Consider the following 230,686-nt stretch of genomic DNA (forward strand, 5'->3'; position numbering starts at 1 on the left):
GCCCGACAACTCCGACGACGTGGCACTGCTCATCGCCCGTGTGCTGCCGCCGGGTTGACGGTCGCCCCCTTTTTTCACAGGAACTGATTACTCGTTCCTTACCGTCCGCCACCCACAATCACAGCGGAGCGGGAGGGGGAGCACGCGCCGCGTGCGGCGCTGCGCGGGCAGTGGCAGCGGCAGTCCACGCGCGCCCGGGCGGTGACCGCGGCGGCCACGGTCGCCGCACTGGCCCTCGGCCGTACCGTCGCCTACGCCGCGACCTCGTCGGGTCCGGGCGACGGGTCCTTCCCCTCGGCCTCCGGGTCGGCATCGCCGTCACCGGACGCACCCGGCGGGCGGCACGGCCACGGCCACGGCCTGGGGTTCGGCCTCGGCGGCGGCGCGGTGCACGGCGAGGCGACCGTCAAGGACCCCGACACCGACGAGTGGGTGGTACGGATCTGGCAGCGCGGCACCATCGAGAAGGTGGACGGCGACCAGGTAACCGTCAGGAGCGAGGACGGTGCCGAGTGGACGTGGACCGTCGACTCCGACACCACCGTGCGTCACGACGGGGACAAGAGCACCGGCACCGGCGACCTCAAGAAGGGCGAGACCGCCTTCCTGTCCGGCACCCGGTCCGACGACGGCAAGCGGACGGCGTCCCGCGTGCTCTCGGGCACTTGGGAGGACTGGAAGAAGGACGAGGACAGGAAGAAGGGCGAGGACGGGAAGAAGGGCGAGGACGGGAGGAAGGACAGGGGGCTGGGCGACTGGCGGGGCCAACCCCCTGGGCCTCGTCACTGGGACTGGCGGGACTCCGGCCCCTCGGACCGCCCGTCGAAGAGCGGCGCGACGGCCTGATCAGGTGTGGCTTCAGGTCTGGCTTCAGGTCTGGTTGAGGCCGACCACGACCGTCGCGTACAGCTCCTCGGAGACGACCGGACGCGCCGACAGTCCACTGCGGGTGAACGCCTCCAGGGCCGTCGGCGCCTGGCGTTCGCTCGTCTCGAACAGCAGACAGCCGCCGGGCGCAAGCCAGTTCGGCGCCTCGGCGGCGACCCGGCGCAGTACGTCCAGCCCGTCCGCACCGCCGTCCAGCGCGACGAGCGGCTCATGGTCCCGTGCCTCCGCGGGCAGGAGGCCGACTTCCTCGGTGGGCACGTACGGCACGTTCGCCGCGAGGATGCCGACGCGGCCGCGCAAGCTGTCGGGCAGCGCCGCGAACAGGTCACCCGCGTGCACCTCACCGCCGAACGGGGCCACGTTACGGCGGGCGCAGCGCACCGCAGCCGGGTCGATGTCGGCGGCGTGCAGCTCGACCCGGCCCAGCGCGGCGGCGAGGGCCGCGCCGACCGCGCCCGAGCCGCAGCACAGGTCCACGACGACGGACGCGTCCGGGGCGTGCGCGAGGGCCTGCTCGACGAGGAACTCGGTGCGGCGGCGGGGCACGAAGACGCCGGGTTCCACGGCGATGCGCAGTCCGCGGAACTCGGCCCAGCCGAGGACGAGTTCGAGGGGCAGACCGGTGACGCGCCGGTCCACCATGGCGGCCAGCTCGTCCGGGGTGCGGGCCGCGGCCAGGATCAACCGGGCCTCGTCCTCGGCGAAGACACAGCCCGCGGTCCGGAGTGCGGCCACGACGAAGTCGCGGGAGAGCGGCGTGGGGGAGGAAGGCGAAGAAGACACAGGGGGCATGGAAGCCGAGAGCCTTTCGGAAGCCGAAAGGGTGCTCTCGCGGTCGCCTACTGGCGGTGACCCGCGCCGATTCGTGGTGTGAGCACCCGACCTGACACAGCGGTAATGGGTCTCACCTCCTGGGCCTGCGCACGACCGGGACCGTCCCGGCCGGACGGCCACACTACCCCAACGATCACGAAACGTTCCCGCGCATCGACGCCCAGCAGCGCCCAGCCCAGCCCGGTCCCGGCGCCCGGCCCCCGGCTCTCGGGGGATCGGCGGGGCGCGTACGGTGGCATGCACCACGTACGGTTGTATGAAACACACACTGATCACGCTCGACCCGCGGGCCGTCACCTACGGCGGCCTGGAGGCACCATCCCTATGAACGTCACCCGAGGCTTCGCAGGACGCCCACGCGTCCCGAACGCGGCACTGCCGCCCGGCCAGTACGACGCGGGCGACGACTGGCCCGTCCTGTCCGCCGAGGTCACCCCCGAGCTGACCCCCGCCGAGTGGTCGTTCCGCGTCGACGGGCTGGTCGAGGAGCCGCACACCTGGAACTGGGAGCAGGCACACGAGCTGCCGGCATCGGTGTACGAGGGCGACATCCACTGCGTGACGGGCTGGTCGAAGTTCGGTGTGCGGTTCGGGGGTGTGTCGCTGGACGCCTTCCTGGCTGTGGTCCGGCCCCATGTGTCCGCCACACATGCCGTCGCCTATTCGCACACCGGATACACCACCAACCTTCCGCTCGCCGACCTGACCGGCGGGCGGGCCTGGATCGCCTGGGAGTACGACGGGGAGCCGCTCACCCCGGAGCACGGCGGCCCGGCGCGACTGCTGGTGCCGCATCTGTACTTCTGGAAGAGCGCCAAGTGGATCGCGGGCCTGCGGATCCTCGACCACGACGAGCCGGGGTTCTGGGAGCAGAACGGCTACCACGCCCGCGGCAACCCCTGGGAGGAGCAGAGGTACTCCGGTGACTGAGGAGACCGAGACGTTCACTCCCCCGACCCGGTTCGCCGTGCCCGGGCGGATCGCCGTCAGCGACCGGACCGCCGCGGTGTGGCAGACCGCCACGATCACCGAGATCCGCCGCGAGACCGCGCACGCGGCCACCTTCCGCCTCGCGGTGCCCGCATGGGCGGGCCATCTGCCCGGCCAGCACCTGATGCTGCGCCTGACCGCCGAGGACGGCTATGTGGCCCAGCGCCACTACTCGATCGCCTCCGCGCCGGACGACTCCGGGCACATCGAGCTGACCCTGGACCATGTCGAGGGCGGTGAGGTGTCCGGCTGGTTCCACACGGTGGCCGAGCCGGGTGACACGGTGGAGGTACGCGGCCCGCTCAGCGGCTTCTTCGCCTGGCCCGGGGACCGGCCCGCGCTGCTGCTCGGCGCCGGCTCCGGCGTCGTACCGCTGATGTCGATGGTGCGCCACCACCGGGCGCGCGGCCTGGACGTGCCGCTGCGGCTGCTGGTGTCGGCGCGCAGCCCCGAGGAGCTGATCTACGCGCGGGAGTTGGGCGCGGAGACAACGCCCGTGTTCACGCGGAGCGCCCCGAAGGGTGTGTCCGTGGGACGTATGGCCGCCGCACATGTGGCGCCGCTCCTGGCCGAGCCGCCTGCCGGTGGGTGGGAGGCATATGTGTGCGGTTCCAACGGTTTCGCCGAGCATGCCTCGCGGCTGCTCGTGGCAGCAGGTCAGCCCGTGGACCGCATCCGGATCGAGCGCTTCGGCTGACCGGCGGTCCGACGGGTTCACCGTCGCCGGTCCGTCCGCCCGGGATCGTCAGGAACGATGTCTGGTGTACGGGGTACCTGAACGGCATGCGAAGCCGAGTGCGTGGCTGGCGCTGGCGGCGAAGTCCGCTGCGGCGCCGGTCGGATGTCGTCGAGGCGTGGACGGTGCTGGCCGTGACCGTCCTGCTGCTCGTCGTCGCGCCCCTGCTCGGCATGGTCGCGGCATGGTGGGCACAGGACAGCGCCCGGGCCACGGCCCGGGAGCAGCGCGCCGAGCGCCATCCCGTCCGGGCGGAGGTCGTCGGCAGGACCAGCGACGCGCTTTCCACTGCGCACGGCGGTCGGCAGCCGTCCAACAGGGTGACGGTCCACTGGACCGAGCCGGACGGCGCACCCCGTACGGCCACGGCGCGCGTCCCGGCGGGCACGCGGACCGGCGAGACGGTCGAGGTGTGGTTCGACTCCCGGGGCCGGAGCGTGGCCCCGCCGGCGGACGACAGGGCGGTCTGGCAGCACACCGTCACCGTCGGCGTCTGTGCCACGGGCGGCGCGGTCGCCGTGATCCTCTTCGGCCACGGGGTCGTACGCCAGGCCGCGATGCGGCGCCGCCTGGCCGAATGGGAACAGGAGTGGGTTCGTACGGAGCCGGCCTGGACGGGCCGCCGGGCGTGACCCGAGCCGTGCCCACCGGGCTGCGGCAGCTGCAACCGCTGCAGCGGCTGCGACCGCGCAGTTGGAGGTCATCGGCCGCTACGGCTTCGGGTGTTCAGCCGATCCGCTTCACCTGGTTCCGCAGCCAGAAGGGCCGTCGCCCCCGTACGGTCGGGAACCGGCGCAGATCACGGCGGTACTGGCGGGCGGTGGGCGGCTGCCGCCACCTGGGCATGGGGTCCCGTTTCATCGCCTGGTAGGTGATGCGCCAGGGGCCGTCGCCGTAGTACGGGCGTGTGCTCGGGTCGTTCTTCTCGATGTTCATGACGAGGACGTAGCCCACGCCGTGCTCCGCCGAGTAACTCGCCTCGCGCAGTCGTCGCAGGGCCGCGCGCTCGGGGAAGTCGGGCAGTTCGAGGAGGTCGCCGTTCGTGCTCCGGCCTTCGTTCTCGTCTCCTCCGCCCGGACTTTCCTCCTCGGGTGAGTCCTCCCCGCCGGCCCCATCCGCGGTGGGTTCCTCCTCCACTGCCTCGTCCCACGCCCACGCCCACCGGTCCGCCGGATCCACCCGCAGCTGGATCTCCTCATGCTCGGCGGCGGCCCGGTACTCCAGGATCAGCAGGCGCCACTCGGGCGGCGCCGCCTCCACCGCCACGGCGGCGACGCGCTCGGGCAGCTGCTCCTTCTCCTCGTCGGTGAGCGGCCGCTCGTAGCGTTGCAGCCGCTCGCGCTGCCGCCGGGTGGGGCCCCGGCCGAGTGGGCCGAAGCTGCTGCTGTAGCGCATTTCGAGCAGCAGCCTGCCGACGAACGCCCAGCCCTGGACGCTGTTGTAGTAAAGGATCCTGATCAGCCGGAAGTTGAAGTCGAAGGTGACGTCGACGTCGGTGCGGCGGTAGGTGACGGGGGCGTGTTCGCCGAGCCATTGGCCGAGGGAGTTGTCCGGCCCCAGGGCGGAGGCGATCAGCACCTGCAGCAGGCTTTCGACGACCAGTACGGCGAGGAACCAGACGGCGCACACCGCGACGGTCAGCGGCCAGGCGAGCCATGCCGGGGCGAGGCTTGCGAAGAAGCCGTGCACTTGGTCGGGCACCCAGGTCACGACGGTCTTGACGACATCGGGCAGGGTGCTCGCGTAGCCGGCGAGGACCACCAGCGCGGCCCTGTCCAGCACATGGCGCAGTACGCCGGGAAAGCCGAACGAGAACCCCGGGTCGGGCCGGAACCCGGCCATGTTCCTGGCGCACAGCGCGACGAGCGCGAGCACCTGGCCGGCGGCGGCGAGCAGGGCGACGCTGCCATGGAAACCGGGCGGCTTCTGGAACTGGGTGGAGACGAGGTATCCGGAGAGACCGAAGAGGAACGCCTGGACGATCCAGACCACCACGATCAGAAGCCGCCCGGTGAATGCCACCGAGGCGGAGCGTGGCACGGCCTCGGACGCGGGCGGACGCAGTTCCGGCCGGTTCAGCAACGTGAACAGGCCCGTCAGAACGGCGATGGCCACGGAGAGGTGGGTCCTCGCCTGTCCATGGACGTCGGCGAACCCCGAGAAGAGATACAGCCCGATCAGAACGATCAGACAGAGGACCTGTGCCGTAGCCCGACGTCTTCCCCCGGTGGACATCGGCTCATGATAGAAGTCCCTTGCCCCACAGGGGAGTTGGAGTCGTCACTCGGCACACGTTCTCCCCAATCGGCAAGGCGTCCCCTCGCCTCCCGTGCGGGGCGACGGCCGGGGCGGACGGTCAGCCGGTCGAGAGCGGTGGTGCCGGGGAGGCGGCCTCCCGGGTGGCGGCCCAGGAGGCGAGCAGGCGCAGGCCGTCTCCCGAACGTCGGCCACGTGGAACCGTCCCCCATCCCCCATCCCCCGGCACACCAGTGCATCGAGGCCCTGACACCCTGGCCCCTACACGAGCCGCTGCATCCGCCGCGCAATGCGCCCGTGATCCCGCAGCGCGTCCCCAAGACCGGGAAGGACCGGTTCGCCGCGGTCGACCAGGACCCGGCCCCCGACCACCGTGGTCCAGGCCCGGGCCGGCCCGCAGCGCAGCCAGGCCTCCACGGGGTCGCTGAGCGCGCCGGCGAGCGCCACCTCGTGCAGGTCCCACACGATCAGGTCGGCGCAGGCCCCGGGCCGTAGATGACCCAGTTCGTCATCGCGGCCCAGGCAGCGCGCCGAGCCGCGGGTGGCGATGTCGAGGGCGTCGCGGGCGGTCATCGCTGCGGGTCCGCCGCGGTAGCGGCCCAGCAGCAGCGCCGCCCGGGTCTCCATCCAGAGGGAGGCGTGGTCCGTCGAGGCGGAGCCGTCGCAGCCGATGCCGACGGGCAGGCCCAGCTCGCGCATCTCCTTCACACGCGCGGTTCCGCCGCCGATGAGCATGTTGGAGCTGGGGCAGTGCGCCACGCCGACGCCGGCCGCGGCGAGGCGGTGCAGCTCGGCGTCGTTCGGGTAGATGCAGTGCGCGACCCAGCTGCGGGCACTCATCCACCCCGTCTCCTCGAAGTACTCGACGGGACGGCAGCCGTAGGTCTGGAGGCAGTACGTGTCCTCGTCGTGGTCCTCGGCGAGGTGGGTGTGCAGCCGTACGTCGTGGCGCTCGGCGAGTTCGGCGGTCGCGGTCATCAGCGACCTGGTGACCGAGAACGGCGAGCAGGGCGCGAGCGCGACCCGCACCAGCGCGCCCGGTTCGGGGTCGTGGTAGGTGCTGATCAGGCGCTCGCTGTCGGCGAGCACCTCCTCCTCGGTCTGGGTGACGCTTCTGGGCGGCAGTCCGCCGTCCTCGACCGAGCGGGTCATCGAGCCGCGGGTGGCGTGGAAGCGGAAGCCGATGTCACGGGCGGCGCGGATCTCGGCGTCGACGAGGTGCGGGCGGGGATGGACGTACAGGTGGTCGGACGACGTGGTGCAGCCGCCCATCAGGAGTTCCGCCATGCCGGCGTACGCCGACACGTACGCGGCCTCCTCGTCGAGGCCCGCCCAGAGCGGGTAGAGGGTGGTCAGCCAGTCGAACAGCGAGCCGGTCACGGCGGGCGCGTAGGAGCGGGTGAGGTTCTGGTAGATGTGATGGTGCGTGTTGACCAGGCCCGGGGTGACGAGCCGGCCGGCCGCCGAGACGGTCGTACGGGCCTCGGGCTCGCTCCCGGCGCCACCGACGCCGGTGACCCGACCACCGGTCACGGCGACCCAGCCGCCCGGGATCTCCCGGTCCTCGTCCACGACGAGCAGTTCGGCGTCTCTGACCAGCAGTTCTGCGGCGTTGACCGGAGGGTCGACGGCAGGCGTCATGGCGCCATCGTAGGCGCTCGGTACGGCAAACACCTGGCGAGTCCTCCGATCACCCACGTACGGTGTGATCATCTGCCCTCACTCTTCGCAAAGGCGGTCCTAGATGGCCCTGTTCGACCTTCCGCTCGACGAACTGCGCGAGTACCGCAGCGAGTCCGTCGAGCCCGAGGACTTCGACGCGTTCTGGTCCAAGACCCTCGGGGAGGCCCGCGAGCACGATCTGGACGCCCGCTTCGAGCCGGTCGACACGGGACTGTCCACGGTGCGGGTGTACGACGTGACGTTCGCCGGGTTCGGCGGTCACCCGGTGAAGGGCTGGCTGCGGCTGCCCGCCGGGGCCACGGAGCCGCTGCCGCTGGTCGTGGAGTTCATCGGCTACGGCGGCGGGCGCGGCCTGCCGCACGAGAACCTGCTGTGGGCGTCCACGGGCCGCGCGCACTTCGTGATGGACACGCGCGGCCAGGGCAGCGCGTGGGGCGCCGGTGGCGGGACCCCGGACCCGGTGGGTGCGGCGCCTGCCTACCCCGGGTTCATGACGCGGGGCATCGACGCGCCCGAGAACTACTACTACCGCCGGGTGTTCACGGACGCGGTGCGTGCTGTGGAGGCCGCCCGCTCGCATCCGCTGACCGACGCCTCGCGCACCGTGGCGCTGGGTGCGAGCCAGGGCGGCGGCATCACGATCGCGGTCGGCGGCCTGGTCTCCGACCTCGCGGCGATCGCGCCGGATGTGCCGTTCCTGTGCGACTACCCGCGCGCGGCGACCATCACGGACCGCCACCCGTACCGCGAGATAGGCCTCTACCTGAAGACCCACCGGGGCCGCACCCAGGACGCCCTGCGCACCCTCTCCTACTTCGACGCCGTCCACTTCGCGGCCCGCGGCCGGGCTCCCGCCCTCTTCTCGGCGGCCCTGGAGGACCAGACCTGCCCGCCCTCCACCGTCTTCGCCGCCTTCAACGCCTGGGCCCACGACGAGAAGGCCATCGAGGTGTACGACTTCAACGACCACGAGGGCGGGGGCCCGTTCCACGAGGCGGCCAAGCTGGACTGGCTGCGCTCACACGCCTGACAGGCGCCGCGTGGAAAGACGTGAAACCGCGGAGCGGTTCGCCTACGGGTGAGTTCGGCGTGTTCGACGCCTTCCGCCCTGTCCGACCAGTCGGTACGTTCGGCAACGCCCGGGTCGCAGTGTCGCGGCCCGGGCTTTCGGCGGACCACGAAGGGTGACCCATGGCGGAGCACGAGGCACAGGTGCACGGGCACTGCGAGCCGCGGTTCGCGGCGGTGCGGGCGGCGTTCGAGGCGAACTTCCTGGAGCGCGGGGAGCTGGGCGCCGCGGTCGCCGTCACGGTCGGCGGCCGGACCGTCGTGGACCTGTGGGGCGGGTGGGCCGACGCGGCCCGCAGCCGCCCCTGGGAGCATGACACGCTGGTCAACGTGTGGTCGACGTCGAAGGGGCCGACGGCGCTGTGCGCGCACATCCTCGCCGACCGGGGCCTGCTCGACCTCGACGCGCCGGTGGCCGCGTACTGGCCGGAGTTCGCCGCCGCGGGCAAGGAACAGATCCTCGTACGGCATCTGCTGTCCCACCGCGCCGGCCTGTCCGGGCTGCGGGAGCCGCACTCGCTTCAGCAGCTCTGCGACTGGGAGTTGACCACACAACGGCTCGCCGCGATGGAGCCGTGGTGGGCGCCGGGGACACGGTCGGGGTATCACGCGTTCACCTACGGCTTCCTGGTCGGGGAGGTCGTGCGGCGGGTGTCGGGGCTGCCGCCCGGGGCCTTCCTGGAGCGGGAGGTGACCGGGCCGCTCGGGATCGACTTCACGATCGGGCTGCCGGAGAAGGAGTGCGGGCGGGCGGCCGAGCTGGTGCAGCCGCCGGCCACGATGACCGACGAACAGGCGGCCGTCTTCAGGAAGTTGGCGCCCGCCGCCCTGGCCGCGCTGGCCAACCCCGCGCCAAGTGCGGCGCAGGCGAACTCGCCCGAGTGGCGGGCCGCCGAGATTCCCGCCGCGAACGGGCACGGCACGGCACGGGCGGTCGCCGCGCTGTACGGGATCTTCGCGGGCCGCGGGACGTACGACGGCCATCGCGTCCTGTCCCCCGAGGCGGCCGAGCGGGTGCGCGAGGGGCAGGGCAGCTGCCACGATCTGGTGCTCGGGGCCGGGCTCGACAGCGAGACGGAGATCGGCCTCGGACTCTGGCTGAGCGGGCCGCACGGCTCGTACGGACCCAACCCGCGGGCTTTCGGACACGACGGCTACGGCGGCTCCTGCGGCCTGGCGGATCCCGAGGCCGGGGTGTCACTGGGCTATGTGATGAACCGGATGGGGCCTCATATCGCCAATGACCCACGGAAGATGGCACTGATCGACGCCCTGTACGCAGCCCTGTGACGAGCGGTCGGCGCGGGCCGTTTCGGCCGAAGTGACAAGCCGCCCTTCCCTGGTGGTTTAGACCAATGCTAGATGTGGTGGCGCAACGAGCCCGCACGGCTACGAAACGTCACCAACAGGAGGCGCGGCATGGCCCGCACCACCCAGCACGACCGCCCGCTCACCGAAGCGCAGCCGCTGTACTGGAGGATCGCCACCCAGTTGCTCGGCGAGCTGCGTGAAGGGACTATTCCCCCTGGTGAACGACTGCCCGGGGAACGGCAGTTGGCGGGGCACTTCGGGGTCAGCAGGGAGACCGTACGGCAGGCGCTGGAGGTGCTGCGCCGCAGCGGTCTGGTCGCCACCGACCGGCGGGGCAGCCATGCCACCCTGCCCGGTCTGCCGGTCGAGGTCCCGGCCTCCCTCACCTTCCCGGTCGGCGCCCGGGCCGACAGTCCGGGCGCCGTGGACCGGGCCACGGTCACCTGGGAGACTCCGCCCGCCGAACACGCCGAGGCCCTGGGGCTGGCCCCGCACCGGCCGACCCTGGTGCACCGCTACGAGTCCGCGGGAGCCGACGGATGCGGCCGGCGTACGGCCGTGACGTCCTTCTCCGCGGTGGCGCTCGCCGAGGTCGCGGAGCTGGCCCGCTATCGCGATCGCGCCGACGGCACCGGCTCGGCCCAACTGCGCCGCGCCTACGACTGGATGCGCAAGGCGGGCCTCACCCTGCACCACCGGGACGCCATCACCCGGCTCCCGGGCGTGCCCTCGGTGCGGGTCACCCGGCGCGTGCACGACCAGTACGCCCGCCCGCTGGAGATCACGGACCTCGTCGTGGACGCCCAGCAGGACGCCCTGGTCTACGAGTTCACGCTGCCGGCGGCGGGCTGAGGGCGCACGACCCGCGACTGCCGGGCCAGCGCCAGCAGCCGCCCGTCCGCCGACCAGACCGCACTGTCGTCGACGGCCCAGCCGCTACCGGCGTGCCCGGTACGGATCCGGACGAGCGCCCAGCCCTCATGGGGGCCGTCGTCGAGGGCGTCGGTGAGGTGGACGGTGAGTTCGGCGGTGGGCACCGGGCGCGCGCTGCGCCAGCGGGCGTACAGCGCGGGCGGCAGGACGTCGGTGAGGGTGACGGCCGCCGGAGCGTCGAGGGCACGGCCGTCCAGGAAGCGGATCCAGGCCGTCAGCTCGGCCCTGTCACCGCCGGCGAGCGGGAGGTCCGCGGTGGCGGGGCGGATCTCCAACTGCCGGGCGAAGGGCGACAGTTCACCGGGGAGCTCCAGGCGACGGCAGTCCTGGGGCTCCGGGACCCCGGGGACCGGGCTTCCGTCGTACGACGGCCCCTGGCGCCCGGAGCCGAACAGTGCCGAGCCTGAGATGACCGGCACGCCGTTCTGGTGGCCGGTGAAGACGCAGGTCGCCGTGCGCCGGCCGGGGCCGGCGGGTGCCGCGCCGGAGAAGTGCAGCGGGCCGTCGCCGACCGGGGCCAGATAGTGCGTGGTCAGCGTGCGGACGGGGTGGGCCCCGCCGGTGAACCGGTCGCGTACGGCGGCCAGGGCGAGGGCGGCGACATGCCCACCGTGCGCTCCCTCCCAGGACCGCCACAGCGGGTCGATACGGATCTCGGTGTCGGTCGTCGTGGTCACGGGCTCACCCTAGCGGTGTAAGTTTGAAAAACAAACCCACTAGAGCTCATAAGTTGGGAATTCCAACCTTCCTACCTCGGGCGCCGTGCCACGACCATCCGCACCCGCGGGCTCCCGTCCCGCCGCCGCCCGAACTCGAGCAGGGCCCGTAGCTCCACCTGGAAACCGGCACGCGCCAGCTCGCTCCGCACCTCCCCGAGCCGGAAGGCCCGGTAGTACATGACGAACGGCGGCCGCCACAGCGCGTTGCGCACCCGCATGGCCGTGTCGAAGCCCAGCAGCACCCAGTAGGCGAGGGACGCGGGACGGGGCGGGGCCACGACCGGGAAGGCGAAGCACCCGCCGGGCCGCAGGACGGAGTGGACCTGGGCGAACAGTCCGGGCAGTTCGGAGGGCAGGAAGTGGCCGAAGGCCCCGAAGCTCACCACCAGGTCGAAGGCCGGGGCGAACGGCAGGGCACGGGCGTCCGCACGCACCCAGGAGACGCGCGGCTGCACGACTCCCGTCCGCTGCCGGGCGACGTCGAGCATGCCGGCGCTGAAGTCGACACCGGTGACACTGCGCCGGCACACCTTCGCCAGCACCGCCACACCCGCACCGGTCCCGCAGCACAGGTCGAGGCCGTCGTCGTAGGGGCCCGTTCGTTCGAGCGCCGCCGCGACCGCGGAGAGGACCGAGTCCGGCGTGCGGAACGGCGTGTGGTCGAACTTCGGGGCGAGCAGGTCGTATCCGCGCTCCACGGACGACAGCGCCTGGACGGCGAGTTCACGCAGGGAGGGGCCTTCGGGACCGAACATCGGCGTCACCCCAGAGCGGCACGCTGTCGCAGGACGGCGAGCACGCGCTCGCACCAGCGCAGGTTCTCCTCCTCGAAGGAGATGCCGCGCAGCAGCGTCAGATACGGGCCGACGCGGCCGGACTCGCTCAGGTACTCCTCCTCGGTCCGCCCGTCGAGGAGGCGGTCACGGACGCGTTCGTAGCGGTCGAGCTTGCCACGCGCCCACGTCATGCGCTCCTCGACCAGGGCGCGGGCGGCCTCGGGGTCCTCCATGGCCTGGAGCTTGATCAGGAGTTCGTCGCGGACGGAGGTGGGCCGGCGGGGCGGCTCGGCGGCGAAGGCGCGCAGGTCCTCCCGGCCGGCCTCGGTGAGCGTGAACATCCGCTTGTTCGGCCGGCGTTCCTGCTGCACGAACCGGGCCTCGACCAGGCCGTCCTGCGCCAGGCGCTCCAGCTCGCGGTAGAGCTGCTGCGGAGTGGCGGGCCAGAAGTTGGCGAACGAGACGTCGAAGACCTTGGACAGCTCGTAGCCCGAGGCCTCGCCCTCCAGGAGGGCGGCGAGGACGGCGTACTTGAGGGACATGTGGACACGTTAACAGAAGGTGATTATTCTCATCGGCACCTACTCAACTAATTGACTATGAGGTGATCCGATGCGCGCGTTCCGCGAGGCGGTCGAGGCCGGCGACTTCGACGCCGTCGAGGCCCTGCTGGCGGAGGACGTCGTCTTCACCAGCCCGGTCGTGTTCAAGCCGTACCCGGGCAAGGCGATCACGGCGGCGATCCTGCGCGGCGTCGTGCGGGTCTTCGAGGACTTCCGCTATGTGCGCGAGATCGGTGACCCCGCGGGCCGCGAGCACGCCCTGGTCTTCACCGCGCGGGTGGGCGACCGGGAGATCACCGGCTGCGACTTCCTCCGGGTGAACGAGGAAGGGCTGATCGACGACTTCATGGTCATGGTCCGTCCGCTGTCGGGTGCGCAGGCGTTGGCCGAGGCGATGGGGGCGCAGTTCGACCGGATCGTGAAGGAGGCGGAGGCACGGTCGGCGTGAGGCCGCGCCCGCGCCGTCGGACCACCGCGGGCTCAGCCGCGCAGGCGGAGTCCGGCGAGCCAGACGTCCGGTGTGCTGGGTCCTTCGCCGGGGACGCGGGGAGTTCGGTGGGCCCGTAGCAGGCAGGCGAGGAGCCGGCGCAGTCTGCCGGTGCGGCGCGCGGGGACGTGAGCGGTCATCGGGGCCTCCGGGGGCGTGAGGGCGCTTTCAAGCCACCGACGAACGGCCCCTACGCGGCTCGACACTCCGCGAGGCGCCTTTCGAGGAACCTCCGTTCCGCGTCGTTCTCCACCAGCTCAAGCGCACGTTCGTAGGCCACGGCCGCCTCCTCCCTACGGCCGCTGCGGCGCAGCAGATCGGCGCGGGTGGCCGGCAGCAGGTGGTACCCGGCCAGCTCGCCCTCGGCCTCCAGCCGCGCCACCAGCGCGAGGCCCGCCTCCGGGCCCTCGGCCATGCCGACGGCCACCGCGCGGTTCAGGCGGACCACGGCGGAGGGCACGAGGCGGGCCAACTCGCCGTACAGGGCGGCGATGTCGGCCCAGTCGGTGTCCTCGGCGGTGGGCGCGGTGGTGTGGCAGGCGGCGATGGCGGCCTGGATCTGGTACGGCCCGGGACGGCCGCGGCGCAGCGCGGTCTCCAGCAGGGCGGTGCCCTCGTCGGCCTCGGCACGGTCCCAGGCCGTGCGGTCCTGGTCCTCCAGGGTCACCAGGTCGCCGGCCTCGTCGACCCTTGTGTCCCGGCGCGCGTCGTGCAGCAGCAGGAGTGCCAGCAGACCGAGCACCTCGGGCTCGTCGGGCATGAGGCGGGCCAGAACCCGGGCCAGGCGGATCGCCTCGGCGCAGAGGTTCGTACGGACCAGATCGGCGCCCGCGGTGGCCGCGTACCCCTCGTTGAACAGCAGGTAGATCACGCCGAGCACGCCCGTGATGCGCTCGGGCAGCAGGTGCGCCGGCGGTACCCGGTACGGGATCCCGGCGTTGCGGATCTTCCGCTTGGCGCGCACCAGGCGCTGCGCCATGGTCGCCTCGGGGACGACGAAGGCGCGGGCGATCTCCGGTGTGGTCAGGCCCGCGAGCGTGCGCAGGGTCAGCGCGACCCGGGCCTCGATGGGCAGCGCCGGATGACAGCAGGTGAAGATCAGCCGCAGCCGGTCGTCGTGCACCCCACTGTCGTCGTCGGGTCCGTACGACGGTTCGTCGCGGGTCAGCACCGCCACCTCCCGGAGTTTCGCCGCCCCCACGGCCTCCCGGCGCAGTACGTCCAGGGCACGGTTGCGGGCGGTCGTGGTCAGCCAGGCGCCGGGGCGGCGCGGCACTCCGTCGCGCCGCCACCGGTCGAGGGCCTGGGCGAAGGCGTCCTGCGCGCACTCCTCGGCGAGGTCCCAGTCGCCGGTCACCCGGATCAGGGTGGCGACGACCTGGCCCCACTCCGCACGGAAGGCGGCGGCGACGGCCTCCTCGGCATCGTGCACGGCGTTCACTCCCAGACCGGCCGCACCTCCACCGAGCCCCCGCCCAGCGCGGCGGGATGCCGGGCGGCGAGCGCGATGGCCTCGTCGAGATCGGCGACCTCGATGATGTCGATGCCGGCGACGTACTCCTTGGACTCGATGAAGGGCCCGTCGCTGAGCAGGACCTCGTCGCCCTGGACCCGGACGGTGGTGGCGTCGGTCGGCGGCCGCAGCCGGGCCCCGCCCTTCACGATGTCCCGACCGCGCACCTCGTCGATGTACGAGGTGAAGCGGGGGTCCTCGGCGATCTCCTCGGGGCTGAGCTCCGCGCCGCCGACGGCGGTGCAGATGAACAGGACGTACTTCATGACCGCTCCTCGGTGACGGGAGAGACGTGCTCGTGGGCGATCAGCCAGCGCGGACCGGCGTTGCGGTAGCCGGTGGTGACACGCGTCAGATCGTCGCGCGGGGTGCCGTCCGGGCGGTTGGCCCGCAGGCGGACGACGGCGTGGCCGAAGGCGACGCTCTCGTCGACGTGGACGCCGAATTCCAGCACCTCGCGGGTGACGGGACCGGTGACGCCGGCGAACAGCTCCTCCATGGACTTGCGCAGGGCGTCGATGCCACGGTGTTCCCGGCCGTCGGCGAACGCCGCCACGTCCGGGGCGTAGCAGGCCACCACGCGGTCGACGTCCCGCTCCCCCGCCGCCGCGGTCAGCTCGGCGTCGAGCGCGCGGATCTCCGCCTCGGCGTCCTCGTCCGCCCAGAACGGCCGCACCTCCATGGCCCCGATGGTCGCCACGGGATGCCGGGCGGCGGCCTCGACCGCCTCGGCCATGCTGTCGCACTCCAGGATGTCGAATCCGGCCACGTACTCCTTGGTCTCCGCGAACGGACCGTCGGCGCGCAGCACCTCGCCGCCGCGCACCCGCACGGTGACGGCCTCGGCGGGGCGCGCCAGCCGGTGGCCGTGCAGCCGTACGCCGCGGTCGCCCAGCTCCTCCACCCAGGGCTCGACGGGGGCCATGCCCGAGGCGTCGGCGGTGTCGTCGCCGCAGACGAGCAGCATGTACTTCATTGGATCCTCCTGGTCCTCTTGAGCTTCCTACACCCCACCGACGAACGGGAGCGGCCCGAATCGACACCCGGGGCGCCCGTGTCCGCCATTCCCGCCACGGCGCGCGGCCCGGTCGCGGTTGGATGTCCTCATGACCACCGACGAGCACGCGCGGATGATGTCGGCCAACCAGGCGAACTGGGACGCCCGCACCCCCGTCCATCTCGCCAGCCGGTTCTACGGCCTCGACCAGGACCTCGATCCCGCTCGCTGGTTCGCCTCCTTCGAGTGGGACGACCTCGGTGAGCTGGCGGGCCGCGATGTGCTCCATCTGCAGTGTCACCTCGGCACCGAGACGATCGCCTTCGCCCAGCGCGGGGCCCGGGCCGTCGGCCTCGACTTCTCCGCGGCGTCCGTGGCCGCCGCGAACGGCATCGCCCGGAGGGCGGGGCTCGACGTCACCTACGTACAGGCCAATGTGTACGACGCCGTGGAGGCCCTCGATCGGCGGCGGTTCGACGTGGTGTACACCGGCAAGGGTGCCCTGTGCTATCTGCCCGACCTGGACCGCTGGGCCGGGGTCGTGGCCCAACTCCTGCGTCCGGGCGGGCGGTTGTACATCGTCGAGTTCCATCCGCTGCTCAACTCCCTCGGGCCGAAGCCCGGTCCGGGCGAGGGGCCCGAACTCCTGCTCCGCCACGACTACCTGGGCGGAAGCGGCGCCGTGCACCGGGACGCGACCCACACCTACACCGACGGGCCCGCCGTCGAGGGCGCCACGGACAGCTACGAGTGGATGCACGGAATAAGCGAGGTCGTCAACGCGTTGGTGCAGAACGGACTGACCATCCGGCACCTCACGGAGAGTGACGAACTTCCCTGGCCGCGCTGGCCGCAGATGGCCCGCACACCGTCCGGCTGGTGGCGGCTGCCCGAGCCGCGTATCCCGCTGCTGTACGGATTGCTCGCCACATGCTGAACCGCCGTGGTACCGTCGCGTCAGCACCTGTGTACGCCCGGTTGTGGCGCCGGTGCCAGCTCTCACTTCAGTTCGCCGGTCGGCGTACCGGCTTCTCCTCACCACCTTGTGATCAGCGGTTCCACCGTGTCCGAGGTGTTGTTTCCCGCCGCCCGAAGGCGCTCTGTCCGCCTTCCCGATGTCCGCGGCTCATCCCTTCCCCGCATGTCCATGTCTTCCGTCCGTGAAAGGACCGACCTCCATGACCACCACACTCGAACACCCCCCAGTCCAGCAGCAGCCCCCGGCCACGGCCGTCACCGGCGTCCTCGACATAGACGCGAGCGGCAAGGGACACCTGCGCGCCGTACACCTGCTGCCCTCGCCCTCCGACCTCCAGGTCTCCCCCGCGCTGATCCGCCGGTACGGCCTGCGCAAGGGCGACCTCGTCGACGGCGTACGCGGCGACCGGCGCGTCCTCACCGAGGTCGCCCGCGTCAACGGCCGCGTTCCGCACAAGAACCGCCGTGACTTCGGCGAGTTGACACCGCTGCACCCGCGCGAGCGGCTGCGCCTCGAACACCCGGCGTCCGGCCCGGCCGGGCGGGTGGTCGACCTGATCGCTCCCGTCGGCAAGGGCCAGCGAGGGCTGATCGTGGCCCCGCCCAAGACCGGCAAGACCGTGCTGCTCCAGCAGATCGCGGCGGCCGTCGCCGGCAATCACCCCGAGTGCCGGCTGATGGTGGTGCTCCTCGACGAACGGCCCGAGGAGGTCACCGACATGCGGCGTTCGGTGCGGGGCGAGGTGTACGCCTCGACCTTCGACCGGGCGCCCAAGCAGCACGTCGCGCTGGCCGAGCTCGTGATCGAGCGGGCCAAGCGGCTTGTCGAGGCGGGCGAGGACGTCGTCATCCTGTTCGACTCCCTGACCCGGCTGTGCCGGGCGCACAACAACGCGGCCGCGTCCGGTGGCCGCACCCTGAGCGGCGGCGTCGACGCGGCCGCGCTGCAGGGGCCGAAGCGGTTCTTCGGCGCCGCGCGTCTCGCCGAGGAGGGCGGTTCGCTGACCATCCTCGCCACGGCCCTGGTGGAGACCGGATCCCGGGCCGACGACTTCTTCTTCGAGGAGCTCAAGAGCACCGGCAACATGGAGCTCCGCCTGAGCCGGGACCTCGCCTCCCGCCGTGTCTTCCCCGCCGTCGACATCACCCCGTCCGGCACCCGACGCGAGGAACTCCTGCTGTCCCCGGCGGAGTTGACCGCCGTGCAGGGACTGCGCCGGGCCCTGCGGACCCGGGACGGTCAGGCCAATCTGGAAACCCTCCTGGAGCGCATGCGCGAGACGCCCGACAACGCCACGTTCCTGCGGCGGATCCAGCCGACGCTGCCCGGCGCTTGACGGGTCCGGAAGCATCCCCCGTCCGGGTGCCGGCACGCCCCACCCGGCCCGGCCAGCGCGATCTACGACGACTCCCTTCCTACGTTGTCCGATATGAAGATCGGATTTGCCTCCCGGGCTCTCGTGTCCACCTGCGCGCTGTGCGCGGCCGGCCTGCTGACGCTCGCCCCCGCCACCGCGGACGCCCGCACCGGGCACGACCCCGACACGCCCGGCGGGGCGCGGGCGGCGATTCCACGGCCGGCGCTGCTGTACCGGTCCGGCACACAGGTGCGGCCCCATGCCGGGGCACCCCGGGTTCCACGCGTCTCCGCTCTGTCCTGGCTGGTGGCCGACGCCGACTCCGGCGAGGTGCTCGCCGCACACGACGCCCACCGGAAGCTGCCGCCCGCCAGCACCTTGAAGACGCTGTTCGCCCTCACCGTGCTCCCGACCCTGCCCGGCGGCATCCGGCACCGGGTGAGCGAGGACGAGCTGGCGGGGATCGGGCCCGGCAGCTCTCTGGTCGGGGTCGCCGAGGGACGTACGTATCAGGTGGCCGATCTGTGGCGCGGGGTGTTCCTCAGCTCCGGCAACGACGCCGTGCGGGTGCTGGCGGCGATGAACGGCGGCTGGCGCGTCACGGCCGCCCGCATGCAGGCCAAGGCGCGTTCGCTGGGCGCCCTCGACACGCGCGTGCTCTCGCCGGACGGTTATGACACCCCCGGCCAGGTGTCCTCGGCGTACGACCTGGCGGTGTTCGGCCGGGCGGGGCTGCGCAACGCGGACTTCGCGCGGTACTGCGGCACGGCCCAGGCGAGGTTCCCGGGCGGGGGCGGCTGGTCGTACGTGATCCGGAACACCAACCGGCTGTTGACCGGCGCGGACGGCGTGGAGCCGTATCCGGGGCTGGTCGGCATCAAGAACGGCTACACCAGCAAGGCGGGCAGCACGCTCGTCGCCGCCGCCCGACGGGGCGGACGCACCCTGGTCGTCACGGTGCTGAACCCGCGGGCGGGCGGCGGTTCGGCCGTCTACGAGGAGGCCGGGCGGCTGCTCGACTGGGGATTCTGGGCGGTGGGGCGGGTCGAACCGGTGGGGTCGCTCGACGCCTTGCGGGTCAAGCCGAGGCCGGGGCCCGCGACGATGCCGGTGGCGGCTGCGGTGGAGCCGGAGGGCGGGGCGGCCGGGCCGGGCTGGGCGGAGGCGTGGGCGATCGTGGGAGCGGCCATGCTCGGGGCCGGTGTCATGTCGCTGCTGCTGCGCGGCAAGGTCGAGGACTCGGCGCCGAGTTGACCGACCGGCAGCCGGAGCAGCAGGCCCAGGGTGATCCAGGCGTAGATGTTGCTGCCGAGGAAGCCGTCGACGCCGGACGCGTCGTCGAACCACAGCCACACCACGCTGGTGCACAGCGGCGCGTACAGGACACCCGCGAGCCGCGGATGCCCGGCGCGCAGGAGGACGGCGAAGGACGGCAGCAGCCACACCAGGTGGTGGACCCAGGTGATCGGACTGACCAGGCAGGCGGTCAGCCCGGTGAGGGCGAACGCCGCCGTCCAGTTCCCCGCCGCGACCGCCCGACGGGTACGCGCCGCCCAGACGCCCAGGACCAGCAGGACCGCCACCGCCCAGACCAGGCGGTCGGACACGCCCAGCCGGGCCAGGATTCCCTGCAGTGACTGGTTGGAGACGTAGTCGAGGCGGCCCACCCGGGTGGTGTCCCACATCGCGTGCGTCCAGTAGTAGCGGGACGCGTCGGGCGCCACCCAGGCCGCCAGCGCCGTCGCTCCGGCGGCAACGGCCGTCGCCACGGCGGCGGTTCGCCGGCGCCGGGCCACCAGCAGCAGGCCGATGAACAGGGCGGGCGTCAGCTTGATCGCCGCCGCGAGCCCGATCCCGACCCCCGCCCAGCGGCCCCTTCCGGTGGCCAGCAACCAGCAGTCGAGCAGCACGAGGGCCAGCAGCAGGATGTTCACCTGGCCGAAGCTGAAGGTGTCCCGGAGCGGTTCGAAGAGGGCCAGCCCGCACGCCGCCAGCGCACAGCCGAACCAGCCGTGGCGCCGCCAGGCCCGGCCGGCCAGCACGCGCAGCACGAAGGCCAGTGCCGCCAGGTTGAGCAGCAGCGCCACCGCGATCGCGGCGCGCAGACCGAGCAGCGCCATGGGCAGCATGGCGACCGCGGCGAACGGCGGGTAGGTGAAGCCGTACGTCGTGCCCGGCACCCGGTAGTCGTAGATCCGGCCGCCGTGGTGGATCCAGCTGTCGACGGTGCCGTAGTAGACGCGCAGGTCGAACCAGCCCCGCAGCAACGGCACGGTCGCGGTGAACACGGTCACGGCGGCGGCGAGCACGAGCACCAGCACGAGCCGGCCGCGGTCGGTGCGCGGAAGCCTCATGCGGTGCGCTCCAACGCCGGGGCCTGCGCCGCCAGATGCGCCTGCCACAGGACGACCACGGCGAGCGCGCCGCCGGAGACGGCCAGCACCAACTGGCCGACGTCCGCGGGCTCGCCGCTGGGCAGGACGGCGAGCGCGAGCACTCCCGTCAGGGCCGCCACCCGGTGCCGGACCGAAGTGCTGGGCGCCGCGGCGGCGATGAGGAACAGGCCCCACAGGGCGTACCAGGGGCGGAGCGCCGGTCCGAAGGCGGCCACGGCCGCCAGGCTCAGGCCCAGCGCGTACACGGGGCGTGGCCGCCAGCGCCACCAGATGAGGAGCACCAGGACCGCCGTGAGCAGCAGGCCGAGGGCATGCCACACGGGGACGGCCAGCGGCGCCAGATCGCTGCCGGCCATGTCCAGCAGCGTGGCGGTGGCCCGGCCGAGCAGGCTGGTGGGCGCCCAGTTCTGCGGGGAGACCGGCGTGTCCAGGGCACCTGTCCAGCCGTATCCCGTGCCCGCTGCGGCCGTTGCGACGACCGTGGTGGCGGCGGACCCCGCGGTCGTGCTCAGGATCGCCTTCGCCGGGTGCTGACCGGCCCGCATCCGCAGCACTACGACGGCGGCCAGGCCCAGCGCGGCAGGGGCCTTGACCAGGGCGGCGAGCGTGACGAGTACGGCGCCCAGGACCGGCCACCGGCCGAGCGCGGCGACCAGTCCGGCGCCGAGCAGGCCGAGCATGAGGGCGTCGTTGTGGGCGCCCGCGACCAGATGCAGCAGGACGAGGGGGTTGAGGGCGCCGAGCCAGAGGGCGGCGGCCGGGTCGGCTCCGCTGTGCCGGGCCAGGCGCGGCAGCACGGCCGCCATCAGCGCCACCCCGAGCAGGGCTATCAGGCGCATGCCGAGGAGCCCGGCGGGCAGTTCGCCGCGGGTCGCACCGGACAGCGCGGAGGCGACGCCGAGGAACACCGGGCCGTAGGGGGCCGCGGTGTGCCGCCACAGCGGGGCGACCTCGTCCGCGAGCGGGCCACCGAGGTGGGCGGGTCCATGCGCGTACACGTCAATGTGCGCGTCGACCATGGCCCCCTGGGCCAGGTAGCTGTACACGTCCCGGCTGAACAGCGGTGGCGCGATCAGCAGTGGGGCGGCCCAGACCGCCAGCACCAGCAGCAGGGCGCGTGGGGTCGGCGGGTCGGCGCTGCGCACGAGCCGGCCGAGCAGCAGCCAGGCCGCGATCAGCAGGACGACACCGAAGTACACGCCGACCAGGCCGAGGGCCGCGTGTGCCGAGGTGGGGGCCAGGAGTTCCCGGACCGGCAACGCGCCGGCCGTCTCACCGCCCAGGGCGAGGAAGGCGGTGCCGGCCAGACCGAGTATCTGGCAGCGGCGGAGATCGACGGGAAAAGCCATGGCCAACACTCGGGCAGCGTGTCAACGCCGGGTGGCCGGAAAGCGACGCGGGACCCTCGGGGCGGCGGCCTGCGTGTGACCGCCGTGTGATCCCTCCCGGTGCGGGCGTCACAGGAAACGGGAGCTGGCCACCGGCCCCGATGACGTGAGGCCGGCCCGGTCGCCCTGGAGCCAGGAACCGCGGACGGCGGTGACGAACTCGGTGAGCCGTTCGACCGGGTCGGCGGGTCCCTCGCCGTCACCCTCGTCGGGCGACGGGTCGGCCGCCAGGATCTCCGCGGCGATCTCCTCCGCCGGTCGGTCGTCGGGAGCACCGCGCTCCACGTTCCCGTCGTCGTCCGCCCGCAGCTGCCCCTCCCACGGTGCCGTCGCCGACTGGTGCAGCAGGGCGATGCTGTCGGCGGTGACGACCGGCGGGTCGGTCCAGTTGCTCGCGTGCTCGTGCAGCACCTGTCCCGGCGCCCGCTCGAAGAGCCCGCCGAGGATGTCCGGGCCCTGGTCGGCGCCGGCCACGTCGTTCAGGTCGTAGGCGACGACGACGGTGTCCTCCCGTCCCGGCGCGAACGGCACCGTCGGCAGCTGGAGCACCTCGGCCGCGGCGAGGCCGAGGATCCTGCTGCTGCGGTCGGGCAGCAGGGACACCGACGTGGGGCGTGCCCCGGCGGCGCCGAGGACCGCCTTCAGCCGCGACAGGCCCCGCAGGCACTGGTCGTAGGAGTCCTGCAGCCAGGCGTACCGCCCGGCCATGCCCGCGTCGAAGCCGTACGGGGACAGCGTGCCGAGCACGGTGCCGCCGATGACGTACTGCCATCCCCGCAGGTCACCGAGGTCCAGTGGGCTCACCGGCTCGGCGCTCGCGGCGCGGTCCAGCATGCGGCGCTGGCGGGCCTGCGCGGGCAGCCACATCGCGTCGTCCGGGTCGGACAGCAGCGCGTGCCGGCTGCGGGCCAGGGCGAGGTCACCGGCCATGACGGCGTTGAAGACCAGCAGGTAGCGGTCCGGCCAGTCGGCGAGTTCGCTCTCCCGCGCGGCCAGGACATCCACCGCCTCGCGGTGCCGGCCCTCGCGCTCGTACGCCGAGACCAGCTCGCGCAGGATCGCCGCCGAACCCGGCGCCCGGTTCAGCGCCTCACGCAGGGCGGGTATCGCCAGGTAGGGCACGCCGCGTTCGATGCACGCGTACCCGAAGTCGTGGAGCGCCCGGGCCTGTTCGGGGCGGGCGGCCAGGGCGGTGGCGGCGGTGTGGAGGTCGTCGAAGCCGGCGGCGCCTGCGGCCCGGGCCACCACGAGAGCGACCTCACCGAGCGGCCCGCCGTCGACGCCCTGCCGCAACTGGCGCAGGGCTCCGGGGATGTCCCCCTCGTCGAGGGACTGCCAGGCCTTGAGCAGTCCGGGCGTCTTCGGTCGGCGATTCTTGCGCGAGAACATGCCGAAGATCCTCACCGACGACCCGAACTCTCCTCAACCGCATTACGCGGCGCGGGCCGGTGCCGGGGGTCAGAAGACCGACAGTCCGGTGAGTGTCGTGAAGCGGTCCAGGGCCGCCACGCCGGCCACCGAGTTGCCCCGCTCGTCCAGGCCCGGACTCCAGACGCACAGCGTGCACCGGCCCGGCACCACCGCGATGATGCCGCCGCCCACGCCGCTCTTGCCGGGCAGGCCCACCCGGTACGCGAAGTCGCCGGCCGCGTCGTACGTTCCGCAGGTCAGCATCACCGCGTTGACCTGCTTGGCCTGGCTGCGGGTGAGCAGCCGGGTGCCGTCGGCGCGGACGCCGTGGCGGGCCAGGAAGGTGGTGGCCAGGGCGAGGTCGGCGCAGGACGCGGTCAGGGAGCACTGGCGGAAGTACTGGTCGAGCAGGGCAGGCACGGGGTTGTCGATGTTGCCGTACGACGCCATGAAGTGGGCCAGCGCGGCGTTGCGGTCGCCGTGCGCCGACTCGGAGGCGGCTACGTCCTTGTCGAAGTCCAGGGCCGGGTTGCCGCTCTCCGCGCGCAGGAAGGCCAGCAGCTCCCCCGCCGCGTCGCCGGTACGGGTGTACAGGCGGTCGGTGACGACGAGGGCGCCGGCGTTGATGAACGGGTTGCGCGGGATGCCGTCCTCGTACTCCAGCTGCACCAGGGAGTTGAAGGGGTTGCCGGAGGGCTCGCGGCCCACGTGCTCCCAGAGTTCGTCGCCCTCGCGGGCCAGGTCGAGCGCGAGGGTGAAGACCTTGGTGATGGACTGCGTGGAGAACGGCTCCCGCCAGTCCCCCACGCCGTACACCGTGCCGTCCAGCTCCGCGACGGCCATGCCGAAGCGACGCGGGTCGCGGGCCGCGAGGGCCGGGATGTAGTCGGCGGGCCGGCCACGGCCGGGGGTCCGCCCGATCTCCTCCGCGATGCGCTCCAGGATCGGCTGGAAGGTCAGTGACGACGTCGGCGCTGCCATGATCACCATTGTGCCTCTCTGCCGGTCCCGGTGCGCATCCGAGGGTTCGTGGCCGTCAGGCCACGGTGGCCCGACCGCTGCCCGCGACGACCTCCGGCCGCAGCAGGTCGGCGAGGGTCTCGGCGGGCAACAGACCCTTCTCCAGGACGAGTTCGGCCACGCCCCGGCCGGAGACGAGGGCCTCCTTGGCGATGTCGGTGGCGGCCGTGTACCCGATGTGCGGGTTGAGGGCGGTGACCAGACCGATGGAGTTCTCCACGGTCGCGCGCAACGCCTCGGTGTTCGCGGTGATGCCGTCCACGCAGCGCTCGGCGAGGGTCACACAGGCGGCCCGCAGATGCGTGATGCTCTCCGACAGGGAGTGCAGGATGATCGGCTCGAACGCGTTGAGCTGGAGCTGTCCGGCCTCGGCGGCCATCGTGATGGCCACGTCGTTGCCGATCACCTCGAAGGCGACCTGGTTGACGACCTCGGGAATCACCGGGTTCACCTTGCCCGGCATGATCGACGAACCCGCCTGCACCGGCGGCAGGTTGATCTCCCCCAGCCCCGCACGCGGCCCGGACGACAGCAGACGCAGGTCGTTGCAGCTCTTGGAGAGCTTCACGGCGATCCGCTTCAGCACACCGGACATCTGCACGAACGCCCCGCAGTCCTGGGTCGCCTCGACCAGGTTGGCGGCGGTCACCAGCGGCAGGCCGGTGATCTCGGCGAGGTGACGGCGGGCAGACTCGGCATACCCGGCAGGAGCGTTGAGTCCCGTGCCGATCGCCGTGGCGCCCAGGTTGATCTCATGGATCAACTCGACGGCCTCGGCAAGACGGGACCGGTCCTCGTCAATCATGACGGCATACGCCGAGAACTCCTGCCCGAGCGTCATCGGCACCGCGTCCTGCAACTGTGTACGGCCCATCTTGAGCACGTCGCGGAACTCGACGGCCTTGCGGGCGAAGGCGTCCTGCAGCACGGACATCGCCTTGAGCAACCCGCGCACCGCGAACACCGTCGCGATCTTGACCGCGGTCGGATAGACGTCATTGGTCGACTGACCCAGGTTGACGTCCTCGTTGGGATGCAGGAACCGGTACTCACCCTTCGCGTGGCCCAGCAGCTCCAGCGCCCGGTTGGCGACGACCTCGTTGGCGTTCATATTGGTCGAGGTGCCGGCGCCGCCCTGGATGACGTCGACGACGAACTGCTCGTGCAGCTTGCCGGACCGGATCTCCCGGCACGCGGCGACGATCGCGGCGGCCTTCTCCGGCTCCAGCAGCCCGAGCTCCTCGTTGGCCAGGGCGGCGGCCTCCTTGACGGCGGCCAGGGCGTCGATCAGGTGCGGGTAGGCGGAGATCGGCGTACCGGTGATCGGGAAGTTCTCCGCGGCGCGCAGAGTGTGGACACCCCAGTACGCGTCGGCGGGGACGTCTCGGTCGCCGAGCAGATCGTGCTCGCTACGGGTGACGGCGGTCATGAGGGTGAGGCTTCTCTTTCTGAGATACGGAGGTGGAAGCGCCCCTTCAGGGGCGCGGGGAACTGCGCGACCAGCCACAACGGCCCCGCGGCCGCCGGCCGACATGTCGGCCCGGACCACTAGGCGCAAGCCGGAACCACAACGGGCTCAAGCGATCGAACGGGCCGCACACACCCGACCTCCCGCCCGCCCCCGAGAAGGGCCTCACCCTGGAACTCGGTGAGCAGCTCCGGATCAACCCCGGCCCACGCGAGCGCCGCCGCGGCGACCGGCACACGCGCCCTGTTGGCCCCGTCAGCGATTTTCACGGCAACGGCACGCCCGTCCGGCAGCGCAGCGACCTGCACGCCCTCGAACCCGTCCTTGGCGAGCAGCCCCGGCACGGCCCGCATCAACGCCGCGACATCCCGCCCGGTGCCGGAGGCCATCTCCGCGTGCTCCCGCATCGCGTCGGCGACCCGCGCCTCCGGTGTGCCCGGCGCCGCGGTGGTGATACGGGCGGCCGCACGGGCGAGGCCGTGCAGGGAGACGGAGAACAGCGGCGCACCGCACCCGTCGACGGTCACCCGCGCGATCCCCTGCCCCGTCAGGTCCTCGACGATCTCGGCGATCGCCTGCTGAAGGGGGTGCCCGGGATCGAGATAGTCCTCCAGGGACCAGCCGTTGAGCCGGCAGGTGTACAGCATGGCCGCGTGCTTGCCGGAGCAGTTCTGGGCGAGCCGGGAGGGCGGGCGGCCCTCCCGGACCCAGGCGTCCCGCACGACCGGATCGAACGGCATGTCCGGGACGTTGCGCAGGTGGTCCTCGGTGAGCCCGGCGAGTTCGAGGATGCGCCGGGTGCCGGCGAGGTGGCGTTCCTCGCCGGAGTGGCTGGCCGCGGTGAGCGAGAGCAGCTCACCGTCGAGCGGGAGCCCGGCCCGGGCCATGGCGACGGCCTGGACGGGCTTGAGCGCCGAGCGCGGATAGAAGGCGGCCTCGATGTCGCCGAGCTGGAACTGGACCTCGCCGTCGGCGCCGAGGACGACGACGGAACCGTAGTGGATGCCCTCGGTCATCCCGCCGCGTACGAGGTGGGCGACGGGGGCGTGGAGGGGTTCACGGACAAGGGGTGCGTCCGCGAGGGAACTGCTGTACATCACTGCCTGTTTGTCGTGGGTCGATGAGGGGTCGTCGACCGGCGCGGATCTCACGCGTCGGCCTTGGCGGAGGCGCGCGCGACACGGCTTCGGATGCCGTACCAGCCCGCGACCAGCGCTCCGACGATCAGCGGCAGGCACAGCACGGTGGTGCGGCCGGCGCCTCCGTCGGCGTACATGAGGACCAGGACGGACGCGAGGAAGGCCAGCGTCACGACTTCGGTCCAGGGGGAGCCCGGCAGTCGGTAGCCGGGGCGGGTGAGCTCGCCCTTCTGGGTCTTCTGCCAGAAGAGCACGTGACAGATCATGATCATGCCCCAGGTGGACAGGATCCCGATCGCCGCGAAGTTCAGCACGATCTCGAACGCCTCCGCCGGGACGACGAAGTTGAGACCGACGCCGAGGACGCAGATACCGCTGGTGAGCAGGATGCCGCCGTACGGGACCTGGCTGCGGCTCATCACCGAGGTGAACTTCGGGGCGGAGCCGGACATCGCCATGGAGCGCAGGATGCGGCCGGTGGAGTACAGGCCGGAGTTGAGCGAGGACATGGCCGCGGTCAGCACGACCAGGTTCATGATGCCGCCGGCCGCCGGGACGCCGATGTTGGACAGCACGGTGACGAAGGGGCTCTCGCCCGCCTTGTACGAGGACCAGGGCAGCAGCATCGAGAGCAGGACGACGGAGCCGACGTAGAACAGGCCCACGCGCCACATGATGGAGTTGATCGCCTTCGGCATGATCTTCTCGGGGTTCTGGGTCTCACCGGCCGCGACGCCGACCAGCTCGACGGAGGCGTAGGCGAAGACGACGCCCTGGACGATCAGCAGCATCGGCAGCAGGCCGTTCGGGAAGACGCCGCCGTTGTCGGTGATGAGGGACGGGCCGGGGGTGTGGCCGTCCACCGGCTGCTGGGTGACCAGCAGGAAGATGCCGATCAGCATGAAGACGACGAGCGCGCCGACCTTGATGATGGCGAACCAGAACTCCAGTTCGCCGAAGATCTTCACCGAGATGAGGTTCACGGTGAGGACGACGGCCAGGGCTATGAGCGCGATCACCCACTGCGGGACGTCGGAGAACATGCCCCAGTAGTGGGTGTAGGTGGCCACCGCGGTGATGTCGGCGATACCGGTGGTCGCCCAGTTCAGGAAGTACATCCAGCCCGCGGTGTAGGCGCCCTTCTCCCCCATGAACTCTCGGGCGTACGACACGAAGGCGCCGGAGGAGGGCCGGTACAGGACGAGTTCGCCGAGGGCGCGGACCACGAGGAAGGCGAAGACGCCGCAGACCGCGTAGGCGATGAACAGGGACGGTCCGGCGTCGGCGAGCCGGCCGCCGGCACCGAGGAACAGGCCGGTGCCGATGGCGCCGCCGATGGCGATCATGTTGACGTGCCGGGACTTCAGCGACTTGCTGTAGCCGACGTCTCCGGCGTCTACGTGACCGGACGAGGGGCGCGTCTCTTCTTTGAGGTGCTGCTCGCTCACGCCTCGGGTCCGCCTTCCGTGGAGCTGTCCGTGCGCGCGGGGCGCACGATGTCGGTGAGGGTCGTCTCGACGCGGTCGAGATGGTGGGCCATGGCCTCGGTCGCGTCGTGTTCGGAACCGTCGATCAGCGCCTCGACGATCGCCCGGTGCTCGCGGTTGGACTGCTCGCGGCGCCCGGCCAGCTCGTTGAGGAACGCCGACTGACGCGCCAGTGCGTCGCGGATCTCCTCGATGACCCGGCGGAAGACCGGGTTCTGGGCGGCCTCGGCCACGGCCAGGTGGAAGAGGGTGTCCATCGCGACCCACGCGGTGGTGTCCGTCTCCCGTTCCATGCGGTCGAGCAGGTGAGCCAGGTGGTCGAGGTTCTCCGGGGTGCGGCGCAGGGCCGCGTATCCGGCGACGGGGATCTCGACGTGCCGGCGCACCTCCAGCAGGTCGCTGGCCGCGTAGTCGCCGAAGGTGGGGTCCTCGACGGCGTTGGCGACGACGAAGGTGCCCTTGCCGGTCTTGGAGACGGTCAGGCCCATGGTCTGCAGGGCTCGCAGGGCCTCGCGCAGCACGGGTCGGCTGATCTCCAGGGTGCGGCACAGCTCCGCCTCGGAGGGGAGCTTGTCGCCTACGGCGTACTCGCCGCGCTCGATGGCACCGCGCAGATGCGCCAGCACCGCTTCCATGGCGCTGACGCGCCGAGGGGGCTGACTGGCTGTCCGGCTGTCTGACAGGTTCACGGAGGCGATCCTGCGGGTGACATGCCAGGGCTGTCAAGGGCGGGCCGCGTGTCGGCCCGCGCCTGGCCATGTGTCACGTACCTGACTGTCCAGTTGTCGGTCTTCCCAGGCGGCCCCGGCTTCGTCACCATGGATGCCATGGCGGACACCGCGGTAACGGCAGAGACCTTTCAGTCGGACCTGGTCGACCTGTCGGATGTGCCTTTGGCCGACCTGGCAGACGTCGACCTCCTCCCCACGGCGCTCGTCGGCCTGCTGGGCGGGCTGGCGACCTCCGCCATGCCCCTGTGCGAGAGCGGAATGGCCGCCATGTGCGGGACCGCCCCCTTGGCACCTCCCGGTGCGTCTCGTGACAGTTGAGCCGGGCTGAGAGGTTCCATCTGCCGCTGCGGACCCTCACCGCGGTGGCCACGGGACAGGTGGACGACGCGGATCTGACGTTGTTGCGGTCTTCCCAGCGCAGCCGTCTGCTGCTCGCGCTCTCGGCGATCCTTGCCTGGCTGAACCGCTCGGAGGAGACCTGGCGGCAGGCCCCTGCGCTGCCCACCCGCCCCGCCACGGCGTGGGAACTGCTCGCCGGGGCGCAGCGCTGCGATCCCCTGGCCGTCGAAGCCGTTCTCGGGGATCCGTCCGTCGGTTCCTGGGCGTTCCCGCTTCTGCGCAGGCTCCGCCACGGAGCGGCGGCGGTCGGCTCGCAGACTCCCGTGTGGGCGGAGGCCTCGCTGTTCGCGGCGCTGGCCGCTGCCGCCGCCGTCCGCGCCGGTGTGCGCACGACGGTACGCGTTCCGGCATATCGCGGGCGCGTCTGGCTGCCGTCGCTGGGGGTGACCGACTCGGTGGGCCGGGGCAGCTGGGCGGTCGTGACGTTGGAACACGGCCCCAGCGGCACGGTGGTCTTCGGTGACCAGGGTTCGGTGCGGCTACCGGAGGATCTGACCCGGCCCGCGGACGGCTGGCATCCGCTGCCCCGCCCCGGCGGCGACGGCGGTCCGTACGGCACGGGAGCCGTGGCCCTCGACCATCTCAGCCCCTTCCGCGACTTCCGCTCCCTGAGCGACCCGGTCGCACTCGCACCCCGGACGCTGGAGCGCTGGCACTCCCTGCTCGCCGAGAGCGAGGCGCTGCTGCGGCGGGAGCAGCCCGCGGCCCACCGCCTCGTGACGGGCATGGTCCGCACGATCGTGCCGGTCGACGGTCCGAGCGAGCTGCGTGCCGTCAGCGCCACGGTTCCCGACGCGCCGGGCGCGGTCACCATGTCCCTTCCCGTGGACGCGTCGGCGATGGCGGCCACCTTCATCCACGAGGCCCGCCATCACCTCCTCAGCTCGCTCGCCGAACTCATTCCGCTGTTCCTCCCGGTGCACGAGGGCCCCGAACCCACCTACTTCGCTCCCTGGCGTGCCGACCCCCGGCCGCTGCGCGGGCTTCTGTTCGGGGCGCACGCCTTCACCGGCGTGATGTCGTTCTGGCAGGCCCGGCGGGCCGCGGAAGGGGAACGCGCGGAGTTCGAATTCGTTCTGCACCACCGGCAGCTGCGCGCGGCCTTCGCCGGGCTGCGCAGTGCACCCGGCCTGACGCGGGCCGGTGGACTCGTGCTCGAAGGGCTGACGGAGTACTTCCACGAGGCCCCCGGCACCGGCACCGAGACCGGGGCCGCGACTCCCCGGCGGCTGGCCGAGCTGTCCTACGACGCCGAGCATGCCGCGTGGCGGTCGGCGCACCTCGCCGTGGAGCCCGACGAGGCCACCTCGCTGGCCCGCCGGCTGCTGGCGGGAGAGCCGCCACCCGCCCGGCTGCCACCGGCTCGGCTGCGGCCGACCGGGAGCGGCACCCCCCGGCCTTCCGGCCGCGAGGCCGCCCGGACCTGGTTGGCGCGCCTCTGGTGCACCGACCGCGAGGCCTTCGCCTCCGTGCGGCGGCAGCTCGACGAGGGGCATCCGCACCCGCTGGGCATCAGGGGCGCGACACCCGGAGACGCCCTCCTGGTCTGCGGGGACACGGACGCGGCGCTGGACTGGTACCGGCGCCGGCCCTCGTCCCCGGAGATGTGGACCGGGATCGGTCTGGCGCACCGGACCGGTGCCTCCCGGCTGCTCGTGGAGCGCCCCGAACTCGTCCTGGCGCTCCACACCGCGCTCCAGCGGCTGGGCGCGGAACCGGCCGACCCCGAGGACCTGGCGGGCTGGCTGGCTTCGCGCCCCGCGTCGCAGGACTCAGATGCTGAGCGCGTCGATGTCGCAGTTGGCCCGGATACCGTTGGTGGCGTCCCGGGTGGCCTGGTGATCAATGCCCAGCACCCGGCGGAATGAGGCCAGGGCCTTTTCGTAGTGCTCCTTGGCCTCGACGGTCTTGCCGAGGCCCTTGAGGTCGTAGGACAGGTTCAGCCGGATGGCCAGCGTCGAGGGGTGTTCCTCGCCCCGGGCCTCGATGCTCTGCTGCAGCAGTTCCGCGTCGATGTCGTGGGCGTGCCGCACCTCGCCGAGCGCGAAGTGGTCGCTGGCGAGGTTCGTCCGGGCCAGCATGGTGCGCGGATGGCGTTCGCTCAGGACCCGGCTCAGACCTCGCACCGCCTCCTCGTCGAGCGTGCGGGACTCCTCGATCTGTCCGAGCAGACGCAGGGTGACCGCGAGGTTCGTCGCGGTCGCGTAGGCATGCGGGTGCTCCGGGCCGAGCAGTTCGCGGATGTACAGCATGGCCTGACGCCCCAGCGTGGCGGCCCCGGTCAGGTCACCGGTCTGGCGCAGGTCGGTCGCGTGGTTCAGCGCCGCCCGGACGGTGTCGAGGGACTTCTCGCCCTGCTTGCTCCGCAGTACCTGAAGCACCTTCGAGGACAGCTCCAGCGCCCCCGCATGGTCCCCGATCTTGCGCCGGGTGACGGACAGCTCGCGCGTGACCCAGACGGTGAGCGAGTGCTCCTCCCCGAGCATCTGCACGGCACGCTCCCGCAGGGCCTCCTGGCCCTCCAGCGCCGACTGGAACCTGCCGAGTTCCTGGAGGTCGATGTACAGCTGGTGCAGGGTGTTCAGGGTCTGCAGATGATCGTCGCCGATGACCTCCACCCGGCGCTGGTAGGTGTCCTCGTCCAGTCGGTACGCCTGCTCCAGGTCACCCGCGAGGCGCAGGCTCACGGCGTAGTTGTGCGCGGCCTGCAGCGTGCTGGGGTCATCGGCACCCTGTTCCCGCAAGGTCGTCTCGTACGCCCGCTGGTCCAGTTCGCGGGCTCGGTAGAAGTCCCCGCGCGTGCGCAGTACGAGCGCCAGGAAGCTCAGGGCGCGCTGGGTGGCCTCGTGGCTCTCCCCCAGCACGCGACGGCAGCGCTCGACCAGCTCCGACTGGACCTCGTACGCCTCGGTGTAGCGTCCGAGCCAGCGCAGCGCCTCGGCGCGGACCTGGTCGATGGACAGCACGTGCTCGTGGTCGTCGCCGAGCAGGCTGCGCCAGCGGGAGGCGGCTTCCTCCGCCGCCTCCAGGGCGGGTTTGTAGTCGCTTCGGGCGAGCAGGAACCGCGCCTCGTTGAGCACCAGTTCCCGGACCCAGCCCTCCTGGCACTCGACCATGCCGGAGGCCCGTACATGCGGCAGGAGCGCCGAGTAGCGCGGCCACATGGACGAACGCTGGGGGTTGCGCGGGTCCGAGTGCGCCAGGATCTCGTGGGCGCAGTGGCGCATCTCGGCGCGCTCGTGGCTGTTCATCTGCTCGATGAGCACGCGCTGCACCAGGCGGTGGACCTGGATGGTCGACTTGCGGTGGTCGATGCGCGCGAGTGCGTAGCGCCCGATCTCGCGTACCGCGCGCGCCAGTTTGATGGGATCGTCCAGCGCGGCGCGCAGAGCCGTCGGTGCCGCGACACCGCGCACGGCGGAGAAGAAGTCCCAGTCGATCGGCTCGGGCGCGAAGAACGCGCAGACCTGCAGCAGTTGGAGGGCGGCCGGATGGTCCTCCCGCAACCGGTCCAGCGAGACATTCCAGGCCGCGGCCACCGGCAGGTCGTAATCAGCCGGGGGATCGACCTGAAGGAGTTCCGCGTATTTCGTCTCGAAGAGATCGAGGTACTGGTGTACCGGCATTCCGGTTTCCGCAAGCCACACCGCGGCCTGCTCCACGGCCAGGGGCAGGTCGCCGAGTGAGTCGGCGAGCCGATCCGCCGCGTCCTCGGGAATATCCGGACTTCGTCGCTTGATCAGCGCGACGCTTTCCTCACGTGCAAACACATCGACCTCAAGGGAATTGGCCAAGCTCGACCACTGGGCATTACGGGACGTGACCAGCACTCGCCCCGGCCCGTCATTCGGGAAGAACTGCCTGACTTCATGCGGGTCCTCCGCATTGTCGAAGACCAGGAGCCAATTCGAGTAGGGTTCTCCCACTCGCAAGGCTTCCAGAACTGCGGGTACCGCGCTTCGGTCGGCGCCTGCCCGCAGGTTCATCTGTTCCCCGAGTTCGATCAGGGATTGCACGATCAGGTTGGTCTGTTCGGCTGGAATCCACCAGATGAGTCGATAGTCCCGACTTCGTCGGTACACGTACTCGATGGCGATCTGAGATTTTCCGACCCCGCCCATGCCGTGCAGGGCCTCGGGGAGGACGGCGGTGGTCCCTTCACTCAGCCGCCTGTTCAGGTGTTCGAGAAGTTCCTGGCGTCCAGTGAAATTCCGATTCCGCTGCGGAACATTTCCCCACAGGCGCGGCGGCACATCCGTTCGAGTGACGGTCGGGACGGACTGCGACGCGGTGGACACGGAACCTCCTGGGGTTTCTTGCGACGGGATTTCCTGCCCGTTCGAGGCAGGGCGTGGCGAGTGCGGACGATCGCCAACCGTAGTGGAAACATCACCCTGTGTCATACCGACCGGTGGGGGCTTGACATCCGTTTCGCCCAGCAGTCGCTTGAGCCGTCCGGCCCGGGCGAGATAGGGCCCGGAGAGCGCGGAGAGCGCCGAATGCAGGGGGCGCACGAAGGGGCGCGTCCGCGCGGTGACAGGGGGGTCGGCGGCGCTCAGCCGCCACTCGACCAGCCGCTCGCCGCCGGCGATCGTGGTGGCGAGGCGGGGGCCGAGATGGGCGGCCACCTGACGCAGCACGCTCATGGTCTCGGCCCGTGACCCGAGGCCCAGTAACTCCTCCCGGACGCCGTCGTCGAAATCGAAGGACACCTGCCGGTCGTCTTCCGCGTCGATGCGCCGGTCGGTCCGCCGCAGCAGCCCGAAGAGCATGATCTCGGCGAGGTTCCAGGCCTCGGCACCCGGCAGGGATCGCTGGATGAGCCGCATGACCGGCAGGTTGAGGGGCGCGGCGGCGAGCCGACGGGCCAGCGCCACCGCGTTCGGTGAGGCCTTGGCCAGGAACTGCTTGACCGCGTCCCCGGCCCGTCCGGGCGCGCTCTCCGCCCGGGGCAGGACGTGCTGCCGCGACACACCCAGGTCGCCGCGTGGGCTGGTGAGCAGCACGGCGGCGGCGTGCCGTCTGCCGGATCCGGCCACCAGCCGCGCCCAGCGCCCGAAGGATCCCGGGGTCATCTCCAGCACCGGCACCGGAACGGCCTCCGCGCGGCGGAACGGCATCCCCGGATCCACCCCGGAGCCGGTGGTGTTCAGCAGCCTCAGCAGCCGGTTGGGAACGGCGGCGCGTACGGCGTCCAGTTGGGCTCGGACCGCGGTGGGAAGGGTGAACTCCCAGACCTCCTGCGGCATGAGGCTCAGTACGGCGGTGGGGCAGGTGCCCGCGGCGGAACTCAGGAACGCCGCGGCGTTGCCGTTGCGCCAGGACTGGGCGAAACCGTCGGTCACCACGAGCACGACGTCGTCCGGGCCGGCCGCGGCGGCCGGCGGCCGGCGCCGCTGGCGGCGTACGACATGTCCCGCCGCCCCGACGTCGAAGGGAACCACGCTGATGTGACGGAACGCCCCCGTCTGCTCCAACACTTCGCGCAGCTCGCGGACAGTGCTCGTCCACAGTTCCATGGACGGGCTGTTGTCGATCAGCAGCACGAGGCTCAGCCGACGCTCCTCGGGCTGTCGGCAGACCGGCAGCCACAGGTGGTCCGCGGCGATCCGGTCTGCCGTCGCCTCTTCGTCCAGTTCCCGCGCGCCCGGTTCCGGGCGTCGCAGTCGCAGCGGACGTAACGCACGTGCCAGGGCGAGGCCTCCGCGTGGGAGCGCGGACACCGTCGCATGCTCTCCACCGAATACCAGGTCCGCATCGGCTCCCCGGTCCTGGCGCCGCTCACCCGGGTCGTCTGCTCGGTCCTCGCCGTCGTGGTGAGCCATCGGCCAGGAGCCCGTCCCGGGGCCCGCGCCGTTCGGTGCCCGGTCGTCCGCTCCGGCGTCCTGGCGTGGGACGGACTCGGTGTCCGGCTCGGGTTCCGGCTCCGGGCGCTGACGTCGCACCGCGGTCCCCGGGCGCCGCGGCGGCCGGCCGGGACCGGCCGCCGGATGGGCGGGGCGCGGTGGCGACCAGTCCCGATAGGGCGCGGCCGCGTCCTGACAGGCGGCGAGATAGAGGGCGTCCCTGAGCTCCGGCCAGGAGGTCCCGCTCAGCGCGGGCTCGTCCGTCGGGTCGGTCATTCGGGCCTCACCGCCGGCCCGGTCCCGTCGAGTCTGTGCCAGATGGCTTCGGTGAGGTTGAGCAGGGCCTCGTCGTCCCGCGAAGGGCTTGAGGCGGCCAGGTAGAACGAGTTCAGCAGCTGGTCGATGGAGAGGCCGCCGCGTTCGCGACTGCGCTTGAGGAACTGGGCGATGAGGGTGCCGCCCCACTGCTCGGCCACGTCCGCCCCGAAGTGCGCGGCGACCATGCTCGCGAGGTCGTCGTCGCCGGGTTCCGGCATCTGCAGCAGCAGACAGCGCCTCAGGAACGCGGCGGGGAACTCCCGTTCGCTGTTCGACGTCATCACGACGATGGGGAAGGCACGGCACTTCACCACGCCCGCGGCGATGGCCGCTTCCCCCTCGGGGTCGTCCGTCTGCACCCGGACCACGGGATTCCGCCGCCGGGCGCGCCGCAGCTCCGGGATGGTGAACGTGCCGTCCTCGAACACGCTCAGCAGATCGTTGGCCAGGTCGAGATCGCTCTTGTCCAGTTCGTCGATCAACAGGACGCGAGGCTCGTCGTACGGCAGCAGCGCCGTACCGAGCGGGCCGAGCTGGATGTAGTCGCCGATGTCGGGCGGGGCGGCGCCCGGCTCCCCGCCGTCGGTGCCGGCGGGCGTGTCGCCTGCGGCGGCCCGGAGCGCGGCCGTGTCCTGGACCCGTCCGATGGCGTCGTACTCGTACAGTCCGCGCTGGAGCGTGGTCCGGCTCGTGATGTGCCACCGCAGCACACGGCCGAGGCGTAACTCGCGGCTGATCCGGTAGGCGAGGCTGGACTTGCCGGTGCCAGGGCGACCGCTGACCAGCAGCGGACGGCGCAGCATCAGGGCGGCGTTGACCAGGTCCGCCTCGCGGCGGGCGAACGCCGGGGAGTAGCCGGCCGGCCGGTGCCCGCCCAGTCGGCGGGCGGTCTCCTCCGGGTCGTCCGGCGGCCGGGCCACCACGGGTCCCCCTTGGAACGCGCGCCACGGCGGGGGCGGCGGGAGAAGCGCCCCGAGCGTGGTGTCGCGCAGGGGCTCACCGGTGCCTCGGTAGATCCACCAGCGCGGTCGCTCGCCGTCCACGGCAGGCGGCTGGGACGGGGAACCGGGTACGGACGTGTCGTCAGGTGGCGTCACTGGCCCTCCTCCACGACCGTGCGGGCGGCCTCCTGGTCGTTGCTGGGGGGACCGACCGGCATGCGGTCGGGGTCGTCCCACAGCAGAGCGACGTGACGGCCGACAACAGCGTTCGCCTCAGCATCGCGGTCGGCGGTGGCGATGCGCAACGCCTTGACCACACCGGGCAACGTCCTGAGGTCATGGCGCTCCAGCAGATCACGCAGTTCCGCGCGAAAGGCGGGATCAGCGAGTCCTCTGCGATCCCAGAGCACGATCGGAACGCCTGCCCGCAGCGCTTCCCCCAACTCGTCCGTACGCCCGTGCGCCCAGGCATCCCCCTGTGCGCTCCCGGGTGCCTCACTGAGCACGACGACCGCCGGAGGCGGCTCGGACAGCAAGTGGGCTCTGCCGTCCTCCGGGAACCAGTGCACCCGTCCGGCGTTGCCCTCGGTGAACGCCCGCCAGCGGCTCCCCCACCGACCGTGCAGGTCGCGGCGGTCGTGACGGTCCAGACTGCGCAGAACGACGTGGTGATCCTCCCCCAACACCCCACCCACTCCTTGGAAAGCGGTCTTGCGCCATCGTTCCACGCCCAAGTCCAGCAGGACACGCGGTAGAAGGAACTCGACGGCGATGTCCGACCTCAGATATGCCCACTCGCTCTCCGCGTTATGGATCAGCGCGCGCACGGCTTTCTCGGCCTGCCCCAGGGTGATGCGCCGGTCCTTGCCCCGCTGCTGCTCTCCCGGGTGCACCCGCCACCAGTAGGACAGCAGGATGTCCGTGTCGCCGTCGGAGTCCAGCAGGTGCCGCAACCGAATGATCACGTAGCTCGTGGGGCTCCACACATCGGTGCGCAGCGGAGCCGCGGTCTTCTCGGCAGGCTCGTGCTCGGCTCCCTGCGGGGTGAGCGCGAGGTCATGTGCGTCGGCCCAGTCGGCCAGCGCGAAATGCTGCTCGCCGTCAGCGACGAGGGCCAGCTGCCGCAGGACGTCGAAGCAGGGCAGGCTCTGGCCGGGACGGGCGTTGAGCGTCGCGGCGTGCAGGAAGACCGACCAGGGCTCGGTGCAGTGGGTGGGAGGGCTCGCGCGCCCGCGACAGTGCAGGAAGTCGGCGTACCACCGGCGCAGATCGGGCACATGGACCTCGTCGAGCAGTAGGAAGATCTCGTTCCACTCCTCGACGGTGAACAGCTCGACCTCCCAGGCGGCCACCGCCACCTTCAGCCGCTGGATCCCCGTCGTGTTGCCCTCCCGCACTTCCAGATGGCGGACCAGGGGCGCCAGCCCCTCCTGCTGGTCGCACATCTCCTCCATCAGCTGCACGAGAAGCGGCCGGCGCGCCACCGGCTCGGTGCTCTCCACCGCGACCCGGCTGCGGCGGCCGAACCGGCGGACGACATGCCGCAGGGTCGCCGAGTCCCATAACGCGCAGACCTCCTCGACGACATCGACGAGGTATCTCGGCAGTTCCCGCCGCTCCTCGCCGACGGCGGCCTCAGCTTGGGTCATCCGGGCTCCCCGAAGCCTGGCCGGCTGTGCAGCAGATCCGGTCCAGCACCGCCACGGCGTCCGCCGCGGACCGCGCCTGTCCGCCCAGCATGAGCACCGCGGCGCGCAACGCGGCGCAGCCACCGCGCCGGTCGACGCAGGTCTGGACGAGGCCTTGGAGTTGCTGCCGGGGCCAAGGGTGATCGGGCGCGCCGCGCCGCACGGAGGCGGGCAACTGCGCGCGCAGCAGCCGTCCGCCGTCGTGGCCTATCTGTGGCACGTCCAGCAGGGCGTCGGCCAGTTCGTACTGTTCCTCCATCGACGGTGGGGTGCACGTCGCGGGGGCGGACGGGCGCAGGACACCGGTGAGCGGCGGCCACCATCGCGCTGCCACCGCGACGGGGAGCATCCAGGCGACTTTGGCGGCGCGGTCCACGAGGGCCGCGGTGACGAGCCCGATGACCCGCCGGTCGGCCGGGTCCCAGACGGCAGCGCCGCTGAAGCCCCGCTCAACCGGTACCCCGGTCGTGCGTACGCCGTCGAGCTGCATCCACTCGGGGCAGGCACCGCTGCGCCCGGTGAGCCGCGCGGTGGCGACGAGTCCGGCCGGTGCGTCGCGCGGATACCCCACGATCGCGACGCGCCGGTCGTCCCCGGGGGGCCCGGCGGCCAGGGGCAGGGGGCCGGCGCCGTGCGGCAGCGCAGGAGCATCGGGGCGGAGCGCCAGGACGGCGAAGTCGGCCTGGTCCGCCAGGCGGGCACCGGGCTGCGCGCCGGTGAGGGGCGGGGGCGGCGACCAGGCGCGCGGAACGAGTTCCGCGGACGCCGACCAGCCGCGCCCGGGCAGGTCGACGACCAGCTGCCCGGCGGGCCCCTGCGTCGAGTTCTCCGCGGACGGGTCCGGTGGCCCGTCCTCGGTCGCACGCAGCGCGGCCATGACGACGTGCGCGCAGGTCAGCACATGCATGCCCGCGCCGACCGGTGCGACCAGCACCCCGGCACCCCATAAGCAGCCGTCCTCGGACAGCACCCGAACTTGCCCTCGCTCTGGCCCCACAGTGATCGTCTCCCCCGTACGTCACGCATGTGCCCGAACCTGTTCCCTCAGTGTAAGAGGGCCTTTCCCTCCGCTTTTCAGTCGTGCACCAGATACTGCTCGCCGCAAGAGGGTGTGGTACGACGCGCAGGGCTCGACCGCGCACCGACCGGGGCACGGCCACGGTCAGCTGTGCAGGGCTCCCGTCCCCAACAGCCCGAAGAGCAGCACCCCGACGACGATCCGGTAGATCACGAAGGCGTTGAAGGAGTGCTTGGCCACGAACTTGAGCAGCCAGGCGATGGAGGCGTAGGCGACGACGAAGGAGACGGCGGTGCCGGCGGCCAGCGGCAGCGCGCCCGTGCCCGCCGTGCCGAGGGCGTCCTTCAGCTCGTAGACGCCGGCGCCGGTCAGGGCCGGGATGCCGAGGAAGAAGGACAGGCGGGTGGCGGCGACCCGGTCCAGGTCGAGCATCAGGGCCGTGGACATCGTGGCGCCGGAGCGTGAGAAGCCCGGGAACAGCAGGGCGAGGATCTGGGAGCTGCCGACGAGCATCGCGTCCTTGAACGAGGTGTCGTCCTCCCCGCGCTTGTGCCGTCCCATCTGGTCCGCCGCCCACATCACCCCGCTGCCGACGATCAGCGAACCCGCGACCACCCACAGGGAGGCGAGCGGCCCCTCGATGAGCGGCTTGGCGGCCAGGCCGACGACGACGATCGGGATCGTCGCGCAGATCACCCACCAGGCGAACTTGTAGTCGTGGTGGTAGCGCTCCTCCTTGTCTCGCAGTCCGCGCAGCCACGCGGAGACGATCCGCACGATGTCCCTGAAGAAGTACACGAGTACGGCGGCGATCGCGCCGACCTGGATCACGGCCGAGAAGCCGACGACGGCGTCGTCGTCGACGGGGATGCCCATGAGGCCTTCGGCGATCTTCAGATGACCGGTCGAGGAGACGGGCAGGAACTCGGTCACCCCCTCGACGGCTCCGAGGACGACGGCCTGACCGACGCTGATGGCGCTCATGGGATCCAGTTCCGGGGGGTCGGCGGGACAGTGGCGCGCACTGTCCTACCAGGTGCGGGTGTGAATCCATGGCAGGCGGCGACGTGGCCCGGCCGCCTACGCCCACACCGCCTGAGCGATCGACACCCCCAGGAACGCCGCGCCGAGGCCGGCGGTCACACTGCCGACGATGTTGACGACGGCGTACAGACCGGCCCCCGTCTCGGTCAGCCGCAAGGTCTCGTAGGAGAAGGTCGAGTACGTGGTCAGGGCCCCGCACAGACCGGTGCCCAGCAGCAGCTGGAGGTGGGACCCCGCGGCGCCCGCGGCTGCCGCGCCGGTCAGCAGGCCGAGCACGAGACAGCCGGTGACGTTGACCGCGAAGGTGCCCCAGGGGAACACCGAGTCGTGCCGGGACTGCACCGCCCGGTCGGTCAGATAACGCAGGGGCGCGCCGACCACGGCACCCGCGATCACCAGGAGCCAGTTCACGGGGACTTCTTACCTTTCGTGTCCGATCCGCGCGGGGCGTCGTCGCGGCCGACGTACCTGATGACCTCGCAGTCGTCGAGGATCACGAGCCCTTCGGTGACGAGTTCGTCGAGCTGCGGCAGGAAGTCCCGTACGCGCTCCTCGGTGTCGACGATCACGATCGCGACCGGCAGGTCCTCGCTCAGGGACAGCAGCCGCGAGGTGTGGATCAGGGAGGAGGCGCCGAAGCCCTCGATACCGCGGAAGACGCTGGCGCCCGCGAGGCCGGCGGCGTGGGCGCGGTGCACGATCTCGGAGTAGAGGGGCTTGTGGTGCCAGGTGTCGTTCTCGCCGACGAAGACGGTCACCCGCCGGGCCCTGCCGGTCAGCCGCGTCATGGCTGCCTCCAGTTCACAACGCCGCGGGTCGCCGCCGCCGCGAGCCGGACCGCCGTGAGCGCCGCGATCAGGGTCGCGGCGAGGTAGGCCAGTGCGGTGCGGGGGTGACCGCCGTCGACCAGCTTCTGGATGTCGACGGCATAGGTGGAGAAGGTGGTGAAGCCGCCGAGCACCCCGGTGCCGAAGAAGGGGCGGACCAGGCGGTGGGCGGCCCACACATCGGTGATGACCACCATGAACACGCCGATCACGGCGCAGCCGACGACATTGGTCCAGAAGGTCGCCCAGGGGAAGCCGCCCGGCTGGGCCGGCCACCACAGCGAGGCGGCGTACCGGGCCGTGGCGCCGATGGCTCCGCCGACTGCGACCACCGCGACGATGGGCGCCTGAGTCCGCCAGGCGCGCTGGGGTGGGGCGGGCGCCGGGGGACGGAGGCTCTCGGTCTCCGGGGCTGTCATGGTCGTACGTCTGTCTCCTGCCTGGCCCTCGTCACCGCACCTGGGGTGGTGATCGCGGCCGGTCAACAGCGTACGCCGGGCTCATTTCGGGACGGGCGCCTCGCACACCGCGACGCCGCGCTCCCACAGGCTGCCCAGGATCAGCCGGCCGCCGGTCTCGCACACGCTGGTGACCATGCGGAATCCGGAGTGCCGGCGCGCCAGGTGGTGGACGACCGTCCCGGTGTCGTCGAACGCGAGCACGCCGATCGTGCCCGTGGGGCGGAAGGGGGCGTGGACGGCCACGCGTGCGGCGCTGCGGCGTACGGCCGGGGCCGCGCGGTGGAGCAGGTCCAGCGGGGGTACGCGCGGGCCGGCCAGCGCCACCCAGATCGGGCCGTCCGGTGTGCCGCGCCAGAGGTTGTCCGGCATGCCCGGCAGGTTCTCGGCGAAGGGCTCGCTCTGTCCGGCGCGCGGCCCGGTGAGCCAGTAGCGGGTGAGGCGGTAGGCGCTTGTCTCGGCCACGACCAGGAAGGAACCGTCGGCGCTCGCGGCGAGGCCGTTGGCGAACTGGAGGCCGTCCAGGAGCACCGTGGGGGTGTCGCTGCCGGGGGCCAGGCGCAGGAGCCGACCCGTCGCCGTGTGTTCGACGAGATCGGCGAGCCAGTATTCCAGGGGGTGGCGACTGCTGCTGACCGTGAAGCAGACGCTGCCGTCGGGCAGCGCGACGACATTGCTGCAGAACCGCAGCCTCTCCCCCGCCGCCGAGTCGGCGAGGACGTCTGCGGTTCCGTCGGCGAGGTCGACGCGGAGCAGTCCGCGTTGGGCGTCGCACACCAACAAGGCGTTGTCCGGCAGGAGGTCCAGGCCGAGAGGCCGGCCGCGCGTCTCGGCGAGCACCTCGACGCGGGCTTCTCCCGAGTCCGCCAGGCCGTCGAGACGCAGGATGCGGCCGTCCTCGACGCCGGTCAGCACCCGGCCCCGGGCGTCGGCGACCACGTCCTCCGGGCCACGGCCGCCGATCGCGACGTAATGGCGTGGAACGAGAGCCGTGGGACGGTTCATGTGTGCCTGCCTCTCACCAGCGCGGTGCGCCGCCTCCACCTGCCTACCAGCCCTTCTCAAACATGCGCGCGACCTCCGCGATGCGCATCTCGTCGCGCCGGTAGTACAGGCGCCGCCGGATCCGCCTGGTGCGCAGCACGCCGATGTCCGCGAGCAGGGCGAGGTGGGTCTCGGCGACCTTGCGCGGCACACCGAGCTTCGCCGCCACGGCGGCCGCGGTGACGCCGTCCTCGACCAGGTCGCCCTGGCGCTGTCGCGGAAAGTGCGCGGCCGGGTCCTTGAGCCATTCCAAAATGTCCAGGCGCCTTACGCTGACGGGAGTCCTCAGCATCTCGTCCCCCTCCGTACGGGACCGCCTAGTGGAGCGTCTTCCCACTGTCCCGCGGTCGAAGCCGTGTCGGCCGGGACTCTTGCACCGTTGTCCGGTACCGATCGGGCACAGTGACTGACTGGCGACCCCGGCCAACAGCCCGTGCTCGTAAGGCATGTCAGGTGTTCTGGAGAACCAGCCGGGTACCTGGCAATGCTCTGATCGCCCGCCATATGCACGCCTTCTTCGACCGCCTGCCCCGGGATGTTCCCGCCTCTCCCGATCAGGTCGCCCAGGCGTACGCACAGCACCCGATGCCCGTGGCGAGCGCTCTGGATTTCCTGGTGCAGTCAGGACGGGCCGTGAGCGAAAGCAGCGTCTGCCCTCCGCACCCGCTCAAGAGTGCTGTCGTCCGTCCAGTGCTCACCATGGATCTCCCGTTCCTGGAGGGGGTCCGGATGGCCGACTTCAGCAAGATCACGGTGGAGGAGTTCGAATCCTACAAAGCCTTCCAGAGCCTTCTGCGACAGGAGTTCCTGAGTCTCGCAGCGCTGAACGCCGCCGTCCGACGCAAGCGGGCCGTCGCGGTGTCGGGTGCCGTGGCCGGAACCATCGGCGCCTCTCTCGTCGCCGTGTACGGACCGGCCTTCCAGACAGCCGTCGCCGCCCTGGGAGCGGCTGGTGCGAGCGGCATCCGGGGCATCATCCAAAGCGCCGCCGACAACAGCCCGCGGACTCTGCGCGACAGTCCCTGGTTCTACGTGTGGATCCTGGCCCGGAACAGCGAGAGATATCAGTAGGCGGCCTGCTGCCGCACAAGCCGACGTCAGCGAATCACATCAGCGCCCAGGTCGACGGAGCGTTTCCTGTGCCGGGCGAACTGGTGTCGAGTCCGGAAAGCACTTCGTCCCGCCGAATGACCGGCGGGACGAAGCGGCATGCGTCACCAACTCACCGGTGTCTGAACCACGCCATCGACGAGAGCGCCGTGTCGTCGTAGCCGAACAGGGCCTGGTTCTCCCAGCCGTTGCCGGAGGAGGCGTCGGTCGGGTCCCAGCCGTTGCCGGTGACGGCGGTCCAGGTCGCCTCCCAGTAGAAGACGCCGAGGCCGCGGCCGCCCGGAACGGCCTCCACGATGCTCGTCACGTCATTCATCCAGCGGCGCTGTCCGGCCGTGTTGGCCGGGTAGCCGGAGACCAGTTCGCCGGTGGTGTTGATGATCTCCTCGTGCGAGTCCTCGCTGTCCAGGCGGAACGGGTAGGCCGTCTCGGCGACGAAGACCGGCTTGCCGTAGCGGGAGGCCGCGTCGTCCAGGGTCGTCTGGAAGTCGGAGAGGGAGCCGTGCCAGTAGCCGTAGTACGACAGGCCGATCGCGTCGAACTTCACGCCGTTCGCGACCGCGCTGTCGAACCACCAGCGGGTGCCGGACAGGTCACCGCCCTTGGCGAGGTGCAGCGCGACCGTGGTGGACGAGTTGACCGCCTTGACCGCGTCGTAGCCCGAGTTGAGCAGGCCGGCGAGCTGCGACCAGTTGTTGGTGGAGCCCTCGTTCCACAGCATGCCGCCGTTGATCTCGTTGCCCACCTGGACCATGTCGGCGGTGGTGCCCTGGGCCTTCAACGCGTTCAACACGTCGTACGTGTGGTTGTACACGTCGGTCCTGAGCTGACTGTACGAGTGTCCCGCCCAGGCGGCCGGCTTGCTCTGGGCGCCCGGGTCGGCCCATGTGTCCGAGTAGTGGAAGTCGACCAGCAGCTTCATGCCGGCCGCCTTGATGCGCTTGGCCATGGCGAGCACGCGCGTCTTGTTGTTGTAGCCGTCGGCCGGGTTGACCCAGACCTTCAGGCGCGCGTAGTTCATGCCGGCGTTCTTCAGGATGGTGACCGCGTCACCGGTGGTGCCGGAGCCGGTCCTGTAGACGCCGCCCTTGGCCTCGCTCTTGGCGAGGGAGGAGATGTCGGCGCCGTGGATCGACGTGCCGGACGTGCCGGACGCGAAGGTCAGGTCGTCGACGTTGATCCAGTTGCCCGCGTTCGCGTCACTGTTGATGCTGATCGTGCACTGGTTGTTGGTGACGTTGACCGGCACGACGATACGGATCCATCCGCTCGCCGAGACCGGGAGGTCGGTGCGCTGTTCCGCGCCGCCGCAGTTCTTCAGCGCTATGTACGCCGAGTTCTGGCCGCCGCCGGAGCGGACCCACGCGGTGAGCCTGTAGTTGCCGTTGGTCAGCCCGGACAGGTACTGGTACGTCTCCACCTTGTAGGCGGAGGACGCGTAGTGGGACAGGCGGTAGCTTCCGCCGTGGCCGCCGGACTCGGTGAACGAGGCCGCGGTCGAGCCGTACTCCGACCAGCCGGCGGGCGTGGCCACGCCCGCGCCGTCGGACTCGAAGCCGCCGTTGGTGAGCGTACTGGCCGCCGAGGCGGTCTGCGCGGGCAGGGTGGTGAGGGCGAGTCCGGCGGCGAGCGGCAGCAGCAGGGCCCGCAGGGTGCGTCTGGGATGGAACATCGTCGTCCGTCGTCCCTTCGACGTGGGGTCGGGGGTGCCCCTCGCCAAGGGGTGGCGAGGGCCTCACCACAGCGGTGAGGAGCCCCTCCGCCCGCGGCTCGCGGCACACGCGGGCGAAGGGGAGTCGGCGTCAGCCGTCGAGTCGTACGACCCGGACGGCCCCCGCGGGCACTTCGAAGCGGCCCGCGGCGCGTTCACCGGTCAGCAGCTCGGTGCCGGGCGACTCCAGCGGCACCTTGGCGTCCGACGCGGTGTGGTTGATGGCGAACAGATAGCTGCCGGACTCGCCGGCGCGGCGTACGACCTCGACATCGCGGGGCAGGTCGGCGCGCGGCGCGACCTGCGCGTCCTCGATCGCCCAGCCCAGCAGTGCGTCGAGTCCGTCGACGCCCAGGCGGGTGGAGACGTACCAGGCGGTGCCCTCGCCGAGGCGGTGCCGGGTGACGGCCGGGCGGCCCGCGGTCAGGCCGTCGGCGTAGGTCCAGACGGTCTCGGCGCCGCGCGGGACGACGAACTCCGTCCACACGTCGCCGCTGAGCTCGGAGCCGTCCGGGCCGGTGATGCGCACCGACTGGTCCTGGAGCAGGGGCGAGAACTCCTCGATCGTCAGGCCGAGGACATCGCGCAGCGGTCCCGGGTAGGCGCCCTCGTGCACCGCGTCGTGCTCGTCGACGATGCCGGAGAAGTACGACACGACGAGGGTGCCGCCGTTGTCGACGTACCGGCGCAGATTGCGGCCGGCCTTCTCGGTCATCAGGTACAGGGCCGGTACGACGACAAGGGGATAGGCCGACAAGTCGGCTTCCGGGTGGGCGAAGTCGACCGTGAGGTGGCGGTCGTAGAGGACCTCGTAGAAGGTGTCGGCGCGCTCGCGCGGGTCGTGGTCCTCGCTGGGGCGCCAGTCGAGGTTCTGCGCCCACCAGGAGTTCCAGTCCCACAGCATCGCCACGTCGGCCCGGGTGCGGGTGCCGCGGACCGGGCCCAACGATTCGAGCGAGGCGCCGAGTTCGACCACCTCGCGCCACACGCGGGTGTCCGTGCCGCCGTGCGGGACCATCGCCGAGTGGAACTTCTCGGCTCCGCGCCGGGACTGCCGCCACTGGAAGAACATGGCGCCCTCGGAGCCGCGTGCCACGTGGGTGAGGGAGTTGCGGGCCATCTGCCCCGGGGCCTTGGCGGGGTTGCGGGGCTGCCAGTTGACGCCCGAGGTGGAGTGCTCCAGCAGGATCCAGGGGGCGCCGCCGGCCACCGAGCGGGTGAGGTCGGCGGCCATCGCGAGGTTGACGTGGGTGCGGCGGCCGTCGGTGATGAGGTAGTGGTCGTTGGTGACGATGTCGACCTCGCGGCCCCAGGCCCAGTAGTCGACGGAGTCGCACTGGCTGAGGGCCGTCATGAAGTTGGTCGTGACGGGGACGCCCGGCGAGAGGCGGTGCAGGATGTCCCGCTCCATGACGAAGTTCTCGCGCATGGTGGCGTCGGCGAACCGCTTGTAGTCGAGGGCCTGGGACGGGTTGACGGCCGTCGGCGTCAGGCGCGGCGGGTTGATCTGCTCGAAGTCGTTGTAGCGCTGGCCCCAGAAGGCCGTGCCCCAGGCCTCGTTGACCGCGTCGACCGTTCCGTACGTCGCCGCCAGCCAGCAGCGGAAGTGGGCGGCGCAGGAGTCGCAGTAGCAGGCCGAGACGGGGACGCCGTACTCGTTGTGCACGTGCCACATCGCCAGCGCCGGGTGGTCGCCGTAGCGCTCGGCGAGCTTGGTGGTGATGGACGCGGCGGCCGTGCGGTAGTCCGCGTTGCTGTGACAGATCGCGGCGCGGGAGCCGAACTCGTGGCGCACGCCCTCCGTCGTGACGGGCAGCGCCTCGGGGTGGGCCCGGTAGAACCAGACGGGCGGGCACACCGTGGGCGTGCCCAGGTCGACGCGTATGCCGTTGTCGTGCAGCAGGTCGAAGAGGCGGTCCAGCCAGCCGAAGTCGTACTCCCCGGGTGAGGGCTCCAGCAGGGCCCAGGAGAAGATTCCGACACTCACCATCGTGACGCCGGCCTCCCGCATCAGCCGGACGTCCTCGTGCCAGACGCTTTCCGGCCACTGCTCGGGGTTGTAGTCCCCACCGAAGGCGAGCCTGGTGAGGCCCCTGGGGGTGGTCTCCGGCATGGAATCTCTCCCGGTTGATCGATCAATTGGGAACGTGCACACACATCGGCGGCGGTGTGAGCCCAACATAACCGCACAGCAACAACCATTGACAAGTGTCCGGGATGTTTCTCTACTGTGAACGCTCACAGAAGCATGGCAGGTCTTCGCAGCAAGCGGAGGCCCAGGTCAGGGGAGAGATCCATGCCCAACACGAAGCGCACTCGCCTCGTGGCATCCACCATCGCCGTGGCCCTCGGCGCCACCGCCCTCGCCGCTTGCGGCTCGTCCGACTCCGACAGCGAGGCCGAGTCCGGTCCCGTCTCGCTGACGTACTGGACCTGGACGCCCGGCATGGACAAGGTCGTCGACCTCTGGAACAAGGGCCCGGGCAAGAAGGACCGGATCACGGTCACGGTGAAGAAGCAGGCGTCCGGCGACACGCTGGTCACCAAGATCCTCACCGCGCACAAGGCCGGCCAGGCCCCGGACCTGGTTCAGGCCGAGTACCAGGCGCTGCCGACGCTGGTCAGCAATGACGCGGTGGCGGACATAGCGGGCGAGGTCGGCGACGCCAAGGACAAGTTCGCCGACGGTGTGTGGCAGCAGACGACGCTGGGCACGGACGCGGTCTACGCGGTGCCGCAGGACATCGGGCCGATGATGTTCTACTACCGCGAGGACCTCTTCAAGCAGTACGGCCTGAAGGTTCCGGCCACCTGGGAGGAGTTCGCCGAGACCGCCCGCGCGCTGAAGAAGAAGGCCCCCGACAAGGACCTGACCACGTTCTCCGCCAACGACTCCGGCCTCTTCGCGGGTCTGGCCCAGCAGGCCGGCGCCAAGTGGTGGACGACCTCGGGCGAGAAGTGGAAGGTCGGCATCGACGACGCCGCCTCCCAGAAGGTCGCCAAGTTCTGGGGCGACCTCGTCAAGGAGGGCGCCGTCGACAACCAGCCGATGTACACCCCGGCCTGGAACAAGGCGCTCAACACCGGCAAGCAGATCGCCTGGGTCAGCGCCGTGTGGGCCCCGGGCACGCTGACCACGGCCGCGCCCGACACCAAGGGCAAGTGGGCCATGGCCCCGCTCCCCCAGTGGTCCGACAGCGCGAACGTCACCGGCAGCTGGGGCGGCTCCTCCACCGCCGTCACCACGGACTCCGACCACAAGGCGGCCGCCGCGAAGTTCGCCGCCTGGCTGAACACCGACGGTGACGCCCTCAACGCGCTGGCCAAGGAGAGCGGCATCTACCCGGCCTCCACCTCGGCCCAGCTCAGCGGCGCCTTCACCACCCCGCCGGACTACTTCTCCAACCAGGTGGACTTCTACAAGACGGCCGCCGAGATCGCCGAGACCACGGCGCCGTCGGCCTGGGGCCCGAACGTGAACGTCGCCTACACCACCTTCAAGGACGCCTTCGGCGAGGCCGCCAAGAACAAGTCGGACTTCGCCGCCGCCCTGAAGACCATGCAGGACGACACGGTCGCCGACCTCAAGAAGCAGGGCTTCGAGGTCTCCGAGTGACCAGCGCACGCCGGAAGCCGTACGGGGTCAAGGGGGCCCCGTACGCCTTCCTCATCCCCGCGACAGTCCTGTTCCTGCTCTTCTTCGCGCTGCCCATCGGCTACGCGATCTGGCTCAGCTTCCGCAAGGTGAAGGTCTCCGGCCTCGGACTCGGTTCCGGCGCCCGCAGGGAGGTCTGGGCCGGCCTGGAGAACTACACGGCCGCCCTCACCGACAGCGAACTGGTCAACGGCGCGCTGCGGGTGCTCGGCTACGGCTGCATCGTCGTGCCGGTGATGCTCGGGCTCGCCCTCCTCTTCGCGCTGATGCTCGACTCCGACAAGGTGCGGTTCGCGCCCTTCACCCGGCTCGCGATCTTCCTGCCGTACGCCATCCCCGGCGTCGTGGCCGCGCTGCTGTGGGGCTTCCTGTACCTGCCGGACGTCAGCCCCTTCTACTTCGTGCTCGACAGGCTGGGGCTGCCGCAGCCGGACCTGCTGGACGGCGGTCCGCTCTATCTCGCCCTGTCGAACATCGCGGTCTGGGGCGGCACCGGCTTCAACATGATCGTCATCTACACCTCGCTGCAGGCCATCCCGGCCGAGGTGCACGAGGCGGCCAAGCTGGACGGTGCCACGCCGTTGCAGATCGCGCTGAAGATCAAGATCCCGATGGTGGCGCCCTCGCTGGTGCTGACCTTCTTCTTCTCGATCATCGCCACGCTCCAGGTGTTCAACGAGCCGACCACCCTCAAACCGCTCACCAACTCCGTGTCCACGACCTGGAGTCCGCTGATGAAGGTGTACCAGGACGCCTTCGGCAAGGGCGACATCTACGCGGCGGCCGCCCAGGCCACGATCATCGCCCTGGCCACGCTGCTGCTGTCCTTCGGCTTCCTGCGGGCCGCGAACCGTCGTCAGAAGCAGGAGGCAGCACGATGAGTTCTCTTGCCGTCGGCAAGACCGCAACGGCGGCGGGTTCGGCACCCGGCACCGTCCAGGACCGCCCGCCGCTGCGCCGCCGGATCGCGTTCGTCCCGACGGTCACGCTGCTCCTCGGCGCGCTCTACTGTCTGCTGCCCGTGGCGTGGGTGGTGATCGCGGCGACGAAGTCCGGCAGTGAGCTGTTCTCCACCTTCACCTTCCTGCCGGGCACCGGCTTCGCCGACAACGTCTCGGAGCTGAGCGCCTACCGCGACGGCGTGTACTGGCAGTGGATGGGCAACTCCGCCCTGTACGCCGGTCTCGGCGCGCTGCTGTCGACCTGTGTGTCGGCGGTCAGCGGCTACGCCCTCGCGACCTACCGCTTCCGGGGCCGCGAGACGCTCTTCAACGTGCTGCTCGCCGGTGTGCTCATGCCGCCGATCATCCTCGCCGTGCCGCAGTACCTGCTGCTGGCGAACGTCGGCCTGACGGACTCGTACCTGTCCGTGCTGCTGCCGCAGATCCTCTCGCCGTACGGCGTCTACCTCTCGCGGATCTACGCGGCCGCCGCCGTTCCCGCCGACGTGGTGGAGGCCGGGCGGATGGACGGGGCGAGCGAGTGGCGGATCTTCACCCGGGTCGCGCTGCCGATGATGGTGCCCGGCATGGTGACGGTGTTCCTCTTCCAGTTCGTGGCCGTCTGGAACAACTTCCTGCTGCCGTACATCATGCTCAGCGACGACGAGAAGTTCCCGATCACGCTGGGCCTGTTCACGCTCCTCGAACAGGGCGCCAACACCCCGGCGCTCTACACGCTGGTGATCACCGGCGCGTTCCTCGCGGTCATCCCGCTGGTCGCGCTCTTCCTGGTCATCCAGCGGTTCTGGAGCCTGGATCTGCTCTCCGGGGCCGTAAAGTCATGACCATGAGCAACACGGGGGGCCGACGCAGACCGCCGACGATCCACGACGTGGCGCGCGAGGCCGGAGTCTCACGGGGCACTGTCTCGCGCGTGCTCAACGGCGGGCACTACGTCAGCCCGGCCGCCCAGGAGGCGGTCAACGCGGCGATCCGCAAGACGGGTTACGTCGTCAACCGGCACGCCCGCTCGCTGATCACGGGGCGTTCGGACTCGGTGGGCTTTCTGCTGACCGAGCCTCAGGAGCGGTTCTTCGAGGGCCCCAACTTCAACGTCCTGCTGAGCGGCTGCACCCAGGCGCTGGCCGCGCACGACATCCCGCTGCTGCTGATGCTGGCGGGCACGAAGGACGAACGGCGGCGCATAACGCGGTACATCACGGCGGGGCACGTCGACGGGGTCCTGCTGGTCTCCAGCCACTCCGGTGACCCGGTGGCCGAGGAGCTGCGCGCGGCGGGGGTGCCGCTCGTCCAGTGCGGCAAGCCCATGGGGCTCGGCTCCAAGGTGAGTTACGTGGCCGCGGACGACCGCGACGGTGCCCGGGACATGGTGCGCCACCTGCTGTCGCTGGGCCGCCGCCGGATCGGCATCGTGAGCGGCCCGCTGGACACCCCGGGCGGTGTCGATCGCCTCGCCGGCTACAAGGAGGTGCTCACGGAAGCGGGCATCGAGATCGACGAGCGGCTCGTCGTCTCCGGCGACTACAGCCGGGCCAGTGGCGAGGCGGGCGCCGAACGGCTGCTGGCGCAGGCCCCTGACCTGGACGCCTTGTTCGTGGCCTCCGACCTGATGGCGCAGGGCGCCCTGACCGCGCTGCACCGGGCGGGCCGCCGGGTGCCGCAGGAGGTGTCCGTGGGCGGCTTCGACGACTCCGTCGCGGCGACGGAGGCCACCCCCGCGCTCACCACGATCCGCCAGCCCTACGACCGCATCAGCGCCGAGATGGTGCGGTTGCTGCTGGCGCAGATCGGCGGCGAGGACCCGGCGGCGGTGATCCTGCCGACGGAGCTGGTGAAGCGGGAGTCCACGTAACGGCACCAGCGGGCCCCGAGGGCGCGCCGGACGGCGATACGGCCGTCCGGCGCGCCCTGTGCGTGCGATCGGTCGGATACGTGCGATCGGTCGGACGCGTGCGATCGGTCCAACGCGTGCGATCGGTCAGGAATCGAGAAGGCCGCGACCGCTCCCCCGTCCTAGCGTGAAGCCACCGACGAGACACGTCGGACCCACGTCCGTTCAGGAGGGCACCATGACCGCCGGACTCAACACGATCATCTACCCCGTCAAGGACCTCGACCGGGCGAAGGCCCTGTTCAACGCCCTGCTGGGCACCGAACCGTATGCGGACGAGCCGTACTACGTCGGTTTCAAGGACGCCGGACAGGACGTCGGGCTGGATCCCCACGGGCACGCGAAGGGCATGACCGGGCCGGTCCCCTACTGGCATGTGGCGGACATCAGGGCGACGCTCGCGGCCCTGCTGGAGGCGGGTGCCGAGCCGTTGCAGGACGTGAAGGACGTCGGCGGCGGCCGGCTGATCGCCTCCGTGAAGGACGCCGACGGCAACCTCGTCGGGCTCCTCCAGGATCCGACCGGGTGAGGGACCCCGCTCTCGGCCGTCTCTCACTTGCGCATGCACTAGTTGCACAGGCAACAAATGGCCGAATCGGTGCTACCGTGCCGGTATGGCAGTGAAGACGGCCGACACAGGGCTTGAGGAACGGTGGCGGGACATCCTGGCCGTGCACGCGCGCACGATGTGCGAGATCGACCGCGTGCTGCACCCGCACGGCCTGGGCGCGAGCGACTTCGAGGTGCTCGACATCCTCGCGTCGGCGCTGCCCCAGGAGGGCGAGCAGTGCCGGGTGCAGAACCTCGTCGGGCGGGTCCATCTCAGCCAGAGCGCGCTGTCCAGGCTCATCGGCCGGCTGGAGAAGGAGGGCCTGGTGGAGCGCTCCGTCTGCGCGGAGGACCGGCGCGGCGTGTACGTCGCCCTCACCGGCAAGGGCCGTGATCTGCACGCCGCGGTCCAGCCGCTGCAGCGAGCCGTGCTGGCCCGGACGCTGGGCGACTGACACCCGGCGCCTGGAGCACGAACTCGGTCCCGTCGGGGAGGACTTCGGCGCCCGCCTCGGAGATCCGTGCGCGCGCCTCCGAGGCAGGGTCGAGCAGGGGGTTCGTGTCGGCGAGGTGGGTGTAGATCCGACGGGCGTGCGGGTGGCGGGTGACGGGTGACGGCGGCGAGGCTGCCGTCGGGCCCCGAGACGGGCAGGTGGCGGCCGGGCCGCGCCGCCTCGTCCGCCGTGAAGTGCGTGCCGTCCAGCACGACGCAGTCGGCCGCCACGACGAGGTCGTCCAGCATCGGGGACCATCCGCTCACCCGGGTCGCGTACACGAGGACGCCTCCGGTGGCCAGGTCCTCGACGCGGTACGCCGTCACCCAGCGGTCGTCCGGGACCCGGTCCCGTACGTATGCGGGCGCCCGGCCCGCGACGGGACGCGCCGTGACGACCAGGCCGCCGGCCAGCACGAAACCGCCCTCGGCCAGGCTGTCCGCCCACGCCCACGGGGTGTGGCGGTCCAGGGCCGCCCGCGCGGGGCCCAGGACGGTGAGCACCGGAGGTGCGGCGTACGCCTTCAGTCCCGCGGCCTGGCTCAGCACCGCGAGCCCCGCCGCGGTTTCCCGCGGTGGAACTGCGCCTGCCCACGGTGCGCCGCCGCACGTGACGGCAAGCTGCCCGCCCGCGCCCCGGAATGCGCGACCGTCACTGGAAACTCCCGCGACTGGTGGCTGCTGAACGCCTCGCCCGAGCTCCGCGCCCAGCTCACCGCCGCCTCCGCCCTGTGGCCCGGACTCGGACCCGGACCCGGGGACGGTCCGGTGCGAGGCGTGCGTCGGAGTCCGTTCAGGGTCAGTTCACAGGGCGGTCATGGGGCCTTCCGTGGCGGCCGTGGATATGCCTGCGCCCCGACCGCCGTCGGCACCGTCACGGTCGGGCCAGCAGGGTACGTACGCCCTCCGACGTGAGGGTCAGCGGGTGGTCCGACCCGGCGTCGATGGTGAGGGCCAGTTCGTCGGTCGGCCACTGTGAGGCGAGTGCGCCCAGCGGTACCAGGCGGTAGCGGGAGACGAAGGGCAGCAGCTCGGCCATCGCGGGCTCGGAGGTGAACACCGGGACGACCGGCTCGCCGCCCGGCCGCTCGATGACCGGCAGCGCCACGGCGGCGGGGTCGGTGGCGTCCTCCTCACTCGCGTCGTCGGGCACGGGGACGAGGACCTCGCTGCTCGCGAGCGTGTCCATCGCCGTCCTGTCCTCGGTGTTCTCGGCCAGCGCGTCCAGCGCCCGCCGGGCCGGGGTGACGGTGTTGTCGTTCGCGGGTGTCTCCATGGCAGATCCCCTGGTAGCGGCGGTCGTACGGCCCGCCCGGGCGTGATCGTCCCCCGGCGCGGTCCTGCTCGCGTACCCGATCCGGACCCGAGCATTCCTATGGCTGTCCAGGGGATCTGCGGGGCCGGGCCGGGTTTCTCAGGCACCCGGCTCTCAGCCTAAGGGCTTCTCAAGGACCGAAGGACTTTTCAAGGACCGAAGGACTTCTCAAGGGATCAACGGAATGTGGTCGGAGGGCAGCCCCAGGCGGTCGCAGCCCACCCGGCGGGCGAGCGGCTCGGCCATGCTGGGGCCGACGTGGGTCCAGTACGTGGCCGCGTCCCGGAAGTAGCGCTGCATCCGCTCGCCGTCGCGCGCGTGCCGGGAGCCGGCCGTGCGGAAGAGGGTGCCCTGGAGGACCTCCCAGGTCATGCGGCCCGCGTTCAGGAACATGAGCGCGAGACGGTTGTCCTCGGCGAGGGTGAAGGGGGCGCCGCCGGTGACGTTGCGACGGCAGGTCTCCATCCACTCCTCCGCGGTGTGCCGCAGCGCCGCCTCGGCGGTGTGGATGACGCCCAGGGCCTCGCCCAGGTGCCGCTGGTAGTCGTGGAGGTCGGCCCGGGTGCGGTCGGGTTCGAGGGTGAGGGGGCGGCCGGCGACGACACGGGCGTACTCGTCGGCGGCGGCGTACGCGGTGCCGATCATGATGGCGGCCAGTTCGCCGTGGAAGAAGCTCGGCGCCCGGCCCGCGTACATGGGGTTGCCGTGCAGTTCGAAGCCGACGCTGCCGCCCTCGACGGGCAGGTCGAGCAGGCTCGCCTCGCGAGTGAGGTACGCGGGGATGCGGGCCCGTTCCATGTGGATGCTGTTGGAGCCGCTGCCGCGCAGGCCGAGGACGCCGTGCCAGTCGTCCAGCACCGTCCACACCGAGCGCGGGGCGACGAACAGCACGGGCGGTCCCGGTGGGCCGCCGGGACGGTCAGGGGCGCGCAGGGTCTGGCCGACGTAGTGGGTGGAGTAGGGGGCGCCCGAGGAGTACGGCCAGGTGCCGTCCAGGACGACATGGCCGTCGCCGTCGGGCTGTGCGACGCCTATCGGGGCGACTGTGGACGCGGCACGGAAGTCGCCGTCGGCGCCGAAGATCTCGTCCTGCGCCCTCTCCTCGAAGACGCTCGCGACCTGCAGCACGTGGGCTGCGGTGAGCGACAGGGCCCAGCCGGTGGAGGGGCAGCCGCGGGCGATCTCGGTGACCACGCGGTAGAAGGCGGGCAGGCCGAACTCATAGCCGCCGTAACGGCGCGGCTGGAGGATCCGGTAGAAGCCGGCCCGCAGGAAGTCGTCGTGGGTGTCCTTGGGACAGTGCGTCAGCCGTTCGGTCTCCGGCTGGCGTTCGAGCAGTACGGGCCGCAGGTTCACGGCGCGTTCGACCATGTCGCGTTCGGTCAGACCGGGCTCGGGAGCGGCGATCACGATGCCTCCTGACGTGTGGGGCCGTCCGTTCGTGCCGTGATGCGTGACGCGATACGAGTGATTGAACACCGCAACTGCCGTGCGGTCCCGGCCGGATATCGCCAAGTGCCGCGGCGGCGGGGCGCGACCGGCTCGGCAGGTCCTTCGGCACCGGCGGCGGGCGAACAGTCGTAGCCTGAGAGGGACGGGACAGGCTCCCGCCCTGGTGGGCGCGGGAGGCGGGGTATGCGTTACGACGACCGCAGGGCGGCCGGGCGGCTGCTGGCCGAGGGGCTGGCGGAGCTGCGCGGCCAGGATGTGGTGGTGCTGGGGCTGCCGCGCGGTGGGGTGCCCGTGGCGGCCGAGGTGGCCCGGCGTCTCGGTGCCCCGCTGGATGTGCTGGTGGTCCGCAAGCTGGGCGTGCCATGGCAGCCGGAGTGGGGCTTCGGGGCGATCGGCGAGCACGGGGTCCGTGTCCTGAACCGGAGCGTGATCGACGAGGCCGGGCTGGAGGCCGCCGAGCAGGAGGCCGTGGAGGCGGCCGAGCGGGCCGAGCTGGACCGGCGGGTGCGCGGTTACCGGCAGGGGCGGGCCGCGCTGCCGGTGGCCGGGCGCACTGCCGTCGTGGTGGACGACGGCCTCGCCACCGGCGCCACCGCAGAGGCGGCCTGTCGGGTCGTACGGGATCAGGGCGCGGCCCGGGTCGTGCTCGCCGTGCCGGTCGGGCCGGAGCACGGCGTCGCCCGGCTGCGGCAGGTGGCCGACGAGGTGGTCTGTCCGCAGACGCACCGGATCCTCGGCTCGGTGGGTGCCTGGTACCGGGACTTCGCCCAGACCTCGGACACCGAGGTCACGTCCCTGCTCGCCGAGGCCGCCCGGACCGCGCCCCGCTCCCCCGCCGCGTCCTCCCCCGTCCCCTCGGCTCCGCTCGACCGGGCGACGCCCCCACCGCCGCCGAACCGCGAGGTGCTGATCCCGGCAGCCGGGGCGCGGGTGGGCGCCCGCCTGGTGGTGCCGGACGAGGCACCGGCGGTCGTGGCGTTCGCGCACGGCAGCGGGAGCGGTCGGCACAGCCCGCGCAACCGGTACGTCGCCACCGCCCTCAACCGCGCGGGCCTGGCCACCCTGCTGCTCGACCTGCTGACCGACGACGAGGCGCTCGACCGGCACAACGTCTTCGACATCCTGCTGCTCGCCCGGCGGCTGCACGCCGCCTCCCTGTGGCTGCACCGGGAAACCGGCCTGCCCGTCGCCTACTTCGGCGCCAGTACCGGAGCCGCCGCCGCCCTGGAAGCCGCCGTGCTGTCCGGCTCCGACATCCGCTCGGTGGTCTCCCGCGGCGGTCGCCCCGACCTGGCCACCCCGGCGGCGCTGGCCCATGTACGGGCGCCGACCCTGCTCATCGTCGGCAGCCTCGACACCCAGGTGCTCAGCCTCAACCGCCTCGCCGCCGACCGGCTGTACTGCGAGCACCGGATCGCCGTCGTCCCGGGCGCCACCCATCTCTTCGAGGAACCCGGCACCCTGACCACCGTCGCCGAACTGGCCCGGGACTGGTTCACCACCCACCTCGACCGGCCCGCCGCGGGGACGCCTCGCCGTTCCGCGTAGGGCGGGCGGCTGCGCGCCATGTCGTCGTCCGGACGGCTCACGTCGTCCCCTCCAGCAGCTCGGCGACCGTGGTCACCCGGATCAACGGCCGGTACAGGTCCAGCACGTGCAGCGCCTTGGCGTGCGCGTCGTCGTCCGCGCCCGCGCAGGCGTCGGCGACGACCAGCACCTCGACGCCCGCGTCGGCGGCCGGCAGGGCCGTCGACAGGACGCAGCAGTCGGTGCTGACGCCGGCCAGGACCAGTCGGCCCTCCGGGGCGGCGCGTCGGGCGAGCTCCGGGGTCCATTTGCCGAAGGTGGTGGCGTCCAGCACCTGCCGTGCCCGATCCGCGAACTCTTCCGTCAGCTGCCAGAGTTCGGCGTCCGGAGGTTGCAGGGCGAAGGGCCACTGCTCGTAGTACGCCCGCCAGGCGCCGTCCGGTCGGGCGGGTGCGACGAAACGGGTGAACGTGACCCGGTCCCCGAAGGCCGGCAGCAGCCGTCGTACGCCCGCCGCCGCCTCGGCGAATCGAGGGGCGGCCCAGGGGCTGTCTCGGTCGGCGAAGACGCGCTGCATGTCGATGACGGTGAGCAACCCGGTGGTCATGCGGTCGCCCCGGCGTCCGCCGTCGGGCTCGGTGCCTGCGCCTCCTGGGCGCGGACGCGTCCGCGCCGCAGCGCCGGCGTGCCGAGGAAACCGAGCGCGAGGGCCGCGAGGACGCCGAGGTTGGCGTACGCCCAGGCGCCGGACCTGCCGCCCAGGCCCAGCGGGCCGAGCAGATAGCCCTGCCAGTCCAGCCAGCTCGCGGCCGAGTTGGTGACCAGGCCCCAGCCGACGACGGTGGCGGTGAGGGTCAGAAGCAGCGGGGAGAGCGGTATGTCGCCGTAGCGGCCGGTCGGGCGGTAGAGGTCGGGCTCGTCGTAGGGGCGGCGGCGTAGGGCCAGGTCGGCGAGCATGATGCCGCACCAGGCGGCGATGGGGACGCCGAGCGTGGTGAGGAAGCCCATGAACGGGCCGAGGAAGTCGTCGGCGACGAACACGATGTACACCGCCCCCACGATCATCAGTACGCCGTCGACCAGCGCGGCCACGGGGCGGGGCACGCGCAGGCCCGCCGAGAGCAGGGCCAGGCCGGAGGAGTAGATGTCGAGGACCGCGCCGCCGACGAGACCGAGGACGGCGACGACGGCGAACGGGACGAGGAACCAGGTCGGCAGGATCGTCGTCAGCGCGCCGATCGGGTCCGCGGCGACGGCCGCGTTGAGCTCGCTCGAGGAGCCGGCCAGCAGGAGTCCGAAGACCAGCAGGAGCAGCGGCGCCAGTGACGCGCCGAACGCGGTCCAGCCGATCACGCCCCGGCTCGACGCGCTGCGCGGCAGATAGCGGGAGTAGTCGGCGGCCGCGTTGACCCAGCCGAGGCCGAAGCCGGTCATCATGAAGACGAGCGCGCCGATGAACTCCTGGGCGGAGCCCGCCGGTACGGCGCTGACGGCGGACCAGTGGACGTGGTCGGCGACGAGGACGACGTAGACGACGGTGAGCACGCCGGTGACCACGGTGATCACGGTCTGCAACCGCATGATCAGGTCGAAGCCCATGACCCCGACGACGACGGTCAACGCCGCGACCAGGACGAGGGCGACCACCTTGGTCTCGGTGCCGCCGCCCCAGCCGAGCCGGCCGAACACGGTCGCGGTGGCCAGGGTGGCGAGGGCGCACAGCACGGTCTCCCAGCCGACGGTGAGCATCCAGGAGATCACCGACGGCAGGCGGTTGCCGCGCACACCGTACGCGGCGCGGCCGAGCACCATCGTCGGCGCGGAGCCGCGCTTCCCGGCCACGGCGACAAACCCGCACAGCAGGAAGGAGAAGACGATGCCGACGACTCCCGCGACCAGCGCCTGCCAGAAGGAGATCCCGAAGCCGAGGGCGAAGGCGCCGTAACTCAGGCCGAGGATCGACACGTTGGCCCCGAACCAGGGCCAGAACAGGGTGCGGGGTGTGCCTTTGCGGTCGGCGTCGGCGATCACGTCGAGGCCGTGGGTCTCCACCTGGAGCTTTCGGCCCGGCGGCCGGCCGTCACGTGGGTCCGGGGTTGTGATCATCCCGGCATCGTCGCACCGCTCATCCCGCCGGGGAAGACCGACGGTGATCCGTGACCGGCGCCCCTTCGGAGCTCAGTCGGCGTCGGGCCGCAGCGCACGGGTCTACGGCTCCGCCGGCGCACTGCGGGGACAGCCACACCCTGGACCGCCTCGGCCCGGGGGCAGGGCGGAGGAGGCCGTGCCGTCCGGGTCGAGGCGGATGGTGATCAGGTTCGCCGCGGGGAGCGCGGCGTGGGTGCGCATGTCGACACCCACAACCGGCTCCCCTGGGAAACTCCCGGCGCGCCCGACTACGACCGGCGGCTCTGCCCTGCGCCGACGGATGCGCCGGCGGCGCAGGCACCGGCCGCGCACTCCGTCAGCCACTGGTCGAAGTCGGCGTCGTAGCGGGTGCCGATGTCGTTGGTGTAGACGGCGTAGCCGCCCGCGTAGTCGCCGACCCGGAAGCGGTCGAGCATGCGGTCGATGTCCTGCGGATGCCTCTCGAACATGTAGCGCACCGCGAGGTAGCCCCACGGGTAGGTACGGGTCACGTCACTGTTGGTGTACGTGTTCTGGAAGAGGGTGCTCAGCCGGTAGGTGTGCTTGCCCGCCTCCGTGACCGCCTGGTCGTAGGTGAGTCCGCGGTAGCCGTAGGAGACGTACTCGGCCACTCCCTCGATCCACCACACGTCCGGCACCGAGATCTGCTGGGCGAAGTCGCCCTTCATGTTGTGGCGGGCGTCGAGGTAGTGCGTGTACTCGTGGTTGAGGTTCCAGATCCGGGCCGCGTGACCGTCGTCCTGGCTCTTCTGGTACATGACCGCGAACGGTTTGTTGGCGGGGTCGGCCGGGTCTCCGATCAGCGTCATGCCGCCGTTGTCGGTGCTGATGCCGTAGATCGCCCCCGCGTAGGTGCGGTAGTCGGCGCGGCTGGCGAAGACGACCAGGTCGATGGTCGACAGGTACTGGCCGGGTATGGGGCCGTCGTCCTTCACGAGGTCGTGGAAGTAGGCGTCCTGGCCCAGCACGCTGGCGCAGGCCGCGGCGAGGTCGGCCGGGCTGAGCGCCTGGGCCCGGATGCTGTGCGTCGCGTCGCAGGGGTGGGTGATGGGCAGGGCAGCCTTCGTCAGCTGACCGGCCAGGTCGCAGACGCCGTAGTAGGAGCAGTTGGCGCCGTCGTAGTACTCGGCCTGGGTCGCCACCGCCACCCACAGACCGGCCGTGGGACCGGTGATGCGGGAGGCGTCCAGCAGCCCCTTGGTCAGCGGCCGGACGGTGGTCCGCAGTGCCGGGTGTTCGACGTAACGCGCCAGGTTCATCCCGGCGTTGGACGCCAGGTACGCCCGGTCCGTGGGCAGGAGGTCCAGGTGGTCGAGCGCGAACCTGTGGAGGGTGCGGACGATGGACGGGTCGGCGGTGACGGCCCTGACGTAGTCCGGGTTCCAGTTGCCGCGCCACAGCGGGGTGTAGACGGCGTTGACGGCCGCCAGCATGCTGCGGATGGAGTCGTAGGAGCTGTTGTATCCGCTCAGGATCCGCCGGTACACCGTCAGGTACCGGGCCTGCTGGTCGGCGCTGTCGGTGAGGATGACGACCTCGCTCAGCACGTCGCCGTTCGCCGCGGTGACGTCCCTGGAGCGTGGGCGGGCGAAGAAGGTGTCCAGGCCGCGGGTGGTGTTCCGGTACACCGATGTGCCGTACGGGCCCGCGTCGTCCGGGTGGTTGAACTGCACGTAGTACCCGGCGCGCAGGAAGAGGACGAGCTGCCACACGCGGGACGAGTTGTCACCGGCATAGCGTTGTGCCGTGCGGGTGAACGCCTGGGCGACGGTGACCATCTGGGACTCGCGGAAGACGGCGCGGGCGTCCGTGCCGGTGACCGCGAACAGGCTGTTGACACAGTCCGTCGTGGAGGCCTTGACGAAGGCCACGAGTGCGGCGCCGGTTCTGCTGCCGAAGTCGGCCGGACTGCACGGGGCCGCCTTCGGGTTGGCTTGCGCGTTCGAGCGGGTGGGCGGGCGCGTCGGGGCCAGGGGCGGCAGCGTGGCCGGGGTGTGCTGCCGGTCCTGTACGGCGGAGTGGGTGCCGGTGGTCGGGCCGGTCGGTGGTGGGGGCGGCGTCTTGGCGGACGCCGTGGCGGTGGGGCCGGACTGGGCCGGGGGTGTCGCGAGCGCGGGCGTCGACAGCAGTCCGGTGACGGTGACGCATACGGCGAGCGCGGCGGCCACGCGTCCGGGCAGCACGGAGCGGTAGCGCATCTGGGGTCCTCCACGGATGGATGCGCCTCGGTTGGGGTGCTGAGGCGTGTGAGGCACTGTCTCAACGCGCGGGGTCCCCAACAATGGTGTGTGACATAGCACATTGCGCCGCGGAGCCATAACGTCCGGCCGCCGCCTACACCTTGGGCACGCTCCAGGTGCGCGTCGCCCATGTCCTCAAGTGCGGGGAGCGCGCGGCGAGTTCGCGGTAGGCGGCGGTGGCGGACTGCAGCAGCGCGTCGGCCGTCTCCTCGCTCACGGTGTCGCGCCGCCAGGCCAGCACATAGCGGCACCACAGCGGCGTACCGGTCAGCGGTTTGACGACGACCTGCGGGATCGGCCGGGTCGTCGCCTGTACGACGGCCACGCCGAGCCCGTCGGCGATCATTCCCTGCAACTCCAGCCGGTCGCCCAGGAATTCGTGCACCGCCGACGGAGTGAAGCCGGCCGCCGCGCAGGCCGCGTAGAAGACACCGGGCCAGCCGGCCCCGTCGTCCGGCGTCAGGAACCAGGCCTCCTCGGCCAGATCGGCGAGGGCGAGCTGCGGGCGGCGCGCGAGCGGGTGGCCGGACGACAGGGCGACGAAGTTCGGCTCGGTGACGATCCCCCGGTGGGCCACCGCCTCCGAGTGCTCCAGCTCCCTGCCGGGGTAGTCCGCGGCGATGGCCGCGTCCACCGTGCCCTCCTCCAGCAGTTCGACGATTCGCGAGGAGGCGTACACGCTGTTCACCGCGAGCGAGAGGTCCGGAAGCCGGGCGCGGGCCCCCGACATCATGCCCACGAGCATCGGTGAGTTCGTCGCCGCCACCCGCAGGGTCCGCGCCTGCGCCGCGCCGGGTGCCGGGCGGCGTCCGATCGCGGCGGCACGGGCGAGGACGTCACGGGCCTGGGCGACGACCTCGGCGCCGTAGGGAGTGGGCCGCACCCCGGTCGGGCCGCGCTCGAACAGCGGCTCGCCGAGGTGCCCTTCGATGCGCCGGAGCTGGGTGCTCACGGCGGGCTGCGAGTACCCGAGGTCCGCCGCCGCCCGGCCCACGCTCCCCGCGTCGGCGATCGCGCACAGCACGCGCAGATGCCGCAGCTCCAGCTCCACCCGTCACTCCCCCGGCTCGTATCTCATACAAACAACCGCAATATCGGTCATCCCGTCCCCCGTGTGACCCCCCTGTGAACACTCATCGCATCGCATGGTTAGCATATGAGCGCCTCCTAGCTCGAAAGATAGGCCCGTGACTGTCAACGACGACTCGTTCACCAACTGGAAGAACCGCGAGGAGATCGCGGAGTCGATGATCCCGCTCATCGGGAAGCTGCACCGGGAGCGGGACGTCACCGTCCTCCTCCACAGCCGCTCCCTGGTGAACAAGTCGGTGGTCAGCATCCTGAAGACGCACCGGTTCGCCCGGCAGATCGCCGGTGAGGAGCTCTCGGTCACCGAGACGCTGCCGTTCCTGCAGGCCCTCACCGCGCTCGACCTCGGCCCGTCCCAGATCGACATCGGCATGCTGGCCGCCACGTACAAGGCCGACGACCGCGGTCTGTCCGTGGAGGCGTTCACCGCCGAGGCCGTCGCGGGCGCCACCGGCGCCAACAAGATCGAGCGCGGCGAGGGACGCGACGTCGTCCTCTACGGCTTCGGCCGCATCGGCCGCCTCGTGGCCCGTCTGCTGATCGAGAAGGCCGGCTCCGGCAACGGGCTGCGGCTGCGTGCCATCGTCGTGCGCGGCGGCGGTGACCAGGACATCGTCAAGCGCGCCTCGCTGCTGCGCCGTGACTCCATCCACGGCCAGTTCCAGGGCACGATCACCGTCGACGAGGCGAACAGCACGATCTTCGCCAACGGCAACGCGATCAAGGTGATCTACGCGAACGACCCGTCCGAGGTCGACTACACGGCGTACGGCATCAAGAACGCCATCCTCATCGACAACACCGGCAAGTGGCGCGACCGCGAGGGCCTGTCCAAGCACCTGCGCCCCGGCGTCGACAAGGTCGTCCTGACCGCGCCCGGCAAGGGTGACGTCCCGAACATCGTGCACGGCGTCAACCACGACACCGTCAAGCCGGACGAGCAGATCCTGTCCTGCGCCTCCTGCACCACCAACGCGATCGTGCCGCCGCTGAAGGCGATGGACGACGAGTACGGCGTCCTGCGCGGGCACGTGGAGACGGTTCACTCGTTCACGAACGACCAGAACCTGCTGGACAACTACCACAAGTCCGAGCGCCGCGGCCGTAGCGCGCCGCTGAACATGGTCATCACCGAGACGGGCGCCGCCTCGGCCGTCGCCAAGGCGCTGCCCGACCTCAAGGCGAAGATCTCCGGCAGCTCGATCCGGGTCCCGGTGCCGGACGTCTCCATCGCGATCCTCAACCTGCAGCTCGCGCGTGAGACCACCCGCGAGGAGGTCCTCGACTACCTGCGCGACGTGTCGCTGACCTCGCCGCTGCGGCGCCAGATCGACTTCATCACGGCCCCCGACGCGGTCTCCAGCGACTTCATCGGCTCGCGGCACGCCTCGATCGTGGACGCCGGCGCGCTGAAGGTGGAGGGCGACAACGCGATCCTCTACCTCTGGTACGACAACGAGTTCGGCTACTCCTGCCAGGTCATCCGCGTCGTCCAGCATGTCTCCGGGGTGGAGTACCCGACCTTCCCGGCTCCGGCGGTCTGATCCCGCCCGGCCGCCCGGCACCGCGGGAGCGCGGGCCGGGCGGTCGCCGCTCTGCGAGCGGGTTCGGGTCGCCGCTCGGCGAGTGGCTTCGGGTCGCCGCTCGGCGAGTGGCTTCGGGGCGAAACGCCGCCGGGGTCCTTCTCGCCGTCCCATAAAACGACGATCATCTCGCGTCATGGAGATCCTGCTCGTCGCCAGCGCGTTCAACAGCCTGTCCCAGCGCCTGTACACGGAACTGTCGGACCAAGGGCACGGGGTGGCCGTCGTGCTCGCCTCGCACGGCGCGGAAGCGGTCCGAGCCGCCGTGCACGCCGCTCGCCCGGAACTGGTCATCGCCCCGATGCTGAAGACGGCGCTTCCGGAAGATGTGTGGCGGGAGCACACCTGCTTCGTCGTGCACCCGGGACCGCCCGGCGACCGCGGCCCGTCCTCCCTGGACTGGGCGATCGCCAAGGACGAATCCCACTGGGGAGTGACGGTGCTCCAGGCCGAGGCGGGGATGGACGCGGGCGATGTGTGGGCCGCGCAGACCTTCCCGGTGCCGCCGGTGGGCAAGAGCGACCTGTACCGGGGCGAGGTGTCCGACGCCGCCTCGGCCGCCGTCCAGCTGGCCGTGCGGCGGTACGCCGAAGGATCGTTCAAGCCGCAGGCCCAGAGCGATCCCGCGATCCGTGTGGTCTGGCGGGACTACTTCCGCCAGAAGCAGCGGCGGATCGACTGGGACGACGACAGCACCGAGACGGTGCTGCGCAAGCTCCGCGGCGCCGACTCACAGCCGGGGGTGCTGGACGAACTCCTCGGCCGGGAGGTCTTCCTGCACGGCGGGCATCCCGAGGACCGGCTGCGCGGACGCCCCGGGGAGCTGCTCGCCACGCGCGCCGGGGCGATCTGCCGGGCCACGGTGGACGGCGCGGTGTGGATCCCCGAGCTGCGCCCCCGCAAGGCCTCCGGCGACCCGGCGCCGTTCCGCCGCCCGGCGGCCTCCGTACTGGCCTCCCTGCCGCAGTCGGCGCAGCTGCGGCTCCCGGAAGTCGCCGCGCCTCTCGAACTGTCCCCCGGCCGGCGCACCTGGACCGACATCCGATACCGGCAGCACGGCGACGTCGGCTTCCTGGCCTTCTCGTTCCCCGGCGGGGCGATGAGCACCGGCCATTGCCGCAGGCTGCTCGCCGCCTACCGGTACGCGCTCACCCGCCCGACCCGGGTGCTGGTGCTCGGCGGATCCCGCGACTTCTTCTCCAACGGCCTCCACCTGAACGTCATCGAGGCGGCCGCCGACCCCGCGGGCGAGTCCTGGGCCAACCTCAACGCCATGAACGACCTCGTCGAAGCCATGCTGCGCACCACCGACCGCCTGGTGGTGGCGGCGCTGGGCGGCAACGCGGCGGCCGGCGGGGTGATGCTCGCGCTGGCCGCCGACGAGGTGTGGTGCCGCTCGGGCGCCGTCCTCAACCCGCACTACCGCAGGATGGGTCTGTACGGGTCGGAGTTCTGGACGTACACGCTGCCGCGCCGCGTCGGAGCCGACACGGCGCAGCGGCTGGTGGCCGAGGCGTTGCCGGTGAGCTCCGCGAGTGCCCTGCAGCTCGGCCTGGTGGACCGTCTGGTGCATGTGCCGGCCCATGAGTTCACCAGCGAGGTCGAGCACCTGGCTGCCGCGCTCGCCGACGACCCGGAGATCGCGCGGCGCGTCGCCGCGAAGGCCGCGTCCCGTCGGTCGAGCGAGGAGCGGCATCCGCTCGCCGAGTACCGGCGGGACGAACTCGCCCGCATGCGCGCGATCCTCTTCGACCCGCACGCCCCCTACCACGCCCTGCGGTCGGCGTTCGTCCGCAAGCAACCGAGCGGCTCCGCCGATCCGCTGGCCATCGGGGGCACCTGACGACTACGCGGCTGCCGGTGGCGGGCGTCGGCACCCCTTCCTCGCGGACGACGCCTTCGAGCCGGAGGTCATCCGCGCCCTCGACCGGCCCCCCTGCCACCAGGGGTGCGGCTGCGGGACTTCGGTGTCCGCGGGATGGATCTCGCCCACGAGCTGCTCGAGGGCTTGACACAGCGCTCCTGGTCGACGCGGCGGCGAAGCTCCTGGCGCCGACCGCCCACCCTGGGCGCCGATCCGCTCCCGCGGGTCCTCGTCCTCACCTGCGAGCCCGAGCTGCGGCCGCGCGGCGACGAGGAGATCGCCCCGGGCATGAGCGCGCCGGTGCGCGACCCGGTGGAGCGGCCCGTCGCAGCCCCGCACTCCACGGTCCCAGCGCCGCTCGCCGCCCCCGCAGCCGCTTCCCCGGTGAGCCGCCGGGCCGGCTCCGCCGCGCGCTCAGTGACCGCGGAACGCCTCCTGCAGCCACCACGAGCCGCGGTCGTCGACCACCTTGGCGTCGATGAGCAACGGCGCGGACCGCGGACCGGAGACCCAGTCCTCCACGGCCTTCAGGTCCGCCGTGGTGCGTACGGTCACCGCCTCGAAGCCGTAGCCGCGGCCGACGGCGGCGATGTCCGTCGAGGGGAAGCGGACCGTGTCGAGCGGGTGGCCGTGGGGGCCGAAGTGGTGCACCTCGGCGCCGTAGGCCTCGTCGTCGTACACGACGACCACCATCGGCAGCCCGAGCCTGCGTACGGTGTCGAGCTCGACGGCGCTCATCATCGCGCCCCCGTCGCCCAGGGCGGCCACCGGGAGCCGGTCCGGCTGTGCGAGTGCCGCGCCGATCGTGGTCGCCAGACCCAGGCCGATGGACTGGAAGGCCTGGGTGAAGCAGAAGCCGTGGTGGTCCGGCACGGACAGGTACATGCTCGGGTGGCCCATGAAGTTGCCGGAGTCCACGCCGATCACCCGCTCCGCGGGCAGGAGGTCGTCGAGCGCGATGCTCAGCGTCCGCGGGTCGATCCGCTCGCGGGTGCTCGTGTCCTCGTACGGCACGTCACGCCAGCGCACGCGTGCGGCGAGGGCCGCGGCGACCTCCGGGGTCCGGTAGCCCCGGCGTCGCTCGCCACCGGCGTCGAGGGCGCGCCGAGCGGTGAGCCGGACGTCTCCCACGACACCGAGGTGCACGCGGCGGTGCGCGCCCAGCGCCGACGCCTCGTCGTCGACCTGTACGACGGTCGTGTCGGCGCCGATCAGGCTGCCGTGCCGCATGGTCCACATGTTGAGCGCGCAGCCCCAGCCCACGATGAGGTCCGCGCCCTGGATCAGCTCGGTGGTCAGGGGTGAGGCGAAGCCTCCGGAGACGTCGAGGGCCCAGGGGTCGCCGTGGAACAGGCCGCGGGCGACGGCCGAGGTCGCAAGCAAGGCACCGTGGCGTTCGGCGAGGGTGGCGAGGGCGTCCCGGCAGCCGGGGCCGCGCGATCCCCGGCCGGCCACGAAGACCGGCCGCCGCGCCTGCCCGAGCAGCCGCGCCAGCTCCGCGACGTCCGCGTCCGCGGGCGCCACGGGAACCCGTGGCGGCGCAGGCGCGGCGTGCGCCAGGGCGCCGTCGGGCACCTCCGACTCCTGGACGGGCAGCGGGAGATTGAGGAGCACGGTACGCCGCTCGTGCACCGCGCGCCGGACCGCGCCGCACACCTGCTCGACCGCGTCCTCCCCGGACGTGACCCGAGCCGTGACGGCCCCCACCGCCCTCGCCAACGCCTCTTGGTCGACGTAGAAGTTGGACCTCGGCTCGGTCACCTCGGCCGCCAGCACGACCAGCGGTGTACGGCTCTTGGCCGCCTCCGCGATGCCCGTGACGGCGTTCGTCAGACCGGGGCCCTGGTGCACGCTCAGTACCGCCACCGTGCCGCTGGTGCGCGCATACGCGTCGGCCATCGTCGCGGCGCCGCCCTCGTGGCGGGCGGCCACGAAGCGCGCGCCCGCCGCGACCATGGCGTTGGTGGCGTGGAAGTTGCCCGATCCGACCACACCGAAGACATGGCTCACGCCGGCCGCGCACAGCGCCCGGCCGACCGCCTCCGCGACCTTCATGAGCGCTCCACCAGGGCCAGCACCCGTGCGGGTGCACCGGATCCGGTCACGATGGGCAGCGGCCCCGCGACGACCACGGAACCGGTCGGCGGGAGTGCGGCGAGGTTCCGCAACTGGGTCAGCCCGTACTTGTCGCTGCCCATGAGGAAGGAGTGGCAGGGGAAGGCGGGCTCGAAGGAGTGCGCGCGCCCGGCATCCGTGCCCACCGTCTCGACGCCGAGGCCGATCACCGGTGCCTCCTCGGCCACCCAGCGCGCGCACTCGGCCGACAGGCCGGGGGTGTGCGGACCGCTCTCGTCCGCGTTGAGGAACGCCTCCTGGGTGTGCGAGCGGGCGTCCCAGCCCGTGCGCAGCAGCAGCCAACCGCCGTCGGGCAAGGGGCCGTTCTCGGCCTCCCAGGCCTTCACGTGGTCCACCTCGACGAGAAAGTCCGGGTCCTCGGCGGCTTCCGCGGAGAAGTCGAGCACCGCCGCCGGCGCGATCAGCCGGCGTGCCGGCACCGAGGCCACGTCGTCGAGGTTCTTGCCGGTGACCCAGTGGTTCGGGGCGTCGAAGTGGGTGCCGGTGTGCTCGCCGGTGCGGAAGTTGTTCCAGTACCAGGCGGGGCCACGGTCGTCGTACCGGCTGATCTCCTCCAGTTCGAACACGGCGGTCTGGGCGAACTCGGACGGCAGCCGGATCACGGGTGTCGATGACGACAACGGCGAGGTGAGGTCGACGACTTCGACGGCCCCACCCCGTAACGCGGACACCAGCGCGGCGAGGACGGACGGCTCGGACATGGGCGCCTCCTGGGTCGGTGCTGCAACTGACAGCATCCCAGGGCGGTGTGACGGCCGTTCAGATACTTTCGGCCAGGCCGATCGTCTCGTCGACGCGTTCGGCGACCCAGCTCAGGAAGGCCTGCACCTCTGCAGCGGGCAGTTCGGCCGAGACACGCGAGGGGCGTTCGAAGCTGCGCAGTGCCGCCGCCAGGAGGGGCCGGAAGCGCTCCTCGGACGCCGCGACCGCCTGCGCCGCCCGGCGCTTGGCCGCCCAGCGGCCGGTACGGCAGTACACCACGGAGCGGCAGCCGTTGAGGACCCGGTTGTCCGCGAGATGCCCTTCGCCGGCGCTGTGCTCACGGACCGAGGCGCGGATCGCGGTGAGCACACTGGTGCGGGCGGGTTCGGCGATCACTGCCCGCGCCGGGCTGCCGTAGAGCACGCGCCCGGCCTGATGGGCGACGGAGCGGTCGATGACGTACCAGAACGCCGGGGATTCGGACGGGTCGAGGCTGACCCGCTCGGGCAGCAGCGGTCCGGTGTTGAGGTCCAGCAGGTAGCCCGCCGCGCCGGACGGCCGGGCGGCGAAGTCCTCGGCGTAGACCACCAGTTCAAGTCCTGCCGCGGGGCAGGGCAGGGCGGGGTGCGCCAGTGCGGCAGCCAGTTCGGGCAGCGCCCGCCCGGGGAGGGACGGGTCCACGACCACCGTCACGTCGGTGTCGCTGCGCCCGTGCCGGTAGTCGCCGAGCGCGACGGAGCCGACCGCGAGGACGCTCACCAGGTGCGGTCCGCACACGGTGTGGGTGCGGTGGACGAGTTCCTCCAGGTAGGGGCGGAGTTCGGCGGGGACGGAGTGGGGGTCCGTGAGCGTCCGGGTCATGGGGTCAGTGTCGCCCGGGCCGGAAATCGACGGATGCCCGAGAACGTCCGCACCGCGGGACGTCCCGCGTCTCGCGGCGCGCCCGGTATCAGGCCAATATCGGCATGCGGTGCCTGACGACCGAGGACGACGCCGTCGTACCCGGCGGGCGCTCCTGCCCTCGCGATGCCGTGCGCATATGCACCCCCGGCGGGGGCTTCACATCGCCACCACACGGCCATCACGCCAGAAGCACATTCGGCCGATCGGCGGTCGGGGCGCTCGTCGCGGGGCAGACGGCGTGTGCGCCGCATGCCTAGCCTCCCGGGTCATGCGATCACCACGTATGGGACGCCCGGGTCGCACCGCCGTCCTCGGTCTGCTCCTCGCCACCTTCGGGGCGGCCCCCAGCGCGGGCGCGGCGGACCCGGCGCCGGAGACCCGGGAGGCCTGCGCCTGACCTCCGGTCGGGCCTCCCGGCGCCCCGCGCAGACGCCTCCCCCTGCGCGGGGCGCGACGGCATGCTCGGCCGGCGCGGCGGCCCACCTGCCGCCGCCCTGCTCAGGCGAGTTCCACGAGCAGGTCGCCGCCCTCGACCTGCTGGATGGGGTTGATGGCCAGCCTGGCCACCCGGCCGGACTTCGCGGCGGTGATCGAGGCCTCCATCTTCATCGCCTCGATGGTGGCGACCGTCGCCCCGGCCTCCACCTCCTCCCCCTCGGCGACCGTGAGGGTCACCACGCCGGCGAACGGCGCCGCGACGTGGCCGGGGTTCGCCCGGTCGGCCTTCTCCGTCACCGGGACGTCCGAGGCGGCGGCCCGGTCGCGGACCTGGATCGGCCGCAACTGGCCGTTCAGGGACGACATCACGGTGCGCATGCCGCGCTCGTCCGCCTCGCCGACGGCCTGCAGCTCGATCAGCAGCCGCACACCGCGCTCCAGGTCGACGGCGTACTCCTTGCCGGGGCGCAGCCCGTAGAAGAAGGCCTTGCTGTCCAGCACGCTGGTGTCGCCGTAGGAGTCGCGGTGCGTCTCGAACTCGCGCGTCGGTCCCGGGAACAGCAGCCGGTTGAGCGTCGCCCGCCGGTCCTTCGCCAGCCCCGCGCGGTCGTCGGCGGTCAGCTCCTGCACCGGCTTGGCCTCGGCCCGGCCCCGCAGCGCCTTGCTGCGGAACGGCTCGGGCCAGCCGCCGGGCGGGGTGCCCAGCTCGCCGCGCAGGAAGCCGATGACGGAGTCGGGGATGTCGAACCGGTCCGGCTCCGCCTCGAAGTCCGCCGGGGACACGCCGGCGCCCACCAGGTGCAGCGCCAGGTCGCCGACCACCTTCGAGGACGGGGTGACCTTCACCAGGCGGCCCAGCATCCGGTCGGCGGCGGCGTACATCGCCTCGATCTCCTCGAAGCGGTCGCCGAGGCCGAGCGCGATGGCCTGGGTGCGCAGGTTGGAGAGCTGCCCGCCGGGGATCTCGTGGTGGTAGACGCGTCCGGTCGGAGAGGCCAGGCCCGCCTCGAAGGGGGCGTAGACCTTGCGGACGCTCTCCCAGTACGGCTCCAGGTCGCCGACGGCCTGGAGGTCCAGGCCGGTGGGCCGCTCGGAGTGGTCGGTGGCGGCCACGATCGCGGACAGCGACGGCTGCGAGGTCGTACCGGCCATGGACGCCACCGCGCCGTCCACCGCGTCCGCGCCGGCCTGGATGGCGGCGAGGTAGGTGGCGAGCTGGCCGCCGGCGGTGTCGTGGGTGTGGATGTGGACCGGCAGCTCGAACTCCCGGCGCAGGGCCGCCACCAGCTTCGCCGCGGCCGGTGCCCGCAGCAGGCCGGCCATGTCCTTGACGGCCAGCACATGGGCGCCCGCGTTCACGATCTGCTCGGCGAGCCGCAGGTAGTAGTCCAGGGTGTAGAGCCGCTCGGACGGATCGGACAGGTCGGAGGTGTAGCACAGGGCCACCTCCGCGACGGCCGTTCCGGTCTCCCGTACGGCCTCGATGGCGGGCCGCATCTGGTCGACGTCGTTGAGGGCGTCGAAGATGCGGAAGATGTCGATGCCGGTGGCCGCCGCCTCATGCACGAACGCGTCGGTCACCTCGGTGGGATACGGCGTGTAGCCCACGGTGTTGCGCCCGCGCAGCAGCATCTGCAGGCAGAGGTTCGGCACGGCTTCGCGCAGGGCCGCCAGGCGCTCCCACGGGTCCTCGGCGAGGAAGCGCAGGGCGACGTCGTAGGTGGCGCCGCCCCAGCATTCCAGGGACAGCAGCTGGGGCAGGGTGCGCGCCACCACCGGGGCGACGGCGAGCATGTCCTTGGTGCGCACCCGCGTGGCCAGCAGCGACTGGTGGGCGTCGCGGAACGTGGTGTCGGTGACGCCGATGGTCGGTGAGGCGCGCAGCCAGCTCGCGAAGCCCTCCGGGCCGAGTTCGGCCAGCCGCTGCCGGGAGCCCGCCGGTGGCTCACCGGCCGGCAGCGCGGGCAGCTTGGTGAGCGGGTCGAGGAGGTCGGGCCGTTCGCCGTGCGGCTTGTTCACGGTGACGTCGGCGAGGTAGGTGAGCAGCTTCGTGCCGCGGTCGGCGGAGTGGCGGGCGGTGAGCAGGTGCGGGCGCTGCTCGATGAACGACGTGGTGACCCGGCCGGCCTGGAAGTCGGGGTCGTCCAGCACGGCTTGCAGGAAGGGGATGTTGGTGGCCACACCGCGGATGCGGAACTCGGCCACCGCGCGCCGGGCGCGGCCCACCGCGGTGGAGAAGTCCCGGCCCCGGCAGGTGAGCTTCACCAGCATCGAGTCGAAGTGCGCGCTGATCTCCGTACCGGCGTGGGTGGTGCCGCCGTCCAGGCGGATGCCCGAGCCGCCCGGCGAGCGGTAGGCGCTGATGCGGCCGGTGTCCGGGCGGAAGCCGTTGGCGGGGTCCTCGGTGGTGATACGGCACTGGAGGGCGGCGCCGCGCAGGGTGACCGTCTCCTGCGACAGCCCCAGGTCGGCCAGGGTCTCGCCGGCGGCGATGCGCAGCTGGGCCTGCACCAGGTCGACGTCGGTGACCTCCTCGGTCACCGTGTGCTCGACCTGGATGCGGGGGTTCATCTCGATGAAGACGTGGTTGCCGTCGCGGTCGAGCAGGAACTCCACGGTGCCGGCGTTGCGGTAGCCGATCTGGCGGGCGAAGCGCACGGCGTCGGCGCAGATGCGGTCGCGCAGCTCGGGGTCGAGGTTCGGGGCGGGGGCGAGTTCGATGACCTTCTGATGGCGGCGCTGTACCGAGCAGTCCCGCTCGAACAGGTGGATGACGTTGCCCTGTCCGTCGGCGAGGATCTGCACCTCGATGTGACGCGGTTCGACGACGGCCTTCTCCAGGAAGACCGTGGGGTCGCCGAACGCGGACGCCGCCTCCCGGGAGGCCGCCTCGATCGACTCGCGCAGCTGGGCGGGGTCCTCGACGCGGCGCATGCCGCGCCCGCCGCCGCCCGCGACCGCCTTGACGAAGACGGGGAAGCCGACCTCCTCGGCGGCGCTGACCAGGGCGTCCACATTGGTGGACGGCGCCGAGGAGCCCAGGACCGGCACGCCCGCCGTCCGGGCGGCGGCCACCGCGCGGGCCTTGTTCCCGGTCAGCTCCAGGATCTCCGCGCTCGGCCCGACGAACGTGATGCCCGCCTCCTCGCACGCCCTGGCCAGATCGGGGTTCTCGGACAGGAAGCCGTAGCCCGGGTAGACGGCGTCGGCTCCGGCGCGCTGCGCGGCACGGACGATCTCCTCGACGGAGAGGTAGGCGCGCACCGGATGGCCCGGCCGGCCGATCTCATAGGCCTCGTCGGCCTTCAGCCGGTGCAGGGAGTTGCGGTCCTCGTACGGGAAGACGGCGACGGTGCGTGCGCCGAGCTCATAGCCTGCGCGGAACGCCCGAATCGCGATCTCACCGCGGTTGGCGACCAGCACCTTGCGGAACATTCTTGATCCCTTCAGCCTGCCGGTGACGGAGAGCACCCATGGTGTCGGCGGTACCCCGGTCACGCCATGTGAGCCGGACCACTTGCGGCCTAGGCTGTCCTTGAGCCTCCTGTGGTCAAGGGGGGTGTAAGCGAGGTGCCCTTATGGCCGGCGCGAGTCACTGCGGTGCACATGCTCACGATGCGGTCGGTCAAACGCCGGATCAGCGCACGTCCGCGGTGGGACAGGGGGACGTGTTCCAGGATCTGCTCCCGCTCGCCCTCTGGGTGGCCGATGCCGAGGGGCGCGTGGTGCGGTGGTCGCTCGCCGCGCGGGACCTGCTCGGTCACACGCCGGAGCAGATGGTGGGCCAGGACGCCAACCGCGTGCTCGTGCCCGAGGAGAGCCGGGAGCCGGCCGACCGGCTCACGCGGAAGGTGCGGTCGGGTGCGGCGGTGGTCGCACGGCTGCCGGTGCGGCATCGCGACGGGACCCTGGTCGAGTTGGAGATGTGGCACTGTCCGGTCGCGGATGCGCGGGGGCGGACAGGTGTGCTGACGATGGCGGCCGAGACCGCCTCGGTGGGGCGGCTGCGGGCCGCGCCGGCGGCGCTGGAGGGGCTCAAGGGGCTGGAGGTGCTGGAGGGGCTGTTCGCCCAGTCCCCGACCGGCTTGGCCCTCCTCGGTTCCGACCTGCGTTTCCTTCGGGTCAACGAGGCACTGGCGCGGATGGACGGCGTGCCGGTCGCCGAGCACGTCGGCAGACGCGTGCGGGAGGTCGTCCCCGGCGGTGGCGCGCTGGAGTCGGTGATGCGGGAGGTCCTCGACCGGGGTGAGGCGGTGGTGGATCGCCGCCACACCGCCGCCGGCTCTGCGGGGCCGGGGCAGCAGCGGACGTGGTCGTGCTCGTACGCCCCCTTGCTCGGCGATGGCGGCCGGCGGGTGGGAGTGATCGCTTCGCTGATCGACGTGACGGAGGGGCAGCGGGCCCACCGGGAGGCGGAACAGGCGCGGCGGCGCCTCGCGCTGCTGGCGGAGGCGGGTACCCAGATGGGGTCCACGCTGGATCTGACGCAGACGGCGCAGGAGGTGGTCCGTGTCCTGGTGCCGCGGCTGGCCGACTCCGCCGACGTCCAGCTGCTGGAGGAGGCGGTGGCCCCGGACGAGACCGCCGCGTCGGCGCACGGCGTGGTCCGCCGCACCGCGGCGGCCTTCACCGATCCGGCCGCGCCGGCCGACGGCCTCGCGGTCGGCATGACCTTCCAGGTCCCGCCCGGTTCGGTGTACGAGCAGGTCATCGGCGCGGGGCGGCCCATGAAGCTCTACCTGACCGACATCGGCCCGCTGATCCCCGCCCCCGGCGCCGACCGGCTGCGCGACTACCTGCGCGCCCGCGTGGGCTCGGCCCGCCTGGTCCCGCTGGTGGCCCGCGGCACCGTGCTCGGCGCGGTCGTGGTCACCCGGACCCGCGATCGGGAGCCGTTCGACGACCAGGACGCGCTGCTGATCGACGAGCTGGTCGCCCGGGCGGCGCTGAACATCGACAACGCGCGCATGTACGGCCGCGAACGCGACGCGGCGCTCACCCTCCAGCGCAGCCTGATGAACCCCTCCCTGCCCACCGTGAGCGGACTGGAACTCACCGGACGCTATCTGCCGGCCGGTGACCACGAGGTCGGCGGCGACTGGTTCGACGCCGTCGCCCTGTCGGGCGACCGGATCGCCCTGGTGATCGGGGACGTGATGGGGCACGGCATCCACGCGGCGGCGGTCATGGGACAGCTGCGCACCGCGGTGCGGACCCTGGCACGCCGGGACACCCCGCCCGACCAGGTGCTGCGCTTCCTGGACGCCGCCGTGGCGGACCTGGGCGACAACGAGATGGCCACCTGCCTGTACGCCGTCCACGATCCGCTCACCGGGCGCTGCCTGATCTCCCGGGCGGGCCACCCGCCGCCCGTGGTCGCCGACGAGCGGGGCGCGGTCGCCTTCCTCGACGGACCCGCGGGCCCGCCCCTGGGCGTGGGCGGCCAGGACTGCGAGATCCAGCAGGTCTTCCTGCCACCGCACAGCCTCCTGGCGGCCTACACCGACGGTCTGATCGAGACCCGCGGCACCGACCTCGACGAGGGCATGCGCCGACTGGCACAGGCGCTGCGGCATCCCGGGCATCCGCTGGAGCAGGTCTGCGACGAACTCCTCGCCCAGGTCATGCCCGAGGTGGCCGACGACGACGTGGCGGTGCTCCTCGCCCGGGCACTGCCCCGCTGACCTCGGGCGCCGGACCGTCGGGCGTGTGCCCCGGCAGCGCGGCGCCGGCCGTGACGACGAGGCACGCGGTGCCCGCACCACCGATACTGGGGATGAGCCGCTGCACAGCCGGGCACTCCGGACGGCAGCGGCGGCCCCGGGGCGCCGCACCACGGGCCCCGCGAACGGCGCGAGATGGGTGGGCGATGCACGACACATCCCCGACGACGCTCAGCGAGAGCCCGGACGATCCCTTCTCGGTCCACCAGTCCGCGTCCGCGGTGCTGGACGGCCGCGGACGGGTCGTCGCCTGGAGCGAACAGGCCACCGCGCTCCTCGGGCACCGGGCCGACGAGGTGCTGGGGCGGCCCGTGCGCGAGGTCCTGGTCGACCGTGGGGACGAGGCCCTGATCGCCGAGGCGACCGCCGCCTGCCTGCGGGAGCGCGGCTGGTTCGGGCTGCTGCCGGTGCGGCATCGCGCGGGCCACCGCGTGTACGTGGGGTTCAGGGCCCGCCGGGTGCAACGACTGGACGCCAGTGTCGAGTGGCTGCTCGTCGGCTCGCTCGCCGAGGACATCGTCCAGTGGGAGATCGACCGGGCCATGCTGGACGGCTTCTTCCGCCGGTCCCCGGTGGGGGTCGCGGTGCTCGGCCCGGACCTGCGCATCCTGCGGGTGAACCGGGCGATCGCGCGGTTCGGCGGACTGCCGGCCGAGGCGTACCGCGGGCTTCGCACCGCCGACTTCCTGCTCGGCCCGGACACGGAACTGATCGAGGAAAGGCTCCGGCAGGTTCTGGAGACGGGCCGGCCCATCATCTTCGCCGAGCAGCCCTGCCGCTTGCTGCGGGATCCCCGCAAGGAACTGATCGTCTCCGTGTCCGCCTTCCGGATGCAGGACCCCTCCGGGCGGGTGCTGGGCGTCACCGAGATCGTCGAGGATGTCACCGACCGCCACCGGGCCCGTCGGCGACTCGCACTGCTCAACGAGGCCGGCACCAGGATCGGCAGCACCCTGGACGTGGCCAGGACGGCGCGTGAGCTCGCCGCGGTGGCGGTTCCCGCGCTCGCCGACGCCCTCTCGGTGGATCTGCTCGAACCCGTGCCGCGCGGGGAGGAGCCGGCTCCCGACGCCACGGGCCCGCTGCGCAGGATGGCGGCCCGCGGCATCCGCCCCGAGGCGCTGCAGGTGATGTATCCGGTCGGCCATCTGTTCTCCTTCCCCGAGCAGACCGCGCAGGCCCGCTGCCTGGCCGAGCGGCGTCCGGTCCTGCAGCCCACCCTGGAAGTGGGCTCCGCGTTGTTCTCCGCGGACGCGGCCCGGGCCGAGCAGGCGCTCGCGCTCGGGGTCCACTCGCTGATGGTGGTGCCACTGGTCGCGCGCGGTGTCGCCCTGGGCCTGGTGTGCCTGTGGCGCTCACAGCGACCCGAGCCGTTCGAGGAGGACGACCTCACCCTGGCGGAGGAGTTCGCCGGCCGGGCCGCCGTCTGCATCGACAACGCCCGCCGCTACACCCAGCAGTACCAGGCCGCCGAGGCCCTCCAGCGCAGCCTGCTGCCGAGTGAGGTGCCGGAGCACCCGGCGGTGGAGACCGCCCGCCGCTATCTGCCCGCGCGGGCCTCGACCGGTGTCGGCGGTGACTGGTTCGACGTCATCCCGCTGTCGGGCCTGCGTGTCGCGCTGGTCGTCGGCGACGTGGTCGGCCACGGCATGCACGCCTCGGCGACCATGGGCCGGCTGCGTGCCGCCGTGCGCACCCTGGCCCACCTGGACCTGGCCCCGGACGAGGTCCTCGCCCGGCTCGACGACCTGGTGGACCAGTTGGCCACCGAGCAGCGGCAGGCCGACGGGAACACACCCCAGATCGTGGGCGCGACCTGTCTGTACGCGATCTACGATCCGGTCTCCCGGATCTGCGCCATGGCGCGCGCGGGGCACCCGCCGCCGACCGTGGTGGGTGCGGACGGCCGGGTGCGCCCGGTCGAGCTCCCCGCCGGACCACCGCTCGGCCTGGGCGGGCTGCCGTTCGAGACGGCCGAGCTCGAACTGGAGGAGGGCAGCCTGCTCGCCCTGTACAGCGATGGTCTCCTCCTGGCCGACCAGCGCGACGTCGACCAGGGGCTGGCGCTGCTGCGTACCGCGCTGGCCGGTCCGGCCCGCTCGCTGGAGGACACGTGCAAGGCGGTGGAGGACGCGTTGCTGCCCGACCGGCCGGCCGATGACGTCACGCTGCTGCTGGGCCGGACCCGGGTGCTGGCGGCGGAGAAGGTGACCACCTGGGAGCTGTCGGCCGAGCCCACCGCGGCCGGCCGGGCCCGGGCCCTGGTGCGCGGCCGGCTGACCGATTGGGGGCTTCAGGAGCTGGCCTTCACCACCGAAGTGATCGTGAGCGAGCTGGTCACGAACGCCTACCGGTACGCCGGCGGCCCGGTGCTGCTGCGCCTGATCCGGGACGGCCGGCTCATCTGCGAGGTCTCCGACACCAGCAACACCTCCCCCCACCTGCGCCAGGCCCGCAGCACCGACGAGGGCGGACGGGGTCTGTTCCTGGTGGCCCAGCTGTCCGAGCGGTGGGGCACGCGCTACGGCCGCGACGGCAAGACCATCTGGGCCGAGCAACCGCTGGCGGTGCCCCACGGGCAGCCGGGCGCCTGAGCCCTCAGGGCCTGCGACCGGACCTGCCGTCGGGACGGCGGGTCACTGCCTGGCGCCGAAGTTCTGCGTCCACCACGGTCCGCCCGAGGCCTTGTGGATCCCCACGCCGATGTCCTTGAACGAGCAGTTGAGGATGTTGGCGCGGTGGCCGGGGCTGTTCATCCAGGAGTCCATCACCGCCTCCGGGGTCTGCTGGCCCCGGGCGATGTTCTCCGCGTACGTGGACCAGGTGTAGCCCGCGGCGGTGATGCGCTGCCCGGGGTCGGCGCCGTCCGGGTTGGTGTGGTCGAAGAAGTCGCGGGCGGCCATGTCCTCGGAGTGGCCCTGTGCGGCGTTGTTCAGTTGCGCGTCCTGCGCGAGCGGACCGCAACCGGCGTCCGCCCGTTCCTTGTTCACCAGCGCGACCACCTGCGCGACGGTGTCCGTAGCGGTCGGCTGCGGCTGCTCAGGACTGGGTGCGCTCGGAGTCGGCCGAGCGGACTGCCGGGGAGTCGGGCTCTTCTTGGCCGGGGGCGCGGTCTTGGCGGGGCTCGGCTTCTTCGACGGCGACGCGGACGGCGACGGAGACGCGGAGGCGGAGGCGGACGAGGAGGTCTCGGCGGCGCTCGGTACCGGAACGGCTGCCGGAGCGGCGGCGGTGCGCGCGGCGGTCGCCTCTTCGGTGCCGGTCTCGGGGTCCGTGTCGAAGTACCAGAGTCCGCCACCCGCTATGCAGGCCGCCACGACGGCACCACCGACGGCCCGGCGCCGGTTGCGGCGACGTCGACGGGCCTCGCCGCGCGAGGTCGTACGGCCGCGCGCAGCACGGTGCCCGGCCCGAGAGCCCGGCCTGCCCTGGCCTTGGGACGCGTTCAGCCCGGACGCCGAGCCGACGGCGGCCATCCCGCCGGAGGCGGAGAGCACTTTCTCCAACAGCGCGGGCGTGGCGGCGACCAGCGCCAGCCCGGCCAGCAGCCCCTCCGCGGGCATCAGCCCGTTCCACAGGCCGGAGCAGCGCACACACCCGCGGGCGTGCCGGGCTATGCGCTTGCGCCACAGCGTCGAGGGCCGGCCGTCCCATGAGGCCAGCACGCCCCGCAGTTCCTCGCACAGCGGCCGCGAGTCGAGCGCCCGCACCACGACCCGGGCCGCCTCCAGCTGCGCCTTCATCCGTTGCACCCGGACCGCCGTGTGCTGAGGTGACAGTTCCAGGGCGGCGGCGACCTCGGTCCGGGTCAGCTCGCCGGCGCACTCCAGCCACCACAGCGACAGCAGTCCTCGGTCGTCCGGCTCCAGCCAGCGGGTGGCGCGGGCGGTCTCCCGGCGCTGGCCGGAGAGTTGGAGCCGCACCATGGTCAGGTCCACGAAGTCGGCGCCCGGATCCGCGAGATCCTCCGCCTCCTCGACGCCGCCCGGGGACGACTGCCGGGCCTGCCAGTGCGCCCGGACCTGATTCATCGCGATCGCCACGAGCCAGGAGCGGAAGCTCTCGGGAGTCCGCAGAGCCGCGAGCCCGTCCAGGGCGCGGAGCATGGTCTCCTGCACCACGTCGTCGACATCGACCGAGCCGTTCAGCGCCCGCCCCACGACGTTGTAGACCAGCGGGAGATACGCACTGACCAGGGCGTCCTGAGCCTGCGGGTCGCCACCCCGGGCAGCGGTCACCAGTGCCGCCGACTCCCTCGTGCGCTCTGTACTCATCAAAAGCTTCCCTGTCCTCGACGCCCAACGGTGCTGTCCGACACATGGGAGATCGCTCGGTGCGCCCCGGATAACAGGTATTCGGACGCCAGTTCCACGAGAGCCTCACGGGCTCGGCCCGGCCGCGCAATGGGGGACGTCACATCGGCGGGCCGGAGCGCTTCGGTACGTCCCCCTGAGCCCTACACGCCCACATCAGTGCGGAAATAAGCGACTTCACCCCATGCGCCCGGCCCCACTCCCACGGCACGACCATCGAGCGGTCCGCCACCGGCACACCCGGATGCCATGCGGAGCGGCCTCGTCGCGGGCGGGCGGGGAAGACGTACGGCGACCGGCCCCGCCAGGAAGGCACCAGGTGATGACGAGCGAACCGACCCCGGCGGCCCCGCGCGAGGGCCGGCTGCAGCCGCGCCGGTCACTGGCCGTGTGCGCGCTGATCGGCGCGGCGGTGATGGCCGCGGTCGATGAGATCGTCTTCCACCAGGTCCTGCACTGGCACCACTTCTACGACCGTTCCACGCCCGGCATCGCCCTGCTGTCCGACGGGCTGCTGCACACCGGCGAGTTGCTGGCCCTGGTCGCCGGTTTCTTCCTCTTCGCGGACCTGCGCCGGCGCAACACCCTGGCCCCGGCGCATGCGCGGGCCGGCTTCTTCCTGGGCCTGGGTGGCTTCCAGCTCTTCGACGGGGTCGTCGACCACAAGCTGCTGCGCCTGCACCAGATCCGCTACGGCGTGGACGTCACCCCCTACGACTGGGGATGGAACCTCGCCGGGCTCGTCTTCCTGCTCGTGGGCATCTCCCTGACCGTCCACGCGACCCGCCACGCCCCGGATGGAACGGCCCGCACATGACCCTGCCCCACGGCCACTCCGGCACCGGAGAATTCGGGGCAGCCCTGGCTGCGGCCGTGACACTTGCCGCACTCGCGTACTTGGCGGCCGCCGCCCGGCTCCGCCGCCGGGGGGACATCTGGCCCCCGCTGCGGGACGCCTCCTTCACCGTCGGCGGCGCGACCCTGGTCTACGCGGTGAACGCCCCGCTGCCGGGCGGGCCGTTCACCGCCCACATGACCCGGCACCTCATCGTCGCCATGACCGCTCCGCTGCTGCTGGTCCTCGCCCGACCCCTCACTCTCACGCTGCGCAGCCTGTCCCCCGGACCGACGCGGGGCACGCTGCTGGCCGTGGCGCACTCGCGACCCGCCACCTGGCTGCTCTTCCCGCCCCTGGCCGCCGTCCTCGACCTCGGCGGCCTGTGGCTCCTCCACGGCACCCGGCTCCTTGCCACCACCCACCACGAGCCGCTGCTCGACGCAGCCACCCACACCCACGTCCTGGCCGCCGGATCACTCTTCACCTTCAGCGTCTGCCAGCTCGACCCGGTGCGCCGCCGCTGGAGCCTCGCCGTACGCGGCACCACACTGCTGGCCGCCGGCACCGCCCACGCGGTCCTCGCCAAGAGCCTCTACGCCACGCCCCCACCGGGCACCGCCTTCACAGCCGCAGACCTGCACACCGGAGCCCAGCTGATGTACTACGGCGGCGACCTCGTCGAAGCCGCACTTGCCGCCGTGCTCGCCGCCCAGTGGTACTCCGCCACCGGCCGCGCCCACCGACGCCGTGGAGTCAGGACGCCGGCCTCCGAGCGGGCCACGCACGGGCCGACCCGACGCGCGACGCCCTGACAGCAGCAGCATCTGCGATATCGGGCTCGCGTCGGTCAGCGGTCGGCGGATGCCCCGCCGCCCTCGCCGTCCGGCTTCTTCGAGGCGCGCTCCTCGGTCTCGATCCCTTCGAGAGGTTTGCCCGCCGTCGTGCCGCGCTCAGGCTGGTACCCCTCCTTGGCGCCGGCCGTACCCGGCACGGATCGCTCCTGTGCCTGGCTCTCCGCGCCCGAGTGGGACCCGGGCTCCTCTTGGCTGCGCGCGCGGTCGTAGCGGTTCCCGCGGTGCTCATGGTGGCCGGTCATGTCCGTCCCTCCCATCGAGGTCGGGGTCAGTCTGGCCGGGTTCCCAGAGGTGGGAACCGCGAAACGGGTCCGTGAGCCGTTCGGGCGAGAACCGTAATCCCGCGGCCCGCCGATGTATCAGGCTGTCCGCTTGCGGAAACCCGGTGCCTGAACAGGGGGGACCGAATACTCAGCGAAAGACGAGAAGAGGGCCCTGCCATGGCTGACGACCTCATCACCCTGGTCACCACCGACCACCGCGAGCTGCAGCGCCTGTTCGACATGATGAAGACGGACCGGAGCTCCCGGCCGCTGGCCCTGCCCCTGGCCGTGGCCATGCTGGAGGCGCACAGCGAGGCCGAGGAGGACCGGGTGTACCCGGCCGTGGCCCGCGAGGCCGGCGAGAAGGAAGAGGCCGAGCACGCCGCCGAGGAGCACCACCAGGCGGAGAGCCTCGGTAAGCATTTGCTGGAGATGGACTGGGAGAGCGAGGAGTTCGACCGCGCTCTGGAGGAGTGGGTCGGCGCCGTGGTGCACCACATCGAGGAGGAGGAGAACGAGATCCTGCCCGCGCTGGGCGAAGCGGTCGGCCCCGAGCGGCTGCGGGAACTGGGCATGCAGTTCGCCACCCGCCGGTCCCGGAAACTGGCGGGCCAGCCCCTCAAGGCCGCCGGTGGCGGTGCCGACGCCGGGCAAGCGGAGCAGACCGAAGGCGGCGGGACCCGGGCGGAGCTGTACGAGAAGGCGCGGGAACTCGACGTCGAGGGCCGGTCCTCGATGAACAAGGAGGAACTGGCCCAAGAGGTGAACAAGGCTCAGGGCCGCGGGAACGGCTGAACCGTCGTGGTGAGGCGGGCTGCTCGCCGACCGCCGTGATCTTTCCGCGCACGGCCCGCATCGGCGCTTCGCAGCCCCCTCACCCCCAGGGCCACCTGGTGGGACTCAGCGTGCCGACGCTCCAGCGGGGCACCCGGGGGTCGTGACAGGGAAACGGCGCTATGCGGTGGCGGCCTCCAGCCGCTGGTGGGACGAGGAGGACGGGCGTTGGCTTCCTGCCGGTGAAGTGCACGACTGGGAACAAGGGATGAACCAGACCGTGTGCGGCCTGGCTCTGCACCGCTCGCGGCTGGCCCGATTCCAAGCCGTCGACTGGACCGACGTCCTGCCGGAGTCAGGCGGCGCGGCCGATGCCGTCCGGCGGGTGTGCCCTCGCTGTGCCTCTGCTGCGGGCCGGCGAGGTCCAGGCACCCGCCGGGGCTGGCAGCGGACCAACCCGCGGCCTTAGAGACTCAGCGGCCTTAGAGACTCAGCCACCAACCCGCGGCCTTAGAGATTCAGCCTCAGAGACTTCCTCAGAGACTTGGAGAGACCGGGAGGCCTGTGCGTCAGGCACCCTGAAACACTGCCCCGGCCTGCTCCCGGCGCAACCGCTCCAGTGTGCTCTGTTGCCGCCGGGCCCGTTCCAGAAGCTCGTCGAGCAGCCGTGGGTCGAGACGTTCGTCGGTGTCGGCGACCAGCCTGAGCGCTTCCCATCCGGCCGCCTTGCCCTCCACCCCCAGCCGCAGCGCCTCCAGCTCCCACAGCGTGCTGAGCGGGGAACGGCGTACGAGGCGGCCGTTGCTCTTGAGCCGTCCCACCCGCTCGGCCGCCCGGCCCGCGTAGACCTTGTAGTGCCGCACCGGGATGCCCAGCCGCCGCATGATGCGGATCAGGCTCGCCCGGTCCTCGGCGATCTCGGCGGCGATCGGCCCCAGCGTCGCGGCGAGGGGCGAACCTTCGCACGAGCGCACCAGGTGGCGGGCTCGGTCGGTCCCGGCGGTGGCACCGGCCAGATGGTCGTTGAGGTAGATACCCAGGAAGGCCGAACCGTCGCCCCGGCTCTGCCCGGGGTGCCGTGTCTCGGAGCCCGGTCGGTTGCTCATCGTGTGTCCCTTGTTCGTCCCTGGCACGTGCGCCTGCGTTGCCGGACACAGGCCCGCTCTGCGAGTACCCCCTCCGGCAGGTCATCCACGACGTCGGCATGGGCCCCCGGCCCGCGTGCTCCGCACGGTCAGCGCCCCACCAGTTGGTCGGCCAGCCGGCGCGCCTGCGTGAGCAGCGTTCCGTAGGTCGCCAGCACGTCGGGGTCGGTGGGCACCGCACCGGGCAGACTGCGCCGCAGGTGGTCCAGGGTGCGGACCAGGTCATCGACGACCTCGCGCAGTTCCCGGTCCGCCTGCTCGTCCTGCCCGTGCAAGGCGAACCGGCTCCGGGTGTAGAGCCGGATGGCGCGGGCGCTGTCGCGCAGGAACTCCGCGTACGGCTCGGTGATGTGCGGTCCCGGACGGTGGTCCTTCCGATCGTCGTCACAGGCCTCCAGCACCAGCCGGGTGACGCCCGTGGTGTGGACGGCCACGTAGTCGAGAACGGTGACCGCGTCGTCGTAGTCCCGGCCGGGAGGCGAGATGACGCGGCTGCGGCTGCGCGGATTGGCGCGCAGACTCTCCCGGCTCCAGCCGAGCGCGGCGCGGGCCTGGTCCACCAGCCGGCAAAGGCGCAGCGCACGCTGATGCAGGGAACCGGCCACATGGGCGTCCCACTCATCGGCAGCCAGCCGGTCAGCCACCGCGTCCAGGATCTCCTGCGCCTCGCAGGCGGCGTCCTCCAGCGCGGCGCGGGTACTGCGCAGATACACGGGCGGCCTGATCAGCGCGTTGACGGCGATGCCCACCAGCGCGCCGAAGACCGCCTCCGCGATCCGAGCCGCCGACGCGGCGACGGTGACCGGCCCCCCGGTCAGGACGAACAAGGCGCCCGTGGCCGCGTAGATGCCCTGGCTGCCCAGTCTCCGCCAGTTCCCGAGGAGCACCACCGCCGGCAGCACCAGGCCCATCGCCCCGATCGGGGAGTCCACCATCAGCACGGCGCAGGTCGCCACCACGGTCCCGGTGGCGATGGCCGCCAGCTGCTGCAGCCCGTGCGCGATCGACCGGTACACCGTGGACTCCACCAGCACGATCGCCACCCATGGCGCGACGAACGCCATGGGTGCCTTCAACCACCAGCCCGCCACCGCCCACGCCACACATGCGGCCAGAGCCGCCTTGAACGCCTGCACGGCCAGGTCCCGCTCACGCCCCGGTTCCGTGCACGCCCGCCGAACTGCCTCGACCGCCGCCCTGACCCGGCGCCGGGCACCTGACACTGCCCCTCGTATCCCTTGCATCCCAGGACAAGTCCCACCCCTGCCGCGATGGATGCCACCCGCCGCCATCTTGACGCGTCAATGACAAGGATGGCTTGATGTCTCATGGGAGCGCTCCCATCTTACTCCGGGGAAGGGAACACCATGCCCAGCACCCGCCACTCACCCTTGCGGATCCTTCCGCTTCTCGCCCTGCTGGCGACCCTGCTCCTGCCCGTCGGGGTGGCACTCGCGCCCTCTGCCGCAGCCGCACCGGCAGCCGCGGCTCCCGTGCGCGTCATGCCGCTGGGCGACTCGATCACCGGCTCGCCCGGCTGCTGGAGGGCGCTGCTGTGGAACCGGCTCCAGGACGCCGGACACACCGACATCGACTTCGTGGGCACCCTCGGCCACCAGGGCTGCGCACAGCCGCACGACGGCGACAACGAAGGCCACGGCGGCGAGCTGGTGACCAACGTGGCCGACCAGAACCTGCTGCCGGGTCGGTTGGCCGCGACGCTCCCGGACATCGTTGTCATGCATTTCGGCACGAACGACGTGTGGAGCGGCATCGCCCCCGACCGGATCCTCGCCGCCTACACCAAGCTCGTCGGGCAGATGCGGGTCGGCAACCCGGACATCAAGGTGCTCGTCGCCCAGCTCATCCCCATGAACCCGAGCGGCTGCGCCGGCTGCCCGCAGCGCGTCGTCGACTTCAACGCCCGGATCCCCGACTGGGCCCGCGCGACGAGCACGACCCGCTCCCCGGTCACGGTCGTCGACCAGTGGAGGGGTTTCGACACGGCCACCGACACCTATGACGGTGTGCACCCCAGCGCTTCCGGCGACGAGAAGATCGCCGCCCGCTGGTACCCGGCCCTGGCCGCGCTCCTCGAAGCGGACCCGGGCGGTCCCGGCGACCCCGGCGACCCCGGTGACCCCGCTGATCCGCCCGCCTGCCGCGCGTCCTTCCGCGCCGTCTCCGCCTGGCAGGGCGGCTACCAGGGCGAGGTGACGGTGACCAACGCGTCCGCCTCCTCCGTCCCGGGCTGGACCGCGACGGTCGTACCGGCCGACGGCGCCCGTCTCACCCAGGTCTGGAACGGCACCTTCAGCACGGCCGCCGACGGCACGGCCACCGTCACCAACGCGGCCTGGAACGGCACACTCGCGCCCGGCGCGAGCGCCACCTTCGGCTTAATCGTCAGCGCCCCGGCAACGGCCGGCACTCCGGCGGCGACTGTCACTTGCACAGCGCGCGCCACGTCCTCCTGACGCCCCATCACCCCATCACATCATCACCTCATCACTCCATCTAGCCCTTCGGAGCCGCCATGAGATCCCGCACCCGCGCCCGCACCCGCACCGCCCCCCGAGTGGCCGCCGTCGTGGCCGCCCTCCTGGGCCTGCTCGTCCCCTTGCTCTCCCTCGCCACGCCCGCCCAGGCCGCGGCCACCGGCATCCACATCCAGAACGGCCGGCTGCTGGAGGGGAACGGCAACGACTTCGTGATGCGTGGCGTCAACCACGCCCACACCTGGTATCCGGGCGAGACGCAGTCGCTGGCCGACGTCAAGGCGCTGGGTGCCAACACCGTCCGTGTCGTCCTCTCCGACGGCCACCGCTGGACCAAGAACAGCGCCGAGGACGTGGCGGGCGTCATCGCCCAGTGCAAGGCCAACCGGCTGATCTGCGTGCTGGAGGTGCACGACACCACCGGCTACGGCGAGGAGGCCGCGGCCGGGACCCTCGACCACGCGGCCGACTACTGGATCGGCCTGAAGGACGTGCTCACCGGCGAAGAGAACTACGTCATCATCAACATCGGCAACGAGCCCTGGGGCAACACCAATCCCGCCGGCTGGACCGAGCCCACGATCGCGGCCGTCAAGAAGCTGCGGGGCGCCGGGTTCGCGCACACGATCATGGTGGACGCGCCCAACTGGGGCCAGGACTGGCAGGGCGTCATGCGCGCCAACGCCCAGTCCGTCTACGACGCCGACCCCACCGGCAACCTGATCTTCTCGATCCACATGTACAGCGTCTACGACACCGCGCAGGAGATCACGGACTATCTGAACGCCTTCGTCAACGCCGAACTGCCCATTCTCATCGGGGAGTTCGGCGGCCCGCCCGACCAATGGGGCGACCCGGACGAGGACACCATGATGGCCGCCGCCCAGCAGCTCAAGCTCGGCTATCTGGCCTGGTCCTGGAGCGGCAACACCGACCCGATCCTGGACCTGGCGATCGACTTCGACCCCACGCGGCTCAGCTCCTGGGGCCAGCGCGTCTTCAACGGCGCCAACGGCATCGCCGCCACCTCGAAGGAAGCCACGGTCTACGCCTCGGGCGGGGGCGACACCACTCCCCCGACTACTCCCGGCACACCGACCGCCTCGGACGTGACCTCGTCATCCGTGAAACTGGCCTGGGCCGCCGCCACCGACGCGACCGGCGTCACGGGCTATGACGTCGTCCGGGTCAGCGGCACGACCGAGACCGCCGCCACCACCACGACCGGCACCTCCGCCACCGTCACCGGCCTCGCCCCGTCCACCTCCTACACCTTCGCCGTCTACGCCCGCGACGCCGCCGGCAACCGCTCGCAGCGCTCCGGCACGGTGACCGTCACGACGTCCTCCGGTGGATCGCCGGCGGCGTGCGGGGTCGGCTACCGGGTGACGAACGAGTGGCCCGGCGGGTTCCAGGGCGAGGTCGTCATCCGCAACACCGGCAGTTCGGCGATCAACGGCTGGACCCTGCGCTGGGCCTTCCCCTCCGGCCAGCGCATCAGCAACCTGTGGGGCGGCACCGCCACGCAGAGCGGCGCCGAGGTGAGCGTCGCCGCCGCGTCGTACACCGCGACGATCGCTCCCGCGGGCTCGGTGACCCTCGGTTTCACGGCCACGAAGGGCAGCACGAACCCCACCCCGACGGCCTTCACCCTGAACGGCTCCACCTGCTCCCTGTCCTGACCGCCTCCACGTCCTGACCGTCTCCACGCACGCAACCTCCTCGGCGTCCTGGCCGGTCAGGGCACCGAGGAGGCCGCGGCACGCCCAGCGCGGGGTGTCGCCGCCTGAGGGGTGTCGCCGGCTGACGGGGATGGCGTGGCCCGCCCGGATCCAGGCGGCCGGAGACCCACCGGAAGCGACTGGCGGTGGTTCGGCCGGGGGAGGCAACCTGGACGGGAAAGGAGGCGTCTGACGAGGGGGACAGGGCGGGCCGGCCGGCCCGGCGACGACAGGAACGAGAGTGACGCGATGAGCGAGAAGGCCCGGAAGCTGTTCGAGGCGCTCGACCTCGACAAGAACGGGACCCTGACGCGCGAAGAGGTGATCATCGCCCTGCGGACGAAGGGGCCGTCTCTGGCCGCCTCGGGAGATCTGCCGTTCTGGGCCGTGGGAGACGAGAACGCCTCCTCCGCCCTCTTCGACGCCGCCGACCAGAACGGAGACGAAGTACTGACCCTGGAGGAGTTCGCGGCGGTGGTGGACCGCCGTTTCGGCTGGTCCTGACCTGTCCGGGGAGATCAGGTCGGGGCTGGTGACTCCACTGGGACAGTGGACACCCTGAGGCCCAGCGGCACCACCCCGACCGCCACAGCGACCTCGCCGCCGCTTTCCGCCTCACCGACCCTTCCGCCTCACCGATCCTTTCCGCCTCACCGATCCTTTCCGCCTCACCGACCCTTTCCGCTCCGCAAGCCGCAAGTACTCCGTGCTGCTAGGCCCCGACGTGCCCCTCGACGGAAGCCGTCGCGTCGGCGTCCGCCGCACGGCCCATGGCCGCCCGCAGCATCACGGCAGCCACAACTCCCGCGAACAGTCCGAAGGTCAGGGCTGCCGGGACGCCCCCACCGAGGCCGGCGGACAGGTGCATCAGATCCCAGCGCAGGCCCGTCCCGTCCATGACCACCCGCAGCAACTGGCTCGCGAGCAGCCCGAGGACGGTCGCGCAGACCGCGCCCGCCGCCATCGCCGGGACCGTGGCCCGGGTGAGCAGGCCGGGCAGCTTCCGCAGTGACCACCACACCACGACGAGCAGCAGCGCGTCGGCGGCGCGGTACAGGAGCCAGTCGCCGAGCGGCGCGCCCGCCGGGCCCGCCCAGGCGCCCAGGAGCAGCCACTGGCGCAGGAGGTCTCCGGGTTCGGCGAACAGCCCGCTGCCCGTGAAGCCCGTCTGGATGGCGGCGGCGACCGACTGGTACGACAGGACCACCAGGGACAGCGCGATTACGACGGTACCGGCGGTAGCGGCCAGCCGCGCGGCACGCGCCGGGACGTCCTCCTGCGGCAGCGGACCGGCGCCCTTGGCGGTGACCCGCGCCGCGAGCACCGTTCCCGCCACCGCGACCAGCGCGGTCACCACCAGGATCTGCCGCCCGGAGGAGATCGCGCTCGCCAGCTGCGGCAGGAAGCGGTAACTGCCGTGCCCCTGCGAGGCGATCAGCCACGGCGCGGAGACGGTCACCGCCAGGGTCCCGGCAACCAGGCCCCAGGCCCACAGCGCGAGCAGCGCGGCGGTCGTCCGGCCGCGCACCGGAGGCAGCCTGCGGACCAGGAGCAGCGCCCCGGGCACGAAGAAGGCGAAGACCGCGCCGAACCGGATCTGCAGCGCGGTCGCGTACAGCGCGCTGTAGTCGGTCCCGGCCGCGTTTCCGAGGGCTCCGGACTGAACCGAGGCCGGCGGGTCGTACGACCACGGGATGAGCCAGCGTTCGAACTCGGCGACGGCCCGGCCGCCGAGCACGCCGTTGGTGCCCGGCAGTTGCAGCGCGTGCGCACTCGCTCCCGCCCACCACAGAAGCCGGTATCACCGCGCGTCGATTGCCGTGTCGAACTGCTCCGCCGCAGGCTAGATCCACCTCGAACGCAGCTCGTCGCGCAGCCGCCGGGCGACCTGGCCCATGAGGGCGTCGGCGCCCGGCTGTCGGCCGGCGGCCACCCGTGACTCGGTCAGGGCGGCTATCGCGTAGGTCTGGCCGTCGGCGTGTTCGACGACGCCGACCTCGTGGCGCAGGTTGAGCAGCATGCCGGTCTTCGACGACCAGGTGGAGGCGTCGGAGTCGAAGTCCGGTGCCAGGCGGTTGCGTACGAGGTTGTTGGCCATGAAGTCGCGCACACGGGCCGCGACTTCGGGGTGGACCGCCGGGGGCTCGGCGCCCTGCGTTCCGGGCCGTGACCGCCACAGGGCCTGGAGGAGGTCCACGAACGCCCGTGCCGTCCCGGTGTTGGCCCGCGAGATGTCGAGCTGCGGCACCCGGTGGCCGCGCCCGGGGGTGCCGGCGTCGATCGCGAGGGCGTGCGCGAGGTGCACGTCCGCGGGGTCGAAGCGCTCCACCGGGGTCTCCATCAGCTCGCGCATGGTGTGCCGGACGGCGATGCCGCGCAGCCCCAACTCGTTCAGGATCGCGCCGACTTGGTCGGGCGGTGTGAGGTCGAAGAGGGCGTCGGCGGCGCTGTTGTCGCTGATGCAGGTGCTGAGGTAGAGCAGGTCCTCCACGGCGATGTGGGCGGGGTGCCGGAACCGGCTCATCCCGGTCGGACCGGGAGTGGTGATCCGCCCCGGCGGCACCTCGATCACCTTGGCGCCGTCGAGCTCCCCGCGCCGGATGCGCTCCAGGGTCACGAGGGCGAGCGGGATCTTCACGAGGGAGGCGACGGGTAACTCGATGTCGGGGTCGATGCCGATCTCGTCGCCCGTCTCCAGGTCCCGGACGAGGAACGAGCCGTACAGCCCGCCGTCGTGCAAGGCCCGGCGGAGGTCGCCGAGCAGTCTCTCGGTACTGGTGGTCATGCGGCTGCCTCCGAGCGTTCCGTGGCGCCGAGGCACCGGGCGATGCCGTGCGCGCACGCCTGCCGTACGCGGATCGCGTCGACGTCGGTCTCGTCCGCCACGGCCAGTGAGAATCCCCGTGCGAAGCCGGGGCCCAGCTCGCCGACGGGCCGCCAGTGCAGGCGCAGTTCGCGGGACTGCGCGGCCGAGCAGAGCAGCGTGTCGCCATGGCTGAGCACCTCCGCGGCGGCGGTGGCCACGGCCGGTGCGACGGCCAGTTGGGCCGGGCGCAGTCCGACGGCGTCGCGCAGGCGGGTGAGACGGTCCCGAACGTGCGGCACGTCGTCCTCCGGCTGGAGCCACACGCGCCGGGGCCGCTGGTCGCGGTCGGCCCGGCCGGGGCGCAGGGTGTCCAGGTAGATCGACCCGGCGCCCGGGTCGTGTGCGACCGCCAGCCCCAACGGCACCGTCCAGGTCGCCTCGGTCGGCGCCACCGCGAGCAGCGCGGCCCGCACCTGGCGGGACGTGACGAGGTCGGCGCGCTCGGCCGGCCCGGCGGGAAACGGGTCGAGGAGGACTTGCTGCTCGCGGGCCTGAGCGATGAGGCGGGCGAGGGCACCGGTCGTGCAGACAGCCGGGACGGCGAGCCGCAGCGGCCGGTGCCGCGCGGCTTCCGCCTCGTGTTCCAACCGGTCGGCGAGCCGCACGAGTTGCCGCGCCGTCGGCAGCATGTCCCGGCCGAAGGGCGTCAGCGTCACCGCCCGCGAGGACCGGTCCAGCAGCCGTTCGCCGAGGTGTTGCTCCAGCGCGGCGACGCGGCGGCTCACGACGGACTGGGCCGTCCTGGCCGCCGCCGCGCCCACTGTGAAACTGCCGTGCTCACTCACGCTGATGAACGCACGGCACGCCGCAACAAGATCCACGAGCCCTACTATGCCAAAACAGCATGGAGTTGAGCGTTCGCGTCTTGGACCCCGGGGGCCCGCCGGCCGGAGAGTGGTCGCGGCCCAGGGCTTTCCCGGGCTCGCACGGTCCACATGTCCTTGGACCCACATGTCCTTCGACGGCTTGGAGTTCCTTCCATGACGCATTCGCTTCGCTCCCGCCGGGGTGCCGCCTGGGCGGCGGCCGGCTTACTCGCGCTCGCCGTGCTTCCGGCGTGCGGTCAGCAAACCGCGGCCGGCGCGGGCTCGCCCGCGGGCGCGGCACGGTCCGCGGCACCCGGGGCGGCCACGAAGTCCGCCACTGCCGAGTTCCGGTCCCTGGAGCGGGAGTTCGACGCACGGCTCGGCGTCTACGCCCTGGACACCGGCACGGGCCGATCGGTCGGATACCGGGCGGACGACCGGTTCGCTTACGCCTCCACGTTCAAGGCGCTGGCGGCGGGGGCCGTTCTCCGGAAGTTCGGCACGGACGGCATGGACAGGGTGGTCAGGTACTCGCGTGACGACCTGGTCGCGGACTCGCCGGTGTCCGAGAACTTCGTGAAGACCGGCATGAGCCTGCGGGGGCTGTGCGCCGCGACCCTCTGGTACAGCGACAACACGGCCGTCAACCTGCTCCTCGACGAGCTCGGCGGACCCGACGGCCTGGAGAAGGTGCTGGAGGAGTTCGGTGACGACGTCACCGAGATGGACCGGTACGAGCCGGACATGAGCGAGGGCGCACCCGGCGACATCCGCGACACGAGCACGCCGCGCGCGATGGCGGGGAGCCTGCGGACGTTCCTGCTCGGCGACGCCCTGAAGGCGGACGAGCGCGAGCTGCTCAGACAGTGGATGACGACGAACATGACCGGTCGGACGCTCATCAGGGCGGGCGTCCCGGACGGCTGGGACGTGGCCGACAAGAGCGGGACCGCCGGGTACGGGGGACGCAACAACATCGCCGTGGTGTGGCCGGACGACGGCGGTAACCCCATCGTCATGGCGGTCATGTCCTCCCGCGACAAGCAGGGCGCCGAGCGCAACGACGCCCTGCTCGCCAAGGCCGCCACCGTGGCGGTCAAGGGCCTCGGCCGCTAGGAAAGGGGCTTCAGACGCGGGGCAGATGCCGGCTCATGAGAGCCCGCAGGCGCTCCGCGTCCTGCGCGGAGCGCAGCCCGCGCTTGGGCAGTACCTCCACGAGCAGGATGTTCGGGTCGCGGCTGAGCAGCACCACGTGGTCGCGGGTCTCGCGGTAACCGCGGAACACCGACCAGCGCTGTAGGAGCGTCGCGTGTGCGGTCTCGGCCTCGATCCCCGTCGTGCTCACGGATGTGCGGTACTCGCCCTGCCAGGAGACGGTGCGCAGCGCGTGGTGGGCCTGGAAGTGCGGAACCGACCAGGTCACGGCGGCGCAGAAGACCGCGGTCACCAGTGAGAACGCGGAGCTCTTCGGTGCGGTCGCCACCAGCACGGCGCCGGCCAGGAACAGCCCCGTCAAGCCCCAGCGCACGAGGTGGAGGTGGCGTCGGCGCTCACGCAGCCGGATGCCCGCGAGGAGGTCGGCGCGGGTGGGCCGGTAGACCAGCTCGACCGTGTCCTGTCTTTCGCCCTGCCCCATGTCCACGACCATGATCGGGATCGTACATCCGGACCCGCGGCCTCCGTCCCAGCGGGTGCTCCCGGCCCGGGGGCAGGGCTTCACGCGGCCGGGCGGCGGCCCCAGGCGGAGATCATCGGCGAGGTGGCCAGGTCGAGGCCGCCCGCGGTGACGTTGGCCAGGTGGCGGTCGATCTCCTCGTCGGTGGCCAGTCCGGCAGCGACGAGCTTGTCGCGGATCTGGTGGACGGTGGCCTCCTCCAGCACGGTGCACGCGGCCGAGGTGATCGGGAAGTAGGCGTCCGCCTCGACATCGACCAGCCCGGCCTCGCGCAGCAGCCGCGGCAGCTTGCGTCCGTACGCCAGGTCCGCGCCGCGCTGCCGCAGCAGTTCGCGGAAGCCGCGGCGCAGCCTGTTGGCCATCTCCTGCGCGGGCCCGTACTCGTCCGGGCAGATGAGCGGCTGCAACGCCGGGTCACCGTCCTCCAGCACGAGCCATCCGCCGGGGCGGAGCGCCTCGGCCATGGACCGCAGGGCCCGGTCGCGGTCGGCGACGTGAACCAGCACCAGCCGGGCGTGGATCAGGTCGTACGGCCATCCGGCCGGGGGCGCCTCGGCCGCCACGTCGTGGCGCAGCACCTTGAAGCCTGCCGCCTCCGGCATCCAGGAGGTGTCGATGTCGGTGGCCACCACGTGCCCGGTCGGACCGACGCGCTCGGCCAGCCAGGCCGGTACGCCGGGCCCTCCGGCGCCGACCTCCCAGCACCGCCACCCCTCGCCGACGCCGACCGTCTCGAAGTGCCGGAACGTCGACCGGTCGAACAGCGCCGACAGCGCGGCGAACCGCTCTCCCGCCTCGGCCTGCCGGTTGTCCAGGAGATACCCCTCGCCGGAAGTGTCCCGCATGTCCCGTGCCATGATCCGATCATCGCACGTGGGCCTATGGCGCGGTTGAGCCGGGATGCCACTGGCTCACGATGAACCCGACGGAGGCGCAGCCCGCTTGTCAGTGTCCTGTGGAACACTCGCCGGCGTTGTTGGGCCAAAGGGCCGAATCAGCGGTACACCAAGGGGGATTGCCTGCCATGGGCGTGAGCATTTCGTTCATCAGCGCGACGACGGAGGAGCTGGACAGGGCGGAGCAGGACCCGAGTTGGGCCGATGAGTACGTCTACGAGCTGTACGACAGCGACGACTTCCCGATGCCGGATCGTCCCCACGGCGGCCCGGACAAGGCGTGGGCGGGCCTGCAGTTCCTGATCGACGAGACCGACGTAGGACTGGAGTTCCTGATGGACGGGCTCCCGATCCTGGAGGACGGCACCCTGTTCGTGTGGTCCGCGGAGCAGATCGAGAGCGTGGCACGGCAGCTGAGGGCAACACCGTGGGAGCAGTTGGCGGCGCACTACGACCCGGAGCGGATGACGAAGGCGGATGTGTACCCCAACACCTGGAGGTTCGACCCCGAGGCCGACCTGTACTGGCTCGAGCGCGCCTACGAGGAACTCGTCGCCTTCTTCACCGAGGCGGCCGAGCGCGGCCATGGGGCGTTCATGAACTTCAGCTTCTGAGGTGCTGGGGCCGCCGATCCGCCCCTGGGCACTCCGTGGGCTGGACGGATGAAAGCGGCCTGCTCCATATGAGGTGACGCGAGCGGCTGTTGACCACTGCGGGGATCCGCTCCTCGATGATCTTGGCGTCGGCACTCGGCCGGCTTTGAGACGAGGAGTGGCCCGATGTCGGATCGGAAGGTTTCCCGCAGGTGGTCGAACCGGCAGCGCACCAGGTGGGCCGTGGTCTGTGCGGGCCTCGCCGTGTCGCTGACCGTGGGTCTGCAGGGCGCGGCGGCCGCATCCGGCACCCCCGTACCGCCGCGACCGCCGGGCCGGGTCCTCGCTGTCCCCGCGGCGCTGGCCGGGGGGCTCGTCCACCCGGACGCGTCACCGGCCGGGGCCAACGACTGGAGTTGCCGGCCCACCCGCAAGCATCCGCGCCCCGTCGTACTGCTGCACGGGTCCGCGGCGAACGCCTACAACAACTGGAGCATGCTCAGCCCGTGGCTGAAGCGGCAGGGCTACTGCGTCTTCGCCCCCAACTACGGCGGGGCGCCGGGCAGTCCGTTCAAGGCCACCGGTCCCATCCCGGAGTCGGCGCGGCAGGTCGCCGGTTACGTCGACCGCGTGCTGAAGGCCACCGGTGCCCGCCAGGTCGACCTCGTCGGGCACTCCCAGGGCGGCGGTCCGACGCCCCGCTGGTATCTGCGGTTCGAGGGCGGCACGGATCCCGCGCACCCGAAGCGGAACAAGGTGCGCAGTCTCATCGCCCTGGCACCGTCCAACCACGGCGGGACCGTGTCCGGCATCGGCACACTGACCACCAAGCTGGGGCTCAACCCGACCGTGTCCGCCGTGGTCGGCCAGGCGTGGTCGGACCAGATGGTCGGCTCGGAGATGAACCGGAAGCTCGACCGGGGCGGGGACACCCAGCCAGGGGTCCGCTACACCGTCATCGCCACTCGGTACGACGAGTTCGCCACGCCCTACCACAACAGCTTCCTGACCGCGGGACCGGGCGCGACCGTCAAGAACATCCTGATCCAGGACGTCTGCCCGCAGGACGTCTCCGAACACCTCTCGCTCGCGTACGACAGCAACGCCGCCCAACTCGTGAGCAACGCCCTCGATCCCGCTCACGCCCAGCCCGTCCGCTGCGGCCTCTCCCTGCCCGTACTCGGCGGCTGAGCCCAGGGGCCTGTCGAGCGGGTCCCCGAGCATGGCGGGAGACGCCGTGAGGGCGGCGGTGTCCCCGCCGGCGCGGGTCAGCTCGTCACGCGGAAGGTGGCGTCGCTGCGTCCCGTCGCGGTGGTGACTGGGTCGAGCCGCAGCTGGAACCCGTGGTGCCGGATGTACCGGTCCGGATGGTTGTACGACTGGAACGACGACCATGCCGCGTCGGCGAGCCCCGCGACCTGGCGGAAGGTGGCGTCCTGGGCGAACTGGGCGGTGCCGTCGTTGGGGGCGAGCTGGAAGTCGAAGCCGGAGTGCCGCAGGAAGTACGCGGGGAAGTTGACCGACTCGAAGGAGACGGTGCCGGAGCCCGCGAGGCCGGGCCTCAGCCGGAACTGGGCGTCCTGGGCGGGGCTCACGTCAGGGTCGATGCGGACATCGAAGTTGGTGTGCCGCACGTACCGGTCCTGGTAGTTGTACGACTGGAGCCGGTTGATCGCGGCGCTGGGCCAGCGTGCGAGCACACGGCTCTCCTCGGCGGCCGTGAGGTTCAGGATCGAGCCGTGGCGCTTCTTGGTACCGCCCATGTCGTAGCTTCCCGACGCCGGAAGCCGGTAGGTGCCGGGCGCGGACGGGTCGGTCGTCAGGACCGGCAGGTACCCGCGTCCGGAGGCGTACTGGTCCAGATAGAGGCCCCACTCGTCCCGGTCTTTGAACTTCATCCACATCGGTCCCTCGACCTGGGAGCCGGTGAGGCCGATGCCGGAGAGGTTGCCGAGGTTTGTCCACGTCCCGAGGATCGAGTTGCCGCCTTCGAGCGTGATCTGACCGTCACCGGAGGCCCGCACATAGCGGTAGCCGCCGGCACCGGACGGCACCTCCAGGATCTGGGTGTCGATGATGCCCTGGGTGCCGGGGCGGTCGATGTAGAGCCGGGGGGCGGTGATGGTGCGGAAGTCCGTCGTGCGGGCGTAGTAGATGCGGTGCTTCAGCACGCCGTTCAGCGTCGCGTTCGTCGCCCAGTACAGGACGTAGTCGTTGGTCTCCGGGTTCCAGACCGCCTCCGGCGCCCAGGCGTTGCGCCCGTCGGGGATCGCGCCGGCGACGTCGAGCAGCCGGGGCTGGGACCAGGTGACCAGGTCCGTGGACTCCCAGATCACGAGGTTGCGGCTGCCGTTGTTCACGGCGTCGTCCCAGGACTGTCCGCAGTCGATGCACAGGTCGGTCGCGATGATCCAGTACTTGTCACCGCCCGGGGCGCGGACCAGGGCGGGGTCGCGCACCCCCTTCGTACCGACCGTGGAGCGCAGGACCATGCCGCCGCCGTTGAGGTCGTTCCAGTGCAGGCCGTCCGTGCTGTGCGAGAGGTACATCTGCTGACCGGTCGGTCCCTCCCCGGTGAAGTGCACCATCAGGTGGCCCGGTTCGGCGGCAGCGGCCCGCTGAGGTGTCGTCAGGACTTGGGAGGTGACGAGCAGGCCGACGGCGACCACTGTCGCCACCAGCCGGGAGAGAAGCACGGACATGTGCACTTCCTGTCTTTGCCGCTGTGGCGGGACGTGAGTTGGTGGCGTCCGTCGGCTGCGACGGCCCGAGATGGCGGCGGATTCACCGCAGTTGGCGTGTTCGAGATTCGGAACGGCGTCTGAAAATTCGGCCAGACGCTATAGGGGCCGCAAGACGCCGTCAAGACGGCCGACCGTCACACAAAATCGCACGAGAATCGACAGAACCATTGACCCGCCATCGTCTCGCCCCTACCTTCTGATCGACTCACCGAACTCAGTCCGGTATTTCGCACAAGAGTGGCCGTGACCGTGCAGGCGTGTCCCCCAGGGCCCTGTCTCACCGGGGCCCCGCTCCCCCGCCACTCCGAGCACGTCATGCGCATCTGACCCGGTCTCCACGACCACCGACCGGCAGGACGCGATCTTCCGCATCGGCTACTGACCACAGGAGGCACCCCCCATGTCGTCCGTCTTCACCCGAAGATGGGCCGGACGCATCACCGCCCGCGTCCTCGCCCTGTCCCTCGCCCTGGCCGGCCTGGCGGTCCTGGACCGCCACGAGTCCCCGGCGCCGCTGACGGCCGAGCCGGCCGCGGTCAGCACCACCCTGACCGGCGTGACCCCGCCGCCGATGGGCTGGGCGTCCTGGAACAGCTTCGCCAGCAGCATCGACCACAACGTCGTCAAGCAGCAGACCGACGCCCTGGTCTCCTCCGGCATGGCCGCCGCCGGTTACAAGTACGTCAACCTGGACGACGGCTGGTGGCAGGGCGAGCGTGACGCGAACGGCAACATCGTCGTCGACGAGACCCTCTGGCCCGGCGGCATGAAGGCCATCGCCGACTACATCCACAGCAAGGGCCTCAAGGCCGGCATCTACACCGACGCGGGCAAGCAGGGCTGCGGCTACTACTTCCCCACCACCCGTCCGGCCGCCCCCAACACCGGTATGGAGGGCCACTACCAGCAGGACCTGGAGACCTTCCAGCGCTGGGGCTTCGACTACGTCAAGATCGACTGGTGCGGGGGCCAGGCGGAGGGCCTGGACCAGGAGGCGACGTACAAGGCGATCGCCGCGGCCAACGAGGCCGCCACCGCGGTCACCGGGCACAAGCTGGTCCTGTCGTTCTGCGAGTGGGGCAGCGGACTGTCCTGGAACTGGGCCACCGGCTACGGCGACCTGTGGCGCACCAGCACCGACGTCATCTTCTGGGGCCAGACCCCCACGACGGCCAAGATGCTCACCAACTTCGACCGCGCCCTGCACCCGGCCGCCCAGCACACCGGCTACTACAACGACCCCGACATGCTGATGACCGGGATGAGCGGACTGACCGCCGCGCAGAACCGGCTGCACATGGGCCTGTGGGCGATCTCCGGCGCCCCGCTGCTGGCGGGCAACAACCTGGCCACGATGAGCACGACCACCCGGGACATCCTCACCAACCGCGAGATGATCGCCATCGACCAGGACCCGCGCGGGCTCCAGGGCGTCAAGGTCGCCGAGGACACGAGGAACCTGCAGGTGTACGGCAAGGTCCTCGCCGGCACCGGCAAGCGCGCGGTGCTCCTGCTGAACCGCACCTCCGCGTCGGCGTCCATGACCGTACGCTGGGCCGACCTCGGCCTCACCTCGGCCACCGCCTCCGTGCGCAACGTCTGGACGGGCACCGACGCCGGCTCCTTCGGCACCGGATACACCACGACCGTCCCGGCGGGCGACGCCGTCCTGCTGACCGTCTCCGGCACCGAGGCGTCCGGCACGACGTACGAGGACACCACCACCGCCACCACGCCGACGTTCGGCAACGTCACCGCCGCGTCGGCGGGCACCAAGCTGCTGGACATCACCTACGCCAACGGCTCCGCCACCGTGCGCAAGGCCACCGTCAAGGTCAACGGCCAGTACGCCTACATCGTGTCCTTCCCGCCCACCGGCTCGGCCACCACCTACCGGACCGTCTCCGTGCTGGCCCACCTGGCCAAGGGCGCGAACACCGTCCGCTTCGCCGCCGTCTCCGGCACCGCCGCCCCCGACATCGACGCCCTCCGCGTCCAGGGCATCCCCGGCACCGACGGCACCGCCCTCGTCGGCGCCGCATCGAACCGGTGCGTGGACATCGAGAAGAACACCATCACCGACGCCACCCAGGCACAGCTGTGGGACTGCGGCGGCGGGCGGAACCAGACGTTCACCCACACCTCGCGCGGCGAACTCGTCGTCTACGGCAACAAGTGCCTCGACGCCGACAACAACGGCACCGCCAACGGCACCAAGGTCATCATCTGGAGCTGCACGGGCGGCACCAACCAGAAGTGGACCCTCCACTCCGACGGCAGGCTCACCAACAACCTCTCGGGCCTGTGCCTGGACGCCTCGAACGCGGCGACCGCCAACGGCACCAAGCTCGTCCTGTGGACCTGCAACGGCCAGAACAACCAGAGGTGGACCGCGGCCTGACCGGCTGTTCGACGCTGGGGCTCGGTGCCGTCCACCTGCCCGGGCCCCGGCGGATCGGGAAGAGGCGGCACTCTGATCAGCTCACGGTGTGACCGCGCCGTGCGGCGAAACGCTTCGGGGTGAACGCGTTGCCGGACGCCTCCTGGCCGCCCGCGACGTACCCCGAGACGAGTTCCGCCGTCATCGGCGCCAGGGTCACCCCGAGCATGCAGTGACCGCTCGCGACCAGCAGGTTGTCCTTGCCCGGCAGAGGCCCGACGACCGGCAGTCCGTCGGGCGTCATCGGACGCAGGCCGGTCCAGCCGCGCGGCCGGGAGGCGGGCGCGAAGCCCGGCAGGAACTCCCGGGCGGAGCGCACGATGCCGCGTAGGCGATGCGGGTCGATGCCCGAGTCGGAGCTGCCGAACTCCATCGTCCCGGCGAACCGCAGCCGGTCCGACAGTGGTGTGACGGCCACCTTCGCCTCACCCAGGTAGACCGAGTGCCGCAGGGTCAGCGAGCCGCTCGCGTCGTCGAATCCGTACCCCTTGCCGGGCTGGATGGGCAGGGCGAATCCGGCCTGGCGCGAGAGCGGGCCGGTGTGCACACCCGCCGCCAGGACGAACACATCGCCGCTGATCTCATCGCCCCCGGCGAGGACCGATGTCACCACCTGGCCCCGGGAGCGGATGCCGGTGACCGGTCTGTCGTACAGGAAGCGGACACCGAGTTCCCGGCAGCGGTCTGTCAGTCCCCGGAGCAGGCTCGCCGGGTCGACGTGGCGTTCCTGCGGGCAGTGGAGGCCGCCCTGTACCTGCTTGCCGAGCGCGGGTTCGAGGTCTCTGAGCTCGTCGCCGGTCAGGGGGGCGGCGCTGTGCCCGATGCGCTCCAGGGACGCTGCCTCCGTCTGGTACCGCCGCATGACCTCGCGGGTGTGGAAGGCCATGAGCTGGCCGGTGCGGTGGTACTCGAACCGCACGCCGTCCTTCTCGTACTCGTCGAAGAGGGAGACGGTGCGCTCGTTGACGGTGACGAGGGCTTCGACGCCGTGGTGGAAGTCCCGGGGATTGCAGTGGCGCAGCATGCTCAGCATGAAGCGCACGTGGTCGGGGCGCGGGGAGGGGCGGACGTAGAGCGGGCTGTCCTTGCGGGTCATCCACCGCAGTGCCTGTCCGAGCATGCCGGGGGCGGGGACGGGGGTCGACATGATGGGAACGATCCATCCGGCGTTGTGGACGGAGGCTCCGGTCGCGCCGCGCTCCGCGTCCACGACGGTGACGGCCAGGCCGTCGCGTGCCAGCCGGTATGCGGTGGCCAGTCCGATCACGCCCGCGCCGACGATGACCACGCCGCTCGTCATCGCTTCTCCAGGAACTTCTCGGCCAGCAGGCGGGCGAGGGCCCAGTCCTGCATGGCGACACCGACGGTCTTGAACACGGTCCGTTTGCCGTGGTCCCCGGGGGGAGCGGTCAGGGCGGTGCCGAGCTCCGTGAGGGCGCTCTGGGTGATGGCGCCGGTTTCCAGGGCGTGGATGATCTCGCCGGACTCCTCCAGGACCGCGTCGAGTTCGTCGATGACGACGGTGCTGCCCGCGAGCAGTTCGTCGGGCAGTTCGCGCATGGTGGGGCGGTAGGCGCCGATGGCGTTGACGTGCACCTGTGCGGGCAGCGCCGACTCCGGGAAGAGCGGGCTGGTCGCGTTGGTCGCGCAGCAGACGATCTCGGCGCCCGCCACGGCGGACTCCGCGTCGGCCGCCGTACGCAGTTCCACGCCCGGCAGCTCGGGTTCGAGCGTCTCCACGAGGGCCTGGGCGCGTCGCGGGTCGGCGTCCACGACGATCAGCTGTCGCAGGGGCCGGACCGCGTGGACGGCGCGGACCTGGTCGGGAGCCTGGCCTCCGGCGCCGATCAGGGTCAGGCGGCCGGCTTCCGGCGCGGCCAGGAGATCGGTGGCGACGCCGACCGCCGCGCCGGTGCGCAGCGCCGTGACGGTGCCGGCGTCGGCGACCAGGTGGTCCAGGCGGCCGGTCTCGCTCCAGACCACCGTGCCCGCGATGGCGGGCTTGCGCTCGAAGTTCAGGCTCAGCGTCTTGATCATGGCCGATGCCGTCGGGCGGTGATGAGCGGACATCACGAGGAACTGCCCGTCCCGCAGGACGGTGCGGGTGGGCATCTCGAACGCTCCGCCGGCGAGGTCGACGAAGCCGCGGCGTACGGCGTCGATCGCCTCGTTCATCGTGACGGCCTCGCGGATGTCGCGCTCGCCGAGGGTGATGGTCTTCATGGCACTCCGCTTCGTCACAGGTCCCCTTCTCGCCCCTCCTCGACCGTCTTGCCGAGGGGAGTCAGAGTAAGGTATTACACCTTACACATGCCCACAAGGCCGTTGTCGGCGATCCGGGTGAGCCGGTGTGTTATGCATAAGGCGTGACCACTTCGCGCCCGTCGGCAGGGCCCGCCCGCAGCCCGCAGCTCAAGTCCGTCAGCCTCCGGGAGCAGGCACGGGAGGCGGTGCGGACCCAGATCGTGCTGGGTCAGATCGAGCCGGGACAGGTGGAGAGCGTCATCAACGTGGCCGCGGCGCTCGGCGTGTCCGTCACGCCCGTCCGCGAGGCGATCATGGACCTCGCCAATCTCGGCATGGTCGAGATCATCCGCAATCGCGGTTTCCGGGTCCCGGTACTCACCGACCACGACCTGGACGAGATCTTCCGTATCCGCACGATGCTCGAAGCCCCGGCCATGGCCGATGTGGTCGAGGCCCTGAACGGGGCATCCGTGCCGCAGTTCCGGCAGCTCGCCGAGCAGATCACCGACGCCGCACGCGAAGGTGACCTCGCCTCCTTCCTCGACCTGGACCGGCAGTTCCACCTCGGCCTGCTCGAACTGCTGGGCAACCGCCGCCTCGTGACGATGGTCGGCCAGCTGCGCGACCAGGCCCGGATGCAGGGCCTGCAGAAACTGGCGGACCAGGGCGAGCTGACCCAGTCGGGCGAGGAGCACATCGCCATCGTCGACGCGATCGAGTCGGGGGACGGCGAACTGGCCGCCGAGCTCATGCGCAAGCACCTCGCCCACAGCCGTGGCATCTGGGCCGGCCGGGCGGAGAGCGACGCCGGCGACTCCTGAGCCGGGCGGCGCCGGGGCGCAAAGCCTCCGCCGGGGGTCTTGACAGAGGGCAAACATCCAGCCAATCCTCTGCGTGGCGACAGTAAGGCATTACACATCACACCGCAGACGAGAACAACGGAAGCGCACTCTCCCCACTAGTGAGGTATTACACCTCAGATCTGCCGCGCTGTGCGGGCGGCCCCGCCCAGGTCGCCGACGAACCCCAAGGAGGACCTGTGAGCAGTTCCCTCATCGACGACGCCCGGTTCCGGCCGTTCCACAGAAAGATGTTCGCGCTCACCGCCGGGGGGCAGTTCCTCGACGGCTATCTGCTCAGCATCGTGGGCGTGGTCGTCCTCGGAATGAGCGAGGACCTCGGCATGTCGGCGGGCCAGGAGGGCCTGATCGGCGCCTCGGCGCTGGTCGGCCTGTTCGTCGGCGGACTGGTCTTCGGGCGGGTGACGGACCGCATCGGCCGTCAGTTGCTCTTCACCCTGCACTTCGTGGTGATCGCCGCGGCCTCGATCGTGTCCATGTTCGTGAGCGACCCGACGCTGATGGTCGTCCTGCGCTTCGTCATCGGCATCGCACTCGGCGCCGACTACGCCATCGGCAGCGCCCTGCTGTCCGAGTGGCTGCCGACCGCCCAGCGGGGCCGGGTCATGGGGATGCTCATCATGGCGTGGTTCGTGGGGGCCACGGCCGCGTACGGGGTCGGCTACGCGCTCATCAGCACCGTGGACTCCGGGGCGTGGCGCTGGGCCCTGGGCAGCGCGGCGATCCCGGCCGTCGTGTTCATCATCGCGCGCATCGGGACCCCGGAGTCGCCCCGCTGGCTCGTCAGCCGGGGTCGGGTGGCGGAGGCGCGGGCCGTACTGACCCGCGTCTACGGCGAGGAAGCCACCGTGGAGGCGGTCGAATCCCTGGTCGACGACGAGCGGGCGCACGGCCTGGGCTTCACCGAGGTCTTCCGGGGCGAGTACCTCAAGCGCACGGCCTTCGTCGGGCTGTTCTGGCTCCTGCAGATCGTTCCGCTCTTCGCGATCTACACCTTCGGCCCGACGATCCTGAGCGCGTTCGGGATGTCCGGCAGCAGCGACTCGATCATCGGATCGGCGCTGATCAGCATGCTGTTCCTGATCGGGTGCGTCCCCGCGCTGCGGCTCATCGACACCCTGGGCCGGCGCCCGCTCATCGTCTGGTCGTTCGCCCTGATGGTCGTCCCGCTCGCCGTGCTGGGTCTGGCGCCGACGGCACCCGTCGCCGTGGTTCTCGTCTGCTTCTGCGCCTACGCCCTGTTCTCCGGCGGCCCGAGCATCCTGGAGTTCATCTACCCGACGGAACTCTTCCCGACGGAGGTGCGCGCGACCGCGGTCGGAGTCGGTACGGCGGTCAGCCGCATCGGAGCCGCCATCGGGACGTATCTGCTGCCCGTCGGACTGGACCGTATCGGTGTCGGCCCCACCATGCTGATCATGGCCGGAGTCACCCTGCTGGGATTCGTGGTCTGCGTGACCATGGCCCCCGAGACCCGTGGCCGCCGGCTGGCGGAGGCCAGCAGCGTCAGCGCGGCCGGGCCGACGCCCGTTGACCGGCCCGCCCGTGTCATCAGCCGGTGAACCCGGACGACACGGCCACCGCTGCTCGTCGCCGGCCCGGTGCAGGCTGACCCACGAGCGCCTGGCCGAGCCCGGGGAGCTGCCCCGACTGGCTCCTACGGCTCGGCCAGGCGGCGGGCGCCTTCGCCGACGCGGAAGCGCCCGCGACAGCGCCACCGCCGGCACCGCTGTCCAGGGAAACTCCGCGGTGCGGTCAGGGCTTTCGCTCCGGCAGGCGGGCCCGGACCTCCCAGCCGACATCGGTGCGCGGCCCCACGTGCAGTTCACCGCCCAGGGCGGTCACCCGTTCCCTCAGTCCGACCAGGCCGAAGCCACCACCGCGGGCGGCGTCCGGGAGTTGGGCGCCGCCGCGGCCGTCGTCCGTGACCGACACCTCCAGCCGGTCTCCGTCCTGCCGTAGACCGACGGTGATCTCCGTGGCGTCGGCCGCGTGTCGCCGTACGTTGGTCAGCGCCTCCTGCACGACGCGGAAGGCGGCGGCCTGCACCTCGTGCGGCAGATCGTCGGAGACGGTCGGGGCGCGGCGCAGCGTGACCTTGTGGTGCGGGCCTGCGAAGCCGGCCACCAGATCCTCGATGCCGGCCAGGTCGCCCACCGGGCGGCGTTCGGCGGGCTCCCCCTCGCCCGTCTCGCGCAGTACGCCGACCGTGCGCCGCATCGACGCCAGCGCCTGAGTCGCCGCGCGTTCGATGCCCGCCAGCACCGGGTCCAGCTCGTCCGGCCGGGAGGCCGCCATCATGCGGGCCATCTGGGTCTGCACGAGAATTCCGGTGACATGGTGGGCGACGAAGTCGTGCAGGTCGGCGGCGATGGCCAGCCGTTCGGCACGGCGCGTCTCACCGACCGCGACGGTCCGGCGGTAGTCCATCGAGCGCAGGTAGCCGGCGAGCCCGCCGACGAGGCCGATCAGGACGAGCCCGACCAGCAGGAGCGCCAGGGTCTCCTCTCCTCCCGGCCCGAAGGCGCGCACGGGGAGGGTGAGCAGGGCTCCGGCGGCCAGGAACGCGCACACCGGGGCCCAGCGCGGCGGGGCGTGCCGTACCGCGACGAACAGCAGGCACAGCAGGACGATCGCCTTCCCCGGGCCGAACGGTGCCCTCCCGTGGGTCAGCAGCGCGCCGGCACAGTACAGGAGCGTGCACAGCGCGGGCACGGTGGTACGGACCCGCGCGGTGAGCCACCGCGGACGCCGCCGGGCCGGCCACAGTACGGCGGCGAGCCCGGCGGCCAGGACCACGGCGACCGGTGCGATGCCGGAGCCCATACTGTCCGCGTACGCCAGGTCGATCATGGACGCCGCGAGCAGTGCACCGAGGCCGAAGCCCCGGATGCAGCCCTGAGGGGAAGCGGATCTCATGATGGTCACCGTATGTCCGACCGTGGGGGGCGTGATCGGCCGAACGGCCGAGGGCGGCCGCAGCGAGGGCCGCGGGCTCTGGCCGAATGGCCGAGGCGCGCGCCCGCGCCCCCGGGCGAGAGTGGAGCCACTTCCTCAGTTCGATCACCGACAGGACCCTGACCCGGTCCCAGGAGTACGAGATGCAGCGCGGTTTCCTCATCGGTGCCGTCGGCGGCGTGACCGCCGTGGCCGCCGCGGTCGGCCTCGTCACCTGGCTCCTCGCCGCCAACGACGTGCAGCACACCACGATCGACCCGGTCTCCCGCGAGTTGTACGTCAAGGTGGACGGTCACCCGGCGGTCGCGAAGACCATCCTGGAGTCCCGTATCGAGGGTTGGTACCACCCGCTTCCATGGGTCGGGCAGGCCATCCACGACGTGTCCTGCCCGGTCCATCTGAAGGCCGTGGTCGGTACGACCGAGACGTGCACCGCGCGCAGCGACGGCGAGCGGATCTCCATCCCGGTCCAGGTGATCAAGGTCGAGGGAGACCCCGCGAAACCGCGGGTCACCTGGAAGTTCGAGCGCTGACACCCACCCGGGAGCACCCCCAGTCATGAGCACCGTCCTGGCCGGACACGGCCTCGTCAAGAAGTACGGCTCCACCACCGCCCTGGCCGGCGTCGACGTGGAGGTCCGCGAGCGCGACTCGCTGGCGATCATGGGCCCGTCGGGGTCCGGAAAGTCCACCCTGCTGCACACCCTCGCCGGGATCATCCGGCCCGACGGCGGCCGGGTGCTGCTGCGCGGCGCCCGCATCGACGACCTCGGCGAGAACAAGCTGAGCGCGCTGCGCCGCAAACGGTTCGGGTTCGTCTTCCAGTTCGGCCAGCTGCTGCCGGAGCTGCCCGCCGAGGAGAACGTCGCCCTGCCGCTGATGCTGGAGGGCACCCCGCGCAGGCAGGCCGTCGAACGCGCCCGCCGCTGGTTCGCCCCGCTCGGTCTGGACGGGCTCGAAGGCCGCCGCCCCGGACAGCTCTCCGGCGGCCAGGCCCAGCGGGTCGCCATCGCCCGCGCGCTGGTGATCGAGCCGGACGTGGTCTTCGCCGACGAACCCACCGGCGCCCTGGACCAGAACACCAGCACCGAGGTCGTCCGGCTCCTCACCTCCGTGACCCGCGAGCAGGGCGCCGCCCTGGTCATGGTCACCCATGACGCCGACGTCGCCGCCCACTGCGACCGCGTCCTCCAGGTCCGCGACGGCCGGATCAGCAGCCACCACCAGTACACGGTCGCCTGACCCCGACCGCACCCGACCGGAGACCTCGATGCGTTCCCCCGTCCTGCCCCTCACCTGGCACCTCGCCAGGTCATCCGGCCGCCGCGGGCTGCAGAGCCGGCTGCTCGCCGCCTCGGCCGCCGCCGTCGGCGCCTTCGTGATGCTGGTGATGATCGCCGCCTGCCTGGGCTCCGGCGCCCGCGCCGACCGAACCGCCTGGCGCGTCCCCGACGCGGTGCCCGGCAGGTCGGCGACCGCGGTGCAGGCCACCACCACGACGTACGTGCGCCACCAGCCGGTCACCGTCGTCAACCTCGCCCAGCGCCCGGACCGGGAGCCGACCCCGGCGCCGCCCGGCCTGAGCGCGTTCCCGAAGCGGGGCGAGGTGTACGTCTCCCCCGCCCTGGCCGAACTGCTGCACAGGCTCCCCGCGAACCAACTGGCCGACCGTTTCCCCGAGGTGAAGTCGTACGGCACGGTCGGCGCCGCCGGTCTCGCCTCCCCCGACGAACTGGTCGCCGTCATCGGACGCGCCCCCGGCGACCCCGCGGTCTCCGAGTCCGCCGCTGGCGGCAGCTGGTACGACGAGGGCCAGACCGCCCGCGCCGGGATCACCGGGTTCTCCGGCTCCAAGCCGAGCATGTTCACCGGCAGCGACCAGCAGACGGCGCTGCTCGGGGCGGTGCTGCTGGTGGTGCCCGTCGTCGTGCTGGCCGCCGCGGCCGGGCGGCTGGGAGCGGCCCGGCGTGAACAGCGGCTCGCCGCCCTGCGGCTGGCGGGAGCCACCCCACGCCAGATCCTGGCGATGACCGCGGCCGAGGCGGCGGGCGTGGGCGCCGCCGGTGCCCTCGCGGGCGCGCTGGCCTATGTGGCGCTGCTGCCCGCCCTGGCCCGGATCCCCTACGGCGTCGGTTCCTGGTACACCGGCGAACTGTGGGTCGGTGTGCCGTGGCTCGCGGCGGTGGTGCTGGGCGTCACCGTCCTCCTCACCGTCAGCGCGGTGACGATGCTGCGTCAGGTGGCCACGTCGCCGCTGGGGGTGGCCCAGCAGGCCGATCCGCGCCGCACCCGCATGATCCGGCTCGTGCTGTTCGCCGCGGCTCTCGGTTACATCTTCCTGACCGCACAGGACCACATGACAAACCGTCAGATGATCGTGCTCCTGGTGCTCTTCTACGCCGCGTTCTGGCTGTTCGGCCCGTGGGTCGTGGACCGGCTGGGCCGGATCGCCGGCCGGTTCGCCCGCCGTCCGGCGACCCTGCTGGCGGCCCGTCGGCTCACCGACGACCCGCGCGGCGCCTGGCGCACCGTCAGCGGACTCGTCCTCGCGGGCTTCGTCGCCGGGTTCTTCTCGGTCAGCCGGCTGGACATCGGCTTCACCGAGCACCCCGACCAGGTCGCGGTCCTCACCGACGGCGGCGCCGACGCCCGGCACACGGCCGCCGAGACCCGTACGCTGCTGGACCGGGCCGGCGTCAAGGCGACCGTCAGCACCGTGGGCGAGGACGACTTCGAGGACAGCGTGCTGCTCGGCGACACCGGCGTGGTCGCCCGCGTGTCCGGCGGCCCCGAGCAGATCGACGCCGCCACCACCGCCCTGACGGCCGTGGGGAAGGGCCGCTTCCCGGTCTCCCAGGACTACGTGTCCGCCTCCGACGACACCGTCACCGACCGCATCGCCACGGTCAGCACCGCCACACTGATCCTGAGTTTCCTCGTCGCCACCGCCTCCGCGGGACTGACCGCCGCGGCGAACGTCCTCGACCGGCGCCGCGTCTACGGCCTGCTGCGGCTGTCCGGCACCCCCCTGCGGGTGCTGGACCGGGCACGGGTCCGCGAGACGGTCCTGCCCCTGGTCGTCCTGGCCGGCGGCACCACCGCGATGGGCGTCTTCGGCGCCTACCAGCTCAACAAGGCGGCCGGCGCCACCGTCAACAGCTCCGGCGCGTTCCAGCTCGCCGTCTGTGTCACCATCGGCGCGCTGGCGATACTCGCCGCGATCGGCGGCAGCAGGCCACTGCTGCGCAGGGTGACGGCCAACCCGACCCAGACCGCGGACTGACGGTCCGGCACCCACCGGTCGGCCCGCCACTGCCACGGCGGGCCGGCCCGCCCTTTCCTCATTCCGCCGCGAACACGTCGACCCCGCCTAGCACTTGCCGTCCGACACCTGCAGACCCTTGCCGGCGCCTGCCGTCCGGCTCACGATGGCCGGCACGCAACTGGCCGCGTCCAGGCTGTGGGAGTAAGGGATGCCGACCGTGGTGTTGGACTTCGGGTCGGGTCCGGCCGGGTGGTTCTCGCTGCCGGGGCTGGACCAGGTCACGTTGTCGAAGATGTTCCCGCCGACCTGCCAGTACCCGGCGGCATCGGTGTAGAAGGTGCCGAGGACGTCCTTGGAGTCCTCGAAGTAGTTGTTGTCCACCCTGGCGCGCGCTCCGGCCCGGGAGTTGATGCCGGACTCGTTCAGGCGCACGTAGTGGTTGTTGTACATGTGGGCGATGCCGCCACGCAGCAGCGGGGCGCGGGAGTCGATGTTCTCGTAGCGGTTGTGGTGGTACGTGATGAAGCTGTTCGAGCGGTCGCTCTCGCTGTTGCCGACGAGGCCACCGCGGCCGGAGTTGCGCAGAACGCTGTACGAGAGGGTCACGTACTGGGTGTTGTCCTTCAGGTCGAAGAGGCCGTCGAACCCCTCCGGCTCCCCACCCGACGCCTCCAGGGTGGTGTGATCGACCCAGACGTTGCGGACGTTGCGCTCCATGCCGATGGCGTCACCGCCGTTGGACGTGGGAGAGCCCGACTTCTTGACGTTCCGGACGGTCACGTTCTGGATGATGACGTTCCTGGCTTCGCGGAGGTGGATGCCCACCTGGTCGAAGACGGCGCCGCCGCCGACCCCGACGATCGTGACGTTGCTGACCTTCTTGAGCTCGATCACGCCGTCGGCGGTGTCGCAGCCGGCACCCGACACCTTCTTGGTGTTGGCGTGGTTGACGGTCCCCTCGACCTCGATGGTGAGCGGCGTACTCGTGCTCGCCCGGCCGCACAGCGCCGCGTGGATCGCGGTCCCGGTGGTGGCCCGCACCTTCTGCCCGCCCGCGCCGCCGGTGGTCCCGCCGTTCTGGGTCGCGTAGCCGGTGACGCCGCCGGTCGCCGCCGACGCCTCGGACATCGGCAGTGCCGCGCCGGTCACGGCGGCAAGGCCCGTCACGGCCAGCGCCGCGCAGAGTCGCAGTGCGACTGATCGCCTCATCTCGTCTCCCCATTCGCCTTCGTATGCCGGGTGTTGACCTGCCGGCCGGTTCGGTGGCGGGCAGGTGACGGCGACGATGCGGCTGGTTCGAGAGCATGAACGGCCCGGTTGGCCGGATGTCGCACCGCAGCCGGAGAAAGCGCTTTCGAGGAACGTAAATGCTTGCCGCGAACACGTCAACAGCTAGATGCTCGATCAGTGGTCACACACCTGAACGCCGGTGAAGGGAACGGGACTTCGCGGTCTTCAGCGCGGGGCTGCGGATGCTGACGGCTTCGGCACACCTCCGCGACGTCAGCGGAACAGGCCGATGTGCTCGCGGACCCAGTCGTCGTAGGTACGCAAGTGCCTGCCGATGATGTCCTGCACGGATGGCCGTTGACCCCCTCGGCGCGGATGGTGTCAGGCCAGTCCGACCCTGTCGCCGGGTAAGTCCCCTCGATGACGGCACCCATGACGGCCGACGGCCGGATGTGCGTCCAAGGGATGCCCGCGCGTTCCACCGCCTTCTCGATCGCCAGCCAGAATCACGTGTCGGGCGGACAGGCCTCCTCGTACTCCGGCCCGTGAGACGACAGAAGGACGATCTTCCTGACGGCCGCGCCCCGCGCCACGGCGCACTCCAGCGGGCGGGTGATGGAGCCTTCGACGACCTTCACCCGCGCCGGCCGACGATCCCGGTGGGGCAGGTGCCCTCGCCCCTGCGCGGGCTGACCACGGTCAGCAGGTGTACGCCGAGGGTCTGCGCGGGCGTCAGGCGGCGCGAAAGGCAAGGACGGTGTTGTGACCGCCGAAGCCGAGGGAGTGGCTGAGCGCCAGGTGGATGTCTTGGTGTCGCGGTTTGTCCGTGACCAGGTCGATGCCGTCCGTGCCGTCGTCGAAGGCTGTGAAGTTGGCGGTGGGCGGGACCGCGCCATGCGCGACCGAGAGCACGGTGAGCGCCGCCTCGACGGCCCCGGCCGCGCCCATGGTGTGGCCGAGGACGCCCTTCGCCGAGGTCACCGAGGGGGGCTGGCGGCCGTACAGGCGGCGGATCACCGCGGCTTCCACACGGTCGTTGAGCGGCGTGCTGGTGCCGTGCGCGTTGATGTGGTCCACCTCGTCCGGCGCGGCACCGGCTTGCGCCAGCGCTGCCCGGACGGCTCGTTCGAGGCCGGTGCCGTCGGGGTCGGGGGCGACCGGATGGTGTGCGTCGGTGGTCGTCGCGTGCCCGGTGAGCAGGGCCAGCGGACGGGCCTGGCGTGCTCTGGCGTCCGCCTCGCGTTCCAGCACCAGCACCGCGGAGCCTTCGGCGAGAACGAAGCCGTCCCGGTCCCGGTCGAACGGCCGTGAGGCGCGGACGGGATCGTGCGTACGCCGGGACAGGGCGCCCATCTTGGCGAAGGCTGCCGAGCACAGCGGTGTCACCATGGCGTCGCTCCCGCCCGCCAGGGCGATGTCGCAGTGCCCGGCGGCGAGCAGCAGGCCGGCGGTGATGACGGCGCTCGCGCCCGAGGCGCACGCGGTGGAAGTGTGCAGGGCGGGGCCCTTGACGCCGAGTTCCAGCGCCGCGTGTCCGGCGGCCATGTTGGGCAGGTAGGCGGGCAGGGTGTGGGGGGAGATTCGGTCCGGTCCGGTGGCGAGCAGTCGGCGGTGCTGGTCCTCCAGTGTGCCGATCCCCCCTGCGGCCGAGCCGATCACCAGGGCCGTGCGCTCGGGCTGCCAGGCGCCGTTGTCGCCGTCGGCACCGGCATGGCCGGCACTGTTGAGGCCGGCGCTGTCGAGGGCTTCGCGGGCGGCTGCCAGCAGCAGTTGGGTGGCGCGGTCGAACCGCCATGGTTGGCGCAGCCGGGCGTGGGTGTGCGGGTCGAAATCCGGCACGCGGCAGGCGATCGGGACCGGGAGTCCGGCCAGTTCGGGGGCGTCGGCGGCGGTGGAGCGCCCTGCGCACACTCCCTCCCAGGTGGACGCCGTGCCGGTGCCGGACGGGGTGACCAGGCCGACTCCGGTGACCGCGACCGTGACCGCGACGGCGGGCGGGGGCGTTGCGGCCACTACGCCGTACCTCCCTGGCCGGCGGAGTCGGCGCGCAGCCGGTGGACCGTGTCCCTCACCTGTTGCACGGTCAGCCCGATGTTGGCCTCGGAGTCGTCGAGGGGAACCTGCCACTGCTCCTGCAGGGTCACGTACAGCTCCACGGCGGCCAACGAGTCGAGGCCCAGGTCTTCCAGCGTCGCCGCGGGCCGGATGTCCTCGGGCGCCACCTCGAACTTCCCCTGGAGCACGGTCACGAGGTGCTGGTCGACGGGATCGGCGGAGTGGACGAGTGTTTCGGAAGCCATGATGCGTTGCTCCTTCGGGAGTTGTCGGTCTCGGGTTCGGGTGGGGTGATGCGGGGTTCGGAAACGGGCCAGGTCAGGGCTGTCGATCCCCAGGTCAGCCCACCGCCGAAGGCGGTGAGCAGGGTGCGTGCCCCTGGTTCGGTGCCGTTGCGGGCCGATCCGTCCGCCAGTACCAGCGGGATGGACGCGGCGGCCGTGTTCCCCAGCTCGCTGAGGTTGCCGAGTCGGCGCTCCGGCGGGATGCCGAGCCGGTCGGCGACGGCGTCCAGGATGCGCTGGTTCGCCTGGTGGGCGACGAACGCGCGGACGCTGTCGGCGGGCCAGCCGAGCTGGTCCAGGACGGCCCGGCTGGAGGCGGTCATCCGGCGTACGGCATGGGCGTAGACCTCGCGGCCGCGCATCCGGAAACGATGGTCGCAGCGCGCGTCGTGATCGGCCGGCCAAGGGGCGCGGGAGCCGCCGCCCGGCACGGTGATCAGGTCGCGTCCCGCGCCGTCCGCTCCGAGGTCGGCGGCGAGCACGGCGCCGGGCTCGTCCGGGCCGCCGCGGCGCAGCAGTACGGCACCTGCCCCGTCACCGAAGATGGGGGCGGTCTCCCGGTCCGCGGGGTCGAGGATGCTGGAGAAGGCATCGGCGCCGATCACCAGTGGCGCCGAGCAGACCCCGCCGCGCACGAGTGCGGTGGCGACGGTGAGTCCGTAGACGAATCCCGAGCAGACCGCGGCGAGGTCGAACGCGGGAACGCCGTTGAGCCCGAGCCGGTGAGCGACCTCGGGTGCGCTCGCCGGGCAGGGATGGTCGGGGGTGGTGGTGGCCAGCAGGACGAGATCCGGGCGTGGCGTGCTGCCGGGTGCCGCGGCCGCGGAGCGCAGCGCCGCGCGGGCCGCCGCGGTGGCGAGGGCGCCGGTGCCGGTTCCGGGAGTGGTGCGTCGGCGGCGGGCGATGCCGGTGCGGGTGCGTAGCCACTCGTCCGTGGTGTTCAGCGCGCCGGCGGCGATCACGTCGTCGTTCGCCAGGACGCGCGCCGGCAGGCAGCCGCCTGTCCCGGCGACCACGGCCGTGGTGCCGGTACCGGGCGCGCCGAAGGTGACAGGAGACATGGCAGCGGTCCTCCGGGGATGCGGGGTGCGGGAGTGGGGGCGGGCGCGAGGATGCGGAGTGCGTGGTGACGGCGGTCAGGCCGCGAACGGCGAGGGCGGCTTGGGGATCCCCGCGAGGCCGCCGTCCGGGACGGCGAGGCCGCCGTCGACCACGAGGGCGTGCCCGGTGACGAAGGAGGATGCCGGGGAGGCGAGGAACAGCGCCGCGGTGGCCACCTCCGCCGGCTCCGCCCAGCGGCCCATGGGGACGTGCGCCATCAGCCAGTCGGAGACCGCCGCCGTGCCGTACGCGAAGGACGTCATGTCGGTGCGCGTCCAGCCGGGGCACAGGGCGTTGACGCGGATGCCCTGTCGGGCCCAGCCGGCCGCGAGACTGCGGGCGAGCGAGACCTGGGCGGCCTTCGACGCCGCGTAGGACTCCATCAGCGGGGTGCCGACCAGTCCGGCGATGGACGACATCAGCACCACGCTCGCCTGCTGCGACTCCGTCAGGTACGGGTGGGTGGCGCGGCAGAGCGCCGCGGTGGCGTTGACGTTCACCGAGATGACGTCGTCCCAGGCCTGCTGCGGCAGTTGCTGGAGCGGCAGCAGCGCGGGGGTGCCGTCCTCGGTGACGGGCAGCACGCCCGCGTTGTGCACCAGCACGTCGAGCCCGCCGAGCGCCGAGGAGGCGGCGTCGGCGACCCGCTGAGCGGACCCGGACTGCGCCAGGTCGGCGGGCACGAGCACGGCCTTGCGACCGTGTGCCTCCACGGCGCGCGCCGTCTCCTCCAGAGCGGCCTCGGTGCGGGCGGAAAGAGCCAGGTCCGCGCCCGCCTCGGCGAGGGCTTCGGCGACGGCGCGGCCGATGCCCCGGGAGGCCCCGGTGACGAGGGCTCGCGCACCGGTGAGGTGGAAGGAGTCGAGGACGCTTACGGGGTGGGGTGTGTTCATGAGGTGGGCGGCCTTTCGTCGTCGGTGTCCGTTGGGGTGGGGGCGGTGTCGATGCCGACGGCGCGGGCGCCGCTCCAGTGCAGCAGGGCCGTGCCCCAGGTCATCCCGGCGCCGAAGACGGTGAGGAGGACCCGGTCGCCGCGGTGCAGCAGGTTGCGGGCGGCGGCCGTGGCCAGCGCGTACGGGGCGCTGGCGGCGCCGATGTTGCCGACCCTGTCGCCGATGACCACGAGGCGGTCCGCGGGCACGCCCACGTGCGCGGTGAGCCGGCGCAGAGCGGCGGGGTTGGGTTGATGGCACGCCAGGCAGGCGATGTCCTCGACGGTCAGGCCGTTGCGGTCGAGCGCGTCCGCGACGATGCGCGGGAAGATCTCGTCCATGAAGTGGCTCACGGCTCGCCCGTCCATCCGGATCCGGTGAGCGCCGCCGCGCAGGGTCCCTGTGTCGGCGGGCATGCGGCTGCCGCCCGCCGGGATGAGCACGTAGTCGGCGCGGGTGCCGTCGGAGCCGAGGGCGAAGTCCGTGAAGCCGTAGGAGTCGGGCACCGGGCCGAGGACGGTGGCGGCCGCGCCGTCGGCGAACAGGACGGAGGTGGCCCGGTCCGTGGGGTCGAGGAACTTGGAGTACGCCTCCACGCCCACCACGGCCGCGTAGCCGGGCCGCTCGGATCCGGCCAGCCAGTCGTGCGCGACCTTGGTGCCGAACAGCCAGCCGGAGCAGGCCGCGCTCACGTCCAGCGCGACGGCCCGTTGCGCGCCGAGCGCCGCCTGGATGCGGCAGGCGGTGGCGGGGCCCAGTTCGTCGGGGGTGGAAGTGGCGCAGATGAGCAGGGAGAGGTCGCCGGGCTCGATCCCGGCCGCCTCGGTGGCGGCGCGCACCGCGGCCGTGGCCAGGTCGGAGGCGGCCTGGCCGGGTGCGGCGACGTGCCGGGCGTGCACGCCCGTGCGCTCGCTGATCCACTCGGGGCTCACCCCGGCGGCACGGGCGACCTCGCTGTTGCCGCGAACCCGCGGCGGGAGGTATCCGCCGAGGCCGACAACGCCGATACGGGGGCCGGATGCGCCGGTCGGGTGGGTGCTCATGCCGGGTCGCCTCCCGTCCGCCAGCTCAGTGCCCCGGCGAGCGCCTGGTGGTAGTCGGGCTCGCCGAGCGGAGCGGCCACCACCTCCTGGGGGTGGCCGAACGCCTCCTCCAGCAGCGGCAGTCGGGGCAGCAGCGCGTCACAGAGCCGGTCGGCGGCCTCCGGCAGCCGGGCGACCTGATCCCGGTCGAGCACGCCACAGGCCAGGAGTGAACCTGCCCGGCGCCGCGCCGCCAGCACCCCGTGCAGGGCGGCCAGCGGCTCCAGCGTGGCCCGCAGCTCCGGGTCCCGTACGCCGGTCGGCACGCGGGCGGTGTCCTCGGCCGCCAGCCGCTCCGCGTATGCCTCGCCGAGTTCTCCCGCCCGGCCCAGCAGCGGGTTCCAGCGGTCGAAGTCGCTGCCTGCCGCGCCCTCCTGACGCTCCTTTAGTTCCCTGATCTCCTTGAGCTCCTTCAGCTCATGGGCCAGCGCGCGCTCGCGGGCCCGGCACACCGCGGCCCACCAGTCGGCGCCGCCGGCCTCACCGGGGAGCTCTGCGGTCGCGGGGAGCTCTGCGGTCGCGGGGTGCTCTACGGTCGCGGGGTGCTCTACGTCCGCCTGATGTTCCTCGGCGGCCAGGGCGCGGCCCAGGTCGAACAGGATCAGCTTGCAGTCACCGCCGGCGGCCTCGAAGGCGCGGAAGAAACCGTGGTAGCCCGGCAACCGGTTCACATCGAGGTGCCCGGAGAAGCCGCAGTGGTCCTGGCAGTCGCCGACGACGCGAGCGGCCGTACGGACGGCGTAAGCCTTGTAGGCGGCGAGCGGGCGGCTGACGGCCGCCCAGGGGCCGAAGGACATCGCGTCACCTGCCGCCGCGGAGTCGCCCAACGCGCCTTGCGCCTCCTCGCGCATCGAGGCGGCCCACAACTCCCGTGCCTGCCCGGCCGCGCAGGTCAGCGCGAAGGCGTCGGCGAACGCGCCGAGCACGGCGTGCTGTTGAGTGCGGTATTCGAGCAGCGGCACGCCGGGTGCCAGGCGCGCCTGGGTGGGGCGGTGCCGGGCGTAGCGCAGGGCCAGGAGCGCGGACTGGCGGCTGACGGCCGCGGCGGCGGAGGGCAGGGTTCCCCACAGGCTCTGGCCGACGCACAGGGTGCGCTGCAACCGGCGCTGCGGGGTGCCCAGCGGGTCGTGGAAGGTGCCGTACTCATCGATCCTCGCCGAGTCGCTCAGCCAGCGCTCGGCGGGCAACCGGAGCCGGTGGAAGCGCACTTGGGCGTGGTCGAGCGGGAGCGTGCCGGTCTTCAGCGCGGAGGACATCTCCACGCCGGGCAGCGGCGCGCCGCGCTCGTCCGTCAGGTCGACGGCGAAGGCGAACACCCCGCAGTCGGTGCCGCGCACCGTCAGGCGGGCCAGGACGACGGCGATCTGGGCGCCGCCGGACGGGCCCGTGCTGCCGAACTTCGCGGCACCCGGGTCCGGGGTGTGGAGCACGAAGTCCCCGGTCCGCGGATCCCAGGCGGCTTCGGTACGGGTGGCCAGGTGGCTGTTGGCCGAGCCGACCTCGGTGATCAGGTAGCAGCCCTTCACGCGACCGGTCTCCAACGCCTCGAAGACGTTCTTGAGCCGGTCGGGATCCGGGCCGAGCATCACCAGCGAACCGAGGCACAGCTGGTAGTGGATGAGCGCGGCCATGCTGAGCGCCGGGTCGGCGACCGCCGCCCACGCCTGCAGGGCGGCGAGCTTCGCCGGCTCCCGGTACAGATCGCGGGCGGGCGGGAGCAGACGGGCCATCCGCCGCAGACGCCGGACCGGCGCCGCGGCCGAACCCTCCTCGGGTTCGCCGGCCGGGACGAGCGCGACGCGCAGTTCCTCCAGGAAGGCCCGATCGCACGGCCCGTTGATGATGCGGTCGAGTTCCGATCGGGCGGAGGGCGCGCTGCGCCGCCGCGCTTGGGACACATTCATGCAATGACTCCGGATGACTTGATGCCGTCGGGTTCCGGTACGGCTCACCAGGGGAAGGCCTCATCGGCCAGCGGTGCGTACGCCGGGGGCGCCTCGCGCCCCAGTACGGCGCGGACGCTGCGGGTAAGCGAGCTGCCGGTCCCGGTCTCGTAGAGGGCCGCCGGGCGACGGGCGGCGACTTGGCGCACGACCTGCGGGATGTGGGCGGGGCGGATCAGGCAGTCGGCCAGCCGCAGCGCGAGGTCGTCGTCGGCCCGGTAGGCGCGCCCGGCCACGGCGGAATGGACCACGCGGCGCGCCTCGCGCCGCGGATAGCGGCGCACAGCTGCGGCGAAACGATCTGCCTGCGCACTCAAGCCCGGATGATGGGCCGCGTACGGCAGCGGCAGCCGCACCGCCCGCACCCCCGCAGCGGCGGCCGCCTCCTCGACTGCCGCCAACTGCGACAGCGGACCGCTGACCACGGCCTCGGCGTCGTTGTTGACGCAGGCCACCACCGCCCCGCCACCCGCGGCACGGGTCAGTGCCCGCGCCGCCTGCTCCCCGCAGGCGAGCAGCGTCAGCCCGCCGGGGCAGACGAACTGCACCACGGCCAGGTCATGCGCGATCCGGGCGCCGTCGGCAAGGCCGTAGACGCCCGCGGCGGTGAGCGCGGGGATCTCCCCGAAGCTCACCCCCAGCACCGCGCGGGGTTCACCGTGTTCGAGCTCCAGCGCCCGATGCGCCGTCAGGCACGCCCCGTACATGAACAGGTGCGGCAGACCGGTGCCGGCGCGCGCCAGGTCACGGCCACGCGGTGGCTCCGGGCCGAGGAGCCAGGGCCCCAGCGGTCGCAGCCCCCGCTCCACCGCCACGGTGTCGACTGCGGCGAAGACCTCGTCCGCGGCAGCCCGCACACTCTTGTGCGCCGTGACCGCGCGCAGCAGCGGCGCCACCGGAAAGTCCCCCTGGCCGGGGAAGAGATGGACCACCCCCTGCTCTTCACCGGGGCGCTCGTCCCGGTTTCCTTGCCTGTGCGCCGGTTCTTTCTTCATGCATGCCCGACTGCCCTGCCAACGGCAGATGTGTGGCGCGCCGCGAGGCCGTACGTGTTGAAACTATGCGGCGGTTCAACTTCCGTATCGGCTACCGCAGTACCTCCGGCGTCTGCCGGATGCGGCGCATCAGCTGCCGAACGACAGCGGAACGGCGATAGGGCACCAGTTCGTGTGTCAGCCGCTTCAGCGCGTTGCGCGCCTGCTCGGAATGGAGCGCGACGGCAAGGTCCACGGCGGCGCCGGCCGCGGAGCAGCTCTCCTCCAGTTCTCCGGCCGCCAGCAGGGTGCCTGCCATCTGGCAGTGCGTCAGCATCCGGCCCCGGCAGTCGCTGTCCGCGCGCAGGTCCAGCGATGTGCGCCAGGCGCGGAGCGCGCCCTCCAGGTCACCGAGAGCACGCAGCGTCTGCCCCTGCTGGTAGACCAGCGCCGCCCGCGGATAGCTGTCGAACGGCCCGGACCGCGCGTCCTCGGAACCGGGCAGTGCCGCCCGCTCCAGAGCGCGCTCCGCCGCGTTCAGGGCGGTCAGCGCGTCACGGCGGCTGCCGGCCGCGGCATGCGCGACCCCGCTCTGGGCCAGCACGAACGCCCGTGTGTGCCAAGGCGCCCCGGCGAGGCCGACCGCCTCCGCTCCCTGCGCCGCCCGGACCGCCGCCCCCACATGGCCGAGCAGGCACGCACGTTCGCTCATTCCGCGCAGCGCCAGTGCCCAGGTCACCGGGTCAGGGGCAGCGGCGGCGAGGCTCATCGCGTGCTCCAGACACAGCTGCGCCGCGCCGTTGCGCCCGGCATCGCCGCTCATCCGTGCCGCCAGATAGGCGAGCCGGGCGGCGCCGCACAGCACCGCGCTGTGCCTGTCCCGGGAAGGACGGGAGGGGTACAGCTTCGTCACGTCATGGCCCACGTAGGCAAGCAGCGCCCGGCGGGCGTGGACTCCGCCGAAGGAGTCGATCGACGCCGCGAAAAACCGTTCCACCGCTTGCAGTTCCCGCAGTTGGAACGGCGGTGCCGGCTCGGCGGGATCGGCTGCGCCCACACCGTCCGGACGGGCGTGCGGCCAGCCCGGGACCGCGACGGAAGCAACGCGGAACGGACGTTCCTCACCGCGCCCGGACAGCATCATCAGGGAGTCCTGGGCGAGACGTTCCAGCGCCACGGCCGGGTGGGCGACGGCACTTTGCGGATCCGGCACCGGCAGACGCTCGGGCGGAAAGCCCGCCTCCTCAGCGCCGACCGGCCGCCCCAGCCGACGGGCGAGCGCCTCGACGACGAACAGCCGCGCCGCCTGCCGCGGGATCGCGCCCGCAAGCCAGTGGCCCACCGTGGTGCGGTCGTAGTAGAGGGCGACGCCCGCCTCCGCCCCGACCGCCTTCACCGCCCGCGCAAGGGCCTCCTGCGTCCAGCCGGCCTCGGAGAGCAAAGCCCGCAGGCGGGTGTTCGGCCGAGACCGACGCTGGTCCGACGCAACCACTGCCCCCTCCTGCTGCTTGCCGCCGACACTAGGGTCCATGCCGCTGTCACATGCATGCAGCGGCGCACGGCGGCACGCCGAGGGCGCACACGGAACCACAAACGGAAGGCGCTGATTCGCTACGTCATGAAGCGTCGGGCGCGGTTGCTCCGTAGCGCGGTTGCTCCGTAGCGCGGTTGCTCCGTAGCGCGGTGTGCTCCGGGGCCCGGTTTGCTCCGTACGGAGGAAATCGCCGTGCCCGCCCGCCGCGTACGGCCATGGCCGGGGGACAAGCCCAGCATGAACGATCCCCTCGACCACGTCATCGCCGAAGCCACACGCGCGGCGCTCGGACGCACCGCGACCAGCCGCCCCCAGTCCCCAGCGGAGGCGAACGGTCACCAGCCGCAAACACCGCCCCGGCGAGCAGACGTCACCTGCTCCGAACCGCTCTCCTGAGCCGACACGTCTTCACAGGCGGCCGGCTCAACCTGTTTTCGGCTGCGGATCCACTGCTACAGCGGGGGTGTCCTCCCCCCCAACCGCGCTCGACTGACAGCCGGCATCTGTCGGGATCGTCGCCTGCGCTGACGTACAGCGCCGTCAGCATGGGCACGGCGTGTGCGAGTGCTTGGTGCGGCAACGGGCCTGTGGCGACAAGCGAGGCGAGTCCGTGGCCGATGGTCCAGCTCTGTGTCGCGAGTTCCAGCGGGTCGACGTCGTCACGGAAGCGGCCGGCTGCATTGGCCCGCTCGACGGCATGGACGAGACAGTGCAGAGCTTGGTGGCCAGGCGGGTGAAGCCTTCCTGTCGCAGCGCCTTCCACAGGCCGTCCATGCCGCCGAAGTATCCCGAGAAAATGCCCCTGCTCGGTGAGGGGGTGAACCGGGCAGCCGCCAAGCTGGGCATCGACCCGGTCAAACCGATCACCCTGCTGGGCGTGGCGGCCCTGGCGGAACCGGACCTCCTTGTCGAGGTCGAAGCCACCGCCGTCATCGAATAGTCGCATCTGTGCGCCCGGAGCCAGTTCACAACCGGCCGCGGGCGCACCGGCCGCCGGTGCACCGGCGGCCGGTCATGCACACCGCTGCTCAGCCCTGACCGGGAGTCAGCCGCCACACCGTGAGGTCGAATGCGAAGGCGGTGGAGCAGGACAGCGGAACCTTCTCACCGAGCACGTCCACCGTGGCCACCGTCCGGAGTTGCGTGTTCGTGCCCTTGGTGATCACGTAATGTCCCGCCGGGTCCTCGATGACCTCGTGCACGGGCTTCGGCCGTCCCGCGGCCGTGTAGGTGCCGCTGATGACGGCGTTGCCCACCGGCTCGGCCGTATCGTCCAGCTTCCTGACCGGGATGTCGGCCGCGATCGTCCCGTTGGTGAACAGCGTGGTGTCCTGCGGCCCGTAACCGCCGCCGTACTCCCCGTCCGGCGTCTCGACCGACAGGCTGGTGTGCGAGCCGAACGCGGAGTTCTGGTAGAGGTCCACCGCGACGGTGACGCCTTCGGCCTGCCCGGTGCAGGACAGGGCGTGGCCCTTCTCGATCGTCTTGACCGGCTTGGCTCCGCTCTCGGCCGGTGGAGCCGCCCGAGCGGCTCCACCGGCGGTGACGACCATCCCGACACCGAAGAGGCAGGCCAGCGCGCCTCGTGTCATGTTTCTCAACTCGGTTTCCCCCCTGGGCCCATGTGTGCGTTTACGCGTGTTGCGGGATCTGAGACACGCCAGATACGCGTTCGGTTGTACCGAACGGAAAAAGACCAGGACCGCGCAAGGCTGAACGGGACGGCTCGGCGAAAGGGGGCGCGCGAGGACCGCGAGTTACTGGCCGCTCCGTGGGCTGTAGGGCTGGAGGAGCTGGTCGACGGGTGCGTAGTCGTCGGTGAGCGGTTGGGCATCGCCCGTCCAGGAGGTGAGGTCGTCACCGGTGGTGATCTTCCAGCCGGTTTGCCGGGCGTCCAGCGCCTCCTGGACCGCGCGTAGGTCGACCGGTCGGTTGGAGGCGAGCACCACCAGATTGCCGCCCTCGGGGGTGGCGGTCGGGCCGAGGCCGATATCGGTGGGTTCGCCGATGAGTGCGACGTGCTCGAAGGTCTCGCCGAGGGTGGCCACTTCGGCACGCGCGAAGGCCAGTTCACCGTGATCGATGAGGTTGGCAACGTACAGGCCGTCCTCGTCGAGCACCCGCCGTAGGTCGGTCATCGCCTCCACCGTGGTGAGGTGCCATGGCACGCTGACGCCCCCGAAGGCGTCGCCGACGACGAGGTCACGGCTGCCGGCGTCCAGTCGTCGCAGGCCGAGCCTGCCGTCCTCGGCGCGTACGTCGATCCCGGCTTCCGGAATCAGCCCGAGCTGGTCGTGGTTGATGCGCACGACCCCGCTGTCGATCTCGGACACAAGGCTGCGCGTCCCGGGCCGCGTGGCCGCGAGGTAACGGGGAAAGGTGAGCCCGCCGCCGCCCAGGTGGTAGGCGGCAAGTGGCTCACCTTCGGGAAAGGCGGAATCGACCACCGACGCGATGGCGCGTACGTACTCGAACTCCAGGAAGGTCGGGTCGTCGAGGTCGACGTAGGAGTGCCGCAAGCCGTCCAGAACGAGGGTGCGGCCGCTGCCCCGGTCGGGATCCGCGACGACCCGGGCGCAGTGGTACTTGGTCTCCGTGTCGCAGCCACCGGGCGCGACGACGGCGGCGAGGCCGCCGGCAATGACCACGAGTGTCAGGGCAGGGGTGCCGCTCCACCCGCGCGTTCGCCATTCGACCACCGCCGAGCCGGCCACCAGCAGTGTGCCGAGGCCGATCAGTATGCCGCTGACCGGCAACCGCGACACGAGGACGAAGCCGGTGAGGACGGTCCCGACGATGGCGCCGACGGTGCCGACGCCGGACAGCCGGCCGACAACCGTTCCGGTCTCGGCGAGGCTGGTGAGACGCAACTTGGTCACGATCGGCGTCACCGCGGAGAGCAGCGCGCCCGGCACGAGGATGGTCAGCGACGCGATCACCAAGAGCACCGCTGGTGCCCACTCCGCAGTGGTGCGCAGCACGGCAGGGGTGAGCGCCACGACCGCTCCCGACACCCCGAGCGCGGGGCCGATGAGCCGGCGTGGATCGACCTGGTCGGCGATGCGCCCACCCAGCCAGGAGCCGACGGCGATCGCGGTGAGGGCGATACCGATCACCATGGTGCTGGTCTCCAGGGTGAGGCCGAGGTAGGGAGCCAGCAGCCGCAAAGCGACGATCTCGACCACCAGGACTGCGGCCGAAGATCCGAACACAAGCACGGCAGCGGCGCGGGAGCCCAGGCCGGAGTTGCGAGGCGTGCCCTCGGCACCGGGCGGGGAAGACGATCCGGTCACGGGCGACATCCTTGCACGCGACTCATCGAGGCGGGGTCAGTCGGTTCGAGATGAGCGACGCATAAACCGCACGCATGAAGACACCCACCCGCTGTGGCCACAGTGCCTGAAAAACAGAGGGGGAAATCCTCCCGCGCCTTCCTTGCCTTTACCTTTCACTTTCGTCGGGTGGTGTGCACTGCGACCCCGGAGGTGCGGTTGCCTGCCCGCGCATATGCGTCGGCAAGGAGGCCCGGTGGAACAGCGTCGGAGAAAGTTTTCCTCGGCAGCGGCGGAAAGCCGCACCCGGGCAGTCATTGTCTGCGCCCTGGCCACGCTGGCTGTGGTGGTGCGGGCCTGGAACCTGGCGGGTCACCCGTTCCCCAATGACGACGAGGGCACATACCTGGCCCAGGCGTGGGCGGTCCGTACCGGGCTGGGGCTGTCGCACTACACGTACTGGTACGACCATCCCCCCTTGGGATGGATGCAGTTGGGAGCCTTGTCCTGGCTGCCGGAACTGATGGCGCCGGAGCGGACCGCGCTGGTGCAGGGGCGGATGGCCATGCTCCCGGTGGCCGCCGTGACGTCGGTGCTGCTGTACCTCGTCGCGCGGCGTCTGGGGGCGGGTGTGGTGGCCGCGGCGGCGGTGGTCGGCCTCAACGCCGTTTCCCCGCTGGCCATCGCGTTGCAGCGCCAGGTGTACCTGGACAGCTTCGCCGTCATGTGGTTCTTGGCTTCCCTGGCGTTGGCGCTCTCACCGAAACGGAATCTGTGGGCGCACTGCGCGTGCGGGGTGTCCTTCGCCGTGGCGGTGCTGTCGAAGGAGACCATCGCCGTCCTGCTGCCCGCGTTGGTGTGGGCCCTGTGGCAGGGAAGCGACCGCAGGACGCGGGGTTTCTCGCTCGCGGCGTTCACCGCGGGTGCCGCGGTCCTGCTCGGTTACCCGTTGTACTCGCTGCTGAAGGGGGAGTTGTTTCCCGGCGGCTGCCACTCGGCACTGGTCGGCGCGCTCGTGTGGCAGATCGGTTCGCGCGGCGGGTCGGGGTCCGTGTTCCAGCCGGGCACGGTCGCGAACACGCTGGTCATGCAGTGGCTGCGGGCCGATCCCGTCCTGGTGATCGGCGGCATCGTCGCGGGATTCGCCGCCCTGGCGCTGCGGGGTGTGCGGCCCTTGGGGACAGCGGTCGCGTTTCTGGTCCTGGTCGTGTGCCGGCCGGGTGGCTACCTGCCCAAGATGTACGCCGTGCAGGTCGTGCCGTTCCTCGCGCTGGCCCTGGTCATCGTGGTGGAGCGGGCGGTGCGGGCCGGCCGGGCCCGGTACGGCGTCCAGGGGCCCGTACGGCGCACGGTGGCGGCGGTCGCGGTGGCGCTGATGGCGGCGGTACTGGCTTTCGGACGGTGGCCGCAGTTCCGTGAGGTCCAGCGAGCCGACCTCAACGCCGGCTACCGGGCCGCGGGCGAGTGGCTGAACGGTCCGGCGGTACCCGACAAGCGGCGGGCCCGCCTGGTCACAGACGATGTCCTGTGGCTGGACGCCGTGCGGGCCGGTTTCACTCCCGGGGCCGGTGTCATCTGGCACTACAAGCTGGACAAGGACCCCGCCATCGTGGCGTCGATGCCGCACGGATGGCGCGACATCGACTTCGTGCTGGTCACCCCGACGATGCGTGAGGCGCAGGCGGAGTTGCCCACTCTCAAGGCGTTGCTGCGACACGGCGAACCGGTCGGCGACTTCGCCTACGGACAGATTCAGGCACTACGTGTCACTGGAAGGTCCGCTGAAGGCGCGTCCACCGCCCCTTCGGTCGCCCGGCCGCTTTTGCCGTGCCTGCGCGAGGCCGACGACATCTGGCCGTACGAGTAAGACGTCCGGCAAACAACAGCCTCCGCATTTTCATCGCAGTGGACAAAGGCGTCGCCTTTCCTCTTTGGAACGGCGCAGGGCAGGACATCCTCGCATTGCCAATGGAATAGCCCGGAAATCGGGCTTCGCACCGTGGAGGCGAAACGAATGGGCATCATTCGTACTTCAGGCAAGTGGACTGCCGTCCGGCCGAGTCCCAACGGCATCACCGGCGTGGGAACGGAACACGTCGAGTGGGGCGACCCCACCGAAAGCCGCAAGAGCGGGTACCGGTTCACCGGGGGCGAGACCCAGGCCCTGCTGAACGGGACCGAGTTCACGCTGGCCACGTTCACCCACGAGAACTTCCCGATCAATTCGGGGAACATGCGTGAGTGGGACGTGGAACTCCAGGTCAACGTGGCCTTCGAGGACGGCAAGACGAAGGACTTCACGTTCACCTTCCACCACAACGAGACCGACAACTCCGGTGCCCACCCCGAGGACATCGTCTCGCTCCCGGAGTTCATCTCGCCGGAGACGGTGACGGTGGACGGTCAGCCGTACAAGGTCATGCTGAGCGGCTTCAAGCGTGGTGGGCAGATCGTCCGGCAGTTCGACAGCCCGGAGAACGGCTCCAACCGGGCCGACATCGTCGCCGTGTTCGCCAAGCCGGGCAAGCCGGATGTCGCGATCACCCGCGTCGAGGCCGAGGGAACGGTGCCGGGCACCCAGGCCGACGAGTACGTCGAGGTCTTCAACCGCGGCACCGAGGCCGCCGACATGTCGGGGTGGACGCTGCGGGCGAGGAATTCCGGCAAGCAGTTCACCTTCCCCGCGGGCACGGCGCTGAAGCCGGGCTCCCGCTACCGGGTCCACACCAACGAGCGTCATCCCGAGACGGGCGGCTTCTCCTTCGGCAGCAGCGAGCCGGTCTGGGACGACGTCGCCGATGTCGCCGTCCTCAGCGACGACAAGGGCAAGCAGGTGTCCCGGTTCCGCTACGGGCAGGTCATCACGCCCGAGCCGGCGGAGGAGATGGAAGGCGCCGGTGAGGCGCACCCGCGGGTGGTCGTCAAGAACAACGACAAGCAGGCCCTGGGCCGGCAGAAGGTCGTGATCTCCCTCCCGGAGAACGGCCCGATCCGTTTCCACGCGGGCCAGAACACGCTCGCGCTGTGGAACGTCCGCCACAACCGCGAGGACAAGTTCACCGGTGCGGTGTCCGCGGACGGGCGCACGCTGACCGTGGACGTCGACCTGGACATCCCCCTCGGCCGCACCCAGCCGATGTGGGTGCAGGTCAGCGTCGACCCCGGCGCCCCGAGCGGGTCCTACACGATCCACTGGGAGCTCGGTGAACTCGGCTCGGCCAACAGCACGCTCAGGGTGAAGTGAGCCGACGGTGCGCACCGGAGCCGCGATCGGCCCGGTGCGCACCGCTGCGTGCCAGTGGCCTGTCGGTGCGACCGCGGATGCGAGGCACTCCCTCATGGTGGTCACCTGCCTGCTGACCCTGACCGTCCTGCACACGTTGAACGCCGCGCTCACCCTGCGGTGGATGCTCCATGCCTGGCGGACGCCGGCAGAGCTGGAGACGACGTCCTTTCCCGAGCCGGACGGCGAACCTCGGCTGTCCTTCTCCCTGTTGGTGCCGGCGCGCCACGAGGAGCAGGTACTCCCCCACACCGTCGGGACTCTGCTGGGCGCCGACCATCCGGACTTCGAGGTCGTCGTCATCACCGGCGACGACGATCCGGGCACCACGGCGCTCGCGGCGCGGTTGGCGGCCGACAACCCCGAGCGGGTGCGGCACGTCATCGACCGGCACCCCGAGAAGAACAAACCGCGCGCGCTCAACACCGCCCTGGACACGTGCCGAGGCGAGGTCATCGGGGTGTTCGACGCGGAGGACGTGGTGCACCCGCGGCTGTTGAGCCACGTCGACCACGCCTTGCGCACCCGGAGCGCGGACGTCGTGCAGGGCGGCGTCCAGCTGATGAACCACGCCGACAGCTGGTACGCCCTGTGCAACTGCCTGGAGTACTTCTTCTGGTTCCGCAGCCGACTGCACGTCCACGCGCGACAGGGCTTCATCCCACTGGGCGGGAACACGGTCTTCATCCGTGCCGCGCTGCTGCGCGAAGCGGGCGGCTGGGACGGCGACTGCCTGGCCGAGGACTGCGAACTGGGCGTACGGCTGTCCAGCCGGGGTGTGCGGGTCGTCGTGGGATACCACCCGGCGCTGGTCACCCGTGAGGAGACGCCGGGGACGCTGCGGGCCCTGGTGCGTCAGCGCACCCGGTGGAACCAGGGTTTCCTCCAGGTCCTGCGCAAGGGCGAGTGGCGGCGCCTGGCCACTGTCCGGCAGCGGGTGCTGGCACGCTACGTGCTCGCCACGCCCTTCTTCCAGGCATTCACCGCGCTGTGCATGCCGATGGTGTTCGTCACCGCGCTGATGGACGGCATCCCGCTGGCGGCGGCCCTGTTCGCCTGGCTGCCGGCGCTGCTGATGGTCGCCATGACCCTGTTCGAATGCGCCGGCCTGCACGACTTCGGCCGCGAGTACGGACGGACCGTACGGCCCATCCAGCACCTCACGCTGTGGTGGGGCCTGCCGCTGTACTCCGTGGTCCTGGCCGCCGCTGCCTTCCGGGCGGTCTGGCGCGAGTGCCGGGGACGCAACGACTGGGAGCTGACCGCCCACACCGGAGCTCACCTCCACGCTCCCGACCCCCCGGTCGGCCGACCTGAAGGACACGAAGGCTCATGACGTCCCCGCCGACGCCGTCGACCGTCACGTTGATCATCCCCACCCGGAACGAGGCACACAACATTCCCCTGCTGCTCGACCGGCTGGACACCGCGGTACCTGCTGAACTGCCGCTGGAGGTCCTCTTCGTCGACGACTCCTCGGACGACACCCCCCAAGTGATCGAGGAGGTCGCCGCCCGCTGCCGCCTCCCGGTGTCGGTGCTCCACCGCGACAGGCCCGACGGCGGCCTGGGGGGCGCTGTCTGCGAAGGCATACGCAGGACGGTGACGCCGTGGATCGTCGTCATGGACGCCGACCTCCAGCACCCACCGGAACTCGTCCCACGCCTGGTACGACGCGGACAGGACAGCGGTGCCGATCTGGTCGTGGCCAGCCGCTACGCCGCAGGGGGCGACCAGGCCGGCCTGGCGAGCGGTTACCGGTCCCTCGTCTCGCGCACTGCCACCCTGCTGGCGAAGACCGTCCTCGCCCGAGCCCTGCGCGGTATCTCCGATCCCCTGAGCGGTTTCTTCGCGCTGCGCCGCGACATGGTGACGCGGTCCGCCGACGCCGCCGCGCCACTGCGTCCCCTGGGCTACAAGGTGTTGCTGGAGCTGGTGGTCCGCCGACCGCCCCGCACAGTCGTCGAGATGCCCTACGCGTTCGCCGAGCGCCACTCGGGACGCTCCAAGAGCAGTCTGCGGGAGGGGCTGCGCTTTCTGCGGCATCTCCTGCTTCTGCGCACCACCGACGTCCGCACGCGCATGCTCGTCCTGGGACTCATCGGGCTGTCGGGTTTCCTGCCCAACCTCCTGGTACTGACGGCCCTGACGTCCTGGACGCCCTTGCACTACGTGCCCGCCGAGATCGTGGCCACGCAGGTTGCCATGGCGGGCAACTTCCTCCTCGCCGAAGCCCTGTTGGCACCGGCCAGGGCGCCCGCACGACAGGAGGCAGCCACCACCGAACGCCCGCCTCCGGGCGGTCGGAGGCCACCGCCACCGCGCCGCCGAGCCCGGCGGCCGAGGCGCACGGGCTGCACAAGGTTCCTCACATTCGCGGCGTTGAGCAACGTAGACCTGTTGGCACGCCTGCCGTTGACCGTCCTCCTGGTCACCATGACCGGCCTGGGACCGGTGGCCGCGACCGCCGCCGCGTTACTGGCCGCGGCCATGACGCGCCTCCTCCTCGTGGAACGGCTGCTGTACCGGCGCCGGTGAACTCCGCGCCGCTCAAAGCGCCGTGGGACGCGGTGCACATGCCTGGCACGGTGCCGGCCAAGGCGCCACCGAGGTCATCCGGCACGGTCTCCCCTCTGCCGACACCTTTCACACGCGCGCCGGCGCGGTCTTGGCCGGACACGAGGAGAAGTGGACACAGTGGTGTACGTCCGCCGGTCCCATCCGCCGCTTCTGGTCCACTGTGTCCATTGTTTCCCACGCCCTCGCCCACCAGGCTGATTAGCGGCGGCCGAGGCGAACACGCCCTCGGCCGACTGACCACGGAAACAGGAGAAGTACGTCGTGAACTCCCAGAAGTGTCATGATGCCGCCCCGATTTCCCTTCCCTCTCCCGCACGGCCGCGCACCGCCCCACGAGACGTCGCCGTGGACGCGCTGACACGACGCGTACTGGACGGGCCCCTCCCCGTCGCCGTACAGGGCTCGCCCCTGGCGGCGCGGCTGATCACCGCAGACCTCACGGCGTGGCTGGAGACGTTGGCACACGATCTCTCCGACGCCGAGATCGCCAAGACGTTCGCCCAGAGGTTCGCCGCACACGCCGCCGCGGGCTTCTCCCGCGAAGACGCGGTGTGCCTGCAACACACCTACGCGGCCGTCCTCACCCGCACCCTCGGCGACCCCGCCCCACCCTGCGCAGACGGGCCGGGCTCACCACCGATCGACGCGGCACACCTGACGAGGATCCTCGCGCGAGTGATCGCGGTCGCCGAACGGACCCCCGTCCTCGTACGCCCGTCCCCCGGCCCACGCACTCCACCGGACTCCACGCCCCGCGACGCCTCCCATCAGACAGCCCGCTGGTGCGTGGCCGCCTCCTGCTCCGCCGACGACATCAAACCGGCGCTGCGTGCCTTCCGGTCGGCCAACCCCGACGCGCTGATCGCCGTCACCGGTGTCCATGTGACCGCCTTCACCACCTGCCCACCGACCGACGCCGCTGTTCTCGGACCGCACGGCCTGGTGCCTGTCGACAATGGCGACACCACACGCGCCGCCCGCCGCGCCGCTCTCGCCGCCGTGATCGCCCGGTACTACGGGACCGATGTGAAGGACGAAGACGCCACGCCCCTGCTCGCCGCCGTGGACCTGCCCGCGACGGAGCGGGAAGCCTATGTGGTCCGCTGCCTGGGCGCCCTCCACACCATGGAGCGCAACCGCCACCTCCTGCAGACGCTCGCCGTCTACCTGGCCCACAACCAGTGCACCGCCGCGGCGGCCCGCACCCTCTTCATCCACCGCCACACTCTGGCTTACCGCCTGCGGACCATCGCCACCATCACCGGCCTCGACCTGGACGCCCCGTTCGACCGGATGCGAGCCGAGATGGCCCTGCTCCTGAGTGACGCCAACTGCTGGGGCATGCCCCGCCGCCGCGGTGCATCCCGCGGCCACTGACCCGGTTCCCGGTCAGAACACGCAGCCCGACCGTCATACGAACGCAAGGACATGACGCGTGGGCACACTCGAACGGCCCTGTGGTGCCCCATGAAGCGTTCGATACGCTGGCGCCACCTTCCCCCCAAAAGTGGCCTTACTTCCCTTTTGGGCCTGCGGATCTCTTGATCCTGGCATATCGCCCCACCAGATCGAAAGGCGCCTATGTCCCCTAGCCGCGTCCCGCGTCCAGCGCCCGCCCACGTCGCCACGGCGGCTCAAGTCACCGGCTCACGACAGCAGTTCGCGACACCCCACCGTACGCACCCACCGGAGCGGGAAAGAGCCGAAACCGTCCCACCGCGCGCCCCCACCGCCCGGCACAACCGCCTCCACGCCACCACAACCGACACCCACACCGCCTCCGTGCTTCGCGCCCTCCTCCACCCAGAGCACGCGCACCCGGTGGCCTCCCCCCGCCCGCTGCCGGCCCACATCACCCAACCACTGCGCTGGTGCATGGCCACCACGGCACTCGATGCCCGGCAACGAGCGACCGAGATGGCGGTGCTGCGCAGCGACAACCCCCGGGCCCTCGTCGGTGAACTCGACGACCGGCTCCTGCTGCTCAGCGTCGAGCCCCCGGTCTGCGATCGCCTCACCGTCCCGTGCGCGACAGCGGTCATCGAGGAGGGAGGCAGCATCGACACGGCGGCCGACCTCGCCTGCCAGGCAGCAGCCTTCGCCCGCCTGTACGGACACACTCCCCTCGACGCCCGTGACGTCCTGCCTCTCGTCCGCCTGCTGAAGCAAGGCACCGAGAGGGACGAGGACTTCCTCTGCCGCAGCCTGGGCCCACTCCGTGGCGACCCCCGCCACGCCCACCTGCTGACCACCCTCAGGGCCTACCTGCGACACGGCATGTCCACGGCCGCCACAGCACGCAGCCTCTACCTCCACCGACACACACTCGACAACAGACTCCGCCGTATCCGCCAACTCACCGGACTCGACCTCACCCACCCCCTCCACCGCCTGCGCGCCGAGATCGCACTCCTCCTCACCATCCCCAACAGGCCCCTGTCCGCAGGCGCCGAGCACGGGGCGAGCCACCGGGTTGGTGCCGGCGGTGGGGCGGCAGTGAGCTGTTTCCAACCTGTCGGCCTGGAAGCCCGGTTCGGCTGACAGGGGCCGCATACCGTCGGGACAGGGTGCCGCGGCGCCTCGGTCGGGCGCTTCAGGGATCCTCGTCGCCCAGGTCTTCGGGAGACCGCTCGTCGACAACCGTGACGAAGGCCGAGGCGACGAGGGCGACAGCGCGGTCGTCGTCGCGGGCCAGTCGGCGCAGGACCTCCTGCACGCTGGTCCCCGGCAGCTCGACCAGCGCCTGGGTCAGACGTATGCGCGTCGCGGAGTCCGCGGTGGGCGCGGCGAGTTCGTCGACCAGTGCGGTCATGATCCGTTCCGCGCACCCGAAGTGCTGGGACAGTGTTCCCAGGACCTCCGCCGCCTCGACGTCGTTGGAACCCTCGACCACCATGCCGACGAGTGCCGGCACAGCCCCGGCCACGCCCTGCCTGCCCAACGCCAGAGCGGCGTGTCCGCGCACCCTCGTGTCCGGGTCCCCGAGCGCGTCCGCAAGCACCGCGGTCGCACCCGGGGCCTCGGCCATGCCGGCGATCGCCAGCACCGCGCGTCGCCGGATGTCGACGTCCTCCGAGTGGACGCCGGCGGCCAGTGCCGCCACGCCGTCGCCGCCCGCTCGGGCGAGCGCCCAGCGCAGGGCGCCCGCGACGTTGGGGTCGGATTCGGCCAGGACCGCCCCGGCCAGCAGCTCGGCGGGAACCGACGCTCCCTCCGGCCGGGCCAGGACGGCCTGCTGCCTGCGCGCGGCACTGGTCGAGTCGAGTCCCTGCATGAGTTCGACGATGCGCAGGACGTCCTGCCAGCCGGTGGGCGCCGACGCATCGACAGCGCGGAGCCGCTCCAGCAGCTCCTGTTCCCGCTCCAAGCGGTCTTCCGTCCACCGGATGAGGTCGCTGACCAGGGCGGACGGTGTGAAGGCCGGGTCCTCCAGCGCGCGCCCGATCTGCTTGAGCGAGAGCCCGAGGGACCGCAGGCTCTCCACGTGGAAGATCCTGCGGACGTCCTCGGCGGAGTACTCGCGGTAGCCGCCGACGGTGCGCCCCGTCGGTCGCACCAGCCCGAGGGCGTCGTAGTGCCGGAGCATCCGGGCGCTCACCCCCGAGTGACGGGCCACATCACCGATCAGCATTCCGCGGTCTCCGCGGCAGCGGCTCGTTGCGGCCCGAGGATCACGGCTCGCTTCGCCTCGTCGATGGCCGCGTCGAAACCGGTCTCCGGGTTCTGCCGGAGCAGCTCGGTGGCAGTGGCGTGCGCGGCCACGGCCGGGTCGGGGCTCGCCGCGGCCTTCTCCAGTGCGGGCCTGGTCACGTCGCCGAGGTCGACGAGGGCCCGGCTCAGGCTCAGTTGCACAGTGCGGTCGCCGCGGCCGAGCTGCAGGACCAGTTCGTCGGCCAGGTCCTTCTTCTCTTTCTCGGGCACGAGGACGACCGCGACGCGCCACGCGGTCCGCGCCACCTCGTCGTCGGTGTCGCGCAGCATGTCGCGCGTGATCCAGGCCCACGCGCTCTTGTCACCGATCTTGGAGAGCGTGTGCAACGCCTGGCTGCGGGCCCGAGTGCGCCCGGAGTCGAGTTCCTGGCGAATCCGGGGCAGGGTGAGCTCCGGCGAGAGGCGGGTCAGCGCCCAGGACAGCATGTCCCGCACGAAGAAGTCCGGCTCGACCGCGCACCGTTCGACGAGCGTCTCCAGGAAGCCGGGGTCGGGGTGCGAGCCGACCGCCAGGGCCGCCTGAAGCCGGACCGACGAGTCCTCGGCGCTCAGGGCGTTGGCCAGGCGGGCGTTGTGCGGGGTTCTGTTTGTCGGGTTGATCGAGACCACCTCCTGCACCCAGGGGACACCTTGTCACCGTGTCAAGGTCAAGTCGTGACCGGCGGGTGAGGAACGACAGCGACTGCCGTCGCCGTCGGCGTGCAGGATGTCGCCGGGGCGGAAGGTGACACCGCCGAAGGTGACGGGCACGTCGACCGGCAGCACGACGGCCACGCCGAGCCTCTTCTCCGGTGGCGGCCTCCTGTCCGGCCGCCACCGAAGACCTGTGCCCCACCCGCGGTGCTCCCTCAGCCGGTCGGCTCCTGCTGGTGCCGTTGGATCAGAACGTCGAGGCGTTCGGCGACACCGGCCAAAGTGGCCGCGCCCATGAGTTCCATCAAGGGGAGCTCACAGCCGAACGCCCGCTGCACCTGCACCTTGAGTTCGGCTCCCATCAAGGAGTCGAGGCCGAGATCCGCGAGGTTGGCGGTGGTGCTGACGCGGTCCGGGCCGGTCTGCAGGACGCCCGCCGCGAGTGCCGTCAGGGCGTCCATGATGAGGGTGATGCGTTCGGTCGCGCTGGTGGCTTTCGTGAGCCTGTGCCTGAGACCCTCGGCAGCCTGCGCAGTGGATGCGCCGGCCGCGTTCCCGAGTTGTGCGCTGAAGCGCGACCCGGTCAGAGCGGCCAGGATCTGCGCGAGGCGCTCCCAGTCCATGACGCCCACGGTGACGGCCGGCCCGTTGTCCAGCACACGGTGCCGGTCAAGGGCGTCCATGGCCGCCTGCGGACTGATCAGGCCGATTCCGGAACGGGCGATGGTGTCGGCCATCAGCGTGCGGGCGACGTAGCCGGTGTGCTGATGCCACCCCAGGCCAGTGCCAGGCCGGGACGTCCCTCCGCTCGCCGCCTGCGCATCAGGCTCTCCAGGTAGAGGTTGGCCGCGGCATACGGGGCCTGATGCAGATTGCCGACGAGCGCGGCGACGGACGAGTAGGCGACGAAGAAGTCGAGTTCGCAGTCCCTGCTGACCTCGTCGAGGATCCGCGCACCGTGGACCTTGGCCGCGAGGACTCGGCGGATGCGGTCAGGTGTCAGCTCGTCGAGCGGCGCGTCGTCCAGTTGCATCGCAGCGTGGACGATCCCCCGCACAGGCCGCCCTTGCTCTGCTGCCTCCCGGACGATTCGGGTGATGACCTGGCGGTCGGTGACGTCAGCCGCGTGGGCCACCGCGTCGGCACCCTGCCGGTCGAGGTCTTCGAGAAGCGCGGACGCTTCGGGTGACCCGGCTCCTCGACGGCCGATGAGGGCCAGGTGGCGGGCACCGCGGTCGACGAGGTGGCGGGCGGTGGCCGCCCCCAGGCCGCTCAGCCCGCCGCTGATCAGGTAGGTCGCCGCCGGATCCAGCGGCGCGTGGTCGGCGCGCTGATGTACCTCCACCGGCTCGGTACCGGAGAAGGTGACCACGACCTTGCCCAGATGCCGGGAGTGACGCAGGCTGCTCAGGGCCTCGGCCACGCGGCCAGCGAGGTAGGCCCGGTGCGGCAGCGGGCGGTAGGTGCCGTCGGTGATCCGGCCGGTGACGGTGGCGAAGGCCGCGGCAGCCTCGGCGGGTGTGTCGGCGATCAGCCGGGTGATGTCGACGGCGTGGTACGACAGGTTGTTGCGGAACGGGCGCAGCAGCAACGGACTGTTGGCGTAGATGTCCCGCTTGCCGAGTTCCACGAACCGGTCTCCCAGGCGCAGACATTCCAGGCCGCGCCCGATCGCCTCACCGGCCAGCGAGTTGAGGACGACGTCGACACCGCCTCCCGTCAGCTTCCGTACGTCGTGGGCGAAGGACAGGTCACGGGAGTTGAGCACATGCTCGACACCGAGGGCGCGCAGCAGGTCGCGCTTGGCCGGGCTGCCGGCGGTGGCGATGACTCGTGCCCCGATGTGCCGGGCATACCGCAGTGAGCCTCCGCCAACTTGGAGTCGCAGGTCAAAGGGGCTGGCGTGGCAGTCCTTCGGGATGCTGGTGGTGGTCGTCGGCCGCAGTCCGCGGGGTAGATCGTCTGACACGTCGGTGAGCACGGGATGTGCCGAAGTACCCGTGACCTGTCAGTCGATCTTGAGTTGAACAGAGGGCTTCGATCTTCAGGAGAGAGGACACTCGTGACGTACCAGAAGCCGATCCGGACCCGTGCCGCCGTAGTGGCGGTTGGGGCTGCCGCGCTAGTCGCCACCATGGCCACTCCCGCCCAAGCGGCGATCCCGCCAGCGGGGACGACCTTCCAGATCTCCACCGTCGTCGACGGCAGGACCGTGTGCGTCAGCAGCGTGAAGAGCGGCACGAACTACGCCGTCTACCCGCTGACCGACTGCAACACGTTCGATGCCACCCAGCAGTGGCGGCGCACCGACAACGGCCGGAACATCAAGAACGTCGGCACTGGCCTGTGCATCTCCACCAGCGACCTCGGCGCCAGGGGCTGCGAGCGCGCGAGGCCCAGCGAGTTGATTTGGAAGCAGGACGGCCAAGGGCGGGTGTGGAAGCCGTACGGCAACTCGATCAGCCGGACGTACTGGGCGAACTTGGATCACGTAGACGGCCTGCGGCTCTACTTCCCCCACAGGACCAACAACACCATCCCCGAAGACGCTGCCGTCTACGTCTTCAACGAGATCTGACATCGGCATCTGAGGTTTCTCCAGGGAAGTTTCCTCCGCCTCTCCCCGCCAGTTGGAGGGGGTCTCACCCGGTCGAAATTCCCCGTATTGCCTCGTTCGGGTGGCAGTGAGAATGTTCGCGCAACACTGGCTCAAACAGATCGTTTAAAAGCTTGTCGGTCATCCCTGCTTATCCAGGAGAATCGAGAATAAGTATGCGTAGCCTTAAGCCTCTTGCCGTAGCTGTATCGAGCCTCACTCTGACTGTTGCGGGCATCATTGCGAGCGCTGGGAGTGCAAGCGCCACCTATAGCGCTTGTCTCGATACCGTGGCCGCGAACGGAGGACGTGCTTTCGCAGACATCGTCATGAATGCCTGTCAAGACGGAGTCGCCAAAAAGTTTGATGAATGCACGAGTGCGCTTCAGGCCACCTCTGACTCTGTAGGCAGGGGATCCGGCCCCGGCCTCTCGGAAGCCAAAGCAAACCTAGCCTGCAAGAGGGCGGCTGTACTACCTGCACCGTAAGAGCTTCCGGTCATGGGCAGGTGTGGGGGTGTCGGTGGGGTACTCCCGCGCCAGTCGGGGCGAAGTCCCATCGCTGAGGCCGCCTGTGAGCGGTTGATTTCGAGGTTTCCTCAGGACGAGCAGGGCGCGCAGGAGGCGGGTGGCTCGAGCGGGATCAGTACGGAGCTTGGTGAGGACCCGCCAGTTCTTCAGGTGGGCGAAGCCGTGCTCGACAGAGGTGTTTAATACGAGGTTCAAGTGTCGCGCCAGTTCGAGGTGGATTCGCGGGCGAGCCGTCGGCATATGAGGTCGATCGTCGCGGTGGGTTATGGCTTCAGAACGGTGCGGGTGGGTTTCGTAGTCGCGTGCGAGACGGCGTAGCCGCCGAGGGCGACGGTTTAGCCGTCGCCGGCGGGCGCGTTTCTGGTGATGTTGACGCGGAAATGTTCAACTGCTCGACCCGACGGTCGGCCTTCCGGGACAGCAAGGGATGGCCCTCGTTCCGCCAGCCACCGGATCGGGTGGTTTGCGGGCCGCAGGCCGCTCGCAGTGGCGGGGAGCGGGCGAGGATGGCGAAGCAGTCTGATGGACGTTGCAGGAGGTTGCTCGTGAAACTGCTTTCCGGATTCCGGCGCGCGGCGCTGGTCGCGGCGGCAGTGGTGCCGCTCATTGCCGCCCCCGGCCCGGTGTCGGCCGCACCGACCGCCGTCGTCAAGGCGTTCGGTTCCCCCGGCCAGCATCAGTTCACCGTGCCGGACGGCGTCACCCAGATTCACATCACTGCGGTGGGCGCAGGAGCGGGAGGCGGGGGCGGCGGAGGCAACAACGGCGGCACCCTGTCCGGTGCTGGCGGCGGCGGGGGCGGCGCGGGGGCCACGGTCGCGTGCACCGTCAGGGTCAGGGGCGGGGAGCGCCTCGTCGTCGTCGTGGGCCACGGCGGTGCAGGAGGAGACGGTGGGACGGGCAAGTACCACAACGGCACCGGCGGGAAGGAGGGGACCAGCTCCGGGGTCCTCAAAATGGTGCGCTTCCCGATGGGCTGGGGCCGGGTGTTGGAGGTCGTTGCGCCGCACGGGCGGCCGGGGAACGGCGGTGAGGCGTCGGGAGACTGGCAGAGCGGGTACGGAGGCGGCGGCGGGGCCGGCGGACAGGCGAAGCAGGCTATGTGCCACGGTACCGATCCCGTTATCCACGACGGCGGGGCCGGTGAGGCCGGTCACGACGCCTACCGCGACTCCCCTGGCGTAGGTGGTACCGGCGGCGGGACGACCCCGAGGCATGTTCAGCACTGCCCGTTCATCGCGGGAGCCGGCGGCGACGGTGGCCTTGGCGCGGGCAACAGCGGGGGAGCCGGCGCCCACCAGCTGCCCTCGAAGCCCGGCACTCACGGGCGACTCGGCTGCGTCGTGTTGACCTATACCGCATAGACACCCCTGGCGATCCCCGGCCCGGCTGTCAACCCACCCGTCCAAGTGCGGAGAGCCGGGCGGACACCCTCGTCGTGTGATTGCCAGTCAGGGGGCTGGTGTGGGGGTGTCGGTCGTGTACCCCCGCGCCAGCCGGTGCGACGTCCCATCGCTGAGGCCGCCTGTCAGCGGTTGATTTCGAGGTTTCGTCAGGACGAGCAGGGCGCGCAGGAGGCGGGTGGCTCGATCGAGCGGGATCAGTACGGAGCTTGGTGAGGACCCGCCAGTTCTTCAGGTGGGCGAAGCCGTGCCCGACCGGTGCCCGCCCGACGGCGAGGACGCCGTTGGCGGTCTTCTGACCGGGGGTGAGCTTGTGGGTGCGGGTGGCGTGGAAGCCTGTGACTATCACGGGGTCGAGTACGTCGTTGTCCAGGCCACGGAAGCCGAGGTCCGCCAGAGCCCCGAGGCCAGCGGCGCGCAGGTGGGCCAGGATGTGGTCCTGGCGGGCGGCGGTGTTGTCATGGGTGCGGCCTGGCCGGGCGGCAGATATCCAGATCAGCCGGCCCCGCTCGTCGGTCAGGGCGAGAAAGTGCAGGCCATGATGGTGGTGTTTGCCGGAGTAGTTCCGCCGGTCGGCCTTCCCGGTGCGGCGTTGGGTGGCGATGACGGTGCCGTCGATCAAAACCACTTCCCTGCCCTGCCTGTGGACCTTCTTCAGGGCGCGGTCCAGGCGCGGCGCCTGCGCCGCGAGGAGGGCGATGAGTTCGTCGCGCCAGCGGCGGACGGTGGACTCGGACACGTTGTTTCCGCCGGCCATGTCGGCCAGGCGCTGGTCGTGGCGCAGCACGGCCAGAACGATCACCGCGATGTTCCCAGGCGGCAGAATCCGCCACCGGGACCGAATCACCTTCAGGTGACGCCGCAAAAGATCGGCGAGGTGGTTGACGGTCCGCGTGGATAGCGGCAGGCGGCACTGATAGACAGGCGGGCAGTTGTCCTCGGCGTGCTTCTTGGTTTTCGTCACACAATGCCAACAGCCGCCGGGGGCGCCCCGGTTACGCCCGCGCGGTCGCAGGCGGCGGGGCAGGTGCCAAACGGGTGGTGAACCGGCCATCGGGCAGTTTGCGCAGCCAGCCGCGATCGACGAGTCTGACCAGCTTCCCGCGCAGCGGCTCCAGCTTGGACCGCACGCTGACGTCGATCCCCAGCGCGTCGCCGACCTGCCGGGCCATCACCGGACCGGCGGCCTGCCGCACGGCGGCAAGAATGCGCTTGTAGTCCGGTGGGAGCGTGATCTCCTCCATGTCCGGCGTTCGGTGCGGGATCAGCATCACCGCACGTCCGCCCACCTGCCCAGGCGTCGGCGCGGTTGAGGCGCGTTCGTCTGCGAGCTGTTCGCTCGCCCACGCCCCAGGCAGCGGCGTGCACCGGGGACGCCGCGTCGCAGCGTTCCGGACCGGGGAACAGTCCGGTCGGCCCCGTGACCACCCACAGGGCCGACGTGCCGTCGCCGGCCGGCGTACACAGCCCGGCGGCCGTCATGATCAGCTCGGTCCTCTCGGTGACCGTCTCCACCGCGTCGGTGACAGCGGCGGCGTCGCACAGGAGTGCCACCACGCCGACCGGATGTGCCGCCGATGCCCGGGGCTGCCGTGTGCCGACGTCGGTGATGCCGACGCTCTTGGCACCGGCTGCGGTGAGGGCGCGCCCGAGGTGCTGGGCGGTCGGGTCGTCGGGATGTGCGGTGACGATGAGCCAGTTGCCCTCGGCCCGTACGGGTGCCGGTGACGCGGCGACCGTGCTGGTCCGGGCGCGCCGGGCGAGCAGAACGGAGTAGTCCTGGTCGGCCTCGCCGCTGGTCCGTGCGACCGTGTCGAAGCCGCCGGCGCGCAGAACGGCGGGCCATGCGTCCGGGCGCTGCGCCGGGATGCCGACTGTTCCGCCGTGCGCCATCGACTCCAGCATGCGCCCCAGAACGGAGAGCGGGTGACCCGCTGCTCCCTCGGGCAGCGCCCGGTCTGCGGCGACGATGCCCGGCCGCAGGACGACGACCGGTCGGCCGTGGCTCTGCGCCCACTGCCGTACCAGACACTCGGCCTCGAACTTCGTGGCGTCGTAGTGGGTTTCGAAGCCGTGCACGCCACTCAGGTCGCTCTCCATGACGCAGCCGCTCGGGCGGGCACCGGCCACCGCGATGGAGCTGACGTGCACGAGCTGGCAGGCGGGCGGGGTCACCGCCGCGAAAGCGAGCACTTCGGCCGTGCCCTGGACGTTGACCCGGCACAACCGCTCACGTGCCCCGGTCAGTGCGATGTCGCTCGCGCAGTGCCATACGGCGCCCACCTCACCGGCCAGCCGCGCGTACAGCGCGGGAGACAGCCCCAGCCATGGCTTCGTGACATCCCCGCTGACGCAGCGCAGGTCCCTGTGGAGGGATCCGTCGAGCGTGCCTTCACCCACCCCCCGGAGAGCCTCGATCATCCGGTCCCGCAGGCGGGACGGATCTCCGCGCCCCAGCACGACGACATGCTCGGAGCGGGTGGTGAGCAGGGCGTGCGCGATACGGGAGCCGAGAAACCCGGTGGCTCCAGTGAGCAGTACGGTCACCACTGCACAAGAGCACAGCACCCCGGAGGTCGGCAAAACAAGGCGTCACCCTTCGAACGCAGTGTGTAACAAAACCACCGCTCAGTCAGGAGCCAGAGTGAGCCTTCCACTTGGCCCGGTGGACCGGAGCTTCATCTACGGCGACTTCGAGCCACAGCCTGCTACGGGATTCTTCCTGGACTTCGAAGGAGAACCTCCGTCCAGAGAGGGCTTGGTGGCGCGGGTCGAGGAACGTCTGGGCTCACTCCCGGCACTGCGGCAGCTGCGGCCTCAGCGAGGACAACGGCTATGGCCCGTGGTGTCTGCAGGTGGTGTCGATCCCGCAGCACATGTGCGTTTTGCGGCCGACGACGACCTGTCCCCTTTCCCCGAGGCGTTGTTGGCGATGCCGCTCCCGGCGGGCCGGCCGGCGTGGGACCTGTGGTGCACGCCGGGCAGAGGTGACGGCGGGTTCCAGGTCGCTTTCCGCATCCACCACGCCGTACACGACGGGATGGGCGCGGCCCACGATGTTGTGACCCTGCTTTCGGACAACGGCCCGCCGCCGCTGCGGCCGGTGGAACGACAGCGGCCCACTGTCTCCGGTTGTGCCGCCGTCGTCACGGATCTGGCTGGAGCGCTGTGCCGCAGGCGGGAGGGCCGGTCCGCTCCCCCTTCGCCCTCCGGCGACGTGGTGCGGTGGGCGTGGGCGGAAGTGCCCGAGCAGGTCGTAGAGGAGATCGCACGGTCAGCGCGGTGCACGGTGAACGACGTCTGCTTGGCGGCTTTCGCCCGGGCGCTGCGGAGGTGGGCCTGCCGGACAGGGGCACGCGCTGACACCCGTCATCGGGACTTCGACGCCGTCGTCCCCATGTCCACCCGCGACGGACGAAGCGGAACGGCACTCGGCAACCATCTGGTCGCCTACCGACTTGCTCTGCCCGTCTCGGCCGGGAGCTTCGAGGAAGCGGTGGACCGGGTGGCCTCACAGAGTCGCGCGGCGCGCTCTCACCGGCGACGTGATGCGGCACGCCGGCTGCTTGAGCTGGCCCCGACCGCCGTGGGTGCCTGGGCGAGCAGGGTGATGGTGGGACCGGGTGCCGCAGCGATGACCGCCAGCAGTCTGACGTTCCCCGCCGTGGGTTCCTGTCTGGGGGCGCGCCTGGTGGGAGCCTCGATGTTCTACAACCTCGCGGGTGGCCTGAAGTCCTATCTGTCCTTCACACGAGCACAGGGTGTGGTGCGGTGCGCACTGGCGTACCGAGCCTCCTGGGGCGCGGGCAGCCTGCCGGCGCTCTGGCGGCACATCATTGTCCGGCCAAGTACCGGATAAGGCGTTCCCTGGCAGAGCATCGTCCGCCCCGGCGGAGGTCGCCGGCGTCGACCCGTACGGGGGCATGCTCCCTGTTCCGCACTGTGGCTGCCCCCACCTGCGAATCGGCGGCCAGCCCGAGTGACCTCGTCGCGGCGCGTGCCTAGCGTTATGGCGCATGGCCTTATCCCTGATCACCTCGACGCTGGGCAGACGCACAGGCGTGGCGGCCCTGTTGGCGGCCCTCGTCGTGCCTGTCGTCCCGGCCGCCGCGCAGCCGCCCGTTGCCCCGCGGCACCCCGTCTGCAAACCGCACGGCGAACTGCGCCAAGCGCTGCGCACACTCACGGATCGCGACCGGATCACCGGTGCCGCGGTCCTCGTCACCGACGCCACCGCGGGCGCGGCCTGCGGGAGTTGGGCCGAGACCGCCGGGACGGCCGACCTGAGCACGGGCCGCCCCATGAACGCCACCGACCGGCTGCGCGCGGGCAGCGTCACCAAGACGTTCACCGCGACCGTCGTGCTCCAGCTCGCCGCCGAGCACCGGATCGCGCTCGACGCTCCCGTCGACCGCTACCTGCCCGGCCTGATCCGGCACAACGGCTACGACGGCCGCCGTATCACCGTACGGCAACTGCTGCGGCACACCAGCGGGCTACCCGACTACCTCGACGCCCCCGAGTGGGAGCGCCCCGAACGCCTGCGGTACCGCCACTTCGAGCCGCGCGAGCTGGTCGCCCGCGCCCTCGACCTGCCGCGCCCGAGCGGTGCGTGGCACTACGCCACCACCAACTACCTCCTCGCGGGCCTGATCATCCGCGAGGTCACCGGTAACTCACCGGAGACGGAGATTACCCGCCGCGTGATCCGGCCCCTCGGGCTGCGCGACACGTACTGGCCCGGGGACGACACCCGCATCCGCGGACCGCACTCGCGCAGTTACTTCACCGCCGAGGACGGCCGCCGCACCGACGGCACCGCCTGGAACACGACCTTCGGCGGGGTCGGCGGCGCGCTGGTCTCCACACCCGCCGACCTGACCCGGTTCATCACCGCGCTGCTCGGCGGCCGTCTGCTGCCCGCGGACCAACTGGCCGAGATGCGGCGGACGGTGGCCGCCGACCCCGACCGGCTCTGGCCCGGCGCCCGCTACGGGCTCGGCCTGATCGCCTCCCCGCTGCGCTGCGGCGGGGAGTGGTGGGGCCATGCGGGGACCGTGCCGGGAGGTCACCGGGCGCTGACCGCCGTGGGCCCCGGCGGGCGGAGCGTCGCCGCCGCGCTCAACGAGGTACCGGCCACGCTCCAGGCCGAACAGGACTTCCTCGACATGGTCCAGACCGCCTTCTGCGAAGACCGGTCCTCCGAAGGAACAGAACCCGAAGAAGGGAAACATCAGTGAACCGCTTGGCCCGCTCGCCGAAGAGCGCTTCGGGAACGACGAGAAAGGCCGCCCTGAGCCTGGCCGCCACCGCTCTCGCCCTCGCCACGCTGCCCACCACGATCCTCCCGGCCCAGGCGGCCTCCGACCCGCTCGCCCGCTACCACCACCAGCGCCTCGACTGGAAGAGCTGTGTGCTCGGCCCGGACGACGCGACCGGCAAGGAGCTGGAGCAGGCGGGCGCCCAATGCGCCGACGTGACCGTGCCGTTGGACTACAGCGACCCCGGCGGCCGTACGATCACCGTCGCGATCTCCCGTATCCGCGCCACCGACACCGCCCACCGCGTCGGCCCGCTGCTGCTCAACGGCGGCGGCCCCGGCGGGCAGACGCTCGGTGACCCGCCGTGGGTCCGCAAGGCGATGAAGGACGTCGCCGCACGCTACGACGTGGTGGGCGTGGATCCCCGCTTCGTCGGCCGCAGCACCCCACTGGACTGCCACTGGCCGACCGGCTCCGCGTTCCGGGGCGCGGGCGTCGACCGCGCCGGGTTCGACCGCATGACGGCGTTCTCCGAGGGCCTCGCCCAGCGCTGCCGGCAGCACGCGGGTGGTGTGCTGCCGCACGTCACCACCCGGAACACCGCACGCGACCTGGACGTCATCCGCGCCGCGCTCGGTGAGCGGCGGATCTCCTACCTGGGTTACTCGTACGGCAGTTACCTGGGCGAGGTGTACACCACGATGTTCCCCGGCCGCACCGAACGAGTCGTCCTGGACGGTGTCATCACCCCGGACCGGTACGGTCCACGGCTGCTGCGGGGCGTCGAGAAGGCCAACCGCCAGGCACTGGAAGGGTGGGCCTCGTGGGCCGCCGCCCGTGACGCGACGTACGGCCTCGGCCGCACCCAACGCGCGGTGCTGGCAGCCGTGGAGCACGTCCGGGCCGCCGCCGCCCGCACCCCGCTGCGGCTCGGCGATCACCGGGTGGACGAGCACCTCATGCCCCTCGTCGTCTTCAACGGCCTCTCCCAGCACAACGACGCCGCCTACGGGGACTTCGCGCAGGGGATACGCGACATGCGGCGCGCTGCGGACGGGCACCCCGTCACCCCCTCCCCGTGGCTCGCCGACGTCCTCAAGTTCGTACTGACCGGCACCGACTCCCCCTACGGCAGCGTCCAGACCGCGATCCTGTGCGGCGACGCCGCCGCGCCGAGGGATCCGGAGGTCTACTGGCGCGATGTCCAACGAGCAAGCGCGCAGGACGCGTTGTTCGGCCCCGTGACGAACAACCTCAACCCCTGCGCCTTCTGGGACCGGCCCCGCGAACACCCGACCACCATCAGGGACGACCTCCCCGCCCTGCTCGTCAACGCCACAGGAGACCCGCGCACCATTTACGAGGGCGCCACGGCGGTGCGCCGGATGTGGCCCTCCTCCCGCCTGGTCACCCTGCGCGGCGCCGACCAGCACGCGGTGTACGGCGTCTACGGCTCCCCGTGCGTCGACGCCACGGTCAACGCCTACCTCGCCACCGGCCGCCTGCCGGCCAGGGACGTCACCTGCGGCGCGCGCGACCGATGAGCGTTCGGCACGCGGTGACGCGGCCGGCGGCGAGGTCTCAGCCGGGTGCGCAGTGAAGGTCGGAGACGGGTGCAGCGGTCGGGGCGAGCTCGGGGTGGTGCTCGTAGGCGATCCGGGCTCGGGCGAGGGCCGCCGACTGTCGCCATTCTCAGCACCGGCAATCCCCCATCTGCCTGCTGCTCATGCCGGTTCGACCGGCACGAGCAGCAGCGGCGGCAGGCCGCCTCACGCGACGGCGGTCCCCTCCAGCTCGACCATCTGGCCGGGGATCGCCAACCGTGTCACCCCGAGCATCGTGGTGGTCGGTGCCACCCCGGCGGCGCCCAGCCGCGACGCCAGCACGCCGTAGTGCGGGAACAGCAGATCGACGTCGGTGGTGTAGACGTTGAGCCGGACGAGGTTGGCGAGGGACATTCCGGCCTCGCCGAGCACGGCCTCCAGGTTGTCGAGGCTCAGCGCCAACTGTGCGGCCATGTCACCGTCATGCTGGGGCTTGCCGTCGCCGCTCATCGCGGTCTGTCCGGAGCAGTACAGGGTCCGGGTGTGCCCGGAGACGACCTCACCCTGGTTGAATCCCATCTCCACCGACCATGTCACCGGGTTGACCGCCGTTCGTTCCACTGCCACATCAGCTCCGTTCGATTCATCGGGAGTACGTACGTCCATCGGCGCGGTAGCCGCCGTCGTCGACGTCGGTGCTGACGAGGAGCCTTCCAACAAATCACGACACCCTTGGTCATGTATTCGATAAGGTCCCCGTATGCGCGCAGATCGGCTGGTCTCGCTGGTGCTGCTGCTGCGTCAGCGCGGTCGGCTGACTGCGGAGACACTGGCCCGCGAGCTGGAGGTGTCCACCCGTACCGTGCTGCGCGACATCGAGGCGCTGTCCGCAGCCGGCGTCCCGGTCTACGCCGAACGCGGCCGACATGGCGGGTTCGCGTTGTTGCCCGGTTTCCGGACCGAGCTCACCGGACTGAACCACGACGAGGCGCTTGCCTTGCTGACCGCCGGATCGGGGCGCGGCGAGCAGGCGTTCGGCCTCGGCTCGGCGCTCGCTTCGGCCATGCGCAAGGTGGTCGACGCGCTCCCCGAAAGCCATCGGGCCACCGCGAGCGACGCGGCCCAGCGATTTCTCGTCGAGCCGGAGACCGACCTGCTCTCACGCCGGCTGGTCACTGAGGAGGTGCCCGGCACGACAATGATCGAGATCCGGCGCGCGGTGCTCGCCGGACACAAACTGCGCATCCACTACACGGCCACGGACCAGGCGCCACAGTGGCGCACGGTGGACCCGATCGGCCTGGTCACCGTACGCGAACGGGGCTATTTGCTGGCCACGAGATCCGGCGCGGACCGCACCTACCGGCTGTCGCGGGTGTCGGCCGCCGAGGAACTCCCCGAACCGGCACAGCGACCGAACCGGGTCGACCTGGACCGAGTCTGGCGGGAACGCTGCACTCAGTTTCTCTCCAGCGGCCATATCGCCGTGCTGATACGGGTGGCCCCGGCGCGACGGGAGGACCTGCTGAGCACCGCGGTAGCCGTCCGCGCCTCAGAACCCGACGCGGACGGCTGGCTGCGGCTGGAGGTGACGTTCCAAGATCTCCGACACGCCGAGTGGGCGCTGTGGCAGCTCGGCACGGACGCGGAAGCCTTGGCCCCGGGGTCGTTGCGCACCTCCCTGCGCAACCGCGCCGCCGCGATGGCCACCCGCTATGGGGACTCATCCTGAGAGATGCTCAGGGCGCGCATCGGGACTGGGTCTCGGAGGGGCGATGACCTTGGGTCGTCTCGCGAGGAAATCCGATGGCCGAGCAATGGGCGGCGCCACCCACGCCTTGGGTCCCTTTTCCGCGAGAAAGGGAGATTACAAATGCGCCTTGTGTGTCGATTTAACCGAATCTAAGGTTAGTAATGCTTATGCGCTTCACTTAGGACACTCCCATGCCGCAGGACCCACAGGCGCCTCAGTGGGGTGAGGCCGCCTCCTCTGCACCAAAGAAAATGCATCGCCTCACCAAAATCCTCTTGGGGATCAGCGCGGCACTCATTCTCATCATCATTGTCGCAGCGATCGGATCCTCCGGCGGAGGCGGTGGAGACGCGAAGCCGCCTCCGGTCAGCGGGGCCCCCGAGGAGACCTCTCCGCCGAACGAACCGGCACCGCAGGGGGGAGTGACGGACACGGAAGAAGCCGAGACAGAACCCCCGGTCGAGATTCCCCCAACCACGGACAGCCCGACCGTCTCGGGCAATACGGAAGAAGCCGAGACAAAGCCTCCGGTCGACATTCCTCCAGCCACGGACAGCCCGACCGTCTCGGGCAATGTCGTCGATCGCATCATCGACGGTGACACCATCGAAGTCCGCGGCGACGGCGGAATCCTCCCAAAGGGCCAGACCTCCACAGTCCGCCTCCTGGAAATCGACGCTCCGGAGGTGGGGACGTGCTACAGCGATGAAGCAACAGCCCGTATCGCGGAACTACTGCCCGTGGGCTCCAGCGTGCGCATCGAACGCGACGAGGACCTGAAGGACCCGTACGACCGTTACCTGCTGTACGTCTGGAACGACCAAGAGGAGTTCGTGAACCACTCCCTGGTGAGCACCGGGCACGCCGAGGCCGTTCTCTACCAGCCCAACGACAAATACTGGCCGTCGATCTCCCAGGCCGGCAACGACGCCCAGGACATCGGGGCAGGACTTTGGACCGCCTGCGCCGAGGAGACACAGGCTCCGGCACCCCCTGCCATCCCGGAGCCGACCCCTCCGCAGGACTCCTATCTCCCACCGCCCCCACCCGATCTGGACTGCTCCGACCTTGACGGACCTGTCCCGGTCGGCCCCGACGACCCTCACCGTCTCGACCGCGACGGTGACGGGATCGGCTGTGAGAGCAACTAGACCCCCCGGAAGGCTGAACCATGAGCCTTTCCATCAAGATCGCGCCTGGACTCCGGGTGAGCGCTTCCTCCCGCGGAATCCGCACCAGCATCGGGCCGCGGGCCGCCCGGCTGCACGTCGGCGCAGGCAAGGCAGGCTTCTCCACCAGCGCCGGCCCCCTCACCTATGGGACCGGCCTCGGGGGCCGTTCACGTAGCCACGCACCCCGCACATCACTGACCGCGCTGGAGCGCCAGGCGCGGGCGGCGGAGAAGGCCGCCGAATACGAAGCGGTCGGGCGGGTGGAGCGGGCACTTCTCTCCGCGCACCTGGAGGAATTCACGCCCGCTGCTGCCCCGGTACTGCCGGCACCAACGCCAGTCGATCCGAAGGCCCTGCGCGATCTGCTGCGCAGGCAGGCGGGCGAGCACATTCCGCGGTGGAAGATGCGGCACCGGTCCACTGCGCGCAAGCAGGCCGACGATCGGTTCCCCGCAGCACTCCGGGAGGAGACGACACACCGAGCCGACGAACACGCCTCGGCCCAAGCCGCCGCCGAGGCGGAATGGGCCCGCCTGACCAGCGGGGACCCGGCCACCGTCATCGCGGCCCTGGAAGCCGCCTTCGAGGACAACATCTCCCCAGCGGCACCCATCAACAGCACCGGCACGGCGGCGACGGTGGTCGTCAGCTTCCCCCCACCGACCGTCGTGCCGGAGCGCAAACAGGCGATCACCCCATCCGGCAGGCCGACCCTGCACAAGCGCACGAAAGCCGAGCGGAACAGCTTCTATGTCCGCGCGCTGGCCTCCACCGTCCTGGCAACCGTCAAGGAGACCCTCGCAGCGGCGCCCAGCGTCAAGGAAGTGACCATCCTGGTCGTCCGCCAGGACCCCGATACCCACAGACCGGAGGACTACCTCGCCGCGATCTACGCCGGCCGGTTCCCACGAGAACGGCTGGCCACCCTCGACTGGAACCAGGTGGATCCCGTCGCCGAACTCCTCCTCGCACCCGGTGCGATGCTGCACCGACGAGGACAAGCCGGCGACGTGCTTCCGCTTGATCTCGCCGCTGAACCGGAGCTCGCCGCAGTCGTCGCACAACTACGCGCCGACTTGTAGAAAGGAGTACCAAGCCCTCCGCCCAGCGCATCGTGACCGATCGCGAAGAGGCCCGTTATCTGCGCAGACAACGGTTCGGCCGGCGCACCCAGTGCAGGGTCGACCGCGACGGGCTGTTCCGGAGGCCGACGGTGCAGTGAGAGGATCGCGAGACGTGACGGCAAGAACGAGTGACATCGAGAAGGCGGCCGGGGTGCTGCGCGCCGGGGGTCTGGTGGCCTTCCCTACCGAAACGGTCTACGGTCTGGGCGCCAACGCCCAGGACTCCGCCGCGGTCGCGCGCGTCTTCCAGGTCAAGGGGCGCCCGCCCTCCCATCCGCTGATCGTCCACATCGGCGGCGTGGAGCACCTGGGCGACTGGGTGGAGGACGTGCCCGCGACAGCGCGTCTGTTGGGCGAACGCTTCTGGCCGGGACCCCTGACTCTGGTCCTGCGGCGCGGTCGCCGGGTGCCCTTGGAGGCGACGGGTGGGCTGGAGACGGTGGCCGTGCGCGTGCCCGACCACCCCGTGGCACTCGCACTGCTGTCGGCCTTCGGCGGCGGTGTCGCGGCCCCGTCCGCCAACCGCTTCGGCTCGGTCAGCCCCACGACGGCCGACCACGTCCGTGCGGAGCTCGGTGATGCCGTCGACTACGTGCTGGACGGCGGCCCCTGCGAGGTCGGCGTCGAGTCGACCATCGTCGACGCCACGGGCGACGTCCCGAGCGTGCTTCGGCCGGGCGGGGTGACGCGCGAGGACCTCGAAGCGGTGCTGGGGTGCCCGCTCACGGTCCCTTCGACGAGCCGCGTTCGGGTGCCGGGCCAGCACCCGTCGCACTACGCACCGCGGGCGCGGGTCGTCCTCGTCGAGCCGGAGAAGGTCGTCGCCGAAGCGGAGCTCGCGCAGGAGCTGGGGCACCGGGTGGGCGTCTTTCTTCCCCCCTCCCTCGCCGGAGCTCCGGTGAAGGCGCACGCCGTGGTGGCGGTCCCCGCTTCGATGGCCGCCTACGCGCGCGGGCTGTACGGGTTCCTGCGCGAACTCGACCAGCAGGGCTGCGACCTCATCGTCGCCTCCTTGCCAGTGGAGGAAGGGCTGGGACTGGCGATCGCCAACCGGCTCCGCCGCGCCGCGGGGCCCCGGCCCTCTTAGCTCTCCCCTGCTGAGCACGACTTCAGCTGTTCATGCCGCCCGCGAAGGGCATCGTCCGCCAGTGGTCGACGGCGGGCTGGAGGTACTCCATCAGCTCGGGCAGCTGCGGGACCAGCGTGAGAGTGGCGACGACCCGCAGCATGCCCAGGGCGTTGACGAAGCCCAGGACCTCCTCGTCGAGGGGCCTCGTGCCGTTGCGCCGCGCGCCGCGGTTGTAGGCGGATTCGTGCTCCGGTCCGAGAGCGGATCTGCCACTCGCGGCGGGCTCGGTCCAGCTCGGCCGCACCGATCAGGGCGGGGTGTCGGTCGAGCCGGGCGAGGCTTTCCGCGATGAACCGCGGATCGGCCGCGGACAGGAACTCCAGGCGGCCCGGGTAGGGGCGCATTGCCGCGTGCAGGTCGGCGACGCTCTCGGCGTTCGCCACGTAGTCGGGTTCCTTGTCCCGGTCCTCCGGGACGAAGGGCCAGAACGTCAGCGAGAAACCGTCGCGCTGCAGGGGTTCCCGCGGCACGAGCGGGCTGGGCGCGATCACGGGGATTCCCTGCTCGGCGAGCCAACGTGTCACATCCCGCTCATCCTGCTGGCGGCGCGCGAGGGCGGCCAGGTCGCCCGGGTGTGGCAGGACAGTGGGTATGCGGGCCACGACCGGCGAGGGCGCCAGGTGGACGACGACGGAGAAGACGTCGTGGAGCACCCTGGGATCGGTGACGGTCAGGCCGAGCTCTCGCCCTGCCGCGACGGCCGCGTCGACGGCGGCGGAGGTACGGCCGGCGATCTGTTGTGGTGTCAGGAAGGTGGTCATGGGCTCCGTCGTCTCAGCGGGTTCTCCGGCTGTTGGGCAGGTCGGGGTGGGGGCGAGGGCCGTTCGCGGCGGAGGAGGACCCGAGGGTCAGCGCCTGCGGCCGGCGCGCAGCTCCAGCTGCTCCCCTTCGAAGCGCGCGCGGAAGTCGCGGTCGTGCGACACCGCGACCACCGCTCCTGGGTACGTCGCGAGCGCCGCCTGAAGGTCCTCGACCAGGTCGAGCGCGATGTGGTTGGTCGGCTCGTCGAGTACGAGGAGGTCCGCGGGCCGGGTCACCAGGCGGGCGATCTGCAGACGCCGCTGCTGGCCCGCGGACAGGGCGGCGACCGGGACGTGCAGGTCCTCCTCGCGGAACAGGCCCAGCGCCAGGAGCTGTTCGGCGTACTCGTCCGGCAGTCCGGGCCGCCCGGCGGCGAACGCGGCGAGCAGTGGCAGCCGCGTGGAGCGCGCGGGCAGTTCCTGCGCGAGGTAGCCGATCCGGGCGGGGCGGCGTGCCGTGCCCGTGTCCGGCTCCAGGTCGCCCGCCAGGACGCGCAGGAGCGTCGTCTTGCCCGCGCCGTTCTCGCCCGTGACCAGCAGCCGCTGTCCGGGCGCGATCGCGAGGAGCCCGTCCAGACGCAGCCGCTCGCCGACTTGTACGCCGTCGAACTCGGCGAGGGGGCCCTGGGCGGGGCCGTCTGCCACCGACAGCGCCGTCGTGAAGCGGAGTGGTGCCGGGGGCTGCGCCACCGGGTTGCGCCGCAGCTGGGCCAGGCGTTCCCGGACGGAGCGCACCTGCCCGCCGAGCTTCGCCTCGCTGGAGCGGCGGTGCTTGCCGAAGCCCTGCTTCGGGTCGCGGCCGGTGGTGGCGAGCCGCCTCGCCGCGGAATCGAGCAGCTCCTCCATACGGGCGACCTCCTCGGCCCAGTCCGCGTATCGCTGCTCGGCGCCGCGCCGGGCGGCGGCCTTCGCGGCTCGGTAGCCGGCCCAGCCGTCGCCGTACCGGAGCACCGCGCGCGTATCCCGGTCGACCTCCAGGATCGTGGTGGCGACGCGTTCAAGGAAGCCGCGGTCGTGGGTGACCGCGACGACGGTGCCGCGGTGTGCGCGCAGGTTCTCCTCCAGCCAGCGCACGGCCGCCGCATCGAGGTGGTTCGTCGGTTCGTCGAGGAGCAGCAGTTCGGGGGCGGCGGCGAGGACGCAGGCGAGCGCGAGCCGAGACTGCTCGCCGCCGGACAGCGAGCCGAGCAGGCGGTCGCGGGTGATCCGGGAGAGCCCGAGGCCGTGCATCGCGGCATCCACACGGGCGTCCGCCTCGTATCCGCCGCGTTCCTCGTATGCGATCAGCAGTTCGCCGTAGGCGGCGAGATCCTCTTCCGTTGCCTCGCCGAGGGACTCCTCCGCCATCCGCAACTTGCGCTCCATGGCGCGCAGTTCGGCGAGGGCGAGGTCGACGGCGTCCTGCACGGTGCGGTCCGGGCCGAGATCGAGGGTCTGGGCGAGGTGGCCGGTGCCGCCGGGGAAGCTGACGGTGATCTCCCCGGCGTCCGGCAGCTCGGCACCGGCGAGCAGCCGCAGCAGGGTGGACTTGCCGGAGCCGTTCTCGCCGATGACGGCTGCCTTCTCGCCCGGACGGACGGTGAAGCAGACCTGGTCGAGGACGGTCCGGGTGCCGTAGGACTTGGTGACGTCCTTGACGGACAGCTGGGCCACGGCAGCGGGGGCGACGGTGGGCACGGCAGTATGGGCGCGGTCGCGCATATGACTTTCCCTGGGCATGCGAAGGGTCTACGGGCAGCAGAAACGGCGCATCGGCCGTGCCCGGACTCAGACGAAGAAGAGGAAAGCCATGCCCCCACCATAGCAAGACGAAGCGTCTCGCCTCAGGAATAAATGTCGGCGATGGCCATCGAAGGCATCGAGGCAGGCCCAGGGGCGGAAGCTGGACAAGCGCGAAGCCCCGCACGGGAGTCGTGCGGAACCGCGCTGAGCGGCGATCTCACCAGTTGGTCAAGTCGACGAGGAGATCGCAGTGGGGGTCGTCGGGGGACGGTTGCTGGTGCTGCTCTTCCGTGATGAGGGTGGGCAGGGAGGCGATCAGCGCGGTGGGCGTGCCGGTCAGGCGGATGTCGGCGCCGATGACGCCGGGCCGGTCGGGCCGCTGCACGTAGAGCCGCAGCAGGTCGCGGCCCAGCATCAGGAACCCGATGAGAAAGGGGTGCTCGTCGTCGCCGGGGTCGGACAGGGCCCGCAGGACGGTCAGCGCCTGGCCCTGCTCGGGCTCCGGGTCAGGGGTGATCTCCTCCGGATGGAGACGGATGACGGTCATCCCCATGGCCTCGCCGATGTCGCTGCTGCCGTAGAGCCGGGTCCCGGCCAGGACGGTGCGCAGGATGCCGGGGATGCAGTACGGGGCCACCGCGTCGTGCGGGATCTCGTAAAGGAAGGTGGCGCCTTCCGCTTCGGCTCCGGCGTGGATGGCGATCCGTACGGCGCCGGGGGCCGGCAGGACTCCGCGCAGGCGGCAGCCATCGGCGACGGGCGCGTTCAGGTGATACAGCAGCAGGCGGCTGACGGCGGCCTGCTGCTCTCGGTCTTCGGGGTCCGTCACTTGTTCATCCATGGGACGTGGTGGCCTGGCGCGACCGGTTGGGGATCATCCCTACCAAGAAAGTCATGACGCACAGCTTCGCAGTGTGCCTGCTCTCCGACCTGCACCACACAGGCCAGGTCCTCCCCGCGCGACGGCGGCCGGTTGGCAGGTGATTATGCGCCAGGGTTCGCCAGGGTGCGCCGGATGGTGGGCCAGTGGGAGACAACCCTAGGTTGAGGCTGTTCACCTCCGCGCCGGACACGTCTGTCCCAGCGGGACGCTGGGCTCGCCCAGGACCTGGGCCGATCCCGGAAGGAGGTGGATATGCGGAAGCGGGAACGGAGTTCAGGCCGCCGTAAGCGACTGAACCCGACGACCCGGGCGCAGGTGATCATCGCTGCGCTCGGAGCGGTCACCGCGATCGCAGGATGTGCGGCAGAGTTCATGCGCTAGTGAAGGTATGAACACGGTGGTGTCCGGACGGCTGGTCCATGGCTCGCGCGAAGCGGGCCCGACCGGCACATGATCGGCCGGACCCGCCTCGACGCTTCGCACGTCCGCGTCCGGGCTCTGGAGGCGACCAGAGCCCGGACCCTGCGAACCTGCGGCCTCTGCACGAGCAGAGGAGTTCCTCGGACGGACTCCAGTATCGTTCCGATCTCTGAGAAATCGGCACCCTGGCGACCACAGGTTATGGCTGGCGAACGGGTGGCGCGCAGCCACTCCCCCGACGCCCTGCCTGCGATTCTTCTCGCTCATGCACAGCGGATCCCGGGCGCGTCGACGACCGGGTTCGCCGGCGGTGCCGTTGCCCAGGGCTCGTCCGCTGCCGGTGTCAGGCCGGTGTGGGTGGCGCAGAAGGCGAGGGTGTCGGCTGCGAGGTCGGCCCATCGGGAGGCCGTGCGGTAGCCGTGACCGACGTCGGCTTCGGTGCGCAGGAGGACGGGCCGGTTGGATGCGGTTGCGTGCTGGAGGGCGGCGGTGAACTTGCGCATGTGGGCAGCGCCCACGCGGGGGTCGATGCGCGCGCTGGTGAGCAGGACGGCCGGGTAGTGGGTGTCGGGCCGCACCTGGTGGTAGGGGGAGTAACTCAGCAGCACCGCCAGCTGGTCGGGGTCATCGGGGGTGCCGAACTCGGGTGCCCACAGCGGGCCGAGGCCGAAGCGCGGGTAGCGGACCATGTCGGTGGGGGCGTCGGAGCAGACGGCCGCCGCGTAGAGCCGCGGGTCGCGGGTGAGGGCGACGGCGACGACCAGGCCGCTGTGCGAGGCGCCCTTGATGGCCAGGCGATCGGGGCTGGTGACGCCCTCATCGATGAGATGGCGGGCTGCGGCGGCGAAGTCGGCGAAGCAGGCCGGCTTGTTGACGCCGCTGCCCGCCGCGTGCCAGGCCGTGCCGTGCTCGCCGCCGCCGCGGATCCCGGCGATGGCGTAGACGCCCCCTGCCCTGACCCAGGCCATGATGGTCGGCGAGTAGGCGGGCGCCGCCAGGGCGCCGAAGCCGCCGTAGGCGGTCAGGATGGTGGGCCGCGGACCGGTGGCTGGTTCGGGCGGCTCGATCAGGTACAGCCCTACCGAGGTGCCGTCCTCGGAGTGGTAGGTGAGCTGCCGGACCACCGGCACCACGGGCGTCGGTGCGGTGGCGTCGGCCGGTTGCTCCGGGAAGCAGCGGCCCTGCCGGGCGCAGAAGCGGTAGACGGCCGGCGGAGTGACGAAGTCGGTGTAGGTGAACCACACCTGGCCGGTGTCGCCGGGGGGCGTGCTGAGGTTGCTGATCGTCCCCGGCCCGGTGCCGGGCGTGGGTACGTCGGCCAGCTTGCGGCCGGCCCCGTCGTGCACCGCAAGGCGGACCGTGCCGCCGCGCGTGGTGCCCACCAGCAGCCGCAACTGCCCGCTGCCCGGATCGGTCAACGCGGTGCACGCCGTCAGCAGCGCGTCCGGTTCCGGGGTGATCAAGGTGGACCACGCCTGACGGCGGGGGTCGGCCGGATCGACCAGGCAGACCCGGCCGTACGGCGCGTCGGCGTCGGTGACGGCGTAGAGCAGCCCGTCCGGGCCGAACCTCAGCAGCGCGCTGGTGCAGTCTGCGCTGCCCTGGTGGATGAGCTGGAGCTCGGGGGACTCCGGGCCCGTATGGGAGAGGTCGGCCAGGCGCAGGTCGTTGCCGCTCTGGGCGCCTGGCGAAGAACTGACGGTCAGCCATCGGCCGTCCGGACTGATGGCCACCGACAGGTGCGCGTGGGTGGTGTCGAAGACGAGAGGGTCGGCGCCCGGGTCGCTGCCCAGGCGGTGCAGCCGCACGCCGCGCGAGCCGGACGCATTGCCATGGGTGACGTAGAAGAAGCCGCTGTCGTCGGGCAGCCACGCCACCGGGCTCGGGCGACCCGGCCGCAACGGGCCGTCCATCACCTGGCCGCCGGCCACGTCCAGGACCCGCAGTTCCGGGCTTTCGCTGCCCCGGTGCGTGAACTGGCAGGCCAGCAGCCGACCGGTCCAGGAAGGCCGCCAAGAGGTCAGGAGAGTCAGACCTGCCGAGTCGAGGGCCATGGGATCGACCAGTACGCGTTCGGACTCCCGGTGTCCCTCGATGCCGTCGGCCGCGACGAGCACCGGCAGCTGAGCGCCCTGGTCCCGGCGCAGGAAGAAACGCCGCGCCCCCCGCCATACCGGCGGCGACACGACCGGCGCCAGCGCCCCGCCCAGCTCCTGCAACTCACCCAGCAGCGCACGGAAGTACCGGCCGCTGGGCCAGGACGATGCGTGCGCGGCGAACAACTGATCCTGCTCGGTCAGCCACCGCTCGCACGCCGCGCCCTCATCCTCCTCCAGCCACCGGTAGGGGTCGGGAACGCGCTCACCGTGCAGTTCGTCGGCGACGGGCAGGCGGGAAGCAGCGGGGTAGGCCAGGGGTGCGAAGGGCAGCGGTGGGTTCCCCGGCACGGCGGAACCCACCGCCTGTTGTGTGGAGGTCAACGCCGTCAGTCGTTGTCGCCCTCCGTCAGCTCCTGCCGCCACTCAGGCAGGCTGAGGATCTCGTCCGCGAGAAGGAAAGGACTGCCGAGCAGTCCGGGCAGTTCGTCCATTGCACGCTCCTTACAGGATCGGGTTCATTCAGACCGTATTTCCGCTGCTCGACAAACACATCCTGGGCTGACCCATCCAGGTGAGCCCGGCGAGGACGTACCGGGGTCCTGGTCGTATTTCGTTGCCTTCAGCCAGGTTGGAAGAATGCGAGCATTTTCTGGGCGGCGTCCGGCGACATCAGCAACTCCTGTATGTCCGCGGACATCCGGGCGGCAGCGCTGGTGCGTTCGAACATCTCGCGTTCGTATTCTTTGACGGCGGCGGGAAAGTCGTCCGGGTGCGCGGCCAGCGCGAGACCGAGCAGGGCGCCGTCGAGCAGCGCCATGTTGGCGCCCTCCCCCACCGGCGGCATGAGGTGCGCGGCATCGCCGAGCAGCGTGACGTCTGGCTTCGACGGCCAGGTCAGGCCGACCGGGAGAGTGGTGATCGGCCGCGGCACGATCGTGTCGTCGCAGGCCGCGATCAGCGCGGTGAACCGTGAGTCCCAGCCGTGGAGCAGGTCGATCAGCCGCGCCCGGGCGGCGGACGGGTCATCGAACGGGATCCCGCTGGTAGCGAACCAGTCCTCGGGGGTGTTGTAGAAGCTGAGGCCGATGCGCACGCGGCCGTCGCCGTTGCGCTGCGCCGCCAGGGATAGTCCGTTGCCGAGCACCCAGTAGTTGCCGCGCCCGACCATCGCCGCGAGGTCGGGGTGCGTGCGGTCGATGTCGGGAATGCCGACCTCGACGACGTTCTGGCCGATATGCGCCGGGCGGGCGTCGGTGAGCAGTGCGCGGACCCGGGAGTGCGCCCCGTCCGCGCCGACCAGCAGGTCATACGTCGCACTGCTGCCGTCGACGAAGTGCAGCAGGCCGTTGTCGGCGGATTTGTACGCGTGCCCCCAGCGCACCACGCCTTCGGGGAGGGAGTCCAGCAGGAGGTCGCGCAGATCGGCGCGGTCGACCTCGGGGCGATCGAGCGGGGCGTCGTCGGGGGTGTCCTCCTGGAGCAGCAGGGTGCCATCCGGCTCCAGAAGACGCATGTCCTGGCCTTCACCACGGGCGATCGCGTAGAACTCGTCGATCAGACCGGCCTCGCGCAGCGCCCGCTGGCCGGAGTGGATGTCGAGCATGCCGCCCTGACCGCGCGCGCGGCGCGACGATTCACGTTCATACACGACGGCGTCGATGCCGTTCACGTGCAGCACACGGGCGAGAGCCAGGCCGCCGAGGCCGGCTCCGACGATGGCGATGGTCATGGTTGCCGCTCCTTCGATACACCGTACTGGTCGATACACTGTATCGACCGATGCGATGTATTGTTGGCGGCATGTTGGTGTGGGAGAGGCCTGAGCCGCCGAACCGACCCGTGCCGGCCCCGCTGAACCGGGAGCGGATCGTGCGGGCGGCGATCCGGTTGGCCGACGCGGACGGCCTGGAGGCGGTGTCGCTGCGCAAGGTCGCCACCGCGCTGGGCGTCGGGCCGATGCGGCTGTACAGCTACATCGCCGGCAAGGAGGAGTTGCTCGACCTGATGGTCGACGCGGTCCACGCCGAGATCCGGCCGGTCGGAGACGACTGGCGGGAGGTGCTGCGCTCTCTTGCCGAGACCACCCGGCAGGCCGCTCACGAGCACGAATGGCTCGCGGATCTGCTCGGTGGACGACCGCAGCTCGGGCCGCACGCGCTGGCCAGGGGGGAGGCCGTCGTGGCCGCGCTGGACGGCGTCGACGTGGACGACATCATGCCGGTGGTCACCGCGGTCGAGGCGTACGTGATCGGCGCGGTGCGCCGGGAGATCGCCGAGCGGCGTGCCGAGCGGGCCACCGGGATGGACGAGAAGCGTTGGCAGGCCTCACTCGGGCCCTATCTGGAACGCACCTTCGCCACCGGCCGATTCCCCGCGCTGGCCACGGTAGTGCGCGACGCCGCCCACCTGGACGCCGACCACACCTTCCGGATCGGCCTCGACTTCCTGCTCGACGGCATCGAAGCCCGCATCTCAAGGTGACACACGGCTGACCGGACCCCCTTGTGGTGGGCGCGGCTGTCGTTTTTGGTGCTTCGCACTCGGCGCGCGCCGTCTCTTCGCACCCGGCCGCCGGCTCGCGCCGTACCGCGCGCCCCGGTGGTGCCGCACGGGCCGGAGCCGTCAGTCTCCACGCCACCGCGAGTTCAGTCCCGGCAGCCGGTCTCCATGGCTTCGGGCCCGGGAGAGCCCTGGGCCGGGTAGAACTGTTCGGCCCACTTGCGGAACCCCCCGATCGGGCCGTCACCCCGCGCGATTCTGGGCGGATTGATGTACCGCTTGCCATGCCAAATGGGCACGTCCTGAGTCAGAAGTCGCTTGGCCGAGGCAAGTCCCAGTCCGGAGGCGGCCTCTGACAGTGCATCGGTCACCGTCCTCGGGAGCCGACTCAGCGGCGGTCGGGCCGCGTCCACTGTCACTCTGGTTCCGACCAACATCTCCGATTGCCACGGCGCCAGGGCGCGGATGCCGACCGCGATGTCGTGCTGCAGACGGTACTGCGGCACACGGAACACCAAATGGTAGAAACCCAGACCGTAGAAGGAAATCGCTCCCTCAGCGAGGACCCTCCCAAAGGGAGTCGCCTGGGTCAGGTGCATTGTGTACGAGTACCGGTGCCGGTCCAGGACGGGCTCACCGACGCACTCGGCCTCGGCGAAAGCATGCAGGGCCTGCTGATGGCGCAGATCCACGCCGTTCTCGGAGATTTCCTGGGGATGGGTCCCCACTTGGATACGGGCGAACTTCATTCCCGTTGCTTCCAGCACGGGCGGGATCCGCCAGTGAGGCGCCTCGCCGGCGTCTGCTCCCACCCAGACGTAGATCCCTCCATTGACTTCTTCCGACGGCAGCAAGAGGAGTTTGTCCCGCACGGGTTGCCCTGTATAGCCGGGACCCACCCGTGCGACCGCACCGTCGAGGTCGAAGGCGAACCGGTGGAACGGGCAGACGATGTTCTCGCCGTCCACCCATCCCCCGCAGCCCAGATGGGTGCCGAGATGCGGGCAATACGGCCTCACGACGTTCAATCGACCGCTTTGCGTCCGGTAGACGACGACGTCCTCGCCCATCAGTCTCAACGTCAGAACCGCGCCGGGTCTCACGTCTCGCGACGGAGCGAGCATGAACCATCCTGTGGGATATGGAAGAGGCGCATTCCCATCGCCATAGGGCCGCTTCGGATTCTGACTGCGGGAGTGCCGATGCCATCGCGCCATGGGACGTCATCCCTTCTACACATATCACCCGGACGCCGGCCGTATCACCCAGGGCCCCGGCCTCCCCGGTCCCGACAAACACTGCCCACTCTGGCAGACGCGGTCCCAGACGCGGAAAGCGATGAGCGGACAGTAGCCCGGTCGGCTTACTCATCGTCAGCAACCGAAGAAATCCGGGGAAACGGAAACGGAAGAATGGCGTGCGTTGCTTCTCCGGGGATCCGCCCGGCGACCGGCCTGCCTACGGCCGGGCAACTCGACTGGTGGAAGGAATCGCCTGTGACCGGGACCCCCGAACCCTCCGTCCGCGACACACCCACTCCGCCCGTTCCCCCGGATACGTCGACCGGCACCCGGCTGCCCAGCACGCTGGTGCGCCACGGCTTCAGCGTCCTGGTTCCGTTGCTCCTGCCCGTGGGCAAGGCGTTCTCCCTCGCGCGCTCCACGTACGCCGCCTGCCGTCGGGTCCTGCGCCGCCGCACGCCGCACGAGGAGCGGATCGCGAGGCTGCAGACGACCGTACGGCGACTCGCCGGTGAGCGGGCGGGGCCGCTGTGCACCGGCACCAAGGAGTGGCAGTCGGTGTCGGTTCCCCGTGAACACTCCTACAAGCGGAGGGCCCGCCCCGTCGGACTGGGCCTCGACGCCATCCTGGAGCTGGACACCGAGCGCCGGGTCATCCGTGTGGAGCCCGGCGTCACCATGGGACGGCTCGTCCGTCACCTCGTTCGCCGGGGCTGGACCCTGCCGGTGGTGCCGGAACTCGAAGCCCTCACGGTGGGCGGCCTGACCATGGGTTTCGGCATCGAGACCTCATCCCACCGGCACGGCCTCTTCGCCGACACCGTGGAGAGCTACGAGGTGCTGCTGGGGACGGGCGAGGTGGTCCGGGCCTCCGCCACGGAACACACCGATCTCTTCCACGCACTGCCCTGGAGCATGGGATCCCTCGGGTTCGTGCTCGCGGTCGAGCTCCGTATCGTCCCGGCCGCCGCATGGGTCGAGGTGCGGTACCACCCGGTGGCCGACCTGTCGGACATGTGCCGGGACATCACCCGCCTCGCCGACCGGGCAGACGGTCCCGCGTTCGTCGAGGGTTTCGTCTACGGGCCCGATGAGGGCGTGGTCGTGACCGGGGAATTCACCGACCGCCCCACAGGGCGACAAAACCGCGTCTGCCGCTGGAACAAGCCGTGGTTCCACGCCTACGCGCGAGACTGCGCGCGGGCCGGCGGCCGCGTCGAGTACGTCCCGTTGAGGCAGTACTACCACCGTCACAGCCGGAGCCTGTTCTGGGCCGGCGAGCTGCTGGTCCCGTTCGGCAACCATCCGCTGTTCCGCCTGCCGTTCGGCTGGCTGATGTGTCCGAGTATCGAGTTCCTCAAGCTCATCGACACTGATCGGAGGCGCCGCCACACGGTCGCGCAGGAGGCGCTTGTGCCCGCGCGCCATCTGGAGGGCCTGGTCCGGCACTGTCACGAGGTCTTCGAGGTGGACAAGCTGTGGATCTGTCCCGCACGACTGACCCGTCGCGAGCCACCGGGTCTGGTGGGCCCGGGCCCCGACGTCGCCCCCGGGCAGGGGATGCTGTTCATGGACGTCGCCGTGATCCATGACGTGCCAGGTCCGGTACGGCGGGGAGAGCCGTGGGATCAGCGGGAGGCCACCCGCCGGTTCGAGGCATGGGTGGGCGGACACGACGGATTCCAGGCGCCGTACGTACTGTCCGAGCTCACGCGCGAGGAGTACCGCGCGATGTTCGACTGCCGACTGTACGACCGGGTACGGCACGCCTACGGCGGCGAGGGCGTCTTCGTGGATGCCTACGAGAAGATCACCTCCGGCTGGGCCATGGCGCCCGGCAAGTGATGCCGTATTCCTGGTACATGCCGACGGCGAAGGGGCCGGTACCGATACCGGGCCCTCACACTCGGCGGAAGGCACGCCCCTGCACCACCCGGCCGTAGAAGTTGAACCAGGTCCGTGCCTCCTGATCGTCGGGGAAGGGGAACTCCGCCCCCAGTTGGCGGGCGACGCTCAGCCCTGAGACGAGCGCCAGTTCCTGGCTGTTGACCAATGTGTGTGCTCCGCAGTACCACGTGCGCCGTCTGCCCTGGAGGCGGGGGAACAGGGGCATGAGGGCATTCATGTGCCGCACGTCGTAGGCCACATGCTGGAACCACTCCCGGGCCACCACGGTGTCCGGGTCGACGGGGCGCTCCGGGTTGTAGGTGACCAGACAGTGACGGCCTGCCTCCCGGATCCAGGGCTGCTGGTTGTGCATCAGGTAGGTGATCTCGTAGTTGTCCGGGCGGGTCCCGTACTGGCGGATGAAGTTGGAGCGGGTCGCCAGCATCTCGTCGGCGGCGTCGGCCGGGAGCACGGATGTATCGCCGTGCACCACCGCGTGGTTGTGCAGCTCGCTGTTGTAGCGGACCCTGCCCAGCAGCGCCCGTTCCCAGGCCGAGGGACGGTCCAGCGCCAGAAGCGACTGGTTGGCGTTGCAGGCCATCACGACCGTGTCGAACCGCTCCTCGCAGCCGGCGGCGTCGCGGATCGTCACGCCGTGTTCGTCGCGCAGTACCGCGGTCACCGGTCTGTCCAGGTGCACCCGGTCCTGGAAGCCGGCGGTCATCTTCCGGTAGATCTCGCGCGTGCCTCCCTGCCAGGTCATCATCGGCGTGGACGCCTCGATGTCGAAGAAGTCGAAGTAGCGGCAGAACAGTGCGGCGGGCATCTCGAAGATGTCGGTGGCCAGTACGAAGTTGACGCTGATCGGCTTGAGGATCGCGTAGCGGAATCCGGTGGAGATGCCCCACCAGTCGAGCACCCGGCGCACGCTGACGTACTGGAAGGGATTGGCCGCGGTGGCCGCTCGGGACGGACGCTTGCTGAGGGTGTTCCAGGCCCTGAGCACCCGCAGCATGCGCAGGAAGGCATCGAGATCCCGGCGGTAGCGGCGCTTCAGGGTGCTGTCCGTGTCGTGTGCGTACTCGCTGCCCTGGTACTCCACGGCGTAGGAGAAACGGGTGGGCACGGCCTCGATGCCGCACCATCGCAGCAGCGCGGCGAAGTTGTGATACACGGCCGGGATGAAGGAGGTCACGGCCATGTCGACCGGCAGATGTGACCCGTCCTCCATCGGCAGGTCGACGGTGCAGCCGTTGCCTCCCAGGCGCCCCTTGGCCTCGAACACGTGCACAGTGAACTTCTCGGGGTGCCGGTCCAGTGCCCAGGCCGCGCCGAGCCCGGCCATTCCGGCACCGACCACGCACACCCGCAGCGGTTTCGTCACTGTTCCGTCTGCCTTTCTCGTGCAAGGACGATGTGTCGGCGCGTCGCCGTTCCGGTCATGCGTTTCGTGGCGGGTGTGGGAAGGGCTCCTTCAGTTGTCGCGCAGCGGGCTTCCTTCGTCTGCCGGTACGAGCGGACGCAGACCAGGTCGGCAGCGGCACATGCGGGCACTGCGGGGCGCTGCGGCACCGAGCGGGACCAGCTTGCCGTCGGCCTTGCCCGCCGGGCGGACGGTGTCTATGACGCCTCCCGGGCGTCGAGCCAACGCCCCAGCGCCCAGAGCGGGAAGTACCGGGCGTAGAGCCGGTAGTCGAGCAGGCCCGTGCCGAAGAACACGCCGTTCACCGACGTCTGCTCCCATGTGCCGTCTGGACGCTGGGCTCGGCACAGCCAGTCCACGCCACGGACCACGACCGGGTCCTTCGGACCGCCGGTGTCCAGCAGCGCGAGCAGGGACCAGGCGGTCGACACCGGCTGGCTGCGTACGTGCTCGGCGTACCGGTTCTCGGTGCAGCCGCGATGGTGTTCGCCCCAGCCGCCGTCGGCCCGCTGCACGGCGCGCAGCCAGCCGGCGGCCCGCCGCAGCCGGGGATGATCGGCGGGCAGTCCCGCGGCGCGCAGCCCCCGGACGGCGAACCAGGTGCCGTAGATCCTGTTGACGCCCCAGGCGGCGGGCCACGAGCCGTCCGCCTCCTGACGGCGCAGCAGAAACGCGACAGCGCGCCGGCAGGAACGGTCCACGGCGGACGAGAGCGGGCCCAGGGCATGCGCGGGCAGCGCGGCGAAGGCAGTCAGTGCGGAGGCGGTGCACTCCACATAGGAGCCCTCGACCATGCAGTCCGAGAACATTTCCGAGGGGTTGAGCGCCTCCAGCCACCGGCCGCCGCGCCGGCGCTCGTAGGTGCCGAATCCCCCGTCACGGTTCTGCCGCTCCAGCAGGAAGCGCACCGCATGGCGCAGGTTCTCGTCCGGCAGGCCCCCGGCCCCGGGCACGGCCCGGGCGGCATGGGCCAGCGCGGCGAGGGCCTCTGCCGTGCAGTCGCTGACCGGCCAGCGGTGCCCGCCCTCGGAGAAGCACCAGCCGCCGAGGGCGGGCGAGCGCGCCGTGACCGTCGGCTGGGGGATCTCCTCGGTGACCTGCGCGCCGCGCAGGAAGGCGGCTGCCCGGCGCACCGCGTCGGCGACGGCCGGTTCCGGCTCGTGCCCGGCCTGGCCGGCGAGGAGCGCTTCCACCGCGAATCCTGTGTCCCAGGTCTGGGAACGGGCCCCCGCGTAGCGGGTGCCCTCCGCCTCGTCGGTCCAGCGCCAGTACGCCTGGGCGGCCAGTGCCCGGGCGACGGCTGCGGATCCCGGCCGCGCCGCATGCAGCACCAGCACGTTGAGCAGCGCGTTGACGGGCGAGAGCCCCAGTTCGCCGGTCACCAGCTGTTCGTGCTCCACTCGCCGCAGGCATCGGTTGAGGGCGCGTCGGCGCAGCAGCGGAGCGGGCCGCAGCTCGTAGCCGGAGAGCATCGCGTTGACCGCGTGCAGCAGGGGTCCTGCCGGACGGTGGATGTCCGTGCCGGCGCAACGCCGCTCGCGCGGCAGCGTGTCCGAGCCGAACAGTTCGTGCCGCAGCTGGGCACCCAGCGGGCCCAGGTCGGCCTGGAAACGGGCGCCGTAGAGGTAGGCCATGGCCTGGTAGACGGAACGGGTGTGGCAGTAGAACCGGTTCGGATGCACCGGCACCCAGCGCGGCAGCAGGAACATCTCGGGCGGAACGGGATTCACGCCCCGGTAGTCGTACAGTCCGGCCAGCGCCAGCCAGAACTTGCCCCAGGTCGGCACCGCGCGGGGGCCGCCGGGCAGGGTACGCATCCACTCGGCGGCGCCGCGGCACAGCGGGTCGTCGGCGGGTACGCCCAGCAGACGCAACGCGACACTCGCGAGCACCGTGCAGTAGAGGGAGGGATGTGACGACTCCGAGTGCGGGCCCCAGCCGCCCTTGCCGGTCACCGTGGCGCGGTAGTGCCGGATCATCGCCTCGCGTTCGTGCTGCCGCGGCGGATTGCCGGTGACGGCGCAGACGATGACGTACTGGGAGAGGATCATGGTGTTCCACACCATTTCGCCCTCCCAGCAGCCGTCCGGCCGCTGTTCGGAGACCAGCCGGTCAGCCGCGCGGCGGTACGCCGTCCGGGGCGAGAGGGCCGGCGGGCGCGGGGGGTGCGGAAGATCCTCCGGCGCCACTGGATCTCCGACGGACACTGGTGGCTTTCTCTCGCTCAAGGTACTGCTCCCACTTGCGGATGGTGAGGTCCTGGAAGAGGTGCACGGCGGGGTTCAGCTCGACAAGGGGAGAGGCGAAGTTCCGTTCGTAGCCTTCTTGTTCCGCTTCCACCGCGGTGCCGTCCTGGCGCAGCAGCGGGCGGACGGCGAGAACTGCGGCGGCTTTCATCAGCGGCCCCATCAGCGGCCGGGGCACGCGCGCCCGGGTGCCGGGGATCTTCAGCGCGTCGAAGTAGAAGAGGAAGAAGACCCGCGTGGTCGTCCGGTCCATGGGCAGCACGAAACACCAGTGCTTGATGGCGCCTCCGGTGTCCGACCGCTGGTAGGGATACTCGTACGCGAGGTCGATGCTCGTGGTGTCCACCCGACGCCGGTCCACGAAACGCCCGGTCAGACGCCCGCCGCCGATCACCGTGTCGTAACTGAGCCGTACGGTGTCCCCCACTGTCTCGCAGTGCGTCAACCGGGCGTCCCAGAAGGGTCGGTACTTGCGGTGCAGATAGGCGTGGGTGAAGTCGCTGACGTTGTCGATGATCATCGAGTGGTGCGCCCGCCAGGTGTAGTCGGCGTCGATCCGCGCCCAGGGCCGCGGTCCGTCCAGCTCCGGAATATCAGGGATGCGCCGTCCCTGCGCCAGCGTCGGGTCACCGGGGAAGAGCCAGATCAGGCCGTGGCGGGCGGTCACCGGATAGCTGCGCACCTTGACCTCGGGCTGGGCACGCCCGAACAGGTCGTGGGCGTAGTGCACGACTCTGCCGGTGCCGTCGTAGCTCCAGCCGTGATACATGCACGTCAGGTGGCAGCCCTCGACCTGCCCGCGGCTCAGGGCGAGTTGGCGGTGCGCGCAGCGGTCCTCCAGCGCCCGCAGCGTGCCGTCCTCGCCCCGGTACAGGGCGATGTCGCGTCCCCAGAAACGGGTCCCGACCACCTGACCGGGCGTCACCGCGTGCTCGTACTCGACGGCGTACCAGTAGTCGGGGTCCAGGCCCGCGGCACGGGCCTTCTGCCGCTTGTTGCGGGCATCGGCGAAGTCCGGGGGGCCGGCGGCGGGCCGTCCGGCAGGTGTGGTCGGTCGGTCGGAGCTCAAGAGAAGGCCTCCGCGGTACGGCCGGGGCGGTCCAGGGCGGGACATCTGCGGTAACGGATCAGACAGGGGGACCGGGGAGCCGGCACGAACGTCGAGTAGTCGGGCGGGTGCGGCCCCGCGCCCAGCCCCAGCTCGTAGCGGCGCAGCAGCACGCTCCAGATGGCCTTCACCTGCTGATAGGCGAACGCCATGCCCACACACCGGTGCTTCCCGCCGCCGAACCCGATCAGGGCGTAGGGCACCGTGTGCTCCTCCCGGCCGGGCGCGTACCGGCCGGGGTCGTACAGATCGGGGTCGCGGAAGACTTCCGGAAGCCGGTGCGAGACAGCCGGGGAGATCATGACCAGGGTTCCGGCGGGGACCACATGCCGGCCGTACCGGAAGTCCCGCAGTGCCTTGCGGATCAGCACGACCAGCGGCGGGTGCAGGCGCTCGGCCTCCCGGACGCACCACTCCAGGCGTTCCATACGGCGCAACAGCGGCACCGTGAGCGGGCCACCCGCGCCGACGGTCTCCCGTTGCTCCGCGAGGAGTGGGGGCAGATGGCCGGGGTGAGAGAGCAGCAGCACGCCGGTCCAGGCCGCGAGGACGGCACTCGTGTGCTGACCGGCGAAGATCATGCCGATCAGCAGGCCGGTGATGGTCTCATCGGGCAGTGGATCCCCGTCCGGGGTGCGGGCCGAGAGAAGGGTGGCCAGCATGTCCTCGGGCTCCTCGCCGCGCGTGGCGCCGGAGAGCCTTCCCGCGGCACGGCGTTCGGCGATGACCTCGGCGAGCGCGCGGCCGATGGCGGCGCGTGCCCGGTCCCGGCGCCGGAACGCGGGCAGCGGCAGACCGGGGTTCAGCAGCCCGGCCAGCCGGATCCCGGACTCCAGGTCCCGGTACAGGCCCGGCAGGTCCGGGCCCAGGCGGCGGCTGACCTCGGGGCCGAGCAGACAGCGGGTGGCGATCCTGACGGTCAGTTCGTTCATCGTCGCGACGAGGTCGGCCGTACCGCTCTCGCCCCAGGAACCGAAATACGCCTCCGTCTCGTCTTCCATGACCTGTGCGTGAGCAGCCAGCCGACGCGAGGTGAGAGCAGGCAGCAGATGGCCGATCTGACGGTCCATCTCCTCCGGCTCGGCGTCGTAGGCGACCCCCCGGCCGAAAACCGGCGTCATGAAGCGGTACGCCTCCCGGGGACTGAGCACCGCCTCGTCGGCGCGGAAGACCGCCTCCTGCGCGGCCGGGCCGCACAGGAAGACCACGGGCTGCCCCAGCAGGGTGAAGGCGAAGACGTCACCCGCCCGGCGGCGGGCGCGGCGCAGGAAGTCGACCGGGTTGTGACCGAACGGGAGGGCGTGCCCCACCCAGGGCAGGCGAAAGCCGCCGAGCCGAGGCGGCGCCTCCGGCCGGTCCACCGATGGCCCGCGGACGAGCCCGGTCACCGGGCGCTCGCCGCGACCGACTGCGCGGCGGCCGCCTGCCTGCCGCTTCGGGACGTGACCGCGATCCGCCGCCCCCCGCTGATCAGACGGCGGCGCACGAAACAGTCGTACGCCTGCTCCACGGCCGTGGCGATGCTGGTGGGCCGGTATCCCAGTTCGTCGGCGGCCCGTGAGCAGTCGGCCCGCCGCTGCGAGCGCAGGAACCGCACGGCCGCCGGCGTGAAGCGGCCCGGCCGGTGCGGAGTCAGTACGGCGCGCAGGGGCTGGACCAGTTCCGCGACCCCGGCCATCACCGCACCGGGCACCCGCAGCGACGGCCGGGGCCGACCGCAGACGGCGCTGTAGAGATCCATCATCTCGTCGACCGTCCGGAACTCCGTGGACAGCAGGTACTTGCGCCCGGCCCTGCCGTGCCGCATGGCCAGGACATGCCCCTCCACGACGTCCTGGGCGGAGACGAACTCGAAACCGCCCGGCACATAGGCACGCAACCGGCCCTCGGCGAAGTCGAGCAGCACCCGCCCCATCCGCGACGGCCGGTAGTCGTGCGGCCCGATGATCGCGGTCGAGGCGGCGATCACCACGTCCAGGCCCGAGGCAGCGGCACGCAGGCACTCGTGCTCCACCAAAACCTTGCTCACGGTGTAGGGCGTGTGCCTCGCGAACGGGTAGAACGGCATGTCCTCGGTGCTGGGGCGGCCGAAGGCCGTTTCGCCCGTGGCGCTGAACGACCCGGTGACCACCACCCGAGCGACCTCGTGACGCCTGGCGGCGTCCAACACGTGGCGCGTGCCCAGGACGTTGGTCCGGTAGATGTCCCGCTTGCCACCGGAGGTCGTGGAGACCTGCGCGGCACAGTGGTAGACGCGGTCGCAGCCGGCCACCGCCCGGTCGGTCGCGGCCGGGTCGCGCAGGTCGCCGAAGACCCGCTGGACGGCGAGCCCTTCCAGGGCCTCCGGCTGCGTGGAGCGCTCACCGGAGATCAGCACTCTCACCTCCTCACCGTCATCGAGCAGCCTTCGCACGAGATTGGCGCCGAGGTGTCCGCTGCCTCCTGTCACCAGTAGCACGGGCCGTCCCCTTATGATCTTTCAGGCATGAGTGACTAATTAGCTGAAAAGGAATGCGGATGAACATAATGCGCTAGTGGTTCCCTCGTTGCCCTGACGACTCGCCTGCTGCCCGGCTGATCGGACGAGACCGTCCGCCCCGGCCGAAAAAGAGAGGAGACACGGTGGACTCCGCCGATGTCGTCGTCGTGGGCGCGGGACCGGCCGGTTGTGCCTGCGCTCTGTCCTTCGCCCGCCGGGGAGTCCGGGTGCTGCTCCTGGAAGCCCGACGGGCTCCGGTCCACCGCCTGGCCGGAGAGTGGATCCAGCCCGCCGGTGTGGCCGCACTGCGTCTGCTCGGCGTGGACGTGCACCGGGACGGGCCCGGAACGGCCAAACGCGGTTTCGTCATGCACCCCGGGGACGGCAGTGCACCGATCGCCCTGCCCTTCTCGGCGGGCGAGGCGGTGAGCCTGCCGCACGCCGAGCTGACCGCGCTGCTGCGCCGGGCCGTGGCCGACCACCCCGCCGTCGAGCTGCGCACGGACGTACGCGTCCTGACCGCCGAGGCGTCCGGCCTGGTGCGCACCTCCCGCGGTTCCGTGCACGGGGAACTGGTCGTAGGCGCCGACGGCCGCGCGTCCGTGATCCGCGCCGCGCTCCGCGCCGAGCGGGCGGACCGTACCCCCTTCTCGTACACGGCCGGATTGCTGCTCCCCGACGCCGCCCTGCCGCGCGAGCGGTACGGCCACGTCATGCTCGGTGGTCCGGGCCCCGCACTCGCCTACCGCCTCAACACCGGCACGGTCCGCCTCTGCCTGGACGTGCCACCGGGCCGGCCGTCAGCCCCGGCGCTGCGTTCCTACCTGTGGCACGGCTACGCCGAGGCGCTGCCGGCCTGCCTGCGTACGGCCGTGGCGGAGCAGCTGCGGGCCGGGCGGGTGCAATGGGCAGCCAACCTCTTCCAGCCCCACGCCTTCTACGGCAGCGGTCGCCGCGCCCTGGTAGGCGATGCCGCCGGCTGCGTCCACCCGCTGTCGGCCTCCGGACTCACCTCCGCCTTCCTGGACGGGGAGTGCCTTGCCCGCTCAGCCGACGTGGCCGCCTACGCCAGGGAACGGAGTGCCGCATGCCGGGTTTCCGACCGGCTCGCCGCCTGTCTGCACCGCATTCTCACCGACCGCTCCCCCGCCACCCGGGCGCTGCGGGAGGCCATGTTCACCGTCTGGCGTGAAGACGAGCGGCGAAGGGACCGCATGCTGCGGCTGCTGGCCATGACGGAACTGCGCCGGCACACGTTCGGCACCGCGTTCCTGCACGTGCTGGCCCGCGCGCTGTCCTCGTCCGCACGGAAGGCGGTCATCGACGGCCAGTGGACGGAGGTCGCCCGGGAACTCACCGGATTCGCCGGCTGGCTGCAATGGATCGCCCAGTTGCGGGCGGGGGCCCCGGCGTCCCCGGCCGGTGTGCACCGCGCCCTGGCCCTTCTCGGGCCGTGACACCGTCGTCCTGAGCCTCACCGCGGAACCTGCGGAGGATCGCCCGGTACGCGTACCAGGCCAGGAGCAGATTGCCCAGCAGCCAAGGGAGATTCGGCACATAGAAGATGAAGTAGTTCCACGCCCCCCGCTCGGGCATGTTCTCGTAGCCGCCGACCACCGCGCGCCAGAAGTACAGGACGACCGAGTAGGCGACGTACGAGGAGACCGCCAGCTGGAGCGGGTACCGGTAGGGCCGGTTGCGCAGGACACCGACGGTGATGCCCACCGACAGCACCTGGGTCACCGTCAGATGGATGGTCTCCAGGGCGAACGGGAAGTACACGTCCCCTTCCCCCGCATAGGCGCTGTCCCCCGCTCCGTAGACCTGGAAGAGCCGGGCGAAGACGTCGCGCCGGCCACCGATGTCCTGGAAGTGCAGGACGAAGTACAACTCCAAAGTGAACGCGAGAAGGAAGGAGAACGCCAGGAACCCCAGCGTGATCCTGTCCTCGGGACTGCGACGGCCCATTCGCTGCTCCTCACCCGGTCGGCTCCGGTGGTCTGTGGCAGGAGAACTGGACAAAGAGGCTCAGTACACGAAGGGAACCAGGCGGTATCTGACCTTCCGGCAGTACCGGTCCCACAGTTCGCCGTACTTGGCCCGGCAGCGACGGTCGTCGCGGCGCGCGCGGTGGACGAAGAGCGCCGACAGCCACAGCAGCACCAGATACGGCAGCATCGACGAGGCTCCGCAGAGCGAGGTCCAGGCCGCGTAGACGAGGAACTCGCCGGTGTAGTTGAGCTTGCGCCCGATGCCCCAGAAGCCGGATACCAGCAGCCGCCCCTCCAGGGTTTGCGCCGGACGCCCCCAGATGTGCGTGGCACCGCTCCGCCGGAACCGGTGCTTCTGCGCGTTCGCCCCCCGGAAGACCCAGAAGCCCAGCAGGAAGGCACTTGTCGACAGGAGGGCCTGACCGGCCCCCAGCGGCGCCGACACGTCGATCAGGACGTGTCCCGGCAGGCTGTAGAAGAAGGGGACCAGGACGAGGTCGCCCCACACCAGCATCCAGCCGAAGCGCTCGGACATGACGTCCCAGGTGAAGAGCATGCCTTCCTCGAACTGGAAGAAGTTCGCGATGTAGACGAAGAACATCACCTGGTAGAGGATCATCCGCTGGCTCAAGGACCCCTGCTCCAGCCCCTGGGCTGCCGCACAGGACACGTTGAACAGGAACAGCCCGATGAGGGAGGGGCGGTACGCGAACATCTTCAGATCGACGCCGGCCAGTTTGGGGTTGAGCCGCACCCCCAGGAAGCAGTCCACGGCCGCCGACCGCGCACCGGGTCCGCGGCGCTGCCTCCCGTCCGCCCACAGCCATACGGCGGCGATCAGGCTGAAGACGTTGGCGGCCACGAACAGCGCCTGCCAGTGCCGGACCGGATAGGCCAGGGCCGTCGGCCGGACCAGCGCGGTCACCAGCACCGCCAGCACGCACAGCGAGAAGAGCAGCATCCCGTTGAGCCGGTAACGCTCGCGGCTGCCGTCGGCGAGGGGGGCACCTTCGGCCCACCGGCCAGGCAGGCAGCGTGTACCGAGGAACAGGACCACCATGAACGCCGTGAAGAACACGGCGGCGGTCAGCCCTTCCCCGAGGACGGCAACCACGATCTCGCACCTCGCAGACACCTCGACGCGGTGATCACCTGAGAACGGACGCTCGACGCGCCGGTCGGCCGCATCCGGGGAGACCGGGGCCGGCCGGAACGCCTTCGCGGATCACGCCGGTTTGCGTGCCTCCCAGTAACCGACGAGAAACGCTCCCTCCCGGGCCGCGGCGGACAGCACGCGGATCCCCCGCTGCATGAACCGCAGCAGCGGTGTGACGTCGTCGCTGTCGTCGAGCAGATCGGCCGCCTCGTCGAGCATCAGCCACACGGGTTCCAGGCTGCCCTGCTCCGAGGCGTCGGCGACCCGCACGGGATCCAGCCCGGCGTCGCGCAGATGGCCGGCGAGGGTCTGGGGCGTGGAGAGGTGGGTCAGGCAGTGGTGGCGGCAGATGGGTTCGATGAACCGGGAGGTCTCCTCGTCACCGAGGCCGTCGGCGGCCAGCCAGTCGTACCCGAGATAGACGCCTCCCGGCTTCAGCACCCTGGCGGCCTCACGGTGCACCCGCTCCTTCTCCGGCATGTGGACGATGGAGTCGAAGCTGTAGACGGCGTCGAACGAGCCGTCGGGAAACGGCATGTCCAGCGCGTCGCCCTCGACGAAGTCCGTCTGTGCGGTCAGTCCCTGCTCGGCCGCCCTGGTCCGCGCGCACTCGGACCGCACAGGAGTGAGGTCCAGGCCGGTCACATGGGCGCCGGAATGCGCCGCGATGGTCAGGGCGGGGCCGCCCACCCCGCTGCCGATGTCCAGTGCACGGGTGCCCGGCCGAAGCCCGGCCCGGTCGGCCAGTCGGCACTGCGCGGTCCGCTGCGCCTCCGCGAGGGACTGGCCGTCCGAGAAGGGCGGGAAGTGGTGCGACTCCCCCCAGCCCGAGCGGTACACGTCGTTGACGAGCTCGAAGTAGCTCGTCACCATCTCCACGTAGTTCCGCTCGCGGCTCTCCCGTTCGGAAACGACTTCCTGGATTCTCGCCAATCGGGTCGCTTCACTGCTCAAGGCTGATATTCCTCTCGACTGTGACGCCGTCGACGGGCTGCGCCGCCGAGTAGAACTGGCGTGCCCAACGCCGGTAGAGATTGATCGGTCCGTCTCCTTGCACAAGGGGCGGGTGCGGGATGTAGCTCTTGTGGGCCCAGACGGGCACGTCAAGAGCGAGCTGCGAGGTGAACGCCGGGCGCGCTGCCGCGGTGAGCAGGGCGGCGAGGGAACGGAACCGGCGCGACGTGGGCGGGAACGGCTTGCCACCCGCATCGGGTCGGGCACTGACACGGGCACGCAACCGCACCTGGTGCGGCCCGGTGGCAGTCCTGGTGACGAGACTTCGCAACGTGACGCCGAGCTGAGGAAAGTACGTGTCGACGACGTTCAGGCCCAGGCCCCACAGCCGCGTGGTGATCTCCATTCGCAGGAGCAGGCCGGGAGGAAAACTCTTCACCCCGGCGAGCGCATAGCGTGCCTGGTGCCCGTCGCTGGAGAACGACTCGCCCTCCTGTACGTCTGTCAGGCCGTGGATGTACCGGAAATGCCCGAGGTCGATCCCGTTCTCGACCGTGTCCTGCGGATGGGTGGCAAGAAGACGCGAACACTGCATGACAGACGGGAAGGACTCCATCAACGCCGACGGAACCTCCCACTGCGGAGGCACTCCCCGCGCGCTGTACCAGACGAAGACCAGCCCGTTGGCCTCCGTGGTCTCCCAGGTCCCGAGACGGACTCGCGGAGGCCGCGTTCCGTATCCGGTTGCCACACAGGCGCCGGTCCGGTCGAATGCGAACCCGTGAAAGGGGCAGACCACTCGGTCACCCACCACGCGCCCGCCGTACCCCAGATGCGCGCCCAGATGCGGACAGTACGGTGTCACGGCCTGGGCCACACCGTCGCGTGTCCGGAACAGCACGACGTCCTCGTCCATGAAGCGGGTACGGATCACCTTTCCCGTCCCGAGTTCGCTGCCGAACGCGACCGCGGCCCAGCCGTCGGGATACGGGAGAGGCAGTTCCTTGCTCATGGAAGCCACGCGAGTTGACACCTCCGGTTGCGCACAGCACCAGGGGCAAGCATCACGGAGCCCTTGACCACAACCCCGGCGACACGCTCACCGGCCCCGTCCGGGTGGCCCATGCAGACGCCCGGCGGTCACCGTGGAAGAGCACGCCATCGGCACCGCGCCCTCGGTACCGGTCCGAGCCGGACAGATGCCGCCGCATCAGGCACGATGGCGGCAGGCCGGCGGCGATCTGAGCTTGACGGTCCACCAGCGCCCGGGACAGCGCCGCGTTCCTGGAGCGCCAACGCCCGCGCCGCGGCGACCGGGCCCCGTCCATGGCGGAGCCCGGCAACCGAGCTTAGGGACCCGCCTTCGCTGATTGAACTGCAGCCGACGGCAGACGGGCTGGCGCACCATGTGGCCAGGTCCTTCGGAAGTCTCCACATGCAGGCCGTGGAGGGGCGAGGATGGTCAGCGTGGAGAACATCGGCACGCGGGGGTGAGTGATGGAGGCTGCTGACGTCATCGAAGCGCTGGAGGGGCTGCGGGGGCCCCGGGCTGTCGTGACGGCAGGCCAGGTCAGCGTGTACGTCCCCGCCATCGATGACACTGTGCGTATCGACGTCGCCGAAGTGAGGCGGTACAAGCGCATCTGGGCCCCGAACGGGGACCCCGCCGTGGAGTTCGTGATGGGCGACGAGCGGGAAGTGTGGCCGCTGATCATTACGCCTGACGACGTGGTCTGTCGCCCGGTGGACACGGGCGCCGTCCTCGACTCCTCCATTGAGTTCCGGATCGCCAATGCCCCACACATCGTCGCCTACACCGAGATGGAGCGCGCGGCCGAACAGGCGGCCTTGGCCTGCGAGCAGCCGGAGCCGATCGAGCTCGACGGCGCAGGAGCCACTCTGTTGCTCGTGCGGTGCTCCATCGTCGCGGCCACGCTGGCCGGGCTGCGGCCGGTGCGCAGCGTGGCGTGGTGGCAGCGTGCCTGGGCCGCCCTCGGCGCAGACGTGCCGCTGCCGCCGTTCCGGGCGGACCCGGTGTGGGACGAGCTGATGCACGAGGCGTCTCGACTCACGCTGACAGCCTCTGCCCGGGGAGAAGGCGACGGTCCCTCGGCCGCCGCCGGTGTGGCCGTCTCCGACTTCCGTCGGCTGGCGCCGAGGCTGACCGCTGTGGCGCTGGACGAGGAGTTCGTGTCGTGCTGGCGGGCCTCGATGCCGCTCACGCCGACACGGTTCGTCGAGACGCTGCTGAACGGCCTGGACGCGGCGCGGGCCGATGTGGCTCTGTACCCGGGCGGGGGCGGAAGCGTCGACGTCATGCTGGGTGAGGGCGACGCACAGGCGCTGCTGGAGTTGAGCTGGTCCGACAAGGCCGCGCTGCACGTCGACGAGGTGCGGATCGCGGACGCCTTGGCGCACACCGGCTTGTTCCAACGGATGATGTTCAACACCGAGCGCCTCGCGGCCATGCTGGGCTTCGCGCAGGTGACGATCCTGGCCAGCGGGGCCGGTACCTACGCCTTCGCGGCGATGGGCTATCCGAGGGATCCTGAGCTGTACCAGGCGATGCGGTATCGCCGCGACCAGGCCAGTGTCGTTCGGATGAGTCCGACTCGGAAAGACGGTTGACGCGGCCGGGCCTCCCTCACGGCAGGAGTGTGCGCCGGAGCCTGGCCATGGCCTCGGGCCCGACCGCTGTCTCGGTCGCGCCACGCAGCGTCGAGCAGTACTCCTTCGCACGCGCCAGGTCAGCCCGCGCGGACGCGATCTCCGCGCGCACCCGGTCCTGGACGCCCTGGGCAGCGAGGCGAATGTCGCGCACCTCCCGCGAGCGGGTGTTACGGATGCTGTCGGCGACGGCAACCACGTACGTGGTGCGCTGCACGTCCAGCCCATCGGGGCCGGCGCTCGCCCGGCCGGTCTCGATGAGACGTGCCAGGTCGCCCGCGGGCAGGAAAAACAGGGTGGTCGTGGAGAACTCGCTCAGCGCTGCCTGACGGCCCCACCGTGTGAGCAGGCCGGACTTCTGGTCGACGAGAGGCGCCAGGTCCAGGTAGAGCTGTGCGTCGATGGTGGCCATCAGCCCCTTGGACTCGTCCAGGAGAGACCGCAGACCGGCTACCTCACGCGCTTGCTGGTCCAGGGTCCCAGCGAACTCCGCCGAGGTCTCCGGTGTCCCCTCGCCATCAAGGAGCTTCGCGGCCAGCACCAGCAGCTGCTCGCCGCGAAGGCACAGATCCTGCAGCGCCACCACCACGCGCATCAAGTGCCGGGCGACAGCCGCATCCCGGCCGAGCTGCCTGCCGTCGAGCAACCTCCCCCAGTGCGAGGACAGGATCTCCGCCAGTGTCGAAATCAACCCGAACATTTCCGCCCCTCCCCTGTGGCAGTTGAGTTTAGTGAGCGTGCCGCCCCGATCGCTCCGTACGAGGTTCCGCACAAAGGTCCCCTCGCGGCGAGACCCGTCAGGCTCCCGCACAGGCGGGGCCGTATCCGCTACAACTCCCTGCCCGGCCCGCTGTAACACGGCGTATCGGCCCACAATTGGCCCTTGGAGCCGCGCGCTGCCTCCTCAAGCTCCGCGGTCCGGGCGGGATCGGAGATGCCGCCGGTGCGGTGGATTCTCTTGTCGGCTCCATGTTGGCCTCCCTCTCAGGGCCCCGCGTGTACCTGGCAAGCCCACAGGCTGGGCGTCTGGGGATAGGTGTCGCGCAGGGTGCGTACGGCGCGGTGCAGGGCCTCGGCCGTGCGGGCGACGTCGAGGGTGCCGTCGCCCCTGTTCAGGGTGTCGTACACGCTGAGCGCCACCTCCCTTCCGATCATGTCGTCGACGTGCCACAGGGAGCCGACGACATGGGGAAAGCCCGCCATCTGGAAGGCGCTGACGATGTGGACGGCCTCGTCGGCGAGCTCGGGGCTGGTGAGCAGGGTGTCGCAGGAGGACAGGTAGGCGAGCCGGACCGATGGCAGCCGCAGCCGGGCCAACTCGCGGACGGTCAGCGGGCGTTCGGTGTGGTCGTGCAGGACGAGCCGGCTGCCCGAGGCGCGTTCCAGGTCGCCCAGGGCGTGGCAGGCGAAGTGGGCGTAGGCGTGCCGGTGCAGGGCCGACACGACCGCGGAGTGGGTGGCGGCGGCGTCCGCCAGCAGCTCCGCCCCGGGGAGCAGACGGGCCAGATGGTCGGCCTCGCCGCGGGCGCCCGGGAGCGCGGCCTGTCCGGCGGCCTCGGCGACGCTGACGACGAGAGTTCCGCCGCCCGCCGGGCGGGCGGCGCGCAGGCGGGCGTGGTGCAGGGCCCGCAGGGTCGGCGTGTACGAGGAGACCACCCGGTCCAGCGCGCCGGGAGAGGCGTCCGCGGGGGCCGCCGCGTGCAGGGGCAGCGTGCCCAGGAGGCCGCCGGGCGACCACCACACCCGGGTCGCCCCGGGCAGCCGGTCCAGGACCGGGCCGGTGACCGCCCGCCACAGCCAGGCGAGGGTCTCCCGTACGTCCTGCTGCGCGCGCTGGGACTGCTTGCGCGAGGTCTCCGGTGCGTCGATGCGCACCAGCGCGTCCTGGAAGGTCCGTCGGCGCGTCGCCGTCGTTTTGGGGTCGAGGTCCGGGAGCGGTACGGCGTCGATGGCGTGCTCGGTGACGACCAGGGCGTGGCTGCCGTACGGGGAGACGTTGACGAGGACCACCGGGCCCGCGGCTGCCGTGGCGCGCAGTTCGCCCTCGTCCCAGTCCCGCACCGGCCGCAGCAGGCCCAGTTCGGGATGCTCGGCGCGGATCCGGGCGGTGAGGTCCCGCCACTCTGCGGCCAGCCGCTGCCGCACATCGGCGCGGGCGTCGGCGGGGCCGGACGGTTCCTCCGGCAGGGGCCCCAGGTTGTCGGTCGCCGTGTCGAGGACGTCCCGGAGTTCCTCGAAGCGGTCGGCGAGGCCGGGGGCGGTCTCCCGGAGCCGGGTCAGATCGCTGTCGGCGTCGAAGGCGTGGGAGAGGATCACGCCCCTCGCCTGTTCGAGCAGCCCGACCGCGAGCCCGGGCCGGCCGCAGCGCACCGCGCACGCGGCGGCAGCGGCGCCCAGCCCGACGGTACGGCTCAGCAGGAACTCCTGGTCGTCACGGACGAGATGGCGGGGCGCGACGGAGTGCAGCAGGTCGACCGCCACGACATAGCCGTCCAGGGCGCCGGCCCAGTCGCCCAGCTCCGCCCGGACGTCACCCCAGTCGCGTGCGGCGTCCAGGCGCAGGGCGGGCGCGCACTGCTGCTCCAGGGCCGCTTCCCGGAACCGCTCGGCCGCTTCGACCAGATCGGCCTGACGGCGACGGCGGCGGAACCCCACACCGCGCAGGGCCCTGCCCAGGTTCGCCAGGCGCTGGGTGCGTGTGGGGTGGCCGGGCGGGGTGGCCTCGACCGCCCGGCGGTACAGCGCGACCACCTCGTCCTGGGCGGCCGACGAAAGCAGGGTGCGGGGGCTCAGGAGCCGTGCGTTGGCGGCCACAGTAAGGGCGCTGGGCAGGTCGGGGGAGTCCGGGGGCAGTGCCGCGATCACCGAGTCGGCTAGCTCGCGTGCCTCGCGTGCTTCGTCGATCCGCAGCGTCTTCGAGATGCGGAGCAGCAGGGCGACGGCGAGGTTGTGGCGGCGCCGGGGCAGCATCGGGTCGCCCTCCGGGGTGAGGGAGAGCGCCTGCCTCAGGAGCCGTACCGCCTCGTCGAGCCGGGCGACGGGGTCGGGGGCACGCTCGAAGCCCGCCATGAGACTGAGCCCGGTCGAGCTCGCCAGCGCCGCCGCGTGCGCGGGGCCCATGCCGGGCAGTTCGGCGGCCCGGCGCCTGCACGCCTCGGCCTCCCGCAGGTCGTCACCGTCCTCGATCAGCCGGTGCCGCAGACTCAACGCGGCACCGAGGTTGAGCAGCCGCAGCCCGAGCGACCCGTGCCCCTCCCGGGTGAGGGCCACCGACTCCCGATGGGCCAGTACGGCCTCGTTCAACTCCTCCGGCTTTCCCGAGCGTTGGAAGCAGGCGATCAGTACCAGGCCGAGGTCGTCGAGCGCCGCGGGACGGTCCGGGTGGTCCGGTGCCATGAGCTTCTCGGCGCGGCGCAGTTGGCGCAGCGCCTCGTCCAGATCCGCCCCGTTCGCCTTCGGGTCGCGCAGGTAGCGGTTGTACAGGGCCATCGCGGGGGCGATGAGCGGCAGTTGTGGGCCGTCCGCCGCCTCCGCGGATGCCATGGAGAGGTCGGTGAAGCTCAGCGCCGCGTCCAGATCGGCCTGGGAGCCGGTCGCGACGGAGCGGGCGCGCAGGGCGTTGCCCAGAGCGTTGCGCAGGGCGGCGGTCTCTCCCGGATTCCCTGCCGCCCGCAGCGCCTCGGTGAACACGGCGATCGCCTCGTCCAGATCCGCCCCCCGGCCGGTGTGGTGCGCCCTGAGAACGAGTGCCATACCCAGGTCGTGCCCCGCCGCCGCGGGTCCCTTCAGGTGGCCGTCGACGGCCCGGCGGCACACGTCCACCACCTCGTCGCACTGCTCGGGCGTCGCGCCCTCCACCTGCCGCAGCAGCACCAGCGCCTGCCCCAGGGCGCCGTAGCCGTGGGGCAGATGCGGGTGGCCGGGCGGCAGTTGGGCCAGTACGTCCCGCGCGATGCCCACCGCCTCGTGGAGGTCCTCGGCGTCGTGCGACTCCAGGTAGCGGTCCAGGAGCCGGCGGCCCAGGCCGTCGAGGACGAGGACCCGTTCGGGAGAGTCGGCCGGGATGCGCCTGAGGGCCCCGCGGACGAACCGGACCGGATCCGCGTCCGCCAGGTCCCCGAACGGCCACGTCGTCCCTGCAAGGGCCACGATGTCGGTCACCCCTCTGAGCCGTCCCGGGAACCAGGGGTCGTACTCCGGCGTCGCGAGTACGGCGAGACTGGCGAGCCCGATCGCGGTGGCGAGCTGAGCATCGCGCGAGGGCGACATGGCGGCCAGCAGTACGGCCATCTCGTGGAGCCGGCGGACGGCCTCGGAGGCGTCCGGCGGCGGGTTGTGCTGCCGCCCCTCCGCCACGATCTCGAACGCGGCGACCTGGGCCGCCCACTCGTGGGGGCCGTCCGCGTTCGCCGGGTCGGGGTGGATGGCGGGATCGTTGGACGCGTAGCCCGCCGCCAGCTCCGGTGGCACCAGCCCCGGATCGGAGACCCACACCGGGTAGAGCAGGGTCCCGGCCATGCACCCGTGTACGGCGCCACGGTGCCCGGGGTCGGCCATCGCACGGGCGACGCAGAGCCAGCCGGCCGCGTGCCGGGCCGCCATGTCGGTCCTCGTGTCGCAGGTCCGCAGCAGTCCCCTCAGTTCGGCATCCGCGGCGGGGCCGAACACCACGTCCGCGTCCACCCGCCCGTCCGCCGTCCCGGCCGCCCGGTCGAGACGCACGCGAACCGCCTGAAGAAACCAGTCCCGGTCGTACCTCACGCCGTCACTCCCCCCAGCCGTCGCTTCCGACAGCATGTCAACTCATGCTCAACTCCGCTCGATCTCCGGCACACTTGGACCATGACCGCGTCTGCCGACTTCCCCCAAGCCGACCATCGGGCCGCAGCGGCGTTGTGCGTCCTGCTCGGCTCGCCCGATGACCTGGAGGACGCCGACGTCCGGGACCAGGCCGAGCGGGCAAGGGACTTGCTGCGGTCCGGCGCGGGCGCCGACGAACTCACCGCCTGCTACCGCGCCCTGGACACGGCGCTGCGCCGAGCGGGAGACGCACGGGGCCTGGTCAACGAGTCCCGGAGCGCGAGGGTCCCCGGCATCTCGCACGACATCAAGGTGGCCGTATGTCCCGGACCGGCCCAGTGCACCCGGGTCGAACGAGCCCGCGACCTGCTCCCCGCCCCGCCCTGCGCCGTGAACGGCACCCGCATGCGCAAGCGCCGTCTGGGCCCCGGCCAGTGACCCCGCCGGTATGAACCCTCTCCTCGCCACTCTGGGCGCCAAACTCGCCGAACGCTGGCTCAATCTGCTGGTCCTTCCCGGCGCCCTCTTCCTCGCCGCCACAGCCGTCGGCACCACCCTGGGCCACCGCCACTGGCACGACATCGACCGGCTGCGCACCACGCTGGACGACCTCGCGACCCGCCCCGCCCTCGACCGCGCCGGTACCGCCGCGCTCCTGGTCGCCCTCGTCCTGCTCGCCGCGACCGCGGCGTCACTCGCCGCGCAGTTCCTCGGCGGCGCGATCGAGCGCTACTGGCTCCGCTTCGGCCGCGACCCGCTGTCCCGTGCCCTGACCGCCCGCCGCACCCGCAGGTGGCGGCAGCTGGACACGCAGTACGAGGAGGCGCACGACGGCATCTCTGCGCCCAACGGCCGGCCGTCGGCCCCGCCGGACGTCCAGGCGCGCATCGAGAACCTCGCCGAGGCCCGCGACCGCGTCGCGCTACGCGAACCGACCCGCCCCACCTGGTACGGCGACCGCGTCCAGGCGACGGCGGAGCGCGTCCACACCACCTATGGAGTGGACCTCGCCGCCCTCTGGCCACGGCTGTGGCTCATTCTCCCCGAACCCGCCGTACGCCAGATCCAGTCCGCCCACGACTCCTTCGCCGCCGCCGCCCGCCTCGCCGCCTGGGCCGTGGGCTACGCCCTGCTCGCCTGCTGGTGGTGGCCGGCCGCCTTGGTCGCCGTCTGCTGCGCCGCCGTCGCCCGCTCCCGCGCTCACGACGCCCTGGACGCGTTCGCCGAGCTCATCGAGGCCGCCGTCGACGTCCACGCCCGGGAACTGGCCGAGCGGGTCGGCCTGATCGGGGCGGACTCGGCGGTGCTGGGCCATGGGGTGGGGGGCCGGATGTCGGAGCTGTTCAGGAAGGCCGGGTGACGGGTGAGCGGGCGGCCGATCGCTGTCAGGCGTCAGCGCAGAAACCTCTGTGTCGCCTTGTGGACTCCCCCTGCGAAGGGCGCCGTCGAGGCCGAATACACGTGCCCCCGCCAGGGCCGGACCTCAGAAGGGCCCGGCCCCGCTGCGATGTCCGTCAGATGTCGCACTTGGCGCTCTTGTACCAGCCGATCCACCGCTGGTTGAAGTGGGACGACCAGCGGACACCCTGGGACTGGCCGTTGCCCACCGACACCGTGATCGTGCGGCGGCCGTCAGCCCAGCATGCCTGGATGGTGTAGTCCGCGCGCCCCCCGTTGGGCATCTCCTTCCAGCCGTTGGCCGCGTCCCAGGAGTGGTAGATCTTGCGGTTGGGGGCGATGGCGAATATCTCGTCGGTCGTCCCGTTGCCGTCCCAGTCCGCGTACGCGGGCGGGTCGTCGCACTTGTAGGAGAACGAATACCCCCAATTCTTCACCGTGCACGCGGCAGCCCCGACGTCTGCGGAGTCCACTCCCGAGCCCTCCTGGACAGTGGCTCCAGCAGGCGTCGAGGCGCCCGCGCCGGTGGCTCCGCTCAGCGCAAGACCGCCGCCGAGAGCGGCTGCCGATACGGCAAGAGCAGTACGCCTGCGAGCATTCATGAACCGGATTCCTTCCCCGCGAAGTCCGAGGTGGCGCGGCGTGGATGCCGTCGCCCTTTCGCTCCACCGAGGCTGCTTGCCGGAACAGACCTCCAGCAAGGCTCTTCGGCCAAGTGACGCCCACACGGGACCTCAACTCGCTGACCTGCCAAGATGCCGCACCGAGAGACGTAAAGCCGGGACGGGACGGGAACACGGCTGCTGCTGGCCGGCCGCTCCGGTGCCACGACGGCGATACGTCCCTGCTGGGTGTGCAGCCCAGTAAAGAGACCCGCGCCAGCCCTGTGCCTGTACTGGATGCGCCCATGCGCCTGACGCGTACGGCGTGCCCTGGCTCGGGTGGCTTGGAGTCAAAGTTGTCCGCCTCGGTGCTGGTGCAGTGCTGCCCACACCATGTCCGCCCGGAGGGGGAGGGTGGTGAAGCGAATGCCAGTGGCGTCGCGCAGGGCGTTGGCCAGGGCGGGGGCGATGGGGTTGAAGGGGCCCTCGCCCAGGGGTTTGGGGCCGCGGTCAGGGGTGGTGGGCCGGCAGAAGTGGATCTCGGTGTCGGGGATGTCGGCGAGTTGGGGGATGGTGTAGCTGCGCAGATCCTGGGTGGTGATACGGCCGTCTGGCTCGGTGGACAGGTTCTCCCACAGCGTGGTGCCGATGCCCTGAGCGATGGCGCCGTGGATCTGGCCGTTGCAGCTCGCCTCGTTCAGGACGGTGCCGGCGTCGGCCACGTGGACGCTGTCGAGGATCGTGAGGGCGCCGGTCTCCGGGTGGACGGCGATGCGGAACCAGTGGGCGTTCACCGCCAGGGGCGACGGGCCGGTGCAGGGTTCGGCGCGGCCGATCGCGCGAAGGGGTTCTCCCTCATGCCGTGCAGTGGCGTGGAGTTCGTTCAGTGGGAGGCGCCGGTCGCCGCAGTGCACCACGTCGCCTTCGAGGCGGCAGGCGGCGGCGTCGGCTCCGGTTCGGTCGGCGGCCAGTGCCAGGAGCTGCTCGCGCAGTTGGCGGCAGGCACGCTGCACGGCTTGGGTGCCCAGGGTTGCTCCGGTGGAGGCGAAGCCTCCGGTGTCGTGGTCGAGCAGGTCGGTGTCGGCACACCGGAAGTGGATGTGGCCGGGGCTGGTGGCCAGGGCGGTGGCGGCGGTGTGCCGGAGGAGATCGGTGGCACGGGTGCCGAATTCCGGCGGGCCGGTGATCAGGTCGTAGTCGCCGTCCGGGCGCAGCTGGGCGATGACCTGGGTGATGTGGCCGTCGGAGGGGTGGGTGGACTGGGCGGTGACGGCCAGGCCCTGGCCGATGAGGCACCGCGCGTCAACGGCGGCAGAGGAGGGCGGAGGGCGTCGGTCGCGGACGGTACGCAGGGTGCGCAGGACGTCGGTGAGGCCGGTGTCCGCGGTCGGTGCGGGTTGGTCGCCGTCGGCGAGGGGCGAGGTCTCACCCGGGCGCAGGTAGGCGTGCTCGCGCAGGGTGAGCGGGTCCAGAGCCAGGGTGTGGGCGAGTTCGTCGAGGGCGGATTCCACGGCGAAGGCCATCTGGCCGATGCCGTAGCCGCGGAAGGCGCCGGAGGGCACGTTATGGGTGTAGACGCTGTAGCCGTCCACGGTGATGTTCGCGCACCGGTAGAGCGACAGCGCTTCGGCGCAGGCGACTTGCAGGACGGCCGGGCCGTGGTTGCCATAGGCGCCGGTGTCGGCGACGACGCGCACCTTCAGGGCGGTCAGGGTGCCGTCACGGCGGGCCCCGGCGGTGACCGTCACGTGGAAGGGGTGGCGGGTGGTCGTGGCAGTGAGTTCCTCGGTGCGGGTGTACTCGAGCTGGACGGGACGGCCCGTGCGCAGGACGGCGAGGACCGCGATGTCCTCGGTGAGCATCTCCTGCTTGCCGCCGAAGGCGCCTCCCAGCCTCGCGGCGGTCACCTGCACCTGGTGCGGTTGCAGGCCGAAAACGGCGCACAGGTGACGGCGGGTCAGGTGGGGGGACTGGGTGGTGGTGTGGACGTGCAGGCGGCCGTCCTCGTCCCGCCAGGCCCGTGTGGCGTGGCATTCCAGTGCGGTGTGCTGCACCCGGTGCGTCTTGTATGTCTGGGTGTGGACGGCATCGGCCTGGGCAAGCCCCAGCTCGATGTCCCCGACGACGGTGTGGAGCCGGTGCGCGAGGTTGCCGCTCGGGTGCACGCGCGTCGCTCCGGCCCGCAGGGCCTGATCGGGGTCCGTGACGGCGGGCAGGACGTCGTAGGTGACGCGCACCCGGCGGCAGGCGTCCTCAGCGGCGGCGGGGCTGTCGGCGACGACGACGGCGACCCGCTGCCCGACGTGGCGCACTACGTCGTCGAGGAGGCGGGTGTCAGCGGGGTTGTCGCTGGTGCGCTCCTGCAGGGCGGTGGAGAAGCGGACGGCGGGAGCGTCCTGGTGGGTCAGGACGGCGTGCACCCCGGGCATGGCCTGGGCGGCCTCGGTGTCGATGGCCGTGATGCGGGCATGACGGTGCGGTGAGCGCACCAGCCGGATGTGCAGCATGCCCGTGGGAGCCGGGGTGTCGAGCGTGAAGGGCGCGATGCCGCACACGACGGCAGCGTCCGCCGACGCATCCTCGTCCCGGGAGGCCGCCCCAGTGGCAGCCGCCTGGGGGCGGTGGGCGTCTCGTACCGCTTCCTCGATGACCCGGTAGCCGGTGCAGCGGCACAGGTTGCCCTTCAGGGACTCCGGTAGGGCTCTCAGCTGTGTGGGAGTGAGGGCGGCGGCGGTCATGACGAAACCTGGGGTGCAGTAGCCGCACTGGAAGGCGTGTGCATTCAGGAAGGCGCGCTGGACGGGTTGGAGCTGCCCGTCGGTGGCCAGGCCCTCCACCGTGGTCACGGTGCGCCCGTGGGCGCGATGAGCGGGGTACAGGCAGCTGTGCACGGGAACGCCGTCGACGTGCACCGTGCAGGCCCCGCAGTCGCCCGTGTCGCAACCCTTCTTGACACCGAACCAGCCCTGCTGACGCAGATACGTGCGCAGACATTGCCCGGGGGCAGGCGGCTCGTGGCTGTCCCGGCCGTTGATACGCGTCAGGAACGCCATGCCTACTCCTGCGCCATCAGGTGCTGCCGGACCTCCTCAGCCAGATGCACGGCCAGGTGCCGCCGCCAGGCGGGCAGACCGTGAACGTCATCCACGATCAGGTGCATTGGCAGCGCGTGCAGCACGGACCGCCGCATCCGGTCAGCGGACGGCACCGAGGGAAAGGACACCGTGACGGGGCGGGACACCGCGGCGGTGATACCGATCGTCAGCCGCTGCGTCACCGGATCGTGGATGCCGGTCACCACAGCCGCCGAGCGGCCCTGCGGCCGCAAAGCGGCCCGCCGCATCCCCGAGCGGAGACCAAGCACACTGGAGGGCAACACAAGCGAGCGCAGGACCTCGCCCGGCCTCAGGACCGTCCGGCCGGCGCCCGTGACGAACTCGGCCGCCGGCACCACACGGCCGTCCCCGTCCAGTGAGCGCAGCTCCAGTACGGCGTCGAACGCGACCGCAAGAGAGATCATCGGCGCGGCGGGCAACGCCAGACAGATGTTCCCCCCGACCGTCGCGGTGCTCCACACCTTGGGGGAGGACGAGAACGCGCGGCAGCACTGAGCGATGGTTTCCCGTGCCCGCGGCCATGCCCCAGGTCCGTCCTCGGCGAACGCCAACAGCTCAGCGATCGTGCAGGTGGCCGCCACGCTCAGGCCCTGTTCCGTAACCGTCAGCGGCTGCCGGCCCATGGCCGTCAGATCCCGCAGGCGCACCAGGCCGGGCTGCGGCTCAGCGAACAGGAACGTCCCGCCGGCCAGCCACGCATCCCCACGGGCCCACGGCAGATCCCTTCGCGAGTCGACGACCTCACGCACCGATGTCAAGTCCACCCGCTTCACCCACTCGCATCCACCGCCATGAGCCACCTCTGCCAAGTCACCCTGCCCGCAACTCCCCCAGACCCGGCGGACACACCAGGCACAACACCAGAACCTCACCGAAAAAGACCATGCGCCAACTCCCCGAAGGGGGTGGCCCCGATCGGGGCAGGTCCGTCTCCGGCGAGGTCATGGATGTCGAGCGACGCCAAAGGGTCGGCCGACCACGCCGCTGATCGTCCCCGTCGATGATGTCGTCGTGCAGTAGCGAGGCGTTATGCACCAACCAGCTCCGCTTATGCTCCCGCCCCTGCCGGAACAGAAGTGCCAGGGGGCACGGCGCGGTACGTGACGGAGAACGGCCGGAAAGCGGCTATCCGACGGCAGACCGCCGCGAATCCAACTGAGGGAGATCATCCCGAGGGCCTCAGCGACGCGAAGGGGCAACCAGCGCCCAGCGGAAGCGCGTTGACCATGCGCCGTCCGGTCGGTGAGGAAGCGCAGCCATGTCCTCGGGTGAGGCCCTGGCGGGGGGCGGGCGCCGACGGCTGGTTCTCGAAGCGCCAGTCGACACCTACGGCAGTTGCGGAGCAGTTGTGCAGCTCCGCAGGGAGCCCGTAATCAGCGCGGCGCCGCAGCGGCATACCAGGTTGCTGCTCCGGCGCGCCCCGGCGCCCGGGGCGAGGCCCCTTTTGATCCTTCGCGCTGCGACCGTCACCCGAACGGCGGAGCAATCCACAGGAACCGGCAATCTAACTTTGAGTGATCGATGCTGGTCATCTGCGTGGAGGTGCCGCCATGCCCACCAGTTCCTCCCGCCCGGAGCGTCTCGGGCCAACCGAAGTCGGCCCGGGTGATGCCCGCTATGAGGCATTGCGCCGGGGTTTCAATCAGCGGTGGATCGCGACACCGGATTATGTGGTGGTGGCCGCCGGCACCCGTGACGTGGTCGCCGCCCTCGACACCTACCTCGCAGGCCAGGCCCGCGACGGCTCGTCGTCTGGCCGGATCACGGTCCGCTCCGGCGGGCACTGTTACGAGGACTTCGTGTGCGGTGACGATGTCGCCGTCATCATCGACGTCAGCGCCATGAACGGGGTCTACCACGACCCGGAGATGGAGGCCTACTGCGTCGAAGCAGGCGCTGGCAACTGGCACACCGCCTCCCAGCTGTACCGGTGTTACGGCCTCGCTCTGCCCGGCGGCTCGTGCTACTCCGTCGGTGCCGGAGGACACATCTCCGGAGGCGGTTTCGGTCTGCTCTCACGCCTGCACGGGCTGACGGTCGACCACCTGTACGCCGTGGAAGTCGTCACCGTGCGCGACCGGACTCACGCCGAGGTGACGGTGGCCCGCAAGGACTCCCCAGAGCCGGCGCTGCGGGACCTGTGGTGGGCGCACACCGGCGGTGGAGGCGGCAACTTCGGCGTGGTGACCAGGTATTGGTTCCGCGGCCTGCCCGAGCCGCCTGCCCAGGTGCTGTTGAAGACCATCGCCTGGGACTGGAAGATCTTCAAGGACCGGCCCGAGAAATTCACCGCCCTCGTGCGCCGGTACGGCCAGTTCTTCGAACACGAGCGCACCGGCGACGGCCCCGACTTCCAACGCAGCTTCGACTACCGCGACCTGTTCACCCTGCTGAAGCTGAACAACCACGCCGCGGGCAAGGTCGGCTTGATCCTGCAACTCGACGGCACCCGGGACGACTCCGCCGAGCGCCTCAAACTCTTCCTCGACTGGCTCGCCCCCGAAGCGGACTACCCCCCGTCCGTGCTGGACGTACAGATGGGCGAGCACCCACCGCTCGACTCCCTCCACATCCCCACCCGGCTGCCCTGGCTGACCGCGACCCAGAACCTCAACGACTCCGGCCCCAGCCGGTGCGGCAAGTACAAGTCCGCCTACCACACCGCGAACTTCACCGAACGCCAGTTGCAGGCGATCCACCGCCACCTGACCAACCAGCGCTACACCAACGACCAGGCCCTGCTCCAGGTGGACTCCTACGGCGGCCGTATCAACGACATCGACCCGGCCGCAACCGCCGTCCCGCAGCGGTCCTCTGTCCTGAAGCTCCAGTACCAGACCTACTGGACATGGGGGAAGGACGCCAACCGCGACGGGGCGTTCGACTACCAGGACGCCCTGGCCGACCCCGCCATCGCCGCGCCCCACCTGGCCTGGATCCGTGACTTCTACCACGACATGTACGAAGAGACCGGCGGCGTGCCGACGGTGCGCACCGCTCGTGCGCAGGAGCCGTCCCCCAACACCGACGGCTGCTACATCAACTATCCCGACGCGGACCTCAGCGACCCCGACCTGAACCCGCCGGGTGTGGGCCAGTCCTGGCACACGCTCTACTACGGGAGCAACTACCCGCGGCTGCAACGCGCCAAGGCGTACTGGGACCCGCGCAACGTCTTCCGGCACCGGCAGTCGGTCCGCCTCCCGAACACCTGAGTAAGGCAACGGGGAAGCGCCCGACATGCCGTGGGTGCGCGTGGATCACGCGAGGCCCGCGCCTAGGTGAATGAACGCGGCCCAGAAACGAGGCTCGGCGTAGCAGCGAGTCTGCCGAGGACGGTAGTCGAGGAAGGTGATGGCTTCGCGTAGGCGAGCCCGAACTGGTTCATCCCGCAGGACGTTGAGGAGGCTGGTGCACCACTGCGCGACGGGGTGGCGCAGGAGCTTGATGCCGACATTCCGGGCGGCGACCGCGACCGGCCCACCAGGTGCGAAAGTCCTGGTCCTGCAGGGACAGTTCACCGACCGGACTCGTCAGTTGCGGATGCTGGGCGATATCGGGCGACCTCCTGCGGCCGTGGCGGCGGCGAAGGCGTGGACATCGCACTGGACCACGTCGGCGGAAGACCGCCCCGCGAGGGGCCCAAGCCCGTTCATCGCCGCGCTGGAGAAGATCCTCATCCCCGGGCCCGGCCCGGGACGGCCGCGCAGAAAGCCGGACAGCCTGGCGGCCGACGAAAACTCAGCCCTCTACGTCGGCGGCTCCGCGAGCCCGCGCGGTGGAGCGCCTCAGCGCGAGAGCCGCGATGTCGTCGTCGAGCCTTCCTCCACTGTGCTGGAGCAGATCCCGGTGCAGCCGGTCGAGCTGTTCGCGGGGCTGCGCCAGGCCCTGGCGCCGCATCCAGTCAGACAACGGGAAGAACCGACCCGTGTGGTCCCGAGTCTCCGATACGCCGTCCGTGTAGAGCAGCAACTGGTCCCCCGGAGCGAAGGCGACGGTGTCGACCCAGTAGCGGTCACCGATGAGCGCCGCGAGGTTCAGGGGCGGCGAGGGGATGGCGGGCTCAAGAACCCGGACGATCCCTCGATGTGCGATCAGCGGCGGGGGATGCCCGCAGTTGAGAAGTCGTATGTGACCGCCGCCGTGCGGGATCTCGGCGAGGAGAGCGGTGGCGAAGTGCTCGGGCTGGTCCTGGACGGGAAACGCAGCGCTGTGGCGCGTGATGGTGGTCTCCAGGCGGTGGATGATGCCCTGCAGGTCGGGCTCGTCGTACGCGGCCTCCCTGAAGCAACTGATCACCGCCGAGGCCGCCCCCACCGCGGGCAGGCCCTTGCCCCGTACGTCACCGATGAGCAGCCGGACCCCGTGCGGTGTGCCGATGGCCTCATAGAAGTCGCCGCCGATCCGTGCCTGTTCCTGGGCCGCCAGGTACAGCGACTCGATCTCGATGTCCTCGATGCGGTGCGGCAGCGGGCGCAGCAGCACCTTCTGGGCCGCGTCGGCGACGAGCCGGACCTGGAAGAGTGTCTCCTCTCTCTGAAGTCGGACATGGCTCGCGTATGCGGCCGCCAAGGTGACCGCGACGATCGCGGCCGACGTGTACTGCGTCCCGAGATCGGTGTAGAAGAAGCTGAGGACGATCATGGTCAGCAGGCAGAACGCCCCCAACAGGATCGTGGGGAGCACGGGCCACATCGCGGCGGCGAGGGCGGGTGCGGCGGGCAGAAGGCGGCTCACGGCGATCTCCCTGGGGGTGGAGAACGCCAGGCCGGCGATGAGGACGGTCAGGATCACGGGTGACAGCTGGGCAGCTTCCCATCGGCCGCCGTAGGCAGGACGACGGCGCCACAGCCGCCCAAGCATGATCACAAAACGCATGATATCGGCCTAATAGGGCACCAGGCGCGGGGAGGGAGATCACGTACCGCGCGAGCGGGATTGCGACGCCCTGCCGCGCCCGAAGAAACCGGGCCACCCCGCGCACGGCCGTACAGACACCCGAGGTCAGCCAAGCGGGGATCGGCGGGCGGGCCTGGCCGCTCGGGATCACCGGTGTTAAAAAGGTCGCATGGCGAATCGTTTCGCCCACTTTCCTCACCTGTCGGTCATGCGGCTGGTCAGCCAGAGCACGCGAAGCGTGGCCGGGCAGGTGCTGGTTTTCCAGGTGGCTCTGGTGGTGCTGCTCGTGACCTGCGGCGTCATCGCCCTCGTCCTGCAGTCGGAGCGGGACACCAGCGCCGAGGCCAGGCGCCGCTCCACGGCCGTGGCCCAGACGTTCGCGCACTCACCGGGCGTCCTGGCGGCATTGCGGGCCCCGGATCCGAGCAAGATCCTCCAGCCGCTCACCGAGACGGCACGCCGGGCCGCCGGCGTCGACTTCATCGTGGTCATGGACACCGGGGGCATCCGGTTCACGCACCCCTTGCCGGACCGGATCGGCAAGCGGTTCGTGGGCGAGATCGGGCCGTCGCTGGCGGGGAAGGTCTACGTGGAAAGCGTCGACGGCCCGCTCGGTCGCGAGGTGCAGGCCACGGTCCCGGTCGAGAACGCCGACAGCGAAGTGGTGGCCCTTGTCTCGGCCGGGATGAAGGTGAAGAACGTCGAAAGTCAGGTGACCCGGCAACTACCGATCATCCTGGGCGCCGGGGCCGGAGCACTCGTGTTGTCCACCGGTGTGACGGCACTGGTGGGCCGGCGGCTGCGGCGGCAGACGCACAGCCTGGGCCCGGACGAAATGACCCTGATGTACGAGCACCACGACACGGTGCTGCACTCCGTCAAGGAAGGGGTGCTGATCGTGGCCGCCGACGGGCGGCTGATGCTGGCGAACGACGAGGCCAGACGACTGCTGGAGCTGCCCCCGGACGTCGAGGGAAAGCTCGTCTCGGAGCTGCCGGGCCTGGAGCCCGAGACGAAGGCGCTTCTCGCCTCCGGGCGCGAGGCCACTGACGAGGTGCACCTCGCCGGAGAGCGGCTGCTCGCGGTCAACCAGCGGCCCACGGATCGTGAGGGAGGCCCCAAGGGAACGGTGGTGACGCTGCGCGACTCCACCGAGCTGCAAGCGGTGACGGGCAGGGCAGAGGTGGCACGGGAGCGGCTCAGGCTGCTGTACGACGCCGGACTCCACATCGGTACCACCCTGGACGTGCTGCGCACCGCCGAGGAGTTGGCGCGCGTCCCCATTCCCCGCTTCGCGGACTACGTCACCGTGGACCTGGCCGACGCCGTCCTGCACGGCGAGGAGCCGGCCCCCACGGCGACGGACATGCGACGCGCGGCCGTGTGCGGCATCGGGGACGACCATCCGCTCTCCGAGCAGGGCCGGCTCTTCGACTATCTTCCGTCCACGCCCCAGGCGCGCGGTTACGGCAGCGGCCGCTCCCAGTTGGTGAGCGATCTGGCGGCCGCCACGGGCTGGCGCGTGCAGGACCCGGAGCGCGCCGAGGCGATCATCGGCTACGGCTTCCACTCCCTCATCACCGCCCCCATCCAGGCCCGTGGCGTCGTGCTGGGCATGGCCAACTTCTGGCGCGCGCAAAAGCGTGAGCCCTTCGACGAGGAGGACCTGTCGCTTGCGGAGGAACTGGTGGCCCGTGCCGCGATAAGCATCGACAATGCCCGCCGCTACACCCGTGAGCACACCCTGGCGGTCACCCTCCAGCGCAGCCTGCTGCCGCAGGCCGTGCCCGAACAGAACGCCCTCGACATCGCCTACCGCTACCTCCCCGCCCAGTCGGGGGTGGGCGGAGACTGGTTCGACGTGATTCCCCTGCCGGGGAGCCGGGTGGCGCTGGCCGTGGGCGATGTGGTCGGCCACGGCCTCCACGCCGCCGCCACGATGGGACGGCTGCGGACCGCGGTGCACAACTTCTCCACCCTCGATCTGCCGCCCGACGAGCTGCTGAGCCATCTGGACGACCTGGTCGGCCGCATCGACCAGAACGAGGCGGCCGAGAGTGCCGCGGGCGTCGTGGGCGCCACCTGCCTGTACGGGATCTACGACCCCGTGACGCGCCGCTACGTCATGGCACGTGCGGGACATCTGGCGCCCGCACTGGTCCAGCCCGACGGAACCGTCACCTTCCCGGACGTGCCGGCCGGTCCGCCCCTCGGCCTCGGCGGCATGCCGTTCCAGACCGCGGAGCTGTGCCTCGCGGAGGGAACCCAGCTCGTCCTGTACACCGACGGCCTCATCGAGGACCGCAGGCGCGACCTGGATCTGGGAATGGAACTGCTGCGCGATGTGCTGACGGGCCACCCCGCACGGCCGCCCGAGGAGACCTGCCAGGACGTGCTGGACAGTCTGCTGCCCGAGCGCCCCAAGGACGACGTCGCCCTCCTCGTCGCCCGCACGCGGACACTACCGCCCGACCGGATCGCCGACTGGGACGTACCCCCGGACCCGGCGGCGGTCGCGGGAATGCGGGATGCCGTGTCCGCAAAGCTCGAAGTGTGGGGTCTGTCAGAGCTCGGCTTCACCATGGAGCTCATCCTGAGTGAGCTCCTCACCAACGCCATCCGCTACGGCGCCGAGCCGTTTCACGTGCGGCTCATCCGCGACCGTACGCTGATCTGCGAGGTGTCCGACGGCAGCAGCACCTCACCGCATCTTCGGTACGCCGCGACGACGGACGAGGGAGGCCGGGGCCTGTTCCTGGTGTCGCAGATGGCTGAGCGCTGGGGCACCCGGTACACCCCGCAAGGCAAGGTGATCTGGGCCGAACAGGCCCTGCCCGAGGCCGTCCAGCAGCCCGTCCCGTCCCCGGCCGCCCCGCAAGCCCCGACGTGAGGGCGGCGTGGATCAGCCGGATGTGGTACGCCGAGGTGATCACCGCCGGACAGGCTTGACCGCACGTCAACGGCCGGCTTGTCGCTGTGCGGACTACGGCTCGGGTTCGCCCCAGGCCGGCCCGCCGAACAGCCCTCGATCCTGCAAAACGGTCCCCTCCTGGAACACCTGTCGGGAGCTCTGGGGCTCGTACAGCGGAGACGTCGCCAGAGGCCAGACCGCCCACCAGCTCGCGGTGCGTGGGACGGCGGCGATCTCGCGGATCTCGGCCGGCACCTTGTAGTCGGCGAGCGGGGTACGGCACTCGGCGAGCTCCCGCCGTGCCTCGATTCCACCCGGGCCCGGTACGACCAAGGCCACCGGCACCTCGCCCAGCACGTGGTGCGCCAGACCCACGACCACAGCCTCGGGCACGCCGGCACGCTGCGGCGTCTCCGGAACATCGCGGTTGCCTGTGGCCAACCCACCGGTGTGCGCCGGGCGACGCCGCGACGGCAGCCCAGTCCCCCGGCCGAAGCAGCGGGCCTGGGTCGACGGGCCGTGCTGCCTCTGGCCGTCGCCCGCGCGGCCGGGCCGGATGGAGTCAGCGCCCTCGCCCCCGCATCGACCGCGCGCCGGCCACCGAGGCCGCCGGTGCTCGCGACGTCGGATCGGCCTGCTCCACCCCGCCGCCCGGCCCAGGATCCGGTCCGTCGAACCGTCAGGACAGCTCGGCCGAGGGTGCCTCCGGGAGGCTCTGGCGCAGCCGTTGGGCCTGCCGGAAGAGGCGGTTGGTGTGGTCCGCGAGTACGCCACCCAGGAGCAGCTCCGGGGTGTAGAAGGACCGTGCGGAGAGGGCCACCTCGTGGGCGGGCAGGTCGATCTGGACGATGTCGGTGCGGCGGATCTCGTCGATCGAGCTGCCCCAGACCACACGCCGTAGATTCGCCCATGCCATCGCGCTCATACACATCGAGCACGGCTCACCCGTGGTGTAGAGGGTCGTGTCGGCCCAGCCCTGGTTGCCGTGCCGCCGTACGTAATCGTTCATGGCGACCACCTCGCCGTGCAACAGCGGACTGTCCGCCCCGGTGTTGACTCCGCTTCCCAGGACATCGCCGTTGCGGGTATCGACGATCACAGCGCCGAACGGCCACTTGGGGTTCTTCCGGGCCTGTTCGATGACCAGCCGCATGAATCGCTCATGAACGGTCCCGCTGCCGGTCCGCAAGTCCGTCACCGTGCTCGTGCCCGAGCTGAGGTCCGGGTGAGCGTGGCTCTCTGGGAGCGCGTGCCGAGGGAAGGCGAACGGCGCCGCAACTCCCGTCACCACGGCTCCGCACCTGCCCAGGAATTGACGCCTGCCCGAGTCCATAGTCACTCCTCACCGCGGACCGACGGCTTCGACACGAAGTCGAATCGTCACATATCGTGTCCGATGCGACTCTGGCTCACTCCCCTGGGCGGGCCCGGCCACGACGCCGCCCGGCGGTGCCGCCGCGCACGCGCTCGCGGCACCGCCGGGCTTCAGCGTCCTGTGTGGATCTACTCGGTCACCTTCAGCAGCTTGTTGGGCGTTCCGCTGCTCGGGTTGGTGATCTTGTCACCGGTTGCCGCGCCGGTGAGCGCGGTGGCGACCTGATCGGGAGTGGCGTCCGGGTGACCGGCCAGGTAGACGGCGGCGGCTCCACTGACGTGGGGGGCGGCCATGGAGGTGCCGGAGATCGTCTTGGTCCCCTGGTCGCTGTCGTTCCAGGCGGAGGTGATGTCCGAGCCGGGCGCGTACAGGTCCACGATCGACCCGAAGTTGGAGAAGTCCGACTGGGCGTCGTCCTTGGTGCTGGACGCGACCGTGATGGCCTCGGGGACTCGGGCCGGTGAACCCTGCCCGGCGTCCGCCGACTCGTTGCCGGCGGCGACCGCGAAGGTGACACCCGAGGCGATGGCCTTCTTGACCGCCTCGTCGAGAGCAGGGTCTGCGCCGCCGCCGAGGCTCATGTTGGCCACCGAGGGGCCCTGGTGGTTCTTGGTCACCCAGTCGATGCCGGCGACGACTTGCTCGGTGGTGCCCGAACCGTTGTCGTCGAGCACGCGGACCGCGACGATCTTGGCCTTCTTGGCCACACCATGGGAAGCACCGGCGATGGTTCCCGCCACATGGGTGCCGTGACCGTTGCCGTCGTCGGCATTGTCGTCGTTGTCGACGGCGTCGAACCCGTGGGCGGCGCGGCCCTCGAAGTCCTTGTGGCTGATGCGTACGCCGGTGTCGATGACGTACGCAGTCACTCCTTCCCCGCCCTTGTCCGGGTAGGTGTACTTGCCGTCGGCGGCCGTGTCGTTCTGGTCTATGCGGTCCAGGCCCCAGGACGGCGGGTTGTCCTGGGTGGCATTGATGTGGAACTTCTTGTTCTGGACCACCTTGGACACCGCGGGATCGGCCGCGAGGCGCTTGGCCTCCGTCTCGGTCAGGCTTCTGGCGGAGAAGCCGTTGACCGCCGAGCCGAAGGTCCGGCTGATCTTGCCACCGTACTCGGTGGCCAGGTCCCGCTTCTCGGCCGTGGACGCCCTCTGGTCCAGGAGGACGATGTAGCTGCCGGCCACGGCTCCTTCGGCGTTCAGACCGTAGACCTTGCCCTCCGCGGGCTGTCCCGCCTGGGCAATCGGGGACACATAGAGGGCGGTACCGACGACGGCTGCGGTGGCCGCGATCGCGGTGACGATCTTGGCCTTGCTTGTGCGTTTGTGATGCGCAGTCAAGAGGGGTCTCCTCGTGAAGTGGGGGGATTTGCGTTCGAACGGCAGCGCTGCGCGTGCTCTGGAGAGTGCCGACTTGTCGCGAGCAGATCAACCGCTTGACGTGACCCCGACATCCGATGGGCGGTCAATCTCCACAGGATTCGCGCACATTCGAAGCAACCCGAGCCCAAATGTGCAGCCCTCAACGCTGGTTGAACCGCCAATGAATGATCCAGAATTATCTGTGCCGATTTCTTCACCGTCTGCTCACGTGACGATGCCGCCGGAGGCTGCGGCCCGGTCCCGCCGGCCGGTGGGGACATGCCCTATGCCGTTGTGCTCGATGCGGTACGACGAGATCGACACGAGTCCGCCAGTTGGAGAAACGAGCCCTGAGCTCTGGCCAATACCGGGGGTCAGCCCGAACGCCTCGATGCGTCGGCGGGGAGTGCACCAGACCCGAGCACCGGAACACAGCTGCGCCGGGCCGCGAGCCATCTCCTCCTGGCTGCCGACCCACACCAGCCGGTCCGCACGGACGGCATCGGCCACTGGTGGAGGGGGAGGCCGGCGGAACCCTCGCCCATGGTTCAGCGAACGCGGACGGCATGTGGTTGGCGGTCGCGCGCGACAGGATCCGGAACACGGGTCCGCGAGACCGGTTTCTCCCACGGTGATCGAGGTACTCGGTTCACCGGTGAGCGCGCACCCGTCGGGGGTGACAGGTGTGCAGCGCGGTGAGCTCAGGACTCCGGCGACGGGGCGGAACAGAAGGCGGCCGATGACGACGATCGGTGTGGAAGAGGAGTACCTGTTGCTCGACCCGGTCACGGGTCTGCCCGTGCCGCTGGCCGACAAGGTGCGCGCCGCGGCCGGGCTCGCGCCGTTCGTGGCCGATCAGGAGGTGCAGAGCGAACTGCTGCAGGCGCAGGTCGAGGTGGCCACGCCGGTGTGCGAATCCCTGGAGGAGGTCAGGGGACATCTGCTGCGGTTGCGGAACGCCGTCGGGACGGCGGCCGAACGGCACGGCTGCAGGCTCGCGCCCTGCGGGACCTCCCCGCTGCGGCACAGCCGCCCCGTGGCCGTCACCGACAAGGCCCGTTACCGCGCCATGCGCTCGCAGGCGCCGCAGCTGGTGGCGGAGCAGCTGGTCAACGGCATGCACGTCCATGTCGCGGTGCCCAGCCGCGAGGAGGGGCTGCAGCTCATGAACCGGCTCGGGGTGTGGCTGCCGACGCTCACGGCCATGTCGGCGAACTCACCCCTCTGGGACGGCCACGACACCGGCTTCGCCAGCTGGCGCACGGTGGTCTTCGGCCGTTGGCCGGTCAGCGGCATGCCCCCGCACTTCCACGACGTGGCCGACTACGACCGGCGCGTGCAACGGCTGCTGAAGAGCGGGCTGATCTCGGACATCGGGCAGTTGTACTGGCTGGCCCGTCTCTCGGCCCCGTATCCCACCCTGGAGGTGCGGTGCCTGGACGTCCAGCTGCGCGTCGACGACGCGGTGAAGCTCGCGGGCGTGGTCCGGGCCCTCGTCCAGACGGAACTCGACGCGGTCTCCGCCGACGCCCCCGCCCCCGAGTGCGCCCCTGAGCTGCTACGGGCGAGCCTGTGGCACGCGGCCCGGCATGGTCTCAGCGACACCCTCGTCGACCTGGACGGCAACACCCGCCCGGCCGGCGAAGTCCTGCACCAACTCCTCCGCCACATCACCCCCGCCCTCGACGCCTCCGGCGACACCCCGCAGGTGACGTCCCTGATCGACCACCTGCTCCAGCACGGAACCGGCGCGGACCGACAACGCACCGCCCTCACCGAGGGCGGCATCCGAGCGGTGACCGACCTCATCAGCACGTAGCACACGACGCCGCGCCCGCCCGTTGCCCCTGACCTGCTTCCAGCCCGCAGCCAGGGTGGTCCGACGCATGGCCGCGAAGGGATCGCGAGTCGCTCACGTGGACCGACCACGACACCGTGCTCCCTCCAGCGTTAGAGTGCCGTCGCTCCCCCGCCCAGCTGAAGGCCATAGGAAGGCAGCGCGTTCCGTGAACCACACCCGCGAGACCACCGGCTCCGTCGGCGAGCGCCGCCTGCAGCACCTTCTCGGCACGGCCGACCAGGCCGCCACCTTCTACGACCGCCAGGTGCAGACTCGACTGACCCCGCAGATGGTGGACTTCATAGGTCGGCAGACCATGGCGTTCCTGTCCACGTCGGACGCCGGCGGAGCCTGTGACGTCACATTCCGCGCCGGTCCCCCGGGCTTCGTCACCGTGCTGGACGAGGGCACCCTCACCTACCCCGAGTACCGTGGGAACGGGGTCCTCGCCAGTGCGGGCAACATCACCGAGAACCCGCATATCGGTCTGCTCTTCGTCGACTTCACCCATGACCACATCGGACTGCACGTCAATGGCGCGGCTCGGCTCCACCGGGACGAGGAGCAGCGGCGGGCCCACCCCCACCTTCCTGTGGACACCGCTCCTGGCCGCAAGCCCGAATTCTGGGTGCACATCACGGTGGAGGAGGCGTATGTGCACTGCTCCAAGCACATCCCCCATCTCGAGCCGGCGCCGCGTCCGCGCCCGGGGGCCCAGCGGCCAAGGGATCCCGACTACTTCGTCCCCCGCGCCGAGCACCAGTCCCCACACTACGAGGGCGTGCAGACCGCGGGAACTCACACCGGACCGCCGCCGGGCAGGGGCTGACCCTGCGGCGCTGAGCCGACGGACGTGACCCCGGCGGCGCCCGCCCGTGACGACGGCTACGGCGGGCACTGGCGAAGTCGGCACAACCCACCGTGGTCCTCCGCGCGGCAGGTCACGCGGAGGACCACGGTACGGGCTTCACAGCTGACGGGGACCGTGACCGTCACGTGTCGACGCGCCCCCCTGGGCTCGCTGTCACGGCGCCATCTCGTACGCCCCGGACAGTGCCTCGACACGCTCCCAGACCCGCCCCGAACGCGCTGCGTCGACGACGGGACGCCGGACCGCACCGAGTGCCCACCGCTGCTGGTCCTCCGTGGCGGAGTCCTTGCCGTGCAGCTCGACCGCGAAGGCGGAGAAGTCGCGGACCAGGACGGAGAACAGCTCGTCGAGCACGTCCTCGTCGAGGTCCGTCAGGCGGGCCTGCTCCAGGATCAGCTGGCCGTGCACCACCAGCGCGAACAGCTGGCCGACGGCGAGGAGAAGATCGAGGTCGCGGCTCTGCTCCTCGTCGGGGGCCGCGGTGGCCACGAACTCGCACAGGGCGTCGGCCTGCTCCCTGAAGCGGGCGACGTTCGGCACCCCGGCGTACGCGTCGTACGCGGGGCGCCAGTCGTGGAAGCGCACGGAGCCAAGGCCACGGGCCGGACCCTGCTCGAAGAGGAAAGCGTCGTCGGCCGCGTCGAGGCGGGTCGGCACCGCCGGGAACTCGGCCGGGTGCAGCAGGTGGTTGCGCATGAACTTGAGGATCAGCGCGAGGTTGACGTGGACCGTGCCCTCAAGCTTGGGCAGCCCTCGGATCTCGACCGCGGCCTGTGCGAAGTAGGTGTCCTTCTCGAAGCCCTTGGCGGCGATCACGTCCCACATCAGGTCGATGACCTTCTCGCCCTCCGTGGTCACCTTCATCTTCGTCATCGGATTGAACAGCAGATAGCGGCGGTCGTCCGAAGAGGCGGAGCGGAAGTAGTCGACGGCGCGGTCGCTGAACAACTTCATGCCGACGAGACGGACGTACGCGTCGGCCAGCTCGCGGCGCACGTGCGGGAAGGCGGTGACGGGGCGGCCGTACAGGATGCGGTTGTGCGCGTGGGTGACCGCTTCGTACATCGCGTGCTCGCAGATGCCGATCGAGGCGGTGCAGAGATTGAACTTGCCGACGTTGACGGTGTTGAGGGCGGCGTCGAAGGCGGCGCGGCCCGTGTGCAGGACGTCGTCCGGGCCCACCGGGTAGTCCTCCAGGCGGAACTCGCTGACGTACTTGGAGGAGTCGACGACGTTCTTCACGAGGTGGTAGGCCGGGTGGCGGCTGTCGGCGGCGAAGAAGACGTAGCCGTCCGGGCCCTCGATGTCGGTGCGGCGGCCGAAGACCGAGACGAGCCCTGCGGCGTTGCCGTTGCCGATGTAGTACTTGGAACCCGTCGCCCTGAAACCGCCGTTGCCGTCCGGCGTCAGCAGCATGTCGGTGGAGTAGATGTCGGCGCCATGGGTCTTCTCCGAGAGGCCGAAGGCGAACACCTCGCCCTGTGCGAGGAGTTCCGCCGCGCGGGTGCGAGCCGCGGTGTTGTCGCTCTGCCAGACCGGTCCGAGACCGAGGATGGTCACCTGCCACGCGTACCAGTAGTCGAGACCGTAGAACCCGAAGATCTCGTTGAGGGCGGCGATCCGGGCCGTGTCCCAGCGCTGGTCCTCGTGTCCGGCGGCGGACGCCGGGGTGAGGAAGGTGGCGAACAGCCCCTCCTTGGCGGCGAACGCGAGGAAGTCGGCCAGCCAGGCGCGGGAACGGTAGTCCTCGATGAGCCTGCGCTTGCCGCGGTCCTCGAACCAGTCGACGGTGGCACGCAGCAACCTGCGGGTCTCGGGATCGAACTGCGCCGGGTCGTATGTGCGCGGGTTGAAGAGCAGGGGATCGGCCATGGAGGTCCGCCTTCCGGGGGTTGAGGATGAAGGGTGCCGCAATGAAGGTCGCGGAGCGCGGGCGGCGACGGCCGGCAGTTCAGGCACGCGGGTGTGACATGCCGAGCCGGCGAAGGGTGGCGAGTACGTCGTCGAGCCAGGCGATCGTCATCCGCTCGTACGCGATGCCGCCGCGCAGCACGACATGCTGCAGCTCCTGACCGGCGTCGAGCGGGGTGGGAGCCGCAGGGCCGGTGAAGTCACGCAGTTCCCCGGCGAGATAGTGCGCGAGCCGGTCGCTGTGCACCTGGCGGTGCCGTTCGACCTCACGGATCAGCGCGGACGGGTCGTCGAAGGCCGCGCCGCGGATCTTCACGGCGAGGTCGTGCCGGATGCTCTCGGGTTCGATCGGTTCGTGCAGCCACTGGGAGAGGGCGGCGCGGCCGGGGCCCATGACGGAGTACTCCTTCTTGTCCGGTCGGTCCTGCTGCGGCAGTCCGCGGACGGCCAGCAGGCCGTCGCTCTCCATGCGCTTGAGAACGCGGTAGATCTGCTGGTGGGTGGCGGTCCAGAAGTATCCGATGGACCGGTCGAACCGCCGGGCCAGCTCATAGCCGGAGCCCGGCTTCTCCAGCAGGGAGACGAGGATCGCGTGCTCGAGGGCCATACCCCTGATCCTCATATGCAACTCGTTGCATAGCCAAGAGGCGCCGCCCCGGTGAGACACGGCTCACGCGGTGCGGCGGTGGACAGCTCGCTCCGCTCACTGGCCGCGCCCGAGTGGAGCAGCGGCAGGACGGAAACGCTGATCGCAGCCGCGGCCGTCCGGTGGTGTGGGACACGACGGCCGGTGCTCTGCCCGGCCTGGGGCTCGGGAGGCGCGGAGCCTCCTCCTCCCGGTGCTGCACCGTCTGGTGCAGGCCGCCATCCGCGCCGCGATGCCGGACGACGTGCGCACCGACGCTCGGGGGCGACTGTGCCAGGCGCTGCTCGCGGCCGTGCCACACGACGTCCACGGTGACCCTCGTGGAAGGCACCGGATGAACGCACCGGAACGAAACCCGGCTCAGTGAGGCACCGGATCTTCGGAGGCGGGCAGCGGTTCCGCTGGCCTCGGGGCCAGCGCGCGGATGGAGGGGGTGGCGACCATGGCGAGGGTGGCGAGGAGGATGAGCGCGGCGGCCGCGTAGAGGGTGGCATGGAGGCCGAGGAGGAGTACGGCGGGTCCGGCGGCGAACTGGGCGAGCGGGAGCGCGAGGTAGGAGCCGAGGTCGTCGTAGGCGTAGACGCGGGCGAGGCGGTCCTCGGGGATCTGCTCGTTGAGGGTCGAGTACCAGGCGACGCCGGCCTGCTCGACGCCCACGCCCGCCACGAAGTTGGCCACGACCAGCACCCAGGTGTACGGGGCGAGCGCGAGCAGCAGCGGGGTCGTCGCCGTCAGGCCCATCAGCGCGCAGCCGACCAGGATCGCGCGCCGGGGCCGCCACCTCAGCGAGTACGCCGCCGGCGACCGCGCCGAGCGAACCCGCGGCGAGAGCCAGGCCCCAGCCGCTGCGGCCGATCCCGGTGGTGTCGGCGACGGCCGGGCCGAGGACGGTGAACGAGGCGGTGATGCCGGCGTTGAGGAAACAGAAGGCCACCACAATCACCTACACCCAGCTGCGGGAGGTGAACTCCCGCCAGCCGACGCGCAGTTCATGCACCAGGCCGACGCTGGGCTCAGGTGGCGCGACCTGGACGCGGACCAGCGCGAAGGACGCGGCGGCGAGCGCGAAGCTGAGCGCGTCGACGGCCAGGCCCCAGCCGGGGCCGACCGCGGCGACCAGTACGCCGCCCAGCGAGGCGCCCACGATCATCGCGCTGCTGCCCGCGATCCGGGAGAGCGCGAGGCGGCGCGGCGGGACTCGGCCGGCACGGTCTGAGGCAGCAGGGCCTGGGAGGCGGGTGGTGGCAGGAACTTGATGCCCCGTTGACCGCGGCGAGCACCATGAGCAGGGGGATGGCGGCGCTGTGGGTGAGTACGAGGGCGGCGATCACCGCCGGGCTCGCGCGCTGACCACGCTGCTGCCGACCAGCAGCGGGCCGCGTGGCAGCCGGTCCGCCAACACCCCGCCGTACAGCAGGAAGAGGATGCTGGTGAGGGAGTTGGCGCCGACCACCAACCCGAGCGAGCCGACCGAGCCAGTGGCGTCGAGCACGGCGAAGGCCAGGGCGATCGGCGCCACCCCGTTGCCGAGCAGTTGGCCGTCGTACCGATGAAGAGGTGACGGAACGGTCGGTGGCGCAGAGGCGCCAGGCCGGCAGACATGCGCCTGATCGTCGGGCTGGGCGGCGCGCCCGGCAACGTGTTTTAGGACTGGCACCGGGTCAGGTGTGCGGCTGCCACTGGGGTCTTTCAGCGTATCCGGATCTGCGAACGCCAGGGCATCCCGGTCCTCGCCGACCGTGCTCGGGGCCTCCGCACGGCCGGAGTGAAGAACATCAAGGCCGGCCTGTGCCGCAACGCCTGCAAGCCCCGCCTCCCCCTCACGCTCCGCGGCCTCGAAGGAGCGCGAACCGGACATCACGCGACTACATCACGCGACTGCGTCGAAGCCCTGGCTCCCGGACCAGCGATGACAGGGACCAACGGCTGCGGTGTCAGTCTGCCGAAGTATCCTTCCCGCCACCGCACACCGACTGGGAGGACCAAGAGACTTGACTGGCCTGTCTGCTTTCCCGCTGCCCTTTCATGCTTCACGTTCCATATCGTTCGCGACACCCCGGACGCTGCGGGAACTTCAGATGATGCAGTTCAGCGCACTCATTCGGGCGAAGCCGGGGTGGTTCGACAAGATGAACGATGCCGACATCGTCGCCAGGTGGACGCAAGAAGCGGTCGCCCAGGGCCTCACCCAAGCGCAGGTTCGTTACGTGCTTGCCGAACTCCGGCATTACGCCGCGCTGCGGGACGGACGAACCGGCATCGAGGTGTCCGCCGTCGACGGGGTGTGGCAGTCGGACACACTGGTCGACGACAAGCTCAGATCCCGGCTGCGCGAGGCGGTTCGGGTTCTGGAGCAGGTCCCCGAAGCAGAACAGGACTGGCATCCCGGATCCGACGGCCAGGTGCTGGACCTGGTTCATCCCTCACTGTTCTGCCTGGTGAGAGAGGTGAGCGGTGCGCCCGAGAGAGCTTGGCAGAACCCGACGGACCGCTATTCGAGGTACGAATTCTCGGAGAAGTTCCAGTGGCTACCCACGGACGTCGACGTCAGTGACGACGGCGACGTCGCCTTCCGTTCGTACGTCAACAACGTCCACCCAGAGACTCATCGCGAACTCGCCTCCGTCCTGCCAGACATGTTCGCGCGCTTGCGCCCGCTGCTGGAGAACGTGCTCACCGATCTGCGCCATCCGCGGCCCCTGCGGATCGAGGCCGATCCTTTCGGGTGGTACGACTCGGAGCCTGAGTATCCGGACAAATCCTCCTACAGCGATGACGGGGCCTACGCAGAAGCCGTCCGTGCATGGGAAGAGGCCCAGGACGACTGGTGGGAGAACCGCCGCCCGGCCATCCCGGACGCCCCGGTCTTCACCCCGCCCGAGTTGCCCGACGAATCCGCCCGAGTCGACCTGCGCGGCCGCCGTCTCCAGGTCATCGTCAAGCTCGCCACCATTCATCTCACCCCGGACAAGCCCGAGTACCCCGGCGGTTCCTGGCATGTCGAGGGCATGCTGAACGAGCGGATCGTCTCGACCGGCATCTACTACTGGGACAGCGAGAACATCACCGAAAGCCGGCTGAGTTTCCGGGCGGCACTCGACGACCCGAGCTACGAACAGAACGACGACAACGGCCTGCGTGAGGTCTACGGCCTGGAGGACGAAGACGCACTGAACCAGGTGCTGGGATCGACATCGACCCCAGCGGGCCGCTGCCTGGCGTTCCCGAACATCCTGCAACACCGCGTCGGCTCATTCCGCCTCATGGACCCGACCCGCCCGGGATATCGCAAGATTCTCGCGTTCTTCCTGGTCGACCCGTCGGAAAAGATCGTCTCGACATCCGATGTGCCACCGCAACAACCATGGTCCGAGACCTCGACCATGACACTTGAACAGGCCAAGAACTACCGCGAACAACTCATGCAGGAACGCAAGTTCTTCGTCGACGAACACAACGAGCAGCTCTATGAGCGAGAATTCTCCCTCTGCGAGCACTGAAGGTGCGAACCGGTGGCGCGTTTCCCTGTCAGGCCCCAATCCACAAGCACGAGGATCTGACGGGTCAGGCATGCCTGGACAATGCCGTGGGCTCGTGCTGCGGTCAGGTCGTGGGCGCGCCCCGTGTCGCACGCGAGAACCAGATGAGATGAGGGTGCCGTCGACGATGACAAAGTCGCCTTCGCCGAGTCCGGTGCTCGACGAGCTCGTACGGGACGTCGAGCTGCTCCGTTCCAGCCAGTGAACCACCCCCTGGCGAGCTGGCATGGGGGCCGCACGCATACCTTGTCCCAGAACTATGTTGTCCCGCCACATGTGCGCCTGACCTGCGGGTTTCTACGGTGTCCCGACACGTACCCGTCCCCACCGCACACGAGGAAGTGGCGCACATGGCCTCCGCAGCATCCGCTCCGCCATCCCCGGAAACCCCCGGCAACCTGAAGCGCATCGTCGCCGCCAGCCTCATCGGCACCACCATCGAGTGGTACGACTTCTTCCTCTACGGTGCCGCCGCCGCACTGGTCTTCAACACGCTCTTCTTCCCCGACTCCGACCCCCTCGTCGGCACCCTGCTCTCCTTCCTCACGTACGCCGTCGGATTCGCCGCCCGGCCCGTCGGTGCGCTTGTCTTCGGGCACTACGGGGACCGGCTCGGGCGCAAGAAGCTGCTCGTTCTCAGTCTGCTGATGATGGGTGGCGCCACCTTCGCCATCGGGCTGCTGCCCACCCACGACACCATCGGCAGCGCGGCTCCGGTACTGCTGACCGCGCTGCGGCTCGTCCAGGGCTTCGCCCTCGGCGGTGAGTGGGGCGGGGCCGTGCTGCTGGTCTCCGAGCACGGGGACGCACGGCGCCGCGGGTTCTGGGCGTCGTGGCCGCAGACCGGGGCGCCCGCCGGGCAGCTCCTCGCCACCGGTGTACTGGCCGCCCTGACGGCGCTGTTGAGCGAGGCCGCGTTCGAATCATGGGGCTGGCGCGTGCCGTTCCTGCTCTCCGGTGTGCTGGTGATCGTCGGGATGTGGATCCGGCTGTCCGTCGACGAGTCGCCGGTGTTCAAGGCGGCGCTGGCGCAGGCCGAGGCGCGCAAGGCGGAGCAGGCCGTCGAGAAGATGCCGCTCGTCGCTGTGCTGCGGCACCACTGGAAGGACGTGCTCATCGCGATGGGCGCCCGGATGGCCGAGAACATCTCGTACTACGTGATCACGGCCTTCATCCTGGTGTACGCCGTCGAGCACACCGGCCTGGAGAAGCAGACCGCTTTGAACGCCGTCCTGATCGCCTCCGCGATTCATTTCGCGGTGATCCCGGCCTGGGGCGCGCTGTCCGACCGGCTCGGCCGGCGTCCGGTCTATCTGCTGGGCGCCCTCGGGATGGGCGCCTGGGCGTTCCCCTTCTTCACTCTCGTCGACACCGAGAACTTCGCCCTGCTGATCCTCGCGGTGACGGTGGGTCTGGTCTTCCACGGGGCGATGTATGCCCCACAGGCGGCGTTCTTCTCCGAGATGTTCGCAACGCGGATGCGTTACTCGGGCGCATCGATCGGCGCGCAGTTCGCGTCCGTCGCGGCCGGCGCTCCGGCACCGCTCATCGCGACGGCGCTGCTGGTGGAGTCCGGCGGCTCCACCCTGGTCTCGCTGTACCTGCTGATCGCGGTGGCCATCACGCTGGTCGCCGTGCTGGCGGCCCGCGAGACACGCCACCGCGACCTGGCGCAGATCGGCGCCACCTCGTCCCCGCAGGATGCCACGGACAGGGCCTCGGTCCGCTGAGGCAGCGGCAAGGTAAGCGGCAACGGCAACGGATCCTCTCCGGAACCCGCATGCCGGCGTGACCCCGGATGTCCCTCGGGCGAAGCCCGCCCGAGGGACATCCGGGGTCACCCCGCCAGCCGGTGCAGCCGCAGCGCCATCTGGATCTCCAGGGCGCGGGCCGGGCTCTGCCAGTCGTCGCCGAGGAGGCGGCCCACGCGTTCCAGGCGCTGCGCGACCGTGTTCACATGGACGTGCAGGTCGTCCTTGGTGCGCGCCGGGCTCATCCCGCAGGCGAAGTACGCGTCGAGAGTGCGCACCAGGTCGGTGCCGCGCCGTTCGTCGTAGGCGACGACCGGGCCGATGGTGCGGCGGACGAAGCCGGCGATGTCCCGGTCCCCGGCCAGCAGCAGCCCGACGAACCCGAAGTCCTCGGCCGCGGCGCCGTCTCCGGAGCGGCCGAGCAGCCGCAGGGTGTCGAGGCAGCGCCGGCCCTCTTCGTAGGCGGCGGCCACGGTGTCCGGGTGGGCGGCCAGGTCATCGATCGGGGCGGAGGCACCGACGGTGACCGCCTCATGGACAGCCGTGCCGAGGTGCCGGGCGGTGCGGCGGGCCAGAGCGGTGGCCGTGTCTCCCGGGTCGAGGGGCAGGAGCAGCACGGTGCCGCCGTCGCGGGCGGCGGCCAGGCCGTGCCGGGTGGCGGCCAAGTGGGACGCGGCGGACCACAACCGTCTGCGGGCGGCCGCCTCCTGGTCGGCGTCGGCCGCTGCGGCGTCGAGACGGGCGGCGAGGACGACATGGGTGGCGTCCAGGTCGGCGTCCAGTCGCGACGCGCGCTCACGCAGCAGCCGTGGATCGCGGTCGCGGGCGTCGAGCAGGTCGTCCAACAGCTCGCCTCGGACACGTTGTTCGGCTTCGGCGGCGGAGCGCCGGGCGAGGAGCAGCAGGGAGGTGACCATCGCGGCCCGTTCCAGGGTGCGCTGGTCGACGGGGTCGAGGCCCGGGTGACCGCGCAGCACGAGTGCGCCGAGCAGTTCGCCGCCCGCGGCCACCGCGGCGATCCAGTCGTGGTCGTGGCGTACCGCGTGTCCTTCGGCGCGGGAGGCTTCCAGGGCCTTGGCCGGCGCGGCGGCGGCCTCCGCGAACTCGACGGTGCCGTCGAGGACTTCGGAGACCGCGGCGGCCACATCGTGCACCCCGCCGCCGCGTAGCACGAGCTCGGCGAGCCGGTCGTGCACATCGGAGGCCCGTTCGATGACTCCGCTGCGGTCCCGGATGATCTCGTTGGCGCGCTCCAGGTCGGCGAGGGCGGAGCGGGTCTCGGTGAGCAGGTTCGCGGTGTCGATGGCTGCCGCGGCGAGGGCGGCGAAGGAGCCGAGCAGCGCGATCTGCTCCCGCTCGAAGACCCGGGCGCGCCGGTCCGCCGCGAACAGGACCCCGATCACATGGTGTCCCAGCATCAGGGGCACCCCGAGGATGGCGACCAGCCCCTCGTCGCGCACGCCGGCGTCGATGGCGAGGGTGTGCTGGAAGCGGTCGTCCTTGAAGTAGTCGTCGGTGACATAGGGGCGCGCGGTCTGCGCGACCAGACCGCCGAGGCCCTCGCCCATGCCGAGGCGCAGCTGCTGGAAGCGGGCGGCGACCGAGCCCTCGGTCACCCGCATATAGGTGTCGCCCCGGACCGGGTCGTTCAGGCTGAGGTAGGCCACGTCCGTGCCGAGCAGCGACCGGGCGCGCTGCACGATCGCCTGCAGTACGGCGTCCAGGTCCCTGAGCCCGGCCAGGTCGTGGGCCGTCTCGAAGAGGGCCGAGAGCTCTGCCTCGCGCCTGCGCCGTCCTTCCAGCTCGGAGCGCACCCGCAGCGCGAGGAGCTTGGCCTGTTCGAGGGCGCGGATCCGCTCGGCCGGTCTGCCCTCGGCGCGGGCGAGCAGCACCGGCTGCTCGTAGGCGTCGGCGGACGCGCCCCGGGCCAGCAGCTCGAGGAACGGCGTCTCGGCGCTGCTCGGGGGCGCTCCGGCACCGGTGGCGGAACGCTCGGCGGGCTGCACGTGATCGCGAGGCATGCCCACAGGATTGCTCATCTCACCGCCGACCCGTCAGCCCTGTGGACAACTCGGAGACTCCGTCGGCACGGAGCGATCAGTGCGCGGTCCAGCCGCCGTCGAGGACCAACGACGTGCCGGTGACGAAGGACGCCTGCGGGCTGCACAGGTACGCCACGGCCTCGGCGACCTCCTCCGGTTCGATGAGCCGCTTGACCGCGCTGTCCTGCAGCAACACCTCGGCCAGCACCCGCTCCTCGGGAATGCCGTGTGCCCGGGCCTGGTCGGCGAGTTGCTTCTCCACCAGTGGGGTGCGCACATAGGCGGGGTTCACACAGTTCGAGGTGACGCCATGGGGTGCGCCCTCCAGGGCGGCGGTCTTCGAGAGTCCCTCCAGACCGTGTTTGGCGGCCACATAGGCCGACTTGAAAGCAGAGGCGCGCAGTCCATGGACCGAGGACACATTGACGATCCGCCCCCAGCCCTGGCCGTACATATGGGGCAGGGCGCCGCGGATGAGCCGGAAGGGCGCCTCCAGCATCACGGTGAGCACCGTGTGGAAGACGTCGGGCGGGAACTCCTCAAGGGGCCGTACCAGTTGCAGGCCGGCGTTGTTGACGAGGATGTCGGTGCCGGCGGCGGCGAGTTCGGCGGCGTCCAGGTCGGTGAGGTCGAGGACGTGCGGTTCGACGGTGCCCGCGAGGCCCCGGGCCCGCTCGGCGAGCGCCTCCAGGCCCGCGGCGTCCCGGTCGACCGCTCTGACCTTGGTTCCCGACGCCGCGAGCCGTAGCGCACAGGCGCGGCCGATGCCGCCGGCGGCGCCGGTGACGAGGGCGGTGCGGCCACCGAGGTCGAGCGAGGAGGACAAGGACGAGCCTTGATCCGGCTCCGGGAGGATGCTGGGCGGGGTCATGGTTCGACCCTAGGCAGCACCGCCGCCAGGCCACATATGGCCGCAGCCCATATTTCAGTCTGAACTCATGGGTTCGAACCACGTGGGTTCATCGGACAGTGCCTGTTTGATCCGGAACAGCTGACGTTCGTCCATGGCGGGCAGTGCGTCGACCTCGAACCAGCCGACCTGCAGGGACTCGTCGTCGTTCACGCGTGCCTCGCCGCCGACGGCCCGGCAGCGGAAGGTGACGTCCATGTACTGGCACATGTCGCCGTTGGGATAGGTGACCTCGTTGCCGGACCTGACGAGGACGACCCGCTCGGCGACGCACCGGACGCCTGTCTCCTCGTACACCTCCCGGACGGCGGCGGCCGCGGGTTGCTCGCCGGGGTCGGGGATGCCGTTGATCACCGTCCACTTGCGGTTGTCCGCGCGCTGCCCCAACAGGACTCGCCCCTCGTCGTCGAAGACGACGGCGCTGACCCCGGGAAGCCACAGCAGTTGGTGACCGGCGGAGGCCCGGATCGTGCGAATGAAGTCAGGAGTAGGCATGGCCCCGACCCTAACGGGCCGCAGGCGGCGCCCCCGGCGGGTTCCGGGGGCGTGCGAGGGAGTTCCGGGGGCGTGCGAGGGACGTACGGCTACGCGTGCCAGGGACGTACGGCTACGCCTCGGTGGCGCGTCGCCCGCGGATCCCGGCACCGATCGCCCAGCCGAGACCACCCGCGGCGACCAGCACCAGCGCGATCTCCGGCAGGATGCCGAGGCGCGTGGCGGGCGTCTCGGTGGAGCGCAGCGGCACCTTCTGCACCAGCGAGTCGGCCACGAACATGCCCGTCGTCTGCGTGATCGTCCCGTCGGGCATGATGATCGCGCTGACCCCGCTGGTCACCGGGACGGTCACGGTCCGGCTGTGCTCGACCGCGCGGACGCGGGACATCGCGAGCTGCTGGTAGGTCATCTCACTGCGGTCGAAGGTCGCGTTGTTGCTCGGTACGGAGATCATCTGGGCGCCGTCGGTGACCTCGGAGCGCACGGCCCAGTCGAAGGCCGCCTCGTAGCACGTGACGAGGCCGACCTTGGCGCCGTCCATGTCGAACACGCCCGGCTCGCTGCCCCGGCTGAAGTCCTTGCGGACCATCGACGTCCAGTTCTCGTTGATCGCCCCGACGAGCGAGCGCAACGGCAGGTACTCGCCGAAGGGCTGGATCTGCCGCTTGTCGTACGTGTCGACGGGCCCCTTGACCGGATCCCACAGGATCTGTTCGTTGAGCAGCTTGCCGTCCTTCTCCACGACGCCGCCGACGGAGATGGGCACGCCGATCGCCTTGGCGGCCGCGTCGATGACGGCGCGGGCGTCGGCGTTGGCGAAGGGGTCGATGTCGGAGGAGTTCTCGGGCCACAGCACGAAGTCGGGCTGCGCGACCTTGCCCGTCTTGACCTCGGCGGCCAGGCGCTCGGTCTCGCGCGCGTGGTAGTCCAGTACGGCCCGCCGCTGGGCGTTGAAGTCCAGTCCGGCGCGCGGCACATTGCCCTGGACGACGGCGACGGTCGCGGTGCCGTTCTCCGCCTTGTCGCTGACCAGCGGGCGTGCGGCCACGGCGCCGACCACCGGCACGGCCACGCTCAGCAGGGCGACGGCCGCCGCGGAGCGCCGTACGGCCCGGGTGCGCCGCATCCGCACGGCGAGGCGTACGGCCTCGTAGAGACCGAAGCCGCACAGCACGACCGCGAAGCCGAGCACCGGCGTGCCGCCCACCGCGGCGAGCGGCAGGAAGACGCCGTCGGCCTGACCGAACGCGATCTTGCCCCAGGGGAAGCCGTGGAACGGCGCACGCGCGCGTGCCGCCTCCCCGGCGATCCACAGCCCGGCCGCCCAGACCGGCCAGGCCGGCAGCCTCGACACCACGGCGACACCCGCGCCGACCAGCGCGACGAAGATCGCCTCGATCGCGGCCAGCGCGATCCAGGGGCCGGGACCGACCTCCACTCCGGTCCACACCAGCAGCGGCAGCAGGAAGCCGAGGCCGAAGAGATAGCCGAGACCGAGGCCCGCCTTCCAGCTGCGCCCGCGCAGCACCCAGCCGAAGACGGCGAAGGCCGGCAGGGCCAGCCACCACAGGGTGCGCGGCGGGAAGCTGACGTAGAGCAGCACTCCGGAGAGCGCCGCGGCGAGGGCCGGAACCAGGCGCACGAGCCGTGCCGCACGCGAGGTGGGCGCAGTCTGGGGCGGCAGCTGGTCCGACTCGTCCACGGAAGTTGCGGTGACGGTCACTCCGGGAGTGTACGGCGGTTGACCTGCGCGCCGACAGCGCGGTCCGGGGCGGCGGGGGGCCGGGCGGGCGCTGTGCCTCGCGATGCCACCGGAAGGTCGGCCGATCTCCGGGCGCTGACGTGATGCATCCTCCGGGCTCTGATGTGGTGCACATTCCCGGCTCTGATGTGGTGCATCCTCCGGGCGCCGATGTGGCGCATCGTTCCTGCACGACACGTCCACAAACCGCCCATCAGCCGTTACGGTATGCCGGAGCCTCAGTCGTACCGGCAGGTCAGGTCCGGATGGCCGAGGCCCGTCACAGGTCGGGGGACCGGTTTCGGGGGGCGGGGTGGGTGTCACGTGGATGACGTCTGCGGCAGGTCCGGGTGCGGACGGCGACAGACGAAACGTTTCTGACGCGGCGGGCGTGGTGGTCTTGGGGGCCTGCGCCGCCTGGTCGCTGATCTCGGCCGCGGTGCACGACGGCCGCCCCGAGGGTGTTCTGCTCGCGATCCTCGCCGTGGCCGCCGGTTATGCCGCGGGACGGATCAGCGGGGCGTTGCTGCCGGTCGCCGCGCCCTGCGCCGGAGCGCTGGCCGGAGTGAGCCTGACGCTGACCGTTCCGCACCTGTCCCCCGGGCCCCAGATCGTCACCCCGCTGGGACACGCCGGGGCCACCGCCGCCGTACTGACCCTCTCCGCGGGTGCCGCGTGCTGCGCCGCCTGGGCCGCCTCGGCACCGGCCCTGCGGCTGTGCCTGCGCGTACTGGCCGCCGGTATCGCGTTGACCGCGGCAGCTCTCGGCTCGACCGTCGGATTCGTCACCTGTACGGCCGTCGTGCTGTGCTCGCTCGCCGCCGGCCACATCCGCCGGCGCGGCCTGGTGATCGCGGGACTGGCCCTGACCGCGACCTCGGTAACCGGCCTGATCTGGGCCGTCGCCGGGAACGCGGTGCCCGGCGGGCTCACCGCCTGGCTGGAGGACCGGCTGACCCGGCACCGGCTCCAGCTGTGGCACGACGCCCTGCACCTGGCCCGTGAGGATCTCGCCCTGGGCATGGGGCCGGGACGTTTCGGAGAGCTCAGCACGACGTCGGCCGGGACGCTGCTGTCCGACGGCAAGCCGCACTCGGCGCCCCTGCAGCAGGCGGCGGAACAGGGAGTCGTGGGCGTGCTGCTGCTGGCCGCGGCCTTCTGCTGGATGCTGTTCGCGCTGTGGCGTACCGCGCGCCCCACCCCGGTCGCGCTCACCGCGGGCGCGGCCCTGACGGCCGTGGCGGCGATCGCCGCGGTCGGCAACGCGCTCAGCTTCACCATGGTGTCGGTGGGCGCGGGCCTGCTGGCGGGGCTGGCCACGGCACGCCCGATCGCGGGCGAGTCGTCGGGGCGCGAGATCGGCGTACGCGCGCGTGGCGACCGGTTGACCCCGTGACCCGGATGTGCGGCGCTAGGATGCGCAGACGCGGACGGCCCTGAAGGCGCGCCCTCGCCGTGACGGCTCAGTGCGCCGTGCCGGGTGTCCGCGTCCGCAGCCGGTCCCTGATGACCTGTACGGCCGCCTCCGCGTCGTCCACGGTGATCGTGAACGTATGGCCGTCCCACAGCCGGAGCACCAGGCCCTCACCACGTCGTACGACGACCGCGGTGCCCTTCTCGGGCCGCCACCGGTAGCCCCAGCCGCCCCAGTGGCGGGGAGTGACGTGCGGGACGAAGTCGGCGCCCACGACCTCGGACAGGGGGATCCGGCGGCGCGGCACACCGAGGTGGCCGCAGCGCACTTCGAGGCACTCCTGATCGACTCTGAGGGCGACGTGCACGAACGCCAGAGTGCCGAAGAGGACCAGCAGCCCGGCCGCGATACAGCCGACGACGGCCATGACGAGCGGGGCGATGCCGTCCGTCCACGGCGAGTCGACGGCCAGCTCGACCCCGAGCGCCATGCAGGCGGCTCCGACGAGCGCCAGCAGCCACTGGACCCGGTTGGTCGCCCGCCCGGTCCACACATCGGGGTGCGGCTTCCTGCCCTGGGGGTGGTCCCTCATGCCTATGAGGTTACTCAGGTTCCGCTGCGCCGGTACCGCGCTGCGGAGGGTGACTGGGCCGACCGGGCCAGGACGGACCGAGGGCGTCCGGTTCGCGGCCCCCGGTCAGCGCGCGGGGCTGATCGCCTGCAGGAGGCGGCCTTCCTCGTAGGCGAGGGCGGGCTCGGGAAGCGTGCCCTCGCGGCCGCTCAGCAGCACCGTCAGGGTGCCGTCGGCCGCGGCCGCGGGGGCGGGCTGCTCGCCCAGTCGGCGCAGTGCCTGCGCGGCGACCGCTCCGGCGGAGCCGTGCAGGACGAGCGGCGGGAAGCCGGGGCGCTGTACGGCGGCGCGGATCCGCTCCGCGACGAGCTCGTAGTGCGTGCAGCCGAGGACGACGGTCGTCACGTCCTTGGGGGTCAGCGCGGCGGCCGCGGCGACTGCGGCCTCGATCGCCGTCTCGTCCGCGCGCTCGACCGCCTCGGCCAGGCCGAAGCACGGTACTTCGGTGACGGCCACGCCGTCGGCGAAGTCTTTTATGAGGCCCCGCTGGTAGGGGCTGCCGGTGGTGGCGGGCGTGGCCCAGATCGCGACGGGGCCGCCGCCGGCCGCGGCCGGCTTGATCGCCGGAACCGTGCCGATGACCGGAATGCCGGGCTCCAGGCGGGTGCGCAGAGCGGCCAGCGCATGCACGCTCGCGGTGTTGCAGCCGATGATCAGAGCGTCCGGTCGGTGCGCGGCGGCGGCGTCCGCGACCGCCACGGCACGCCGCGTGAGGTCCTCGGGGGTCCTCGGACCCCAGGGCATGCCGTCGGGGTCGAGGGAGAGTACGAGATCTGCGTCGGGTCGCAGTCGCCGTACCGCGGCGGTGGCCGCGAGCAAGCCGATTCCGGAGTCCATCAGCGCGATCTTCACCCGGCCACGATAGACGATGGGCCTGTGCGGGCCGGTCCGGTGGGGCAGACTGCGCGGGTGAGCGCCATCGCGTGGACCGCCGCCGGATCACTCGCCGCCTGGCTGTGGCTGCTGCTGGGCCAGGGCTTCTTCTGGCGCACGGACGTCAGGCTCCCCGAGCGCACGGAACCGGCCGAGTGGCCGTCCGTCTGTGTCGTCGTACCGGCTCGCGACGAGGCCGCGGTGCTTCCCGCGAGCCTGCCGTCGCTGCTCGCCCAGGACTATCCGGGGCGCGCGGAGGTCTTCCTGATCGACGACGGAAGTACGGACGGCACCGGGGAGCTGGCGCGCGAGCTCGCACGGCGGCAGGGCGGGCTGCCGCTGACCGTGGACTCCCCCGGCGAACCGCCGACCGGCTGGACCGGCAAGCTCTGGGCCGTGCGGCACGGCATCGGCCTGGCACGCGCGCGTGCCCCCGAGTACCTGCTGCTGACGGATGCCGACATCGCCCACGCGCCCGACAGCCTGCGGGGGCTGGTGGCGGCGGCGCGCACCGGGGGCTTCGACATCGTTTCGCAGATGGCCCGGCTGCGGGTGGCGAGCCGGTGGGAGCGGCTGGTCGTGCCGGCCTTCGTGTACTTCTTCGCACAGCTGTACCCGTTCCGCCGGATCGGCAGGAAGGGGGCGCGTACGGCGGCCGCGGCGGGCGGCTGCGTCCTGCTGCGCGCCGAGGCCGCCGAGCGGGCGCGGATTCCGGACGCCATCCGGCACGCCGTCATCGACGACGTGGCGCTGGCGCGGGCCGTCAAGGGCAGCGGTGGCCACATCTGGCTGGGGCTGGCCGAGCGGGTGGAGAGCGTGCGCCCGTATCCGCGGCTGCGTGACCTGTGGCGGATGGTCTCGCGCAGCGCGTACGCACAGTTGCGGCACAACCCGCTGCTGCTGGCCGGCACGGTCGCGGGGCTCGCGCTGGTGTACCTGGTGCCGCCGGTGGCCGTGGTCGCGGGACTGGTCGGCGGGGATACGGTGACGGCGGTCGTCGGCGGTCTCGCGTGGCTGGTGATGACGGGGACGTACGTGCCGATGCTCCGCTACTACCGCCAGTCGCTGTGGCTCGCTCCCCTGCTGCCGTTCACCGCGTTCCTCTATCTCCTCATGACGGTCGATTCCGCGGTGCAGCACTACCGGGGGCGCGGCGCGGCCTGGAAGGGCCGCACCTACTCACGGCCGGAGGCCGTGCCCGACGAGGGGTGACTACTTGCGGCCGGGCGTCCAGTTCATGCCCCATCCGTAGGCGTGGTCGACCGTGCGCTGCGGGCTCACACCGCGCTCCGGGATCAGATAGCGGGCCTCGCGCTGGACGATCAGATCGCTGCCGGTGTTGGTGATCAGGGCGAGCGCGCACACCGTCGAGGGGACCGTGCACTCGTCGAGCGAGAAGTCGATCGGGGCGCCGTGCTGCGGCGTGAGCGTGACCGTGGCGTGCAGCTCGGCGAAGGAACGCGCCCCTTCGTAGATGGTCACGAAGATCAGGACGCGCCGGAAGTCCCGCTGGTGGTCGAGATTGATGGTGAGGTTCTCGCCGCCGGCCAGGGCGCCGGTGCGGTCGTCGCCGTCGAGGTGGATGTACGGGGGTTGGTGCAGGGCGCCGAAGGCGTTGCCGAGGGACTGGATGACTCCCTTACTGCCGTCGGTCAGCTCGTACAGGGCGCACAGATCGAGGTCGAGGTCGTTGTGCAGGGCCATCGTGCGGCCCAGCTTGCTCGCCCAGCCCGAGAACTGTTTGCGCATCTCCCAGTTGAGGTTCACGCGCATGGCGCCCGACGTGCCGCCCTGCTTGGTCAGCGAGACGGAGGGGGCCGCCTTGGTGAGTGTCACCTTGCTGAGGCTGAGCGGCGGCGCCTGGGGCGCGGGCGGGGCAGTCGACGGCATCGCGGGCGGCGGCATGGTCACCGGGGGTGCCACGGGCGGGGGCGGGGTCGTCGGCGCGCCGAGGGCCGGAGCGGGTGCCGCGCCGGGGGCCGGAGCGGGTGCCGCTTGCCGGGGTTCGTCGACCGTGATGCCGTAGTCGGTGGCCAGGCCCTCAAGGCCGCTGCTGTAGCCCTGGCCGACGGCACGGAACTTCCAGGCGCCCTGGCGGCGATAGAACTCACCGAGCAGGAAAGCGGTTTCGACGGTGGCGCCGGCGCTGTCGAAACGGGCGACGACGGCGCCCTGGGCGGCGTCCTTGACCTCGATGTACAGGTCCGGCACCTGGCCGAAGGCACCGCCGTCGGCGGAGGCGGCGAGAATGACGGTCTCGATGGCGGGCTCCACGCGCGCGAGGTCGACCAGCAGGCTGTCGGTCACCCGGCCGCCGGCCTCCCGCTTGCCCTCGTGCCGGACGGCGCCGGAGGAGTGCGCGGGCTGGTTGTAGAAGACGAAGTCGCCGTCGGAACGGACCTTTCCGCCGACCAGCAGCAGCGCCGAGGCGTCCGCGTCGGGCACGCCCGGCCCGGAACGCCAGCCCAGTTCGACCCGCAGTGCCGTCGTAGGCACCGGAACATTCGATCCTTTCGGCATTGACATGTCCGCCCCCATCACGGGTCAGCGCGCCAGGCATGTCCCGGCAGCTCATCTGGTTCTTTACCCGGCCAACCTATTCCCCGCGAGAGCCAACTCCGATGAGGGGCGCAGGAACACCGCTGTCCAACCGCCGGTAACCCGCCCGGAACTCGGCCTTTACATGATTCGAACGCAGCTCAGCGCCCCTTTTTGCCAAGTTTCGCTCGCATTGGGGATCCACCGTCACTGCTGGCACATAAAACAACCCTCTTATCGGTCTCCCCAACCAGCACATCGTGGGCTTAACTTATGTGCCATGACCTCCCCCCGCTCCACCTATGGCGGCGGCTACTACTCCGCCTCCTTCCCGGACACCCCGATCTACGACTCGCTCGTCGCCGAGCGGGGTACCCCGCAGATCGCCCCGATCCGGGTCCCCGCCGCGTACGACACGCCGGGCGGCAACCTGCCCGCGCTGCCCTCGGCGCTGCCGGCCCTCCCGGCAGCCCCGTCCCAGCCCTCCTACGGCTACCCGCAGGCACCGCAGCCCTCCCCGCTGCAACAGGCGCCCGCGGCCTACATCCCGCAGCAGGCGGCCTCGCCGCGTGGCTATCCGGGACCGCAGGCGCAGCAGCCTCGTCCGGTGGCGCCCGGCGGCACGGGCTACGAGGCCATGCGCCCCGCGGCTCCCCGCCCCGCAGCGGCTCCTTACCAGGATCCGTACAACAACCAGCAGTACCGCGGCTACTGACCCGTTCCCCGGGCTGTCGGCGCCGCCTGGCACGATGGCCCCATGGGGCACGCGCAGCTGCAGTCGATTCACGTTCATCCGGTCAAGGCGTTCCGGGGCACAGCGCCCCGGGAAGCCGTCGTGGAGCCCTGGGGGCTGGCCGGAGACCGCCGCTGGGCGCTGATCGACCACGGGGGAAAGGTCGTGACGCAGCGCCAGCACCCGCGCCTCGCCCTGGCCGCCGCCGAGCTCCTGCCCGGCGGCGGCCTCCGGCTGTCCGCGCCCGGCATGGACCCGCTGACCGTGCCCGTGCCCCGCGCGGTCGGCACGGTGCCGGTGGAGATCTTCCGCGACAAGGTCGAGGCGGTCCTCGCCGAGGACGCCGCCGCGCACGCCTGGTGCGGCACCTATCTCGGCATCGACGTGCGCCTCGTGCACATGGACGACCCCGCCACGCGCCGGCCCGTCGACCCGGAGTACGCCCTGCCGGGCGAGACGGTCGGCTTCGCCGACGGCTATCCGCTGCTGCTCACCACGGCAGCCTCTCTCGACGCCCTCAACGACCTGATCGCGGCGGGCGATCACGCCGACGAGGGCCCGCTGCCCATGAACCGCTTCCGGCCCAACGTGGTGGTGTCGGGCACCGCGGCCTGGGCCGAGGACGACTGGTCGCGCATCGCCATCGGCGAGGTCACCTTCCGCGTCCCCAAGACGTGCGGGCGGTGCGTGGTGACCACGACGGACCAGGGCACCGCCGAGCGCGGCAGGGAACCCCTGCACACCCTGGGCAGGCACCGACGCCTGGACGGCAAGCTGGTGTTCGGCCAGAACCTGGTGCCCCTGACCACCGGCACGATCCGGGTCGGTGACCCGGTCCGGATCCTCGGCCAGAAAGTTGCCGCCTAGCGACGTCGGGCGGGAACCCGGGCCCGGGGCGCGCTCGTTGGGCTTTTCATGAGAAGTTCATGAGAGGCCCCGGGCGCAGGTGACTTCGCTCTCTCTTCGACCGGGCGCGCGGGTGAACGGCTCTGTGCGGGGTTATCACGGAGCGCGAAGGGGGTGACGGGACGATGCGGGCGATCAGCGGACTCTGGCGCTGGCGGCACAATCCGCTGTGCCGTACGACCGATCTGGTCGAGGCCTGGCTCGCTCTCGTGGCCCTGCTGCTGATCCTGCTCGTCACACCCTTGGCCGGCTGTCTGGTCGGCGGCCTCGCCCAGGACGCCCTGCAGCAGTCCGTCCGCGAACAGCGCGCGTCCCGGCACATCGTGACGGCAACCGTGGTCCGCGAGATGGACGGCTCCGCGCTGGACACCGACCCCGAGACCTCCACCGGTCGGGACGTGCGCACCCGGGTCCTGGCCTACTGGACCGCACCCGACGGCAGCGAGCACCGGACGCCCGTCATGGCGAGCCTCGACAGCCCTCAGCCCGGCGACCGCTTCACCATATGGACCGACCGTCACGGCCGCACAGTGGCACGCCCCCTCGACTCCGCGACGGCGGGGACGCACGCCGTGCTCGCCGGCCTCGGCGCGGCCCTCATAGCCGCCGGCCTCATCGAGGGCGGCAGACGGCTGGTCCTCTGGCGCATGGCCCGTCGCCGATACGCGCGTTGGGACCAGGCCTGGGACAAAGCGGGTCCCGACTGGGGCCGGACCGGCACCGGCAGCTGACGGCCTTCCGGCTCTGGTCAACCCACCGTCCGCGCGCACGCTACGGTGGACCGGCCGAACTCTTCGGCAGCACAACCCGCGTACTACGAGGTGGGGGCACATCAACGCCATGGCACAGGGCACGGTCCAGGTGACGCACACCGGCACATCGCGGTGGCGGCGCCGCACAGGTGAGTACGCATCGCTCGCCGCCGCCCTGGAGGCCGCGGCCGACGGTGACGTCCTCACCGTCGCGCCCGGCACCTACCGGGAGAACCTCGTCGTCCAGCGGGCGGTGACCCTGCGCGGCCCCGAGGGCTCCCCCGGCTCGGTACGCATCGCGCCCGTGGACGGCGTGCCGCTGACCGTGCGTGCCTCGGCGGTGGTGCAGGACCTCTATGTGGAGGGCCAGGACGCGGCGGCGCCCGCGCTGCTCGTCGAGGAGGGCACGCCGGAGCTGGCGGACATCCGGGTCGTGACGCGGTCCGCGGCCGGGATCGAGGTGCGCGGCGGCGCGCGGCCCACCGTGCGGCGCTGCACCGTCGACAATCCCGCGGGCATCGGCATCGCCGTACTCGACGGCGGGGGCGGGGTGTTCGAGGAGTGCGAGGTCGTCGCGGCCGGCCAGGCGGGCATCACGGTTCGCGGCGGCGCCCATCCCCGGCTGGAGCGCTGCCGGATCCACCACACCTCGGGCTCGGGGCTGACGGCGACGGGTGAGAACTCCGCGCTGGAGGCGGTGGGTTGTGAGATCTACGAGGTGCGGGGTTCCGGCGTGCAGGTCACCGGCCGGGCCACCGCCCACCTCACCGACTGCGATGTGCACCGCACCACCGCCGACGGCGTCACGCTCGACACGGACGCGGTGCTCACCCTGGCCGACTGCCGTATCCACGACATCCCGGAGAACGCGGTCGACCTGCGTTCCCGCTCGGTCCTCACCCTGACCCGCACCACGGTGCGACAGTTCGGGCGCAACGGCCTGTCCGTGTGGGACCCGGGCACGCGCGTGGACGCCAACCAGTGCGAGATCTTCGACAGCACGGGCGACTACCCGGCCGTCTGGGTCAGCGACGGCGCCACCGCCGTGCTGGACTCCTGCCGGGTGCACGACGTGCCGGACGCCCTGTTCGTCCTCGACCGCGGCTCCCGCGCGGACGTCGTCGACAGCGACCTGTCCCAGGTGCGCAACACCGCGGTGTCCGTGAGCGACGGCGCCACCGCGCAGCTCGACGACTGCCGTATCCGGGACGCGGCGACGGGCGCCTGGTTCCGTGACCACGGCAGCGGCGGCACCCTCAACAACTGCACGCTGGACGGCACCCAGACCGGCGTGATCGTCACCAAGGGCGCCGACCCGACCATCGAGCGCTGCACGGTCGAGTCCCCCGCGGAGGCCGGGTTCTACGTGTCGGCGGGCGGCCGCGGCACCTTCCTGAACTGCCGGGTGAGGGGCAGCTCCGGCTATGGCTTCCATGTGATCGACGGCTGCCGTACGACGCTGAAGAAGTGCCGTACGGAGCGGTGCGCGCGCGGCGGTTACGAGTTCGCGGACGGCGGCCCGGACGCGGCCTCCGGGGTCGGCCCCGACGTGGAGGACTGCACCAGCGACGAGAGCGCGGGCCTCAGGCAGCCGGCCCCGGCGCCGGAGCCCGCCGTGCAGACCGTGCGCCAGTCACCCGGCCTTCTGGGCGCGATCCCCGGCCAGCGCACCACCGAGCAGGAGCCGCTCCTCGCCGCCGCGGAGCCCGAGAAGCCGACCCGGACCTCCAAGGCCGTCCTCGGTGAACTGGACGCGCTGGTGGGCCTGGAGAGCGTCAAGCGGGAGGTGCGCGCCCTCACCGACATGATCGAGGTGGGACGGCGGCGCCAGCAGGCGGGCCTGAAGGCGGCGTCGGTCAAACGCCACCTGGTCTTCACCGGCTCCCCCGGCACCGGCAAGACGACGGTCGCCCGCCTGTACGGCGAGATCCTCGCCTCCCTCGGCGTGCTGGAGAAGGGCCACCTGGTCGAGGTGTCCCGGGTCGACCTGGTCGGTGAGCACATCGGCTCCACCGCGATCCGCACGCAGGAGGCCTTCGACAGGGCGCGTGGCGGTGTGCTGTTCATCGACGAGGCGTACGCGCTGTCGCCGGAGGACTCGGGCCGGGACTTCGGCAAGGAGGCCATCGACACGCTGGTGAAGCTGATGGAGGACCACCGGGACGCGGTCGTGGTGATCGTCGCGGGCTACACCGCCGAGATGGAGCGCTTCCTTTCGGTCAACCCGGGTGTGGCCTCCCGCTTCTCACGGACCATCACCTTCAGCGACTACGGCCCGGACGAACTGCTGCGGATCGTGGAGCAGCAGGCCGAGGAGCACGAGTACCGGCTCGGCCCGGGCCTCGCCGAGGCCCTGCTGAAGTACTTCACGGCGATCCCCAAGGGCCCGGCCTTCGGCAACGGCCGCACGGCACGCCAGACCTTCGAGGCGATGGTCGAACGGCACGCGGGCCGGGTCGCCCAGCTCGACGAGCCGAGCACCGACGACCTGACGTTGCTGTACGCGGAGGACCTGCCGGAGCTGCCCTGAGGCCGCCTGCCGGTCCCGGAGGACCGGCAGGGGTGCGGGCCCCGGGACGTCCAGGACCGGCAGCTCAGCTCTCGACCGCGGGCTGCGGCCGCGGCGCCGGTATCCCCGGCCGCAACCGGACCAGCAGCCTCTCCCGCTCCTCCGCGAACGCCGGGTCCGCCTGGTAGTCGGAATGGCCGAGGATCGGGGCGGGCAGGGGGTGCTCGGGGGTCCGGCCGTATGCCAGCGGGTCCTTGAGCGCCTCGCGGTCCACCGCGGGGCCGCAGTCGCCGGGCAGGCGGACCGGGCCGCCGATGGGGTCGGTGAGCCGGTACAGATTGCGCCAGCAGTCGAGCTCCGCGTGCAGGGAGGCGAGTGCGGCCGGGCCGAAGTGGGCCGGGAACCAGCGGCCGTAGAGGCGTTCCAGCGGGGAGCCGTAGGTGAGGAGCGCGACCCGCTTGCGGTCGGCGGGCGTCAGCTGCCAGGTCGCGGCGGCGGCGAGCACACTGCCCTGGGAGTGCCCGGAGATGACGAGGCGGCGGCCGTCCTCGGCGCGCGTCCAGGTCGCCATCCGCCAGGTCAGGTCGGGCACCGCCCGCTCGGCGTAGCAGGGCGGCGCGAACGGGTGCGCCGCCCGCGGCCAGAAGGTGCCGACGTCCCACAGGATGCCGATGGTGCGCCGCGCGGAGGCGTCCTTGTAGGCGCGCCTGCCCCAGGTGACGAAGAGTATGAAGCCGACGCCGATCAGCCAGGAGCCCAGTGCCTGCGCGGTCTCAGCGGCGCCGTGGACGAAGCCGTACGTCCCGTCGGCGGCCTTGCTCGGTGTCTCGTCGGTCGCCAGGGCGCCGGCCAGGGCTCCGGCGCCCAGCAGCAGGGTCGCGGTGGAGGTGACGGCGACGAGGAGCGGGGCGCGGTCGGTGAGCGTGGCCATCGCGCGCGTGCTCGCGATACGGCGGGTGCGTGCCGGGTCCCGGGGCTCGCCGGCGTAGTCGAGCCCCACCCTGCCCAGCTCGGCGCGGCGCAACCGCCAGGCCCGCCATGCCAGCCAGCCGCAGAGCAGCAGCAGGAGGACCAGCAGCGGCGGGATGACGGACGCCTGCCAGGTCAGCAGGACCGGCGGGCCGTCGATGGAGGTGCCCGTGCCGTCCAGCCAGTCGGCGACCCGTTGGGACACCCCGCCGGACATCACGCCGCCGAGTGCGCAGGCCAGCATCGCCACGGCAGGTCCGCCCAGGCCGCGCAGCACGGCGCGCGGGTCGGGGTCGGTGCGGTGGAGGAGGTGGGCGACGACGGCGAGGACGATGACGAGCAGTCCCTGCAGGAAGGCGATGGCGCCGAAGGTGGGGTCGCCGGGGAGGCGGCCCGCCGACTGCCAGCCCGGCCGCTCCCACCCGGCGTACACCAGGGCGAGCGCCAGCAGGACGAGGGCGGCGAGCGGCAGGCGTCGTACGAGATGCTCGTCGAGTTCCTGGTCGAGGCGGTTCTCGCTGCGGCCCCGGCGGCAGACCACCCATACCACGAAGGCCGCCCCGGCGACGATCGACGCTTCCAGGAGCCAGCCCAGTGTGTCGAGCAGCGCGGGGCCGCCGGGCCGGCGGTCGAAGCGTGCCGCCGCCGAGCCGACCGCCGCGGCGACCGTCAGCAGGCCGGCGGTGGTGTGCGCGGCGCGCAGCCGGGCGACCAGGCGACGGCCGTACCAGAAGCCGGGGCGGCCCAGGGATGTGCCGCCGGACTCCTCGTCGGGCTCGGGCTCACGGGACATCGGCTGCTGGGACTCGTACGCGCTCCAGGTGCGGCGGGAGAGGTACCAGAGCAGGCCGGTCAGCGCGGTGGGCACCATGGCCGCGAGGGCCAGCCTGCGGCCGGGGTGGCTCCACCAGCCGCCGTCCGAGACCGCGGGTGACAGGAAGCCCAGCCAGCTGTGCCGCTCGGCGCACGCGCGCTCGCCCGCGCACTGCCAGGCCGCGAGGTCCAGGGCGACCTCGCAGGCGGCCGCGACGAGCAGCACCGTCAGGGTCAGTCCCGCGAGCCGCACGAGCAGGCCGTACAGCCGCACCGTGCGCTCGCGGTCGTGGGCGGTGGGGCGCATCCAGTGGGCGAGGTTGACCACCATGAACGGCAGTAACAGCAGCCACAGGGCTCGTGCGCTGTTCCCCGAGGTCAGGTTGCACCAGACGTACGCCTCGGGCACCGGTCCGTCCCGGTGGTCGTCCGGTCTGTCCTCCGCGTCGGCGTCCTCGGCGCGCCGGAAGACGGCGGCGGTCTCGTCGCCGGTGATCCGCACGGTCCGCGGATCGTTGAGCATGTCCTGCGGTGTGGTGCCGCCGACGCCGTGGACCAGCAGTTCCAGGGCGGTTCCGGCGCCCTCGGTCTCCTGGACGGGACCGTCGGGCCCGTCCGTCGTGGTGTCCACCCCGATCATCGCGGCACGTTCCTGCGCACGTTCCACTGTTCGCACTTCCCCCGTGACGAGCCGTTGGCATCTGTCCGTGCGAGCACAAGGATCTCCCCGAAAGGGGGCTCCGCACACCTCTCGTCACGGAATCTCCCCGATCCGCGTGAAGAACCGGGAAGGAAAGATGCGGAAGTGACATGCGCGCGTCGGGACGGCCAGTGGCGCCACCGGTACCGACCCGTGCGAGGATGGGACGTCCCACGCACCCGGAGGGGCGAGAATGTGCTCGTCGGAGCAGGTGCGCAGGGCGTGTCGGACGGCTTGAGGCGAAAGGACCGGAGCGTACGTGAGCGAGAATCAGAACCTCCTCGCGGAGCAGCGGCGCGCCCTGATCCTGGACGAGGTACGGCGCCGAGGCGGGGTGCGCGTCAACGAGCTGACCCGCAAGCTCGGCGTGTCGGACATGACCGTGCGCCGTGATCTCGACGCGCTCGCCCGCCAGGGCGTGCTGGAGAAGGTGCACGGCGGCGCGGTCCCGGTGGTGGAGGCGAGCACCCACGAGCCCGGCTTCGAGGCCAAGTCGGGCCTGGAGCTGACGGCCAAGGAGGACATCGCGCGGGCCGCGGCCGAGCTGGTCGCGCCGGGCAGCGCGATCGCGCTGTCGGGCGGCACGACGACTTACGCGCTGGCGCACCAGCTGGTCGACGTGCCCGATCTGACGGTGGTCACCAACTCGGTGCGGGTGGCCGACGTCTTCCACGCGGCCCAGCGCACCTCCGGGCCCCGGCAGGGCGCGGCCACGGTCGTGCTGACCGGCGGGGTCCGCACCCCGTCCGACTCGCTGGTGGGTCCGGTGGCCGACCAGGCGATCGCGGCGCTCCACTTCGACGTGCTGTTCCTCGGTGTGCACGGGATATCGGTCGAGGCCGGCCTGTCCACGCCGAACCTCGCGGAGGCCGAGACCAACCGGCGGCTGGTGCAGTCGGCGCGCCGGGTCGTGGTGGTCGCCGACCACACCAAGTGGGGTGTGGTGGGGCTGAGTTCGTTCGCGGCGCTGGAGCAGGTCGACACGCTGGTGACGGACGCCGGTCTCGACACCGAGGCCCGCTCGGAGATCGCGGAGCATCTGCGGCGGCTGGTGGTGGCGGGCGAGGTGGACGAGGACGCCGACGTCTGACGGTCCAGACAGCCGACGTCTGACGGTGCAGACATCTGACGAGGCGCCAGCTATGGTGACGCTGCCCGGTGCAGGGTCGGCATAGGGGGTTTCGTCCATGGCTCACCTGCTGCGTGAGGTGGGGCTCGACTTCGTCGGGACCGCGCCGGTACGGCATGTCTTCGCGCGGGACGTCACCGCTCCCCCGGAGCCGGTCTTCCACGCGCTCGCCGAGGACGTGCCGGGCTGGACGGAGTGGTTCAGGGCGGTGACGCTGGCCCGGCCGCTCGACGACGGAGCCCGGCGAGAGGTCCGGCTCAAGGGCGGCACGCGCTTCGAGGAGACGATCCTCGCGGCGAAGAGCCCCGAGCTGTACGCCTACCGCGTCGACGTCACCAACGCACCGGGCGCGCGGGCCCTGGTCGAGGAGTGGCGGCTCACCCCGGCCGGGACTGGCACGCGGGTGCAGTGGACGTTCGCGGCGGACGGCACGGCACCGTTCCGGTTCGCCGTCGGCCTCGCGCGGGCCGGTCTCGGCCGGGCGTTCCGGGACGCGGTGACCGCGCTGGACCGGCGGCTGGCGTCCGCGGCGGCCTAGGGTCTGTCTGACAATTCCCGGCGGCCCCGCAGGTCACTCGGGCCAGACGCCCGTCGCCAGCAGTTGCTCGATCGCCGCCGAGTACGGCGCGATGTCCAGTCCCTGCTGGGCCAGCCAGGCGTCCGAGTAGTACTTGTCGAGGTACCGGTCCCCCGGGTCGCACAGCAGCGTCACCACGCTCCCCTGCCGTCCCTCCGCCACCATCTCGGCGACGATCTTCAGCGCGCTCCACAGCCCGGTGCCCGTGGAGCCGCCCGCCTTGCGCCCGATGGCCTGCTCCAGCGCCCGTACGGCGGCGACGCTCGCCGCGTCCGGCACCTTCATCATCCGGTCGATGGCACCGGGCACGAAGCTCGGCTCCATGCGGGGCCGGCCGATGCCCTCGATGCGGGAGCCGCAGTCGCAGGTGACGTCCGGATCGCCGGTGGTCCAGCCCTCGAAGAAGCAGGAGTTCTCCGGGTCGGCCACGCAGATGCGGGTGTCGTGCTGCAGGTAGTGGACGTACCGGGCGATGGTCGCGGAGGTGCCGCCGGTGCCGGCGGTGGCGACGATCCACGCGGGCTCCGGGAACCGCTCCAGCCTGAGCTGGCGGAAGATGGACTCGGCGATGTTGTTGTTGCCGCGCCAGTCCGTGGCCCGTTCGGCGTAGGTGAACTGGTCCATGTAGTGGCCGCCGGTCTCCACCGCGAGTCGGGCGGACTCCTCGTACATCTTGCGGGAGTCGTCCACGAAGTGGCACTGCCCGCCATGGAACTCGATCAGACGGCACTTCTCGGCGCTCGTCGTGCGCGGCATGACCGCGATGAAGGGCACGCCGATCAGCTTCGCGAAGTACGCCTCCGAGACGGCCGTCGAGCCGCTGGACGCCTCGATCACCGGGCGGCCCGGCCGGATCCAGCCATTGCACAGGCCGTAGAGGAACAGCGAGCGGGCGAGCCGGTGCTTGAGGCTGCCGGTGGGGTGGGTCGACTCGTCCTTCAGGTAGAGGTCGATGCCCCACTGCTCCGGCAGGGGGAAGCGCAGCAGGTGCGTGTCGGCCGAGCGGTTGGCGTCGGCCTGGACCTTGCGCACGGCTTCTTTCAGCCAGGCGCGGTAGCCGACGTCGCTGTGGTCGACGTCGAGCGTCACGCCGGGCGTCTGCTGGACGGTACTCACGCGCTGCTCCTCATGCTTGGCGGCAACGGCGACTCGCGCGGCCGTCGCTTCGATCATAAGCACCTTGCGCACGCTTCTCACCTGCATAAACACATCTTTGGGCGCCTCAAAGGAACCCCTGGACCAGTGGCGTCACTCACGCCCTGGGGGCGCATTCACGCGAGTGCTCCGAGCGCCCCCGGCCCAGCGCGACGTGCGCACTGGTGCTCGGCGCGGGACGCGGGCAGACTGCACCCGGACGGGACGGCGATCCCGAACGGGGGCACACTGGATCACGACCAGGGCCGGCCACACCCAGAACGAGCCGGCACACCGAGGCGCACAAGGGGGCGGGACATGGCCGAGCCGGAGTTCACGGCCAGGGGCGTGCGGATCGGGAAGCGGCTGCGCTCGCTGACCCGGGCCGGGCAGGTGCGGATCAGCGACGGCAGGCTGCAGTTGCTCACCAGCTACGGCAGCGAGATCGACAGCGCGCCGGTGCAGGCGGTGCGGGCCTCCAAGCCCTGGTTCGCCCCGGACGACCGGGCACTTGCGGACCTCAACGGCAAGCGGTACTCGCTGACCCTGGGCGATCACGACCCCGCTCCGGGGGAACCGGGCCCTCCCGCGGCACGCCGCTTCATCGAGGCCGTACGGAAGGCCGCGGGGCGGAACGGGTAAATCACCGCGAGTCGCGGCGTTTCATGAGTTGCGGTGTTGCACCTCCTGCGTCACTCTGGTCTCACGTCACTCTGGGTTTACCGGCGATAACGCTGCGAACCAGCCCGCCGGCCACGACAGCAGGCGGCCGTTTCCTTCAAGCACCCTGCTGGATCCGTACTCCGTGTTCTTCCGGACCTCTTCAGTCGGGGAGTCGCAGCCGTGATCAGTTACCCAAGCAGGCACTGCACGGTGGAGCTCCAAGCCCTGCCGTCGCGGATCGGCCAGGTCCGCAGAATCGTATCGGCGCAGTTGCGCTACTGGCACCTGGACGCCCTGATAGACCGCGCCGCGCTCGGTGTGACCGAGCTGTTGACCAACGTCCACCAGCACGCCCAGCCGGACAAGATGTGCACCGTCGAGATCGAGCTGCTGCTCGACCGGCTCATGGTGTCGGTGCGCGACCACGACCCGCGGCTGCCGGTCGTGGCCGACGTCAACGACCCCGACGCGCTCGCCACCTGTGGGCGCGGGCTCGCGATGGTGGCCGCCGTCAGCGAGAGCTGGGGTGTGCGGCCGGACGGGGACTGCGGCAAGGTGGTGTGGTTCACGCTGCCGACGCCTGCCTCGACCCGGGTGGCGGCCGGGCGCCCGCCGCGCCGTAGGGCCGTGGCCGTGGACAAACCGGTGCGCAGCTTCGTGGACGTCCGGCCCAGGGTGGACCTGCGCAGGCCGGAACACTCTCCCGCCCGGTCGGCCGTTGTCGGCTGACCGGGCGGTGAGGGGTTGACGGGTGGGTGGGGGCGCCGTTGGGCTTCGGGTGCCGTTTCCCGTGAAGGTCACTCGGTGGCTATCGCCCGCAGTACGTCCAGGCGGGCCGCGCGGCTTGCCGGGCGCAGGCCCGCCAGGGCTCCGGCCGTGAGGCCGACCAGGGCCACCAGCGCGAGTTGCAGGGGCGGCAGCGCGAAGGCGAAGGCGCTGTCGCTCGTGCTGTCGGAGGCCTTCACCAGCACCCAGCCGAGGAAGGCGCCGAGGGCCAGGCCGCCGGCCGTGCCGAAGGCGGCCACCAGGACCGACTCCCAGCGGACCATCGCGCGCAGCTGGGCGCGGGTCTGTCCCACGGCTCGCAGCAGGCCCAGTTCGCGGGTGCGCTCGTGGACCGCCAGGGTGAGGGTGTTGGCGATGCCGAGGAGCGCTATGAGTACCGCGAGGGCGAGCAGTGCGTAGACGAGCGTGAGCATCATGTCGATGCCGCCGGCCGAGGACTGCGCGTATTCGTCGCGGGTCTGGACGTCCGGGTTGCCGTACCGGGCTGCGGTCTTCTCCACCGCCGCCTTGCCCTCATCCGTGCCGACGCCGTCCTTGAAGGAGACGGCGAGGAGGGTGTCGGCGTCCTGGGTGCGGTGCGGGGCCCAGGCCTCGCGGGTGATGATGTAGTCGCCGGCGAGTTCCGAGCGGCCGTAGACCGCGCGGACCGTGAAGGTCTGCTGCTCGCCGTCGGTGAAGGTGAGGCGGGCCT

190 protein-coding genes and 5 pseudogenes (2 of these 195 only partly in view) are annotated in these 230,686 nt (G+C 71.3%); 81 read left to right on the forward strand and 114 right to left on the reverse strand.

The annotated features are described in order from the left end of the window. Window positions 1-58, forward strand: the 3' portion of a protein-coding gene (locus tag AQI70_RS21245; RefSeq protein WP_062152444.1) for a SpoIIE family protein phosphatase. The gene continues 2,021 nt to the left of window position 1, outside the view; 58 of the gene's 2,079 nt are visible here — the last part of the coding sequence; its start codon lies beyond the left edge, outside the window; the stop codon is at window positions 56-58. 143 nt (window positions 59-201) lie between these two features. Continuing rightward, window positions 202-846: a DUF5666 domain-containing protein gene (locus AQI70_RS39225; protein ID WP_062152446.1), complete on the forward strand. Its 645-nt coding sequence runs from the start codon at window positions 202-204 to the stop codon at window positions 844-846. A gap of 24 nt (window positions 847-870) precedes the next feature. On the opposite strand, the gene AQI70_RS21255 is transcribed toward AQI70_RS39225, so the two are convergent. Beyond that, on the reverse strand, window positions 871-1,680 hold the full coding sequence (locus AQI70_RS21255) for a putative protein N(5)-glutamine methyltransferase (protein ID WP_062152448.1): 810 nt from the start codon (window positions 1,678-1,680) through the stop codon (window positions 871-873). 366 nt (window positions 1,681-2,046) lie between these two features. Here AQI70_RS21255 and AQI70_RS21260 point away from each other — a divergent pair, with 366 nt between their 5' ends. The 3 genes from AQI70_RS21260 to AQI70_RS21270 all read left to right on the forward strand — a co-directional run bounded on the left by AQI70_RS21260 (window position 2,047) and on the right by AQI70_RS21270 (window position 4,080). Beyond that, window positions 2,047-2,652 carry a sulfite oxidase-like oxidoreductase gene (locus AQI70_RS21260; protein ID WP_062152450.1) on the forward strand — a complete coding sequence of 202 codons (606 nt, stop codon included), beginning with the start codon at window positions 2,047-2,049 and terminating at the stop codon, window positions 2,650-2,652. Then, entirely contained in the window at window positions 2,645-3,409 is a 765-nt protein-coding gene (locus AQI70_RS21265; protein ID WP_062152452.1) for a ferredoxin reductase, read from the forward strand. The genes AQI70_RS21260 and AQI70_RS21265 overlap by 8 nt, the downstream gene beginning before the upstream one ends. Before the next feature lie 86 nt (window positions 3,410-3,495). Next, window positions 3,496-4,080, forward strand: a complete 585-nt coding sequence (locus tag AQI70_RS21270; protein ID WP_062152454.1) for an Rv1733c family protein — start codon at window positions 3,496-3,498, stop codon at window positions 4,078-4,080. Between the two features lie 94 nt (window positions 4,081-4,174). Here AQI70_RS21270 and AQI70_RS21275 read toward each other — a convergent pair whose 3' ends face one another. Together AQI70_RS21275 and AQI70_RS21280 are read right to left on the reverse strand one after the other, a co-directional pair. Continuing rightward, window positions 4,175-5,683: a hypothetical protein gene (locus tag AQI70_RS21275; RefSeq protein WP_062152456.1), complete on the reverse strand. Its 1,509-nt coding sequence runs from the start codon at window positions 5,681-5,683 to the stop codon at window positions 4,175-4,177. A 282-nt stretch (window positions 5,684-5,965) separates the two neighbouring features. Further along, a complete protein-coding gene (locus AQI70_RS21280; RefSeq protein ID WP_062152457.1) occupies window positions 5,966-7,345 on the reverse strand; it encodes an 8-oxoguanine deaminase in 1,380 nt (459 codons plus the stop codon). 103 nt (window positions 7,346-7,448) lie between these two features. Here AQI70_RS21280 and AQI70_RS21285 point away from each other — a divergent pair, with 103 nt between their 5' ends. The 3 genes from AQI70_RS21285 (at window position 7,449) to AQI70_RS21295 (ending at window position 10,618) form a co-directional block, all read left to right on the forward strand. Then, window positions 7,449-8,417 carry an acetylxylan esterase gene (locus AQI70_RS21285; RefSeq protein ID WP_062152459.1) on the forward strand — a complete coding sequence of 323 codons (969 nt, stop codon included), beginning with the start codon at window positions 7,449-7,451 and terminating at the stop codon, window positions 8,415-8,417. A gap of 161 nt (window positions 8,418-8,578) precedes the next feature. Beyond that, window positions 8,579-9,745: a serine hydrolase domain-containing protein gene (locus tag AQI70_RS21290; protein WP_062152461.1), complete on the forward strand. Its 1,167-nt coding sequence runs from the start codon at window positions 8,579-8,581 to the stop codon at window positions 9,743-9,745. Between the two features lie 129 nt (window positions 9,746-9,874). Further along, window positions 9,875-10,618 (forward strand): GntR family transcriptional regulator, encoded by a 744-nt coding sequence (locus AQI70_RS21295; protein WP_062152463.1) that lies wholly within the window; start codon window positions 9,875-9,877, stop codon window positions 10,616-10,618. Here AQI70_RS21295 and AQI70_RS21300 read toward each other — a convergent pair. The 3 genes from AQI70_RS21300 to AQI70_RS21310 all read right to left on the reverse strand — a co-directional run bounded on the left by AQI70_RS21300 (window position 10,588) and on the right by AQI70_RS21310 (window position 12,736). Then, entirely contained in the window at window positions 10,588-11,376 is a 789-nt protein-coding gene (locus AQI70_RS21300) for a thioesterase family protein (RefSeq protein ID WP_062152465.1), read from the reverse strand. The two genes, AQI70_RS21295 and AQI70_RS21300, sit on opposite strands and share 31 nt — an antisense overlap. A gap of 71 nt (window positions 11,377-11,447) precedes the next feature. Further along, a complete protein-coding gene (locus AQI70_RS21305; protein ID WP_062152467.1) occupies window positions 11,448-12,173 on the reverse strand; it encodes a class I SAM-dependent methyltransferase in 726 nt (241 codons plus the stop codon). Between the two features lie 5 nt (window positions 12,174-12,178). Then, window positions 12,179-12,736 carry a PadR family transcriptional regulator gene (locus tag AQI70_RS21310; RefSeq protein ID WP_062152469.1) on the reverse strand — a complete coding sequence of 186 codons (558 nt, stop codon included), beginning with the start codon at window positions 12,734-12,736 and terminating at the stop codon, window positions 12,179-12,181. Between the two features lie 70 nt (window positions 12,737-12,806). Here AQI70_RS21310 and AQI70_RS21315 point away from each other — a divergent pair, with 70 nt between their 5' ends. Continuing rightward, window positions 12,807-13,205 (forward strand): nuclear transport factor 2 family protein, encoded by a 399-nt coding sequence (locus AQI70_RS21315; protein WP_062152471.1) that lies wholly within the window; start codon window positions 12,807-12,809, stop codon window positions 13,203-13,205. Between the two features lie 32 nt (window positions 13,206-13,237). On the opposite strand, the gene AQI70_RS39230 is transcribed toward AQI70_RS21315, so the two are convergent. The 4 genes from AQI70_RS39230 to AQI70_RS21330 are packed head-to-tail and all read right to left on the reverse strand — an operon-like array spanning window position 13,238 to window position 15,733. Then, window positions 13,238-13,384: a hypothetical protein gene (locus AQI70_RS39230; RefSeq protein ID WP_159042688.1), complete on the reverse strand. Its 147-nt coding sequence runs from the start codon at window positions 13,382-13,384 to the stop codon at window positions 13,238-13,240. A gap of 50 nt (window positions 13,385-13,434) precedes the next feature. Continuing rightward, window positions 13,435-14,676: an RNA polymerase sigma factor gene (locus AQI70_RS21320; protein WP_062153085.1), complete on the reverse strand. Its 1,242-nt coding sequence runs from the start codon at window positions 14,674-14,676 to the stop codon at window positions 13,435-13,437. Window positions 14,677-14,681: 5 nt separating this feature from the next. Further along, the gene (locus tag AQI70_RS21325) at window positions 14,682-15,023 is read right to left on the reverse strand and encodes a YciI family protein (RefSeq protein WP_062152472.1); all 342 of its coding nucleotides are present in this window, start codon (window positions 15,021-15,023) and stop codon (window positions 14,682-14,684) included. After that, the gene (locus tag AQI70_RS21330; RefSeq protein WP_062152474.1) at window positions 15,020-15,733 is read right to left on the reverse strand and encodes an SgcJ/EcaC family oxidoreductase; all 714 of its coding nucleotides are present in this window, start codon (window positions 15,731-15,733) and stop codon (window positions 15,020-15,022) included. The genes AQI70_RS21325 and AQI70_RS21330 overlap by 4 nt, the downstream gene beginning before the upstream one ends. Window positions 15,734-15,863: 130 nt before the next feature. Between AQI70_RS21330 and AQI70_RS21335 the strand changes: the two genes are divergently transcribed. From AQI70_RS21335 to AQI70_RS40260, 3 genes and pseudogenes are all read left to right on the forward strand, one after another. Further along, complete coding sequence (locus AQI70_RS21335; protein WP_062152476.1) at window positions 15,864-16,691, forward strand: class I SAM-dependent methyltransferase; 828 nt, start codon at window positions 15,864-15,866, stop codon at window positions 16,689-16,691. 241 nt (window positions 16,692-16,932) lie between these two features. After that, window positions 16,933-18,069 (forward strand): transcription termination factor Rho, encoded by a 1,137-nt coding sequence (rho, locus tag AQI70_RS21340; RefSeq protein WP_062152478.1) that lies wholly within the window; start codon window positions 16,933-16,935, stop codon window positions 18,067-18,069. Window positions 18,070-18,162: 93 nt separating this feature from the next. Beyond that, window positions 18,163-18,996: pseudogene (locus AQI70_RS40260) on the forward strand (D-alanyl-D-alanine carboxypeptidase family protein); the annotation flags it as partial. A gap of 86 nt (window positions 18,997-19,082) precedes the next feature. Here the strand turns inward: AQI70_RS40260 and AQI70_RS21350 are convergent. The 8 genes from AQI70_RS21350 to AQI70_RS21385 all read right to left on the reverse strand — a co-directional run bounded on the left by AQI70_RS21350 (window position 19,083) and on the right by AQI70_RS21385 (window position 29,033). Then, a complete protein-coding gene (locus tag AQI70_RS21350) occupies window positions 19,083-20,444 on the reverse strand; it encodes a glycosyltransferase 87 family protein (RefSeq protein WP_062152482.1) in 1,362 nt (453 codons plus the stop codon). Beyond that, a complete protein-coding gene (gene mptB, locus AQI70_RS21355; protein ID WP_062152484.1) occupies window positions 20,441-21,835 on the reverse strand; it encodes a polyprenol phosphomannose-dependent alpha 1,6 mannosyltransferase MptB in 1,395 nt (464 codons plus the stop codon). The genes AQI70_RS21350 and mptB overlap by 4 nt, the downstream gene beginning before the upstream one ends. A gap of 108 nt (window positions 21,836-21,943) precedes the next feature. Next, window positions 21,944-23,263: a tetratricopeptide repeat protein gene (locus AQI70_RS21360; RefSeq protein WP_062153087.1), complete on the reverse strand. Its 1,320-nt coding sequence runs from the start codon at window positions 23,261-23,263 to the stop codon at window positions 21,944-21,946. Window positions 23,264-23,332: 69 nt separating this feature from the next. Next, window positions 23,333-24,274 carry a glutaminase gene (locus AQI70_RS21365; RefSeq protein WP_062152486.1) on the reverse strand — a complete coding sequence of 314 codons (942 nt, stop codon included), beginning with the start codon at window positions 24,272-24,274 and terminating at the stop codon, window positions 23,333-23,335. Between the two features lie 46 nt (window positions 24,275-24,320). After that, window positions 24,321-25,733 (reverse strand): aspartate ammonia-lyase, encoded by a 1,413-nt coding sequence (aspA, locus tag AQI70_RS21370; protein ID WP_062152488.1) that lies wholly within the window; start codon window positions 25,731-25,733, stop codon window positions 24,321-24,323. Window positions 25,734-25,852: 119 nt separating this feature from the next. Continuing rightward, the gene (locus tag AQI70_RS21375; protein WP_062152490.1) at window positions 25,853-26,869 is read right to left on the reverse strand and encodes an asparaginase; all 1,017 of its coding nucleotides are present in this window, start codon (window positions 26,867-26,869) and stop codon (window positions 25,853-25,855) included. Window positions 26,870-26,919: 50 nt separating this feature from the next. Continuing rightward, window positions 26,920-28,359, reverse strand: coding sequence for an amino acid permease (locus AQI70_RS21380; RefSeq protein ID WP_062152492.1), 1,440 nt, complete (start codon window positions 28,357-28,359; stop codon window positions 26,920-26,922). Further along, the gene (locus AQI70_RS21385) at window positions 28,356-29,033 is read right to left on the reverse strand and encodes a FadR/GntR family transcriptional regulator (protein ID WP_062152494.1); all 678 of its coding nucleotides are present in this window, start codon (window positions 29,031-29,033) and stop codon (window positions 28,356-28,358) included. The genes AQI70_RS21380 and AQI70_RS21385 overlap by 4 nt, the downstream gene beginning before the upstream one ends. Window positions 29,034-29,225: 192 nt before the next feature. Between AQI70_RS21385 and AQI70_RS21390 the strand changes: the two genes are divergently transcribed. Together AQI70_RS21390 and AQI70_RS21395 are read left to right on the forward strand one after the other, a co-directional pair. Then, complete coding sequence (locus AQI70_RS21390) at window positions 29,226-29,447, forward strand: hypothetical protein (protein ID WP_158693254.1); 222 nt, start codon at window positions 29,226-29,228, stop codon at window positions 29,445-29,447. A gap of 44 nt (window positions 29,448-29,491) precedes the next feature. Next, window positions 29,492-31,396: an aKG-HExxH-type peptide beta-hydroxylase gene (locus tag AQI70_RS21395; RefSeq protein WP_062152498.1), complete on the forward strand. Its 1,905-nt coding sequence runs from the start codon at window positions 29,492-29,494 to the stop codon at window positions 31,394-31,396. Here AQI70_RS21395 and fxsT read toward each other — a convergent pair. From fxsT to AQI70_RS21445, 10 genes are all read right to left on the reverse strand, one after another. After that, on the reverse strand, window positions 31,301-35,650 hold the full coding sequence (gene fxsT / locus AQI70_RS21400; protein ID WP_062152500.1) for an FxSxx-COOH system tetratricopeptide repeat protein: 4,350 nt from the start codon (window positions 35,648-35,650) through the stop codon (window positions 31,301-31,303). The genes AQI70_RS21395 and fxsT overlap by 96 nt on opposite strands. Then, window positions 35,647-36,789: an AAA family ATPase gene (locus AQI70_RS21405; RefSeq protein WP_341845960.1), complete on the reverse strand. Its 1,143-nt coding sequence runs from the start codon at window positions 36,787-36,789 to the stop codon at window positions 35,647-35,649. The genes fxsT and AQI70_RS21405 overlap by 4 nt, the downstream gene beginning before the upstream one ends. Then, a complete protein-coding gene (locus tag AQI70_RS21410) occupies window positions 36,786-38,282 on the reverse strand; it encodes a VMAP-C domain-containing protein (protein WP_062152502.1) in 1,497 nt (498 codons plus the stop codon). Before AQI70_RS21410 ends, AQI70_RS21405 begins: the two co-directional genes overlap by 4 nt. Then, a complete protein-coding gene (locus AQI70_RS21415; RefSeq protein WP_062152504.1) occupies window positions 38,269-39,291 on the reverse strand; it encodes a trypsin-like peptidase domain-containing protein in 1,023 nt (340 codons plus the stop codon). The genes AQI70_RS21410 and AQI70_RS21415 overlap by 14 nt, the downstream gene beginning before the upstream one ends. A gap of 192 nt (window positions 39,292-39,483) precedes the next feature. Further along, on the reverse strand, window positions 39,484-40,323 hold the full coding sequence (locus AQI70_RS21420) for an undecaprenyl-diphosphate phosphatase (protein WP_062152506.1): 840 nt from the start codon (window positions 40,321-40,323) through the stop codon (window positions 39,484-39,486). A 96-nt stretch (window positions 40,324-40,419) separates the two neighbouring features. Then, window positions 40,420-40,794 (reverse strand): fluoride efflux transporter CrcB, encoded by a 375-nt coding sequence (gene crcB, locus AQI70_RS21425; RefSeq protein WP_062152508.1) that lies wholly within the window; start codon window positions 40,792-40,794, stop codon window positions 40,420-40,422. Next, complete coding sequence (locus tag AQI70_RS21430; RefSeq protein WP_062152510.1) at window positions 40,791-41,171, reverse strand: DUF190 domain-containing protein; 381 nt, start codon at window positions 41,169-41,171, stop codon at window positions 40,791-40,793. The genes crcB (AQI70_RS21425) and AQI70_RS21430 overlap by 4 nt, the downstream gene beginning before the upstream one ends. Then, the gene (gene crcB / locus AQI70_RS21435) at window positions 41,168-41,629 is read right to left on the reverse strand and encodes a fluoride efflux transporter CrcB (protein WP_062152512.1); all 462 of its coding nucleotides are present in this window, start codon (window positions 41,627-41,629) and stop codon (window positions 41,168-41,170) included. Before crcB (AQI70_RS21435) ends, AQI70_RS21430 begins: the two co-directional genes overlap by 4 nt. A gap of 81 nt (window positions 41,630-41,710) precedes the next feature. Beyond that, window positions 41,711-42,673 carry an SMP-30/gluconolactonase/LRE family protein gene (locus tag AQI70_RS21440; RefSeq protein ID WP_062152514.1) on the reverse strand — a complete coding sequence of 321 codons (963 nt, stop codon included), beginning with the start codon at window positions 42,671-42,673 and terminating at the stop codon, window positions 41,711-41,713. 43 nt (window positions 42,674-42,716) lie between these two features. After that, a complete protein-coding gene (locus AQI70_RS21445) occupies window positions 42,717-43,004 on the reverse strand; it encodes a helix-turn-helix domain-containing protein (RefSeq protein ID WP_062152516.1) in 288 nt (95 codons plus the stop codon). 161 nt (window positions 43,005-43,165) lie between these two features. Between AQI70_RS21445 and AQI70_RS21450 the strand changes: the two genes are divergently transcribed. Further along, on the forward strand, window positions 43,166-43,783 hold the full coding sequence (locus AQI70_RS21450; RefSeq protein ID WP_159042689.1) for a hypothetical protein: 618 nt from the start codon (window positions 43,166-43,168) through the stop codon (window positions 43,781-43,783). Between the two features lie 151 nt (window positions 43,784-43,934). On the opposite strand, the gene AQI70_RS21455 is transcribed toward AQI70_RS21450, so the two are convergent. Both AQI70_RS21455 and AQI70_RS21460 read right to left on the reverse strand, forming a co-directional pair. Continuing rightward, window positions 43,935-45,494 (reverse strand): glycoside hydrolase family 53 protein, encoded by a 1,560-nt coding sequence (locus AQI70_RS21455; protein WP_062152520.1) that lies wholly within the window; start codon window positions 45,492-45,494, stop codon window positions 43,935-43,937. Window positions 45,495-45,624: 130 nt separating this feature from the next. Beyond that, window positions 45,625-47,646 carry a beta-galactosidase gene (locus AQI70_RS21460; protein WP_062152522.1) on the reverse strand — a complete coding sequence of 674 codons (2,022 nt, stop codon included), beginning with the start codon at window positions 47,644-47,646 and terminating at the stop codon, window positions 45,625-45,627. A 183-nt stretch (window positions 47,647-47,829) separates the two neighbouring features. Here AQI70_RS21460 and AQI70_RS21465 point away from each other — a divergent pair, with 183 nt between their 5' ends. The 6 genes from AQI70_RS21465 to AQI70_RS21490 all read left to right on the forward strand — a co-directional run bounded on the left by AQI70_RS21465 (window position 47,830) and on the right by AQI70_RS21490 (window position 53,045). After that, the gene (locus tag AQI70_RS21465; RefSeq protein WP_062152524.1) at window positions 47,830-49,149 is read left to right on the forward strand and encodes an ABC transporter substrate-binding protein; all 1,320 of its coding nucleotides are present in this window, start codon (window positions 47,830-47,832) and stop codon (window positions 49,147-49,149) included. Beyond that, window positions 49,146-50,069, forward strand: coding sequence for a carbohydrate ABC transporter permease (locus tag AQI70_RS21470; RefSeq protein ID WP_062152526.1), 924 nt, complete (start codon window positions 49,146-49,148; stop codon window positions 50,067-50,069). The genes AQI70_RS21465 and AQI70_RS21470 overlap by 4 nt, the downstream gene beginning before the upstream one ends. Then, on the forward strand, window positions 50,066-50,974 hold the full coding sequence (locus AQI70_RS21475) for a carbohydrate ABC transporter permease (RefSeq protein ID WP_062152528.1): 909 nt from the start codon (window positions 50,066-50,068) through the stop codon (window positions 50,972-50,974). Before AQI70_RS21470 ends, AQI70_RS21475 begins: the two co-directional genes overlap by 4 nt. After that, window positions 50,971-52,002 (forward strand): LacI family DNA-binding transcriptional regulator, encoded by a 1,032-nt coding sequence (locus tag AQI70_RS21480; RefSeq protein WP_062152529.1) that lies wholly within the window; start codon window positions 50,971-50,973, stop codon window positions 52,000-52,002. Before AQI70_RS21475 ends, AQI70_RS21480 begins: the two co-directional genes overlap by 4 nt. 217 nt (window positions 52,003-52,219) lie before the next feature. Continuing rightward, the gene (locus AQI70_RS21485; RefSeq protein ID WP_062152531.1) at window positions 52,220-52,570 is read left to right on the forward strand and encodes a VOC family protein; all 351 of its coding nucleotides are present in this window, start codon (window positions 52,220-52,222) and stop codon (window positions 52,568-52,570) included. A gap of 85 nt (window positions 52,571-52,655) precedes the next feature. Continuing rightward, entirely contained in the window at window positions 52,656-53,045 is a 390-nt protein-coding gene (locus tag AQI70_RS21490) for a MarR family winged helix-turn-helix transcriptional regulator (protein ID WP_062152533.1), read from the forward strand. A gap of 912 nt (window positions 53,046-53,957) precedes the next feature. Here the strand turns inward: AQI70_RS21490 and AQI70_RS21495 are convergent. Together AQI70_RS21495 and AQI70_RS21500 are read right to left on the reverse strand one after the other, a co-directional pair. Beyond that, window positions 53,958-54,359, reverse strand: coding sequence for an SseB family protein (locus tag AQI70_RS21495; protein ID WP_004003771.1), 402 nt, complete (start codon window positions 54,357-54,359; stop codon window positions 53,958-53,960). Between the two features lie 207 nt (window positions 54,360-54,566). Further along, on the reverse strand, window positions 54,567-55,808 hold the full coding sequence (locus tag AQI70_RS21500; RefSeq protein WP_062152535.1) for an acyl-CoA dehydrogenase family protein: 1,242 nt from the start codon (window positions 55,806-55,808) through the stop codon (window positions 54,567-54,569). Window positions 55,809-56,033: 225 nt separating this feature from the next. Here AQI70_RS21500 and AQI70_RS21505 point away from each other — a divergent pair, with 225 nt between their 5' ends. After that, window positions 56,034-57,398 (forward strand): phosphoribosyltransferase family protein, encoded by a 1,365-nt coding sequence (locus AQI70_RS21505; protein ID WP_062152537.1) that lies wholly within the window; start codon window positions 56,034-56,036, stop codon window positions 57,396-57,398. 37 nt (window positions 57,399-57,435) lie between these two features. Here AQI70_RS21505 and AQI70_RS21510 read toward each other — a convergent pair whose 3' ends face one another. From AQI70_RS21510 to AQI70_RS21525, 4 genes are all read right to left on the reverse strand, one after another. Then, window positions 57,436-57,984, reverse strand: coding sequence for a cysteine hydrolase family protein (locus tag AQI70_RS21510; RefSeq protein WP_062152539.1), 549 nt, complete (start codon window positions 57,982-57,984; stop codon window positions 57,436-57,438). Further along, the gene (locus AQI70_RS21515; protein ID WP_062152540.1) at window positions 57,981-59,483 is read right to left on the reverse strand and encodes a purine-cytosine permease family protein; all 1,503 of its coding nucleotides are present in this window, start codon (window positions 59,481-59,483) and stop codon (window positions 57,981-57,983) included. Before AQI70_RS21515 ends, AQI70_RS21510 begins: the two co-directional genes overlap by 4 nt. Before the next feature lie 290 nt (window positions 59,484-59,773). Further along, window positions 59,774-61,723, reverse strand: coding sequence for a collagenase (locus AQI70_RS21520; RefSeq protein WP_062152542.1), 1,950 nt, complete (start codon window positions 61,721-61,723; stop codon window positions 59,774-59,776). A gap of 136 nt (window positions 61,724-61,859) precedes the next feature. Further along, window positions 61,860-62,816 (reverse strand): LysR family transcriptional regulator, encoded by a 957-nt coding sequence (locus tag AQI70_RS21525; RefSeq protein ID WP_062152544.1) that lies wholly within the window; start codon window positions 62,814-62,816, stop codon window positions 61,860-61,862. A 136-nt stretch (window positions 62,817-62,952) separates the two neighbouring features. On the opposite strand from AQI70_RS21525, the gene AQI70_RS21530 reads away from it, so the two are divergent. Together AQI70_RS21530 and AQI70_RS21535 are read left to right on the forward strand one after the other, a co-directional pair. Then, window positions 62,953-64,398 (forward strand): glyceraldehyde-3-phosphate dehydrogenase, encoded by a 1,446-nt coding sequence (locus AQI70_RS21530; protein ID WP_062152546.1) that lies wholly within the window; start codon window positions 62,953-62,955, stop codon window positions 64,396-64,398. Window positions 64,399-64,573: 175 nt separating this feature from the next. Further along, complete coding sequence (locus AQI70_RS21535; RefSeq protein WP_062152548.1) at window positions 64,574-66,280, forward strand: enoyl-CoA hydratase-related protein; 1,707 nt, start codon at window positions 64,574-64,576, stop codon at window positions 66,278-66,280. Window positions 66,281-66,715: 435 nt separating this feature from the next. On the opposite strand, the gene AQI70_RS21540 is transcribed toward AQI70_RS21535, so the two are convergent. The 4 genes from AQI70_RS21540 to AQI70_RS21555 all read right to left on the reverse strand — a co-directional run bounded on the left by AQI70_RS21540 (window position 66,716) and on the right by AQI70_RS21555 (window position 73,915). Further along, on the reverse strand, window positions 66,716-68,356 hold the full coding sequence (locus AQI70_RS21540) for a thiamine pyrophosphate-binding protein (protein WP_062152550.1): 1,641 nt from the start codon (window positions 68,354-68,356) through the stop codon (window positions 66,716-66,718). Then, window positions 68,353-69,138, reverse strand: a complete 786-nt coding sequence (locus AQI70_RS21545) for a cyclase family protein (RefSeq protein ID WP_062152551.1) — start codon at window positions 69,136-69,138, stop codon at window positions 68,353-68,355. Before AQI70_RS21545 ends, AQI70_RS21540 begins: the two co-directional genes overlap by 4 nt. Window positions 69,139-69,196: 58 nt before the next feature. After that, window positions 69,197-70,000: an aminoglycoside adenylyltransferase domain-containing protein gene (locus AQI70_RS21550; RefSeq protein WP_062152553.1), complete on the reverse strand. Its 804-nt coding sequence runs from the start codon at window positions 69,998-70,000 to the stop codon at window positions 69,197-69,199. A 540-nt stretch (window positions 70,001-70,540) separates the two neighbouring features. After that, window positions 70,541-73,915 carry a pyruvate carboxylase gene (locus tag AQI70_RS21555; protein WP_062152555.1) on the reverse strand — a complete coding sequence of 1,125 codons (3,375 nt, stop codon included), beginning with the start codon at window positions 73,913-73,915 and terminating at the stop codon, window positions 70,541-70,543. Between the two features lie 233 nt (window positions 73,916-74,148). On the opposite strand from AQI70_RS21555, the gene AQI70_RS21560 reads away from it, so the two are divergent. Together AQI70_RS21560 and AQI70_RS21565 are read left to right on the forward strand one after the other, a co-directional pair. Next, a complete protein-coding gene (locus tag AQI70_RS21560; RefSeq protein ID WP_062152557.1) occupies window positions 74,149-76,164 on the forward strand; it encodes a SpoIIE family protein phosphatase in 2,016 nt (671 codons plus the stop codon). A gap of 185 nt (window positions 76,165-76,349) precedes the next feature. Further along, window positions 76,350-78,797 (forward strand): SpoIIE family protein phosphatase, encoded by a 2,448-nt coding sequence (locus AQI70_RS21565; RefSeq protein WP_062152559.1) that lies wholly within the window; start codon window positions 76,350-76,352, stop codon window positions 78,795-78,797. Window positions 78,798-78,839: 42 nt separating this feature from the next. Here AQI70_RS21565 and AQI70_RS21570 read toward each other — a convergent pair whose 3' ends face one another. Then, on the reverse strand, window positions 78,840-80,477 hold the full coding sequence (locus AQI70_RS21570; RefSeq protein WP_062152561.1) for a sigma-70 family RNA polymerase sigma factor: 1,638 nt from the start codon (window positions 80,475-80,477) through the stop codon (window positions 78,840-78,842). 361 nt (window positions 80,478-80,838) lie between these two features. On the opposite strand from AQI70_RS21570, the gene AQI70_RS21575 reads away from it, so the two are divergent. Both AQI70_RS21575 and AQI70_RS21580 read left to right on the forward strand, forming a co-directional pair. Beyond that, the gene (locus AQI70_RS21575) at window positions 80,839-81,333 is read left to right on the forward strand and encodes a DUF2243 domain-containing protein (protein ID WP_062152562.1); all 495 of its coding nucleotides are present in this window, start codon (window positions 80,839-80,841) and stop codon (window positions 81,331-81,333) included. Beyond that, window positions 81,330-82,166 (forward strand): cytochrome c oxidase assembly protein, encoded by an 837-nt coding sequence (locus AQI70_RS21580; RefSeq protein ID WP_062152564.1) that lies wholly within the window; start codon window positions 81,330-81,332, stop codon window positions 82,164-82,166. The genes AQI70_RS21575 and AQI70_RS21580 overlap by 4 nt, the downstream gene beginning before the upstream one ends. 35 nt (window positions 82,167-82,201) lie before the next feature. Here the strand turns inward: AQI70_RS21580 and AQI70_RS21585 are convergent, their stop codons facing one another. Further along, window positions 82,202-82,450, reverse strand: a complete 249-nt coding sequence (locus tag AQI70_RS21585; protein ID WP_062152566.1) for a hypothetical protein — start codon at window positions 82,448-82,450, stop codon at window positions 82,202-82,204. Between the two features lie 198 nt (window positions 82,451-82,648). On the opposite strand from AQI70_RS21585, the gene AQI70_RS21590 reads away from it, so the two are divergent. Beyond that, window positions 82,649-83,266 (forward strand): Rho termination factor N-terminal domain-containing protein, encoded by a 618-nt coding sequence (locus AQI70_RS21590; protein WP_062152569.1) that lies wholly within the window; start codon window positions 82,649-82,651, stop codon window positions 83,264-83,266. 166 nt (window positions 83,267-83,432) lie between these two features. After that, on the forward strand, window positions 83,433-83,714 hold the full coding sequence (locus AQI70_RS40270; RefSeq protein ID WP_425264631.1) for a hypothetical protein: 282 nt from the start codon (window positions 83,433-83,435) through the stop codon (window positions 83,712-83,714). 100 nt (window positions 83,715-83,814) lie between these two features. On the opposite strand, the gene AQI70_RS21595 is transcribed toward AQI70_RS40270, so the two are convergent. Beyond that, entirely contained in the window at window positions 83,815-84,351 is a 537-nt protein-coding gene (locus tag AQI70_RS21595) for a hypothetical protein (RefSeq protein WP_062152571.1), read from the reverse strand. A 128-nt stretch (window positions 84,352-84,479) separates the two neighbouring features. After that, window positions 84,480-85,526, reverse strand: coding sequence for an FUSC family protein (locus AQI70_RS21600; protein WP_208607409.1), 1,047 nt, complete (start codon window positions 85,524-85,526; stop codon window positions 84,480-84,482). A 231-nt stretch (window positions 85,527-85,757) separates the two neighbouring features. Between AQI70_RS21600 and AQI70_RS21605 the strand changes: the two genes are divergently transcribed. The 3 genes from AQI70_RS21605 to AQI70_RS21615 all read left to right on the forward strand — a co-directional run bounded on the left by AQI70_RS21605 (window position 85,758) and on the right by AQI70_RS21615 (window position 89,113). Further along, the gene (locus tag AQI70_RS21605; protein WP_062152575.1) at window positions 85,758-86,867 is read left to right on the forward strand and encodes a GDSL-type esterase/lipase family protein; all 1,110 of its coding nucleotides are present in this window, start codon (window positions 85,758-85,760) and stop codon (window positions 86,865-86,867) included. A 59-nt stretch (window positions 86,868-86,926) separates the two neighbouring features. Continuing rightward, entirely contained in the window at window positions 86,927-88,570 is a 1,644-nt protein-coding gene (locus tag AQI70_RS21610) for a cellulase family glycosylhydrolase (protein ID WP_062152577.1), read from the forward strand. A gap of 288 nt (window positions 88,571-88,858) precedes the next feature. Then, the gene (locus AQI70_RS21615; protein WP_062152579.1) at window positions 88,859-89,113 is read left to right on the forward strand and encodes an EF-hand domain-containing protein; all 255 of its coding nucleotides are present in this window, start codon (window positions 88,859-88,861) and stop codon (window positions 89,111-89,113) included. A gap of 208 nt (window positions 89,114-89,321) precedes the next feature. Here AQI70_RS21615 and AQI70_RS21620 read toward each other — a convergent pair whose 3' ends face one another. From AQI70_RS21620 to AQI70_RS21630, 3 genes are read right to left on the reverse strand one after another with little or no spacing between them, the layout of a single operon-like run. After that, window positions 89,322-90,401 (reverse strand): hypothetical protein, encoded by a 1,080-nt coding sequence (locus AQI70_RS21620; RefSeq protein ID WP_062152581.1) that lies wholly within the window; start codon window positions 90,399-90,401, stop codon window positions 89,322-89,324. Window positions 90,402-90,452: 51 nt separating this feature from the next. Then, on the reverse strand, window positions 90,453-91,394 hold the full coding sequence (locus AQI70_RS21625; RefSeq protein ID WP_062152583.1) for a serine hydrolase: 942 nt from the start codon (window positions 91,392-91,394) through the stop codon (window positions 90,453-90,455). Next, entirely contained in the window at window positions 91,391-92,296 is a 906-nt protein-coding gene (locus AQI70_RS21630; protein WP_062152585.1) for a LysR family transcriptional regulator, read from the reverse strand. The genes AQI70_RS21625 and AQI70_RS21630 overlap by 4 nt, the downstream gene beginning before the upstream one ends. A gap of 159 nt (window positions 92,297-92,455) precedes the next feature. Between AQI70_RS21630 and bla the strand changes: the two genes are divergently transcribed. Next, on the forward strand, window positions 92,456-93,397 hold the full coding sequence (gene bla / locus AQI70_RS21635; RefSeq protein WP_062152587.1) for a class A beta-lactamase: 942 nt from the start codon (window positions 92,456-92,458) through the stop codon (window positions 93,395-93,397). A gap of 10 nt (window positions 93,398-93,407) precedes the next feature. Here bla and AQI70_RS21640 read toward each other — a convergent pair whose 3' ends face one another. Next, window positions 93,408-93,929, reverse strand: coding sequence for a YcxB family protein (locus AQI70_RS21640; protein ID WP_062152589.1), 522 nt, complete (start codon window positions 93,927-93,929; stop codon window positions 93,408-93,410). Between the two features lie 68 nt (window positions 93,930-93,997). Beyond that, entirely contained in the window at window positions 93,998-94,813 is an 816-nt protein-coding gene (locus AQI70_RS21645) for a methyltransferase domain-containing protein (RefSeq protein ID WP_062152591.1), read from the reverse strand. A 167-nt stretch (window positions 94,814-94,980) separates the two neighbouring features. On the opposite strand from AQI70_RS21645, the gene AQI70_RS21650 reads away from it, so the two are divergent. Both AQI70_RS21650 and AQI70_RS21655 read left to right on the forward strand, forming a co-directional pair. After that, the gene (locus tag AQI70_RS21650; RefSeq protein WP_062152593.1) at window positions 94,981-95,466 is read left to right on the forward strand and encodes a YfbM family protein; all 486 of its coding nucleotides are present in this window, start codon (window positions 94,981-94,983) and stop codon (window positions 95,464-95,466) included. Between the two features lie 165 nt (window positions 95,467-95,631). Then, complete coding sequence (locus AQI70_RS21655) at window positions 95,632-96,636, forward strand: esterase/lipase family protein (protein WP_062152595.1); 1,005 nt, start codon at window positions 95,632-95,634, stop codon at window positions 96,634-96,636. Window positions 96,637-96,713: 77 nt separating this feature from the next. Here AQI70_RS21655 and AQI70_RS21660 read toward each other — a convergent pair whose 3' ends face one another. Next, window positions 96,714-98,147, reverse strand: a complete 1,434-nt coding sequence (locus AQI70_RS21660; protein ID WP_062152597.1) for a glycoside hydrolase family 43 protein — start codon at window positions 98,145-98,147, stop codon at window positions 96,714-96,716. Between the two features lie 442 nt (window positions 98,148-98,589). Here AQI70_RS21660 and AQI70_RS21665 point away from each other — a divergent pair, with 442 nt between their 5' ends. Beyond that, window positions 98,590-100,590, forward strand: coding sequence for an RICIN domain-containing protein (locus AQI70_RS21665; RefSeq protein ID WP_062152599.1), 2,001 nt, complete (start codon window positions 98,590-98,592; stop codon window positions 100,588-100,590). Between the two features lie 76 nt (window positions 100,591-100,666). Here AQI70_RS21665 and AQI70_RS21670 read toward each other — a convergent pair whose 3' ends face one another. After that, window positions 100,667-101,929, reverse strand: a complete 1,263-nt coding sequence (locus AQI70_RS21670; protein WP_062152601.1) for an NAD(P)/FAD-dependent oxidoreductase — start codon at window positions 101,927-101,929, stop codon at window positions 100,667-100,669. After that, complete coding sequence (locus AQI70_RS21675; protein WP_244181765.1) at window positions 101,926-102,870, reverse strand: ornithine cyclodeaminase family protein; 945 nt, start codon at window positions 102,868-102,870, stop codon at window positions 101,926-101,928. Before AQI70_RS21675 ends, AQI70_RS21670 begins: the two co-directional genes overlap by 4 nt. A 125-nt stretch (window positions 102,871-102,995) precedes the next feature. Between AQI70_RS21675 and AQI70_RS21680 the strand changes: the two genes are divergently transcribed. Next, a complete protein-coding gene (locus AQI70_RS21680) occupies window positions 102,996-103,697 on the forward strand; it encodes a GntR family transcriptional regulator (RefSeq protein ID WP_062152605.1) in 702 nt (233 codons plus the stop codon). Window positions 103,698-103,915: 218 nt separating this feature from the next. Continuing rightward, complete coding sequence (locus AQI70_RS21685; protein ID WP_062152607.1) at window positions 103,916-105,298, forward strand: MFS transporter; 1,383 nt, start codon at window positions 103,916-103,918, stop codon at window positions 105,296-105,298. Between the two features lie 193 nt (window positions 105,299-105,491). Here the strand turns inward: AQI70_RS21685 and AQI70_RS21690 are convergent, their stop codons facing one another. Then, window positions 105,492-106,655 (reverse strand): sensor histidine kinase, encoded by a 1,164-nt coding sequence (locus AQI70_RS21690; RefSeq protein ID WP_062153091.1) that lies wholly within the window; start codon window positions 106,653-106,655, stop codon window positions 105,492-105,494. An 86-nt stretch (window positions 106,656-106,741) separates the two neighbouring features. Between AQI70_RS21690 and AQI70_RS21695 the strand changes: the two genes are divergently transcribed. The 3 genes from AQI70_RS21695 to AQI70_RS21705 are packed head-to-tail and all read left to right on the forward strand — an operon-like array spanning window position 106,742 to window position 109,977. Next, complete coding sequence (locus AQI70_RS21695) at window positions 106,742-107,227, forward strand: DUF4333 domain-containing protein (RefSeq protein ID WP_062152609.1); 486 nt, start codon at window positions 106,742-106,744, stop codon at window positions 107,225-107,227. Between the two features lie 25 nt (window positions 107,228-107,252). Continuing rightward, a complete protein-coding gene (locus tag AQI70_RS21700; RefSeq protein ID WP_062152611.1) occupies window positions 107,253-107,936 on the forward strand; it encodes an ABC transporter ATP-binding protein in 684 nt (227 codons plus the stop codon). A 28-nt stretch (window positions 107,937-107,964) separates the two neighbouring features. Further along, entirely contained in the window at window positions 107,965-109,977 is a 2,013-nt protein-coding gene (locus AQI70_RS21705) for an FtsX-like permease family protein (RefSeq protein WP_062152613.1), read from the forward strand. Between the two features lie 90 nt (window positions 109,978-110,067). On the opposite strand, the pseudogene AQI70_RS21710 reads toward AQI70_RS21705, so the two are convergent. From AQI70_RS21710 to AQI70_RS21750, 9 genes and pseudogenes are all read right to left on the reverse strand, one after another. Further along, a pseudogene (locus tag AQI70_RS21710) lies at window positions 110,068-111,168 on the reverse strand (pectate lyase family protein); the annotation flags it as partial. Between the two features lie 753 nt (window positions 111,169-111,921). Further along, window positions 111,922-113,202 carry a beta-ketoacyl-[acyl-carrier-protein] synthase family protein gene (locus AQI70_RS21715; protein WP_062152617.1) on the reverse strand — a complete coding sequence of 427 codons (1,281 nt, stop codon included), beginning with the start codon at window positions 113,200-113,202 and terminating at the stop codon, window positions 111,922-111,924. Further along, window positions 113,202-113,489: an acyl carrier protein gene (locus AQI70_RS21720; protein WP_062152618.1), complete on the reverse strand. Its 288-nt coding sequence runs from the start codon at window positions 113,487-113,489 to the stop codon at window positions 113,202-113,204. The genes AQI70_RS21715 and AQI70_RS21720 overlap by 1 nt, the downstream gene beginning before the upstream one ends. Further along, window positions 113,435-114,589, reverse strand: coding sequence for a beta-ketoacyl-ACP synthase 3 (locus AQI70_RS21725; RefSeq protein WP_062152620.1), 1,155 nt, complete (start codon window positions 114,587-114,589; stop codon window positions 113,435-113,437). The genes AQI70_RS21720 and AQI70_RS21725 overlap by 55 nt, the downstream gene beginning before the upstream one ends. Before the next feature lie 75 nt (window positions 114,590-114,664). Further along, complete coding sequence (locus tag AQI70_RS21730; protein ID WP_062152623.1) at window positions 114,665-115,522, reverse strand: SDR family NAD(P)-dependent oxidoreductase; 858 nt, start codon at window positions 115,520-115,522, stop codon at window positions 114,665-114,667. Continuing rightward, entirely contained in the window at window positions 115,519-116,604 is a 1,086-nt protein-coding gene (locus tag AQI70_RS21735) for a 3-oxoacyl-ACP synthase III family protein (RefSeq protein WP_062152625.1), read from the reverse strand. Before AQI70_RS21735 ends, AQI70_RS21730 begins: the two co-directional genes overlap by 4 nt. Beyond that, on the reverse strand, window positions 116,601-118,547 hold the full coding sequence (locus AQI70_RS21740; protein ID WP_079051407.1) for an acyl-CoA dehydrogenase family protein: 1,947 nt from the start codon (window positions 118,545-118,547) through the stop codon (window positions 116,601-116,603). The genes AQI70_RS21735 and AQI70_RS21740 overlap by 4 nt, the downstream gene beginning before the upstream one ends. 44 nt (window positions 118,548-118,591) lie before the next feature. Beyond that, a complete protein-coding gene (locus tag AQI70_RS21745; protein WP_062152627.1) occupies window positions 118,592-119,518 on the reverse strand; it encodes an acyltransferase domain-containing protein in 927 nt (308 codons plus the stop codon). 154 nt (window positions 119,519-119,672) lie between these two features. Continuing rightward, complete coding sequence (locus AQI70_RS21750; protein WP_482255590.1) at window positions 119,673-121,091, reverse strand: NsdA family TPR-like regulatory protein; 1,419 nt, start codon at window positions 121,089-121,091, stop codon at window positions 119,673-119,675. 613 nt (window positions 121,092-121,704) lie between these two features. Between AQI70_RS21750 and AQI70_RS40275 the strand changes: the two genes are divergently transcribed. Then, entirely contained in the window at window positions 121,705-122,034 is a 330-nt protein-coding gene (locus AQI70_RS40275) for a hypothetical protein (protein ID WP_244181767.1), read from the forward strand. An 88-nt stretch (window positions 122,035-122,122) separates the two neighbouring features. Here the strand turns inward: AQI70_RS40275 and AQI70_RS21760 are convergent, their stop codons facing one another. Then, entirely contained in the window at window positions 122,123-122,686 is a 564-nt protein-coding gene (locus AQI70_RS21760; protein WP_062152630.1) for a hypothetical protein, read from the reverse strand. A gap of 165 nt (window positions 122,687-122,851) precedes the next feature. Then, on the reverse strand, window positions 122,852-124,396 hold the full coding sequence (locus AQI70_RS21765) for a fused MFS/spermidine synthase (RefSeq protein WP_062152632.1): 1,545 nt from the start codon (window positions 124,394-124,396) through the stop codon (window positions 122,852-122,854). 316 nt (window positions 124,397-124,712) lie between these two features. On the opposite strand from AQI70_RS21765, the gene AQI70_RS21770 reads away from it, so the two are divergent. The 6 genes from AQI70_RS21770 to AQI70_RS21795 all read left to right on the forward strand — a co-directional run bounded on the left by AQI70_RS21770 (window position 124,713) and on the right by AQI70_RS21795 (window position 132,770). Then, window positions 124,713-126,233, forward strand: coding sequence for a glycosyltransferase family 39 protein (locus AQI70_RS21770; RefSeq protein ID WP_159042691.1), 1,521 nt, complete (start codon window positions 124,713-124,715; stop codon window positions 126,231-126,233). 147 nt (window positions 126,234-126,380) lie between these two features. Beyond that, a complete protein-coding gene (locus tag AQI70_RS36855; protein WP_063801608.1) occupies window positions 126,381-127,610 on the forward strand; it encodes a lamin tail domain-containing protein in 1,230 nt (409 codons plus the stop codon). Between the two features lie 94 nt (window positions 127,611-127,704). Then, a complete protein-coding gene (locus AQI70_RS21780; protein WP_062153095.1) occupies window positions 127,705-128,985 on the forward strand; it encodes a glycosyltransferase family 2 protein in 1,281 nt (426 codons plus the stop codon). Then, window positions 128,982-130,187: a glycosyltransferase gene (locus AQI70_RS21785; RefSeq protein ID WP_062152635.1), complete on the forward strand. Its 1,206-nt coding sequence runs from the start codon at window positions 128,982-128,984 to the stop codon at window positions 130,185-130,187. The genes AQI70_RS21780 and AQI70_RS21785 overlap by 4 nt, the downstream gene beginning before the upstream one ends. A 387-nt stretch (window positions 130,188-130,574) precedes the next feature. Continuing rightward, window positions 130,575-131,606, forward strand: a complete 1,032-nt coding sequence (locus AQI70_RS21790; protein WP_062152637.1) for a PucR family transcriptional regulator — start codon at window positions 130,575-130,577, stop codon at window positions 131,604-131,606. A 405-nt stretch (window positions 131,607-132,011) separates the two neighbouring features. Then, complete coding sequence (locus AQI70_RS21795; RefSeq protein WP_208607410.1) at window positions 132,012-132,770, forward strand: PucR family transcriptional regulator; 759 nt, start codon at window positions 132,012-132,014, stop codon at window positions 132,768-132,770. Between the two features lie 52 nt (window positions 132,771-132,822). Here the strand turns inward: AQI70_RS21795 and AQI70_RS21800 are convergent, their stop codons facing one another. The 5 genes from AQI70_RS21800 to AQI70_RS40285 all read right to left on the reverse strand — a co-directional run bounded on the left by AQI70_RS21800 (window position 132,823) and on the right by AQI70_RS40285 (window position 136,542). Further along, window positions 132,823-133,860 carry a MerR family transcriptional regulator gene (locus tag AQI70_RS21800; protein WP_062152641.1) on the reverse strand — a complete coding sequence of 346 codons (1,038 nt, stop codon included), beginning with the start codon at window positions 133,858-133,860 and terminating at the stop codon, window positions 132,823-132,825. Next, window positions 133,854-134,558 carry a HEAT repeat domain-containing protein gene (locus tag AQI70_RS21805; protein ID WP_062152643.1) on the reverse strand — a complete coding sequence of 235 codons (705 nt, stop codon included), beginning with the start codon at window positions 134,556-134,558 and terminating at the stop codon, window positions 133,854-133,856. The genes AQI70_RS21800 and AQI70_RS21805 overlap by 7 nt, the downstream gene beginning before the upstream one ends. A gap of 15 nt (window positions 134,559-134,573) precedes the next feature. After that, a complete protein-coding gene (locus tag AQI70_RS38640) occupies window positions 134,574-134,714 on the reverse strand; it encodes an RraA family protein (protein ID WP_244181772.1) in 141 nt (46 codons plus the stop codon). A 74-nt stretch (window positions 134,715-134,788) separates the two neighbouring features. Beyond that, window positions 134,789-135,310, reverse strand: a complete 522-nt coding sequence (locus AQI70_RS40280; RefSeq protein ID WP_062152645.1) for an acyl carrier protein — start codon at window positions 135,308-135,310, stop codon at window positions 134,789-134,791. Continuing rightward, window positions 135,310-136,542: an SDR family NAD(P)-dependent oxidoreductase gene (locus AQI70_RS40285; RefSeq protein ID WP_244181774.1), complete on the reverse strand. Its 1,233-nt coding sequence runs from the start codon at window positions 136,540-136,542 to the stop codon at window positions 135,310-135,312. The genes AQI70_RS40280 and AQI70_RS40285 overlap by 1 nt, the downstream gene beginning before the upstream one ends. Window positions 136,543-136,635: 93 nt before the next feature. Between AQI70_RS40285 and AQI70_RS21820 the strand changes: the two genes are divergently transcribed. After that, window positions 136,636-137,151 (forward strand): RICIN domain-containing protein, encoded by a 516-nt coding sequence (locus AQI70_RS21820; protein ID WP_062152649.1) that lies wholly within the window; start codon window positions 136,636-136,638, stop codon window positions 137,149-137,151. A gap of 1,093 nt (window positions 137,152-138,244) precedes the next feature. Then, on the forward strand, window positions 138,245-139,063 hold the full coding sequence (locus AQI70_RS21825) for a glycine-rich domain-containing protein (protein ID WP_062152651.1): 819 nt from the start codon (window positions 138,245-138,247) through the stop codon (window positions 139,061-139,063). Window positions 139,064-139,091: 28 nt separating this feature from the next. Here AQI70_RS21825 and AQI70_RS21830 read toward each other — a convergent pair whose 3' ends face one another. Together AQI70_RS21830 and AQI70_RS40290 are read right to left on the reverse strand one after the other, a co-directional pair. Further along, window positions 139,092-140,066, reverse strand: coding sequence for a transposase family protein (locus tag AQI70_RS21830; protein ID WP_244181776.1), 975 nt, complete (start codon window positions 140,064-140,066; stop codon window positions 139,092-139,094). Next, entirely contained in the window at window positions 140,063-141,649 is a 1,587-nt protein-coding gene (locus AQI70_RS40290) for an SDR family oxidoreductase (protein ID WP_244181778.1), read from the reverse strand. Before AQI70_RS40290 ends, AQI70_RS21830 begins: the two co-directional genes overlap by 4 nt. Before the next feature lie 118 nt (window positions 141,650-141,767). Here AQI70_RS40290 and AQI70_RS40925 point away from each other — a divergent pair. The 4 genes and pseudogenes from AQI70_RS40925 to AQI70_RS21855 all read left to right on the forward strand — a co-directional run. Next, window positions 141,768-142,211 (forward strand): annotated as a pseudogene (locus tag AQI70_RS40925) (wax ester/triacylglycerol synthase domain-containing protein); the annotation flags it as partial. Window positions 142,212-142,736: 525 nt separating this feature from the next. Beyond that, on the forward strand, window positions 142,737-142,961 hold the full coding sequence (locus AQI70_RS40295; RefSeq protein WP_244181779.1) for a hypothetical protein: 225 nt from the start codon (window positions 142,737-142,739) through the stop codon (window positions 142,959-142,961). Between the two features lie 157 nt (window positions 142,962-143,118). Beyond that, window positions 143,119-144,342 carry a serine hydrolase domain-containing protein gene (locus AQI70_RS21850; RefSeq protein WP_062152660.1) on the forward strand — a complete coding sequence of 408 codons (1,224 nt, stop codon included), beginning with the start codon at window positions 143,119-143,121 and terminating at the stop codon, window positions 144,340-144,342. Continuing rightward, the gene (locus AQI70_RS21855; RefSeq protein WP_062152662.1) at window positions 144,339-145,907 is read left to right on the forward strand and encodes an alpha/beta hydrolase; all 1,569 of its coding nucleotides are present in this window, start codon (window positions 144,339-144,341) and stop codon (window positions 145,905-145,907) included. Before AQI70_RS21850 ends, AQI70_RS21855 begins: the two co-directional genes overlap by 4 nt. A 225-nt stretch (window positions 145,908-146,132) precedes the next feature. Here AQI70_RS21855 and AQI70_RS21860 read toward each other — a convergent pair whose 3' ends face one another. Continuing rightward, window positions 146,133-146,528, reverse strand: coding sequence for a RidA family protein (locus AQI70_RS21860; protein ID WP_062152664.1), 396 nt, complete (start codon window positions 146,526-146,528; stop codon window positions 146,133-146,135). A 139-nt stretch (window positions 146,529-146,667) separates the two neighbouring features. Here AQI70_RS21860 and AQI70_RS21865 point away from each other — a divergent pair, with 139 nt between their 5' ends. From AQI70_RS21865 to AQI70_RS21880, 4 genes are all read left to right on the forward strand, one after another. Next, window positions 146,668-147,639, forward strand: coding sequence for a helix-turn-helix transcriptional regulator (locus AQI70_RS21865; protein ID WP_062152666.1), 972 nt, complete (start codon window positions 146,668-146,670; stop codon window positions 147,637-147,639). Between the two features lie 212 nt (window positions 147,640-147,851). Continuing rightward, window positions 147,852-148,811, forward strand: coding sequence for a thermonuclease family protein (locus AQI70_RS40300; protein ID WP_244181781.1), 960 nt, complete (start codon window positions 147,852-147,854; stop codon window positions 148,809-148,811). A 20-nt stretch (window positions 148,812-148,831) separates the two neighbouring features. After that, on the forward strand, window positions 148,832-149,914 hold the full coding sequence (locus tag AQI70_RS21875) for a DUF4236 domain-containing protein (protein ID WP_159042693.1): 1,083 nt from the start codon (window positions 148,832-148,834) through the stop codon (window positions 149,912-149,914). Window positions 149,915-150,068: 154 nt separating this feature from the next. Further along, window positions 150,069-151,043 carry an L-threonylcarbamoyladenylate synthase gene (locus tag AQI70_RS21880; protein ID WP_062152668.1) on the forward strand — a complete coding sequence of 325 codons (975 nt, stop codon included), beginning with the start codon at window positions 150,069-150,071 and terminating at the stop codon, window positions 151,041-151,043. 22 nt (window positions 151,044-151,065) lie between these two features. On the opposite strand, the pseudogene AQI70_RS40930 reads toward AQI70_RS21880, so the two are convergent. The 5 genes and pseudogenes from AQI70_RS40930 to AQI70_RS21905 form a co-directional block, all read right to left on the reverse strand. Beyond that, window positions 151,066-151,846: pseudogene (locus AQI70_RS40930) on the reverse strand (aminoglycoside phosphotransferase family protein). An 87-nt stretch (window positions 151,847-151,933) separates the two neighbouring features. Then, entirely contained in the window at window positions 151,934-153,586 is a 1,653-nt protein-coding gene (gene abc-f, locus AQI70_RS21890; RefSeq protein ID WP_062152669.1) for a ribosomal protection-like ABC-F family protein, read from the reverse strand. 238 nt (window positions 153,587-153,824) lie between these two features. After that, entirely contained in the window at window positions 153,825-154,436 is a 612-nt protein-coding gene (locus tag AQI70_RS21895) for a hypothetical protein (protein WP_062152670.1), read from the reverse strand. A gap of 737 nt (window positions 154,437-155,173) precedes the next feature. Then, window positions 155,174-157,390, reverse strand: coding sequence for a prolyl oligopeptidase family serine peptidase (locus AQI70_RS21900; protein WP_062152671.1), 2,217 nt, complete (start codon window positions 157,388-157,390; stop codon window positions 155,174-155,176). A 238-nt stretch (window positions 157,391-157,628) separates the two neighbouring features. Continuing rightward, window positions 157,629-158,738, reverse strand: a complete 1,110-nt coding sequence (locus AQI70_RS21905; protein WP_062152672.1) for an FAD-dependent oxidoreductase — start codon at window positions 158,736-158,738, stop codon at window positions 157,629-157,631. Window positions 158,739-158,809: 71 nt separating this feature from the next. On the opposite strand from AQI70_RS21905, the gene AQI70_RS21910 reads away from it, so the two are divergent. Beyond that, window positions 158,810-159,490, forward strand: coding sequence for a TetR/AcrR family transcriptional regulator (locus AQI70_RS21910; protein ID WP_062152673.1), 681 nt, complete (start codon window positions 158,810-158,812; stop codon window positions 159,488-159,490). A gap of 164 nt (window positions 159,491-159,654) precedes the next feature. Here the strand turns inward: AQI70_RS21910 and AQI70_RS21915 are convergent, their stop codons facing one another. After that, the gene (locus AQI70_RS21915; RefSeq protein WP_079051439.1) at window positions 159,655-160,725 is read right to left on the reverse strand and encodes a Rieske 2Fe-2S domain-containing protein; all 1,071 of its coding nucleotides are present in this window, start codon (window positions 160,723-160,725) and stop codon (window positions 159,655-159,657) included. A gap of 279 nt (window positions 160,726-161,004) precedes the next feature. Between AQI70_RS21915 and AQI70_RS21920 the strand changes: the two genes are divergently transcribed. Next, a complete protein-coding gene (locus tag AQI70_RS21920; RefSeq protein WP_062152676.1) occupies window positions 161,005-162,594 on the forward strand; it encodes an FAD-binding oxidoreductase in 1,590 nt (529 codons plus the stop codon). Between the two features lie 55 nt (window positions 162,595-162,649). Here AQI70_RS21920 and AQI70_RS21925 read toward each other — a convergent pair whose 3' ends face one another. The 5 genes from AQI70_RS21925 to AQI70_RS21945 form a co-directional block, all read right to left on the reverse strand. Further along, window positions 162,650-164,020 (reverse strand): FAD-dependent oxidoreductase, encoded by a 1,371-nt coding sequence (locus tag AQI70_RS21925; protein WP_062152678.1) that lies wholly within the window; start codon window positions 164,018-164,020, stop codon window positions 162,650-162,652. A gap of 236 nt (window positions 164,021-164,256) precedes the next feature. Continuing rightward, window positions 164,257-166,266, reverse strand: a complete 2,010-nt coding sequence (locus AQI70_RS21930; protein WP_341845961.1) for a prenyltransferase/squalene oxidase repeat-containing protein — start codon at window positions 166,264-166,266, stop codon at window positions 164,257-164,259. Next, window positions 166,172-167,374 (reverse strand): Rieske 2Fe-2S domain-containing protein, encoded by a 1,203-nt coding sequence (locus AQI70_RS21935; protein ID WP_063801609.1) that lies wholly within the window; start codon window positions 167,372-167,374, stop codon window positions 166,172-166,174. The genes AQI70_RS21930 and AQI70_RS21935 overlap by 95 nt, the downstream gene beginning before the upstream one ends. Continuing rightward, the gene (locus AQI70_RS21940; protein WP_062152682.1) at window positions 167,371-168,801 is read right to left on the reverse strand and encodes a cytochrome P450; all 1,431 of its coding nucleotides are present in this window, start codon (window positions 168,799-168,801) and stop codon (window positions 167,371-167,373) included. Before AQI70_RS21940 ends, AQI70_RS21935 begins: the two co-directional genes overlap by 4 nt. Beyond that, complete coding sequence (locus AQI70_RS21945; protein WP_159042695.1) at window positions 168,798-169,871, reverse strand: NAD-dependent epimerase/dehydratase family protein; 1,074 nt, start codon at window positions 169,869-169,871, stop codon at window positions 168,798-168,800. The genes AQI70_RS21940 and AQI70_RS21945 overlap by 4 nt, the downstream gene beginning before the upstream one ends. Window positions 169,872-170,035: 164 nt before the next feature. Here AQI70_RS21945 and AQI70_RS21950 point away from each other — a divergent pair, with 164 nt between their 5' ends. Next, window positions 170,036-171,349, forward strand: coding sequence for an FAD-dependent oxidoreductase (locus tag AQI70_RS21950; RefSeq protein WP_062152686.1), 1,314 nt, complete (start codon window positions 170,036-170,038; stop codon window positions 171,347-171,349). On the opposite strand, the gene AQI70_RS21955 is transcribed toward AQI70_RS21950, so the two are convergent. The 4 genes from AQI70_RS21955 to AQI70_RS21970 all read right to left on the reverse strand — a co-directional run bounded on the left by AQI70_RS21955 (window position 171,246) and on the right by AQI70_RS21970 (window position 175,005). Next, the gene (locus tag AQI70_RS21955) at window positions 171,246-171,860 is read right to left on the reverse strand and encodes an EXPERA domain-containing protein (RefSeq protein ID WP_062152688.1); all 615 of its coding nucleotides are present in this window, start codon (window positions 171,858-171,860) and stop codon (window positions 171,246-171,248) included. The two genes, AQI70_RS21950 and AQI70_RS21955, sit on opposite strands and share 104 nt — an antisense overlap. Window positions 171,861-171,920: 60 nt before the next feature. Continuing rightward, the gene (locus tag AQI70_RS21960) at window positions 171,921-172,997 is read right to left on the reverse strand and encodes a phosphatidylethanolamine N-methyltransferase family domain-containing protein (RefSeq protein WP_062152689.1); all 1,077 of its coding nucleotides are present in this window, start codon (window positions 172,995-172,997) and stop codon (window positions 171,921-171,923) included. 111 nt (window positions 172,998-173,108) lie between these two features. After that, the gene (locus tag AQI70_RS21965) at window positions 173,109-173,993 is read right to left on the reverse strand and encodes an SAM-dependent methyltransferase (protein WP_159042696.1); all 885 of its coding nucleotides are present in this window, start codon (window positions 173,991-173,993) and stop codon (window positions 173,109-173,111) included. Then, entirely contained in the window at window positions 173,983-175,005 is a 1,023-nt protein-coding gene (locus tag AQI70_RS21970; protein ID WP_062152694.1) for a Rieske 2Fe-2S domain-containing protein, read from the reverse strand. Before AQI70_RS21970 ends, AQI70_RS21965 begins: the two co-directional genes overlap by 11 nt. Window positions 175,006-175,490: 485 nt before the next feature. Here AQI70_RS21970 and AQI70_RS21975 point away from each other — a divergent pair, with 485 nt between their 5' ends. Continuing rightward, window positions 175,491-176,621, forward strand: coding sequence for a hypothetical protein (locus AQI70_RS21975; protein ID WP_062152696.1), 1,131 nt, complete (start codon window positions 175,491-175,493; stop codon window positions 176,619-176,621). Window positions 176,622-176,637: 16 nt separating this feature from the next. Here AQI70_RS21975 and AQI70_RS21980 read toward each other — a convergent pair whose 3' ends face one another. Both AQI70_RS21980 and AQI70_RS21985 read right to left on the reverse strand, forming a co-directional pair. Then, window positions 176,638-177,360, reverse strand: a complete 723-nt coding sequence (locus tag AQI70_RS21980) for a hypothetical protein (protein ID WP_062152698.1) — start codon at window positions 177,358-177,360, stop codon at window positions 176,638-176,640. 284 nt (window positions 177,361-177,644) lie between these two features. Next, complete coding sequence (locus tag AQI70_RS21985) at window positions 177,645-181,382, reverse strand: CHAT domain-containing tetratricopeptide repeat protein (protein WP_079051417.1); 3,738 nt, start codon at window positions 181,380-181,382, stop codon at window positions 177,645-177,647. Window positions 181,383-181,502: 120 nt separating this feature from the next. Here AQI70_RS21985 and AQI70_RS21990 point away from each other — a divergent pair, with 120 nt between their 5' ends. Continuing rightward, complete coding sequence (locus AQI70_RS21990; RefSeq protein ID WP_062152703.1) at window positions 181,503-181,898, forward strand: hypothetical protein; 396 nt, start codon at window positions 181,503-181,505, stop codon at window positions 181,896-181,898. Between the two features lie 10 nt (window positions 181,899-181,908). Beyond that, window positions 181,909-182,820: a hypothetical protein gene (locus AQI70_RS21995; RefSeq protein WP_062152705.1), complete on the forward strand. Its 912-nt coding sequence runs from the start codon at window positions 181,909-181,911 to the stop codon at window positions 182,818-182,820. A 154-nt stretch (window positions 182,821-182,974) separates the two neighbouring features. Here AQI70_RS21995 and AQI70_RS22000 read toward each other — a convergent pair whose 3' ends face one another. The 4 genes from AQI70_RS22000 to AQI70_RS40310 all read right to left on the reverse strand — a co-directional run bounded on the left by AQI70_RS22000 (window position 182,975) and on the right by AQI70_RS40310 (window position 187,611). After that, entirely contained in the window at window positions 182,975-183,331 is a 357-nt protein-coding gene (locus AQI70_RS22000; protein WP_062152707.1) for a hypothetical protein, read from the reverse strand. A 479-nt stretch (window positions 183,332-183,810) separates the two neighbouring features. Beyond that, window positions 183,811-186,513: a molybdopterin-dependent oxidoreductase gene (locus AQI70_RS22005; protein ID WP_062152709.1), complete on the reverse strand. Its 2,703-nt coding sequence runs from the start codon at window positions 186,511-186,513 to the stop codon at window positions 183,811-183,813. 2 nt (window positions 186,514-186,515) lie between these two features. Then, entirely contained in the window at window positions 186,516-187,340 is an 825-nt protein-coding gene (locus tag AQI70_RS22010; protein WP_062152710.1) for an FAD binding domain-containing protein, read from the reverse strand. A 46-nt stretch (window positions 187,341-187,386) separates the two neighbouring features. Further along, window positions 187,387-187,611, reverse strand: coding sequence for a polyprenyl synthetase family protein (locus AQI70_RS40310; protein WP_244181786.1), 225 nt, complete (start codon window positions 187,609-187,611; stop codon window positions 187,387-187,389). Window positions 187,612-188,252: 641 nt separating this feature from the next. On the opposite strand from AQI70_RS40310, the gene AQI70_RS22015 reads away from it, so the two are divergent. Next, the gene (locus tag AQI70_RS22015; protein ID WP_244181787.1) at window positions 188,253-189,791 is read left to right on the forward strand and encodes an FAD-binding oxidoreductase; all 1,539 of its coding nucleotides are present in this window, start codon (window positions 188,253-188,255) and stop codon (window positions 189,789-189,791) included. Between the two features lie 526 nt (window positions 189,792-190,317). Here the strand turns inward: AQI70_RS22015 and AQI70_RS22020 are convergent. Next, window positions 190,318-191,439 carry a PP2C family protein-serine/threonine phosphatase gene (locus AQI70_RS22020; RefSeq protein ID WP_167358913.1) on the reverse strand — a complete coding sequence of 374 codons (1,122 nt, stop codon included), beginning with the start codon at window positions 191,437-191,439 and terminating at the stop codon, window positions 190,318-190,320. 205 nt (window positions 191,440-191,644) lie between these two features. On the opposite strand from AQI70_RS22020, the gene AQI70_RS22025 reads away from it, so the two are divergent. Then, window positions 191,645-194,365: a SpoIIE family protein phosphatase gene (locus AQI70_RS22025; protein WP_425264625.1), complete on the forward strand. Its 2,721-nt coding sequence runs from the start codon at window positions 191,645-191,647 to the stop codon at window positions 194,363-194,365. A 93-nt stretch (window positions 194,366-194,458) separates the two neighbouring features. Here the strand turns inward: AQI70_RS22025 and AQI70_RS39235 are convergent, their stop codons facing one another. The 4 genes from AQI70_RS39235 to AQI70_RS39240 form a co-directional block, all read right to left on the reverse strand. Beyond that, window positions 194,459-194,779 (reverse strand): AMP-binding enzyme, encoded by a 321-nt coding sequence (locus AQI70_RS39235; RefSeq protein ID WP_159042697.1) that lies wholly within the window; start codon window positions 194,777-194,779, stop codon window positions 194,459-194,461. Window positions 194,780-195,065: 286 nt separating this feature from the next. Further along, window positions 195,066-195,539 (reverse strand): nucleoside deaminase, encoded by a 474-nt coding sequence (locus AQI70_RS22035; protein ID WP_062152718.1) that lies wholly within the window; start codon window positions 195,537-195,539, stop codon window positions 195,066-195,068. 350 nt (window positions 195,540-195,889) lie between these two features. Then, window positions 195,890-197,101, reverse strand: a complete 1,212-nt coding sequence (locus tag AQI70_RS22040) for a S8 family peptidase (protein WP_062152720.1) — start codon at window positions 197,099-197,101, stop codon at window positions 195,890-195,892. Between the two features lie 246 nt (window positions 197,102-197,347). After that, entirely contained in the window at window positions 197,348-197,632 is a 285-nt protein-coding gene (locus tag AQI70_RS39240) for a hypothetical protein (RefSeq protein ID WP_159042698.1), read from the reverse strand. A 229-nt stretch (window positions 197,633-197,861) separates the two neighbouring features. Here AQI70_RS39240 and AQI70_RS22045 point away from each other — a divergent pair, with 229 nt between their 5' ends. Continuing rightward, on the forward strand, window positions 197,862-198,941 hold the full coding sequence (locus AQI70_RS22045; protein WP_062152722.1) for a carboxylate-amine ligase: 1,080 nt from the start codon (window positions 197,862-197,864) through the stop codon (window positions 198,939-198,941). 187 nt (window positions 198,942-199,128) lie between these two features. Next, window positions 199,129-199,791: a pyridoxamine 5'-phosphate oxidase family protein gene (locus AQI70_RS22050; RefSeq protein ID WP_062152724.1), complete on the forward strand. Its 663-nt coding sequence runs from the start codon at window positions 199,129-199,131 to the stop codon at window positions 199,789-199,791. Window positions 199,792-199,986: 195 nt separating this feature from the next. Here AQI70_RS22050 and AQI70_RS22055 read toward each other — a convergent pair whose 3' ends face one another. The 5 genes from AQI70_RS22055 to AQI70_RS39825 all read right to left on the reverse strand — a co-directional run bounded on the left by AQI70_RS22055 (window position 199,987) and on the right by AQI70_RS39825 (window position 204,248). Next, window positions 199,987-201,705, reverse strand: a complete 1,719-nt coding sequence (locus AQI70_RS22055; protein ID WP_062152726.1) for an acyl-CoA dehydrogenase family protein — start codon at window positions 201,703-201,705, stop codon at window positions 199,987-199,989. Window positions 201,706-201,784: 79 nt separating this feature from the next. Next, window positions 201,785-202,351, reverse strand: a complete 567-nt coding sequence (locus AQI70_RS22060; RefSeq protein ID WP_062152728.1) for a PadR family transcriptional regulator — start codon at window positions 202,349-202,351, stop codon at window positions 201,785-201,787. Window positions 202,352-202,750: 399 nt separating this feature from the next. After that, on the reverse strand, window positions 202,751-203,131 hold the full coding sequence (locus AQI70_RS39815) for an MFS transporter (RefSeq protein ID WP_208607411.1): 381 nt from the start codon (window positions 203,129-203,131) through the stop codon (window positions 202,751-202,753). Window positions 203,132-203,333: 202 nt separating this feature from the next. Further along, window positions 203,334-203,540, reverse strand: a complete 207-nt coding sequence (locus AQI70_RS39820) for an MFS transporter (protein ID WP_208607412.1) — start codon at window positions 203,538-203,540, stop codon at window positions 203,334-203,336. Between the two features lie 177 nt (window positions 203,541-203,717). After that, the gene (locus AQI70_RS39825; protein WP_208607413.1) at window positions 203,718-204,248 is read right to left on the reverse strand and encodes a hypothetical protein; all 531 of its coding nucleotides are present in this window, start codon (window positions 204,246-204,248) and stop codon (window positions 203,718-203,720) included. 133 nt (window positions 204,249-204,381) lie between these two features. Between AQI70_RS39825 and AQI70_RS22070 the strand changes: the two genes are divergently transcribed. Next, window positions 204,382-205,890, forward strand: coding sequence for a DUF4246 domain-containing protein (locus AQI70_RS22070; protein WP_079051422.1), 1,509 nt, complete (start codon window positions 204,382-204,384; stop codon window positions 205,888-205,890). 11 nt (window positions 205,891-205,901) lie between these two features. Here the strand turns inward: AQI70_RS22070 and AQI70_RS37660 are convergent. Continuing rightward, window positions 205,902-206,085, reverse strand: a pseudogene (locus AQI70_RS37660) (IS5/IS1182 family transposase); the annotation flags it as partial. 194 nt (window positions 206,086-206,279) lie between these two features. On the opposite strand from AQI70_RS37660, the gene AQI70_RS22075 reads away from it, so the two are divergent. Beyond that, window positions 206,280-207,659 carry an MFS transporter gene (locus AQI70_RS22075; protein ID WP_062152733.1) on the forward strand — a complete coding sequence of 460 codons (1,380 nt, stop codon included), beginning with the start codon at window positions 206,280-206,282 and terminating at the stop codon, window positions 207,657-207,659. A gap of 107 nt (window positions 207,660-207,766) precedes the next feature. On the opposite strand, the gene AQI70_RS22080 is transcribed toward AQI70_RS22075, so the two are convergent. The 4 genes from AQI70_RS22080 to lnt all read right to left on the reverse strand — a co-directional run bounded on the left by AQI70_RS22080 (window position 207,767) and on the right by lnt (window position 212,850). Beyond that, complete coding sequence (locus tag AQI70_RS22080) at window positions 207,767-209,701, reverse strand: helix-turn-helix domain-containing protein (protein WP_062153100.1); 1,935 nt, start codon at window positions 209,699-209,701, stop codon at window positions 207,767-207,769. Window positions 209,702-209,777: 76 nt separating this feature from the next. Next, window positions 209,778-210,593: a 3-hydroxybutyrate dehydrogenase gene (locus tag AQI70_RS22085; protein ID WP_062152735.1), complete on the reverse strand. Its 816-nt coding sequence runs from the start codon at window positions 210,591-210,593 to the stop codon at window positions 209,778-209,780. 54 nt (window positions 210,594-210,647) lie between these two features. Further along, window positions 210,648-211,127 (reverse strand): NUDIX hydrolase, encoded by a 480-nt coding sequence (locus AQI70_RS22090; protein ID WP_062152737.1) that lies wholly within the window; start codon window positions 211,125-211,127, stop codon window positions 210,648-210,650. 112 nt (window positions 211,128-211,239) lie between these two features. Next, a complete protein-coding gene (gene lnt / locus AQI70_RS22095) occupies window positions 211,240-212,850 on the reverse strand; it encodes an apolipoprotein N-acyltransferase (protein ID WP_062152739.1) in 1,611 nt (536 codons plus the stop codon). A gap of 346 nt (window positions 212,851-213,196) precedes the next feature. Here lnt and AQI70_RS22100 point away from each other — a divergent pair, with 346 nt between their 5' ends. Continuing rightward, window positions 213,197-214,264: an O-antigen ligase family protein gene (locus AQI70_RS22100; protein WP_062153101.1), complete on the forward strand. Its 1,068-nt coding sequence runs from the start codon at window positions 213,197-213,199 to the stop codon at window positions 214,262-214,264. A gap of 67 nt (window positions 214,265-214,331) precedes the next feature. Here AQI70_RS22100 and AQI70_RS22105 read toward each other — a convergent pair whose 3' ends face one another. Both AQI70_RS22105 and AQI70_RS22110 read right to left on the reverse strand, forming a co-directional pair. After that, on the reverse strand, window positions 214,332-214,874 hold the full coding sequence (locus AQI70_RS22105; RefSeq protein ID WP_062152741.1) for a hypothetical protein: 543 nt from the start codon (window positions 214,872-214,874) through the stop codon (window positions 214,332-214,334). A 105-nt stretch (window positions 214,875-214,979) separates the two neighbouring features. Continuing rightward, entirely contained in the window at window positions 214,980-215,765 is a 786-nt protein-coding gene (locus AQI70_RS22110) for a glutamate racemase (RefSeq protein WP_062152743.1), read from the reverse strand. Window positions 215,766-215,822: 57 nt separating this feature from the next. Between AQI70_RS22110 and AQI70_RS22115 the strand changes: the two genes are divergently transcribed. Then, the gene (locus AQI70_RS22115) at window positions 215,823-216,998 is read left to right on the forward strand and encodes a glycosyltransferase (RefSeq protein ID WP_063801611.1); all 1,176 of its coding nucleotides are present in this window, start codon (window positions 215,823-215,825) and stop codon (window positions 216,996-216,998) included. On the opposite strand, the gene AQI70_RS22120 is transcribed toward AQI70_RS22115, so the two are convergent. Further along, entirely contained in the window at window positions 216,999-218,306 is a 1,308-nt protein-coding gene (locus AQI70_RS22120; RefSeq protein WP_062152745.1) for a TerD family protein, read from the reverse strand. Window positions 218,307-218,604: 298 nt separating this feature from the next. On the opposite strand from AQI70_RS22120, the gene AQI70_RS22125 reads away from it, so the two are divergent. From AQI70_RS22125 to AQI70_RS22140, 4 genes are all read left to right on the forward strand, one after another. Continuing rightward, the gene (locus AQI70_RS22125; RefSeq protein WP_062152746.1) at window positions 218,605-219,039 is read left to right on the forward strand and encodes a DUF6643 family protein; all 435 of its coding nucleotides are present in this window, start codon (window positions 218,605-218,607) and stop codon (window positions 219,037-219,039) included. A gap of 42 nt (window positions 219,040-219,081) precedes the next feature. Continuing rightward, complete coding sequence (locus AQI70_RS22130) at window positions 219,082-219,924, forward strand: MOSC domain-containing protein (RefSeq protein ID WP_062152749.1); 843 nt, start codon at window positions 219,082-219,084, stop codon at window positions 219,922-219,924. A gap of 164 nt (window positions 219,925-220,088) precedes the next feature. Next, the gene (locus AQI70_RS22135; RefSeq protein WP_062152751.1) at window positions 220,089-220,694 is read left to right on the forward strand and encodes an Rv1733c family protein; all 606 of its coding nucleotides are present in this window, start codon (window positions 220,089-220,091) and stop codon (window positions 220,692-220,694) included. A gap of 109 nt (window positions 220,695-220,803) precedes the next feature. Continuing rightward, the gene (locus tag AQI70_RS22140; protein ID WP_062152753.1) at window positions 220,804-223,245 is read left to right on the forward strand and encodes a right-handed parallel beta-helix repeat-containing protein; all 2,442 of its coding nucleotides are present in this window, start codon (window positions 220,804-220,806) and stop codon (window positions 223,243-223,245) included. A 64-nt stretch (window positions 223,246-223,309) separates the two neighbouring features. On the opposite strand, the gene AQI70_RS22145 is transcribed toward AQI70_RS22140, so the two are convergent. Further along, window positions 223,310-225,673: a hypothetical protein gene (locus AQI70_RS22145; RefSeq protein ID WP_063801612.1), complete on the reverse strand. Its 2,364-nt coding sequence runs from the start codon at window positions 225,671-225,673 to the stop codon at window positions 223,310-223,312. A gap of 292 nt (window positions 225,674-225,965) precedes the next feature. Between AQI70_RS22145 and AQI70_RS22150 the strand changes: the two genes are divergently transcribed. Together AQI70_RS22150 and AQI70_RS22155 are read left to right on the forward strand one after the other, a co-directional pair. Beyond that, window positions 225,966-226,796, forward strand: a complete 831-nt coding sequence (locus tag AQI70_RS22150) for a DeoR/GlpR family DNA-binding transcription regulator (protein WP_004003337.1) — start codon at window positions 225,966-225,968, stop codon at window positions 226,794-226,796. A gap of 97 nt (window positions 226,797-226,893) precedes the next feature. Continuing rightward, entirely contained in the window at window positions 226,894-227,373 is a 480-nt protein-coding gene (locus tag AQI70_RS22155) for an SRPBCC family protein (protein ID WP_062152757.1), read from the forward strand. 33 nt (window positions 227,374-227,406) lie between these two features. On the opposite strand, the gene cds1 is transcribed toward AQI70_RS22155, so the two are convergent. After that, window positions 227,407-228,528: an L-cysteine desulfhydrase Cds1 gene (cds1, locus tag AQI70_RS22160; RefSeq protein ID WP_062153104.1), complete on the reverse strand. Its 1,122-nt coding sequence runs from the start codon at window positions 228,526-228,528 to the stop codon at window positions 227,407-227,409. 336 nt (window positions 228,529-228,864) lie between these two features. Here cds1 and AQI70_RS22165 point away from each other — a divergent pair, with 336 nt between their 5' ends. Continuing rightward, complete coding sequence (locus AQI70_RS22165; RefSeq protein WP_062152759.1) at window positions 228,865-229,188, forward strand: hypothetical protein; 324 nt, start codon at window positions 228,865-228,867, stop codon at window positions 229,186-229,188. 201 nt (window positions 229,189-229,389) lie between these two features. Next, the gene (locus AQI70_RS22170; RefSeq protein ID WP_167358911.1) at window positions 229,390-229,938 is read left to right on the forward strand and encodes an ATP-binding protein; all 549 of its coding nucleotides are present in this window, start codon (window positions 229,390-229,392) and stop codon (window positions 229,936-229,938) included. 68 nt (window positions 229,939-230,006) lie between these two features. On the opposite strand, the gene AQI70_RS22175 is transcribed toward AQI70_RS22170, so the two are convergent. Continuing rightward, window positions 230,007-230,686: the final stretch of an ABC transporter permease gene (locus tag AQI70_RS22175; RefSeq protein ID WP_079051425.1), read on the reverse strand. The gene runs 1,948 nt beyond the window's last position; the window shows 680 of its 2,628 coding nt (coding positions 1,949-2,628); the start codon falls outside the window, past its right edge; its stop codon occupies window positions 230,007-230,009.

It is taken from the genome of Streptomyces curacoi (assembly GCF_001513975.1).
Classification (GTDB): domain Bacteria; phylum Actinomycetota; class Actinomycetes; order Streptomycetales; family Streptomycetaceae; genus Streptomyces; species Streptomyces curacoi.

Coding starts and splice junctions, on each gene's coding strand:
- AQI70_RS22120 (WP_062152745.1), bottom strand. CDS start 218,306: ATGCCGAAAGGATCGAATGTTCCGGTGCCTACGACGGCACTGCGGGTC.
- rho (WP_062152478.1), top strand. CDS start 16,933: ATGACCACCACACTCGAACACCCCCCAGTCCAGCAGCAGCCCCCGGCC.
- AQI70_RS21975 (WP_062152696.1), top strand. CDS start 175,491: ATGGAGGCTGCTGACGTCATCGAAGCGCTGGAGGGGCTGCGGGGGCCC.
- AQI70_RS39820 (WP_208607412.1), bottom strand. CDS start 203,540: ATGATCGTGGGCGCCTCGCTGGGCGGCGTACTGGTCGCCGCGGTCGGC.
- abc-f (WP_062152669.1), bottom strand. CDS start 153,586: ATGCGCGACCGCGCCCATACTGCCGTGCCCACCGTCGCCCCCGCTGCC.
- AQI70_RS21640 (WP_062152589.1), bottom strand. CDS start 93,929: ATGGTCGTGGACATGGGGCAGGGCGAAAGACAGGACACGGTCGAGCTG.
- AQI70_RS40280 (WP_062152645.1), bottom strand. CDS start 135,310: ATGGCCGACACCATCGCCCGTTCCGGAATCGGCCTGATCAGTCCGCAG.
- AQI70_RS21650 (WP_062152593.1), top strand. CDS start 94,981: ATGGGCGTGAGCATTTCGTTCATCAGCGCGACGACGGAGGAGCTGGAC.
- AQI70_RS40300 (WP_244181781.1), top strand. CDS start 147,852: ATGCCGCAGGACCCACAGGCGCCTCAGTGGGGTGAGGCCGCCTCCTCT.
- AQI70_RS39815 (WP_208607411.1), bottom strand. CDS start 203,131: ATGGGCCTGACGGCGACGACCCCGCTGCTGCTCGCGCTCGCCCCGTAC.
- AQI70_RS21615 (WP_062152579.1), top strand. CDS start 88,859: ATGAGCGAGAAGGCCCGGAAGCTGTTCGAGGCGCTCGACCTCGACAAG.
- AQI70_RS21605 (WP_062152575.1), top strand. CDS start 85,758: ATGCCCAGCACCCGCCACTCACCCTTGCGGATCCTTCCGCTTCTCGCC.
- AQI70_RS21365 (WP_062152486.1), bottom strand. CDS start 24,274: ATGGTGATCATGGCAGCGCCGACGTCGTCACTGACCTTCCAGCCGATC.
- AQI70_RS22140 (WP_062152753.1), top strand. CDS start 220,804: ATGGCACAGGGCACGGTCCAGGTGACGCACACCGGCACATCGCGGTGG.
- AQI70_RS21690 (WP_062153091.1), bottom strand. CDS start 106,655: ATGAGATCCGCTTCCCCTCAGGGCTGCATCCGGGGCTTCGGCCTCGGT.
- AQI70_RS21735 (WP_062152625.1), bottom strand. CDS start 116,604: ATGAGCACCCACCCGACCGGCGCATCCGGCCCCCGTATCGGCGTTGTC.
- AQI70_RS21565 (WP_062152559.1), top strand. CDS start 76,350: ATGCACGACACATCCCCGACGACGCTCAGCGAGAGCCCGGACGATCCC.
- AQI70_RS21740 (WP_079051407.1), bottom strand. CDS start 118,547: ATGAATGTGTCCCAAGCGCGGCGGCGCAGCGCGCCCTCCGCCCGATCG.
- AQI70_RS21750 (WP_482255590.1), bottom strand. CDS start 121,091: ATGGACCCTAGTGTCGGCGGCAAGCAGCAGGAGGGGGCAGTGGTTGCG.
- AQI70_RS21550 (WP_062152553.1), bottom strand. CDS start 70,000: ATGACCCGGACGCTCACGGACCCCCACTCCGTCCCCGCCGAACTCCGC.
- AQI70_RS21335 (WP_062152476.1), top strand. CDS start 15,864: ATGACCACCGACGAGCACGCGCGGATGATGTCGGCCAACCAGGCGAAC.
- AQI70_RS22035 (WP_062152718.1), bottom strand. CDS start 195,539: ATGCGGCTGGTCATCGAACAGGCCCGGAAGAACCCCAAGTGGCCGTTC.
- fxsT (WP_062152500.1), bottom strand. CDS start 35,650: ATGACCGACCCGACGGACGAGCCCGCGCTGAGCGGGACCTCCTGGCCG.
- AQI70_RS21915 (WP_079051439.1), bottom strand. CDS start 160,725: ATGGCGCGATGGCATCGGCACTCCCGCAGTCAGAATCCGAAGCGGCCC.
- AQI70_RS21260 (WP_062152450.1), top strand. CDS start 2,047: ATGAACGTCACCCGAGGCTTCGCAGGACGCCCACGCGTCCCGAACGCG.
- AQI70_RS22135 (WP_062152751.1), top strand. CDS start 220,089: ATGCGGGCGATCAGCGGACTCTGGCGCTGGCGGCACAATCCGCTGTGC.
- AQI70_RS21485 (WP_062152531.1), top strand. CDS start 52,220: ATGACCGCCGGACTCAACACGATCATCTACCCCGTCAAGGACCTCGAC.
- AQI70_RS21325 (WP_062152472.1), bottom strand. CDS start 15,023: ATGAAGTACGTCCTGTTCATCTGCACCGCCGTCGGCGGCGCGGAGCTC.
- AQI70_RS21695 (WP_062152609.1), top strand. CDS start 106,742: ATGGCCGAGGCGCGCGCCCGCGCCCCCGGGCGAGAGTGGAGCCACTTC.
- AQI70_RS21480 (WP_062152529.1), top strand. CDS start 50,971: ATGACCATGAGCAACACGGGGGGCCGACGCAGACCGCCGACGATCCAC.
- AQI70_RS21700 (WP_062152611.1), top strand. CDS start 107,253: ATGAGCACCGTCCTGGCCGGACACGGCCTCGTCAAGAAGTACGGCTCC.
- AQI70_RS21670 (WP_062152601.1), bottom strand. CDS start 101,929: ATGACGAGCGGCGTGGTCATCGTCGGCGCGGGCGTGATCGGACTGGCC.
- AQI70_RS21350 (WP_062152482.1), bottom strand. CDS start 20,444: ATGAGGCTTCCGCGCACCGACCGCGGCCGGCTCGTGCTGGTGCTCGTG.
- AQI70_RS21655 (WP_062152595.1), top strand. CDS start 95,632: ATGTCGGATCGGAAGGTTTCCCGCAGGTGGTCGAACCGGCAGCGCACC.
- AQI70_RS21990 (WP_062152703.1), top strand. CDS start 181,503: ATGACCGCGTCTGCCGACTTCCCCCAAGCCGACCATCGGGCCGCAGCG.
- AQI70_RS22105 (WP_062152741.1), bottom strand. CDS start 214,874: ATGAGGGACCACCCCCAGGGCAGGAAGCCGCACCCCGATGTGTGGACC.
- AQI70_RS21465 (WP_062152524.1), top strand. CDS start 47,830: ATGCCCAACACGAAGCGCACTCGCCTCGTGGCATCCACCATCGCCGTG.
- AQI70_RS21645 (WP_062152591.1), bottom strand. CDS start 94,813: ATGGCACGGGACATGCGGGACACTTCCGGCGAGGGGTATCTCCTGGAC.
- crcB (WP_062152512.1), bottom strand. CDS start 41,629: ATGACAGCCCCGGAGACCGAGAGCCTCCGTCCCCCGGCGCCCGCCCCA.
- aspA (WP_062152488.1), bottom strand. CDS start 25,733: ATGACCGCCGTCACCCGTAGCGAGCACGATCTGCTCGGCGACCGAGAC.
- AQI70_RS21665 (WP_062152599.1), top strand. CDS start 98,590: ATGTCGTCCGTCTTCACCCGAAGATGGGCCGGACGCATCACCGCCCGC.
- AQI70_RS21730 (WP_062152623.1), bottom strand. CDS start 115,522: ATGAACACACCCCACCCCGTAAGCGTCCTCGACTCCTTCCACCTCACC.
- AQI70_RS21475 (WP_062152528.1), top strand. CDS start 50,066: ATGAGTTCTCTTGCCGTCGGCAAGACCGCAACGGCGGCGGGTTCGGCA.
- AQI70_RS21455 (WP_062152520.1), bottom strand. CDS start 45,494: ATGTTCCATCCCAGACGCACCCTGCGGGCCCTGCTGCTGCCGCTCGCC.
- AQI70_RS22025 (WP_425264625.1), top strand. CDS start 191,645: ATGGCGAATCGTTTCGCCCACTTTCCTCACCTGTCGGTCATGCGGCTG.
- AQI70_RS21460 (WP_062152522.1), bottom strand. CDS start 47,646: ATGCCGGAGACCACCCCCAGGGGCCTCACCAGGCTCGCCTTCGGTGGG.
- AQI70_RS22100 (WP_062153101.1), top strand. CDS start 213,197: ATGACGTCTGCGGCAGGTCCGGGTGCGGACGGCGACAGACGAAACGTT.
- bla (WP_062152587.1), top strand. CDS start 92,456: ATGACGCATTCGCTTCGCTCCCGCCGGGGTGCCGCCTGGGCGGCGGCC.
- AQI70_RS21590 (WP_062152569.1), top strand. CDS start 82,649: ATGGCTGACGACCTCATCACCCTGGTCACCACCGACCACCGCGAGCTG.
- AQI70_RS22055 (WP_062152726.1), bottom strand. CDS start 201,705: ATGGCCGATCCCCTGCTCTTCAACCCGCGCACATACGACCCGGCGCAG.
- AQI70_RS21375 (WP_062152490.1), bottom strand. CDS start 26,869: ATGTACAGCAGTTCCCTCGCGGACGCACCCCTTGTCCGTGAACCCCTC.
- AQI70_RS21875 (WP_159042693.1), top strand. CDS start 148,832: ATGAGCCTTTCCATCAAGATCGCGCCTGGACTCCGGGTGAGCGCTTCC.
- AQI70_RS22005 (WP_062152709.1), bottom strand. CDS start 186,513: ATGGCGTTCCTGACGCGTATCAACGGCCGGGACAGCCACGAGCCGCCT.
- AQI70_RS21760 (WP_062152630.1), bottom strand. CDS start 122,686: ATGACACGAGGCGCGCTGGCCTGCCTCTTCGGTGTCGGGATGGTCGTC.
- AQI70_RS21280 (WP_062152457.1), bottom strand. CDS start 7,345: ATGACGCCTGCCGTCGACCCTCCGGTCAACGCCGCAGAACTGCTGGTC.
- AQI70_RS21315 (WP_062152471.1), top strand. CDS start 12,807: ATGCGCGCGTTCCGCGAGGCGGTCGAGGCCGGCGACTTCGACGCCGTC.
- AQI70_RS21995 (WP_062152705.1), top strand. CDS start 181,909: ATGAACCCTCTCCTCGCCACTCTGGGCGCCAAACTCGCCGAACGCTGG.
- AQI70_RS22075 (WP_062152733.1), top strand. CDS start 206,280: ATGGCCTCCGCAGCATCCGCTCCGCCATCCCCGGAAACCCCCGGCAAC.
- AQI70_RS21765 (WP_062152632.1), bottom strand. CDS start 124,396: ATGTCGCCCGTGACCGGATCGTCTTCCCCGCCCGGTGCCGAGGGCACG.
- AQI70_RS21980 (WP_062152698.1), bottom strand. CDS start 177,360: ATGTTCGGGTTGATTTCGACACTGGCGGAGATCCTGTCCTCGCACTGG.
- AQI70_RS21905 (WP_062152672.1), bottom strand. CDS start 158,738: ATGACCATCGCCATCGTCGGAGCCGGCCTCGGCGGCCTGGCTCTCGCC.
- AQI70_RS21540 (WP_062152550.1), bottom strand. CDS start 68,356: ATGAAGGTCGCGGAGGCGGTCGGCCGGGCGCTGTGCGCGGCCGGCGTG.
- AQI70_RS21385 (WP_062152494.1), bottom strand. CDS start 29,033: ATGGAAGCGGTGCTGGCGCATCTGCGCGGTGCCATCGAGCGCGGCGAG.
- AQI70_RS22165 (WP_062152759.1), top strand. CDS start 228,865: ATGGCCGAGCCGGAGTTCACGGCCAGGGGCGTGCGGATCGGGAAGCGG.
- AQI70_RS21420 (WP_062152506.1), bottom strand. CDS start 40,323: ATGAGCGCCATCAGCGTCGGTCAGGCCGTCGTCCTCGGAGCCGTCGAG.
- AQI70_RS21290 (WP_062152461.1), top strand. CDS start 8,579: ATGGCGGAGCACGAGGCACAGGTGCACGGGCACTGCGAGCCGCGGTTC.
- AQI70_RS21270 (WP_062152454.1), top strand. CDS start 3,496: ATGCGAAGCCGAGTGCGTGGCTGGCGCTGGCGGCGAAGTCCGCTGCGG.
- AQI70_RS21295 (WP_062152463.1), top strand. CDS start 9,875: ATGGCCCGCACCACCCAGCACGACCGCCCGCTCACCGAAGCGCAGCCG.
- AQI70_RS21705 (WP_062152613.1), top strand. CDS start 107,965: ATGCGTTCCCCCGTCCTGCCCCTCACCTGGCACCTCGCCAGGTCATCC.
- AQI70_RS21310 (WP_062152469.1), bottom strand. CDS start 12,736: ATGTCCCTCAAGTACGCCGTCCTCGCCGCCCTCCTGGAGGGCGAGGCC.
- AQI70_RS21510 (WP_062152539.1), bottom strand. CDS start 57,984: ATGACCACCGGGTTGCTCACCGTCATCGACATGCAGCGCGTCTTCGCC.
- AQI70_RS21785 (WP_062152635.1), top strand. CDS start 128,982: ATGACGTCCCCGCCGACGCCGTCGACCGTCACGTTGATCATCCCCACC.
- AQI70_RS22130 (WP_062152749.1), top strand. CDS start 219,082: ATGGGGCACGCGCAGCTGCAGTCGATTCACGTTCATCCGGTCAAGGCG.
- AQI70_RS21865 (WP_062152666.1), top strand. CDS start 146,668: ATGCGCGCAGATCGGCTGGTCTCGCTGGTGCTGCTGCTGCGTCAGCGC.
- AQI70_RS21555 (WP_062152555.1), bottom strand. CDS start 73,915: ATGTTCCGCAAGGTGCTGGTCGCCAACCGCGGTGAGATCGCGATTCGG.
- AQI70_RS21580 (WP_062152564.1), top strand. CDS start 81,330: ATGACCCTGCCCCACGGCCACTCCGGCACCGGAGAATTCGGGGCAGCC.
- AQI70_RS40295 (WP_244181779.1), top strand. CDS start 142,737: ATGACCGCCAGCAGTCTGACGTTCCCCGCCGTGGGTTCCTGTCTGGGG.
- AQI70_RS21275 (WP_062152456.1), bottom strand. CDS start 5,683: ATGTCCACCGGGGGAAGACGTCGGGCTACGGCACAGGTCCTCTGTCTG.
- AQI70_RS21520 (WP_062152542.1), bottom strand. CDS start 61,723: ATGCGCTACCGCTCCGTGCTGCCCGGACGCGTGGCCGCCGCGCTCGCC.
- AQI70_RS21955 (WP_062152688.1), bottom strand. CDS start 171,860: ATGGGCCGTCGCAGTCCCGAGGACAGGATCACGCTGGGGTTCCTGGCG.
- AQI70_RS21285 (WP_062152459.1), top strand. CDS start 7,449: ATGGCCCTGTTCGACCTTCCGCTCGACGAACTGCGCGAGTACCGCAGC.
- AQI70_RS21330 (WP_062152474.1), bottom strand. CDS start 15,733: ATGAAGTACATGCTGCTCGTCTGCGGCGACGACACCGCCGACGCCTCG.
- AQI70_RS22020 (WP_167358913.1), bottom strand. CDS start 191,439: ATGCTTGGGCGGCTGTGGCGCCGTCGTCCTGCCTACGGCGGCCGATGG.
- mptB (WP_062152484.1), bottom strand. CDS start 21,835: ATGGCTTTTCCCGTCGATCTCCGCCGCTGCCAGATACTCGGTCTGGCC.
- AQI70_RS21660 (WP_062152597.1), bottom strand. CDS start 98,147: ATGTCCGTGCTTCTCTCCCGGCTGGTGGCGACAGTGGTCGCCGTCGGC.
- AQI70_RS22155 (WP_062152757.1), top strand. CDS start 226,894: ATGGCTCACCTGCTGCGTGAGGTGGGGCTCGACTTCGTCGGGACCGCG.
- AQI70_RS22045 (WP_062152722.1), top strand. CDS start 197,862: ATGACGACGATCGGTGTGGAAGAGGAGTACCTGTTGCTCGACCCGGTC.
- AQI70_RS21490 (WP_062152533.1), top strand. CDS start 52,656: ATGGCAGTGAAGACGGCCGACACAGGGCTTGAGGAACGGTGGCGGGAC.
- AQI70_RS21800 (WP_062152641.1), bottom strand. CDS start 133,860: ATGCTGATCGGTGATGTGGCCCGTCACTCGGGGGTGAGCGCCCGGATG.
- AQI70_RS21445 (WP_062152516.1), bottom strand. CDS start 43,004: ATGCTGAGGACTCCCGTCAGCGTAAGGCGCCTGGACATTTTGGAATGG.
- AQI70_RS22090 (WP_062152737.1), bottom strand. CDS start 211,127: ATGCCTACTCCTGACTTCATTCGCACGATCCGGGCCTCCGCCGGTCAC.
- AQI70_RS21535 (WP_062152548.1), top strand. CDS start 64,574: ATGGAGATCCTGCTCGTCGCCAGCGCGTTCAACAGCCTGTCCCAGCGC.
- AQI70_RS21625 (WP_062152583.1), bottom strand. CDS start 91,394: ATGACCACCAGTACCGAGAGACTGCTCGGCGACCTCCGCCGGGCCTTG.
- AQI70_RS21505 (WP_062152537.1), top strand. CDS start 56,034: ATGCGTTACGACGACCGCAGGGCGGCCGGGCGGCTGCTGGCCGAGGGG.
- AQI70_RS21305 (WP_062152467.1), bottom strand. CDS start 12,173: ATGTTCGGTCCCGAAGGCCCCTCCCTGCGTGAACTCGCCGTCCAGGCG.
- AQI70_RS22060 (WP_062152728.1), bottom strand. CDS start 202,351: ATGGCCCTCGAGCACGCGATCCTCGTCTCCCTGCTGGAGAAGCCGGGC.
- AQI70_RS22080 (WP_062153100.1), bottom strand. CDS start 209,701: ATGCCTCGCGATCACGTGCAGCCCGCCGAGCGTTCCGCCACCGGTGCC.
- AQI70_RS21780 (WP_062153095.1), top strand. CDS start 127,705: ATGGTGGTCACCTGCCTGCTGACCCTGACCGTCCTGCACACGTTGAAC.
- AQI70_RS21610 (WP_062152577.1), top strand. CDS start 86,927: ATGAGATCCCGCACCCGCGCCCGCACCCGCACCGCCCCCCGAGTGGCC.
- AQI70_RS21255 (WP_062152448.1), bottom strand. CDS start 1,680: ATGCCCCCTGTGTCTTCTTCGCCTTCCTCCCCCACGCCGCTCTCCCGC.
- AQI70_RS21850 (WP_062152660.1), top strand. CDS start 143,119: ATGGCCTTATCCCTGATCACCTCGACGCTGGGCAGACGCACAGGCGTG.
- AQI70_RS39230 (WP_159042688.1), bottom strand. CDS start 13,384: ATGACCGCTCACGTCCCCGCGCGCCGCACCGGCAGACTGCGCCGGCTC.
- AQI70_RS21970 (WP_062152694.1), bottom strand. CDS start 175,005: ATGAGCAAGGAACTGCCTCTCCCGTATCCCGACGGCTGGGCCGCGGTC.
- AQI70_RS21495 (WP_004003771.1), bottom strand. CDS start 54,359: ATGGAGACACCCGCGAACGACAACACCGTCACCCCGGCCCGGCGGGCG.
- AQI70_RS21440 (WP_062152514.1), bottom strand. CDS start 42,673: ATGAACCGTCCCACGGCTCTCGTTCCACGCCATTACGTCGCGATCGGC.
- AQI70_RS21545 (WP_062152551.1), bottom strand. CDS start 69,138: ATGTCCGAGCCGTCCGTCCTCGCCGCGCTGGTGTCCGCGTTACGGGGT.
- AQI70_RS21725 (WP_062152620.1), bottom strand. CDS start 114,589: ATGTCTCCTGTCACCTTCGGCGCGCCCGGTACCGGCACCACGGCCGTG.
- AQI70_RS22125 (WP_062152746.1), top strand. CDS start 218,605: ATGACCTCCCCCCGCTCCACCTATGGCGGCGGCTACTACTCCGCCTCC.
- AQI70_RS21410 (WP_062152502.1), bottom strand. CDS start 38,282: ATGACCCAAGCTGAGGCCGCCGTCGGCGAGGAGCGGCGGGAACTGCCG.
- AQI70_RS39825 (WP_208607413.1), bottom strand. CDS start 204,248: ATGTCCGGTTCGCGCTCCTTCGAGGCCGCGGAGCGTGAGGGGGAGGCG.
- AQI70_RS21575 (WP_062152562.1), top strand. CDS start 80,839: ATGACGAGCGAACCGACCCCGGCGGCCCCGCGCGAGGGCCGGCTGCAG.
- AQI70_RS22085 (WP_062152735.1), bottom strand. CDS start 210,593: ATGACCCCGCCCAGCATCCTCCCGGAGCCGGATCAAGGCTCGTCCTTG.
- AQI70_RS21585 (WP_062152566.1), bottom strand. CDS start 82,450: ATGACCGGCCACCATGAGCACCGCGGGAACCGCTACGACCGCGCGCGC.
- AQI70_RS21570 (WP_062152561.1), bottom strand. CDS start 80,477: ATGAGTACAGAGCGCACGAGGGAGTCGGCGGCACTGGTGACCGCTGCC.
- AQI70_RS21595 (WP_062152571.1), bottom strand. CDS start 84,351: ATGAGCAACCGACCGGGCTCCGAGACACGGCACCCCGGGCAGAGCCGG.
- AQI70_RS36855 (WP_063801608.1), top strand. CDS start 126,381: ATGGGCATCATTCGTACTTCAGGCAAGTGGACTGCCGTCCGGCCGAGT.
- AQI70_RS21515 (WP_062152540.1), bottom strand. CDS start 59,483: ATGATCACAACCCCGGACCCACGTGACGGCCGGCCGCCGGGCCGAAAG.
- AQI70_RS21360 (WP_062153087.1), bottom strand. CDS start 23,263: ATGTTCTCGCGCAAGAATCGCCGACCGAAGACGCCCGGACTGCTCAAG.
- AQI70_RS21430 (WP_062152510.1), bottom strand. CDS start 41,171: ATGACGCGGCTGACCGGCAGGGCCCGGCGGGTGACCGTCTTCGTCGGC.
- AQI70_RS21720 (WP_062152618.1), bottom strand. CDS start 113,489: ATGGCTTCCGAAACACTCGTCCACTCCGCCGATCCCGTCGACCAGCAC.
- AQI70_RS21910 (WP_062152673.1), top strand. CDS start 158,810: ATGTTGGTGTGGGAGAGGCCTGAGCCGCCGAACCGACCCGTGCCGGCC.
- AQI70_RS21390 (WP_158693254.1), top strand. CDS start 29,226: ATGGCGGACACCGCGGTAACGGCAGAGACCTTTCAGTCGGACCTGGTC.